The organism is Leifsonia poae (assembly GCF_050632865.1).
Taxonomy (GTDB): domain Bacteria; phylum Actinomycetota; class Actinomycetes; order Actinomycetales; family Microbacteriaceae; genus Leifsonia; species Leifsonia poae_B.
This window is the reverse complement of record NZ_JBODSA010000004.1, coordinates 57672-279651: the sequence shown is the minus strand read 5'-3', so window position 1 is coordinate 279651 and position 221980 is coordinate 57672. Positions and strand designations below refer to the sequence as shown.

The 221980-nt window shown below is 70.0% G+C and carries 218 protein-coding genes, 4 tRNA genes, 1 other RNA gene and 16 pseudogenes (1 of these 239 running past the window's edge); 155 read left to right on the top strand and 84 right to left on the bottom strand.

What is annotated here, in order from left to right; translation table 11 throughout:
- Nucleotides 1-255: 255 nt before the first annotated feature.
- The 5 genes from ACRAWB_RS19060 to ACRAWB_RS19040 all read left to right on the top strand — a co-directional run bounded on the left by ACRAWB_RS19060 (nt 256) and on the right by ACRAWB_RS19040 (nt 5482).
- A complete protein-coding gene (locus tag ACRAWB_RS19060; RefSeq protein ID WP_431354780.1) occupies nt 256-768 on the top strand; it encodes a regulatory protein RecX in 513 nt (170 codons plus the stop codon).
- A 62-nt stretch (nt 769-830) separates the two neighbouring features.
- Nucleotides 831-2438, top strand: a complete 1608-nt coding sequence (gene miaB, locus ACRAWB_RS19055; protein ID WP_431354779.1) for a tRNA (N6-isopentenyl adenosine(37)-C2)-methylthiotransferase MiaB — start codon at nt 831-833, stop codon at nt 2436-2438.
- A gap of 17 nt (nt 2439-2455) precedes the next feature.
- Nucleotides 2456-3421 (top strand): tRNA (adenosine(37)-N6)-dimethylallyltransferase MiaA, encoded by a 966-nt coding sequence (gene miaA, locus ACRAWB_RS19050; RefSeq protein WP_431354778.1) that lies wholly within the window; start codon nt 2456-2458, stop codon nt 3419-3421.
- A gap of 10 nt (nt 3422-3431) precedes the next feature.
- The gene (gene dapF, locus ACRAWB_RS19045) at nt 3432-4310 is read left to right on the top strand and encodes a diaminopimelate epimerase (RefSeq protein WP_431354777.1); all 879 of its coding nucleotides are present in this window, start codon (nt 3432-3434) and stop codon (nt 4308-4310) included.
- Between the two features lie 77 nt (nt 4311-4387).
- Nucleotides 4388-5482 (top strand): VanZ family protein, encoded by a 1095-nt coding sequence (locus ACRAWB_RS19040; protein WP_431354776.1) that lies wholly within the window; start codon nt 4388-4390, stop codon nt 5480-5482.
- Here ACRAWB_RS19040 and ACRAWB_RS19035 read toward each other — a convergent pair.
- A complete protein-coding gene (locus ACRAWB_RS19035) occupies nt 5443-6060 on the bottom strand; it encodes a class I SAM-dependent methyltransferase (protein ID WP_431354775.1) in 618 nt (205 codons plus the stop codon). The two genes, ACRAWB_RS19040 and ACRAWB_RS19035, sit on opposite strands and share 40 nt — an antisense overlap.
- Nucleotides 6061-6125: 65 nt before the next feature.
- Between ACRAWB_RS19035 and hflX the strand changes: the two genes are divergently transcribed.
- The 4 genes from hflX to ACRAWB_RS19015 all read left to right on the top strand — a co-directional run bounded on the left by hflX (nt 6126) and on the right by ACRAWB_RS19015 (nt 11643).
- A complete protein-coding gene (gene hflX / locus ACRAWB_RS19030; RefSeq protein WP_431354774.1) occupies nt 6126-7661 on the top strand; it encodes a GTPase HflX in 1536 nt (511 codons plus the stop codon).
- Between the two features lie 226 nt (nt 7662-7887).
- Nucleotides 7888-8850: a methylenetetrahydrofolate reductase gene (locus ACRAWB_RS19025; RefSeq protein ID WP_431354773.1), complete on the top strand. Its 963-nt coding sequence runs from the start codon at nt 7888-7890 to the stop codon at nt 8848-8850.
- The gene (gene metE, locus ACRAWB_RS19020; protein WP_431354772.1) at nt 8847-11198 is read left to right on the top strand and encodes a 5-methyltetrahydropteroyltriglutamate--homocysteine S-methyltransferase; all 2352 of its coding nucleotides are present in this window, start codon (nt 8847-8849) and stop codon (nt 11196-11198) included. Before ACRAWB_RS19025 ends, metE begins: the two co-directional genes overlap by 4 nt.
- A gap of 94 nt (nt 11199-11292) precedes the next feature.
- The gene (locus tag ACRAWB_RS19015) at nt 11293-11643 is read left to right on the top strand and encodes a metallopeptidase family protein (RefSeq protein ID WP_431354816.1); all 351 of its coding nucleotides are present in this window, start codon (nt 11293-11295) and stop codon (nt 11641-11643) included.
- Nucleotides 11644-11671: 28 nt separating this feature from the next.
- Here the strand turns inward: ACRAWB_RS19015 and lexA are convergent, their stop codons facing one another.
- Entirely contained in the window at nt 11672-12352 is a 681-nt protein-coding gene (gene lexA, locus ACRAWB_RS19010; RefSeq protein WP_431354771.1) for a transcriptional repressor LexA, read from the bottom strand.
- 259 nt (nt 12353-12611) lie between these two features.
- Between lexA and ACRAWB_RS19005 the strand changes: the two genes are divergently transcribed.
- From ACRAWB_RS19005 to ACRAWB_RS18955, 11 genes and pseudogenes are all read left to right on the top strand, one after another.
- Nucleotides 12612-12995: a LysM peptidoglycan-binding domain-containing protein gene (locus ACRAWB_RS19005; RefSeq protein ID WP_431354770.1), complete on the top strand. Its 384-nt coding sequence runs from the start codon at nt 12612-12614 to the stop codon at nt 12993-12995.
- A 95-nt stretch (nt 12996-13090) separates the two neighbouring features.
- Nucleotides 13091-14248 (top strand): histidinol-phosphate transaminase, encoded by a 1158-nt coding sequence (locus tag ACRAWB_RS19000; protein WP_431354769.1) that lies wholly within the window; start codon nt 13091-13093, stop codon nt 14246-14248.
- Nucleotides 14245-14846: pseudogene (hisB, locus tag ACRAWB_RS18995) on the top strand (imidazoleglycerol-phosphate dehydratase HisB). The gene ACRAWB_RS19000 and the pseudogene hisB overlap by 4 nt, the downstream one beginning before the upstream one ends.
- Nucleotides 14843-15484, top strand: coding sequence for an imidazole glycerol phosphate synthase subunit HisH (gene hisH / locus ACRAWB_RS18990; RefSeq protein ID WP_431354768.1), 642 nt, complete (start codon nt 14843-14845; stop codon nt 15482-15484). The pseudogene hisB and the gene hisH overlap by 4 nt, the downstream one beginning before the upstream one ends.
- Nucleotides 15485-15531: 47 nt before the next feature.
- A complete protein-coding gene (gene priA / locus ACRAWB_RS18985; RefSeq protein ID WP_431354767.1) occupies nt 15532-16278 on the top strand; it encodes a bifunctional 1-(5-phosphoribosyl)-5-((5-phosphoribosylamino)methylideneamino)imidazole-4-carboxamide isomerase/phosphoribosylanthranilate isomerase PriA in 747 nt (248 codons plus the stop codon).
- On the top strand, nt 16262-17149 hold the full coding sequence (locus ACRAWB_RS18980) for an SseB family protein (protein WP_431354766.1): 888 nt from the start codon (nt 16262-16264) through the stop codon (nt 17147-17149). The genes priA and ACRAWB_RS18980 overlap by 17 nt, the downstream gene beginning before the upstream one ends.
- 33 nt (nt 17150-17182) lie before the next feature.
- Entirely contained in the window at nt 17183-17401 is a 219-nt protein-coding gene (locus tag ACRAWB_RS18975) for an SCO4848 family membrane protein (RefSeq protein ID WP_431354765.1), read from the top strand.
- Nucleotides 17402-17405: 4 nt separating this feature from the next.
- Nucleotides 17406-17972, top strand: a complete 567-nt coding sequence (locus ACRAWB_RS18970; protein ID WP_431354764.1) for an HhH-GPD-type base excision DNA repair protein — start codon at nt 17406-17408, stop codon at nt 17970-17972.
- A 130-nt stretch (nt 17973-18102) separates the two neighbouring features.
- The gene (locus ACRAWB_RS18965; protein ID WP_431354763.1) at nt 18103-21642 is read left to right on the top strand and encodes a TM0106 family RecB-like putative nuclease; all 3540 of its coding nucleotides are present in this window, start codon (nt 18103-18105) and stop codon (nt 21640-21642) included.
- A gap of 74 nt (nt 21643-21716) precedes the next feature.
- Nucleotides 21717-22121: a helix-turn-helix transcriptional regulator gene (locus tag ACRAWB_RS18960; protein ID WP_431354762.1), complete on the top strand. Its 405-nt coding sequence runs from the start codon at nt 21717-21719 to the stop codon at nt 22119-22121.
- Between the two features lie 89 nt (nt 22122-22210).
- Complete coding sequence (locus ACRAWB_RS18955) at nt 22211-22633, top strand: VOC family protein (RefSeq protein WP_363804816.1); 423 nt, start codon at nt 22211-22213, stop codon at nt 22631-22633.
- A 22-nt stretch (nt 22634-22655) separates the two neighbouring features.
- Here ACRAWB_RS18955 and ACRAWB_RS18950 read toward each other — a convergent pair whose 3' ends face one another.
- From ACRAWB_RS18950 to ACRAWB_RS18935, 4 genes are read right to left on the bottom strand one after another with little or no spacing between them, the layout of a single operon-like run.
- Entirely contained in the window at nt 22656-23834 is a 1179-nt protein-coding gene (locus tag ACRAWB_RS18950; RefSeq protein WP_431354761.1) for a sucrase ferredoxin, read from the bottom strand.
- Nucleotides 23835-23839: 5 nt separating this feature from the next.
- Nucleotides 23840-24250, bottom strand: a complete 411-nt coding sequence (locus ACRAWB_RS18945) for a hypothetical protein (protein WP_431354760.1) — start codon at nt 24248-24250, stop codon at nt 23840-23842.
- Entirely contained in the window at nt 24190-25227 is a 1038-nt protein-coding gene (locus ACRAWB_RS18940) for a cupin domain-containing protein (RefSeq protein WP_431354759.1), read from the bottom strand. The genes ACRAWB_RS18945 and ACRAWB_RS18940 overlap by 61 nt, the downstream gene beginning before the upstream one ends.
- Nucleotides 25227-25493, bottom strand: a complete 267-nt coding sequence (locus ACRAWB_RS18935) for a BatC protein (protein ID WP_363804812.1) — start codon at nt 25491-25493, stop codon at nt 25227-25229. The genes ACRAWB_RS18940 and ACRAWB_RS18935 overlap by 1 nt, the downstream gene beginning before the upstream one ends.
- Before the next feature lie 244 nt (nt 25494-25737).
- Between ACRAWB_RS18935 and ACRAWB_RS18930 the strand changes: the two genes are divergently transcribed.
- From ACRAWB_RS18930 to ACRAWB_RS18920, 3 genes are read left to right on the top strand one after another with little or no spacing between them, the layout of a single operon-like run.
- Nucleotides 25738-26685 carry a MetQ/NlpA family ABC transporter substrate-binding protein gene (locus tag ACRAWB_RS18930; protein ID WP_431354758.1) on the top strand — a complete coding sequence of 316 codons (948 nt, stop codon included), beginning with the start codon at nt 25738-25740 and terminating at the stop codon, nt 26683-26685.
- On the top strand, nt 26685-27728 hold the full coding sequence (locus ACRAWB_RS18925; RefSeq protein ID WP_431354757.1) for a methionine ABC transporter ATP-binding protein: 1044 nt from the start codon (nt 26685-26687) through the stop codon (nt 27726-27728). Before ACRAWB_RS18930 ends, ACRAWB_RS18925 begins: the two co-directional genes overlap by 1 nt.
- Nucleotides 27725-28384: a methionine ABC transporter permease gene (locus tag ACRAWB_RS18920; protein WP_431354756.1), complete on the top strand. Its 660-nt coding sequence runs from the start codon at nt 27725-27727 to the stop codon at nt 28382-28384. Before ACRAWB_RS18925 ends, ACRAWB_RS18920 begins: the two co-directional genes overlap by 4 nt.
- Nucleotides 28385-28523: 139 nt before the next feature.
- On the opposite strand, the gene ACRAWB_RS18915 is transcribed toward ACRAWB_RS18920, so the two are convergent.
- Nucleotides 28524-29771, bottom strand: coding sequence for a citrate synthase (locus ACRAWB_RS18915; RefSeq protein WP_431354755.1), 1248 nt, complete (start codon nt 29769-29771; stop codon nt 28524-28526).
- A 6-nt stretch (nt 29772-29777) separates the two neighbouring features.
- Between ACRAWB_RS18915 and ACRAWB_RS18910 the strand changes: the two genes are divergently transcribed.
- Entirely contained in the window at nt 29778-30944 is a 1167-nt protein-coding gene (locus ACRAWB_RS18910) for a citrate/2-methylcitrate synthase (RefSeq protein ID WP_431354754.1), read from the top strand.
- Nucleotides 30945-30954: 10 nt separating this feature from the next.
- On the opposite strand, the gene ACRAWB_RS18905 is transcribed toward ACRAWB_RS18910, so the two are convergent.
- Nucleotides 30955-32505 carry a bifunctional phosphatase PAP2/diacylglycerol kinase family protein gene (locus ACRAWB_RS18905; RefSeq protein ID WP_431354753.1) on the bottom strand — a complete coding sequence of 517 codons (1551 nt, stop codon included), beginning with the start codon at nt 32503-32505 and terminating at the stop codon, nt 30955-30957.
- Between the two features lie 59 nt (nt 32506-32564).
- Between ACRAWB_RS18905 and ACRAWB_RS18900 the strand changes: the two genes are divergently transcribed.
- Complete coding sequence (locus tag ACRAWB_RS18900) at nt 32565-33008, top strand: hypothetical protein (protein WP_431354752.1); 444 nt, start codon at nt 32565-32567, stop codon at nt 33006-33008.
- Between the two features lie 71 nt (nt 33009-33079).
- A pseudogene (locus tag ACRAWB_RS18895) lies at nt 33080-34407 on the top strand (MFS transporter).
- Between the two features lie 11 nt (nt 34408-34418).
- On the opposite strand, the gene ACRAWB_RS18890 reads toward ACRAWB_RS18895, so the two are convergent.
- Nucleotides 34419-36839 carry an ATP-dependent DNA ligase gene (locus ACRAWB_RS18890; RefSeq protein WP_431354751.1) on the bottom strand — a complete coding sequence of 807 codons (2421 nt, stop codon included), beginning with the start codon at nt 36837-36839 and terminating at the stop codon, nt 34419-34421.
- Between the two features lie 58 nt (nt 36840-36897).
- A complete protein-coding gene (locus tag ACRAWB_RS18885) occupies nt 36898-37395 on the bottom strand; it encodes a DUF3060 domain-containing protein (protein ID WP_431354750.1) in 498 nt (165 codons plus the stop codon).
- A 144-nt stretch (nt 37396-37539) separates the two neighbouring features.
- Between ACRAWB_RS18885 and ACRAWB_RS18880 the strand changes: the two genes are divergently transcribed.
- Complete coding sequence (locus tag ACRAWB_RS18880) at nt 37540-38430, top strand: Ku protein (protein WP_431354749.1); 891 nt, start codon at nt 37540-37542, stop codon at nt 38428-38430.
- Nucleotides 38427-39416, top strand: a complete 990-nt coding sequence (locus ACRAWB_RS18875; RefSeq protein ID WP_431354748.1) for a DNA topoisomerase IB — start codon at nt 38427-38429, stop codon at nt 39414-39416. Before ACRAWB_RS18880 ends, ACRAWB_RS18875 begins: the two co-directional genes overlap by 4 nt.
- An 80-nt stretch (nt 39417-39496) precedes the next feature.
- Here ACRAWB_RS18875 and ACRAWB_RS18870 read toward each other — a convergent pair whose 3' ends face one another.
- A complete protein-coding gene (locus ACRAWB_RS18870) occupies nt 39497-40915 on the bottom strand; it encodes an MFS transporter (RefSeq protein ID WP_431354815.1) in 1419 nt (472 codons plus the stop codon).
- Nucleotides 40916-41220: 305 nt separating this feature from the next.
- Here ACRAWB_RS18870 and ACRAWB_RS18865 point away from each other — a divergent pair, with 305 nt between their 5' ends.
- Both ACRAWB_RS18865 and ACRAWB_RS18860 read left to right on the top strand, forming a co-directional pair.
- Nucleotides 41221-41469 carry a sigma-70 factor domain-containing protein gene (locus ACRAWB_RS18865; protein WP_431354747.1) on the top strand — a complete coding sequence of 83 codons (249 nt, stop codon included), beginning with the start codon at nt 41221-41223 and terminating at the stop codon, nt 41467-41469.
- Nucleotides 41463-42131: a sigma-70 family RNA polymerase sigma factor gene (locus ACRAWB_RS18860; RefSeq protein WP_431354746.1), complete on the top strand. Its 669-nt coding sequence runs from the start codon at nt 41463-41465 to the stop codon at nt 42129-42131. Before ACRAWB_RS18865 ends, ACRAWB_RS18860 begins: the two co-directional genes overlap by 7 nt.
- A gap of 84 nt (nt 42132-42215) precedes the next feature.
- Here ACRAWB_RS18860 and ACRAWB_RS18855 read toward each other — a convergent pair whose 3' ends face one another.
- Nucleotides 42216-42557 carry an ATP-dependent DNA ligase gene (locus tag ACRAWB_RS18855; RefSeq protein ID WP_431354745.1) on the bottom strand — a complete coding sequence of 114 codons (342 nt, stop codon included), beginning with the start codon at nt 42555-42557 and terminating at the stop codon, nt 42216-42218.
- 92 nt (nt 42558-42649) lie between these two features.
- Here ACRAWB_RS18855 and ACRAWB_RS18850 point away from each other — a divergent pair.
- Nucleotides 42650-44196: pseudogene (locus tag ACRAWB_RS18850) on the top strand (SDR family oxidoreductase).
- On the opposite strand, the gene ACRAWB_RS18845 reads toward ACRAWB_RS18850, so the two are convergent.
- Complete coding sequence (locus ACRAWB_RS18845) at nt 44117-44719, bottom strand: MarR family winged helix-turn-helix transcriptional regulator (protein WP_431354744.1); 603 nt, start codon at nt 44717-44719, stop codon at nt 44117-44119. The pseudogene ACRAWB_RS18850 and the gene ACRAWB_RS18845 overlap by 80 nt on opposite strands.
- Nucleotides 44720-44794: 75 nt before the next feature.
- Between ACRAWB_RS18845 and ACRAWB_RS18840 the strand changes: the two genes are divergently transcribed.
- Genes ACRAWB_RS18840 through ACRAWB_RS18815 form a run of 6 tightly spaced genes read left to right on the top strand, consistent with a single transcriptional unit; the run spans nt 44795 to nt 49967 of the window.
- The gene (locus ACRAWB_RS18840; protein WP_431354743.1) at nt 44795-45892 is read left to right on the top strand and encodes a polyprenyl synthetase family protein; all 1098 of its coding nucleotides are present in this window, start codon (nt 44795-44797) and stop codon (nt 45890-45892) included.
- Nucleotides 45889-46857 carry a phytoene/squalene synthase family protein gene (locus ACRAWB_RS18835; RefSeq protein ID WP_431354742.1) on the top strand — a complete coding sequence of 323 codons (969 nt, stop codon included), beginning with the start codon at nt 45889-45891 and terminating at the stop codon, nt 46855-46857. Before ACRAWB_RS18840 ends, ACRAWB_RS18835 begins: the two co-directional genes overlap by 4 nt.
- Nucleotides 46854-48446, top strand: coding sequence for a phytoene desaturase family protein (gene crtI, locus ACRAWB_RS18830; RefSeq protein WP_431354741.1), 1593 nt, complete (start codon nt 46854-46856; stop codon nt 48444-48446). The genes ACRAWB_RS18835 and crtI overlap by 4 nt, the downstream gene beginning before the upstream one ends.
- Nucleotides 48443-48769, top strand: coding sequence for a lycopene cyclase domain-containing protein (locus ACRAWB_RS18825; protein WP_431354740.1), 327 nt, complete (start codon nt 48443-48445; stop codon nt 48767-48769). The genes crtI and ACRAWB_RS18825 overlap by 4 nt, the downstream gene beginning before the upstream one ends.
- On the top strand, nt 48766-49089 hold the full coding sequence (locus ACRAWB_RS18820) for a lycopene cyclase domain-containing protein (protein WP_431354739.1): 324 nt from the start codon (nt 48766-48768) through the stop codon (nt 49087-49089). The genes ACRAWB_RS18825 and ACRAWB_RS18820 overlap by 4 nt, the downstream gene beginning before the upstream one ends.
- Nucleotides 49053-49967: a prenyltransferase gene (locus ACRAWB_RS18815; protein WP_431354738.1), complete on the top strand. Its 915-nt coding sequence runs from the start codon at nt 49053-49055 to the stop codon at nt 49965-49967. The genes ACRAWB_RS18820 and ACRAWB_RS18815 overlap by 37 nt, the downstream gene beginning before the upstream one ends.
- A gap of 16 nt (nt 49968-49983) precedes the next feature.
- On the opposite strand, the gene ACRAWB_RS18810 is transcribed toward ACRAWB_RS18815, so the two are convergent.
- Nucleotides 49984-50364: a glyoxalase superfamily protein gene (locus ACRAWB_RS18810; RefSeq protein WP_431354737.1), complete on the bottom strand. Its 381-nt coding sequence runs from the start codon at nt 50362-50364 to the stop codon at nt 49984-49986.
- A gap of 329 nt (nt 50365-50693) precedes the next feature.
- On the opposite strand from ACRAWB_RS18810, the gene ACRAWB_RS18805 reads away from it, so the two are divergent.
- From ACRAWB_RS18805 to ACRAWB_RS18790, 4 genes are all read left to right on the top strand, one after another.
- Nucleotides 50694-52406, top strand: a complete 1713-nt coding sequence (locus ACRAWB_RS18805) for a hypothetical protein (protein WP_431354736.1) — start codon at nt 50694-50696, stop codon at nt 52404-52406.
- A gap of 50 nt (nt 52407-52456) precedes the next feature.
- On the top strand, nt 52457-52762 hold the full coding sequence (locus ACRAWB_RS18800; protein WP_431354735.1) for a hypothetical protein: 306 nt from the start codon (nt 52457-52459) through the stop codon (nt 52760-52762).
- An 847-nt stretch (nt 52763-53609) separates the two neighbouring features.
- On the top strand, nt 53610-54557 hold the full coding sequence (locus ACRAWB_RS18795) for a J domain-containing protein (protein ID WP_431354734.1): 948 nt from the start codon (nt 53610-53612) through the stop codon (nt 54555-54557).
- 61 nt (nt 54558-54618) lie between these two features.
- On the top strand, nt 54619-55008 hold the full coding sequence (locus ACRAWB_RS18790; protein WP_431354733.1) for a VOC family protein: 390 nt from the start codon (nt 54619-54621) through the stop codon (nt 55006-55008).
- A gap of 1 nt (nt 55009) precedes the next feature.
- On the opposite strand, the gene ACRAWB_RS18785 is transcribed toward ACRAWB_RS18790, so the two are convergent.
- Entirely contained in the window at nt 55010-55309 is a 300-nt protein-coding gene (locus ACRAWB_RS18785) for a hypothetical protein (RefSeq protein WP_431354732.1), read from the bottom strand.
- 96 nt (nt 55310-55405) lie between these two features.
- Between ACRAWB_RS18785 and ACRAWB_RS18780 the strand changes: the two genes are divergently transcribed.
- Nucleotides 55406-56239 (top strand): DUF1295 domain-containing protein, encoded by an 834-nt coding sequence (locus ACRAWB_RS18780; protein WP_431354731.1) that lies wholly within the window; start codon nt 55406-55408, stop codon nt 56237-56239.
- On the opposite strand, the gene ACRAWB_RS18775 is transcribed toward ACRAWB_RS18780, so the two are convergent.
- On the bottom strand, nt 56161-56667 hold the full coding sequence (locus tag ACRAWB_RS18775; RefSeq protein ID WP_431354730.1) for a hypothetical protein: 507 nt from the start codon (nt 56665-56667) through the stop codon (nt 56161-56163). The genes ACRAWB_RS18780 and ACRAWB_RS18775 overlap by 79 nt on opposite strands.
- A 32-nt stretch (nt 56668-56699) precedes the next feature.
- Here ACRAWB_RS18775 and ACRAWB_RS18770 point away from each other — a divergent pair, with 32 nt between their 5' ends.
- The 7 genes from ACRAWB_RS18770 (at nt 56700) to ACRAWB_RS18740 (ending at nt 60905) form a co-directional block, all read left to right on the top strand.
- Complete coding sequence (locus ACRAWB_RS18770) at nt 56700-57167, top strand: hypothetical protein (RefSeq protein WP_431354729.1); 468 nt, start codon at nt 56700-56702, stop codon at nt 57165-57167.
- Entirely contained in the window at nt 57167-57538 is a 372-nt protein-coding gene (locus ACRAWB_RS18765; RefSeq protein ID WP_431354728.1) for an RNA-binding S4 domain-containing protein, read from the top strand. Before ACRAWB_RS18770 ends, ACRAWB_RS18765 begins: the two co-directional genes overlap by 1 nt.
- Nucleotides 57538-58371 carry a DUF72 domain-containing protein gene (locus ACRAWB_RS18760; protein ID WP_431354727.1) on the top strand — a complete coding sequence of 278 codons (834 nt, stop codon included), beginning with the start codon at nt 57538-57540 and terminating at the stop codon, nt 58369-58371. The genes ACRAWB_RS18765 and ACRAWB_RS18760 overlap by 1 nt, the downstream gene beginning before the upstream one ends.
- Nucleotides 58372-58396: 25 nt before the next feature.
- Nucleotides 58397-59029, top strand: coding sequence for a CDP-alcohol phosphatidyltransferase family protein (locus ACRAWB_RS18755; protein WP_431354726.1), 633 nt, complete (start codon nt 58397-58399; stop codon nt 59027-59029).
- Complete coding sequence (locus ACRAWB_RS18750) at nt 59022-59528, top strand: FHA domain-containing protein (protein ID WP_431354725.1); 507 nt, start codon at nt 59022-59024, stop codon at nt 59526-59528. Before ACRAWB_RS18755 ends, ACRAWB_RS18750 begins: the two co-directional genes overlap by 8 nt.
- A complete protein-coding gene (gene ftsR, locus ACRAWB_RS18745) occupies nt 59528-60220 on the top strand; it encodes a transcriptional regulator FtsR (RefSeq protein WP_363804759.1) in 693 nt (230 codons plus the stop codon). Before ACRAWB_RS18750 ends, ftsR begins: the two co-directional genes overlap by 1 nt.
- A gap of 133 nt (nt 60221-60353) precedes the next feature.
- Nucleotides 60354-60905, top strand: coding sequence for a MerR family transcriptional regulator (locus ACRAWB_RS18740; protein WP_431354724.1), 552 nt, complete (start codon nt 60354-60356; stop codon nt 60903-60905).
- Nucleotides 60906-61008: 103 nt separating this feature from the next.
- Here ACRAWB_RS18740 and ACRAWB_RS18735 read toward each other — a convergent pair.
- Nucleotides 61009-61817 (bottom strand): annotated as a pseudogene (locus ACRAWB_RS18735) (ParA family protein).
- Between the two features lie 79 nt (nt 61818-61896).
- On the opposite strand from ACRAWB_RS18735, the gene ACRAWB_RS18730 reads away from it, so the two are divergent.
- The 6 genes from ACRAWB_RS18730 to ACRAWB_RS18705 all read left to right on the top strand — a co-directional run bounded on the left by ACRAWB_RS18730 (nt 61897) and on the right by ACRAWB_RS18705 (nt 68739).
- Nucleotides 61897-65301 (top strand): pyruvate carboxylase, encoded by a 3405-nt coding sequence (locus ACRAWB_RS18730; RefSeq protein WP_431354723.1) that lies wholly within the window; start codon nt 61897-61899, stop codon nt 65299-65301.
- 65 nt (nt 65302-65366) lie between these two features.
- Nucleotides 65367-66698 (top strand): AAA family ATPase, encoded by a 1332-nt coding sequence (locus ACRAWB_RS18725; protein WP_431354722.1) that lies wholly within the window; start codon nt 65367-65369, stop codon nt 66696-66698.
- A gap of 33 nt (nt 66699-66731) precedes the next feature.
- The gene (def, locus tag ACRAWB_RS18720) at nt 66732-67223 is read left to right on the top strand and encodes a peptide deformylase (protein ID WP_431354721.1); all 492 of its coding nucleotides are present in this window, start codon (nt 66732-66734) and stop codon (nt 67221-67223) included.
- Between the two features lie 50 nt (nt 67224-67273).
- A complete protein-coding gene (locus ACRAWB_RS18715; RefSeq protein WP_431354720.1) occupies nt 67274-67483 on the top strand; it encodes a ribonuclease PH in 210 nt (69 codons plus the stop codon).
- Complete coding sequence (locus ACRAWB_RS18710; RefSeq protein ID WP_431354719.1) at nt 67480-67884, top strand: hypothetical protein; 405 nt, start codon at nt 67480-67482, stop codon at nt 67882-67884. The genes ACRAWB_RS18715 and ACRAWB_RS18710 overlap by 4 nt, the downstream gene beginning before the upstream one ends.
- Nucleotides 67885-67893: 9 nt before the next feature.
- Nucleotides 67894-68739, top strand: coding sequence for an NAD-dependent epimerase/dehydratase family protein (locus tag ACRAWB_RS18705; RefSeq protein WP_431354718.1), 846 nt, complete (start codon nt 67894-67896; stop codon nt 68737-68739).
- Here the strand turns inward: ACRAWB_RS18705 and ACRAWB_RS18700 are convergent.
- The 3 genes from ACRAWB_RS18700 to ACRAWB_RS18690 are packed head-to-tail and all read right to left on the bottom strand — an operon-like array spanning nt 68736 to nt 71114.
- Nucleotides 68736-68990, bottom strand: a complete 255-nt coding sequence (locus ACRAWB_RS18700) for a type II toxin-antitoxin system RelE family toxin (RefSeq protein ID WP_431354717.1) — start codon at nt 68988-68990, stop codon at nt 68736-68738. The two genes, ACRAWB_RS18705 and ACRAWB_RS18700, sit on opposite strands and share 4 nt — an antisense overlap.
- Nucleotides 68987-69235, bottom strand: a complete 249-nt coding sequence (locus ACRAWB_RS18695) for a type II toxin-antitoxin system Phd/YefM family antitoxin (RefSeq protein ID WP_431354716.1) — start codon at nt 69233-69235, stop codon at nt 68987-68989. The genes ACRAWB_RS18700 and ACRAWB_RS18695 overlap by 4 nt, the downstream gene beginning before the upstream one ends.
- 49 nt (nt 69236-69284) lie before the next feature.
- Nucleotides 69285-71114: an AMP-dependent synthetase/ligase gene (locus tag ACRAWB_RS18690; protein ID WP_431354715.1), complete on the bottom strand. Its 1830-nt coding sequence runs from the start codon at nt 71112-71114 to the stop codon at nt 69285-69287.
- A gap of 140 nt (nt 71115-71254) precedes the next feature.
- Here ACRAWB_RS18690 and ACRAWB_RS18685 point away from each other — a divergent pair, with 140 nt between their 5' ends.
- The 3 genes from ACRAWB_RS18685 to ACRAWB_RS18675 all read left to right on the top strand — a co-directional run bounded on the left by ACRAWB_RS18685 (nt 71255) and on the right by ACRAWB_RS18675 (nt 74359).
- Nucleotides 71255-72205: an ROK family glucokinase gene (locus ACRAWB_RS18685; protein ID WP_431354714.1), complete on the top strand. Its 951-nt coding sequence runs from the start codon at nt 71255-71257 to the stop codon at nt 72203-72205.
- 28 nt (nt 72206-72233) lie between these two features.
- Nucleotides 72234-72923, top strand: coding sequence for a lysophospholipid acyltransferase family protein (locus ACRAWB_RS18680; protein ID WP_431354713.1), 690 nt, complete (start codon nt 72234-72236; stop codon nt 72921-72923).
- Between the two features lie 107 nt (nt 72924-73030).
- Nucleotides 73031-74359 (top strand): class II 3-deoxy-7-phosphoheptulonate synthase, encoded by a 1329-nt coding sequence (locus tag ACRAWB_RS18675; protein ID WP_431354814.1) that lies wholly within the window; start codon nt 73031-73033, stop codon nt 74357-74359.
- Nucleotides 74360-74441: 82 nt separating this feature from the next.
- Here the strand turns inward: ACRAWB_RS18675 and pknB are convergent, their stop codons facing one another.
- Both pknB and ACRAWB_RS18665 read right to left on the bottom strand, forming a co-directional pair.
- The gene (gene pknB, locus ACRAWB_RS18670; RefSeq protein ID WP_431354712.1) at nt 74442-76343 is read right to left on the bottom strand and encodes a Stk1 family PASTA domain-containing Ser/Thr kinase; all 1902 of its coding nucleotides are present in this window, start codon (nt 76341-76343) and stop codon (nt 74442-74444) included.
- Between the two features lie 100 nt (nt 76344-76443).
- Nucleotides 76444-77547, bottom strand: a complete 1104-nt coding sequence (locus tag ACRAWB_RS18665; protein WP_431354711.1) for a LysM peptidoglycan-binding domain-containing protein — start codon at nt 77545-77547, stop codon at nt 76444-76446.
- A 151-nt stretch (nt 77548-77698) separates the two neighbouring features.
- Here ACRAWB_RS18665 and ACRAWB_RS18660 point away from each other — a divergent pair, with 151 nt between their 5' ends.
- On the top strand, nt 77699-78040 hold the full coding sequence (locus ACRAWB_RS18660; protein WP_431354710.1) for an Rv2175c family DNA-binding protein: 342 nt from the start codon (nt 77699-77701) through the stop codon (nt 78038-78040).
- An 18-nt stretch (nt 78041-78058) separates the two neighbouring features.
- Here the strand turns inward: ACRAWB_RS18660 and ACRAWB_RS18655 are convergent, their stop codons facing one another.
- Complete coding sequence (locus tag ACRAWB_RS18655; RefSeq protein WP_431354709.1) at nt 78059-79189, bottom strand: polyprenyl synthetase family protein; 1131 nt, start codon at nt 79187-79189, stop codon at nt 78059-78061.
- A 77-nt stretch (nt 79190-79266) separates the two neighbouring features.
- Here ACRAWB_RS18655 and ACRAWB_RS18650 point away from each other — a divergent pair, with 77 nt between their 5' ends.
- The 23 genes and pseudogenes from ACRAWB_RS18650 (at nt 79267) to dnaE (ending at nt 103281) form a co-directional block, all read left to right on the top strand.
- Nucleotides 79267-79650, top strand: a complete 384-nt coding sequence (locus ACRAWB_RS18650) for a DUF3040 domain-containing protein (RefSeq protein ID WP_431354708.1) — start codon at nt 79267-79269, stop codon at nt 79648-79650.
- A 238-nt stretch (nt 79651-79888) separates the two neighbouring features.
- Nucleotides 79889-80320: a division/cell wall cluster transcriptional repressor MraZ gene (gene mraZ / locus ACRAWB_RS18645; RefSeq protein ID WP_064109324.1), complete on the top strand. Its 432-nt coding sequence runs from the start codon at nt 79889-79891 to the stop codon at nt 80318-80320.
- A gap of 116 nt (nt 80321-80436) precedes the next feature.
- On the top strand, nt 80437-81426 hold the full coding sequence (gene rsmH / locus ACRAWB_RS18640; protein WP_431354707.1) for a 16S rRNA (cytosine(1402)-N(4))-methyltransferase RsmH: 990 nt from the start codon (nt 80437-80439) through the stop codon (nt 81424-81426).
- Nucleotides 81423-82091, top strand: coding sequence for a hypothetical protein (locus ACRAWB_RS18635; RefSeq protein WP_431354706.1), 669 nt, complete (start codon nt 81423-81425; stop codon nt 82089-82091). Before rsmH ends, ACRAWB_RS18635 begins: the two co-directional genes overlap by 4 nt.
- Nucleotides 82092-82110: 19 nt before the next feature.
- Complete coding sequence (locus ACRAWB_RS18630; RefSeq protein ID WP_431354705.1) at nt 82111-83853, top strand: peptidoglycan D,D-transpeptidase FtsI family protein; 1743 nt, start codon at nt 82111-82113, stop codon at nt 83851-83853.
- Nucleotides 83854-83881: 28 nt separating this feature from the next.
- Entirely contained in the window at nt 83882-85426 is a 1545-nt protein-coding gene (locus ACRAWB_RS18625) for a Mur ligase family protein (protein WP_431354704.1), read from the top strand.
- Nucleotides 85427-86850, top strand: a pseudogene (locus tag ACRAWB_RS18620) (UDP-N-acetylmuramoyl-tripeptide--D-alanyl-D-alanine ligase).
- Entirely contained in the window at nt 86847-87962 is a 1116-nt protein-coding gene (gene mraY / locus ACRAWB_RS18615; RefSeq protein WP_431354703.1) for a phospho-N-acetylmuramoyl-pentapeptide-transferase, read from the top strand. The pseudogene ACRAWB_RS18620 and the gene mraY overlap by 4 nt, the downstream one beginning before the upstream one ends.
- On the top strand, nt 87959-89512 hold the full coding sequence (gene murD, locus ACRAWB_RS18610; RefSeq protein WP_431354702.1) for a UDP-N-acetylmuramoyl-L-alanine--D-glutamate ligase: 1554 nt from the start codon (nt 87959-87961) through the stop codon (nt 89510-89512). Before mraY ends, murD begins: the two co-directional genes overlap by 4 nt.
- On the top strand, nt 89469-90728 hold the full coding sequence (ftsW, locus tag ACRAWB_RS18605; RefSeq protein WP_431354701.1) for a putative lipid II flippase FtsW: 1260 nt from the start codon (nt 89469-89471) through the stop codon (nt 90726-90728). Before murD ends, ftsW begins: the two co-directional genes overlap by 44 nt.
- Complete coding sequence (locus ACRAWB_RS18600) at nt 90725-91795, top strand: UDP-N-acetylglucosamine--N-acetylmuramyl-(pentapeptide) pyrophosphoryl-undecaprenol N-acetylglucosamine transferase (protein ID WP_431354700.1); 1071 nt, start codon at nt 90725-90727, stop codon at nt 91793-91795. Before ftsW ends, ACRAWB_RS18600 begins: the two co-directional genes overlap by 4 nt.
- A gap of 67 nt (nt 91796-91862) precedes the next feature.
- The gene (gene murC / locus ACRAWB_RS18595; RefSeq protein WP_431354699.1) at nt 91863-93308 is read left to right on the top strand and encodes a UDP-N-acetylmuramate--L-alanine ligase; all 1446 of its coding nucleotides are present in this window, start codon (nt 91863-91865) and stop codon (nt 93306-93308) included.
- 121 nt (nt 93309-93429) lie between these two features.
- Nucleotides 93430-94149, top strand: a complete 720-nt coding sequence (locus ACRAWB_RS18590; RefSeq protein WP_431354698.1) for an FtsQ-type POTRA domain-containing protein — start codon at nt 93430-93432, stop codon at nt 94147-94149.
- Nucleotides 94146-94301: a hypothetical protein gene (locus ACRAWB_RS18585; RefSeq protein ID WP_431354697.1), complete on the top strand. Its 156-nt coding sequence runs from the start codon at nt 94146-94148 to the stop codon at nt 94299-94301. Before ACRAWB_RS18590 ends, ACRAWB_RS18585 begins: the two co-directional genes overlap by 4 nt.
- 145 nt (nt 94302-94446) lie before the next feature.
- Complete coding sequence (ftsZ, locus tag ACRAWB_RS18580; protein WP_363804719.1) at nt 94447-95625, top strand: cell division protein FtsZ; 1179 nt, start codon at nt 94447-94449, stop codon at nt 95623-95625.
- Complete coding sequence (locus tag ACRAWB_RS18575) at nt 95591-96304, top strand: YggS family pyridoxal phosphate-dependent enzyme (RefSeq protein WP_431354696.1); 714 nt, start codon at nt 95591-95593, stop codon at nt 96302-96304. Before ftsZ ends, ACRAWB_RS18575 begins: the two co-directional genes overlap by 35 nt.
- A 39-nt stretch (nt 96305-96343) precedes the next feature.
- Complete coding sequence (locus tag ACRAWB_RS18570; RefSeq protein WP_363806202.1) at nt 96344-96871, top strand: cell division protein SepF; 528 nt, start codon at nt 96344-96346, stop codon at nt 96869-96871.
- An 84-nt stretch (nt 96872-96955) separates the two neighbouring features.
- On the top strand, nt 96956-97252 hold the full coding sequence (locus ACRAWB_RS18565; protein WP_064109309.1) for a YggT family protein: 297 nt from the start codon (nt 96956-96958) through the stop codon (nt 97250-97252).
- Nucleotides 97253-97397: 145 nt separating this feature from the next.
- Nucleotides 97398-97682 carry a DivIVA domain-containing protein gene (locus ACRAWB_RS18560; RefSeq protein ID WP_431354695.1) on the top strand — a complete coding sequence of 95 codons (285 nt, stop codon included), beginning with the start codon at nt 97398-97400 and terminating at the stop codon, nt 97680-97682.
- A gap of 164 nt (nt 97683-97846) precedes the next feature.
- Nucleotides 97847-98221 (top strand): hypothetical protein, encoded by a 375-nt coding sequence (locus ACRAWB_RS18555; RefSeq protein ID WP_431354694.1) that lies wholly within the window; start codon nt 97847-97849, stop codon nt 98219-98221.
- A gap of 31 nt (nt 98222-98252) precedes the next feature.
- The gene (gene lspA / locus ACRAWB_RS18550) at nt 98253-98810 is read left to right on the top strand and encodes a signal peptidase II (protein ID WP_431354693.1); all 558 of its coding nucleotides are present in this window, start codon (nt 98253-98255) and stop codon (nt 98808-98810) included.
- Nucleotides 98811-99730: pseudogene (locus ACRAWB_RS18545) on the top strand (RluA family pseudouridine synthase).
- A 35-nt stretch (nt 99731-99765) separates the two neighbouring features.
- Nucleotides 99766-103281 carry a DNA polymerase III subunit alpha gene (gene dnaE / locus ACRAWB_RS18540; RefSeq protein WP_431354692.1) on the top strand — a complete coding sequence of 1172 codons (3516 nt, stop codon included), beginning with the start codon at nt 99766-99768 and terminating at the stop codon, nt 103279-103281.
- An 18-nt stretch (nt 103282-103299) separates the two neighbouring features.
- On the opposite strand, the gene ACRAWB_RS18535 is transcribed toward dnaE, so the two are convergent.
- Entirely contained in the window at nt 103300-103830 is a 531-nt protein-coding gene (locus tag ACRAWB_RS18535) for a flavin reductase family protein (RefSeq protein ID WP_431354691.1), read from the bottom strand.
- Nucleotides 103831-103889: 59 nt separating this feature from the next.
- Here ACRAWB_RS18535 and hisD point away from each other — a divergent pair.
- The 3 genes and pseudogenes from hisD to ACRAWB_RS18520 all read left to right on the top strand — a co-directional run bounded on the left by hisD (nt 103890) and on the right by ACRAWB_RS18520 (nt 106752).
- A pseudogene (gene hisD / locus ACRAWB_RS18530) lies at nt 103890-105199 on the top strand (histidinol dehydrogenase).
- A 16-nt stretch (nt 105200-105215) separates the two neighbouring features.
- Entirely contained in the window at nt 105216-105683 is a 468-nt protein-coding gene (gene nrdR / locus ACRAWB_RS18525; RefSeq protein WP_064109302.1) for a transcriptional regulator NrdR, read from the top strand.
- A gap of 25 nt (nt 105684-105708) precedes the next feature.
- Nucleotides 105709-106752, top strand: coding sequence for a quinone-dependent dihydroorotate dehydrogenase (locus ACRAWB_RS18520; RefSeq protein ID WP_431354690.1), 1044 nt, complete (start codon nt 105709-105711; stop codon nt 106750-106752).
- Here ACRAWB_RS18520 and ACRAWB_RS18515 read toward each other — a convergent pair.
- Both ACRAWB_RS18515 and ACRAWB_RS18510 read right to left on the bottom strand, forming a co-directional pair.
- Nucleotides 106720-107670 (bottom strand): RNase H family protein, encoded by a 951-nt coding sequence (locus ACRAWB_RS18515; protein WP_431354689.1) that lies wholly within the window; start codon nt 107668-107670, stop codon nt 106720-106722. The genes ACRAWB_RS18520 and ACRAWB_RS18515 overlap by 33 nt on opposite strands.
- Before the next feature lies 1 nt (nt 107671).
- Nucleotides 107672-108265, bottom strand: coding sequence for a DUF3043 domain-containing protein (locus ACRAWB_RS18510; RefSeq protein ID WP_431354688.1), 594 nt, complete (start codon nt 108263-108265; stop codon nt 107672-107674).
- A 41-nt stretch (nt 108266-108306) separates the two neighbouring features.
- Between ACRAWB_RS18510 and ACRAWB_RS18505 the strand changes: the two are divergent.
- The 5 genes and pseudogenes from ACRAWB_RS18505 (at nt 108307) to ACRAWB_RS18485 (ending at nt 113409) form a co-directional block, all read left to right on the top strand.
- Nucleotides 108307-109746, top strand: a pseudogene (locus tag ACRAWB_RS18505) (dipeptidase).
- Nucleotides 109747-109823: 77 nt separating this feature from the next.
- Entirely contained in the window at nt 109824-110180 is a 357-nt protein-coding gene (erpA, locus tag ACRAWB_RS18500) for an iron-sulfur cluster insertion protein ErpA (protein ID WP_064109297.1), read from the top strand.
- A 145-nt stretch (nt 110181-110325) separates the two neighbouring features.
- The gene (gene ctaC / locus ACRAWB_RS18495; RefSeq protein WP_431354687.1) at nt 110326-111225 is read left to right on the top strand and encodes an aa3-type cytochrome oxidase subunit II; all 900 of its coding nucleotides are present in this window, start codon (nt 110326-110328) and stop codon (nt 111223-111225) included.
- Between the two features lie 9 nt (nt 111226-111234).
- Nucleotides 111235-112983 carry an aa3-type cytochrome oxidase subunit I gene (gene ctaD, locus ACRAWB_RS18490; protein ID WP_064109295.1) on the top strand — a complete coding sequence of 583 codons (1749 nt, stop codon included), beginning with the start codon at nt 111235-111237 and terminating at the stop codon, nt 112981-112983.
- Between the two features lie 3 nt (nt 112984-112986).
- The gene (locus ACRAWB_RS18485; protein ID WP_431354686.1) at nt 112987-113409 is read left to right on the top strand and encodes a cytochrome c oxidase subunit 4; all 423 of its coding nucleotides are present in this window, start codon (nt 112987-112989) and stop codon (nt 113407-113409) included.
- A 959-nt stretch (nt 113410-114368) separates the two neighbouring features.
- Here the strand turns inward: ACRAWB_RS18485 and ACRAWB_RS18480 are convergent.
- The 5 genes from ACRAWB_RS18480 to ctaE form a co-directional block, all read right to left on the bottom strand.
- Nucleotides 114369-115184: a putative RNA methyltransferase gene (locus ACRAWB_RS18480; protein WP_431354685.1), complete on the bottom strand. Its 816-nt coding sequence runs from the start codon at nt 115182-115184 to the stop codon at nt 114369-114371.
- An 86-nt stretch (nt 115185-115270) separates the two neighbouring features.
- Nucleotides 115271-116893: a cytochrome bc1 complex cytochrome b subunit gene (qcrB, locus tag ACRAWB_RS18475; protein ID WP_431354684.1), complete on the bottom strand. Its 1623-nt coding sequence runs from the start codon at nt 116891-116893 to the stop codon at nt 115271-115273.
- A complete protein-coding gene (gene qcrA, locus ACRAWB_RS18470; protein ID WP_431354683.1) occupies nt 116890-117957 on the bottom strand; it encodes a cytochrome bc1 complex Rieske iron-sulfur subunit in 1068 nt (355 codons plus the stop codon). Before qcrA ends, qcrB begins: the two co-directional genes overlap by 4 nt.
- 46 nt (nt 117958-118003) lie before the next feature.
- On the bottom strand, nt 118004-118843 hold the full coding sequence (gene qcrC, locus ACRAWB_RS18465; RefSeq protein ID WP_431354682.1) for a cytochrome bc1 complex diheme cytochrome c subunit: 840 nt from the start codon (nt 118841-118843) through the stop codon (nt 118004-118006).
- Between the two features lie 23 nt (nt 118844-118866).
- On the bottom strand, nt 118867-119511 hold the full coding sequence (gene ctaE / locus ACRAWB_RS18460; RefSeq protein ID WP_064109289.1) for an aa3-type cytochrome oxidase subunit III: 645 nt from the start codon (nt 119509-119511) through the stop codon (nt 118867-118869).
- Nucleotides 119512-119643: 132 nt separating this feature from the next.
- Here ctaE and trpD point away from each other — a divergent pair, with 132 nt between their 5' ends.
- From trpD to dhaM, 4 genes are read left to right on the top strand one after another with little or no spacing between them, the layout of a single operon-like run.
- Entirely contained in the window at nt 119644-120693 is a 1050-nt protein-coding gene (gene trpD / locus ACRAWB_RS18455) for an anthranilate phosphoribosyltransferase (RefSeq protein WP_064109288.1), read from the top strand.
- 23 nt (nt 120694-120716) lie between these two features.
- Entirely contained in the window at nt 120717-121715 is a 999-nt protein-coding gene (gene dhaK, locus ACRAWB_RS18450) for a dihydroxyacetone kinase subunit DhaK (protein ID WP_431354681.1), read from the top strand.
- A gap of 32 nt (nt 121716-121747) precedes the next feature.
- The gene (dhaL, locus tag ACRAWB_RS18445) at nt 121748-122389 is read left to right on the top strand and encodes a dihydroxyacetone kinase subunit DhaL (protein WP_431354680.1); all 642 of its coding nucleotides are present in this window, start codon (nt 121748-121750) and stop codon (nt 122387-122389) included.
- Nucleotides 122386-123084 carry a dihydroxyacetone kinase phosphoryl donor subunit DhaM gene (gene dhaM / locus ACRAWB_RS18440; RefSeq protein WP_431354679.1) on the top strand — a complete coding sequence of 233 codons (699 nt, stop codon included), beginning with the start codon at nt 122386-122388 and terminating at the stop codon, nt 123082-123084. Before dhaL ends, dhaM begins: the two co-directional genes overlap by 4 nt.
- A gap of 31 nt (nt 123085-123115) precedes the next feature.
- Here dhaM and ACRAWB_RS18435 read toward each other — a convergent pair whose 3' ends face one another.
- A complete protein-coding gene (locus ACRAWB_RS18435; RefSeq protein WP_431354678.1) occupies nt 123116-123622 on the bottom strand; it encodes a GNAT family N-acetyltransferase in 507 nt (168 codons plus the stop codon).
- Nucleotides 123623-123624: 2 nt separating this feature from the next.
- Entirely contained in the window at nt 123625-124923 is a 1299-nt protein-coding gene (locus ACRAWB_RS18430) for an aminotransferase class I/II-fold pyridoxal phosphate-dependent enzyme (protein WP_431354677.1), read from the bottom strand.
- A gap of 62 nt (nt 124924-124985) precedes the next feature.
- On the opposite strand from ACRAWB_RS18430, the gene ACRAWB_RS18425 reads away from it, so the two are divergent.
- Nucleotides 124986-125642: a DUF1345 domain-containing protein gene (locus ACRAWB_RS18425; protein WP_431354676.1), complete on the top strand. Its 657-nt coding sequence runs from the start codon at nt 124986-124988 to the stop codon at nt 125640-125642.
- Nucleotides 125643-125673: 31 nt separating this feature from the next.
- Here ACRAWB_RS18425 and ACRAWB_RS18420 read toward each other — a convergent pair.
- A pseudogene (locus tag ACRAWB_RS18420) lies at nt 125674-126155 on the bottom strand (dihydrofolate reductase).
- Nucleotides 126152-126958 carry a thymidylate synthase gene (locus ACRAWB_RS18415; RefSeq protein ID WP_431354675.1) on the bottom strand — a complete coding sequence of 269 codons (807 nt, stop codon included), beginning with the start codon at nt 126956-126958 and terminating at the stop codon, nt 126152-126154. The pseudogene ACRAWB_RS18420 and the gene ACRAWB_RS18415 overlap by 4 nt, the downstream one beginning before the upstream one ends.
- Before the next feature lie 59 nt (nt 126959-127017).
- Between ACRAWB_RS18415 and ACRAWB_RS18410 the strand changes: the two genes are divergently transcribed.
- The 6 genes and pseudogenes from ACRAWB_RS18410 (at nt 127018) to rnpB (ending at nt 131167) form a co-directional block, all read left to right on the top strand.
- Entirely contained in the window at nt 127018-127806 is a 789-nt protein-coding gene (locus ACRAWB_RS18410; RefSeq protein WP_431354674.1) for a hypothetical protein, read from the top strand.
- On the top strand, nt 127728-128783 hold the full coding sequence (locus tag ACRAWB_RS18405; RefSeq protein WP_431354673.1) for a purine-cytosine permease family protein: 1056 nt from the start codon (nt 127728-127730) through the stop codon (nt 128781-128783). Before ACRAWB_RS18410 ends, ACRAWB_RS18405 begins: the two co-directional genes overlap by 79 nt.
- Complete coding sequence (locus ACRAWB_RS18400) at nt 128780-129085, top strand: hypothetical protein (RefSeq protein ID WP_431354672.1); 306 nt, start codon at nt 128780-128782, stop codon at nt 129083-129085. Before ACRAWB_RS18405 ends, ACRAWB_RS18400 begins: the two co-directional genes overlap by 4 nt.
- An 88-nt stretch (nt 129086-129173) precedes the next feature.
- Nucleotides 129174-129991: pseudogene (locus ACRAWB_RS18395) on the top strand (Nif3-like dinuclear metal center hexameric protein).
- Nucleotides 129992-130019: 28 nt separating this feature from the next.
- The gene (locus tag ACRAWB_RS18390; protein ID WP_431354671.1) at nt 130020-130754 is read left to right on the top strand and encodes a zinc ribbon domain-containing protein; all 735 of its coding nucleotides are present in this window, start codon (nt 130020-130022) and stop codon (nt 130752-130754) included.
- 43 nt (nt 130755-130797) lie between these two features.
- An RNA gene (gene rnpB, locus ACRAWB_RS18385) (RNase P RNA component class A) lies at nt 130798-131167 on the top strand.
- A 20-nt stretch (nt 131168-131187) separates the two neighbouring features.
- Here the strand turns inward: rnpB and ACRAWB_RS18380 are convergent.
- The 4 genes and pseudogenes from ACRAWB_RS18380 to map form a co-directional block, all read right to left on the bottom strand.
- Nucleotides 131188-131871 (bottom strand): annotated as a pseudogene (locus tag ACRAWB_RS18380) (response regulator); the annotation flags it as partial.
- Nucleotides 131868-134379, bottom strand: a pseudogene (locus ACRAWB_RS18375) (ATP-binding protein). The pseudogenes ACRAWB_RS18380 and ACRAWB_RS18375, both read right to left, overlap by 4 nt.
- Before the next feature lie 16 nt (nt 134380-134395).
- Nucleotides 134396-135229 (bottom strand): polyphosphate--glucose phosphotransferase, encoded by an 834-nt coding sequence (gene ppgK / locus ACRAWB_RS18370; protein WP_363804676.1) that lies wholly within the window; start codon nt 135227-135229, stop codon nt 134396-134398.
- Nucleotides 135230-135274: 45 nt separating this feature from the next.
- Complete coding sequence (map, locus tag ACRAWB_RS18365; protein ID WP_431354670.1) at nt 135275-136141, bottom strand: type I methionyl aminopeptidase; 867 nt, start codon at nt 136139-136141, stop codon at nt 135275-135277.
- Nucleotides 136142-136153: 12 nt separating this feature from the next.
- On the opposite strand from map, the gene ACRAWB_RS18360 reads away from it, so the two are divergent.
- Nucleotides 136154-136363, top strand: a complete 210-nt coding sequence (locus ACRAWB_RS18360; protein WP_064109278.1) for an SPOR domain-containing protein — start codon at nt 136154-136156, stop codon at nt 136361-136363.
- A gap of 21 nt (nt 136364-136384) precedes the next feature.
- Here the strand turns inward: ACRAWB_RS18360 and panB are convergent, their stop codons facing one another.
- From panB to ACRAWB_RS18345, 3 genes are read right to left on the bottom strand one after another with little or no spacing between them, the layout of a single operon-like run.
- The gene (gene panB, locus ACRAWB_RS18355; RefSeq protein ID WP_431354669.1) at nt 136385-137236 is read right to left on the bottom strand and encodes a 3-methyl-2-oxobutanoate hydroxymethyltransferase; all 852 of its coding nucleotides are present in this window, start codon (nt 137234-137236) and stop codon (nt 136385-136387) included.
- 35 nt (nt 137237-137271) lie between these two features.
- Entirely contained in the window at nt 137272-137658 is a 387-nt protein-coding gene (locus tag ACRAWB_RS18350; protein ID WP_431354668.1) for a type II toxin-antitoxin system VapC family toxin, read from the bottom strand.
- Nucleotides 137655-137915 carry a hypothetical protein gene (locus ACRAWB_RS18345; RefSeq protein WP_431354667.1) on the bottom strand — a complete coding sequence of 87 codons (261 nt, stop codon included), beginning with the start codon at nt 137913-137915 and terminating at the stop codon, nt 137655-137657. Before ACRAWB_RS18345 ends, ACRAWB_RS18350 begins: the two co-directional genes overlap by 4 nt.
- Nucleotides 137916-138007: 92 nt before the next feature.
- Here ACRAWB_RS18345 and glnA (ACRAWB_RS18340) point away from each other — a divergent pair, with 92 nt between their 5' ends.
- From glnA (ACRAWB_RS18340) to ACRAWB_RS18320, 5 genes and pseudogenes are all read left to right on the top strand, one after another.
- The gene (gene glnA / locus ACRAWB_RS18340; protein ID WP_431354666.1) at nt 138008-139345 is read left to right on the top strand and encodes a type I glutamate--ammonia ligase; all 1338 of its coding nucleotides are present in this window, start codon (nt 138008-138010) and stop codon (nt 139343-139345) included.
- 11 nt (nt 139346-139356) lie between these two features.
- A pseudogene (locus ACRAWB_RS18335) lies at nt 139357-142379 on the top strand (bifunctional [glutamine synthetase] adenylyltransferase/[glutamine synthetase]-adenylyl-L-tyrosine phosphorylase).
- A gap of 136 nt (nt 142380-142515) precedes the next feature.
- The gene (locus tag ACRAWB_RS18330) at nt 142516-142653 is read left to right on the top strand and encodes a hypothetical protein (protein WP_431354665.1); all 138 of its coding nucleotides are present in this window, start codon (nt 142516-142518) and stop codon (nt 142651-142653) included.
- Between the two features lie 138 nt (nt 142654-142791).
- Nucleotides 142792-144255: a glycoside hydrolase family 26 protein gene (locus ACRAWB_RS18325; RefSeq protein ID WP_431354664.1), complete on the top strand. Its 1464-nt coding sequence runs from the start codon at nt 142792-142794 to the stop codon at nt 144253-144255.
- Nucleotides 144256-144476: 221 nt separating this feature from the next.
- Nucleotides 144477-144761, top strand: coding sequence for a HigA family addiction module antitoxin (locus ACRAWB_RS18320; protein WP_431354663.1), 285 nt, complete (start codon nt 144477-144479; stop codon nt 144759-144761).
- Between the two features lie 304 nt (nt 144762-145065).
- On the opposite strand, the gene ACRAWB_RS18315 is transcribed toward ACRAWB_RS18320, so the two are convergent.
- Both ACRAWB_RS18315 and ACRAWB_RS18310 read right to left on the bottom strand, forming a co-directional pair.
- Nucleotides 145066-145623 carry a hypothetical protein gene (locus tag ACRAWB_RS18315; RefSeq protein WP_431354662.1) on the bottom strand — a complete coding sequence of 186 codons (558 nt, stop codon included), beginning with the start codon at nt 145621-145623 and terminating at the stop codon, nt 145066-145068.
- 289 nt (nt 145624-145912) lie between these two features.
- Entirely contained in the window at nt 145913-146128 is a 216-nt protein-coding gene (locus ACRAWB_RS18310) for a helix-turn-helix transcriptional regulator (protein ID WP_431354813.1), read from the bottom strand.
- Between the two features lie 33 nt (nt 146129-146161).
- Here ACRAWB_RS18310 and ACRAWB_RS18305 point away from each other — a divergent pair, with 33 nt between their 5' ends.
- Nucleotides 146162-146365 (top strand): hypothetical protein, encoded by a 204-nt coding sequence (locus ACRAWB_RS18305; protein WP_431354661.1) that lies wholly within the window; start codon nt 146162-146164, stop codon nt 146363-146365.
- On the opposite strand, the gene ACRAWB_RS18300 is transcribed toward ACRAWB_RS18305, so the two are convergent.
- Nucleotides 146355-146552 carry a hypothetical protein gene (locus ACRAWB_RS18300; protein WP_431354660.1) on the bottom strand — a complete coding sequence of 66 codons (198 nt, stop codon included), beginning with the start codon at nt 146550-146552 and terminating at the stop codon, nt 146355-146357. The two genes, ACRAWB_RS18305 and ACRAWB_RS18300, sit on opposite strands and share 11 nt — an antisense overlap.
- Before the next feature lie 544 nt (nt 146553-147096).
- Between ACRAWB_RS18300 and ACRAWB_RS18295 the strand changes: the two genes are divergently transcribed.
- Together ACRAWB_RS18295 and ACRAWB_RS18290 are read left to right on the top strand one after the other, a co-directional pair.
- On the top strand, nt 147097-147423 hold the full coding sequence (locus ACRAWB_RS18295) for an ATP-dependent DNA ligase (RefSeq protein WP_431354659.1): 327 nt from the start codon (nt 147097-147099) through the stop codon (nt 147421-147423).
- Nucleotides 147424-147488: 65 nt separating this feature from the next.
- A complete protein-coding gene (locus ACRAWB_RS18290) occupies nt 147489-147743 on the top strand; it encodes a hypothetical protein (protein ID WP_431354658.1) in 255 nt (84 codons plus the stop codon).
- A 6-nt stretch (nt 147744-147749) separates the two neighbouring features.
- Here the strand turns inward: ACRAWB_RS18290 and ACRAWB_RS18285 are convergent, their stop codons facing one another.
- From ACRAWB_RS18285 to ACRAWB_RS18275, 3 genes are read right to left on the bottom strand one after another with little or no spacing between them, the layout of a single operon-like run.
- Complete coding sequence (locus ACRAWB_RS18285) at nt 147750-147983, bottom strand: hypothetical protein (protein ID WP_431354657.1); 234 nt, start codon at nt 147981-147983, stop codon at nt 147750-147752.
- Entirely contained in the window at nt 147980-149002 is a 1023-nt protein-coding gene (locus ACRAWB_RS18280; RefSeq protein ID WP_431354656.1) for a hypothetical protein, read from the bottom strand. The genes ACRAWB_RS18285 and ACRAWB_RS18280 overlap by 4 nt, the downstream gene beginning before the upstream one ends.
- A complete protein-coding gene (locus tag ACRAWB_RS18275; RefSeq protein ID WP_431354655.1) occupies nt 149002-149286 on the bottom strand; it encodes a hypothetical protein in 285 nt (94 codons plus the stop codon). The genes ACRAWB_RS18280 and ACRAWB_RS18275 overlap by 1 nt, the downstream gene beginning before the upstream one ends.
- Nucleotides 149287-149663: 377 nt before the next feature.
- On the opposite strand from ACRAWB_RS18275, the gene ACRAWB_RS18270 reads away from it, so the two are divergent.
- The gene (locus tag ACRAWB_RS18270; protein ID WP_431354654.1) at nt 149664-150305 is read left to right on the top strand and encodes a DUF4145 domain-containing protein; all 642 of its coding nucleotides are present in this window, start codon (nt 149664-149666) and stop codon (nt 150303-150305) included.
- 18 nt (nt 150306-150323) lie between these two features.
- Here the strand turns inward: ACRAWB_RS18270 and ACRAWB_RS18265 are convergent, their stop codons facing one another.
- Genes ACRAWB_RS18265 through ACRAWB_RS18230 form a run of 8 tightly spaced genes read right to left on the bottom strand, consistent with a single transcriptional unit; the run spans nt 150324 to nt 153122 of the window.
- Nucleotides 150324-150491, bottom strand: a complete 168-nt coding sequence (locus ACRAWB_RS18265) for a hypothetical protein (RefSeq protein ID WP_431354653.1) — start codon at nt 150489-150491, stop codon at nt 150324-150326.
- The gene (locus ACRAWB_RS18260; protein ID WP_431354652.1) at nt 150469-150795 is read right to left on the bottom strand and encodes a hypothetical protein; all 327 of its coding nucleotides are present in this window, start codon (nt 150793-150795) and stop codon (nt 150469-150471) included. The genes ACRAWB_RS18265 and ACRAWB_RS18260 overlap by 23 nt, the downstream gene beginning before the upstream one ends.
- On the bottom strand, nt 150788-151735 hold the full coding sequence (locus tag ACRAWB_RS18255) for a hypothetical protein (protein WP_431354651.1): 948 nt from the start codon (nt 151733-151735) through the stop codon (nt 150788-150790). Before ACRAWB_RS18255 ends, ACRAWB_RS18260 begins: the two co-directional genes overlap by 8 nt.
- On the bottom strand, nt 151732-151941 hold the full coding sequence (locus ACRAWB_RS18250; RefSeq protein ID WP_431354650.1) for a hypothetical protein: 210 nt from the start codon (nt 151939-151941) through the stop codon (nt 151732-151734). Before ACRAWB_RS18250 ends, ACRAWB_RS18255 begins: the two co-directional genes overlap by 4 nt.
- Nucleotides 151938-152444: a hypothetical protein gene (locus ACRAWB_RS18245; RefSeq protein WP_431354649.1), complete on the bottom strand. Its 507-nt coding sequence runs from the start codon at nt 152442-152444 to the stop codon at nt 151938-151940. Before ACRAWB_RS18245 ends, ACRAWB_RS18250 begins: the two co-directional genes overlap by 4 nt.
- A gap of 2 nt (nt 152445-152446) precedes the next feature.
- Nucleotides 152447-152692: a hypothetical protein gene (locus ACRAWB_RS18240; protein WP_431354648.1), complete on the bottom strand. Its 246-nt coding sequence runs from the start codon at nt 152690-152692 to the stop codon at nt 152447-152449.
- A gap of 22 nt (nt 152693-152714) precedes the next feature.
- A complete protein-coding gene (locus ACRAWB_RS18235; protein ID WP_431354647.1) occupies nt 152715-152930 on the bottom strand; it encodes a hypothetical protein in 216 nt (71 codons plus the stop codon).
- Complete coding sequence (locus ACRAWB_RS18230) at nt 152931-153122, bottom strand: helix-turn-helix transcriptional regulator (RefSeq protein WP_431354646.1); 192 nt, start codon at nt 153120-153122, stop codon at nt 152931-152933. It lies immediately after the preceding gene.
- Between the two features lie 98 nt (nt 153123-153220).
- Between ACRAWB_RS18230 and ACRAWB_RS18225 the strand changes: the two genes are divergently transcribed.
- Nucleotides 153221-153736, top strand: coding sequence for a helix-turn-helix domain-containing protein (locus ACRAWB_RS18225; RefSeq protein ID WP_431354645.1), 516 nt, complete (start codon nt 153221-153223; stop codon nt 153734-153736).
- A complete protein-coding gene (locus ACRAWB_RS18220) occupies nt 153729-154841 on the top strand; it encodes a tyrosine-type recombinase/integrase (RefSeq protein ID WP_431354644.1) in 1113 nt (370 codons plus the stop codon). The genes ACRAWB_RS18225 and ACRAWB_RS18220 overlap by 8 nt, the downstream gene beginning before the upstream one ends.
- 16 nt (nt 154842-154857) lie before the next feature.
- Here ACRAWB_RS18220 and glnA (ACRAWB_RS18215) read toward each other — a convergent pair whose 3' ends face one another.
- Nucleotides 154858-156282, bottom strand: coding sequence for a type I glutamate--ammonia ligase (gene glnA, locus ACRAWB_RS18215; protein WP_301215506.1), 1425 nt, complete (start codon nt 156280-156282; stop codon nt 154858-154860).
- A gap of 200 nt (nt 156283-156482) precedes the next feature.
- Between glnA (ACRAWB_RS18215) and ACRAWB_RS18210 the strand changes: the two genes are divergently transcribed.
- The 3 genes from ACRAWB_RS18210 to ACRAWB_RS18200 all read left to right on the top strand — a co-directional run bounded on the left by ACRAWB_RS18210 (nt 156483) and on the right by ACRAWB_RS18200 (nt 159870).
- Nucleotides 156483-158756 carry a LuxR C-terminal-related transcriptional regulator gene (locus tag ACRAWB_RS18210; RefSeq protein ID WP_431354643.1) on the top strand — a complete coding sequence of 758 codons (2274 nt, stop codon included), beginning with the start codon at nt 156483-156485 and terminating at the stop codon, nt 158754-158756.
- Nucleotides 158757-158807: 51 nt separating this feature from the next.
- Nucleotides 158808-159230 carry an RDD family protein gene (locus ACRAWB_RS18205; protein ID WP_431354642.1) on the top strand — a complete coding sequence of 141 codons (423 nt, stop codon included), beginning with the start codon at nt 158808-158810 and terminating at the stop codon, nt 159228-159230.
- A 313-nt stretch (nt 159231-159543) separates the two neighbouring features.
- A complete protein-coding gene (locus tag ACRAWB_RS18200) occupies nt 159544-159870 on the top strand; it encodes a hypothetical protein (protein WP_431354641.1) in 327 nt (108 codons plus the stop codon).
- 13 nt (nt 159871-159883) lie between these two features.
- On the opposite strand, the gene ACRAWB_RS18195 is transcribed toward ACRAWB_RS18200, so the two are convergent.
- The 3 genes and pseudogenes from ACRAWB_RS18195 to lipB all read right to left on the bottom strand — a co-directional run.
- Nucleotides 159884-160579 (bottom strand): DUF4191 domain-containing protein, encoded by a 696-nt coding sequence (locus tag ACRAWB_RS18195; protein WP_363804663.1) that lies wholly within the window; start codon nt 160577-160579, stop codon nt 159884-159886.
- A gap of 62 nt (nt 160580-160641) precedes the next feature.
- Nucleotides 160642-161631: a lipoyl synthase gene (lipA, locus tag ACRAWB_RS18190; RefSeq protein ID WP_431354640.1), complete on the bottom strand. Its 990-nt coding sequence runs from the start codon at nt 161629-161631 to the stop codon at nt 160642-160644.
- Nucleotides 161628-162113 (bottom strand): annotated as a pseudogene (gene lipB / locus ACRAWB_RS18185) (lipoyl(octanoyl) transferase LipB); the annotation flags it as partial. The pseudogene lipB and the gene lipA, both read right to left, overlap by 4 nt.
- Nucleotides 162114-162548: 435 nt before the next feature.
- Here lipB and ACRAWB_RS18180 point away from each other — a divergent pair.
- The 3 genes from ACRAWB_RS18180 (at nt 162549) to ACRAWB_RS18170 (ending at nt 164185) form a co-directional block, all read left to right on the top strand.
- On the top strand, nt 162549-163358 hold the full coding sequence (locus ACRAWB_RS18180) for a hypothetical protein (protein WP_431354639.1): 810 nt from the start codon (nt 162549-162551) through the stop codon (nt 163356-163358).
- 261 nt (nt 163359-163619) lie between these two features.
- On the top strand, nt 163620-163763 hold the full coding sequence (locus tag ACRAWB_RS18175; RefSeq protein WP_431354638.1) for a hypothetical protein: 144 nt from the start codon (nt 163620-163622) through the stop codon (nt 163761-163763).
- An 89-nt stretch (nt 163764-163852) separates the two neighbouring features.
- Entirely contained in the window at nt 163853-164185 is a 333-nt protein-coding gene (locus ACRAWB_RS18170; RefSeq protein WP_431354637.1) for a hypothetical protein, read from the top strand.
- Between the two features lie 5 nt (nt 164186-164190).
- On the opposite strand, the gene sucB is transcribed toward ACRAWB_RS18170, so the two are convergent.
- From sucB to ACRAWB_RS18155, 3 genes are all read right to left on the bottom strand, one after another.
- Nucleotides 164191-165741 (bottom strand): 2-oxoglutarate dehydrogenase, E2 component, dihydrolipoamide succinyltransferase, encoded by a 1551-nt coding sequence (sucB, locus tag ACRAWB_RS18165; RefSeq protein ID WP_431354636.1) that lies wholly within the window; start codon nt 165739-165741, stop codon nt 164191-164193.
- Between the two features lie 78 nt (nt 165742-165819).
- Entirely contained in the window at nt 165820-167193 is a 1374-nt protein-coding gene (gene lpdA, locus ACRAWB_RS18160; RefSeq protein ID WP_431354635.1) for a dihydrolipoyl dehydrogenase, read from the bottom strand.
- A gap of 104 nt (nt 167194-167297) precedes the next feature.
- Complete coding sequence (locus ACRAWB_RS18155) at nt 167298-168842, bottom strand: leucyl aminopeptidase (RefSeq protein WP_431354634.1); 1545 nt, start codon at nt 168840-168842, stop codon at nt 167298-167300.
- A gap of 90 nt (nt 168843-168932) precedes the next feature.
- Here ACRAWB_RS18155 and ACRAWB_RS18150 point away from each other — a divergent pair, with 90 nt between their 5' ends.
- From ACRAWB_RS18150 to ACRAWB_RS18125, 6 genes are all read left to right on the top strand, one after another.
- Nucleotides 168933-169862 (top strand): proteasome assembly chaperone family protein, encoded by a 930-nt coding sequence (locus ACRAWB_RS18150; RefSeq protein ID WP_431354633.1) that lies wholly within the window; start codon nt 168933-168935, stop codon nt 169860-169862.
- Between the two features lie 59 nt (nt 169863-169921).
- On the top strand, nt 169922-170863 hold the full coding sequence (locus ACRAWB_RS18145) for an MFS transporter (protein WP_431354632.1): 942 nt from the start codon (nt 169922-169924) through the stop codon (nt 170861-170863).
- Nucleotides 170806-171249, top strand: coding sequence for a hypothetical protein (locus ACRAWB_RS18140; RefSeq protein ID WP_431354631.1), 444 nt, complete (start codon nt 170806-170808; stop codon nt 171247-171249). The genes ACRAWB_RS18145 and ACRAWB_RS18140 overlap by 58 nt, the downstream gene beginning before the upstream one ends.
- A 226-nt stretch (nt 171250-171475) precedes the next feature.
- Nucleotides 171476-172825 carry an RNA polymerase sigma factor gene (locus tag ACRAWB_RS18135; protein WP_431354630.1) on the top strand — a complete coding sequence of 450 codons (1350 nt, stop codon included), beginning with the start codon at nt 171476-171478 and terminating at the stop codon, nt 172823-172825.
- Nucleotides 172826-172829: 4 nt separating this feature from the next.
- Nucleotides 172830-174104 (top strand): MurT ligase domain-containing protein, encoded by a 1275-nt coding sequence (locus tag ACRAWB_RS18130; RefSeq protein WP_431354629.1) that lies wholly within the window; start codon nt 172830-172832, stop codon nt 174102-174104.
- Entirely contained in the window at nt 174101-174817 is a 717-nt protein-coding gene (locus ACRAWB_RS18125) for a type 1 glutamine amidotransferase (RefSeq protein WP_431354628.1), read from the top strand. The genes ACRAWB_RS18130 and ACRAWB_RS18125 overlap by 4 nt, the downstream gene beginning before the upstream one ends.
- Before the next feature lie 74 nt (nt 174818-174891).
- Here ACRAWB_RS18125 and alr read toward each other — a convergent pair whose 3' ends face one another.
- The 3 genes from alr to ACRAWB_RS18110 are packed head-to-tail and all read right to left on the bottom strand — an operon-like array spanning nt 174892 to nt 176956.
- Nucleotides 174892-175968, bottom strand: a complete 1077-nt coding sequence (gene alr / locus ACRAWB_RS18120; RefSeq protein ID WP_431354627.1) for an alanine racemase — start codon at nt 175966-175968, stop codon at nt 174892-174894.
- Between the two features lie 10 nt (nt 175969-175978).
- Nucleotides 175979-176683: an alanine racemase gene (locus ACRAWB_RS18115; protein ID WP_431354626.1), complete on the bottom strand. Its 705-nt coding sequence runs from the start codon at nt 176681-176683 to the stop codon at nt 175979-175981.
- A 36-nt stretch (nt 176684-176719) separates the two neighbouring features.
- Nucleotides 176720-176956: a DUF7455 domain-containing protein gene (locus tag ACRAWB_RS18110; RefSeq protein ID WP_064109256.1), complete on the bottom strand. Its 237-nt coding sequence runs from the start codon at nt 176954-176956 to the stop codon at nt 176720-176722.
- Nucleotides 176957-177167: 211 nt separating this feature from the next.
- Here ACRAWB_RS18110 and ACRAWB_RS18105 point away from each other — a divergent pair, with 211 nt between their 5' ends.
- A complete protein-coding gene (locus tag ACRAWB_RS18105) occupies nt 177168-179267 on the top strand; it encodes a DNA gyrase/topoisomerase IV subunit B (RefSeq protein ID WP_431354625.1) in 2100 nt (699 codons plus the stop codon).
- Nucleotides 179268-179347: 80 nt separating this feature from the next.
- Here the strand turns inward: ACRAWB_RS18105 and ACRAWB_RS18100 are convergent.
- Nucleotides 179348-181833 (bottom strand): annotated as a pseudogene (locus ACRAWB_RS18100) (DNA gyrase/topoisomerase IV subunit A).
- Between the two features lie 80 nt (nt 181834-181913).
- On the opposite strand from ACRAWB_RS18100, the gene ACRAWB_RS18095 reads away from it, so the two are divergent.
- On the top strand, nt 181914-182435 hold the full coding sequence (locus tag ACRAWB_RS18095) for an alkaline phosphatase family protein (protein ID WP_431354624.1): 522 nt from the start codon (nt 181914-181916) through the stop codon (nt 182433-182435).
- On the top strand, nt 182339-183046 hold the full coding sequence (locus ACRAWB_RS18090; protein WP_431354623.1) for an alkaline phosphatase family protein: 708 nt from the start codon (nt 182339-182341) through the stop codon (nt 183044-183046). Before ACRAWB_RS18095 ends, ACRAWB_RS18090 begins: the two co-directional genes overlap by 97 nt.
- On the opposite strand, the gene ACRAWB_RS18085 is transcribed toward ACRAWB_RS18090, so the two are convergent.
- Nucleotides 182994-184340: an acyltransferase family protein gene (locus tag ACRAWB_RS18085; RefSeq protein WP_431354622.1), complete on the bottom strand. Its 1347-nt coding sequence runs from the start codon at nt 184338-184340 to the stop codon at nt 182994-182996. The genes ACRAWB_RS18090 and ACRAWB_RS18085 overlap by 53 nt on opposite strands.
- Before the next feature lie 93 nt (nt 184341-184433).
- Nucleotides 184434-185582 (bottom strand): septation protein SepH, encoded by a 1149-nt coding sequence (gene sepH / locus ACRAWB_RS18080; protein WP_431354621.1) that lies wholly within the window; start codon nt 185580-185582, stop codon nt 184434-184436.
- A 204-nt stretch (nt 185583-185786) separates the two neighbouring features.
- On the opposite strand from sepH, the gene ACRAWB_RS18075 reads away from it, so the two are divergent.
- Entirely contained in the window at nt 185787-186080 is a 294-nt protein-coding gene (locus ACRAWB_RS18075) for a DUF4193 domain-containing protein (protein ID WP_026307201.1), read from the top strand.
- Nucleotide 186081: 1 nt separating this feature from the next.
- Here the strand turns inward: ACRAWB_RS18075 and ACRAWB_RS18070 are convergent, their stop codons facing one another.
- Nucleotides 186082-186528 (bottom strand): DUF3093 domain-containing protein, encoded by a 447-nt coding sequence (locus ACRAWB_RS18070; RefSeq protein ID WP_431354620.1) that lies wholly within the window; start codon nt 186526-186528, stop codon nt 186082-186084.
- Nucleotides 186529-186568: 40 nt separating this feature from the next.
- Here ACRAWB_RS18070 and dut point away from each other — a divergent pair, with 40 nt between their 5' ends.
- From dut to acnA, 5 genes are all read left to right on the top strand, one after another.
- On the top strand, nt 186569-187027 hold the full coding sequence (gene dut / locus ACRAWB_RS18065) for a dUTP diphosphatase (RefSeq protein ID WP_431354619.1): 459 nt from the start codon (nt 186569-186571) through the stop codon (nt 187025-187027).
- Nucleotides 187028-187091: 64 nt separating this feature from the next.
- Nucleotides 187092-187694, top strand: a complete 603-nt coding sequence (locus tag ACRAWB_RS18060) for a DUF3710 domain-containing protein (protein WP_431354618.1) — start codon at nt 187092-187094, stop codon at nt 187692-187694.
- A gap of 9 nt (nt 187695-187703) precedes the next feature.
- Nucleotides 187704-188492: a DUF3159 domain-containing protein gene (locus ACRAWB_RS18055; RefSeq protein ID WP_431354617.1), complete on the top strand. Its 789-nt coding sequence runs from the start codon at nt 187704-187706 to the stop codon at nt 188490-188492.
- 26 nt (nt 188493-188518) lie between these two features.
- Entirely contained in the window at nt 188519-190897 is a 2379-nt protein-coding gene (locus tag ACRAWB_RS18050) for an HAD-IC family P-type ATPase (protein ID WP_431354616.1), read from the top strand.
- 140 nt (nt 190898-191037) lie between these two features.
- Nucleotides 191038-193851, top strand: coding sequence for an aconitate hydratase AcnA (acnA, locus tag ACRAWB_RS18045; protein ID WP_431354615.1), 2814 nt, complete (start codon nt 191038-191040; stop codon nt 193849-193851).
- 52 nt (nt 193852-193903) lie between these two features.
- Here acnA and ACRAWB_RS18040 read toward each other — a convergent pair whose 3' ends face one another.
- Entirely contained in the window at nt 193904-194590 is a 687-nt protein-coding gene (locus tag ACRAWB_RS18040; RefSeq protein WP_431354614.1) for a hypothetical protein, read from the bottom strand.
- 176 nt (nt 194591-194766) lie between these two features.
- On the opposite strand from ACRAWB_RS18040, the gene dxs reads away from it, so the two are divergent.
- From dxs to ACRAWB_RS18025, 3 genes are all read left to right on the top strand, one after another.
- Nucleotides 194767-196719: a 1-deoxy-D-xylulose-5-phosphate synthase gene (gene dxs / locus ACRAWB_RS18035; protein WP_431354613.1), complete on the top strand. Its 1953-nt coding sequence runs from the start codon at nt 194767-194769 to the stop codon at nt 196717-196719.
- A gap of 65 nt (nt 196720-196784) precedes the next feature.
- Complete coding sequence (locus ACRAWB_RS18030; protein ID WP_064109243.1) at nt 196785-197186, top strand: MerR family transcriptional regulator; 402 nt, start codon at nt 196785-196787, stop codon at nt 197184-197186.
- Entirely contained in the window at nt 197183-198163 is a 981-nt protein-coding gene (locus tag ACRAWB_RS18025) for an aldo/keto reductase (protein ID WP_431354612.1), read from the top strand. Before ACRAWB_RS18030 ends, ACRAWB_RS18025 begins: the two co-directional genes overlap by 4 nt.
- Nucleotides 198164-198238: 75 nt before the next feature.
- Here ACRAWB_RS18025 and ACRAWB_RS18020 read toward each other — a convergent pair whose 3' ends face one another.
- From ACRAWB_RS18020 to ACRAWB_RS18005, 4 genes and pseudogenes are all read right to left on the bottom strand, one after another.
- Nucleotides 198239-200377: a 3-hydroxyacyl-CoA dehydrogenase NAD-binding domain-containing protein gene (locus ACRAWB_RS18020; protein WP_431354611.1), complete on the bottom strand. Its 2139-nt coding sequence runs from the start codon at nt 200375-200377 to the stop codon at nt 198239-198241.
- 5 nt (nt 200378-200382) lie between these two features.
- Nucleotides 200383-201570, bottom strand: coding sequence for a thiolase family protein (locus ACRAWB_RS18015; RefSeq protein WP_431354610.1), 1188 nt, complete (start codon nt 201568-201570; stop codon nt 200383-200385).
- A 94-nt stretch (nt 201571-201664) separates the two neighbouring features.
- Nucleotides 201665-202860, bottom strand: a pseudogene (locus tag ACRAWB_RS18010) (HRDC domain-containing protein).
- The gene (locus tag ACRAWB_RS18005) at nt 202853-203464 is read right to left on the bottom strand and encodes a DUF3000 domain-containing protein (protein WP_431354609.1); all 612 of its coding nucleotides are present in this window, start codon (nt 203462-203464) and stop codon (nt 202853-202855) included. The pseudogene ACRAWB_RS18010 and the gene ACRAWB_RS18005 overlap by 8 nt, the downstream one beginning before the upstream one ends.
- A gap of 101 nt (nt 203465-203565) precedes the next feature.
- On the opposite strand from ACRAWB_RS18005, the gene ACRAWB_RS18000 reads away from it, so the two are divergent.
- Nucleotides 203566-204804: an alpha/beta hydrolase family protein gene (locus tag ACRAWB_RS18000; RefSeq protein WP_431354608.1), complete on the top strand. Its 1239-nt coding sequence runs from the start codon at nt 203566-203568 to the stop codon at nt 204802-204804.
- Here the strand turns inward: ACRAWB_RS18000 and zapE are convergent.
- Nucleotides 204770-205825 carry a cell division protein ZapE gene (zapE, locus tag ACRAWB_RS17995; RefSeq protein ID WP_431354607.1) on the bottom strand — a complete coding sequence of 352 codons (1056 nt, stop codon included), beginning with the start codon at nt 205823-205825 and terminating at the stop codon, nt 204770-204772. The genes ACRAWB_RS18000 and zapE overlap by 35 nt on opposite strands.
- Before the next feature lie 137 nt (nt 205826-205962).
- Here zapE and ACRAWB_RS17990 point away from each other — a divergent pair, with 137 nt between their 5' ends.
- Together ACRAWB_RS17990 and ACRAWB_RS17985 are read left to right on the top strand one after the other, a co-directional pair.
- Nucleotides 205963-206865: a sulfurtransferase gene (locus tag ACRAWB_RS17990; protein WP_431354606.1), complete on the top strand. Its 903-nt coding sequence runs from the start codon at nt 205963-205965 to the stop codon at nt 206863-206865.
- A 34-nt stretch (nt 206866-206899) separates the two neighbouring features.
- Complete coding sequence (locus tag ACRAWB_RS17985) at nt 206900-207334, top strand: SufE family protein (RefSeq protein WP_431354605.1); 435 nt, start codon at nt 206900-206902, stop codon at nt 207332-207334.
- A gap of 5 nt (nt 207335-207339) precedes the next feature.
- On the opposite strand, the gene ACRAWB_RS17980 is transcribed toward ACRAWB_RS17985, so the two are convergent.
- The gene (locus tag ACRAWB_RS17980; RefSeq protein WP_431354604.1) at nt 207340-207648 is read right to left on the bottom strand and encodes a DUF4326 domain-containing protein; all 309 of its coding nucleotides are present in this window, start codon (nt 207646-207648) and stop codon (nt 207340-207342) included.
- A gap of 232 nt (nt 207649-207880) precedes the next feature.
- Here ACRAWB_RS17980 and ACRAWB_RS17975 point away from each other — a divergent pair, with 232 nt between their 5' ends.
- From ACRAWB_RS17975 to ACRAWB_RS17955, 5 genes are all read left to right on the top strand, one after another.
- Nucleotides 207881-209164, top strand: a complete 1284-nt coding sequence (locus tag ACRAWB_RS17975; protein WP_363809261.1) for an ammonium transporter — start codon at nt 207881-207883, stop codon at nt 209162-209164.
- 81 nt (nt 209165-209245) lie between these two features.
- Nucleotides 209246-209959, top strand: coding sequence for a hypothetical protein (locus ACRAWB_RS17970; RefSeq protein WP_431354603.1), 714 nt, complete (start codon nt 209246-209248; stop codon nt 209957-209959).
- The gene (locus ACRAWB_RS17965; RefSeq protein ID WP_431354812.1) at nt 209872-210519 is read left to right on the top strand and encodes a hypothetical protein; all 648 of its coding nucleotides are present in this window, start codon (nt 209872-209874) and stop codon (nt 210517-210519) included. Before ACRAWB_RS17970 ends, ACRAWB_RS17965 begins: the two co-directional genes overlap by 88 nt.
- Nucleotides 210467-210940 (top strand): type II toxin-antitoxin system PemK/MazF family toxin, encoded by a 474-nt coding sequence (locus tag ACRAWB_RS17960; RefSeq protein WP_431354602.1) that lies wholly within the window; start codon nt 210467-210469, stop codon nt 210938-210940. The genes ACRAWB_RS17965 and ACRAWB_RS17960 overlap by 53 nt, the downstream gene beginning before the upstream one ends.
- 33 nt (nt 210941-210973) lie before the next feature.
- The gene (locus ACRAWB_RS17955; RefSeq protein WP_431354601.1) at nt 210974-211597 is read left to right on the top strand and encodes a hypothetical protein; all 624 of its coding nucleotides are present in this window, start codon (nt 210974-210976) and stop codon (nt 211595-211597) included.
- Between the two features lie 397 nt (nt 211598-211994).
- On the opposite strand, the gene ACRAWB_RS17950 is transcribed toward ACRAWB_RS17955, so the two are convergent.
- Nucleotides 211995-212270, bottom strand: coding sequence for a hypothetical protein (locus tag ACRAWB_RS17950; protein ID WP_431354600.1), 276 nt, complete (start codon nt 212268-212270; stop codon nt 211995-211997).
- A gap of 74 nt (nt 212271-212344) precedes the next feature.
- Here ACRAWB_RS17950 and ACRAWB_RS17945 point away from each other — a divergent pair, with 74 nt between their 5' ends.
- From ACRAWB_RS17945 to ACRAWB_RS17925, 5 genes are all read left to right on the top strand, one after another.
- Nucleotides 212345-212548, top strand: a complete 204-nt coding sequence (locus ACRAWB_RS17945; RefSeq protein WP_431354599.1) for a hypothetical protein — start codon at nt 212345-212347, stop codon at nt 212546-212548.
- A gap of 4 nt (nt 212549-212552) precedes the next feature.
- Nucleotides 212553-212690: a hypothetical protein gene (locus ACRAWB_RS17940; RefSeq protein WP_431354598.1), complete on the top strand. Its 138-nt coding sequence runs from the start codon at nt 212553-212555 to the stop codon at nt 212688-212690.
- Nucleotides 212674-213165 (top strand): GNAT family N-acetyltransferase, encoded by a 492-nt coding sequence (locus ACRAWB_RS17935; RefSeq protein WP_431354597.1) that lies wholly within the window; start codon nt 212674-212676, stop codon nt 213163-213165. The genes ACRAWB_RS17940 and ACRAWB_RS17935 overlap by 17 nt, the downstream gene beginning before the upstream one ends.
- Before the next feature lie 130 nt (nt 213166-213295).
- A complete protein-coding gene (locus ACRAWB_RS17930; protein WP_431354596.1) occupies nt 213296-213940 on the top strand; it encodes a DedA family protein in 645 nt (214 codons plus the stop codon).
- A gap of 119 nt (nt 213941-214059) precedes the next feature.
- Nucleotides 214060-214410 carry a hypothetical protein gene (locus ACRAWB_RS17925; RefSeq protein WP_431354595.1) on the top strand — a complete coding sequence of 117 codons (351 nt, stop codon included), beginning with the start codon at nt 214060-214062 and terminating at the stop codon, nt 214408-214410.
- 153 nt (nt 214411-214563) lie between these two features.
- Here ACRAWB_RS17925 and ACRAWB_RS17920 read toward each other — a convergent pair.
- Nucleotides 214564-214636 (bottom strand) — tRNA-Val (locus ACRAWB_RS17920).
- 169 nt (nt 214637-214805) lie between these two features.
- Here ACRAWB_RS17920 and ACRAWB_RS17915 point away from each other — a divergent pair.
- From ACRAWB_RS17915 to ACRAWB_RS17900, 4 genes are all read left to right on the top strand, one after another.
- Nucleotides 214806-214878: transfer RNA gene (locus ACRAWB_RS17915), tRNA-Gly, on the top strand.
- A 66-nt stretch (nt 214879-214944) separates the two neighbouring features.
- A tRNA-Cys gene (locus ACRAWB_RS17910) sits at nt 214945-215015 on the top strand.
- 27 nt (nt 215016-215042) lie between these two features.
- Nucleotides 215043-215117 (top strand) — tRNA-Val (locus ACRAWB_RS17905).
- A gap of 55 nt (nt 215118-215172) precedes the next feature.
- Nucleotides 215173-215766, top strand: coding sequence for a GNAT family N-acetyltransferase (locus tag ACRAWB_RS17900; RefSeq protein WP_431354594.1), 594 nt, complete (start codon nt 215173-215175; stop codon nt 215764-215766).
- Here the strand turns inward: ACRAWB_RS17900 and ACRAWB_RS17895 are convergent.
- From ACRAWB_RS17895 to ACRAWB_RS17880, 4 genes are read right to left on the bottom strand one after another with little or no spacing between them, the layout of a single operon-like run.
- Nucleotides 215716-216099 carry a RidA family protein gene (locus tag ACRAWB_RS17895; protein WP_431354593.1) on the bottom strand — a complete coding sequence of 128 codons (384 nt, stop codon included), beginning with the start codon at nt 216097-216099 and terminating at the stop codon, nt 215716-215718. The genes ACRAWB_RS17900 and ACRAWB_RS17895 overlap by 51 nt on opposite strands.
- A gap of 44 nt (nt 216100-216143) precedes the next feature.
- A complete protein-coding gene (locus ACRAWB_RS17890) occupies nt 216144-216737 on the bottom strand; it encodes a GNAT family N-acetyltransferase (protein ID WP_431354592.1) in 594 nt (197 codons plus the stop codon).
- Nucleotides 216728-217981, bottom strand: a complete 1254-nt coding sequence (locus ACRAWB_RS17885; protein WP_431354591.1) for an FAD-dependent oxidoreductase — start codon at nt 217979-217981, stop codon at nt 216728-216730. Before ACRAWB_RS17885 ends, ACRAWB_RS17890 begins: the two co-directional genes overlap by 10 nt.
- 45 nt (nt 217982-218026) lie before the next feature.
- Nucleotides 218027-218545 (bottom strand): DUF2127 domain-containing protein, encoded by a 519-nt coding sequence (locus ACRAWB_RS17880; protein ID WP_431354590.1) that lies wholly within the window; start codon nt 218543-218545, stop codon nt 218027-218029.
- A 143-nt stretch (nt 218546-218688) separates the two neighbouring features.
- Here ACRAWB_RS17880 and ACRAWB_RS17875 point away from each other — a divergent pair, with 143 nt between their 5' ends.
- Nucleotides 218689-220773, top strand: coding sequence for a S53 family peptidase (locus ACRAWB_RS17875; RefSeq protein WP_431354589.1), 2085 nt, complete (start codon nt 218689-218691; stop codon nt 220771-220773).
- A gap of 76 nt (nt 220774-220849) precedes the next feature.
- Here the strand turns inward: ACRAWB_RS17875 and ACRAWB_RS17870 are convergent, their stop codons facing one another.
- Nucleotides 220850-221980, bottom strand: the end of a protein-coding gene (locus ACRAWB_RS17870; RefSeq protein ID WP_431354588.1) for a cell wall-binding repeat-containing protein. The gene runs 1137 nt beyond the window's last position; 1131 of the gene's 2268 nt are visible here — the last part of the coding sequence; its start codon lies beyond the right edge, outside the window; its stop codon occupies nt 220850-220852.

Here is a 221980-nt window from a genome sequence, read left to right as displayed (position 1 = left end):
AGGTTTCCGTCGTCGCCCGAGAACGGGCCGGCCGGCCCGGCCGATGGTGCGGGAGAGGGGGAGCGACTAGCTCCCGTGACACCGCTCCGTCGGCCGGCGGCCGATCGCGAGCGGAGCGGAGACGCGCATCCGTCGCGTCGAGCGGTTGCGCGGCCCGTCGCGGAGCTGCCCGGCGGGGAGTGGAACAACACCTGGGGTTCCGAGCCCGGGTCATCGGCGAGGTCCGCGCCTGCGCCGGCTGCTGCGGCTGATGAGGTGGATGAAGAGACGGAACGCCAGACGCGGAAGGCGACGGGTGTCGCGATCCGGCAGCTGGCGCGCCGGGGAATGTCCCGCTGGGAACTCGAGCAGCTGCTGACCAAGCGCGAGATCGATCCGGAGGTGTTCGGTCCAGAGCTCGACCGGCTCGAGAAGCTGGGCGTGATCGACGATGCGTCGCTCGCCGCGACGCTGGCGTTCACGCAGCACAGCCGCAAAGGGCTGGGGCGCACGGTGATCGAGCAAGACCTCAAGCGTCGGCACATCGACCCGGAGCTGATCGAAGCGGCCCTCGAGGACATCGGCGAGGACGATGAGCTGGAGCGTGCGACCGAACTCGCGGTCAAGCGCATCGGGCAACTGTCCGGGTACGACGACGAGACCGCTCGGCGTCGCCTGCACGGGTTCCTCGCCCGCAAGGGGTACACCTCCGACATCGTGCGCCAGGCGATGGATGCCGCCTTCGCCGGGCGGCGGTCGCGCGGTGGATCCGGCGTCCGCTTCCAGTAAGCGTTGCGCCGCCGGCGGCGAGTCGTCCGCGCGGTGTGGGAAAACGTAGACTTATCGCCATCATGAGCATCCTCGAACAGCGCAGCGTCATCGAGCCCTCCGCGGCGGCCGTCCGTCCCGACGGCCGAGCGCGAACGTACGAGGTGCGCACCTTCGGCTGCCAGATGAACGTGCACGACTCCGAACGTCTCAGCGGCTCGCTCGAGGCGGCCGGCTACGTACCGGCCGATGGCGAAGAGGCCGACATCGTCGTGATCAACACCTGCGCGGTGCGCGAGAACGCCGACAACAAGCTCTACGGCAACCTCGGGCACCTGGCGGGCGTCAAGCGCCGGCACGAGGGGATGCAGATCGCCGTCGGCGGTTGCCTCGCGCAGAAGGACAAGAACGTCATCCTCGAGAAGGCGCCGTGGGTCGACGTCGTCTTCGGCACGCACAACATGGGCGCGCTGCCCAGCCTGCTCGAGCGCGCACGGCACAACGACGCGGCCGAGATCGAGATCCTGGAAGCGCTCGAGACGTTCCCGTCGACGCTGCCGACCAAGCGGGACTCGTCGTACTCCGGCTGGGTCTCCATCTCCGTCGGCTGCAACAACACCTGCACGTTCTGCATCGTCCCCTCGCTGCGAGGCAAGGAGAAGGACCGCCGTCCGGGCGACATCCTCGCCGAGATCCAGGCGCTCGTCGACGACGGCGCGATCGAGGTCACCCTGCTTGGGCAGAACGTCAACTCCTACGGTGTCGAGTTCGGGGACCGTCAGGCGTTCAGCAAGCTCCTCCGCGCCGCGGGGCAGATCGAGGGACTGGAGCGCATCCGCTTCACCAGCCCGCACCCCGCCGCCTTCACCGACGACGTCATCGACGCGATGGCCGAGACCCCCAACGTCATGCCGCAGCTGCACATGCCGCTGCAGTCCGGGTCCGACCGCATCCTGCGCTCGATGCGCCGGTCGTACCGCTCCGAGAAGTTCCTCGGCATCCTCGACCGGGTGCGCGCCAAGCTGCCGGACGCGGCGATCAGCACCGACATCATCGTCGGCTTCCCGGGCGAGACGGAGGAGGACTTCCAGGAGACCCTGCGAGTCGTCGAGGCCGCCCGCTTCGCGTCCGCATTCACCTTCCAGTACTCGATCCGCCCCGGCACGCCCGCGGCGACGATGGAGGACCAGGTGCCGAAGGAGGTCGTGCAGGAGCGCTACGACCGTCTGATCGCCCTTCAGGAGCGCATCTCACTCGAGGAGAACCAGAAGTTGATCGGCCGCGAGGTCGAACTGCTGGTCGCCAACGGCGAGGGCCGCAAGGACGCCGACACGCGCCGGCTCAGCGGTCGCGCGCGCGACAGCCGCCTGGTCCACTTCGAGGTGCCGGCCGGTTCCGACCTCCCGCGCCCCGGCGACACCGTCACCGTGCGCGTGACGCAGGCCGCCCCGCACCACCTCATCGCCGACGCGACCGACGGCGCGCCCCTCCGGATCCGCCGCACGCGCGCGGGAGACGCGTGGGACCGCGCCGAGGCCGACTCATGCGCCGTCCCGACCCATGGGGGCACGGCCGCCACGGGCGCCGGCCCCGTCTCCCTCGGCCTCCCGACGCTCCGCGTCCGTGAGCCCCTGACGTCGCCCGGCGTCGGCACCATGCCGATCTACGACCCGTCGGACGGCGAGCGCTGACCGCGGCACCTGACCCGGTGCCAGCGCCGGCGCTCGGCGCCACCCCGCTCGTCGCGGTCGTCGGCCCGACCGGCACCGGCAAGACCGACCTCTCGCTCGCCCTTGCCGAGGCGCTGCGCGCCCGGGGCCGCGCCGCCGAGGTGATCAACGCCGACGCGATGCAACTGTACCGCGGCATGGATATCGGCACGGCGAAGCTCCCGCAGAGCGACTGGCGCGGCATCCCGCACCACCTCTTCGACGTGCTCGACGTCACCGACGAGGCCACGGTCGCCCGCTACCAGCCGGAGGCGCGCGCGATCATCGCCGACATCCTCGACCGCGGCGCGGTCCCCATCCTGGTCGGCGGATCCGGCCTTTACGTGTCGAGCGTCGTCTTCGATCTGCAGTTCCCCGGCACCGACCCGGAGCTGCGCGCCCGCCTCGAAGCCGAGCTCGCCGAGCACGGCCCAGGGATGCTGTTCCAACGCCTCGCGGCCGTCGACCCCGAGGCGGCCCGGCGCATCGGCCCCACCAACGGCCGGCGCATCGTTCGCGCCCTCGAGGTCGCCGAGCTGACCGGGACCGCGGTCACCGGCGCCCTGCCCGACAAGCCGACGCCGTGGCACCACCCGACGGTCCTCCTCGGCCTCGCCGCGCCGCGCGACGAACTGGTCGCCCGTCTCGACACCCGCGTCGAGCGCATGTGGGAGCAGGGCCTTCCGGCCGAGGTCGAACGGCTCATCCCGCAGGGGATCGACGACGGCGTCACCGCCCGCCGAGCCATCGGCTACGCCCAGGCGCTCTCCGAGGTCCGCGGCGAACTGACCCGCGCCGACGCGATCGCCCAGACGCAGCAGCTCACCCGCCGCTACGCCCGCCGCCAGGTCAGCTGGTTCAAGCGCTACCCGGGCATCCACTGGCTGGACTACGACGACCCGCAGCTCGTGGATGCCGCCCTCGCGCTGGTGGATGCGGCCGAGCACCCAGCCGCGGATCGCTAGGCTGGAGCGCATGGCGACCATCCACTTCACCAAGGGTCAGGGCACCGGCAACGACTTCGTCCTGTACTCCGACCCCGAGGGGGACCTGCCGCTGACGGCCGCCCAGATCGCCGAGATCTGCGACCGGCACTTCGGCGTGGGCGCGGACGGCGTCATCCGCGCGGTCCGCTCCGCGCACCTGCCCGACGGCGCGGCCGCCCTCGCGGAGGACGACGGCGCCACCTGGTTCATGGACTACTACAACGCCGACGGATCGGCCGCCGAGATGTGCGGCAACGGCATCCGCGTCTACGTCCGCTACCTGCTCGAGACCGGCCTCGCCGAGCTGCCCGAGGGCGGGACGCTCGCGATCGGCACCCGCTCGGGCGTGCGCGACGTGCAGCGCAGCACCAACGGCTTCCAGGTCGACCTCGGCCGCTGGGACCTCGCCGGGGGCGAACCGCTGGTACGCGCGAAGGAGCTCCCGGTCGCCCGCCCCGGCCTCGGCATCGACATGGGCAACCCGCACGTCGTCGTCGCGGTCGCCGACGACGCCGAGCTGGACGCGGCGGACCTGTCGTACATCCCGCACCTCGAGCCCGCTCCCGAGCACGGCGCCAACGTCGAGTTCGTCGTGCCCCACGAGCCGCTGATCACGGACGGTGTCGGCCGCATCCGGATGCGCGTGCACGAACGTGGCAGCGGCGAGACCCTGTCCTGTGGCACCGGCGCGGCCGCTGCCGCCCTCGCCGTCCGGTACTGGGCGGGGGAGGGTGCACCGAACCAGTGGCGCGTGGACGTGCCCGGCGGCACCGTCGGCGTCCGGATGTTCGCGACGGAGGACGGCGAGCACGTAGGCCTCTCGGGCCCGGCCGAGCTCGTCTACACCGGGACGCTCGAGCTGGCCTGACGCCCGCAAGGACGCGTCCCGCACCACCGGATGGCCGCAATCGGCGGTGACCCCGCACCTTTTGCCAGACTCGACCGGTGCAACACGCTCTCTCCGCTCTCGTCGCGGTCGTGCTGGGTGGCCTGGCGGTCCTCATCCTCTTCGCCCCGTTCGTCGTCATCAGCTACCGCCGGCGCGGCGGGCTGACCGTCGGGCGCACCGCGGCCTGGGTCGCTCTGGTCGTCTACGGTTTCGCGCTCGTCACGTTCACGTTGCTCCCTCTGCCGGACGACGCCACGATCAGCTGCGTGACGGCGGTCCTGGACCCGCTGGAGGTGCTTCGGGACATCGCTCGCGAGTACGTTCGGGGCGCGACGCTCCTCGGCAACGCGGCCCTGCAGCAGCTTGCGTTCAACATCCTCTTCTTCGTCCCGCTCGGATTCCTGCTCCGCATGCTGTTCGGCCGCGGGATGCTCGTCGCGGCCCTGGCAGGGCTGACGCTGTCCGCGCTCATCGAGGTGACGCAGCTGACCGGCGTCTGGGGACTGTTCCGGTGCGCGTACCGTCTCTTCGACGCGTCCGACCTCTTCGCCAACACCGCGGGCGCGGTCGCCGGCTCCGCGCTGGCGCTGCTCCTCCCGGGAGCCCGTGCCGGCGTGCGCGCCAGCCCGTTCGATCCGCGGCTCCCGCGCCCTGTCACGCGAGCCCGGCGGCTCGTGGCGCTGACCGTCGACCTGTTCGCCTGCACCGTGACGCCGCCCGTGATCGTGATCGTCGGTGAGCTGGCCACCGGACTCGCGGACCGCCGGATGGAGGAGGCCATGCCGTGGCTGATTCCGTGCGCCGGGCTCGTTCCGCTCGCGGCCGAAGGATGGTCGGTACTCGCCACCGGGTCCACTCTCGGCGAGAGGTCCACTTTCCTCCGTGGGGTGACGGGCCGGTTCCCGGCGGTCGTGGCCCGACCGGTGCGGTTCGTCGCGGGCATCGGCGGATACGCCGCGTTGCTGGCCTGCGGCGTCGGGCCGGCGGCCGCGGTGTTCGCGGCGGTGAGCGTCATCGCCGCCTGCGCGATCCCGGGCCGGGGCTTGGCCCACGTCCTGTCCGGGATGCGCGTCGAGGACGCGCGTCTCCCTCAGGGTGAGGATGAGGCGGCCTACTCCGACGCGTGCGACCGCGCCCGTAGCACCCGGTAGCCCTTCGACGTCGCCGCGCGCGTCGTCGTCAGCTCGGGGAAGGTCGCCTGGATCCACCGATGCAGGGAGTCGCTGCCGAGGTTGCGCTGCACGACCAGCCACGCATCCGAGCCCGGCTCCAGCCGCGGGAGCCAGCGCTCCAGGATGGCGTGCAGCTCGTTCTTGCCGACGCGGATCGGGGGATTCGACCAGATCGTGGTGAACATCACGTCGTCGGGAACATTATCCGGGGTCACCGGGTTTACATTGGTGAGGCCGAGCTTGTCCGCATTCCGGCGGACCACATCCAGCGCTCGGTTGTTGACGTCGACGGCCCAGACCGTCGCATGAGGGGATTCGAGAGCAAGTGTGAGAGCCAGCGGCCCCCAGCCGCTCCCGAGGTCGAGGAACTGACCGCCGGGCGGCGCTGCGGGGACATGGTCCAGCAGCACTCTCGTGCCCATATCGACGCGCTCGGGGCTGAAGATGCCGTTGGCCGTCACGAGCTCGTAGGTCCGTCCGGCCAGGCGCGCGGTGAACGGCCGCAGGTTCAGTTCGCTTTCCGGCGCCGGGGAAAAGTAGTGATCTCCGCTGGCCATAAGCAGACGGTACAGGACAGACGCGAACAAGACGAACTAGGGTTTATCCCGGATCAGGGGAATGAATGACTGATAAGACGAACATCCGCGAACACACCGAAGACGACGTCGTCGCCCGCGTGCTCGCGACCGAGAACAACCGTGCCTCCGTGGCGCTCTTCGGAGCGGGGAGCCGGGATCGCGCCCAGGCGCTCCAGGCGGAGGGCACCGACGGCGGCCTCCACGACGGCGAGCAGTTCGACCGCGAGGAGCGCGCGGCCCTCCGCCGCGTCTCCGGCCTGTCGACCGAGCTGCAGGACGTCACCGAGGTCGAGTACCGGCAGCTGCGGCTCGAGAACGTCGTGCTGATCGGCGTCTACTCGCAGGGCTCCCTGCAGGACGCCGAGAACTCGATGCGCGAGCTCGCCGCCCTGGCCGAGACCGCCGGAGCGGCCGTCCTCGACGGGCTGCTGCAGCGGCGTCCGCATCCGGACCCGAGCACCTACCTCGGGCGCGGAAAGGCCGAGGAGCTGGCCGGAATCGTGGCCGCTCTCGGCGCCGACACCGTGATCGCCGACACCGAGCTGGCCCCGAGCCAGCGTCGTGCGCTCGAGGACGTGGTGAAGGTGAAGGTGATCGACCGCACGGCCGTGATCCTCGACATCTTCAGCCAGCACGCCAAGAGCCGCGAGGGCAAGGCGCAGGTCGAGCTCGCGCAGCTCGAGTACCTGCTCCCGCGCCTCCGTGGCTGGGGCGAGTCGATGTCCCGTCAGGCCGGTGGCCAGGTGGGCGGCGCGGGCGCCGGTATGGGCTCCCGTGGTCCGGGTGAGACGAAGATCGAGCTCGACCGCCGCCGCATCCATACCCGCATGGCACGACTGCGCAAGCAGATCGCCGGGTTCAAGCCGGCCCGCGAGGCGAAGCGCGCGAACCGCAACCGCAACTCGGTGCCGTCGGTGGCGATCGCCGGCTACACCAACGCGGGCAAGTCCAGTCTGCTGAACCGCGTGACGAAGGCCGGCGTGCTGGTCGAGAACGCGCTGTTCGCGACGCTGGATGCGACGGTCCGCCGTTCCGTGACCGCCGACGGGCGCCTGTACACGCTCGCCGACACGGTCGGCTTCGTGCGCAACCTGCCGCACCAGCTGGTGGAGGCGTTCCGCTCGACGCTGGAGGAGGTCGCCGATTCCGACGTCATCCTGCACGTGGTCGACGGCTCGCACCCGGACCCGGCGTCGCAGCTGGCGACGGTCCGCGACGTCATCGGCGAGGTGGGCGCGCGCGACATCCCGGAGATCGTGGTCTTCAACAAAGCCGACCTGATCCCCGAGGACGAGCGCCTGGTGCTGCGCGGCCTGGAGCCGGGCGCCATCTTCGCCTCCGCCCGCACGGGCGAGGGAGTGGATGAAGTGCTCGCCGCCATCGCGCGCCTGCTGCCGGACCCGTCGCTGGAGGTGGAGCTCGTCGTGCCGTACGACCGCGGAGACCTCATCTCGGCGCTGCACGAGCGCGGCCGGGTGATCTCGACCGAGTACGTGGAGGAGGGCACCCGCGTCACCGCGCGGATCATGCCGGAGTACCACGCGGCGTTCGAGCCGTTCGAGGTGACCGCGACCGCGTAACGGGAGCACAACCCATTCGGAAGGCCGGACGGGATCGACTGTGTCGAAGCATGACACGGGCGATTCCGTCCGGCCTTCTGCGTTGCTAGATTGCCTCTCAACCGAAGCGGGCGACCGCTGACGTGGTGCGACAGCCGAGCCCGGCACCCGCCCGTGAAAACCGCCACCGCGCACCGCGTGGGGCGGCTATCCCGTGCCGCTGTCCGACCATCCGAGGATCCCATCCATGAGCTGTACCGAGTCCCGGTACTCCTTCGAGTTGTACCCGCCCCGCAACGAGCGTGCGGCGGCTGCGCTCCCGGGGACGATCGACCGTCTCGCGGCCGTGCGTCCCGACTTCATCTCGGTGACCTTCGGCGCCGGCGGATCCTCGCGCACCGCGTCGCTCGACGTTCTCCGCTACATCCTCCAGCACACCGATGTCAGCCCGATGGCGCACCTCACCTGCGTCGGCTCGTCGCACGAGGAGGCGAACCGGCTGATCCGGGAGTTCCTGGATGCCGGCGTGCGCCGTTTCCTCGCCGTGCGCGGCGACCCGCCTGCGGACCTGCCCGAGGGCGAGGACCCCATCGGCGACATCCGGACCACGGCCGAGCTGGTGCAGCTCATCCACCGGGTGCAGGCCGAGCGCGTGCCGTACGGCGAGCTGCCGGTCCCGGGGCTGCACGCCCGGGCGGTGCTGGAGCACCGTGAGCACGTGCAGATAGCGGTCGCCGCGTTCCCGAACGGGCACCCGTCGTCGCGCTCCGTCTCGCAGGACATCGACGCCCTGCTCGCCAAGCAGGCGGCCGGGGCGAACCTCGGCATCACGCAGCTGTTCTTCCACGCCGAGGACTACTTCCACTTCACGCAGCGCGCGGCGGAGGCCGGTGTCGCGTTCCCCATCCTGCCCGGGATCATGCCCGTCACCAGCCCCGCCCGCCTCAAGCGGATGCTGGAGCTGAGCGGAGAAGACCTCCCCAGCGACCTCGCCATCGAGCTCGAGGTCGAGCCGACTGACGAGGGCCGCCGCGAGATCGGCGTCGCCTGGGCGGCTCGCCTCGCGCAGCGCCTGCTCGACGGCGGCGCCCCCGGCATCCACCTCTACACGTTCAACCAGCACGAGGCCGTGCTCTCCGTGCTGGACCGGATCGGCGCCCTGCCGACCCGTGACGCCGACCGCCCCACCACCCAGAAGGAACCAGCATGACCGACACCACCGCGCGCCCCGCCTTCCCCGCGGGCACGATCATCGGCTACCCGCGCATCGGCCGCCGCCGCGAGCTCAAGAAGGCCGTCGAGGCGTTCTGGGCCGGCAGCATCACCGCGGACGAGCTGGAGGCCACGGCCGCCGACCTGCGCTCGGCCACCCGCGAGCGTCTGGCGTCCCTCGGCCTCGGCCGCACCGACGCGTCCATCCCGGAGAGCTTCAGCTACTACGACCAGGTGCTGGATGCGGCGGTCACCGTCGGCGCCATCCCGTCGCGCTTCGCCGCGCTCGCCAAGGAGGACGGCTCCGTCGACCTCGCGGGCTACTTCACGATCGCCCGCGGCGAGGGCGAGAACCCGCCGCTGGAGATGACCAAGTGGTTCGACTCCAACTACCACTACCTGGTCCCGGAGATCGGTCCGGAGACCGACTTCCGCCTGGCCTCCGACCGCATCGTGCGCGAGTTCGAGGAGGCCCGCGCGGCCGGTTTCGTGACGCGTCCGGTCGTCGTTGGTCCCGTCACCTTCCTGCTGCTGAGCAAGGCGAGCGACGACGCGCCGGAGGGCTTCCGCCCGCTGTCGCGCCTGGCCGACCTGCTGCCGGTCTACCGCGAACTGCTGGCGCGCCTCGCCGCCGCCGGAGCGCCGTGGGTGCAGCTCGACGAGCCGGCGCTCGTCAGCGAGAGCATCGACGAGCCGCGGGATGCGGTGCTGGCCGCGGTGCGGACCGCGTACGACGAGCTGGGCGCCGCCGCCGACCGTCCGGCGATCTTCGTAGCGGCCCCGTACGGCAGCCTCGACGACGCCCTCGCGCCGCTGGTGGCCACCCCGGTGGAGGCGATCTCGCTCGACCTCGTCCGCGGCTCCCTGCCGACCGGGCTCTCGGCCGAGACGGCCGCCGCGCTCGCGTCCAAGACCATCGTCGGCGGCGTGATCGACGGCCACAACATCTGGCGCGGCGACCTGGAGGCGGCGTTCGGGAAGCTGACCGAGCTCCTGTCGCTGAGCCCGTCCGTGACGGTGTCGACGTCCACCTCGCTGCTGCACGTCCCGCATGACGTCGACGACGAGCCGGAGCTGGACGCGCGCCTCAAGACCTGGCTCGCCTTCGCCGACCAGAAGGTCGCGCAGGTCGCCGTCCTCGCCCGCGGCATCGTGGACGGCCACGAGGCCATCCAGGAGGAACTGACCGCGGCCACCGCGGCGCTGGCCGACCGCGCCGCCGCGCCCGGCGTCCGCGTGCCGGCCGTGCGCGAGCGCGAGGCGGCCCTGACCCGCGCCGACTTCCGCCGCGGCGACTACGACGCGCGTCAGGCGGCGCAGGAGGAAGCGCTCGGCCTGCCGTTCCTGCCGACCACCACGATCGGCTCGTTCCCGCAGACCGCCGACATCCGCCGCTCGCGCGCCCAGCTCGCCAAGGGCCTCATCAGCGAGGCCGAGTACCTGGGCCGGATGCGCGACGAGATCAAGCGCGTCGTCGGCCTCCAGGAGGAGATCGGGATCGACGTCATCGTGCACGGCGAGCCCGAGCGCAACGACATGGTGCAGTACTTCGCCGAGAACCTGGACGGCTTCGCGGTGACGCAGAACGGCTGGGTGCAGTCGTACGGCTCGCGCTGCACGCGTCCGTCCATCCTGTGGGGCGACGTCTCGCGGCCCGCGCCGATCACGGTCGACTGGTCGTCGTACACGCAGAGCCTCACCTCCAAGCCCGTGAAGGGGATGCTGACCGGTCCGGTCACGATCCTGGCGTGGTCGTTCGTGCGCGACGACCAGCCGCTCGGCGAGACCGCGCGCCAGGTCGCGCTCGCCCTCCGCGACGAGATCGCCGACCTCGAGCAGGCGGGCATCCGCGTCGTGCAGGTCGACGAGCCGGCGCTCCGCGAGCTGCTGCCGCTGAAGAAGCGCGACCAGGACGACTACCTGGAGTGGTCGGTCGGCTCGTTCCGGCTGGCCACCTCGGGCGTCGCCGACGAGACGCAGATCCACACGCACCTCTGCTACTCCGAGTTCGGTGTGGTGATCGACGCGATCCGCAACCTGGACGCCGATGTGACCAGCATCGAGGCGGCCCGCAGCCGCATGGAGGTCGTCCACGACATCCAGCGCTCCGGCTTCGAGCACGGCATCGGCCCGGGCGTGTACGACATCCACTCGCCGCGCGTCCCGTCGGTCGCCGAGGTCACCGAACTGCTCGAGACCGCGCTCAGCGCCATCCCGGGCCGTCAGCTCTGGGTGAACCCGGACTGCGGTCTCAAGACCCGTGGCTACGACGAGACCGTCGCGTCGCTCCGCAACATCATCGAGGCGACGCGCGGTGTGCGCGAGAAGGCTTCGGTCACGGCCTGATCCGGTTCGACGCCCCGGGGCGTCCGCTGTCCGCGGACACCGCCCCGGGGCGTCGTCATGTGCGCCAGGATGAGCGCATGGTGCGGCGGTGCTTATGGTGAGAATGGCGGACGAGGAGTTCGAGCGGATGGTCGGGGACATCCTCGACTCGCTGCCGGAGGACATGGTCGGCCCACTCGAGAACGTCGCCATCCTGATCGAGGACCAGCCGCCGGGCGCGCGGCCGCGGCTGTTCGGGCTCTACAGTGGGCGGCCGCTGACCCGGCGTTCGGTGTACGGATTCGGGGAGCTGCCCGACCGCATCACGCTGTACCGGAACAACCTCGAGGCTTCCGCCTCGTCTCTGGAGGAGCTGCGGGCGCGGGTGCGCGTCACCGTCGTCCACGAGATCGGGCACTACTTCGGGCTGGACGACGCGCGGCTGCAGGAGCTCGGCTGGGCGTGACGGCCGAGCCGGCCGCGGGCCGGAGGCGTCAGACGGCGCGGAGGACCGCGACGACCTTGCCCAGGACCGTCGCGAAGTCGCCCAGGATCGGCTCGAAGTTGGAGTTGCGCGGCAGCAGCCAGGTGTGGCCGTCGCGCTGACGGAACACCTTGACCGTCGCCTCCTCGTCGAGCATCGCCGCGACGATGTCGCCGTTCTCGGCCGTATTCTGCGCGCGCACGACCACCCAGTCGCCGTCGCAGATGGCCGCGTCGATCATCGACTCGCCGACGACCTTGAGCATGAACAGCTCGCCGTTGCCGACCAGCTGGCGGGGGAGCGGAAAGACCTCGTCGACCTGCTGCTCGGCCGTGATCGGGATTCCGGCCGCGATGCGGCCGACCAGCGGCACCATCGCCGCGTCGCCGACCGGGGTCTGGTTCTCGTAGTCCGGGGCGGCGCCGGACGCGCTGGGCAGGTCGATCAGGATCTCGAGCGCGCGCGGGCGGTTCGGGTCGCGGCGCAGGTAGCCGCTCAGCTCGAGCTGATTGAGCTGGTGGGTCACCGACGACAGCGAGGAGAGGCCGACCGCGTCGCCGATCTCGCGCATGCTCGGCGGATAGCCGCGCTGGCTCACCGACTTCTGGATGACGTCGAGGATCGCCAGCTGCTTGTCGCTCAGGTTCTTGCGTCGGCGGGTGCCTCCGCGGGCCTGGTTCTCGTTCGACACGGGCGTCCTCTCTGGGCCTGGGGCCGTCCGCCGGGTGCTCTCCGGCAGGAATGTCGGTGGTTCCTGATCTGATGTCCTCAGACAGTCGAAACTGTATCCGCCTCCAGGAGGGAAGACAAACATGTGTTCGAGTGTGTCGCGAACTTCTTCGGCGATTTCTCCCGCGCGTGCCGCTTCGGATGGCACCTTGCGGATTCGGACATTCGAAGATACATTCGGAACACAGCTTCGCACCCGCGATTCTGAGGAGGTCACGGCCATGAGTGCAGTACTGATGAGCGAGTCGGTTCCCACCACCCTTCGGGCGGTGCCGCCGCTTCCCGAAGGCGCGCGCGTCCGCCTGCGGCTCACGCGCCGCGGCCGCGCGGTCCTCTCCGCGCTCGTCGCACTGCCTCTCGTCATCGGCGCGCTCGTCTTCGCCCTCAACGGCGGCGGCGCCGTCGCCACCGGCGAGCAGACGCACGTCACCTTCCAGTACGTCACCGTCGCCTCCGGCGACTCCCTCTGGTCGGTCGCCGAGCGCGTCGCCCCGAACGCCGACCCGCGCGACGTGATCGCCGACATCGTTTCCCTCAACGGCCTCGACTCGGCCGTCGTAACGCCCGGGCAGCAGCTCGCGGTGCCGGCCAAGTACGCGAAGTAGGGCGGTCGCGCGTCGGCGGCATCGGTGTTCCTACACCGTCCGTCGCACACCGTCATCCGGCCGAGGGGTCGTGCCGCGCTGACTACGATTGAACAGTGACTTCCCTCTCCGAGTTGCCGATCCGAGACGACCTCCGTGGTCGTTCCCCGTACGGTGCGCCGCAGCGTCCGGTGCCCGTCGCGCTGAACGTGAACGAGAACACGCATCCGATCCCGGAGGATGTGGCGTCCGACATCGTCGCGCGGGTTGCTGCAGCGGTCGGCGGCGTCAACCGCTACCCGGACCGGGAGTTCACCGACCTCCGCGAGGCCTTCGCGCGCTACCTCGGCCACGGGCTGACTGCGGAGCAGATCTGGGCTGCCAACGGCTCGAACGAGGTACTGCAGCACATCCTGCAGGCGTTCGGCGGCCCCGGGCGCACGCTGCTCGGCTTCGCGCCGACGTACTCGATGTACCCGCTGCTCGCCGCAGGCACCGGAACCGCGTACGTCGCGGGAACGCGGGATGCGGACTACGAGCTCTCGCCGGAGACCGCCGCCGAGCAGATCCGGGCACTGGACCCCGACATCGTCATCCTCTGTTCGCCGAACAACCCGACCGGAACCCCGCTCGACCTGGCGACGGTCGAGGCGGCGTACGACGCCGCGCGTGGCATCGTCGTGGTGGACGAGGCGTACGCCGAGTTCCTGCCCGACGGCACGCCGTCGGCGCTCACGCTGCTTCCCGGCCGCCCGCGTCTCCTGATCTCGCGCACGATGAGCAAGGCGTTCGCCTTCGCCGGCGCGCGCGTCGGCTACCTGGCCGCCGATCCGGCTGTGAATGACGCCCTGCGGCTCGTCCGCCTGCCGTACCACCTTTCTGCGATCACGCAGGCGGCCGCTCTCGGCGCGCTCGCCCACTCCGACGAGATGCTGGCGACGGTCGGCGAGATCCGCGTGCAGCGCGACCGCCTCGTCACGGAGCTCGCCGCGCTCGGGTACGCGCCCCACCGCAGCGGCAGCAACTTCGTCCTGTTCGGCGGCGTCGCCGATCCTCACGCGACGTTCGAGGCGCTTGCGGAGCGCGGGATCCTGGTGCGCGATGTCGGCATCCCGCACCACCTGCGCGTCACCGCCGGCACCGAGCAGGAGACGACGGCATTCCTGGAGGCGCTGGCCGCGCTGGGCCGCCCCGACGCGACCGCGGGAGAGTTGTCCACAGCCGACGACGCCCCGGAGCGGTCCGAGCCTGCCCCGATAGACTCGGACCTATGACGAATCGCGCCGCCACGGTCACCCGCGAGACGAGCGAGTCGAGCATCGAGCTCACCCTCGACCTCGACGGCACCGGCACGTCCGACATCCAGACGAGCGTGCCGTTCTACGACCACCTGCTCACCGCGTTCGCCAAGCACTCGCTGACCGATCTGCGCATCCGCGCGACCGGCGACACCGACATCGACGTCCACCACACCGTGGAAGACATCGGCATCGTGCTCGGTCAGGCCATTCGTCAGGCGCTGGGCGACAAGGCCGGCATCTCGCGCTACGGCGACGCCCTGGTGCCGCTGGACGAGGCGTTGGTGCAGGCCGTCGTCGACATCTCGGGGCGTCCCTACCTCGTGCACACCGGCGAGCCCGCGGGCTTCGAGCTCCACCTCATCGGCGGTCACTTCACCGGCTCGATGGTGCGGCACGTGTTCGAGGCGATCTCGTTCAACGCCGCCATCACGACGCACATCACCGTCGTCGGCGGCCGCGACCCGCACCACATCGCCGAGGCCGAGTTCAAGGCGTTCGCGCGCGCCTTCCGCCAGGCGAAGGCGCTCGACCCCTGATCACCGGCATCCCGTCCACCAAGGGGGCGCTGTGAGCGACGAGCGCAAGCCGGACGTCGTCGTCTTCGACTACGGCACGGGCAATGTCCATTCGGCCGTCAAGGCGCTCGAAGCCGCAGGCGCCTCGGTCGAGCTGACCGGCAACCGCAAGCGCGCCCAGCAGGCCGACGGCCTCCTCGTGCCCGGCGTCGGCGCGTTCACCGCCGTCGCGGAGGCGCTGCGCGCGTCCCACGGCGACGAGGTCATCGACCGACGGCTTGCGGGCGGGCGGCCGGTGCTCGGCATCTGCGTCGGCATGCAGATCATGTTCGACCGCGGCGTCGAGAACGGCCTCGAGACCGAGGGGCTGGGGGAGTGGCCCGGCACGGTCGACCTCCTGAAGGCCGACGTCGTTCCGCACATGGGCTGGAACACCGTCCGCGCGCCGGAGGACTCGGTGCTCTTCGATGGGCTGCAGGACGAGCGCTTCTACTTCGTGCACTCCTACGCCGCGCAGGACTGGACCCTGCATCCCGAGGCGCCGTTCCCGACGCCGAAGGTGACGTGGGCAGAACACGGCACGCCGTTCGTCGCCGCGGTCGAGAACGGCCCGCTGAGCGCGACGCAGTTCCACCCCGAGAAGTCGGGGCAGGCCGGCATCCGGCTGCTGCGCAACTGGGTCCGCTCCCTCTAGCCGACCGCCGAACCATCCGTCCGCTCGCGGAAGAACGTAAGGAAACGATGACCGACTTTCTCACCACGCCCCGCCTCGTCCTCCTTCCCGCCGTGGACGTCGCCGACGGCCAGGCGGTGCGCCTGACGCAGGGCGAGGCCGGCAGCGAGACCAGCTACGGCGACCCGGTGGACGCAGCGGCCGAGTGGGCGGAGGCGGGCGCCGAGTGGATCCACCTGGTCGACCTCGACGCCGCGTTCGGCCGCGGTGAGAACCGCTCCCTCCTGAAGCGCGTCATCCACCAGGTGAAGGGCGTCAGCATCGAGCTGTCCGGCGGCATCCGCGACGACGAGTCGCTGGAGCAGGCGCTCGAGGCGGGCGCCTCCCGTGTCAACCTCGGCACGGCCGCGCTGGAGAACCCCGAGTGGGCCGCCCACGCGATCAGCCAGTACGGCGAGGCGATCGCTGTGGGCTTGGATGTGCGCGGCACGACGCTCGCCGCTCGCGGCTGGACCCGCGAGGGCGGCGACCTGTGGGAGGTGCTGGACCGCCTGGAGGACGCCGGCTGCGCGCGGTACGTCGTCACGGACGTGACCAAGGACGGCACGCTCCGCGGCCCCAACCTCGACCTCCTGCGCCAGGTGCTCGACCGCACCGAGCGTCCCGTGGTCGCGTCCGGAGGCATCTCGAACCTCGACGACATCGCCGCGCTGCGCGAGCTCGTCCCGCTGGGCCTCGAGGGCGCGATCGTCGGCAAAGCGCTCTACGCGGGCGCGTTCACGCTGCCCGAGGCGCTGGATGTCGCGGGACGCTGACGCGGACGCCGAAGGCGCGGGCGACGGGTCGACCGGCGGCCGGCCCGCTGACGGTCGGCCGGCTCGCACCGGGCCGTCCGAGGAGGGTGCGGCCCGGCTCGTGGGCTTCGCCGCCTCCCTCGCCGACTCCGCAGGCCAGCCCTGGGAGGGCCGCGAGTTCGACGACAACCCCTTCGGCGACGACGACGGCTCCGCACCACCCGCGCTGCTCGGCGCGCTGGCCGCGTTCCGCGCGGGAGAGGTCGGGGCCGAGGCGGTCGTCGACGCGCTGCGCTCCTCGCGCCTTCTGATCCCGCTGGTGGCCGAGCTGGGCGACGAGGGCGAGAGCGACGCCGGTCTTCGTGTGGACAAGACGCAGGAGCTGTCGATCGTCACCGTCGCGGGTCCCGACGGCAGGACCGTGCAGCCCGTCTTCAGCTCGGTCACCGCCATGACGACGTGGAACCCCGCCGCCCGCCCGGTCCCGGCGGACGGCCGCCGCGCCGCCCTCGCCGCGGCCTCGGAGGGGACGGAGCTCATCGTGCTCGACCCGACCTCCGAGACCGAGTTCGTGCTCCGTCGGCCTGCCGTGTGGGCCGTCGCCCAGGGGACGCCGTGGCTGCCCAGCGACCGGGACCCCGACGTCGGCGAGGCGTTCCGCGCCTCCATCGCATCCGAGCTCGGCGTGCACGACATCGCGCTCCTCTCCGGCGACCCGCAGAGCCGGTTGGCGGGCGAGGAGCTGGTCGTGCGCCTCGCCCTCGCCGCGGGGCTGACCCGGGAGGAACTGGACGCCATCCTCGCCCGCCTCGCGCAGCGCTGGGCCGCCGACGACGTGATCGCGACGCGTGTCGACTCGCTCCGCGTGCAGCTCGCGGCGTCGCAGGACTGAGCCCGCCTCGTCCCCGCCTAGGCTGGAGGAACCATGACCGTCTTCGCCGCCATCGTGCTGTTCCTCAACGCCGTCTTCAACATCTTCGCCTGGCCGCGCTTCTTCGCCCGGGTGCGGAACGACCAGCGGGCGCGGGATGCGGCCGGCCGGGCGACCCCGTTCCTCGTCGTGCACGCAGTGCTGCTGGGCATCGCGCTGCTGCTCGCGGCGCTGTCCGCGGTGGCGGGCGTCCTACTGCTGGTGGCAGGCTGAGGGCATGCCACTCTCCATCACCGGCGACCCCGCTGCGGACGCCCTGCTCGACGAGTCCCCGTTCGCCCTGCTGACCGGGATGCTGCTCGACCAGCAGATCCCGATGGAGACCGCGTTCAGCGGTCCCGCGAAGCTGCGCGACCGGCTCGGCGCGCTCGACCCGCAGAGCATCGCCGCGATGGACCCGGACGAGCTGGCAGCGGTCATGAAGCAGCCGCCGGCTGTCCACCGGTTCCCCGGCTCCATGGCGGGACGTGTGCAGGCGCTCGCCGCCGCCATCGTCTCGGACTGGGGAGGCGACACCGCCGCGATCTGGACGCAGGGCGACCCGGACGGCGCGGAGGTGCTGCAAAGGTTGAAGGCGTTGCCCGGTTTCGGCGAGCAGAAGGCGAAGATCTTCCTCGCGCTGCTCGGCAAGCAGAAGGGCCTCGCAGCTCCGGGCTGGGAGAAGGCCGCGGGTGACTACGGGACGCCGGGGTACCGCTCGGTCGCCGACATCGTCGACGCCGACTCGCTGACGAAGGTGCGCGAGCACAAGCGCGCCATGAAGGCCGCGGCCAAGGCCAAGTGAGCCGCTGAAACCGTCCACAGGCGGGCGGTGCGGAGGGTTATCCACCGGTTCAGCGGAGCTCGCCGGCATGTCGGTGGTCGCCGATAGCCTCGGGGTACCGGGTCGATCAGCCGGATGAGAGGAGGTCGCCGTGTTCCTGCTGGACGGGGTCATCGTCACGAGCGCCAGCGACCTCACCGAGGCGTCCAAGTGCGAGTTCGCGTTCCTGCGCACGGTCGACGTCAAGCTCGGTCGCCTCGAGAAGACCGAGGAGATCGAGGACCCCATGTACGTGCGCTCGTCGCGCATGGGCGACGAGCAGGAGCACCGCATCCTCGAGCGCTACCGCGAGAAGTTCGGGGCCGGAGTCGTCGAGATCGAGCGGCCACCGCAGCTGACGGCGGATTCGCTGGCCGAGGCCGTGCGGCTGACGTCTGAGGCGTTCGCCGCCGGTGCCGAGGTGGTGTTCCAGGCGACGTTCTTCGACGGCGCTTTCGTCGGCTTCGCCGACTTCGTGGTGCGCCTGCCCGACGGGCGTTACCGGGTGCAGGACTCCAAGCTCGCCCGCAGCGCGCGAGTGACCGCGCTGCTGCAGCTCGCCGCCTATGCGGAGCAGCTGCGGCGGATGGGCGTCGAGGTCGACGACACGGTCGAGCTGCTGCTCGGCGACGGGTCGGTCAGCGAGCACTCTCTCACCGACATCGAACCGGTCTACCGCAAGCGGCGGGCGCGGCTGCTGACCATCATCGCCGAGCACGTGGCCGACGCCGGCCCGGTCGCGTGGGGCGATCCGCGGTTCACCGTCGACGGACGCTGCGACACATGCGACGCCGAGGTGCAGGCGACCCGCGACGTGCTGCTGGTCGCCGGCATGCGGGTGACGCAGCGCGAGCACCTGCTCGCGGCCGGACTCGGCACGATCGACGCGCTGGCGGCGTCCAGCGGACCGGTGGACGGCATCCCCGAGGGCACGCTCGACGGGCTGCGGGAGCAGGCGCGTCTGCAGCTGCAGGCCGAGCCCGGGTCGCCGCCGCCTGTCCGGGTGTTCAATGCGCCCGTGCTCGCGGTGCTGCCGCATCCCGACCCCGGCGACATCTTCTTCGACTTCGAGGGCGACCCGCTCTACACCGAGGGCGCGGGGGAGCGCTGGAATCTCGACTACCTGTTCGGCCTCGTCGACCAGGAAGAACAGTTCACCGCCTTCTGGGCGCACGACTTCGCCGCGGAGCGGGTGGCGCTGGAGGCGTTCCTCGCGTTCGTACGCGACCGGCGGCGACAGTACCCGGGCATGCACATCTACCACTACGCGGCGTACGAGCAGACCCACCTGCTCGCGCTGGCGGCACGGCACGGCGTCGGCGAGGAGGAGGTCGACGGCCTGCTCCGCGACAACGTGATGGTCGACCTGTACCCGCTGGTCCGCAAGGCGGTCCGCGTCGGATCGCGGTCCTACTCCATCAAGAAGCTCGAACCGCTGTACATGGGCGACGAGCTGCGTGAGAGCGACGTGACGAACGGCGCCGACTCGATCACCGAGTACGCCAACGCGCGCGACCTGATCGCGCTCGGCCGCCTCGACGAGGCCCAGCCGCTGCTCGACGACATCGGCGAGTACAACCGGTACGACTGCGTCTCGACCCTGCGCCTGCGCGACTGGCTGCTCGCCCGTGCGGCCGAGAACGGCATCCCGGTCGGAGCGGCGCCGGCGGAGGAGTCCGAGGTCGCGCCCGATGAGTCGCCGCTGCGCGCCGGGCTGCTGGCCTTCGCCGGCGATCCGCTCGATCCGCATCGGTCGAGCGACCGCGAAGCGATGGCGCTCGCCGCCGCGGCGATCGACTTCCATCGGCGCGAGCAGAAGAGCTTCTGGCAGTCGCACTTCGCGCGGCTGATCCAGCCGATCGAGGAGTGGGCCGAGACCCGCGACGTTCTGGTGGTCGAGACGGCCGTGGTGCTGCGCGACTGGTACATCGACGAAGGGCAGAAGGTCGAACGGCGCGAACTGCTGCTCAGCGGGCAATGGGGGCCGGGCAGCGCGGTCCGGGTGAGCGAGCGCAGCGGTCCGTACCTCCTGTACGAGTACCCGGGGCCGTTCCGGCAGCCGCGGGCGCAGCCCGGCGCACGTGCCGCGCGGACGGTCGCGGTCATCGAGGCCCTGCCCGACGGGTCGATCGTCGTGCGCGAGACCCTTCCGCCCGAGGTTCCGCCGTACCGCGACCTCCCGAGCGCCCTCACACCGGCCGCGCCGCCGGACTCCCGACGGCTCGCCGAAGCGATCCGGGAGTGGGGCACGGCGCTGCTCATCGCCCGGCACCACGACACCTGGCCGGTGGACGCCACGATCGATCTGCTTCGGCGCACGCCGCCGCGGGCGCGTTCCGGACGGCTGGTGCCCGACCCCACACTCGACGGGGATGCCGGGCAACCCGGCGATGGCGATGGCCGCATCGACGCCGTGGTGGCGAGCCTGCTCGACCTCGACCGCTCGTATCTCGCCGTGCAGGGGCCTCCTGGCACGGGCAAGTCGTACCTCGGCGCGCATGTGATCGCACGGCTGGTGGCCGAGCACGGCTGGAGGGTCGGCGTCGTCGCGCAGTCGCACGCCGTCGTCGAGAATCTGCTCGATCGCGTCGTCGACGCGGGGCTCGATGCCGCCGCCGTGGGCAAGGTGCCGAGCGGCGGTGCTCGCGGCGACGACGCCGAGTCGGGCGAGGGCGAGTCCGCGCACCGCTTCACCCCGCTGCCGGCCAACGGTCACCTCGAGTTCGCGGGCGTCAACGAGGGCCGCGGCTTCGTGCTGGGCGGGACGGCGTGGGATTTCGCCAACGCGGCCCGCGTTCCGCGCGGAAGCCTCGACCTGCTCGTCGTCGACGAGGCCGGGCAGTTCTCGCTCGCCTCCACGGTGGCCGTCGGTGTCGCGGCGAAGAACCTCCTGCTGCTCGGCGACCCGCAGCAGCTGCCGCAGGTGAGCCAGGGTCGTCACCCCGAACCGGTCGACGGCTCGGCGCTGGGCTGGGTGAGCGCCGGGCACGACGTCCTCCCGCCCGAGCTCGGCTACTTCCTCGCCGAGACGCGACGCATGCATCCGGCGCTGGCGGCGTCCGTGTCGCGGCTGTCCTACGAGGGCAAGCTGCGGGCGCACCCGTGCGCCTCCGACCGCGAGTTGAGCGGGGTGGTGCCGGGCGTGCATCCGGTCCCGGTGCTGCACGTCGGCAACTCGACCGCGTCTCCCGAGGAGGCCGAGGCGGTGGTCGACATCGTCCGCGACGTGCTCGGCCGGTCCTGGAGCGACCCCGGCGCGGGCCGCGACGACGAACCGCTGGGCGAGGACGACGTCATCGTCGTCACGCCGTACAACGCGCAGCTCGCCGAGGTGCGGGCGCTGCTCGACGCAGCGGGCTACCGCGGCGTGAGGGTGGGGACCGTCGACAAGTTCCAGGGCCAGGAGGCGGCGATCGCGATCATGAGCCTTGCGGCGTCCTCCGCGGCCGACGTGCCGCGCGGGATGTCGTTCCTGCTCATGAAGAACCGACTCAACGTCGCCATCTCGCGAGCGAAGTGGGCGGCCTACCTGGTGCACTCGCCGGAGTTGACGGAGTTCCTGCCCACGACGCCCGGCAGCGTGGGGGAGCTGAGCGCATTCATCCGGCTCGTCGAGGAGGTGGACGAGACCGCGGCGCTGCCGGTCGGGTGAGCGGGCCTCCGTGAGCGGGCCTCGGTGAGCGGCCCACTGGCCGACACCGGGGCGCCCGGTGCTACTCTCATCCCGTGTCACCGGAGGAGCTGCAGACGCTCGCGCACCTGCGCCGCGCACGGGACCTGATCGACCGCGACTACGCCAAGCCGCTCGACGTCCCGACGATGGCCGCGCGCGCCTACATGTCGCCGGCGCACTTCTCGCGCCGCTTCCGGGCCGCCTATGGCGAGACGCCGTACAGCTACCTGATGACCCGCAGGATCGAGCGGGCGATGGCGCTGCTGCGGGGCGGAATGAGCGTCACCGACGCGTGCATGACGGTCGGCTGTACGTCGCTCGGCTCGTTCAGCTCCAAGTTCACCGAGGTGGTCGGGATGACGCCGACCGAGTACCGCGCGCGCGAGCACGAGGCGGTGCGTGCGATGCCCGATTGCGTCGCCCGGGAGCGTACACGTCCGGTCCGCGTCCGCGGCTGAAACCGTCCACAACAGCGCCCGCCGACGGCTTCTCCACAGAGAGCAGTTTTGGAGAAGCGCAGCCGGATGCCGCTTCCTAGAGTCGACTCATGACCGTTTCACTCCAGTACTCGCAGATCACCGTCCTCGACCCCGAGGAATCCCTCGCCTTCTACCGCGACGCGCTCGGGCTCGACGTCATCCAGGACGTCCAGTCCGGCGACCACCGCTGGATCACGCTCGGCGTGGCCGGCGACGACAACGCCGCCGTGGTCCTCAGCGACCCGCACGCCGGCCGTTCGCAGGCCGACGGCGACGCCCTCCAGGAACTCGTCGTCAAAGGCTCCATGAGCCCGATCGTCTTCCGCACCGACGACCTCGACACCGCGTTCGAGCGCGTCCGCTCGTCGGGCGCCGAGGTCCTGCAGGAACCGATCGACCAGCCGTGGGGCCCGCGCGACTGCGCGTTCCGCGACCCGTCGGGCAACATGGTCCGCATCCTGCAGACCGCGCCCGCCGCGCAGAACGCCTGACCGCCACGCGGGCCGATAACGGCTAGCGCCGGGCAACCGACACCGGGACGAACTCGCGGACCGGGTGGGCGAGCGTGGCGGCGCAGGTGCTGAGCATCGGCTCCGACAGACGCTCGCCCACCTCGACCGTCAGCCGGTCCCCGTTGTGCTCCAGCTCCACGGTCCAGCCGTGGGGGTGGGGCCGCTCCGAAAGCACGCGGAAGGCGCCGATCCGGTCGTCGCCGGTGTCATCGCGGGCGAACGCCTCCGCGGCCTGCGCGACCGTCGTCAGCGCGGTGCGGCCGCGGAGCAGGTCGGGCACGACCCGTCCCTCGGCGTACCGATCGACGATCGTCTCGGCCCGCTCCGCCGTCACCCGTCCGTAGTGGAGGCCGTGCGGGAAGACGATCATCGTGGCGGCGAACCGGTCGCCGCCGAGGTGGGAGCACTCCCACGTGACCTCGGGATGGGCGGCTGCCAGCGTCTCCACGACGGGACGCCCGCGGACGGCGCAGCACTGGTCGTGGCGCGCGTGCGTGCACACGGCGTAGATCGGAGCGGCGCTGGGTTCGCCGGCGGTGCCGTCCAAGGGGACGTCCAGCAGCTCGGCGGGGTCGTCCACGCGGCCCCAGCGGACCGACTCCCGTCCTGGGCGGCAGTCGACCAGCGCCCAACGCCACGACGACTGGTCGCGCCGCTGCGGCGCCCGCAACCGCGTGCGCCGGATGGCGAGCGGGCGGATGCCCTCGGCCTCCGCCCGCGCCACGATCCGCGCCCCGAGCGCGGGGTCGAGGTCCGAGTCGAAGAACGCGTGGCGCCCCCACCCGCTCTCGATCTCGACCAGCAGCCAGCGCTCGCCGAACCCGGCGGTCCCGGCCAGCGGGTCACCGCGCTCGATCGCCCGATCGCTGCACGGCAGCCAACCCGGCACGCCGGAGTGGCCCTCGCGGGGCGCGACGCCCGTCGCACGGAATCCGTCGGCGGCCGGATTGCTCGCCGCGTGGCTGCCACCGCCGGGCGTGACGCCCACCGCCGGGGTGCTGTCGGCGGACGGACCGCTCGCCCCGTGGCTGCCACCGCCGGGCGCGCCGCCCGCCGCCGGGGTGCGCCCGCCGGGCGCGCCGCCCGCCGCCGGGGTGAGCCCGCCGGGCGCGCCGCCCGCCGCCGGGGTGAGCCCGCCGGGTGCGACGCCCGGGACGCGGACGCCGCCTCTAGGCGGCACGCCACTCACGTGGCCGTCGCGGTCCCGAAGTCGGCGGTCGCGCTGCGTTCGCCGTCCGACGAAACCCCGGCCGAGTCCGCGAAATCGAACTCGTCCCCATGCTGAGCCGCGGTGCGGGAACCGGGACCGGCGTCTGAGCCGGCGAGCACCACGACTCCCTCCCGCAGCAGCCGCCGAGCGACCACCACCGCCGACCGTTCGTCCAGCGGGAGTTCACTCACCGCGACCGGGCGTCCGTCGAGCAGCCGCCCGACGGCATCCCGTGCCGCGATCGGCAGCGCCACCTTCTTGGCGGGCAGCCGCACGGTCACCGTCTCCACCTCGACCGTCACGTCCGGGCGCAGCCCCGGGCGGGCTACGACCACGGTGTCCGGACCCAGCGCCTCCGCCGCCGCGATGGTCGCGAGCGGGCGCACGGGGAGGGCGGCGAGTCCGACCGCTGACGAAGAAGCAGGCGCTCAGCGACCGCGGCGGCGATCGCGGGCCGGGCCGACGGATCCGAAAGCGCGGCGATCAGCGCGTCCACCGTGTCCTCCACGACGGGGGCGACGGCAGCCGGGTCCGCGGGGTCGAAGCCGACCGGGAGCGACGCGCGCAGCGCGGCGACGTCCGCCACGCGAGCCACCGCCTCCCGCACGACGTCCGCCCGCGTGTACGCGGCCACGCCGATGGTCAGGTGCACCGAAACGCCCCCGAGCGCTTCGGCCGAGTGGATCCAGCCCCGCGGCAGGTACAGCGCGTCGCCCGGGCGGAAGGTCTCGTCGATCACTGGCGCCTCCGCGGCGCGCGCGGCGACCTCCTCCCGATGGTCGCTCCACGGCTGGTCGCGGAGGGGATCGACGTGCACCGGTTCGTGGATGCGCCAATGCTTCTCACCGGCGATCTGAAGCACGAACACGTCGTGTACGTCGTAGTGCGGGTCGAACCCGCGCGACGACGCCGGTGTGATGTAGGCGTTGACCTGCGCGGGATGCCCGAGCTCGGCGGACAGGCGCCGCGAGAACTCCGCGACCGCGGGCCAGGTGCGGTGCAGGCCCTGCAGGACGAGCGTGGCGCCGTTCGCGAACTCGGCGAGCACCTTGGCCGAGTCGAGCTGGTCGCCGACCTCCGCGCCGAAGCCGCCGGGGCCGGTGAACCGCGCGGGCGGGAGGACGGTGCCCTCCTTCGCCATGCGGACGAACGGGGTGCGCAGCGCACGCGACGAGACCAGCTCATCCACCGCGTACACGCTGAACAGGTCGGCGAACCCGCCCGGGTCAGACCGGCCGAGGTCGGTGGCGCGGGTGAACAGCGGGCGCCGGCCCCAGAACTCAGCCGCGAAGCGGGACGCGTCGACCGGCACGCAACGCGAAAGCGCGGGCCGGTCTCCCGGCCCGCGCTTGTTCGTCGTCATCAAGCGGACCCGTCGGCTCCGCCGTCGTGGCCGCCGGGGTTGGCGCCGCCGTCGGCCGGGCCCTCGCCCGAGCCGCCCGCGGAGCCGTCGGCTCCGCCGTCGTGGCCGCCCGCGTTCGCGCCGCCGTCGGCCGGGCCCTCGCCCGAGCCGCCCGCCGAGCCGTCGGCTCCGCCGTCGTGGCCGCCCGCGTTCGCGCCGCCGTCCGCGGGGCCCTCGCCGGATCCCGCCGCGTCGGTGGTGATGTCGTCGTCGTTGATGTCGCTCATTCCGTCTCCCGTCCGTCCCGTGTTCGCGCGTGTCCCGGAACCACGTCCCGGGGAGCACGCCGACCCGGCTCACATTACGCGTGGCCCACCGCGAGGGTAAGGGCCGCGTCATGAACGCACGACGAACATCGGAGCGTCACATTTCGAAAGACGTTTTGACCCATTCCGGGAGGCGGGGGAGGCTCGAATAGCCGCCAACCGTCCGCCGGCGAAATCACATCCCACCTTCACGAGAGGCACAGCCATGTCCGACGCCACCCCTCCCACCCCCGCGCTGCCGGAGAAGCCGAAGCGCTCCCGCACTGGCTGGTTCGTCGGCATCGGCATCGCCGTCGTCGCCGTGATCGTCGCCGTCGTGCTGGTCGTCGTGAACCTGACCGGATCGGGCGCCGCGACCGCGAAGACCGTCACCGTGAAGATCGGCACGACCGAGGCGTCCTCCCCATACTGGGCCGTGCTGAAGAAGGAGGCGGCGAAGCAGGGCATCGACATCCAGACCGTCAATTTCCGCGACTACACGCAGGCCAACCCGGCGCTCGCCGACGGCCAGCTCGACCTGAACCTGTTCCAGCACCTGCAGTTCCTCGCCAACTACGACGTGTCGGCGAAGCAGAACCTGGTGCCGATCGGCGCGACCCTCGTCGTCCCGCTGCCGCTCTACTCGACCAAGCACAAGAGCCTCGAGGACATCCCCCAGGGCGGCAAGATCGCCATCCCGAACGACGCCACCAACCAGGCGCGGGCACTCCTCGTGCTGCAGAAGGCCGGTCTCCTGAAGCTGAAGAACGGCGGCAGCACCCTCGCGACCCCGGCCGACATCGACGCCTCGGCCTCGAAGGTCACCGTCATCCCGGTGGACGCGGCCCAGACCGCCCCGGCGCTCAGCTCGGCCGACGGCGCGATCATCAACAACAACTTCGCGCTCACCGCCGGCATCGACCCGAAGTCGGCCCTGTTCCAGGACGACCCGAAGTCCAGCACCGCCGAGCCGTACATCAACGCCTTCGTCGCCCGCGAGAAGGACATGGACAACAAGACCTACCTCAAGGTCGCGGAGCTGTACCACACGAAGGCCGTGACGGACGCGGTGCTCGCGGAGTCGAAGAACACCGCAGTCATCGTCGAGCGCAAGCCCTCGGAGCTGGTCGACATCCTCGACGGCCTGAAGAAGACCATCCAGGCGGCGCAGTAGTGGCGGTACCGGGCACCGCAGCACCGATCATCGAGTTCCGCGGCGTCACCAAGAGCTTCGGCTCGGGTGCCGCCGCGGTTCCCGCCGTCGACGACCTCGACCTGTCCATCGGGCGCGGCGAGATCTTCGGCATCATCGGCTACTCGGGTGCGGGCAAGAGCACGCTGGTGCGGCTCATCAACGCGCTCGAGCATCCGACCTCGGGTTCGGTGATCGTCGAGGGACGCGATCTCACCACGCTGAAGGAGAAGGAGCTGCGCGGCGTCCGCGCCGGGATCGGGATGATCTTCCAGCAGTTCAACCTGTTCCGCTCGCGGACGGTCTTCGGCAACGTCGCGTACCCGCTGAAGGTCGCGGGCTGGCCGAAGGAGAAGCGCAAGCAGCGCGTCGCCGAACTGCTCGCCTTCGTCGGCCTGACCGACAAGGCGTGGAGCTACCCCGACCAGCTCTCCGGCGGCCAGAAGCAGCGCGTCGGCATCGCCCGCGCGCTCGCGACGAACCCGGACATCCTGCTCGCCGACGAGGCGACCAGCGCGCTCGACCCGGAGACGACCTCCGACGTGCTCGCCCTGCTCAAGCGGGTCAACCGCGAGCTCGGCGTCACCATCGTCGTGATCACCCACGAGATGGAGGTCGTGCGCTCGATCGCCGACCGCGTCGCCGTGCTCGACTCCGGCCACGTGATCGAGCAGGGGAGCGTCTTCGAGGTGTTCTCCGATCCGCAGACGCCGACGGCCCAGCGCTTCGTCGGCACCGTCCTGCGCAACCAGCCGGGCGAGGCCGACATCGAGCGCCTGCGCGGCAAGCACGCGGGCCGCATCGTGTCGGCGCGCATCCACGACGACGGCCGGCTCGGCTCGGTGCTGTCGGATGCGGTCGGACGGCACGACGTCCGCTTCGAGATCGTCTACGGCGGCATCTCGGCGCTGCAGGGCCGTTCGTTCGGCAGCCTCACACTCGAACTGCTCGGCGAGCCGGCGAACGTGGATGCGCTGATCGCCGAGCTCCGGACGGTCACCGAGGTCGAGGAGGTGGCCGCATGAGCGACTGGTCGACCCTGTGGCCTGTGTACCTGCAGTCCATCGGCCAGACCCTGTGGATGGTCGTCGCGACGCTCGTGCTCGGCGGCATCCTGGGCCTCGCGCTCGGCGTGCTGCTCTACACGACGCGCCGCGGCGGGCTGCTGGAGAACCGCGGGCTGTTCACCGTCCTCAACGTCGTCGTGAACTTCATCCGCCCCATCCCGTTCATCATCTTCATGACCGCGATCGCGCCGCTGACGCAGCTGGTGCTCGGGACGTTCCTCGGTACTCCGGCGGCGATCTTCCCGATGACGATCGCGGCGACGTTCGGCATCTCGCGGATCGTGGAGCAGAACCTCGTCACCATCGAGCCGGGCGTCATCGAGGCGGCGCGCGCGATGGGGTCGAGCCCGTGGCGGATCATCACGACCCTCCTGATCCCCGAGGCGCTGGGCCCGCTCATCCTGGGCTACACGTTCATCTTCGTCGCGATCGTCGACCTGTCCGCGATCGCGGGCAGCATCGGCGGCGGCGGCCTGGGCGATTTCGCGATCTCGTACGGCTATCAGCGCTACAACTGGGCCGTCACGTGGATCGCGGTCATCACCATCGTGATCCTGGTGCAGGCCGCGCAGTTCCTCGGCAACTGGCTGGCGCGCAAGGCCCTGCGCCGCTGACGCCCGATCCAGGGGACGCAACACGCCGTCATGCGCCGCGCATGACGGCGTGTTGCGTCCCATCGATGAACGACTGGGCCCGACTCGCCGTTATGGGCGGAGGCGTAACGGCGTGTTGGGACGAGTAGGCGCGTGCGGCTCAGTCGCCGACGTAGCGGCCGACGGGGCGCAGCCGCAGCGGCGGCTGGGCGTACTCGTCGAGAGCGTGCACCAGCCAGCCGACCGTGCGCGCGGTCGCGAACAGCACTTCGCCGGCGTCGTCGCGCATGCCGCACGCGACCGTGAGCGCGCCGAGCGCGAGGTCGACGTTGGGATGCGCGCCGGTGCGGTCCCGCATCACGGCGGTCACCGCGTCCACGGCGTCAGCGACGCGGGCGTGCCGTGGATCGGCGGCGAGCCTGCCGAGCAGGATGCGCGCCCGCGGGTCGCCCTCCGGGTATAGGGGCTGCCCGAAGCCGGGGACGGGTCCATGCGCGGTGAGCACGGTGTCCGCGACCGCGCGTGCGGCCTCCTCCCCGGTGACCACCCGCGCAAGCAGGCGGTGGGCGGCGCGGCTGGCATTCCCGTGCAGCGGCGAGTCGAGAGCGCCGAGCCCGGCGACGACGACGCCGTAGGGCGTGGCGCGGGCCGAGGCGGCGGCGCGAGCGGCCAGCGTCGAGATCGCGATGTCGTGGTCGAGGAGGAGCACCAGGGCGGCGTCGAGAAGCGCGGTGTCGGACGCGATCGGCTCAGCCTCAACGAGACGGCGGTGGAGTCGGTCGGCGATGGAGTCTCCACCCGGCCCCGCACCGCGCTCCGGAAGCACCTCCACCATTCCCGCCACCAGCCGCTCGGCCGCGCTCGCGACGATGTCGGGGTCGAGCGACGCCCGCAGCGGATCCGCCGCCGCAAGCGCCGCGACGGCCACCAGCTGCCGGTCGCGGTCGCCCGCCGACGCGGGTAGGGCCGCCGACGCAGCCCGCGCAGCCTCCAGTCCGGCGCCGGGCGAGAACCGCGCCGCCGCGTCCCATCGGCCGGTCAGCGCCCAGCGTGCGACCGTCTCGAACGGTTCGGCGGCGAGCTCGGACACGGGCCGGCCCCGGTAGAACAGCTCGCCGTCCTCGATGAGCGCGAACCGCGTCTCGATCACCATGAGCGGCCGTCCCTCGGAGTGGCCGGGCGTCGCCGGCCGCCGCCGCCGGCTCGCGGCGAAGCGCTCGACGTCGAGCGGGTCGAACGTCGAGCCGTCGACGGTCCGCTGCCGCTGCAGGCGTCCGCGTGCGACGTACGCGTACAGGGTCTCCAGCTTGACGCCGAGGCGTTCGGCGGTCTGTTCGGCGGTGAGGCGGGGGAGCGCATCCATGTTGATCCGATCAACGTTGACGTTGGTGTAAATCCAGTTCACCATACCGGTATGGACAGGATGGACGACACCCTCATCGACGTCCCGCGTGGACTCACGAACGTGGTGGCGGCGCGCACCCAACTCGGCGACGTGCGCGGCCACGAGGGCTTCTACCACTACCGGCAGTACTCGGCCGTTGACCTCGCTCGCGAGCGGACGTTCGAAGAGGCCTGGTACCTGCTGCTGTTCGGCGCCCTGCCGGACGCGGCCGAGCTGGGTGCCTTCCAAGGACGGATCGCCGCCTCCCGCACCATCCCGGACGAGGTGCGAGCCCTGCTCCCGGCCATCGCGCGCCTGACCGCGGACGGTGACGCGCTCGCAGGGCTCCGGATGGCGCTCGCCGCGGTCGCCGCCGCCGACCGCGCCCGGCCGCTCTACGACGAGGGCCCCGACGAGCGGATGCGCGATGCGATCCGCACCGCGGCCGTCACCCCCGTGCTCCTGGCCTCGCTCCACGCGCTCGCCGCCGGCCGGGAACCGCTCGCTCCCCGCGACGGCCTCGGCCACGTCGCGGGTTACCTGTACCTCGTCACCGGTCGCGTCCCGACGCAGCAGGAGGAACGCGCCCTGAGCGCGTACATGACCGCGGCGATCGACCACGGCTTCAACGCGTCCACGTTCACCGCGCGGGTCATCGCGTCGACGGGAGCGGATCTCGCCTCCGCCGTCGGCGGGGCCCTCGGCGCCCTCTCCGGTCCGCTGCACGGCGGCGCGCCGAGCCGTGCGCTCGACACGCTCGACGAGATCGGCACGCCCGACCGCACGGACGAGTGGGTGCACCGCACGCTCGCTGAGGGCGGCCGGGTCATGGGTTTCGGGCACGCGGTCTACCGCACCGAGGATCCGCGCTCCCGGATGCTGCGCGAGTTCGCCCAGGGCTTCGGCGGCCCGCGGGTCGACTTCGCCGTGCAGGTGGAGCGTCGCGTCCAGGAACTGCTCGCCGAGCTGAAGCCGGGACGCGAGCTGCACACGAACGTGGAGTTCTACGCGGGCGTGGTCATGGAGCTCTGCGGAATCCCGCGCGAGATGTTCACGCCGACGTTCGCCGCGGCGCGCGTGGTCGGCTGGACCGCGCACATCCTGGAGCAGGCCGCCGACGGGAAGATCCTGCGGCCCTCGTCGCGGTACGTGGGGCCTGCAGCGCCCGCGCCGCTGCCGGCGCGGGTGCCCGCCTGAGCGAGCCGGCTCACTCCCTCGGCGAATAGACGCGCAGGCCCCTCGGCACGACGCGCAGACGCAGGCGCTTCGGGTCGCCAGGTGTGCTGGTCGACGCCTCGCCGTCGTGGGCGTAGCCGGGGTCGTCGCCGTCTGCCGCGATCTCGATCGCCTCGACGGTCCTGGCCTCGAGGGCAGGAGGGCCCTGCAGCATGGGCAGGCGGGCGGCCAGCGCATCCGTGCGGCCGCCGAACGCCAGGGCGACGGCGCCGCGCGTCCGGGGCTTCCCGTTCGCGAACAGGATGCGCACGTCGAGCAGGTGGTCGTCCAGCCGGCGGCGCTCGATCGGCGCGACCGACGGCGGGTAGTACCGGTCGACGCCGACGAACACGGACCACACCCGGCGGCTCCGTCCGTCGATCTCCACCTTCAGGGGCTCGCTGCGGCGCACCGTCCGGATCGCCGCGATCAGGGCGGCGATCGGCTTGCCGAGAACCTTCTCGTGGCGCTCCCGCTCCTCCACGAACGCCGGATAGAGGCCGACGGATGCGGTGTTGAGGACCGTGCGTGTGGATCCGTCGCCGAACTCCAGCTCGGCGACGTCGACCTCGCGGCCGCAGCCGTCGGCCAGCGCCGCGAGCGCCTGGTCCACGGAGTCGACGAGAACCGCGCGCGCGAAGTGATTGAAGGTGCCGCCCGGGAGGACGAGGAGCGGGAGGTCAGCGGAGCGAGCGGCGTCGGCCACGGTCGCGACCGTCCCGTCGCCGCCCCAGACGCCGAGGGCGCGCGGCGCGTCGGCGGCGGCGAGCCGGTCGGCGATCACCTGCGACACGTCCTCGTGCTCGGAGAGCTCGTGCACCTCCGCCTCCGGCAGAGCCGAGTGCAGCAGCGGGCCAGGCGCAGGACGGCCGAGTCCCCGACCGGAACCGGGGTTCACGACAATGAACACGCCCGCGCCGGTCGACGTAGCGGGCAGCTCCACCGTCTCGGCGGTCGGCGGGTCCCGACGGTCGACGACCGGGCGGGCCAGCCCGGCGGCCGCCTTGACGGCGAGGGCGGCGCCGACGCCGATCGCCGCACCGCCCGCGACATCCGAGAACCAGTGCGCGCCGGTGTGCAGCCGCGAGTAGCCGACCCCCGCGGCGACAGGGGCGAGGACCGCACCGGCGGCGGGCCACTCGAGCCCGGCGCCGGTAGCGAAGGCCGCGGCGCTCGCCGTGTGGCCGGACGGGAACGACGGTGACGTGGGGGAGCGGTCCAAGCGGCGCGCGATCGGGATGGAGGTGAGCGCCGGGCGGTCGCCGCCGACCAGCCGCTTTCCCACGATGTTGGCGACCAGGCTCGCCAGGCCCAGCGAGGTGAGTCCCCGTACGGCCGCACGGGGACGGCCGAGCGCCACCAGGACGAACGCGGCGACGAACCACAGCTTGCCGTGGTTGGCGAACCGGGTGAGCGCGCGCCAGAAGCCGTCGACAGCGGGACCCGTGGTGCGCGCGTTGATCCGGCGCGCAACGGCCTCGTCCACCCTCTCGGCGCGGTCGGGGAACGGCAGGCGGGCGTGGCGGCGGCGAGAAGTGGCCATACCCGCAATCTACGCCGGCCGTGCTCCGCGCCGGGACGGCGGGCGGTAGGATCGACGACGTGAGCACGCACGTCATCTCCCAGCCCAACGAGCACGCGCGCGAGGTCGTCGACTCCGACGAGCGCGGCACGCTCGTCCGCAGCCTGAGCACGGTCCTCCCGAGCGCGCTCGGCAACCTCCTGGCCACGGTCGTGGTGCTGGTGTCGCTGGTGATCGGCGTCATCAGCCTGGTGTACACGTGGACCGGTAACGCGGACGACTTCCTCCCGCTCTTCCAGGTGACCGTCGCGGCGACCATCGTCTCGCTCAACGCGCTGTACGCCCGCCGCACGTTCAGCTACGTGATCACGCTCATCGGCGCCATCCTCTGGCTCTGGGTCTCGGTCACCCCCTTCGCCCCGTTCTTCCAGGTGCTGCTCCAGGCGATCACCGTCACGATCATGCTGTGGGGCGTGGTGGTGTCCACCGCCGCGGTCCGCCTCAGCAAGCAGCCGCGGTTCTGAGCGGGGAGCCGGCCGGCCGCACCGCCGATCCCGCCGCGCAGACCGACCCCACGGCGCCGCTCGACGCCGGCGTGCCCGCGGGCGAAACCGCGCAGCAGCATCCACGGCGCCGGCATTTCGTCGACCTCTCGCCGCTGCGCGAATCGCCGGCGTTCGCGCGCCTCTGGCTGGGCGGCGCGATCTCGGGCATCGGCACGCAGATGACCGTGGTCGCGGTCGGCCTCCACATCTTCGACCTGACCCACTCGACGCTCGCGGTCTCGCTGGTGGCGCTGTTCGCCCTCGTGCCGATGATCGTCTTCGGGCTGTACGGCGGCGTCCTCGCCGACGCGTTCGACCGCCGGAAGGTCGCGCTGGTGACGGCGATCGTCGCCTGGATGTCGACGGCAGCGCTCGCGCTGCTCGCCTGGACCGGTGTCCCGGTGGTCTGGCCGCTCTACATCCTCACGACGATCAACGCGGTTGCCGGCGTGATGATCGGCGCGACGCGCCAGGCCATCACGCCGCGCCTGCTGCCCGTCAGGCTGCTCCCGGCGGCCAGCGCGCTCGGCGGCATCAGCATGGGCGTCATGGTCACGGTCGGCCCTGCGCTCGCGGGCCTGCTGGTCGCGACCGTCGGCATCCCGTGGACGTACACCGTGGATGCGGTGCTCTTCACCGCGGCGTTCCTCGGCATCTTCACGCTGCCCGCGATCGTGCCGGAGGGGAGCGGACCGGTGCCGGACTCGCCTCCGTGCTCGAGGGGCTGCGGTTCCTGCGCACCGCGCCGAACCTCAGCATGACCTTCGTGCTCGACGTCATCGCGATGACCTTCGGCCAGCCCCGCGCGCTCTTCCCGGCCGTCGGCGCGCTGCTCATCGGCGGCGGACCCATCAGCGTGGGCATCCTCACCGCGGCGGGCGCGGTCGGCACGCTCGCGTCGAGCGTCTTCTCCGGACGGCTCGGGAGCGTCCGCTGGCAGGGCCGCGCGGTGGAGCGGGCGATCATCGTCTACGGCGCGAGCATCCTCGGGTTCGGTATCGTGCTCGCTGTCGTCGCCCTTACCGGGACGGCCGAAGGCGGTGCCTCGCTCGCTCAGGCCAACCTGCCCGCGCTGCTGATCGCGACCCTGCTGCTCGCCGCATCCGGCGCGGCCGACAACGTGAGCTCCATCTTCCGCATGACGATCCTGCAGGCCTCGGCGCCGGATGTGATGCGCGGGCGCCTGCAGGGCGTCTTCACCGTGGTGGTCACCGGCGGTCCGCGGCTCGGCGACCTCTACGTCGGTCTGCTGGCGCTGACCGGCGCGCTCTGGTTCCCGCCGCTCCTCGGCGGCCTGCTGATCGTGGTGCTCGTCGCGACGATCGTGCGCATCCAGGGCTCGTTCCGCCGGTACGACGCGCTCGCGCCGACACCGTAGGCCGAGCGGCGTCAGGATTCGCGGACGACCTGGTCCGGCCGCTTGTCGGGGCGCAGGCCGCGCCAGGACGGCTGCCGCAGCCTGCCGGGGCCCGTCCACTCGGCGAACTCGACCTCGCCGACGAGGTCCGGCCGCACCCAGTGCGCGCCGCGCGCGTCCGCTGAGGGCACGCCCTCCATCGTCCGGGTCTTCCGCTCCAGCTTGCCGAGCTTCGCGCTGAGGTCGTCGAGCGCACGGTCGCTGAACCCGGTGCCGACCTTGCCGACGTACTGCAGGCCGTCCCCGTCCGGGATGCCGAGGAGGAGGGCGCCGATGGTGTTCGCGCGGCGTCCGTTGCCGGGCGTCCACCCGGCGATGACGACCTCCTGGGTGAGGTGGTGCTTGATCTTGATCCAGGACCGCGATCGCCGGCCGGTGGCGTAGGTGCTGTCCCGTCGCTTCGCCATCACGCCTTCGAGCCCGAGCTCCTTGCTGGACGCGACCGCGTGCGCCAGGTCGCCGTCGAACGCGGGCGGCACCTGGACCACATCGCCGCGGCCGGGCCGCAGCACCTCCGACAGCAGCGATCGCCGCTCGTCGTACGGGTCCCGCGTGTGCTTCGTGCCGTCGACCTCGAGCACGTCGAACACCATGTAGTGCGCCGGTGCGCGCTTCAGCGCGGACTGCACGTCCGCCGGCCGCGTCAGCCCCATCCGCGTCTGCAGCAGCCCGAAGTCGGGCCGGCCCTGGGCGTTGAGCGTCACGATCTCGCCGTCGAGCACGAGGTCGTGGTCGCCGGCGAGGTCGACCAGGCCGGCGAGGTCGGGATAGGTGACGGTCACGTCATTGCCGTTGCGCGTCGTCAGGCGCAGCCTCCCGTCGCGTACCTCCGCGACCGCGCGGATGCCGTCCCACTTCATCTCGAACGCCCACTCGTCCTCGTCCGAGATGTCCGCCGCCGAACCGAGGGTGGCGAGCATGGGGGAGACCGGTGTGTCGGTGATCGGCGGCCCGGGCTCGCGCGGCGTGCGGGGCGCCGCCAACTCCTCCTCGCCGTCCACCTTCATCCGGTGGATCAGCCAGTTCTTCTCGTCGCCGCCTTGCTTGGTGCGGATGAGCGCGAACTTCTGCGGCACCCCGCCGAGGCCTCCATCCGGCTGGCCGTGCAGCGTGGCGATCACCTCGTCGTCGCGCCACTTCTCGAGCTCGTAGTCGCCGTGGTCCCAGATGTCGACGTGCCCGGCGCCGTACTCGCCGTGGGGGATGTCGCCGGCGAAGCCGCCGTACTCCAGCGGGTGGTCCTCGGTGTGCACGGCGAGGTGGTTCTGCTTCGGGTCGGTCGGCGTGCCCTTCGGCAGCGCCCAGCTGACCAGCACACCGTCGTTCTCCAAGCGGAAGTCCCAGTGCAGCCGGCGCGCATGGTGCTCCTGGATGACGAACGAGCGTCCCTCGCGCGCCTCCGGCCGGTTTTCGGGCACCGGTTCCGGCGTCTTCGCGGCGTCGCGCATCGAGCGGTACGTGGACAGCCGGTCGGGCTCGGTCGCCCGCGCGCCGGAGTGTGCGGCGTCGAGATCCGCCAGCAGGTCGCCGCGGCGCTTCACCCGCTGCATCACTTCCTGGTAGTCGAGGTGACGTAGATCTTTGGAGGCGAGCTCCCGCCACGTCCGCGGCGCCGCCACTGTCGGCTCGAAGCGGCCGCGGAGCGAGTACGGCGCGATGGTCGTCTTCGACCCGTTGTTCTGGCTCCAGTCGACCAGCACCTTGCCCGCGCGCAGCGACTTCTTCATGTCGCTGACCACGAGGTCCGGATGGTCGGACTCGAGCACCCGGGCCAGCTCGTGCGCGACGGCGGAGACCTGGTCGCTGGTCTGCGACCCGTCGAGCGCGGCGTACAGGTGGATGCCCTTCGAACCGGAGGTCACGGGGAACGGCTCCAGCCCCATGTCGGTGAGGATGACGCGCGCCAGCCGGGCGACCTCCGCGCAGTCGGCGAGGGTGACGCCCTCTCCGGGGTCGAGGTCGAGCACCAGCCGGTCGGGGTTGGTGCGCTCGCCGTCCCGATCCACCCGCCACTGCGGCACGTGGATCTCGAGCGACGCGATCTGCGCGAGCCAGATCAGGGTGGCCCGGTCGTTGACGAGCGGATACGTCTTAGGCCCGGAGGAGTGCTGGATGGTCGCCTCGCGCACCCAGTCGGGCGTCGAGCGGTCGTCGAGGTCCTTCTGGAAGAAGACCTGGCCCGGGTCGTCGGGGGTCCCGACGCCGTGCACCCACCGCTTGCGCGTGGCGATGCGGTCCCGGACGTGCGGGATCATCGCATCGGCGACCGCGCTGTAGTACCCGAAGATGTCCGCCTTGGTGGTGCCGGTGGCGGGGTACATCACCTTGTCGAGGTTGGTCAGCTTGAGGCGGTGGCCGTCGATGTCGACGACCTCGGTGTCCGGCGCGGCCATAGCCACACCGTACGCCCGGCGCCCCTCCGTCGAGAGGAAGGACGCCGGACTCGGTCTGCTACTTCTTCGTCACGTCGTTGTTCGCGCCCAGGAGTTCCGGCTCGCTGTCGGACGAGACGTAGGTGATCTTGTTGCCGGCACCCGTGACCTTGAGCGCGTCGAGCGCTCCGGCCGTGATGGTGTTGTCGGCACCGAGGACGCTGAGCTCCTTCGCGTCCTTCAGCACGACCTTCTGGCTGGCGCCGGTAGCCGAGACGTCGCCGCAGGTGCCGCTGACGGTGATCGCGCCATCGGTGCCGACCAGGGTGAGCTGTTCGGCTCCCGAGCAGGCGACGGTGGCCGTGGACTTGTTCACCCCGACGGAGATGGCCTTGCCGGTGCCGGTGATCGCGTGGCCGTCGTCGTACGTCGTCTTCTTGCCGTCGATCTCGACGACGACCTTGCCCTCCGGGACGGCCTTGTCGTCGACCTGAACCGAACAGGCGGACAGGGAGGCGGTCGCCGCGACGGCGACGAGGGCGGCGGCAAGGCCGGTGCGGATGATGCTGGTGCGCATGCTGTGGTCTTTCTGGTGAGGTGCTGATGCGGGGCAGGACGCCCCCACCTGTGAAGACGCAGCGCGCGTGCAATAGTGACGTGACCGGGCAGAATCCCGCGCAAGAGGCTTGAGTACCGCCCGGTTTCTGGTCAACATGGGCACATGAGGGCCATTTGGACGGGCGCCATCACCTTCGGACTCGTGAATGTCCCGGTGAAGGTGTACAGCGCAACCGAGGATCACGACGTCCCGCTGCACCAGGTGCACGACGAGGACGGCGGCCGGATCCGCTACCAGCGACGCTGCGAGATCGACGGCAAGGTCATCCCGTACGAGCACATCGCGAAGGCGTACGACGACGGCGAGCGGACCGTCATCCTCACCCCGGAGGACATCGCCTCCCTGCCCTCGGAGCGCAGCCGCGAGATCGACGTGGTCGAGTTCGTGCCGAACGACCAGCTCGACCCGCTCATGTTCGACCGCAGCTACTACCTGGAGCCCGACTCCAAGTCGCTCAAGGCGTACGCGCTGCTGCGCAAGACGCTCGAGGACGAGGAGCGGACCGCGATCGTGGAGTTCGCCCTCCGCCAGAAGACCCGCCTCGCCGCCCTGCGGGTGCGCGGCAACGTGCTCGTGCTGCAGACCCTGCTCTGGCACGACGAGATCCGCGAGGCGGACTTCCCGGCGCTCGACCAGACGCCGCGGATCTCCGACCGCGAGCTGCAGTTGTCCAGCGCCCTGATGGAGAGCTTCGCCGGCGACTTCGAGCCGGAGAAGTTCAGCGATGAGTACCAGGTGGAGCTGCGCAAGCTCATCGACGCCAAGCTCGAGGAGGGTGACAGCGTCGACACCGCCGCGACCTTCGGCGAGGAGGAGACCGAGAAGAAGGGCGGCGGCGAGGTCATCGACCTGATGGAGGCGCTGCAGCGCAGCGTCGAGCGCAGCCGGTCGACCAAGACGTCCACGTCCGCGTCCGGCACCAAGAAGGCACCCGCCAAGAAGGCTCCCGCGAAGAAGGCCCCCGCCAAGAAGTCTGCGAAGAAGCCCGCGTGACGCGGCTGAAGCGCAGCAACCCGTCCGGCCCCGGCTACCACCGCAGGATGACCGACAAGGGACCGGTCTACGAGGACGAGGCGGGCAACCGCATCGTCGACGAGCACGAGCTGGAGCGCATCCGATCCCTCGTGCTCCCGCCCGCGTGGGAGGACGTGTGGATCTCGCCCGACGCGCGCGGCCACATCCAGGCCGTCGGCACGGACCAGGCCGGGCGCCGCCAGTACCGGTATCACGACTCGTGGCGCCTCCACCAGGACCGCCTGAAGTTCGAGCGGGCCGCCCAGCTCGCAGAGACGCTGCCGTCGGCGCGCCGCAAGGTGACCATGGACCTGCGGGAGGAGGGCTTCGGCCGGGACCGCATCCTGGCCGCCGCGTTCCGGATCATCGATCTGGGCAGCGTCCGGATCGGCAGCGAGGAGTACTTGCACGCCAACGGCAGCCGCGGCCTCACGACGCTGCTGTGCCGGCACGCCGACATCGACGGCGACGACATCACGCTCACCTTCCCGGCGAAGTCGGCGCAGAAGTGGACGAGCACGATCACCGACGAGGACCTGGCGGATCTGCTGCGCCAGATCCAGGCGCTCCGCGGCCAGCGGTCGCGCCTGCTGTCGTGGAAGGACGGCACCTGGCACACCATCCGCCCGGCGTCCCTCAACGAGTACATCCGGCGGCAGACGCGCGGCGAGTTCACCGCGAAGGACTTCCGGACGCTGAAGGGCACGATCGTCGCGGCGGCGGCGCTCGCCGACCTCGGGCTGGCCGGCTCCGATGCGCAGCGCAAGAAGCGGATCAGCGCGGCGGTCAACGAGGCCGCGGCGGCCCTCGGCAATACACCCGCGATCGCCCGCAACAGCTACATCGACCCGCGCATCTTCGACCGCTACCGCAACGGCGAGGTCATCGACACCTCCCGCGTCCCCGAGGCCGCCCTCCTCGACCTCCTCGACGCGGGGCCCCGCGACGTCGAGCGCGCGAGCTGACCGGAGCCGCCCCAGCCGCCGAGCACAGGAAAAACGTCGCGGATCCGAGCGACCCGCGACGTTCTTCCTGTGCTGGCGGGCTAGCGCGCCGGACTCTGCGCCTTGGTCGACGCGGACAGCGGGGCGGCGATGTCCTCCAGGGACTTGCCCTCCGCGTCCACGCCGAGGAACAGCTCCACGAGTCCTGCCGCGATCATGAGGCCGGCGCCGATGTAGTAGCCGATGACCACCGAGTGGATGCCGCCCTCGATCAGGTTTCCGAAGAGGATCGGGCCGATGATGCCGCCGATGCCGGTGCCGACCGCGTAGAAGAACGCGATCGCCATGGCCCGCGTCTCCATCGGGAAGATCTCGCTCACCGTCAGGTAGGCGGCGCTCGCGCCGGCCGAGGCGAAGAAGAAGACGACCATCCAGCACGCCGTCAGCCAGAACGCGTCGAGCGCTCCCATGTCGAACAGGATGGCCGTGCCGACCAGCAGCACGCCGCTGCCGACGTACGACAGCGTGATCATGAAGCGGCGGCCGACGGTGTCGAACAGGTGCCCGAGGAGGAACGGGCCGAGGAAGTTGCCGATCGCGATCGGGACCAGCGCCCACGGCGCCACGTCGTCCGGCACGTGCAGGAGCTTGGTCAGCACCAGCGAGTATGTGAAGAACACCGCGTTGTACAGGAACGCCTGGCCGATGAACAGCGACAGCCCCAGCACGAACCGCTTCGGGTACTGGAACAGCGCGACCCGGAAGATCTCCCCGAAGCCGGTGGAGCGGCGCTGGTGGATCTCGATCGCCTTGTCGTCCGGCACGGCGTCGAGGGACTTACCGGTCTCCTTCTCGACCCCCTCCTCGATCTCGGCGACCTCCTTCTCGGCCGCCTCGTCGCGGCCGTGGATGAACATCCACCGCGGCGACTCCGGCACGTTGCGGCGCACCAGCAGGATGACGAGACCGAGCACCGCCCCGAGGCCGAACGCGATGCGCCAGCCGATGTTCGGCGGGAAGATCGCGGTGTTGAGCAGGAACACGGTGAGGATGGCGCCGAACGCCGTCCCGAGCCAGTACGACCCGTTGATGGCGAGGTCGACCAGGCCGCGGCGGCGAGCCGGGATGAGCTCGTCGATCGCGGAGTTGATGGCCGCGTACTCGCCGCCGATGCCCGCGCCGGTGAAGAACCGGAACACGAAGAACATCCACGGGGTGAACGAGAAGGCGGTGAGCACCGTCGCCACCAGGTAGAGCCCGAGCGTGAGGATGAACAGCTTCTTCCGGCCGAACCTGTCGGTGAGGTAGCCGAACACCAGCGACCCCGTACAGGCGCCGGCGACGTAGATCGCGGCGGCGAGACCGACCTGAGCGGTGGTGAGACCGAGGCCGCTGTCCGGCTCGGTCAGCCGGCTTCCGATGGCGCCGACGATGGTGACCTCGAGACCGTCCAGGATCCAGACCGTGCCGAGGCCGACGACGACCAGCCAGTGGAACTTCGACCAGGGCAGCCGGTCCATGCGGGCCGGGATGGTGGTGCGGATCGTCTTCAGCGACGCCGCCTTGCTCTCCGTGTGTGCACTCACCCGAGCGACAGTAGAAGGCCTGTGGATCAGCCTCCAGAGCCTTGACTTTTGGTGCGGTTTGCGCTCAGAACGCAGCTAGCGTACGCAAAGCGCAACTGTCAACCCCTTGTTGGTGCAAGGGGGCGATTGCTTATCGTTGCTAACAACCGAAGGACTCCACAAGAGCACCCGAGGCACACCCGAACTGAGAGCAGCAACGATGACTGCCCGTGAGTACATGGGCTGAATGGGATGACACGATGACCACGCTCGAAGTGACCAGCGACCCGGTACGCGACTACCTGAACTCGATCGGCCGCACCCGCCTTCTGACGGCGGACGAAGAAGTCGCCCTGGCGAAGCGGATCGAGGTCGGCGTGCTCGCCGGTGAGCGCCTGGCGATCCGGCCGAACCTGACCCCCGCGAGAAGCGCGAACTCCAGTACCTCGCTGATGACGGCAAGCGTGCTTTCGAGCGCTTCATCGAGGCGAACCTCCGCCTGGTGGTGAGCATCGCCAAGCGCTACGCCGGCCGCGGCCTCCCCGTCATGGACCTCATCCAGGAGGGGAATCTCGGCCTGGTGCGCGCCGTCGAGAAGTTCGACTACCGCACCGGCAACAAGTTCTCGACCTACGCGACCTGGTGGATCCGCCAGTCGATCCTCCGCGGCATCGCCGACACCGCCCGTCTGATCCGCATCCCGGTCCACACGGTGGAGAAGATCGACAAGCTCGACCGCATTCGTCGCGACCTCGGCGGCGAGCTGGGCCGCACGCCCACCCTCGAGGAGATGGCCGAGGCGTCGAACCTCGACCCGGCCGAGGTGCACAAGCTGCAGATGAGCGATTCGGAGACTGTCTCCCTGGCGGTGCCGGTCGGTGAGAACGAGGGCGCCGAGCTGGGCGACCTCATCGAGGACGACGACTTCCCGACCCCGCCGGAGGCCGTGGAGGTGGAGTTCCGCCACCGCGACCTGGAGGAGCGCCTGCGCGAGCTGCCGCCGCGCGACGCCAAGGTCGTCCGGATGCGCTTCGGCCTCGACGGCCAGAAGCCGATGACGCTCGACGAGGTCGGCGAGGTCTACGGCATCACCCGCGAGCGCGTCCGCCAGCTGGAGACCCGGAGCCTCAAGCGCCTGCGCTGCCCGGAACTCCTCGAATACCTTCGCTAGCAGCCCGCGAGCACAGGAAAAACGTCGCCATCCGCATGGATCGGCGACGTTTTTCGTGTGCTCGGCGGCGCTGCGCCGAACCAACTACTTGCCGGGAGGGGAGTCGGCGTCGACCTCGTCGGCGCCCAGCGCTCCGATCTCCTCGGTCAGCTGGAGGCCCTGGGCGCTGTTCGAGGACATCGTCAGCTGCTCCAGCCAGGCCTTGTTGATGCGCGGGGGACGGCCGCCGCTGTAGCGGAACAGCAGGGGGATGGCCGGGTCGACCCAGATCGCGCTGCGGCCGTCGCCGACGCCCTGCTCGTCGCGCCAGGAGAAGAAGAACCCCTCCTTGCGCCGGAGCTTCAGCCCGATCACGATCTGCAGGTGCGCCAGGACCCGGTCCTCGAAACCGATCTCGGTGGTCCCGCCGTAGATGAGCTTGCCCATGCCAAAAACTACAGGACGTGACCGCCGCTCCCGCCTCGGCATTCGCTGGGCGAACAGTCACCGTGTCGCACCCGCGGCGTAGTGTCTGCCGCATGACCCCGTCGCGCGTCCTCGTCACCGGAGCCACCGGCTACATCGGCGGCCGTCTCGTGCCCCGGCTGCTGGCCCGCGGGCACACCGTCCGGGTGCTCGCGCGCTCGCCGCAGAAGCTCACCGACGTGCCGTGGGCGTCCGAGGTCGAGGTCGTCGAGGGCGACCTGCACGACCGGGAGGCCGTGGAGCGGGCGATGGCCGACGTCGACGTCGTCTACTACCTCGTCCATTCGATGCGGGCCCGCGGCGACTTCGAGGAGGAGGAGTCGGATGCGGCGCGCACCGTCGCGACCGCGGCGAAGGCGGACGGGGTCCGGCGCATCGTCTACCTCGGCGCCCTGCACCCTGACGGTGAGCTGTCACGGCACCTGCGGTCCCGCGTAGCGGTGGGCCGCATCCTGCTCGACTCCGGCGTGCCGACCGTCGTGCTGCAGGCGGGCGTCGTGATCGGCTCGGGCTCGGCGTCGTTCGAGATGATCCGCCATCTCACCGAGGTGCTGCCGTACATGCCGGCGCCGCGCTGGGTGCGCAACCGCATCCAGCCGATCGCGATCCGGGATGTGCTGCACTATCTGCTCGCGGCCGCGGATCTGCCGCCGGAGGTGTCGCGCGCGTTCGACATCGGCGGCCCGGACATCCTCCGTTATGGGCAGATGATGAACGCGTACGCCGTCGAGGCGGGGCTGCCGCAGCGTCCGATCGCCTCGCTGCCCGTCTTCACGCCGTGGCTGGCGTCGCAGTGGGTGAACCTGGTCACCCCGATCCCGCGCAGCCTGGCGGTGCCGATCATCGAATCCCTCCAGTACGACTGCGTCATGCGCGATCACGACATCGACGCCGTGATCCCGCCCCCGCCGGAGGGGCTGACCGGCTACCGGCGGTCGGTGCGGCTGGCGCTGGCGCGCGAGCGGTCGGGGGAGGTCGAGACGAGCTGGCAGGACGCGTCCGTCGCCGGCGCCCCGAGCGACCCGCTGCCGAGCGACCCCGACTGGTCCGGCCACACGGTCTACACCGATCTGCGCGAGCGGGAGTCGACGGCCGACCCGAAGCTGCTGTGGCGCGTGGTCGAGGGCATCGGCGGGGAGCGGGGCTGGTACTCGTTCCCGCTGGCCTGGGCGCTGCGCGGCTGGGCGGACAAGCTCGTCGGCGGCGTCGGGCTGCGCCGGGGTCGTCGGGATGCGGACCACCTCAACACCGGCGACGCGCTCGACTGGTGGCGCGTGGAGCGCATCGAGCGGGGAGGAGCCTGCGGCTCCGCGCCGAGATGCGCGTCCCGGGCCGGGCCTGGCTGGAGCTCGGCGTGCGCCCGCGGGAGGGCGGAGGCTCGGAGTACCGGCAGCGCGCCGTGTTCTTCCCGCGTGGGCTGGCCGGGCGGCTGTACTGGTTCGCCATCCTGCCGTTCCACGGGATCGTGTTCAACGGGATGGCGAACCGCATCGTCTACGAGGCGGAGCACCCGAAGGCGGCTACGAGCCTGACGCGTCCGTCTCCGGAGCCGGTCGCCCCTTCGGCGGCGAGCCCACGGCTGCGAGCGTCGTCGCGCTGAGGTCCTGAAGGAAGCGGATGACGGTGTCCCGGTCGCTCGGGCTGAGCGACCGCGCGACCTCGAACCGCCGGGCGTGCTGCAGCCCCATCGTGCGGCGCACCTCCGCGTGCGTCTCCGGCGTGATCTCCACCACGACCGCACGCCGGTCGGTGGGATGCGGACGGCGCACGACGTGTCCCGCGCGCTCCAGCCGGTCGAGCAGCTTGGTGGTGGACGCCGTGGAGATGCGGAGGTGGTCGGACAGCGCGCCCGCGGTGACGGGAACGGCCGCGTTCGCCGACGCGATGATGTACCGCAGCGCGCGCATGTCCGTCTCGTTGAGCTTCATGTGCGTGCGGGACTCGAGGCTGAGCCGTTGGTCGGCCTCCCGCCACTCCCGCATCGCCCCGAGCAGCCGGACGATCTGGCCCAGCTCCTCCTCGCTGAGGTCGTCGTGACGGACGAGCTCCTGGCGCGGATCGATCACCCGGGGGTCGGTGAGCGATGCGGAGATGCGCCGCTGCTCGTCCCGGGCCGATGTCATGACCGACATCCTATTCCTCTTCGTAAGAAGCGTGCTAGGTTATTTGCTATCCAGGCTAGACAAGGGAGCACCGGTATGACACAGCTGCACCCAGAGACCCAGGCCGCGGAGCTCGAGAGCGTGCTCGAGTCCGACCTCGCGGCGGTCGACGCCCGCCTGGGCCGGTTCTTCGCAGACCGCATCTCGGCGGCCTCCGCCTTCGATCCCTCCTACCGCCGCCTGTGGGAGGGCGCGCGCGACGCGGCCGACGGAGGCAAGCGCATCCGGCCGCGGTTCGTGCTCACCGCGTTCCACGGACTGGGCGGCACCGACCGGGAGGCGGCGCGCACCGCCGCCGTCGCCTACGAGCTCCTGCACACCGCGTTCCTGCTCCACGACGACGTCATCGACGGCGACACCGTCCGCCGCGGCCGGCCCAACGTGGCCGGCGCCTTCGCGGCCGAGGCCGGAGCGCGCGGTGCGGACGCCGCCCGCAGCCGCCACTGGGGTGAGGCGGGAGCGATCCTCGCCGGCGACCTGCTGCTCCACGCGGCGGCATCGGTGCTCGCCCGGGCCGAGACCGACGACTACACCCGCGACCGACTGCTCGACATCCTCGACCACGGCGTGTTCGTCACCGCCGCCGGCGAGCTCGCCGACGTCGCGCTGGCCGAGCACCTGGGCCCCGAGACGCCGACGCTGGAGGACGTGCTCGCGATGACCGAGCACAAGACCGCCGCCTACTCGGTGTCCGGCCCGCTGATGACCGGCGCGCTGCTGGCCGGGGGCGGGGAGGACGTGCTCACCACGCTCGCCGAGTACGGCCGGCTGGTCGGCATCGCCTTCCAGCTGGGCGACGACCTGCTCGGCGTCTTCGGCAGCGAGGACGTCACGGGCAAGAGCATCGTGAGCGACCTCCGCCAGGGCAAGGAGACGTCCCTGATCGCCTACGCCCGGGGCACCGCCCGCTGGGAAGAGCTCGCGCCCTCCCTCGGCCGCGGCGACCTCGCCGTGCACGAGGCCGGCCGGCTCGCCGACGTGCTCGACGAGTGCGGCGCCCGCCGCTTCGTCGAACGGCTGCTCGCCCAGCAGGTGGATGCGGCCGTCGCGCTGCTGGACACCTCGTCCATCCCACCGGCCCTCGCCGGGCCGCTCACCGCCGTCGCCCGCTCCTGCATCGGGAGGATCGCATGACCCGCGCACCGGAGGCCCCGGTCGGCACACCGCCGACGGACCTGCACACCTACACGGACGCGGCCCACGCCGGGGCCGCCACCATCATCCACGCCTACTCGACGTCGTTCGGGATGGCGACCCGGCTGCTCGGGCAGCGCATCCGGCCGCAGGTGGAGGACGTCTACGCGCTGGTTCGCGTCGCCGACGAGATCGTCGACGGCGCCGCCGCCGAGGCCGGGCTCACCGTCGACGAGCAGCGTGAGCTGCTGGACGCCCTGGAGGCCGACACCGAGCGCGCCATGCGCACCGGCTACAGCGCCAACGTCGTGGTGCACTCCTTCGCCGTGACCGCCCGCGCCGCCGGCATCGGCGTCGACCTCACCCGGCCGTTCTTCGCCTCGATGCGCCGCGATCTGAGCCCGGTGGACTTCTCGGCCGAGGAGCTGCGCGACTACGTGTACGGCTCGGCCGAGGTGATCGGCCTGATGTGCCTCAAGGTGTTCCTCGCCGACAGCCCGGTGCCGGATGCGACGCGGCTGCGCCTCGAGGCCGGGGCGCGGAGGCTCGGCGCGGCCTTTCAGAAGATCAACTTCCTCCGCGACCTCGCGGTGGACTGGACCGAGCTCGGGCGCAGCTACTTCCCGGGCATCGACCCGGCGCGCCTGACCGAGCGTCAGAAGCTGGCACTCGTGGTCGACATCGACTGCGACCTCGGGGCCGCGGCCGATGCCATCCCCGACCTGCCGGACAATTGCCGCCGCGCGATCGCCGCCGCGCACGGGCTGTTCGCCGAGCTGAGCGACCGCATCCGGGAGACGCCCGCCGCCGAGCTGCTGACCCGTCGCGTCAGTGTTCCCACGCGCGTCAAGCTGGCCATCCTCGCCCGTGCCACCGTGTCGGCCGCGATGCCGCGCGGGTACTCCGCAGTCCACGCGCCGGCCATCGTCCCGGCCGCGGCCGCCCGAGAAGAGTCCCACCCGTGACCGGGCGCCGCGTCGTCGTCATCGGCGGGGGCATCGCGGGCCTCGCGACGGCCTCGCTGCTCGCCCGCGACGGGTACGCCGTCACGCTGTTGGAGCAGAAGACGACCCTCGGCGGACGCGCGGGCTCGTGGGAGCACGACGGCTTCCGCTTCGACACCGGGCCGTCCTGGTACCTGATGCCCGAGGTGTTCGACCACTTCTTCCGGCTGATGGGTACCTCCACCGCCGAACAGCTCGATCTGGTGACCCTGGACCCCGGCTACCGCGTGTTCTCGGAGGACGGCCGTCCGCCGCTCGACATCCGCGCGGAGGGCGCGGCCAACCGCGCGCTGTTCGAGCAGGTGGAACCGGGCGGCGCCGCCGCTCTCGACCGCTACCTGGAGGGCGCGGCCGACACGTACCGGATGGCCGTCGACCGCTTCCTCTACAGCACCTTCGCCGACCTCCGTCCGCTGTTCGCGCCGGACCTGCTCCGCCGCCTGCCGCGCCTCGCGCGCCTGCTGCTCGAGCCGTTGGACAGGTACGCCGCCGGCTTCGTCGCCGACAACCGGCTGCGCCAGGTGCTCGGCTACCCGGCCGTCTTCCTCGGCACGTCGCCCGGCAAAGCGCCGAGCATGTACCACCTGATGAGCCACCTCGACCTCGACGACGGCGTGCGGTATCCGCTGGGCGGCTTCGCCGAGCTGATCGACCGCGTCGCGGCGCTCGCCGAGGAGGAGGGCGCACGGCTGGTCACCGGCGCGCGCGTCACGGGCATCCGCACCGCCCAGGGGCCGTCACGCGCCCGAGCGGCCGGCGTCACCTACACAGGCGCGGACGGTGCCCTGCACACCGTCGACGCCGACGTGGTCGTGTCGGCCGCCGACCTGCACCACACCGAGACCGCCCTGCTGCCGGAGCCGCTTCGCACGCATCCCGAGAAGGTCTGGGACCGCCGCGACCCGGGCCCAGGGGTCGTGCTGGCCATGCTCGGCGTGCGCGGGCGGCTTCCGCAGCTGACGCACCACAACCTGTTCTTCACCACGGACTGGGAGGCGAACTTCGAGACCATCTACGGTCCCGATCCCGGCATCCCGGACCCGGCCTCGCTGTACGTCTGCAAGCCCAGCGAGACCGACCCCGGTGTCGCCCCGGAAGGGTACGAGAACCTTTTCGTGCTCATCCCGGTCCCCGCCGATGTGTCGCTGGGAGCCGGTGGCCTCGACGGCGAGGGCGACCGCGCGATCGAGCGGGCCGCGGACGCCGCGATCGCGCAGATCGCAGGGTGGGCGGGCATCCCGGACCTGGCCGACCGCATCGTCGTGCGCCGCACCGTGGGTCCCGACGACTTCGCCACCGACCTGAACGCCTGGCGCGGCGGAGCGCTCGGGCCGGCGCACACGCTCCGGCAGAGCGCGTTCTTCCGGCCCGGCAACGCCTCCAAGAAGGTGGACGGCCTGCTCTATGCGGGCTGCTCCACCATCCCGGGCATCGGGCTGCCGATGTGCCTGATCAGCGCCGAGCTGGTGGTCAAGCGCCTGCGCGGCGACGGCGGCGCCGGTCCGCTTCCGGAGCCCCTGCCGGCTCCGCAGGCGGAGCGCGTCCCGTGAGCCTCGCCTATCTGGCGAGCCTGCTGATCGCGCTCGGCGCCATGGTGCTGCTCGACGCCCGGTTCCGGCTGGTGTTCTGGAGGGATGCGCGCCGCGCGACGATCGTGCTCGCGGTGGGGCTGGTGTTCTTCCTTGCGTGGGACGCGTTCGGCATCCTGCTCGGGGTGTTCGCACGCGGCTCGTCGCCGTGGATGACCGGGATCGAGCTCGCGCCCGAGCTGCCGCTGGAGGAGGTCTTCTTCCTCCTCTTCCTCTGCTACCTGACGCTCGTGCTGATCTTCGGCGCGCGGGCCGTGCTCGACCGGCGGCGGGGTGAGGGATGACCTACCTCCTCCTCAGCCTCGTCTTCCTCGCCGTGGCGGCCGCCGTCCTGGTCGTCGCCCTCGCCCTCGCGCCGGACCGCGCGCGGATCGTGCGCCGCTGGTGGGCGCCGCTCCTGATCGCCGCGGTCGTGGTGCTCGCGCTGACCGCCGTGTTCGACAACCTGATGATCGGCGCCGGCCTGATGACCTACACCGACGCGAACATCAGCGGTGCCAGACTGGGCCTCGTGCCCCTCGAGGACTTCACCTACCCGCTCGCCGCCCTGGTGCTGCTGCCGGCGCTGTGGCTGCTGACGCGGCGGCGGGGGAGCACGTCGTGACCGCCGTGGCGCCCGCCGCGCCGCTCCGGCAGCTGGTGCTGGCCTCTCGCCCGCTCAGCTGGATCAACACCGCCTTCCCCTTCGCGGCGGCCTACCTCCTGACGACGGGACGCGTCGACGCGACCTTCGTCATCGGCACGCTCTTCTTCCTCATCCCGTACAACCTCGCGATGTACGGCATCAACGACGTCTTCGACTACGAGTCCGACCTGCGCAACCCGCGCAAGGGTGGCGCGGAGGGCGCGCTGCTCGACCGGTCGGCGCACCGCCGGACCCTCGTCGCCGCGGTCGTCACGACCGTCCCGTTCGTCATCTACCTCGTCATCGTCGGGTCGCCGCTGTCGTGGCTGGTGCTGGCGGTGTCCCTGTTCGCGGTCGTGGCGTACTCGGTGAAGGGGCTGCGGTTCAAGGAGGTGCCGTTCCTCGACTCGGTCACCTCCAGCACCCACTTCACGAGCCCGGCGCTGTACGGGCTGGTGCTCGCCGGGGCGACCTTCACGCCCGGGCTGTGGCTGGTGCTGCTGGCGTTCTTCCTGTGGGGGATCGGCAGCCACGCCTTCGGGGCCGTGCAGGATGTGATGCCCGACCGCGAGGGCGGGATCTCCTCCATCGCGACCGCCATCGGCGCGGCCGCGACCGTCCGCCTCGCCATCGCCGCGTGGGCGCTCGCCGGCGTGGCGATGCTGTTCACCCCGTGGCCGGGGCCGCTCGCGGCCGTGCTCGCCCTGCCCTACATCGCGGCGGCCGCGCCGTTCTGGTCGGTCAGCGACGAGCGGTCCGGGGAGGCGAACCGCGGCTGGCGCCGATTTCTGTGGATCAACTACGCCTGCGGTTTCGTGGTGACGATGCTGCTCATCCTCTGGGCCGCGGTGCGCTGAGTCCTGTCTGCGCTGATCAGTCGCGCTTCGGCAGCTGCTGCAGCGTCCACGCGTTCCCGTCCGGGTCGGCGAAGTCGACGAACCGGCCCCAGGCGAGGTCCTGAACGCCGCGCGCCTCGACGCCGCGCTCGGTGAGGTGGCGCAGCGCCTCATCCGCATCCGGGATCACGATCTGCAGCCCCTTCATCGTGCCCGGCGCCATGTCGGTCAGCCCCTCGCCGAACGCGATGGAGCAGGCGGAGCCGGGAGGCGTGATCTGCACGAACCGCAGGTCATCGGAGACGCGCTGGTCGTGGTCCGCGTGCCAGCCGATGGTGTCGACGTAGAACGCCTTCGCGCGGTCGACGTCCGTCACGGGAAGGATGATGAGCTCGATGCGCCAGTCGGTGATGGCCATGATGGGTGCCTTTCCTGTTCGGTTGTTTCCAGCGTAGAAGTGGATGCGGTCAGGTTCCGGCCGCAATCCGCATTCGGCCGATGTCGGTTTCCCTCGAGAACGCTGGCCGTTTCGGTGTCCTCAATGCTGCGGGCGGACAGACTGTGCGATGCCGCTCCGTGCCTATGAAGGGAAGGCTGCGACGGTGAATGGAGGCTGCCAGCGAACGCCACATTTGGGTTGGGGAGTTGGCTGTCTTCAGCTGTGGCGCGTTACTTTCCAGCCGCGGCTCCTTCGGTCGAGGCCGTGGTAGCAGCGGAAATGAATGTGGTGGGTGTGAAGCGGTGAGGGTGACCGAGTTTTCGGCGGATGCGTGGCAGGCGTCGGCGCCGGGGTTGCGGCAGGGTCTGGCCGAGCGGTTGGACGCTTTGGACAGGCTGACGCAGGGTTTGCAGGCGTTGGCGGGGTCGAGGAATGTCAGCGGGGTGGGTGCGGATGCGATGCGTGCCTACATCCGTGAGGTGCATGTTCCGGTGTTGCAGTGTCTGCTGCTGGGTCTCTCGACGTTCCAGACCGCGGTGGGTGTGTATTGGGTCGGGTACCGGCACGTGGAGGCGCACGGGAACTTCCACCTGGTGCGGGATGAGCATCAGGCGCATCTGACCCAACTGGATGCGGGGATGCAGCAGTTGCGAGGCGTGAGCGCGCAGTTGCGGCAGATCAGCGCGGACGCCTCCCACCTGGTGTCGTTGGGCTCGGCGGGTGCGGGCGCGGCGGACCGGGCCGTGGATGAGGTGCAGCGGATGCATCTGATCGTGAAGACCCAGCTGGAGAGCTGGGAGGCGTATGAGGCGTCGGATCCCGGGTTTCGGCGGGTGCAGGAGCTGATCTCCCGGCTGCGCGGGATCGTGAACCGGGTCGGATCCGCGAACGTGGGCCGGGGCCGGTCGTATGTGCCGGGGAGTTTCCAGGGCGAGTTGGCCCCGTTGGGGGAGCTGACCGCGGAGATGAGCGAGTACTGCCGGGACAACCAGGACCTGGCCGCCCAGGGGTGGCAGGACATGTTCGACCAGTACGCGAAAGATGTGCGGGCGGCCGAGGATGCCCGGAGGGAGCAGGCCGGCTGGGATCTGATCTGGGACGCAGTGCAGATCGCCACCGGCGCCGTGGTGACCGCGATCGGTCTCGGGTTGACCCCGTTCACCGGCGGCGCCTCGCTCTTTCTGACCGGGCTAGGTGCCGCGCTTGTGGTCGGTGGGATCAACAGTGCGATCAACCACACCTCGATCTGGACCACCGGCAACGACCTCGACATCGTCAAGAACGTCAGCGACGCGGTCTCCGCCTGGTATGAGTCCGCGGTTGTGAAACCTGCCGCGGAGTCGGGGATCTGGATCTTCCAGTTTGGGGCCGGTCTGGGCTCCGGGCTGGGCGGGGCACTCAGCGGTGCGGCCGGCATGAACGTGCACGAGATGGGGCAGGGCCTCACCGCCCTGTTCACGGATCAAGCCACGAGGGACGCACTGTGGGGACAGCTGTCCGGAACCGCGGCGAAGGTCACGGCGGGTGACGGGTTCGCCATCGGAGAGCTCGCCTCCTGGCTGGTCCCCGCGGCAACGGTCGGCAAAGCCGGAAAAGTCATCGACCTGTTCGGAAAGGCGAGCCGAGCGGCAGCGCGTCTGACGCGTGAGCAACAGGCTCTCGTCGACCACGTCCTCAAGGCCGGAGAAAAGATCAGCCCCGAAAAGGTTGTGACGATCTTCAAGACACCCGAAGACAGGATCGTGTGGCTCGAAGAAGGAACATCGTCGGCGACTACCAAAAAGCCAGCCGGACTGGCCCACATCATCGAGCGACACGGATCAGAGTTTGCAAAAAGAGGGATCAGCGAAACGGAAATCCCCGATTTCCTCAGCAAGGCGATACAAGAAGGCAGATTCACCGGCCACCAGGGCACAGGAACCAGTCGGTCAATCTACGAAGTCGAATATAAGGGCAGGACAATGAAAGTGGCGATCACCATCGGAAGCAACGGTTTTATTGTTGGGGCGAATCTGAAATGAATGATTTTGTAATATCCCTCCCGGTCGTCGAACCAGATGAGCCTCCGCGGGTGGACCTGCACTACGAATGGGAGCAGTACGCTTTGTGGCTCTCCGGAAGGTACGGCCTCGAAAACCTCGACGGACACGAGATTGGTCTGAGCCCAGAGCTGGTCCATGACCTGCTCGTCTGGGTAGAGAAGGGTGACGCCGACTTCGATGCGGAGTACCCGCCCGACAGCCCCGATACCCCCAACTTTCTTGAAGACGCTTTCGAGCTTGCTAAGCGAGTGCGCGCGGAACTTCCGCCGGAGTGGATTGTCACGACGATCGATCCCGTAACGCGTACCGACATCGTGTTACCGCTGGAGCCCTGACACCGGTGAGCGCTCGCCAAAGCCCGCTGGCTTTGGCGCTGAACTGGTCCAGGACCCGCGTGAATGGTTCGAGGCCTAGTTACCTTGCGCGAACCGAAGAAGGGTTAATCGCGATAGTCAAGGAGGCGCGATGAAAGGTGCGTACGTATTCTCGGACCACTCGCAGCTGTTCGAAGTTTTCGCCGAATTGCTAAGCACCGCCGGCGGCAGCCGCGGGGTTGGAGTCGCCCAACACGTCGACTCGGAGGGTCGCGCGATTACCGTGTTCGCGCACGAGGGCGCTGAGGACCCAGACCTACTGGAACCGCCAACCGGATACAAGGGAACGCGCCCGGAACTACCGTTGCCGCGACTGAATTGCTGCATCGTTGAGTGCCGATGGGAGTCCGTTTTCCTCGAGTGGCTGCGCAGGCTTGCCAAAGCCGTCGGCGGACCGATCTGGATCCTTGACAGCGACGGGACCCTTTGGAACCTGGGTAGCCCAGCCGTGGATTCGATTCGCCTCTAAGTCAAGGCCGAACGCTGCCGCCGACGGGAAGAGGTGAAAGGCTGATCCAGCAGCCCGGGTGGAATCGGGGCACACCGGTGTAGATGACTTTGCTCCTGGGTTCGAGCTATCGCGACGCGTTGGTCAGCTAACACCTCCAGCGCGGACCGTCATCGCTACCGAGCCGGAAAGCGGGCACGAGGTCGAGGTGACGATCAACTCCGATCCACTTTGAGTGACCTCCAGGTTCGTCTTCGATGAGGCGAATTCCGTCCGCAATCCACATTCGGCGATTTCGCGGCACCGCACGCTATCGTCGGAATCCCACCCGCCACCAGATCCGAAAGCGACCAGCGCCCGATGAGCGACTCACCGGCTTCGCCCACCCCGTACGAGGTGCTGGGCGTCCGTCCTGATGTGAGCCACGACGACCTGCGCCGCGCCTACCGCCGGCTGCTCCGCGAGGCCCACCCCGACACCGGAGGCACCGCGGTCGCGTTCCAGGCCGTCCAGCAGGCCTGGGAGCTCATCGGCGACCCCGAGGACCGCGCCCGCTACGACCGCGGCGAGAGCATCACGGTGGATGCCGTGGCCGGAGACTCCGCCGGCGGGGGCTTCAGCGCGACCGTTCACACCACGCACGGCGGCTCCGGCGGGCAGACCGTCCGCGCCCGCAGCTACGGGCATCCCGGCGGCCGCGCGCGCGAGCGCTTCCTCGGGCTCATGCGCGAGTGGATGGGACGCGGCACCGACGACCGCGACCCCTACGACCCGGCGCTCGTCCGCTCCGCCCCGCGCGAGATCCGCCAGCTGCTGGCGGAAGCGCTCGCCGAGGAGGCCACGGCCCGCGCGGTGACCGGTCTCGGCATCGGCTTCACCATCTGGAACGACGTGGCCGTGCATCCCGCGACGGATGCGAAGCTCGACCACATCGTGTTGGGCCCCGCCGGGTTGTTCGCCGTGCGGTCGGCCGACTGGGGCGGCCCGGTCAAGCTCGCGAAGGGCGAGCTCGTCGGCGAGGGCATCGCGCCGGACGAGGAGCCGTTCCACGACCTCTACCACGCGGCGAAGAGCTTCGGCCGCCAGGCGGGCGTGCGCTTCACCGGCCTGATCGTCGTGGTGCCCGACGCCGACTCGGACGTGCCGTTCGACGTCATCCGGCGCGGTCGCCTCGCCGGCTCTATGCTGGTGCGACGCTCCCTCCTGCCACGCGTGCTGCGCGACGGCGCGAATGCCGCCGGCCGCGAGAGCGTCGACCGCGCCTTCGAGCTGCGCACGCGGCTGCAGGAGTCGGTGCGCTTCGTCTGAGGCCGACCCGCGCGGCCGTCCCTCTAGACATCGACGCCGCGACACGAGCACAGTGGACCCCATGGTCACCCCACTCGAGATCTTCAGCGGATTCAGCGTCGACGACATCCCGGCGGCGAAGGCGTTCTACGGCGAAACCCTCGGGCTGAACGTGTCCGACGGCAGCATGGGCAACCTCGATCTCGAGCTGCCCTCCGGCGGGCACGTCTTCATCTATCCGAAGCCGAATCACGAGCCCGCGACGTTCACCATCCTGAACCTGGTGGTCGAGGACATCGACGCCGCCGTCGACGACCTCAACGCGAAGGGCGTGCAGACGGCGATCTACGACGACCCGAACCTGCCGACCGACGACAAGGGCGTGCTGCGCGGGAGGGCCGCAGGCCAGGGCCCCGACATCGCCTGGTTCCGCGACCCCGCGGGCAACGTGCTGTCGGTCCTCCAGGAATGACTCAGCCCAGCGGCTCCTCGTCGCTGTCCAGGTCGGTGACGTCCCACTCAGCGCGCGTCTCGGGCGGCACGTCCTCGGTCGAGCGCGGGATGGTCGCCACCAGCTGGTAGGTGGCCTCGGCGGGCCACGCGCGGTCGTCGGCCAGCTCGAACACGTCGAAGGCGGAGGCTCCGGCGAACTCGGCCGGGATGCGGACGCGGTTCGGCGGGACATCCAGGCGGGACGGCAGGGTCAGCACCCGCGGCGGCTTGCCGTCGCGCAGCAGCATGGCGCGGAAGGTAGCGGGCGTGGATTCGGGCACAGCGCAACGGTAGGCGCGTTCCGGCGCCGGCGCGAGGGCGACACAGTCGATGCACAGCGCGCCCTCGATCGCCCCCCAGCGTCCTAGGATGGCGCCGTGGAGCCGTTCATCGTCTGTCTGTGGATCCTCGGGGTCGCCTGCGCCGCCACCTGGGTGCTCTCGCTGATCACCGGCGAGCACTCCTGGGTCGACCGCATCTGGTCCATCGTGCCGGTCGTCTACGTCTGGGTCTTCGCCGGTGCCGCCGGCCTCGCCGACCCGCGCCTCGACCTCGTGGCGGTGCTGGTCACCCTGTGGGGCGCGCGCCTCACCTTCAACTTCGCCCGCAAGGGCGGCTACGCGCCGGGCGGAGAGGACTACCGGTGGGAGGTGCTGCGCGGCCGGATGGGGAAGGCGGCGTTCGCGCTCTTCAACCTGTTCTTCATCGTGATCTACCAGAACGTCCTGCTGCTCCTCATCACCCTGCCCGCGTGGACGATGTACCAGCACCGGACGCCGCTGACTCCGCTCGACGTCATCCTGGCCGCCCTCTTCGTGGCCCTCCTGATCGGTGAGACGATCGCCGATCAGCAGCAGTGGCGCTTCCACCAGTGGAAGAAGGCAGAGCTCGCCGCCGGCCGCGAGCCGTCGCCGCGGTTCCTGCAGACCGGGCTGTTCAAGTTCTCGCGCCACCCCAACTTCTTCTGCGAGCAGGCGCAGTGGTGGGTCGTGTTCCTCTTCGGCTGCGTGGCCGCGGGGTCCGTGCTGCAGTGGACCGTGATCGGGCCGCTGCTGCTCACCGGCCTGTTCATCGGCTCCACGGTGTTCACCGAGAGCATTTCGCGCTCGCGGTACCCCGAGTACGCCGAGTATCAGGCGCGCACGTCGCCCGTCGTGCCCTGGTTCCCGGGCCGTGGAAAAACTGCGCGCATGTGGTCCGAGTCGAGGTAGTCGGCCACGCCGATCAGGATGAGGCTGAACACGATCTGCTCGGTCACCATCCACAGCGGGTAGAGGCCCGGGATCGCCGCGATGACCAGCGTCACGACGGGGAAGATCTTGGCGAACAGCCGCAGCCGCGAGTAGGCCCAGTAGTAGCCCTTCTGCGCGCGCCAGGCGAAGTAGAACAGGGTGGCCGTCATCCCGAGCACGATCACGCTGCGCATCCAGACGGGGAACGCCACCCGGACGCCGTGGAGCGTGAGCACGACCGCGATCACGACCGCGGCCAGGCCGATGACCAGCTCGGCCGCGAGCAGCCAGCCGATGACGACGAACGCGCGCCGGGTGCGCGGGTCGGTGCGGCCCTCTTCGGGCACCGTGTAGGCGGCGTGACGGCCGCCGGCGATGCGATCCAGCCGCGCGAGCAGAGTTTCCACGCATCCACGGTAACCCGGGCTACGGTGGGGATATGTCGTGCATCCGGTTCAACACCCCCGCCCAGCGTCAGGCCATGCGGAACAGCCGGCCGGCGATGCTCACGCCCGAGGAGGCCGCCGCGCTGCATCCCGCGCCGGAGGTGACCGAGAGCAAGGTCCGGCGGCTGCGGCTGCTCGCGACGGACGCCAACCCCAAGATCCGTGAGGCGGTGGCCAGCAGCTACAACACGCCAGAGGACCTGTTCTGGACTCTGGCGCGCGACGCCGACGAAGGCGTCCGCGGCTGCGTGGCCAAGAACGAGGCGACGCCCTGCGACATCCTGCGCGAGCTGGCCGACGACCGGTCGGAGACCGTGCGGGGCTGGGTGGCCGTCAATTACTTCGTCCCGGCGGACGTGATGGAGAAGCTGGCGAACGACCGCAGCCGCACGGTGCGCAGCCTGGTGAAGTGGAAGGCGTCGCTGGCCGACGAGACGACGCCCGAGCCCGCGGTGGTCTGATGCCCGACCCGTCGAGCGTCCGCGTCGACTCCTGGGCCTGGGCGGTGCGGCTGTACAAGACGCGCTCCGCAGCCTCGGACGCCTGCAAGGCCGGTCACCTCCGGGTGAACGGCGAGCGGGCGAAGCCGGCGCAGCCGGTGAAGGTCGGCGACGAGGTGCGCGCCTGGACGGGCACGGCCGAGCGCATCTACATCGCCAAGCGTCTGATCGTGAAGCGCGTCAGCGCCGCTGTGGCCGCCGAGTGCTTCGAGGACCGCACGCCGCCGCCCCCGCCGCGCACCGAGACGCCCGCGACCGTCACGCGCGAGCGCGGCGCCGGCCGTCCGACCAAGCGGGAGCGCCGCATGCTGGACCAGCTCCGGGGCCGTTGATGGCGCTCGCGCGCATCGGCATCTCGGGCTGGACGTACGCGCCCTGGCGCGGGGTGTTCTACCCGCCGAAGCTGCCGCACCGGCTGGAGCTCGAGTACGCCTCCGACCGGCTCGACTCGATCGAGATCAACGGCAGCTTCTACTCGCTGCAGCGTCCGAGCAGCTACCGGACCTGGGCCGAGAACACGCCGGACGAGTTCGTCTTCAGCGTCAAGGGCGGCCGGTACATCACGCACATCCTGCGCCTGAGGAACGCGCGGGGCGCCGTCGCCAACTTCTTCGCGTCCGGCGTGCTGGCCCTCGGCCCGAAGCTCGGCCCGCTGCTGTGGCAGCTGCCTCCGACCCTCCAGTTCGACGCCGAGCAGGTGGACGCCTTCTTCCGGATGCTGCCGCGCACCACCGCCGAGGCCGCGGTGCTGGCGGGGGAGGCGACCCTCGACGAGGACCGCACCCACACCGCCGTGGACGCCGACCGGCCGCTGCGGCACGCGGTCGAGGTGCGCCACGCCTCCTTCGACGTCCCTGAGTTCACCGCGGTCGCCCGCGAGCACGGGGTCGCGATCGTGCTGGCCGACACCGCGGGGCGCTATCCGGTCATCCGGGAGCTGACGGCGCCGGACTTCGCCTACGTCCGCCTCCACGGCGACGAAGAGCTCTACACCAGCGGCTACGACGACGCGTCCCTCGACCGCTGGGCGGCCGAACTCGGCGGGTGGCTTGCGGGTGGCCGCGACGTCTACGCCTACTTCGACAACGACGTGAAGGTGCGCGCGCCCTACGACGCGATGGGGCTGCGCGACCGGCTCGCCGCCTGGACGCCGCGCCCGCACTGACGGACGCGCTCACTAGACTCGGATCGTGGAGGGTGCACGCGTCGTGGTGAGCTCGCGCGTCTGGACGGTCCCGAACGTGCTGAGCTTCTTCCGGCTCGCCCTCGTGCCCGTCTTCCTGTGGCTGATCGTCATCGGCGAGGACGGCCTGGCCCTGCTCGTCCTGGTCGTCTCGAGCGTCACCGATTTCCTCGACGGCTGGCTCGCGCGGCGCCTCGATCAGGTGTCGCGGCTCGGCCAGCTGCTCGATCCCGCCGCCGACCGGCTCTACATCTTCGCCGCGCTGATCGGGCTGTGCTGGCGCGAGGTCATCCCCTGGTGGTTGTTCCTGGTGATCATCGCGCGGGATGTGATGCTCGCCGTCCTCGGCGTCATCCTCGCGAACCACGGCTACGGTCCGCTCCCCGTCCACCACCTCGGCAAGGTGGCCACTTTCTGCCTGTTCTGGGCGCTTCCGCTGCTCATGCTGGGGGAGGCGTACGCGCCCCTCGCGCCCTTCTCCCTGCCCCTCGGCTGGGCCTTCGCCCTGTGGGGCGCGTTCCTCTACTGGTGGGCCGGAGTGGTCTACATCCGCGAAACCGCCCGCGTGATCCGCCTTCCGGCCGATGACAGGCGCGCGCGATCCGATACGCTGGACGGCAAGGAGGTTGACGGTGCCTGACAACATTGACCCGAACGCTGCGGCCGGCGGAGCCGACGACGACGCCCGGGGCCCCCTGCGCGATCCCGCGGGCAACGAGGACACGACCGCGCGCTTCGGCGAGGAGTTCATCTCGAAGATGTACCCCTCGGGCGAGGTGTCGCCGGAGGAGCAGGAGGCCATCGCCGCCCTGCCGTCCGGCTCGGCGCTGCTCATCGTCCGCCGCGGTCCGAACGCCGGGGCGCGGTTCCTCCTCGACGCCGACGTGACCACCGCGGGCCGCCACCCCAACGCCGACATCTTCCTCGACGACGTGACCGTGTCGCGCCGTCATGCGGAGTTCACGCGCCGCGGCACCTCGTTCGAGGTCCGCGACCTGGGCTCGCTCAACGGCACGTACTACGACGGCGTCCGCATCGAGAGCGCGCTGCTCGCCGACTCGGCCGAGGTCCAGATCGGCAAGTTCCGCCTCACGTTCTACGCGTCGCGCCACGACCTCGCCGCAGCGGCGAACGGCTAGTGGCCCGGCCGGCCCAGCGGGCCGCCGGAGACGCACCGGCCCTGCTCAGCATCGGCCAGGTCCTCGCTCGCCTCAGCCCCGAGTTCCCGGACCTGTCGTCGTCCAAGCTGCGCTTCCTCGAGGAGCGCGGGCTGGTCTCGCCCGCCCGCACGGCCTCCGGGTACCGGAAGTTCTCCACCCTCGACGTCGAGCGGCTGCGTGCGGTGCTCGCCATGCAGCGCGACCACTACCTCCCGCTCAAGGTCATCAAGAAGTACTTCGCCGACCTCGACGCAGGCCTCGACCCGGCGTTCCCCGGCACCGCGCCCGCGGGCTCGATCCTCGGCGGGTCGCGGCGCTACCGGCGTGACGACCTCCTCCGCGAGGCGGGAGCCGACGCCGAGCTCCTGCAGGACGCGGTGAGCGCGTCCCTGATCCCGGCCTCCGACTCCTACGGAGACGAGGCGCTGACGGTGCTCCGCGCCCTGGTCGAGCTGCGCCGAAACGGCATCGAGCCCCGGCATCTGCGCGGTTTCCGGGCGGCGGCGGAGCGCGAGATCGGCCTGATCGAGACAGCCCTGGTGCCGATCGCGCGGCGGAACGACGCGACCGCGAAGGCCCGGACGGCGGAGCTCGCCCGCGAGATCGCGGCGCAGCTCGACGTGGTGCGCGGCAGCATCATCCGCTCGTCCATCGCGCGGCTGCGACCGTGACCGCGGCCGTCCCGACCGACACGCCGACGCAGAAACGACGGATGTCGTTGCCCGGCGACGTCCGCATGGGTACCGTGGATGAAGCGACGCGGTTGCGGCGCGCGATCCACTACCCGGGTGAGAGGCGATCTTCATGAGCGAACTGAGTCGTGACGACGGCGCCTCACGCTACGACCTGGGCCTGCTCTTCACCGACGGCCTGCCCGAGATGGACGACGTGAACGGCTACCGCGGTGCGGTCGCCGCCCGCGCGGCCGGCATCTCCTACCGTCAGCTCGACTACTGGGCCCGGACGGGCCTGGTCGAGCCGACCGTCCGCGGCGCCGCCGGCTCCGGCTCGCAGCGCCTCTACGGTTTCCGCGACATCCTCGTGCTGAAGCTCGTGAAGCGCCTGCTCGACACCGGCATCTCGCTGCAGCAGATTCGCACCGCCGTCAACCAGCTCCGCGAGTCCGGCGTGAACGACCTCGCGCAGACCACACTGATGAGCGACGGCGCGAGCGTGTATCTCTGCACGTCCAACGACGAGGTCATCGACCTCGTCAGCCGTGGCCAGGGCGTCTTCGGCATCGCGGTCGGCAAGGTCCTCCGCGAGGTGGAGACCAGCCTGGTCGAGCTCGACACCCAGGCCGACGCCATGGACGAGCTCGCCGCTCGCCGCGCCGCGCGCACCCGCGCCTCCTGACCGCGCGCCACCCGCAAACTGACTCTCGTCAGTTGCTCGTTGTTGCTGTCGACACGCCGCGCGCAGCGGCATCTACGAGCAACTGACCGGCGGGAGGCAGAGCTCAGGACTGAGCGGTCGCGTACTCGCCGAGGCGCGCGGTGCGGAGCACGCGCTCCAGCAGCAGGTCGAAGTTGTGCGCCATCTCCTGCGCGCTCTCGCCGGGCCACACGTGCAGCGGCTTCGCCGCACCCTGCGCCTGCTGCAGCGAGGTGCGCTCCGGCAGCTGGGGGAGAGCACGAGCGGGCCGAACATGTCGCGCAGCTCCTTGATGCGGAACTGGTGCTCCAGCGACTGGACGCGCGCGCGGTTGACGATGATGCCGAGCGGCTGGAGGCGCGGCGACAGCCCGCGGCGGATCTCCTCGATCGCGCGCAGCGCGCGGTCGGCGGCGGCAACCGAGAACAGGCCCGGCTCGGTCACCACGGCGACGCGGTCGCTCGCGGCCCAGGCCGTGCGGGTCAGCGCGTTGAGCGACGGCGCGCAGTCGATCAGCACCAACTCATAGTCGTGCTCGACGTTGGCCAGCGCCTCCTCGAGCTTCCAGATGTCGCGGATGCTCGGGTGCGGGCCGTCGAAGTTGATGGCGGACGGGCTGCCGATCATGACGTCGATCGTGCCGGAGCGGCCCTTCGTCCAGCCGGACGGCGCGATCGCGGCGCGCACGATCTTCTCCTTGGGGGAGGCGAGCACGTCGGCGACGTTGAGGTGACCGGCGACCTGGATGTCCATGCCGGTGGAGACATCGGACTGCGGGTCGAGGTCGACGACCAGCGTGCGCAGCCCTTTGGCGAACGCCGCGGACGCCAGACCGAGCGTCACAGTGGTCTTCCCGACACCGCCCTTGAGGGAGCTAACGCTGAGTACGTGCACGAGAGCCACGTTACCTTCACTAGTCTTAGAGAACCTAACCGTTTGCTGTGTGGTGATCACCCCTGCTCGAAAGGTCCCCATGTTCCGAAAGATCCTCGTTGCCAACCGCGGTGAAATCGCCATCCGGGCCTTCCGGGCCGCATATGAGCTGGGCGCCCAGACCGTCGCCGTGTTCCCGTACGAGGATCGCAACTCCATGCACCGGCTGAAGGCGGACGAGGCGTACCAGATCGGCGAGCCCGGACACCCGGTCCGCGCCTACCTCGACGTCGCGGAGATCATCCGCGTCGCGCAGGAGTCCGGCGCCGACGCGATCTACCCGGGCTACGGATTCCTCTCCGAGAACCCGGAGCTCGCCGACGCCGCCCGCGCGGCCGGCATCGCCTTCATCGGCCCGCGCGCCGAGGTGCTGGAGATGGCCGGCAACAAGGTGACCGCCAAGGAGCACGCCATCGCCGCGGGCGTCCCCGTGCTCAAGTCGACCCCGCCGTCGCGCGACATCGACGAGCTGCTGGCCGGAGCGGACGCGATCGGCTTCCCCATCTTCGCCAAGGCGGTCGCCGGTGGCGGCGGACGCGGCATGCGCCGTGTGGCGACCAAGGAGGAGCTGCGCCCGGCCCTCGAAGAGGCCATGCGCGAGGCCGACAGTGCGTTCGGCGACCCCACCATGTTCCTGGAGCAGGCGGTACTGCGTCCGCGTCACATCGAGGTGCAGATCCTCGCCGACGGCGCCGGGAACACCATCCACCTCTTCGAGCGCGACTGCTCGGTCCAGCGCCGCCACCAGAAGGTGGTCGAGATCGCGCCGGCGCCGAACCTCTCCGACGACATCCGCCAGGCGCTGTACCGCGACGCGATCGCCTTCGCGAAGTCCATCGGCTACGAGAACGCGGGCACGGTCGAGTTCCTGCTCGACACCGCGGGCGAGCGCGCCGGCCAGCACGTCTTCATCGAGATGAACCCGCGCATCCAGGTCGAGCACACGGTCACGGAGGAGATCACCGACGTCGACCTCGTGCAGTCGCAGATCCGCATCGCAGCGGGGGAGACCCTGGCCGACCTCGGCCTCAGCCAGGACAGCGTCCAGATGCGCGGCGCCGCCCTGCAGTGCCGCATCACGACCGAGGACCCGACCGCCGGCTTCCGCCCCGACACCGGCAAGATCACGACCTACCGCTCTCCCGGTGGCGCCGGCATCCGTCTCGACGGCGGCACGATCAACCCGGGCGCCCAGATCAGCCCGCACTTCGACTCGATGCTCGCGAAGCTCATCACGCGCGGCCGCGACTTCCCGGCCGCCGTGCTGCGCGCCCGCCGCGCGCTGGCCGAGTTCCGCGTCCGCGGCGTCGCCACGAACATCCCGTTCCTGCAGGCCGTGATGGAGGACCCGGACTTCATCGCCGGCAACGTCTCCACCTCGTTCATCGAGGAGCGCCCGGAGCTGTTCCGCGGCCGCGCGTCGAAGGACCGCGGCACCAAGGTGCTCAACTGGCTCGCCGACGTCACCGTCAACCAGCCGAACGGCCCGCGTCCGCAGACGGCCGACCCGGTCGAGAAGCTGCCGCACATCGACCTGAGCGCCCCGGCGCCCGCCGGCTCGCGCCAGCGTCTTCTCGAGCTGGGCCCGAAGGGCTTCGCCGAGGCGCTGCGCGCCCAGAAGGCGCTCGCGGTCACCGAGACGACGTTCCGCGACGCCCACCAGTCGCTGCTCGCCACTCGCGTCCGCACCCGCGACCTCGTCGCGGTCGCGCCGTACGTGGCGCGCATGACACCCGAGCTGCTGTCGGTCGAGGCCTGGGGAGGCGCGACCTACGACGTCGCCCTCCGCTTCCTCGGCGAGGACCCGTGGGAGCGCCTGGCCACGCTGCGCGAGGCGCTGCCGAACATCAACATCCAGATGCTGCTCCGCGGCCGCAACACCGTCGGGTACACGCCGTACCCGACGCAGGTGACCGACGCCTTCGTGCGTGAGGCCGCGGCGACCGGTGTGGACATCTTCCGCATCTTCGACGCGCTCAACGACGTGTCGCAGATGCGCCCGGCGATCGAGTCGGTGCTCGCCACCGGCACGTCGATCGCCGAGGTCGCCGTCTGCTACACCGGCGACCTGCTCGATCCGGCCGAAGACCTCTACACGCTCGACTACTACCTCCGCCTCGCGGAGCAGATCGTCGAGTCGGGAGCGCACATCCTCGCGATCAAGGACATGGCGGGCCTGCTCCGCCCGGCGGCCGCCGAGAAGCTGGTCGCCGCGTTCCGCGAGCGGTTCGACCTCCCGGTGCACGTCCACACCCACGACACCCCGGGCGGCCAGCTCGGCACGCTGCTCGCGGCCTCGCGGGCCGGCGCGGACGCGGTGGATGTGGCGAGCGCCCCGATGGCCGGCACCACCAGCCAGCCGAGCGCTTCCGCCCTCGTCGCCGCCCTCGCGCACACCGAGCGCGACACCGGCATCTCGCTCTCCGCGGTCGAAGACCTCGAGCCGTACTGGGAGGCCGTGCGCCAGGTCTACCGTCCGTTCGAGTCGGGCCTGCCCGGCCCCACGGGCCGCGTGTACAAGCACGAGATCCCCGGCGGCCAGCTCTCCAACCTGCGCCAGCAGGCGAAGGCGCTGGGTCTCGCAGAGGACTTCGAGCTCGTCGAGGACATGTACGCGGCCGCGAACCGCATCCTGGGCCGCATCCCGAAGGTGACGCCGTCGTCCAAGGTCGTCGGCGACCTCGCGCTGCACCTCGCCGCGGTGAAGGCCGACCCCGACGACTTCGCCGAGAACCCGCAGAACTACGACATCCCGGACTCGGTGGTCGGCTTCATGGCCGGCGAGCTCGGGGAGCTGCCGGGCGGCTGGCCGGAGCCCTTCCGCACGAAGGTGCTGGCGGGCAAGACGGTCAAGGTCGGAGTGGAAGACCTCTCCGCCGACGACGCCTCCGCGCTCGAAGGGTCGAGCGAGGAGCGCCGGGCGACCCTCAACCGCCTGCTCTTCCCGGCGCCGACCCGCATCTACGAGCAGATGCGCGAGCTCTTCGGCGACCTCTCGGTGGTCGACTCGCTCGACTACCTGTACGGCCTCAAGCAGGGCAGCGAGCACGTCATCGAGTTCAGCCGCGGCGTCCGCCTCTACCTGGGGCTCGAGGCCATCGGCGAGGCCGACGAGAAGGGCATGCGCACGGTCATGACCACGCTCAACGGCCAATTGCGGCCGGTGTTCGTGCGCGATCGCAGCATCACGGTCGAGTCGAAGGCGGCCGAGAAGGCGGATTCGGCGAAGCCGGGCCACATCGCCGCGCCGTTCTCGGGCGTCGTCACGCTGCAGGTCGCGGTCGGCGACCAGGTCGCGGCGGGCCAGGCGGTCGCCTCCATCGAGGCGATGAAGATGGAGGCCGCGATCACGACCCCGATCGCCGGCACGATCGAACGGCTCGCCATCCCGAAGACCCAGCAGGTGGACGCGGGTGACCTCATCGTTGTCATCCAGCCCGCCTGAGCGGGTCGACGGCCTACAATGACGAGTCGCGGGACCCACCCGCGGCAGAAGGAGAATGCGACGACGTGGCCGAGAGTCATGATGCCGGTCAGCCGGAGGAGCGCCCCGCGCGCGATCTGGTGCCGGCCGACGACGAGCTGACGCCTGCTCCCGCGTTCGAGCCGCTGCCGTCGCTCGACGTCGACGCGAACCTCAGCATCGCCGTCGACCTTCCGCCGGCGCAGCCGCACGAGGTGCCGGAGGACGAGGCGGCCGTCGCGATCGACGACGTCCCGGTCGACCCGGGCTTCGTGGCATCGCCGAGCGAGCCGACGACCATGTCGGTCGCGATCGTCGCGTCGCGGCTCGCGACCGCGCCGGAGCCCGCCGACGGCGACCCCGTCACGCCGCTCCCCGCGTCGGAGCCGTTCGCAGGCTCCCGACGGGATCGCCTGCGCGGCGAGCACTCGGTCCAGCCCGAGCCGGCCGCCATGCTGACCGCCGACCGCCTCCTCGAGGTCAACCGCAAGACGCGTCCCGGCCCCGAGGGTCCGTGGCAGCGCTTCGTCTACAACGTGACGTTCCGCACCGTGAACCTCGGCGACTCCGCCAAGGTGCGCGCCCGCAAGGAGCTCGACCACCGCATCCAGAAGCAGCTGGAGGGCGGCGCGCGGTTCGTGCCCGTGCTCACGCGCAAGGGCGGCGTCGGCAAGACCACCGTGACCACGCTGCTCGGGATGGCGCTCGCCTCTGCCCGCGAGGACCGCATCATCGCGATCGACGCGAACCCCGACCGCGGGACGCTGTCCGAGCGTGTGCCGCGGCAGACGCGCTCGACGGTCCGGGACGTGGTGCACAAGGCCGCGAGCATCGGCGGGTTCACCGACTTCTCCACGCTCGTCTCGCGCGACGAGACGCGGCTCGACATCCTGGCGTCCGACACCGACCCGATGCTCTCGGAGGCGTTCGACGAGAACGACTACAACGTCGTCGCCGACCTCTCCGCCCGGTTCTACTCGATCGTGCTGACGGACTGCGGCACCGGCATCGTCCACTCGGTCATGCGGGCCACCCTGCAGCGCGCCGACTCGCTCGTCATCGTCTCCGGCGGCAGCGTCGACGAGGCGCGCCTGGCGTCCGAGACGCTGACCTGGCTGGAGGCGAACGGCTACGGCGACCTCGTCCGCAACGCCGTCGTCGCCCTCAACACCGCCACGCACGCCACCAACCTGGTCAAGCTGGAGGAGATCGAGGCGCACTTCCGGTCGCGCGTCCGAGAGATCGTGCGCGTCCCGTACGACCCGCAGCTGGCCGCCGGCTCCGTGGTGTCGTGGAAGGACCTCAAGCCGCTGACGCGCCTCTCCGCCCGCACCCTGGCCGCCCTCGTGGTGGAGGGCCTGCCTGCCGAGCGCGACTGACCCCGACCCATCCCGCCGTTTCGAGGAGTACCTGTGACCGAACGCCAGATCCGCCTGTTCGGCGACCCCGTGCTGAAGACCCCGTCGGAGCCGATCGGCGACATCGACGAAGGCGTCCGGGGTCTGGTCGAGGACCTGGTCGACAGCGTTCTGCCGCCCGGCCGCGCCGGCGTCGCCGCCCCGCAGATCGGCGTCAACGAGCGCGCGTTCAGCTACAACGTGGACGGCCAGGTCGGCTACGTCATCAACCCCGTCCTGGCCGAGGTGTCGGGGGAGCCTGAGCTGATGGACGAGGGCTGCCTCTCCGTCCCGGGCCTCTGGTTCAAGACGCTGCGCTACCCGTACGCCCGCGTGACCGGCGTCGACCTCGACGGCAACCCGATCGAGGTCGCCGGCACCGGCGTGCTCGCGCAGGCGCTCCAGCACGAGACCGACCACCTCGACGGCACGCTCTACCTCGACCGGCTCGACAAGGAGAGCCGCCGCGAGGCGATGAAGCAGGTGCGCGAGTCCGACTGGTTCTGAGCCGTCTAGCCGCCCTAGACAGTTGGTGTCTAGCTCCCTAGACTGAGCGAATGAAGAAAGCCGCTGTCCTCAGGCGACTGAAGACGGCGGCACGACAAGCGGGCTTGGAGTATCGCGAAGTCGAACTCACGAACCATACAGGCGTGATCGTCGGCGGTACGCGAAGCACCATCGGTCGGCATTCCGAGATGCCCGATCAGGCCGCGAAGAAGTTCTGGGATCAGTTCGCGAGCGAGTTGGGAAAAGGGTGGTGGCGATGACGACGTACACGTCTCATGCTGAGCGCGCCGGCTCCTGGTGGGTCGCGCAATGCGACGAGGTGCCGGGGGCCATCTCTCAGGTGAAGCGCTTGAATGAAGTACAGGCCGCCCAGCGTGAGGCCATCGCCTGGGTCGCGGGAGTTCCCGAGTCGTCGGTCGAGGTGCACGTCGTGGCGTCCATCACGCCCGAGGTGGATCGGGAGATCGACGAATTGCGCCATCTGAGAGCCGAGCTGGAAGATCAAGAGGCTCGCGCGATGGGTATGAGTCGCGAGATCGCGCGGAGCCTCAAGGCTCAGGGCTACACCGTCCGCGAGATCGGCGTCGTGCTCGGCGTCTCCCACCAGCGAGCGCAGCAGCTGATCCACGACGGGTCCGCCGGTCAGCTTCGCCGCGCCTAGGATGGCCATATGCGGATTGCGGTCACTGGAGGATCGGGCAAGCTCGGACGCACGGTGGTGCGCGAGCTGCGGAAGAACGGGGACCACGTCGTCTCCCTCGATGCGACGGGGGAGCGCGGGCCCGGTTTCGTCCGGGTCGACCTGACCGATTACGGCCAGACGCTCGACGCCATCCTCGGGGTCAACGACCAGCACGACGGCTTCGACGCGATCGTGCACCTCGCCGCCATTCCTGCGCCGGGCATCCTGAGCGACGTGGCGACCTTCCACAACAACATCCGGGTCACCTACAACGTCTTCCAGGCCGCGCGGCGGGCGGGCATCCGCAACGTGGTGTACGCGTCGAGCGAGACCGTCCTGGGCCTGCCGTTCGATGTGCCGCCGCCGTACATCCCGGTGGATGAGGACTACCCGGCGCGCCCGGAGAGCACGTACTCGCTGGTGAAGCACCTCGAGGAGCAGATGGCGATCGAGCTGGTCCGCTGGGACCCGGCGCTCAAGATCGTGGCGCTCCGGTTCTCCAACGTCATGGACCCGGAGGACTACGCGGCCTTCCCGTCCTTCGACGACGACCCGCGCGCCCGCAAGTGGAATCTGTGGGGCTACATCGACGCCCGCGACGGCGCTCAGGCGATCCGCCGCGCCCTCGAATGGGACACGACCGGCTTCGACCGCTTCATCATCGCCGCCGCGGACACCGTCATGACCCGCCCCAACGCGGAGCTCGTGGCCGAGGTCTTCCCGGGCGTCCCGCTGAAGCGCGACCTCGGCGTGAACGACACCCTGCTGTCGATCGACAAGGCCCGCCGCGTCCTCGGCTACGCCCCCACCCACTCCTGGCGCGACGAGGTCTAGCGGTACACCTCGCGACGGTGCCCGAGGTCGATGACGACGACCAGCAGCACATCATCCTCGATCGTGTACAGGATGCGGTAGTCGCCGACCCGAACGCGGAAGCCTGGCCGGCCGCGTAAGGCCGTAGCCCCGGGCGGCCGCGGGGCCTGCCCGAGGAGCGCGATGGCGCCCTGCAATCGGGGGAGGTGCTGACGGTCGACCTTGCGGAGGGCGCGTGCGGCGGCGGGCCGCAGCTCGATCCGGTAGCTCATGCGAGACCGAGGTCGGCCTTCACCTGGTCCCAGGGGATGTTCTCGCCCTCTTCGGCCAGGGCGGCGTCGAACGCCGCGGCGTCCTCGATGTCTTCCAGCGCCTCCATCAGCCGGTCGTACTGCTGTGGGCTGACGATGACGGCGGCGCGCTCGCCCCGCCGCTCGATGGCGATCGGGCCGTGGGAGGCGCGCTCGATCACATCGGCGAGGTGGTTGCGTGCTTCTGCGGCGCTGACGGCATCCATACCCGAATTGTACAATCGCAAGAGCGCGATGTACAAACGAGGGCGGGCCTCAGTGCGCGAGCGAGAAGCCCTGCGTGCTGGGGTTGTCGCTGTAGATGCCGTCGACGACGTCGGCGAAGTCGGCCAGGATGACGTTGCGCTTGATGCTCAGCTTGGGCGTCAGGTGGCCGCTCGCCTCGGTCAGCTCCGTGGCGAGCACGACGAACTTGCGGATGCTCTCGGCGCGCGAGACGCCCGCGTTCGCCTGGTCGATGGCGCGTTGGATCTCGGCGTGCACGGCCGGGTTGACGGACGCCTCGGCGAGGGTCATGTCCTTGTCCTCGCCGTTGTTCGCGAGCCAGGTCGGCAGCATCTCGGTGTCGAGCGTGATGAGCGCCGAGATGAACGGCTTCTGGTCGCCGACCACGATCACCTGGCTGACCAGCGGGTTGGAGCGGATGGGGTCCTCCAGCGCCGCGGGCGAGACGTTCTTGCCGCCGGCGGTGACGATGATCTCCTTCTTGCGGCCGGTGATCGTCAGGTACCCGTCGGCGTCGAACGAGCCGAGGTCACCGGTCTTGAACCAGCCGTCGTCGAACGCGGCGGCGGTCGCCTCCGGGTTCTTCCAGTACTCCTTGAAGACGTTGATGCCGCGCACCTGGATCTCGCCGTCCTCGGCGAGGCGCAGGTCCACTCCGGGGAGTGCCGGGCCCACCGTGCCGATCTTGAACATGTCGGGCCGGTTCACGGTCGCGGGAGCGGTCGTCTCGGTCAGGCCGTAGCCCTCGAGGATCTTGATGCCGAGGCTGTGGTAGAAGTGCCCGAGGTGCGAGCCGAGCGGGGCGGATCCCGACACCGCGAACTTCACCCGGCCTCCCATCGCGGCGCGCAGCTTCGAGAACACCAGGCGGTCGTACAGCGCGAACTTCAGCTTGAGCCCGAACGGCACCGAGCCGGCCTCGACCGCCTTGGAGTGCGCGACGGCGACGTCGGCCGCCGCGCGGAAGATCTTGCCGCGTCCACCGGTCTCGGCCTTCTGCTCGGCCGAGTTGTAGACCTTCTCGAATACACGCGGAACGGCCAGCAGGAAGGTCGGCTTGAAGCTCGCCAGCGCGGGCAGGAGCTGCTTGGTGTCCGCTTGGTGGCCTACCTTCACGCCACCGGTCACGCACAGTACGGCGATGAAGCGCGCGAACACGTGCGCGGTCGTGATGAACAGCAGAGTGGATGCTCCGCCCGGCTGCTGCACGACCTCCTTCAGCGCCTCGGCCGAGTTGCGCGACAGCTCGACGAAGTTGGAGTGGGTGAGGACGCATCCCTTCGGCCGCCCGGTCGAACCCGACGTGTAGATGAGCGTGCCGATGTCGGAGCCCTTCGCCAGGTTGCGGCGGCGCTCGATCTCCTCGTCCGGGACGTCGCGGCCGGCGGCGGCCAGCTTGTCCAGGTCGCCGAGGTGCAGCTGCCAGACGGTCCCGATGAGCGGGAGCTCCGGGTGCACCTCGTCGAAGCGCGCGTGCATCTCGGCCGTCTCGAGGAATACCGCGATGGCGCCGGAGTCGGACATGTTCCACTGGATCTGCGTGGGGGAGGAGGTCTCGTAGATGGGGACGAGCACGGCGCCGGCGAACCAGGTCGCGAAGTCGATCAGCGTCCACTCGTACCGGGTCTTCGACATGAGCCCGATCTTGTCGCCGGGCTGGATGCCCGCCGCGACGAGGCCCTTCGCCAGTGCGATCACCTGCCGGTGGAACTCCGCGGCCGACACGTCCTTCCACCCTGCTCCGTCGGGCAGGCTGAACAGCGGCTGGTCGGGGGTCTCCGCCACGCGCTGCACGAGCAGGTCGGTGGCGTTGGCCTCCGGGTCGGCGGGGACGAGTGCGGGGGTTTCGAACAGATTCACGGTAGCTCCCTCGATACCGGCGGCGGACGTTCGGCCGAATGGCTTCAGCCTCATGGGTTGATTACACTCTAGATGGTTTGGCCGGGAGCCTTCTGCGACCCGGTGCCACCCCCAACCCCCGCACCCCAGGAAGGCCACACGTGCACGCCATCGGCATCGACATCGGCGGGACCAAGATCGCGGGAGCCGTCGTCGACGACCTCGGCGTGATCGTGCGCGAAGACCGCGTGCCCACCGACGCGAGCCGTCCGGAGCAGATCGAGAACGCCGTCGTCGAGATGATCGAGCGGCTGTCCGACGGCCCGGAGGAGATCGCGGGCGCCGGCGTCGCGGCCGCGGGCTTCATCGACGCTGCGCAGTCCACCGTCTACTACGCGCCGAACATCAACTGGCGGCACGAGCCCTTCCGCGAGAAGCTGGAGAAGCGGATCGACCTCCCGGTCCTCATCGAGAACGACGCCAACGCCGCGGGCTGGGCCGAGTTCCGGTACGGCGCCGGACGCCTGGCCTCCGACATGGTCATCCTCACCATCGGAACCGGCGTCGGCGGCGCGATCGTCAGCAACGACCGGCTGTTCCGCGGCGGCTTCGGGGCGGGCGCCGAGATCGGCCACATGCGCGTCGTCCCCGGCGGCCTGCCCTGCGGCTGCGGCGCCCACGGCTGCATCGAGCAGTACGGATCGGGACGCGCGCTGCAGCGCCTGGCCAACGAGCTCGCCGACGCGGGCGGCATCGGCCAGGGCCTCGCGGACGTCCGCGCCCGGACCGGCGCCCTGACCGGCCACGACATCAGCGCCCTTATCACCGCGGGCGACCCCGGCGCGCTCGCCGCGCTGCGCCAGCTGGGCGACTGGCTCGGCCAGGCCTGCGCGAGTCTCGGCGCCATCCTCGACCCGCAGCTGTTCGTCTTCGGCGGCGGCGTCGCCCAGGCCGGGGAGCTGCTGCTGGAGCCGATCCGCCAGGCCTATCTCGAGAACCTGCCGGCGCGCGGGTTCCACCCCGAGCCGGAGTTCGTGATCGCCGAGCTGGTGAACGACGCCGGCGTGGTCGGCGCCGCGGACCTGGCGCGGCTGCACGCATCCTCGCTCTGAGCCGACGCGGGGGATAGGCTTCGGTTCGATGTTCTACTGGCTGATGAAGTACGTGGTCGTGGGCCCGCTGCTGCGCGGCATCTTCCGGCCGTGGGTCGTCGGCCTCGAGAACATCCCCGGCGAGGGCGCCGTCATTCTGGCGAGCAACCACCTGTCGTTCATCGACTCGATCTTCCTGCCCCTCGAGGTGGACCGGCACGTGTCCTTCCTCGCGAAGAGCGACTACTTCACGCGCCGCGGGCTCAAGGGATGGGCGACCAAGGCGTTCATGAACGCCACCGGCCAACTCCCCATCGACCGCTCGGGAGGAAAGGCCTCGGAGGCATCCCTCAACACCGGGCTCAAGGTGCTGGCGCGCGGCGAGATCCTGGGCATCTACCCCGAGGGCACACGCAGCCCCGACGGCAAGCTGTACCGCGGCCGGACCGGCGTGGCCCGCATGATCCTGGAGGCCGGCGTCCCCGTCGTCCCGGTGGCCATGGTGGACACGGCCAAGATCATGCCGATCGGGACGCGCCTCCCGAAGATCGGCCGCATCGGCATCATCGTCGGGAAGCCGCTCGACTTCTCCCGGTTCGACGGGATGGAGGGGGACCGCTTCATCCTGCGCTCGGTCACCGACGAGATCATGTACGAACTGCAGCGGCTCGGCGCCCAGGAGTACGTCGACGTCTACGCCACCACGGTCAAGGAGAAGCGGGCGACGCTGTCACAGTAGGACGGGCGCCCCGCCATTCGCGATAGGCTCGGATTCCCCATCCACACCGAGTGAGCGGAAGACCAGTGCTACAGACCACAGAGCCCGTCGTGCGACCAGACGAGTCCGTGATCGAGGGCCTGGACTATTGGCGCACCCTGCCGATCAAGCAGCAGCCGGAGTGGCCGGACCGCGAGGCCGCCGCCGCCGCGTCCGCGGAGATCGCGACCCTGCCGCCGCTCGTGTTCGCCGGCGAGGTGGACCAGCTGCGCACCCGGCTCGCGCGCGCCGCGTCCGGTGAGGCGTTCCTGCTGCAGGGCGGCGACTGCGCCGAGACCTTCGCCGGAGCGACCGCCGACCAGATCCGCAACCGCGTCAAGACGGTGCTGCAGATGGCCGTCGTGCTGACCTACGGCGCGTCCGTGCCGGTCATCAAGATGGGCCGCATGGCCGGGCAGTTCGCCAAGCCGCGCTCCAGCGACAGCGAGACGCGCAACGGCGTCACTCTGCCCGCGTACCGCGGCGACATCGTCAACGGCTACGACTTCACGCCGGAGTCGCGACAGGCCGACCCGCGCCGACTGGTGCAGGGGTACCACACCGCCGCGTCCACGCTGAACCTCATCCGCGCGTTCACCCAGGGTGGCTTCGCCGACCTGCGTCAGGTGCACAGCTGGAACAAGGGCTTCGCCGCGAACCCGGCCAACCAGCGCTACGAGGGCCTGGCCCGCGAGATCGACCGCGCCATCAAGTTCATGGAGGCGGCGGGCGCCGACTTCGACGAGCTCACCCGGGTCGAGTTCTACTCCAGCCACGAGGCGTTGCTCATGGACTACGAGCGCCCGATGACCCGCATCGACTCCCGCACGGGCACGCCGTACAACACGTCGGCGCACTTCGTCTGGATCGGCGAGCGGACGCGCGAGCTCGACGGCGCGCACGTCGACTTCCTGTCGCGCGTGCGCAACCCGATCGGCGTCAAGCTCGGCCCGACGACCTCGCGCGACGACATGCTCCGGCTCATCGACAAGCTCGACCCCGAGCGCGAGCCGGGCCGTCTGACGTTCATCACGCGCATGGGCGCCGGCAAGATCCGGGATGCGCTTCCTCCGCTGCTCGAGGCGATCAAACGCTCCGACGCCAAGCCGCTGTGGGTCACCGACCCGATGCACGGCAACGGCCTCACGACGCCGAACGGCTACAAGACCCGCCGCTTCGACGACATCGTCGACGAGGTGAAGGGCTTCTTCGAGGCGCACCGCGCCGCCGGCACCAACCCGGGCGGCATCCACGTGGAGCTCACCGGCGACGACGTGACCGAGTGCCTGGGCGGCTCCGAGCACATCGACGAGGAGACGCTGGCCACCCGCTACGAGTCGCTGTGTGACCCGCGCCTGAACCACCAGCAGTCGCTGGAGCTGGCGTTCCTGGTCGCCGAGGAGCTGTCCGCCGCCTGACGCGCGCGGCCCCAGCAGCATCGAGGGGACGCAACACGCCGTTATCGCGAGCGCGTAACGGCGTGTTGCGTCCCCTCGTCGGCTAGAAGCCGGCGAAGTTGACGGTGATCTTCGAGCCCTTCGGCTGCTGAGTCCCGGCAGCGGGTGAGATCTTCGAGACGACCGCCAGGCCGGGGCCCAGGTCGGCGAACTTGTTGTAGTCGAGCGTGAAGCCGGCGTCGGTCAACGTCTTCTTCGCCTCGGCCCACGTCTTCCCCACGACATCCGGCACCGTCACCGGCTCGGGGCCCTTCGACGTCTCGAGCAGCAGGGTGTCGCCCGGGCGCACCGGGTCGTTCTGCGGCTTGGCCGAGATGACGTCGCCCTTGTCGACCGTGTCGCTGTAGCTCTCGGGGCCGGCGGCCGTGTGTAGCCCCACCTTGCTCAGAATGGTGTTGGCGTCGTCGACCGACTTGCCCGCCACGTCCGGGATGGCGCCCGCCGAGACGACGAGGTTGACCGCGGCGGCCTCGAAGTAGGAGCCGCCGCCGGAGATGTCGGCGCCGTTGTCGGCACGGGTGGCGGAGATCACCGTGTCTGCGGGCACCTTCGCGTCAAATTGCGGCGTGACGTCGCCGACCTTCGCGCCGACCGCGGTGATGGCGCTCTTGGCCGCGTCCGTCGTGAGGCCCGCGAGCGCGGGGATGTCGACGGGCTTCGGCCCTTGCGAGATACGCAGCGTGACCGTGCTGCCGCGCCCGGCGGGCACGCCCGCCTCGGGGTCGGTGCTCGAGACGAGGCCCTTCGCGACCGTGACGCTGTACTCCGGGGCCTGCGCGGCCTTGAAGCCGAGCTTGGTGAGCTGCGCGGTCGCCGCATCCGGAGCGCTGTTGACGACGTTCGGGACGGCGACCAGCGACCCAGGGCCGGCGCCGAAGTACCAGCCCGTGCCGGCGGCGACGCCCGCGAGGAGGATGACCAGCGCGAACAGCCACCAGCCCTTCGAGCGGCGTTTGGCGGCGGCCTTCGTCAGGGTGTCGGTCGCGGCGGGGGTGCTGGAAGCGACCTGCTGCCGGATGGCCGGGTTGATGATCTGCGTGTCGCCCGCATCCACGTCGAACGCCGGCGGCAGCACCATCGTGGGTTGCAGCACGGCCTCTCCGCGGATCGACTTCTCGGCCTCGAGCAGGCGGTCGAGCATTTCGCGGGCGTCGCGCGGGCGGCGGTCCGGGTCCTTCTCGGTCGCCCACAGCACGAGCTCGTCGAGCTCGGGCGGCACCGCCGGGTTCTTGGCGCTCGGCGACGGTACGGCGTCGTTGGCGTGCTGGTAGGCGATCTGCATCGGCTGCTCGCCCTGGAAGGGCTGCTGGCCGGTCAGCATCTCGTACATCATGATGCCGAGCGCGTAGATGTCGCTGCGGGCGTCGGCGATGCCGCGGGTGACGAGCTCGGGGGAGAGGTAGGCGATGGTGCCGAGCAGCGCCTGCCCGGTTGCCGTGTTGGCGGAGGCGGCGCGCGCGAGACCGAAGTCGCCGATCTTGATGCGGCCGTCGTCGGCGAGCAGCACGTTCTCGGGCTTGAGGTCGCGGTGGACGATGCCCGCCTTGTGCGCGGCGGCGAGGCCCGAGAGCACGGCCTCCATGATGTCGATCGTCTGCTCGGGGGTGAGCTTGCCGTAGTCCTTGAGCAGGTCGCGCAGCGTGATGCCGGGCAGGTACTCCATGACCAGGTAGGCCATGTCGCTGTCCTGGCCCTGGTCGAAGACGTTGACGACGTTGGGATGCGCGAGCCTGGCGGCCGAGCGCGCCTCCTGCACGAAGCGGCTCTTGAACGTGGAGTCGTCCGCCAGGTGGCCGTGCATGATCTTGATCGCGACCCGGCGCTCGAGGCGGAGGTCGGTGGCCAGGTATACGGTCGCCATGCCACCGCGCGCGATCCGCGAGCGCACCTGATACCGGCCGTCGATGAGACGGCCGATCATCGGGTCGGTCTGGCTCGTGGTCACGAATCGAGTCTAAGGAACGACGTATGCCGGAACCGACTCAAAACACCGGTGAGGACGAGGGCTGTGACCGGGCTGTGACCTTCCGCCGCGCGCACGGCCGTCAGCCGAGCTGGGCGAGCCACGCCCGGGCGGAGGTCTCCCACTTGGCGTAGGCGTCGGGGAAGGCCGAGAGCTGCACGGACTGGGCCGCCTGCGTGACGGTCATTCCGCTCCATCCGGGGATGTCGAGCAGGCCGCGCGTGCGTCCTTTGTTGGGGTTCGACGCGCCGCCGTAGAAGGCGAGTGTGGCGCGCGTGGGATCGAGCACCTGGTCGGGCGTTCCCCATCCGGTGCTCGGACGCTGCTGGAAGAGGCCGAGCGAGTCGCGGTCACCATAGCGGACATTGCGGAGGCCGGATTCCTGCGCGGCGGCGGCCAGCGCGATCACGATGCCGCGGTCCGGCACGCCGAGCTGCCGGCCGAGGCGGACGATGAGGGCGGCGTTACCCCGCATCTCGTCGGTGAGGGCGACGACCTGCCCGGGGGCGACCGTCGGCCGCGGCGCGGGCGCGACGACCGGCGCGGCGACGACGGGCGTGGGCGTGTTGACCGCGGCGGTGGTGATACCCGGGATGCGGACCTTCTGCCCAGGGAAGATGAGGCTGGACGCGCTGAGGCCGTTGGCGGCGAGGACCGCCTTGGTGGTGACGCCGAAGCGCCCGGCGATGCCGCTGATGGTGTCGCCGCGGGCGACCGTGTACGTCGTGGTGGCGGGCGCCGGAGCTGCCGGTGCGGGCGCGGGTGCAGCAGGCGCGGGCGCGGCCGGCGCCGCGGCAGGGCCCGCCAGCGCGAGCACCTGACCCGGGAAGATCAGGCTCTTCCAGCTCAGCCCGTTCATGGCGAGGACGGCGGCCGTCGAAAGGCCGAACCGCGCGGCTATGCCCGACACGGTGTCGCCCGACTGGACGCGGTAGCTCGCCGGAGCGGCGGCCACGGTCGTCTGCGCGGCGGACGCCTCCGGGGTGCGGTCGATCGTGCTGACGACGGTCGAGCGCCCGAAGGCGCCGACCTCGCCGGTGTCCCCGGCGCGGTCCGTGGCGCGGTGCTCTGCGGGAGCCGCCTGCGCCGGCGTGACCAGTCCCATCGTCACCGCGAGCGAGCTCGCCACGGCGATCGGCACCGTGCCGAGCACGCCGCGGATTCTGCCGGTGTCTGCCTGAGCCATGGGGACCCCCTGTTCGAGTGACACGTCGACATACCACGCTGGCACGGTTGAATATGCAAGTCAACGCAAGTGACGCATGTGACAGGAGTTTACCTGATCGTAACAATCGCGCGAACGTGCGCGTCCGGCCCACTCGTGGCACGCTGGGAGGGTGAGCGAGCCCGTCCAGACCACGGAGTGGTTGACCGTCCCCGACCTCGTCGAGCTGCTGGGCCTGAGCGTGAGCCGGGTCCGTCGCCTCATCGAAGACCGTCATCTCGGCGCGAAGCGCGTCGACGGCGTCCTCAAGGTTCCCGCCGCCTTCCTGAAGGACGGTCAGCCGTTGAGCGAGCTGCACGGCACCCTCATCGTGCTGGCCGACGACGGCTTCAGCGACGACGAGGCGGTCGACTGGCTGCTCGCGGAGGAGGAGAGCCTGGGCACGTCGCCGATCGAGGCTCTTCGCGCCGGCCGCAAGGCGGAGGTCCGCCGGGTCGCGCAGGCGCTCGCGTAGCGAACACGGCCCCGCGCGTCACGCCGTCCGGCGGGTGACCGTCGTCGCGAGGTCGCGCAGGTGCGCCTTGGCTGCCGCTCCGAGCGGCGCCGCGTCGAGCGCGGCGATCGCCCGGGACACGTTGTCCGCGATCATCCGCTCCACCTTCTCCACCGCGCCCGACTCGCGGATGGTGAGCTGCATCGTCCGGATCTGCTCCGGCGTGAGGTCGGGGTCGCCGAGCAGTTCGTCGAGGGCCGCCCGTGCTCCGGACGGGATGGCCTCGCGGGTCAGCGCGATGAGCACCGTGCGCTTTCCCTCGCGCAGGTCGTCGCCGCTGGGCTTGCCGGTCACGTCGGCGTCGCCGAAGACGCCGAGCAGGTCGTCCCGCAGCTGGTAGGCGATGCCGAGGGGGAGCCCGAAGTCGCGCAGCGCCTCCAGCTGGCCGACGTTCGCGCCGGCGAGGGCGCCGCCGATGAGCAGCGGCGACTCGATGGAGTACTTCGCCGACTTGAAGACGATGACCCGCTCCGCCCGGGCCAGCTGGTCGGAGTCCGGGCGGCCCTGCCAGCCGATCTCCTCGAAGATGTCGAGGTACTGGCCGGCGGTCACATCCAGCCGCATCCGGTTGAACTCCGCGCGGGCGGCGCGACGGGCGGGGGCGCTGACGAGCTGGGTGAGCCCTTCGTCGAAGAGCTCGTCGCTCAGGATGAGGAGCAGGTCGCCGAGCAGAGTCGCGGCGCCCAAGCCGAACGCTGCGCCCGAGCCGCCCCAGCCCTCCTGGTCGTGAAGGTGCTCGAACCGCTTGTGCGCGGCCGGGGCGCCGCGGCGCGTGTCGGAGTTGTCGATGATGTCGTCGTGCACGAGGGCGGCCGCGTGGAACAGCTCGAGCGCGCTCGCCACGGAGACGACCGCGTCGAGGGCCGCGGAGGCAGGGACCGATCCCGCATCGCTGCCGTCGTCGACCACGTCGTCGGCCGTGCGCACGGCTTGCCAGCCCCAGAAGCAGAACAGCGCGCGGAACCGCTTGCCGCCGCTGAGAAAATCCCTTGAGAACCCTGCTACCGGAGAGAGCTCATCGGCGATGGAGACGAGAATGGAGGCGCGTGATTCGAAGAATCCATCGATTCTCGACTGGATGAGGTCGACGAACCGGATGCTTTCAGACACACGCCTAGCCTAGCCAGACCCGCGAGGTTAGAATCAGGCTCACCTAGCCTCGAACCCACGAGAAAGAGGGGATCCGGATGCCGCTTTCGGAACACGAGCAGCGCCTCCTCGAAGAGATGGAACGCAGTCTCTACCAGAACGACGCGGACTTCGTCGCCAAGGTCGGTGGCAAGCGGGCTAGACCCGCATACCGGTCGATCGTGCTGGGCATCCTGCTCGCGGTCGTCGGTGTGATCGTCCTCGTCCTCGGCGTGTGGTTCCAGCAGCCCCTGGTCGGCATCCTCGGTTTCGTCGTCATGTTCGCCGGCGTCCTGGTGGCCATCGCCCCGGGCAAGCGCGTCGCGGTCGAGCCGGGCGCGGCCGAGCCGAAGCGGGCCAAGGCGCGCGGAGGCCAGACCGGGTTCATGAACCGCATGAACGACCGCTGGGACAAGCGCAACGACGGCGGTGGCGAGGGCTAGCCCTCCACTCCGCTCCACGGACTCTCCCGAAAGGGCCGATCGTCAGATCGGCCCTTTTTTCATGCGCTCGGGGCATCCCTCCCACTCCATTTTCCTCCACCCCTATTTGCCGCGGAATTCCGGGCCTCCACGTACCCAATTCGGGGCATTAAGGCTAGAGTGCGTCGATTTGTGGATGAGAGTGGAGTAAAGTGGAGGCACACCGCAACCTGGGCCGGGAGAGTGGGGGTGGCAGCCGATGTTCCTCGGTACGCATGCCCCCAAGCTGGACGAGAAGGGGCGCATCATCCTGCCGGCCAAGTTCCGGGATGAGCTCGCGTCCGGCCTCGTCCTCACCCGCGGCCAGGAGCACTGCGTCTACGTCTTCTCTCAGCGGGAGTTCGAATCGCTGCACGAGAAGATCCGTCAGGCGCCGGTGACGAGCAAGCAGGCCCGCGACTACCTGCGCGTGTTCCTCTCGGGGGCGAGCGCCGAGGTCCCGGACAAGCAGAACCGCGTGACCATCCCGGCCGCGCTCCGCTCGTACGCGGGACTCGATCGCGACCTGGTCGTGATCGGCGCGGGCAGCCGCGCGGAGATCTGGGACGCCACCGCCTGGGAGACCTACCTCACCGAGCAGGAGGCGGCGTTCGCGAGCACGGAGGAGGAGGTGATCCCGGGACTCTTCTGACCGCTCTGTCCCTGACGCCGGACTCCCAGCCATACGCCCTGACACCACTTCCCCGGTGTCAGGTCGGGATGGATGGGGATCCGGAACCAGGGGCACGCGGACCGTCCCGAACAGCCATGACCGACTCCAACGACAAGATCCACACCCCGGTGCTGCTCGAGCGCTGCATCGAACTGCTGGCGCCCGCGCTGACACGGCCTGGCGCGGTGTTCGTCGATGCGACCCTCGGGATGGGCGGCCACTCGGCCGGCATCTTGGAGCGTTTCCCCGACGTGACGCTGATCGGGCTCGACCGCGACCCCGAGGCGCTGGCGATCGCGGGGCAGCGGCTCGAGCGCTTCGGCGACCGCGTCCACCTCGTCCACACCGTCTACGACGGCATCCGCGAGGCCGTGGAGGGCGAGGGCTTCGATCACATCGACGGCGTGCTGTTCGACCTCGGCGTCTCGTCCCTCCAGCTCGACCGGGTGGAGCGCGGGTTCTCGTACTCGAAGGACGCCCCGCTCGACATGCGGATGGACGGCACGAGCGAGCTGACTGCGGCCACCGTCGTCGCCGAGTACTCGGAGGCCGACCTGCGCCGCATCTTCCGCGACTACGGCGAGGAGAAGCTGGCGGGCCGTTACGCGCGGCGCATCGTCGAGGAGCGCGAGCGACAGCCGATCGAGCGGAGCGGCCAGCTGGTCGACCTGATCACGAAGGCGACCCCCATGGCCCAGCAGCGGCAAGGGCACCCGGCCAAGCGGGTCTTCCAGGCGCTGCGGATCGAGGTCAACCAGGAGCTCGCGGTGCTGGAACGCGCCATCCCGGCGGCCATCGACACGCTGAACGTCGGCGGCCGCATCGTCGTCGAGGCGTACCAGTCGCTCGAGGACCGCATCGTGAAGCGCGAGCTGCAGACCCGCTCGACCTCCAGCGCTCCCGCCGGTCTCCCGGTCGAACTGCCGGAGCACCGGCCCGAACTGAAACTGCTGATCCGCGGCGCCGAGCTCGCGGACGACGACGAGAAGGCCGCGAACCCGCGAGCCACGCCGGTGCGCTTGCGCGCCGCCGAGCGGGTACGCCCCGCGGCATCCACCACCGAACAGACGAGGAGGCGCCCGTGAGCACCACCCTGGCAGAGGCCGTCCCGGCGCCGAACCGCAGGCGGCCTGCCGCTCTGTGGACGGGCGGAGCCCTCCCGACCCCGGCGGAGGAGCCGAAGCGCACCCACCTCGAGGTCGTCCCGACGCGGTCGCAGCGGCGTGCGCGTCCGCGGGCCCTGTACGCGGTGATCGCCGTCGGAACGCTGCTCGCGATCGTCGTGTCGCAGCTGCTGCTGAGCATCGGGATCTCGCAGGGCGCCTACCAGCTGAACAGCCTGCAGGCGAAGCAGACGCAGTTGCAGCGGTCGTACCAGGCCGCGTCCGAAGACCTCAACCGCGTGTCGTCGCCGCAGAACCTCGCGGCCAACGCCAACGCGCTCGGGATGGTGAGCAACAGCAGCCCGGCCTACCTCCGGCTGTCCGACGGCGCGGTGCTGGGGGCGCCGGCGCCCGCGAACGGCGCGGCCGGCACGGTGACCGGCGCGCAGGGCAACCTGGTGCCGAACGCGCAGCTGGCCGGCGTGCCGCTGGTGACCGCCGCGCAGCAGAAGGCCGCCGCCGGCGCGAAAGCGTCCACAACCGGATCTCAGGCTGGGAATTCCACAGGTCAGGGTGCGGCGACCGCGTCCCCGACCGCTCCGACCGTACCGTTGCAGGGAGCGTTGCCGACTCCGGTGACGCACTGACGACGGAACGGGCTGGAGCATGGTCAGCAAGAAGATGCTGCGGCGGCGGACCGCTGTGACGGTGCTCGCCGTCGCGGCGACCGTCGGCATCCTGGGCGCCAAGCTCGTCGACATCCAGGTGGTGCGGGCGGATGCCCTGCAGCGACAGTCCGTCACCGCCAAAGAGGTCTCGACGCCGCTGCTGGGCAATCGCGGCGACATCGTCGACGCCGACGGCACGGTGCTCGCGACGACGGTCTACACGTACACCGCCGCCGCGTCGCCGAAGGACGCGATCGCCGGCGGCCGCGCCAAGATGGTCGAGGCGGCGGCGAAGATCGGCGCCATCACCGGCCAGGGCGGCGATGCGGTCGTGGCCCTGATCGACGCGGCGCTCAAGGCCGACCCGAAGTCGCAGTACGTGCTGATCAAGTCCGGTATGGACGTGGGCACCTTCGACAAGCTCGACAAGCTCCCGTACCCGTGGCTCACCTTCACCAAGAAGCAGGCGCGCAGCTATCCGAACGGCGCGGTCGCCGGGAACCTGCTGGGCTTCCTCTCCGACGGCGGCGACTCGGGACTCGAGAAGAGCGAGAACACGTGTCTCGCCGGCCAGAACGGCGAGGAGACCTACCAGCGAGGCGCCGACGGCGTCGCCATCCCCGGCAGCACGGTCGTGCAGAAGCAGGCGAAGGACGGCGGGACCCTCAAGCTCACCATCGACGGCGACATGCAGTGGTTCGCCGAGCAGACGCTGGCCCAGCAGGTGGCCGCGACAGGCTCGAAGTTCGGGTTCGTCACCGTCGCGGAGGCGAAGACGGGCAAGGTCAAGGCGATCGCGCAGTGGCCGGCGCTCGACCCGAATAACATCGACGCGACCGACCCGTCGTACTGGCGGCTCCAGCCGCTGACCGACCCGCGGGAGCCCGGATCGACGTTCAAGGCGCTCACCGCCGCGATGCTGATCGATCAGGGCAAGGCGACGCCGACGACGCAGGTGCTCGCGCCCTACTCGTGGAAGTCGGGCAACGGCGCCGACCTGCACGACTCCGGCTACCACGATCCGCTGCGGCTCACCCTCACCGGGGTGCTGATGATGTCGTCGAACACGGGCATGTCGCAGCTGGGTCGCGCGCTCAGCGACCAGACACGCTACGACTACCTCAAGAAGTTCGGGATCGGAGAAGCGAGCGGGCTGCCGTATCCCGACCAGTCCGACGGCGTGCTCCACCCGGTGAGCGAGTGGGACGACCAGACCAAGTACGCGACCATGTTCGGTCAGGGCGTCTCGGCCACGCAGATCCAGATGGTCGGCGCGTACCAGGCGCTCGCCAACGGGGGCACCCGCATCCCGCTGTCGTTCGTGGAGGGCTGCGAGCACCCGGACGGCACCGTGACCGACATCCCGAACGCCAAGGCGACGCAGGTGGTCTCGGCTCAGGCGGCGTCCACCACGCTCGGGATGATGGAGTCGGTGGTGAACGACGGAGAGCTCAAGAAGCAGCTCCAGATCCCCGGCTACCGGGTCGCCGCGAAGACCGGAACGGCCCAGCAGCCGAACGGGAAAGGCGGCTATCTGCCGTCGTACTACGTGTCGGTCATGGGCGTCGCGCCGGTGGACGATCCGCAGTACGTCGTTTCGGTCAACCTCGGATTCCCGACTACCATTACTTCGTCGGCAGCGGCCGCTCCGCTGTTCCACACGATCATGAGTCAAGTGCTGAAGACCTACCGGGTGAAGCCGTCGACGTCGAGCCCGGCGGGCTATCCGCCCTACTACTGATGAACACCGTCTACCGAAAGTGAGCCCCGTGACAGGACCGGCGCCATCCTCTCTGCGCCCCGAGCATCCCGTCGCCCGCCCGCTCGCCCAGCTGGTCGCGGAGTTCGGCCTTGACTGCCGCGGCGACCTCGACGGCGTCGAGGTGACCGGCGCAGCCCTGGCGAGTTCGGCCGTCGAGCCGGGGGACCTCTACGTGGGCGTGCCCGGACGCAACTCCCACGGGGCCGCGTATGCCGCCGCCGCCGCGGAGGCGGGCGCGGTCGCCGTGCTCACCGACGAGGAGGGCGCTGCCCTCGCCGCCGACTCCGGCCTGCCGGTCATCGTCACGCCCGACCCGCGCGCCGCGCTCGGCGCCGTGTCGGCCTGGATCTACCGCACCGACGAGAACTCGGCGACGCTGTTCGGCGTGACCGGCACCAACGGCAAGACGAGCGTCGTCTATCTGCTCAACGCCATCCTGGGTCAGCTCGGCGTCGTCGCCGGCCTCAGCTCGACGGCCGAGCGCCGCATCGGCGACACGGTCATCACGAGCAAGCTCACCACTCCGGAGGCCAGCGAGCTGCACGCGCTGCTGGCTCGGATGCGCGAGGAGGGCGTGCGCGCCGCGGCGATCGAGGTCTCCGCGCAGGCGCTCAGCCGCCATCGCGTCGACGGGATCGTGTTCGACGTCGTCGGCTTCACGAACCTCAGCCACGACCACCTCGACGACTACGCCGCCATGGACGACTACTTCGCGGCCAAGCTGGAGCTGTTCCAGCCGGATCGCGCCCGCCGCGGCGTCGTCACCGTCGACTCCGACTGGGGCCGGCAGCTGGTGGAGCAGTCCCGCATCCCCGTCGCGACGTTGTCCAGCTCGCCGGGCTCGGACGCCGAGTGGACGCTGACCGTGACGGACGAGACGCTGGAGCGCACCGCGTTCGCGCTGGAGGGCCCGGACGGGCGCCGGCTCGAGACCAGCATCCCGCTGCTCGGCGCCTACAACGCGGCCAACGCCGCCCTCGCGATCGTCATGCTCGTCGAGTCCGGCTACGACCTCGACGCCATCGGTGCCGCGCTCGAGCGCGACGGCGGCATCGACGCCTACATTCCCGGCCGGGCCGAGCGGCTTTCCGGCGACCGCGGGCCCGTCGTGTTCATCGACTACGGCCACAGCCCCGACGCGTTCCTGTCGACCCTCAGCGCTCTGCGCAAGGTGACGGACGGCCGCATCGTCATGGTGTTCGGCGCCGACGGCGACCGCGACACGACGAAGCGCACCGACATGGGCGCCATCGCCGCCCGCGGCTCCGACGCCGTGGTGATCACCGACTTCCACCCGCGCTGGGAGGATCCGGCGACCATCCGCGCCGCCCTGCTCGAGGGCGCCCGCACGGCCGTCCCCGACCTCGACCTGCACGAGGTCCCGGACCCCCGCGCCGCCTTCCGCACCGCGCTGTCCCTGGCCGGAGAGGGCGACGTCGTCCTCTACGCCGGGCCCGGGCACGAGGACTACCAGGAGGTGGCCGGCCAGCGCCTGCCGTACTCCGCCCGCGAGGACGTCCGTCTCGCGCTCCGAGAGGCCGGGTGGCTGTAGATGATCGCGATGACCCTGGCCGAGATCGCCGAGGCCACCCGCGGCACCCTGCTGCTCGACGGCACGGACGCCACGCCCGACACCACCGTGGACGGCCTCTCCACCACCGATTCCCGCGAGGTCGTGCCCGGCACGATCTTCTTCGCCAAGCCCGGTGAGGTGACCGACGGCCACCTGTTCGCGCCGCAGGCGGTCGAGGCCGGCGCCGCGCTGCTCGTCGTCGACCACGCGCTCGACCTCCCGGTGCCGCAGCTGCTCGTCGAGGACACGGTGGTCGCGCTCGGCGACCTGGCGACCGAGGTCATCGCGCGCGTGCGCGCCCTCGGCCTGCTGAAGATCGTCGGCATCACCGGCTCGAACGGCAAGACCACGACCAAGAACCTCCTGCGCGCCGTCCTGGAGCAGGTCGGCCCGACCATCGCGCCCCGCGCGTCCTTCAACAACGAGGTCGGCGCACCGGTCACGATGCTGCAGGTCAGCGAGGAGACGCAGTTCCTCGTCGCCGAGATGGGCGCGAGCGGCATCGGCGAGATCGCTCGCCTCGTCCGCATGGCACGTCCCGACGTGGGCGTCGTCCTCAAGGTGGGCCTCGCGCACGCCGGCGAGTTCGGCGGCATCGAGAAGACGCTGCAGGCGAAGACCGAGATGGTCACCGACCTGCTCGACTCGGATGTGGCCATCCTGAACATCGACGACTCGCGTGTGCGCACGATGGCCGACAAGACCATCGCCCGCGTGCTGTGGTTCGGCCTCGACGAGCAGGCCGCCGTGCGTGCGACCGACATCGTCTCCGACCGGCGCGGCACCTCCTTCACGCTGCACCTGCCGCCGCGCGACGGCGGAGAGGGCGAGTCGCGCCCGGTGCGCTTCCAGGTGCTCGGCGAGCACCACGTCATGAACGCGCTGGCGGCCGCGGCCTCCGCGTACGTCCTCGACGTCGACATCGACACCATCGTGACGGCCCTGCAGTCCGTGAAGACGGCCGAGCGCGGCCGCATGGAAGTGCTCGGCAACGACGAGGTCACCGTGATCAACGACGCCTACAACGCGAGCCCCGACTCCATGGCGGCGGCGATCAAGACGCTCGCGCAGATCGCGGAGCCGGGCGGCCGCACGATCGCCGTGCTCGGCGAGATGAGCGAGCTGGGCGAGTTCTCGGGGAGGAGCACGACCGGATCGGCCTGCTCGTCGTCCGCCTCGGCATCGACCAGCTGGTCGTCGTCGGGCCCGAGGCCCGTCGGATGCACATCACGGCGATCAACGAGGGCTCGTGGGACGGCGAGTCCGTGTACTTCGAGACCCAGGACGAGGCGTTCGAGCACCTGCAGGGTTCCCTGCGCTCCGGCGACACCGTGCTCGTGAAATCGTCCAACTCGGCCGGGCTGCGCTTCCTCGGCGACCGGTTGGGAGAGTCGTTCTCGTGAGAGCCCTGCTGACCTCCGGTGCGCTGTCGATGGCGTTCACGCTGTTCCTGACGCCGCTGTTCATCCGGCTGTTCCGCCGCCTCCAGTGGGGGCAGTTCATCCGCGACGACGGACCGCAGAGCCATCACGCCAAGCGCGGGACGGCCACGATGGGCGGCATCGTCGTCATCCTGGGCACGCTGTTCGGCTACTTCACCGCGCTGCTGCTCACCGGCGACGAGACCAGCGTTTCGGCACTGCTCGTGCTGTTCCTCATGGTGGGACTCGGGATCGTCGGGTTCATCGACGACTTCCTCAAGACCCGGCGTGAGCGCAGTCTCGGGCTGACCGGCTGGGCGAAGGTCGCCGGTCAGGTGATCGTGGCGTCCGTCTGGGCGTTCCTGGCCATCCGGTTCCCCAACGGCAATGACTACACGCCGGCCACGATGAGCGTGTCGTTCATCCGCGACCTGCCGGCGATCGACTTCGGCGCGATCACCAAGTTCGGCGTGATCGGCGTGCTGGTGGGCTACGGCCTGTATCTGATCTGGATCAACTTCCTCGTCGCCGCCACCTCGAACGGCGTGAACGTGACCGACGGCCTCGACGGACTCGCCTCCGGCGCGTCCATCCTCGCCATCGGCGCGTACATCATCATCGGCTTCTGGCAGTCGATCCAGTCGTGCGCGAACGTCAAACTGAGCGTCGAGAACGTCGCCAAGTGCTACGACGTCCGCGACCCGTTCGACCTCGCGATCGTGGCCACCGCGATCGTCGGCGCGGTCGTCGGCTTCCTGTGGTGGAACACCTCGCCCGCGCAGATCTTCCTCGGCGACACCGGCTCCCTGGCGCTCGGCGGCGCGGTCGCCGCGCTGGCCATCCTGAGCCGCACCGAGCTGCTGCTCATCCTCATCGGCGGTCTGTTCGTGATCGAGGCCGGGTCGGTGATCGTGCAGCGGGCGTACTTCAAGCTCAGCCACGGCAGGCGTATCTTCCTCATGAGTCCGATCCATCACCACTTCGAACTGAAGGGGTGGGCCGAGGTGACGGTCGTCGTCCGGTTCTGGATCATCGGCGGCCTGCTGGTGGCGGCGGGCGTGGGCTCGTTCTACCTGGAGTGGCTGGCCACATGAGCGACACACGGCGGTTCGAGGAGCTGACCAGCTGGTACGCCGACTGGTCCGGACTGCGTGTGGCCGTCTACGGTCTCGGCGTGACCGGATTCTCGGTGGCGGACACGCTCGCCGAGCTGGGCGCGCAGGTGCTCGTCGTCGCCGCGAAGGCCGATGACGAGCGACGGATGCTGCTCGAGGTCATCGGCGCCGAGCTGGTCGAACAGGAGGACCTGTCGACCCCGCCGGACCGCCTCGCGGAGTTCGACCCCGAGCTCGTCGTGGTGTCGCCCGGCTTCCACTGGGACCACCCGCTGCTGCTGTGGGCGGAGGCGCGCGCGACCCCGGTCTGGGGGGACATCGAGCTCGCCTGGCGGCTGCGGGACAAGGTCGCGCGCCCGGATGGCGCCGAGGGCCCTGCCGACTGGATCTGCGTGACCGGCACCAACGGCAAGACCACCACGGTGCAGCTGACCGCCACGATGATCCTCGCCGGCGACAACCGCGTCGCGCCGTGCGGCAACATCGGCGTGCCCGTGCTCGACGCCATCCGCGACCCCGAGGGCTTCGACGTGCTCGTGGTGGAGCTCTCCAGCTACCAGCTGCACTGGGTCAATCGGAACCCCGGCGGCGAGCTCTCGCCGTTCTCGGCCGCGTGCCTCAACATCGCCGACGACCACCTCGACTGGCACGGCTCGATGGAGGCGTACATCGCCGCGAAGGCGAAGGTCTACGACAACACGCAGGTCGCCTGCGTGTACAACAAGGCCGACGAGAACACGCTCCGGATGGTCGAGGAGGCGGAGGTGACCGAGGGCGCCCGCGCCATCGGCTTCGGCCTCGGCGTGCCGGGCCCCAGCGACTTCGGGATCGTCGACGGCATCCTCTGCGACCGCGCCTTCCTGGACGACCGGGCGAACGCGGCGCTGGAGCTGACGACGCTCGACGAGTTGGCGGAGGCGGGCCTCGCCGCGCCGCACGTCGTGGCGAACATCCTCGCGGCCAGCGCGCTCGCCCGCTCCTACGGCGTCTCGCCGCAGGTGATCCGGGATGTGCTGACCGCGTTCCGCCTCGACGCGCACCGGATCGAGCTGGTGCGCACGCAGGACGGCGTGAACTGGGTCGACGACTCCAAGGCCACCAACCCGCACGCCGCCGACGCGTCGCTGCGCGCGTTCCCCTCGGTGGTCTGGCTCGTGGGCGGCCTGCTCAAGGGCGTGGATGTGGACGACCTGGTCGGCAAGCACGTCGGCCGCCTGCGCGGCGCCGTGCTCATCGGCGTCGACCGGGATGCGCTGCGCGCGGCATTCCAGCGACACGCGCCGGAGCTTCCGGTGGTCGAGGTCGAGGCCGACGAGACTGGGGAGGTCATGCCGACGGCGGTGCGGCTGGCCGGCGGTCTCGCCCGCGAGGGCGACACCGTGCTGCTGGCTCCGGCGGCGGCGTCGATGGACCAGTTCGCCGACTACGCAGAACGCGGAAGCCGCTTCCAGGCGGCCGTGCACGAGTACTTGGGAGGTGAGGCGGATGACGACGAGCCCGCCTCGCGTCCCGACCCGCAGCAGGGCTGAGCGTCCCGCCGACGATCCGGCCGAGCACGAGTCCGCCGGCCGGCTGAGCGCCCTCACCACCCGCATCGGGCTGGGGCGGTCCATGACCTCGGAGTCGGCCAACTACTTCCTGCTGCTCGGCGTCACCCTGTTCATGGTCGTCTTCGGCCTGGTGATGGTGCTGTCGTCGTCGGCGGTGGAGTCGCACAACGACAGCGACAACTTCTTCGCCCGGTTCTGGTCGCAGGGAGTGTTCGCACTCGTCGGACTGCCGCTCATGCTCCTGGTCTCGCGCATCCCACGCGCGTTCTGGCGGAAGACGATCTGGTTCTTCCTGGCCGCCGCCTGCTTCCTGCAGGTGCTCGTGCTGCTCACGCCCCTCGGCATGGAGATCGGCGGCAATCGCAACTGGATCAAGATCGGCTCGTTCACCGCACAGCCCTCGGAGGCGATCAAACTCGCGCTCGTCGTCTGGCTCGGCATCGTGCTGGCCCGCAAGCGGGACATGCTGCACCACTGGAAGCACGTCGCCATCCCGGTCGTACCGGTCGCGGGCGGTGCGACGGCTCTCGTCACGTTGGGCGGTGACCTGGGCACGACCATGATCATGGCGGCACTCATCCTGGGCGCCCTGTACTTCGCCGGCGTCCGGCTCCGCTTCCTCGCGACCGGGCTGGTGTTCGTCGCCATCGTGGCGGTCTGCGTCGCGCTGAGCAGCGCGAGCCGTATCGGCCGCATCTCGGCGTTCTTCGGCGGCACCAGCGTCGCGAACCCCGACGTCGACTGGCAGATCAAGAACGGCTTCTACGCGCTCGCCTCGGGCGGGGTCTTCGGTGTCGGGCTGGGCAACTCCCACTCCAAGTGGTCGTGGCTGCCGGCCGCCGACACCGACTTCATCTTCGCGATCATCGGCGAGGAGCTGGGTCTCATCGGCGCGGTCGTCGTCCTGCTGCTGTTCGTCCTGCTGGCGATCGTCTTCCTGCGCATCATCCACGCGTCGACGGACCCGTTCGCGCGCGTCACGACCGCGGCGATCATGGTGTGGCTGATCGGCCAGGCGTTCGTCAACATCGCGGTCGTGCTGGGGGTGATCCCGGTGCTCGGCGTGCCGCTCCCACTGATCTCTGCGGGAGGAACTGCGATGATCAGTTCCATGCTCGCCATCGGAATCGTGCTGTCGTTCGCCCGGGAGTCGCACCGCGACTCGATCGCAGACCGGACGGGCGCGCGCCGGTGACCCGCTACCTCCTCGCCGGCGGTGGAACCGCCGGCCACGTCAATCCGCTGCTCGCCGTCGCCGACCGCCTGCGCCGAGACGACCCCGACGCCGAGGTCCTGGTGCTCGGCACCGCGGAGGGGCTGGAGGCGCGGCTCGTGCCTCAGCGCGGCTACGAGCTGGCGACCATCCCGAAGCTGCCGTTCCCTCGGCGCCCGAACGCGGCCGCGCTGCGGTTCCCGGGGGAGTACCGCCGGAGCATCCAGACCGTGCGCGACCTGATCGCGTCCCGCGGGATCGACGCCGTCGTCGGGTTCGGCGGGTATGCCGCCGCGCCCGCGTACTCCGCCGCCCGCAAGGCGGGTGTGCCGCTCGTCCTGCACGAGGCGAACGCGCGGCCCGGCCTGGCGAACCGCCTCGGCGCCCGCTACACGCCGTGGGTGGGCGTCGCCTTCGAGGGAACGCCGCTGCCGAACGCGACCTTCGTCGGGATGCCGCTGCGCGTCGAGATCGAACAGCTCGACCGTGCCGCCGCGCGCCCGGAGGCCGCCGCCGAGTTCGGGCTGTCGCCCGACCGCCCGACGCTCCTGGTGACGGGCGGATCGCTCGGCGCCCGCCGCATCAACCAGACCATCGTCGCCCGCGCGACCGAGCTGGCGGCCGCCGGCTGGCAGGTGCTCCACATCCAGGGCGGCCGCGGCGAGCTCACCGACCCGGGTGTGGACGGCTACCGCCTGCTCGAGTACTGCGACCGGATGGACCTCGCCCTCGCGATCGCCGACCTCGCGGTGGCGCGTGCGGGCGCCGCGACGGTCAGCGAGTTCGCCGCCCTCGGCATCCCCGCGGTGTACGTGCCGTTCCCGATCGGTAACGGCGAGCAGCGCTACAACGCGGTCGGCGTCATCCGGGAGGGTGGCGGCCTGCTCGTCGACGACGCGGAGTTCCAGCCGCCGTGGGTGGATGCGCAACTGCTCCCGCTGCTCGCCGACCGCGACCGCACGGCCGAGATGGGAAGGCGCGCCGCCTCCGCGGGCGTCCGCGACGGGTCGGACCGGATGGTGGCCCTCATCCGGAGCGCCCTCGGCTGATCCGCACCTTCTCCGCGTAGCCTAGAGGGGTAATGGAGACCTTCTCGCGTAACCGAAAGCTGCACCCGTGACGATCAAGCCCGACCTGACCCTCGCCCTCCCGGAAGAGCTCGGAAAGCTCCACTTCGTCGGCATCGGCGGTTCGGGGATGAGCGGCATCGCCCGACTGTTCCTCGAGGCCGGCTACGCCGTCACCGGATCGGACGTCCGGCACTCGGCCAACATCGACACCCTGCGGAACCTCGGCGCCACCATCGCGATCGGCCACGACGCGGCCAACGTCGGCGACGCCGACACGCTCGTCGTCACCGGCGCGCTGTGGCAGGACAACCCGGAGTACCAGCTGGCGCTGTCGAAGGGCCTGCCGGTGCTGCACCGGTCGCAGGCGCTCGCCTGGCTGATCAACAAGTCCCGCCTGGTCGCCGTCGCCGGCGCCCACGGCAAGACCACGTCGACCGGCATGATCATCACCGGCCTGCTCGGCCTCGGCGAGGACCCGAGCTTCGTCAACGGCGGCGTCATCGCGTCCCTCGGGAAGAGCTCGCAGACCGGCACGGGCGAGCTGTTCATCGTCGAGGCGGACGAGTCCGACGGCTCGTTCCTGCTGTACGACACCGCGGTCGCACTCATCACCAACGTCGACCCCGACCACCTCGACCACTACGGGTCGCTGGAAGCCTTCGAGGACGCCTTCGTGACCTTCGCCCGCGAGTCCGACGAGTTCGTCGTCGTGTCCTCCGACGACGCCGGCGCGGTGCACGTCACGAACCGGCTGCGCGAGCAGGCTCCGGACAAGCGGATCGTCACGTTCGGCGAGGCGGAGGACGCGGAGGTCCGCGTCCACTCCATCGTCACCGACGGGCCCGTCGCGTTCACTCTGCGGTACCAGGGCGTCGACTACCGCGCGCAGCTGCGCGTCCCCGGCCGCCACAACGCCATCAACGCCGGCGGCGCCTTCGCCGTGCTCACCGGCCTCGGCTTCGACCCGGAGGCGTCCCTCGCCGCGATCGCCGAGTTCGGCGGCACCGAGCGCCGCTTCGAGCTCCACGGCACGGTCGGCGGCGTGAGCGTCTACGACGACTACGCGCACCACCCGACCGAGGTCGCAGCCGCGCTCTCCGCGGCCCGCACGGTCGTGGGCGACGGCCGGATCATCGCGGTCCACCAGCCGCACCTCTACAGCCGCACGCGCCTGTTCGCGAAGGAGTTCGCCGAGACGCTGGAGCGGTACGCGGACGAGACCGTCGTGCTCGACGTCTACGGCGCGCGTGAGGACCCCGAGCCCGGCGTCACCGGCGCCCTGGTCGCCGACCGCTTCGAGCATCCCGAGCACGTCGCGTTCATCGCCGACTGGCAGCAGGCCGCCGACCACACGGCGCGCATCGCGCGGGAGGGCGACTACGTGATCACCCTCGGCTGCGGCGACGTCTACCGCATCGTCCCGCAGCTCCTGGACGCGCTGCAGCGCGAGCACCCGGAGACGACGGCGACCGCCGCGGCGACCGCGGAGTGACCACCGCGTGAAGCGTCCCCAGGGTTTCGATCGGTCGGCCTCCCCGGCGGCTTCTCCGGCGCGCCCTCAGGACGCCCATGCCGAGTCGAGCCGCGGGGAGTCGCGCCGATCCGTCGGCACGGTGACCGAGCCGGTCCCCATCCTGACCGCCGACCCCACCGGCGAGCGGACCGCCCCGCAACGGGAGCCGGATGCGTCGCCGTACTCGCGCCTCCCGAGCAACCGCGAGATCGACAAAGCGCTCCGCGCTGCGCGCCGCGAGCGCAAGCGGCTGGAGCGCGGAGAGGTGCGCCGGTTCACCAAGCGCTCGCGCCGCCGCCGCTACGCCTGGCTCGCCGCGGCCGGCGTCGTCGTCGCGCTGGTGCTCGCCGTGACGATCATCGCGTACTCGCCGCTGCTGGCGCTCAAGCACATCCAAGTGACGGGCACATCCCGGCTGGATGCTGCGACCGTCGAGAAGAAGCTCTCCGACCAGCTGGGCACGCCGCTGCCGCTGCTCGACCAGGCGGCCATCTCGGCGGACCTCGCCGCGTTCCCGCTCATCCGCAGCTACACGGTCGAGAGCCATCCGCCGGACTCGATCGTGGTGCGCGTGGTAGAGCGGCAGCCGGTCGGCGTCATCCAGCGCGGCACCGCGTTCACCCTGGTGGATGCGGCCAAGGTGCCCATCGCCAGCAGCGAGAAGCGCCCCGACGGCTACCCGCTGATCGCCGCGAGCGGGGAGCGGCTGACGTCGACGCCGACTCCGGCTTCGCGGCCGCCGCGGGCGTGCTCAGCGCCCTGCCGGCCGACGTGCGCGCCCAGGTCGACACCATCGCCGCCAAGACGAAGGACGACGTGAGCTTCACCCTGCGCGGCAGCCGTGCGACAGTGGTCTGGGGGAGCGCGGAGAACTCGTCGCTGAAGGCGGCAGATCTCGCCGCGCTGCTGAAGAGCGCCCCCGACGCCGGCCGCTACGACGTCTCGTCCCCGCACAGTGTCACGACGGGCTGACCGCGTGATGACTGCGACTTTTCCCGACACGCGCGCGGGGTTCCGCAGGCGGAGGCTCGGCGCACCTAACGTCGGATCAAGAATTGCATACTCAGCAAGACTTTAAGCTTCAACTTGAGGTTGAACGTTCCCGTGGAGGCCGGACGTGACAGCAAACCAGAACTACCTCGCCGTGATCAAGGTCGTCGGCATCGGCGGAGGCGGCGTCAACGCCGTCAACCGCATGATCGAGCTCGGCCTCCGCGGCGTCGAGTTCATCGCCATCAACACCGACGCGCAGGCGCTGCTCATGAGCGACGCCGACGTCAAGCTCGACGTCGGCCGTGAGATCACCCGCGGTCTCGGCGCCGGCGCCGACCCCGAGGTCGGCCGCCGCGCCGCCGAGGACCACGCGGAGGAGATCGAGGAGGCGCTGGCCGGCGCCGACATGGTCTTCGTCACCGCGGGCGAGGGCGGCGGCACCGGCACCGGCGGCGCCCCGGTCGTCGCGCGCATCGCGAAGTCGATCGGCGCGCTGACCATCGGTGTCGTCACCAAGCCGTTCTCTTTCGAGGGCAAGCGCCGCCAGCAGCAGGCCGAGGCCGGCGTCCAGCGCCTGAAGGAAGAGGTCGACACCCTCATCGTCGTGCCGAACGACCGGCTGCTGGAGATCAGCGACCGCGGCATCAGCATGCTCGAGGCGTTCTCCACGGCCGACCAGGTGCTCCTGGCCGGTGTCCAGGGCATCACCGACCTCATCACCACGCCGGGCCTCATCAACCTCGACTTCGCCGACGTCAAGTCCGTCATGCAGGGTGCGGGCTCCGCCCTCATGGGCATCGGCTCCTCCCGTGGCGCCGACCGCGCGATCAAGGCCGCGGAGCTGGCGGTCGCGTCCCCGCTGCTGGAGGCCTCGATCGACGGCGCCCACGGCGTCCTGCTCTCCATCCAGGGTGGATCGAACCTCGGCATCTTCGAGATCAACGACGCCGCCCGGCTGGTCCAGGAGGCGGTGCACCCGGAGGCGAACATCATCTTCGGAGCCGTCATCGACGACACCCTCGGCGACGAGGTGCGCGTGACCGTGATCGCGGCGGGCTTCGACGGCGGCGAGCCGAACGCGCGCCCGGCCGCGGTGGACGCACGTCGTGCCAGCTTCGTGGAGGCCGGCTCCGAGCAGTCCCAGGTGCAGTCCTCCGCCGAGGTGGAGGCGGGCGAGATCCCGGCCCCCGAGACCTCCGCCTGGCAGACCGGCGAGCAGCCGGTCGCCGAGGCCGCCCCGCAGAAGGACCCGGCGTTCGACGACGAGAATGACGACCTCGACATCCCCGACTTCCTCAAGTAACGGGCTGGCCGAGCGGCTGGCCGCGGTCCGGGAGGGCGTCTCCGACGCCGCCCGGGCCGCGGGCCGTTCGCCCGAAGAGCTGACGACCATCGTCGTGACGAAGTTCCACCCGGCGTCACTCGTGCGCGAGCTCAACGCGCTGGGCGTGCGCGACGTGGGGGAGAACCGGCACCAGGAGGCGCAGGAGAAGGCGGCGGAGCTCGCCGACCTCGACCTCACCTGGCACTTCGTCGGCCAGCTGCAGAGCAAGAAGGCGAGGCAGGCGCGGCGGTACGCCTCCGTCATCCACTCGGTCGACCGGGTGTCCCTGGTGGACGCCCTGGCCGCGCGCGAGGACGACGCCGGGTCGACCGTGGACGCGTTCGTGCAGCTCAACCTCACCGACGACCCGGGCCGCGGCGGCGTCGCCGACCGCGACCTCGAGCCGCTGGTCGAGCACGTGCTCGCCACCCCGGGCCTCCGCCTGCTCGGCGTGATGGCCGTCGCCCCGCTCGGGGAGGAGCCCGCCCGCGCCTTCGCTCGGGTGCGGGACGCCTCCGACCGCGTCCGTGCGCTCGCTCCGGACGCCTCCGCGATCTCCGCCGGGATGTCGCAGGACTACCGCGAGGCGATCGCCGCAGGCGCGACACACCTTCGCATCGGGACGGCCATTACCGGGAATCGCCCGGAGCTTCGTTAATCTCGAAAGCAAGAGTTCGAAGTGCGTACGGAGGAAGCCATGGCCAACCCGCTGAAGAAGACGATGGTCTACCTGGGCCTCGCCGACGAGGAGCTGGAGTTCGAGGATCAGCCGCAGGAGCAGGCTCAGCACCAGCCCCGCCGCGAAGCCCCCGAGCGCACCCCGGCCGCGTCGCCGGTCCAGGCCGTCCCACACCCCGCTCCGGTCGCTCCCGCGGCCGGCCGCGCTCCGGTCACGCCGCTGCGCACGTCGAAAACCGCACGGAATGCATCGGTACAGGAAATGAACGAGATCCTCACGGTCCACCCCCGCCAGTACCGCGACGCCCAGGCGATCGCCGAGTCGTTCCGGGAGGGGATCCCGGTCATCATCAACCTCTCGCAGATGAGCGAGGGCGACGCCCGCCGCCTCATCGACTTCGCCAGCGGCCTCTCGCAGGGCCTCTACGGCAAGATCGAGCGGGTCACCCCCAAGGTCTTCCTCCTCTCGCCCAGCCACGTCGTCGTCTCCGGCGAGCACGGCGGGCAGGACGCGGAGGTCGACGCCTCCTTCTTCGCTCAGGCCTGACGGCCTCACGCAGCGCGCACGACACTCGAAAGCGCACCGGCTACCTCCCAGGGGAGCCGGTGCGCTTTCGTCCATACTGGGAGGGTGTTCGTCGTCTCGCTCATCGCGACTGTCCTCTATTACGCGCTGCTCATCTACTTCTTCGTGCTGTGGGCGCGCTTCGTCCTGGACCTCGTGCGCGTGTTCGCCCGTCAGTGGCGTCCGCGCGGCTTCGGCCTGGTGCTCGCCGAGTCGACGTACGTGGTGACCGATCCGCCCATCCGGTTCTTCCGCCGCATCATCCCTCGCCTGTCGATGGGGCCGATCGCGATCGACTTCGGGTGGAGCCTCACCATGCTCGTCGTGATCATCGGCTTGTACGTCACGCTGGGATTCCGCTGAGCGTCGTTCCCGTTTCCGCGGTGAGCCCCGTTGTATCGTGGATCAGCCGCGCTGAGACCGTGCGGTGAAGTGCGCGACCGACGCCCGTTTTGCTAGCGTTGGGTAACGCGATCCCGTACCAATTCACGATCGAAGGTGGCTTGCCATGGCGCTGACTCCGGAAGATGTAGTCAACAAGCGGTTCCAGCCGACGAAGTTCCGCGAGGGCTACGACCAGGACGAGGTCGACGACTTCCTCGACGAGGTCGTCGTCGAGCTGCGTCGCCTGAATCAGGAGAACGAAGAGCTCAAGCAGCGCCTCGTGGCCGCCGACTCGCGTATCGCGGAGCTGCAGCGCAGTGCCGGCCAGGGCGGCGCAGCCCCGGCCGCGGCCCCGCACAGGCGGACAACGCCGAGACCGAGCGCCTGCAGCGCGAGAACGAGGAGCTGAAGCAGCGCCTCGCCCAGGCCCAGCAGGAGGCCGCTCAGGCCAAGCAGCAGGCCGAGCAGTCGAAGCAGGCGGCCCCCGCCTACCAGGCGCCGGCCGACGACGCCAACGACCCCAACGCCACCAACAACCTCCTGCAGCTGGCCCGCCGCCTGCACGAGGAGCACGTGCGCGAGGGCGTCGAGAAGCGCGACCAGCTCATCGCCGAGGGTCACGCCACCGCCGCCCGCATCGTCGCCGAGGCGGAGTCGAAGCAGCGTGCCCAGATCAGCGCCCTCGACCAGGAGCGCAGCGGCCTCGAGCGCCGCATCGACGAGCTCCGCTCGTTCGAGCGCGACTACCGCAAGGGCCTCAAGTCGTACATCGAGAGCCAGCTCCGCGACCTCGACGCGCCCGTCCAGGGCAGCGGGCAGAACGCGGGCGCACGCTCTGCCGCTCCCGTGAGCGCGGGTGGCGGCGTGCCGGCACCGGTGTCGGCCGGCGGCTCGGACGACTCCAGCAACTCGGGTCAGACCTCGACCTTCCCCGGCTTTGGAGGCTAGTCCTTCCCGGCCCAAGGTCAGCTTCAGGGCCTTGGCGGTCCTGGCGGTGGTCGCGCTCTGCGTGTACCTCATCGACCAGATCGCCAAGGTCCTGGTCGTGTCGAACCTCTTCGAGGGCCAGCAGATCGAGGTCCTGGGTCAGCTTCTCCAGTTCCACTTCGTCAAGAACGCCGGAGCGGCCTTCTCGATCGGCAGCGGGTCCACGTGGATCTTCTCCATCGTCGGTGTCGGCGTGCTCGGGTTCGTCATCTGGTACGCGCCACGGATCCGGTCGACGGCCTGGGCCGTCCTGTTCGGGCTGCTGCTCGGCGGGCTGCTCGGCAACCTGACCGACCGGCTGTTCCGAGCGCCGGGCTTCGGCGTCGGCCACGTGGTCGACTTCCTGCAGATCCCGCTGCTTCCGGCGATCTTCAACCTCGCCGACGTGGCCATCGTGTCGAGCATGGTGCTCTTCCTCATCCTGACCCTGCGCGGGATCGGGCTGGACGGGCGGCGGGCGCGCGATGATGACGAAGAGACCGAGGCCGAGGACGTGGCCGCCGACGAGCCGACGACCACGGACACCACGAACGACAAGCCGCAGGGCTAGATGGAATCGCGCAGCTTCCCCATCCCGGACGGGCTGGAGGGCTCACGCGTCGACGCGGGCCTGGCCAAGCTCCTCGGCTTCTCCCGCAGTTTCGCGGCCGAGATCGCCGAGGCGGGCGGGGTCACCGTGGACGGGCGCGAAGCGGGCAAGTCCGACCGCCTGACGGCCGGCTCCTGGCTCGAGGTGTCGTGGCAGCCGAAGTCCGACGTCGAGATCGTCCCGATCGCCGTGCCGGAGCTGACCATCGTGCATGACGACGACGACATCGTGGTGATCGACAAGCCCGTCGGCGTCGCCGCGCATCCCTCCGTCGGCTGGGAGGGTCCGACCGTGCTCGGGGCTCTCGCCGCGGCGGGCTTCCGCATCTCGACGTCCGGCGCCGCCGAGCGCGCGGGCATCGTGCACCGGCTGGACGCCGGCACCAGCGGCCTCATGGTGGTCGCCAAGTCCGAGCGCGCGTACACGGCGCTCAAGCGCGCCTTCCACGACCGCACGGTGGAGAAGATCTACCACGCGGTCGTCCAGGGCCACCCCGACCCGTTGACCGGAACGATCGACGCGCCGATCGGGCGCCATCCCCGGTCGGACTGGAAGTTCGCGGTCGTGGCGGGCGGCAAGCCGTCGGTGACGCACTACGAGACGATCGAGGCGTTCCCGTCCGCGAGCCTGCTCGAGATCCACCTGGAGACGGGCCGAACGCACCAGATCCGCGTCCACATGGCGGCGCAGCGGCACCCCTGCGTGGGCGACGCGATGTACGGCGCCGACCCCGTGCTGAGCGCGAAACTGGGGCTGACCAGGCAGTGGCTGCACGCCGTCCAGCTGGCGTTCGAGCACCCGGCGACGGGGAGTGGGTCACCTTCACGACGACCTACCCGGACGACCTTCAACACGCCCTGGACGTGCTCCGCGATTCGTAAAAAGGACGTCGGTGGAGGGCCTTAGGCTTAGATCGATGTCCGACTCCTTCGTCCACCTCCACGTCCACTCCGAGTACTCGATGCTCGACGGCGCGGCGCGCGTCAAACCGCTGATCGAGTCGGCGGTCGCGCAGGGGATGCCGGGTGTCGCGGTCACCGACCACGGCAACATGTTCGGCGCGTTCGACTTCTGGCGCACCGCGACCGACGCCGGCATCAAGCCCATCATCGGCACCGAGGCCTACCTCACGCCGGGCACGCACCGCACCGACAAGACGCGCATCCGCTGGGGCGACGGCGGGGGCGACGACGTATCGGGCTCCGGCGCGTACACGCATATGACGATGCTCGCGGCCACCACCGAGGGCATGCACAACCTCTTCCGGCTGTCGTCGTACGCGTCGATGGAGGGCTACTACTTCAAACCGCGCATGGACCGCGAGCTGCTGAGCAGATACTCCAAGGGCATCATCGCGACCACGGGATGCCCGTCCGGCGAGGTGCAGACGCGCCTGCGATTGGGTCAGTACGAGGCCGCCCGGGCCGCCGCGGCCGACTTCCGCGACATCTTCGGCAAGGAGAACTTCTTCGCCGAGATCATGGACCACGGGCTCGGCATCGAGCGCCGGATCATGTCCGACCTCATCCGGCTGGCGAAAGACCTCGGCCTGCCGCTGGTCGCGACCAACGACCTCCACTACACCCACGCGGAAGACGCGAAGAGCCACGCGGCTCTGCTGTGCGTGCAGTCCGGCTCGACCCTCGACGACCCCAACCGCTTCAAGTTCGATGCCGACGAGTTCTACCTCAAGACGCCCGAGCAGATGCGGCAGCTGTTCCGCGACTACCCGGAGGCCTGCGACAACACGCTCGCCATCGCCGAGCGCTGCGATGTGCAGTTCGACACCGCCGCGAACTACATGCCGCGGTTCCCGGTGCCCGAGGGCGAGACCGAGCAGACGTGGTTCGTCAAGGAGGTCGAGAAGGGCCTCGAGCAGCGCTACCCGAACGGCATCACCCCCGAGGTGCGCAAGCAGGCCGACTACGAGATCGGCGTCATCTCGCAGATGGGCTTCCCGGGCTACTTCCTCGTCGTCGCCGACTTCATCAACTGGTCGAAGCGCAACGGCATCCGCGTCGGACCGGGCCGTGGTTCCGGCGCGGGCTCGATGGCCGCGTATGCGATGCGGATCACCGACCTCGACCCGCTGCAGCACGGCCTCATCTTCGAGCGGTTCCTCAACCCGGACCGCGTCTCCATGCCCGACTTCGACGTCGACTTCGATGACCGCCGCCGCGGCGAGGTCATCAAGTACGTGACCGAGAAGTACGGCTCGGAGCGCGTTGCGCAGATCGTCACCTACGGCACCATCAAGGCCAAGCAGGCGCTGAAGGACTCCGGCCGCGTGCTCGGCTTCCCCTTCTCCATGGGGGAGAAGCTGACCAAGGCGATGCCGCCGCCCGTCATGGGCAAGGACATCCCGCTCACCGGGATCTTCGACAAGAATCACCCGCGCTACAAAGAGGCCGTCGACATCCGCGCGGTCGTCGAGACCGACCCGGAGGCCAAGACCGTCTTCGACACGGCGCTCGGGCTCGAGAACCTGAAGCGCCAGTGGGGCGTGCACGCGGCGGGCGTCATCATGTCGTCCGACCCGCTGATCGACATCATCCCGATCATGAAGCGGGAGCAGGACGGCCAGATCGTCACCCAGTTCGACTATCCGGCCGCCGAGTCGCTGGGCCTGATCAAGATGGACTTCCTGGGGCTCCGCAACCTCACCATCATCAACGACGCGCTCGACAACATCCGCGACAACCGGGGCGAAGAGCTCGTGCTCGAAGACCTCGAGCTCGACGACCGGCCCGCCTACGAACTCCTGTCGCGTGGCGACACTCTGGGCGTATTCCAGCTCGACGGCGGCCCGATGCGGTCCCTGCTGCGGCTCATGAAGCCGGACAACTTCGAGGACATCTCGGCCCTCATCGCGCTGTACCGGCCGGGCCCGATGGGCGCGAACTCGCACACCAACTACGCACTCCGCAAGAACGGCCTCCAGGAGATCACGCCGATCCACCCGGAGCTCGCAGAGCCGCTGGCGGACATCCTCTCCACCAGCTACGGCCTCATCATCTACCAGGAGCAGGTGATGGCGATCGCGCAGAAGGTCGCCGGCTTCTCGCTCGGCCAAGCAGACATCCTGCGCCGCGCGATGGGCAAGAAGAAGAAGTCCGAGCTGGACAAGCAGTTCGAGGGCTTCTCGCAGGGCATGCAGGCCAACGGCTACTCGATGGACGCGGTCAACAAGCTGTGGGAGATCCTGCTCCCGTTCTCCGACTACGCGTTCAACAAAGCGCACTCGGCCGCGTACGGCGTCATCTCGTACTGGACCGCGTACCTCAAGGCGCACTACCCGGCGGAGTACATGGCCGCGCTGCTCACCAGCGTCGGCGACTCCAAGGACAAGATGGCGCTCTACCTCAACGAGTGCCGCCGCATGGGCATCAAGGTGCTCCCGCCGGACGTCAACGAGTCGAACCTCTACTTCGCCGCGGTCGGTGAGGACATCCGCTTCGGCATGGGCGCCGTCCGCAACGTCGGCGCGAACGTCGTCGAGGGCGTCCGCGAGGCGCGCGAGAGCAAGGGCCGCTTCGAGTCCTTCCACGACTTCCTGAACAAGGTGCCGATCCACGCCGCCAACAAGCGGACCGTGGAGTCGCTGATCAAGGCCGGCGCGTTCGACTCGCTCGGTCACACCCGCCGCGCGCTCGTCGAGGTGCACGAGGACGCCGTCGAGTCGGCGGTCAAGATCAAGCGCAACGAGGCGAACGGCGACGTCGGGTTCGACTTCGACAGCCTCTGGGGCGAAGACGAAGCGGCGCAGACGCAGCACCACATCCCGAACCGGCCGGAGTGGGCCAAGCGCGACAAGCTTGCGTTCGAGCGAGACATGCTGGGGCTGTACGTGTCCGACCATCCACTCGCCGGCCTCGAGCTGCAGCTGGCGAAGCTGGCGAGCACCGGCATCGCCGAGCTCGTCGGGTCGGAGAACATCCAGGACGGCGAGACGGTCACCATCGCGGGCCTCGTGACGAGCGTGCAGCACCGCGTGGCGAAGGCGTCCGGCAACCAGTACGGAATGATCCAGGTCGAGGACTTCGGCGGCGAGCTGACCGTGATGTTCATGGGCAAGGCGTACCAGGAGTACTCGGCGCAGCTGCAGGGCGATTCGATCGTCGTCGTCCGCGGCCGGGTGAGCCTGCGCGACGACGGGATGAACCTGCACGCGTTCTCGCTCATGACGCCCGACCTCGGCCAGGTCGACGACACCGCGACCCTGATGATCACCATGCCGGACCAGCGGGCGACGACCGACACCGTGATGTCGCTCAGCGAGGTCCTGGCGCGGCATCCCGGCGAGAGCGAGGTGCGGCTGCGGCTCGTGAAGGGCCAGGTCGCGCGCGTCTTCGAGGTGCCCAAGCCGGTGAAGGTGAGCGCCGACCTGTACGGCGAGCTGAAGGGGCTGCTCGGGCCGAACTGCCTGGTGTAGACGGCTGGGCGAGCCGGCTCAGACCGGGGTGCCCGGCCGCCAGTAGGTGCGCTCGTGGTAGACGAGCGGGGCGTCGTCCTCCCCGAGGGCGCCCTGCTCGATCTGCACCACGACCACGGCGCTGTTGTGCACCTGCACGCGCTCGATGATGCGTCCGACCATCCACGCGGTCGTGTCCTTGATCACGGGGAGGCCGTGCGGTCCGCGGTACCAGTGGTCGCCGACGAACCGCGTCTGGTTGTCGCCCGACAGGATCTGGGCGACCTCGCGGTTGCGCACCCCGAGCGTGTGGATGACGACCCGGTCCGTCTCGGCGATGGCCGGCCAGCTCGACGCCGACAGCGCCATGTTGAACGTCGCCAGTGGCGGGACCGCTGCGAGCGACGCCAGCGAGGTGGCCGTGAACCCGACGGGTGTGCCGTCCTCGCGCTGGGCGGTGATGATGGCGACGCCGGCCGCGTGCCGCCGGAAGGTCTGACGGAACGCCGCGAGGTCGGGGGTGGCGTCGGTGACCGTGCCGTCGGTGGGGTCGGGGGATGCGCTGTTCATACTGTGGGTACAAGCTCCAGTCGGGCTGGAAGATTCCGGGCGGGTAGGCTTGATGGGCCATGATCCAGACCATCGATCTCCGCGGTGTCCAGCCTACTCGTGCCGCGTTCCAGCGCCTCGTGCCCCGTCCCGTCGTAGATGTGCAGGTCGCCTTGAGCGTCGCCTCCGACCTGATCGCCGATGTGCGGGAGCGCGGGGTCGAGGCTCTGCGCGAGCAGGCCGACCGGTTCGACGGCGGCGCTCCGGCGTCGCTCCGCGTGCCGCAGGCGGAGATCGACGCCGCCGCGGAGGCGCTGCCCGCCGACGTCCGCGAGGCCCTGGAGGAGGCGATCGCGCGCGTGCGCGAGGCGACCGCCGCGCAGGTCCCCCGCCGGCCGAGACCGTCATCCGTCCGGGCGCCAGCATCGTGCAGCGCTGGGAGCCGGTCGAGCGCGCCGGGCTGTACGTGCCCGGCGGCAAGGCCGTGTACCCGTCGAGCGTCGTGATGAACGCCGTGCCCGCGCAGGTCGCAGGTGTCGCGTCCGTCGCCCTGGTCAGCCCGCCCCAGCGGGAGTTCGGGGGAGCGGTCCACCCGGTCATCCTGGGCGCCGCGGGCCTGCTGGGCATCGACGAGGTCTACGCGATGGGAGGCGCCGGCGCGATCGGCGCGCTCGCGTACGGCGTCGAGGAGCTGGGTCTCGACCCGGTGCAGGTCATCACCGGTCCGGGCAACATCTACGTCGCGGCCGCGAAGCGCGTGGTCCGCGGGCAGACGGGCATCGACTCCGAGGCGGGCACGACCGAGATCCTGGTGATCGCCGACGAGACCGCCGACGCGTCCTACGTCGCCGCGGACCTGGTGAGCCAGGCCGAGCACGACGAGGCCGCCGCCTCCCTCCTCGTCACGGACAGCCCGGCGTTCGCGGACCGGGTGGTCGCCGAGCTCGGGCGCCTCGCCGACGCGACCAAGCACGCCGAGCGCGTCCGCACGGCGCTGGGTGGTCCGCAGTCCGCGGTCGTCCTCGTCGACGACCTCGCCGCAGCCGCCGCGTTCAGCAACGCGTACGGACCGGAACACCTCGAAGTCCAGACGGCCGACCCGGATGCGCTGCTCGCGTCCATCCACAACGCCGGCGCCATCTTCCTGGGACCCACCTCGCCGGTCAGCCTCGGCGACTACCTGGCGGGGTCGAATCACGTGCTGCCGACAGGCGGTCAGGCGCGGTTCTCGCCGGGCCTGGGCGCGTACTCGTTCCTGCGCCCGCAGCAGGTGGTCCGCTACGACCGCGAGGCGCTGCAGGAGGTTGCCGACCGCATCGTCGCGCTCTCGACCGCGGAGGACCTTCCCGCCCACGGCGAAGCGGTCACTCAGCGGTTCCGCACCCGGTGAGCGATAGAATTCCACCATGTTCTGCCCCTTCTGCCGCCACCCGGACTCCCGTGTCATCGACTCGCGGACGAGTGACGACGGGCTCTCCATCCGCCGTCGCCGGCAGTGCCCGGAGTGCGGCCGTCGCTTCTCGACCACCGAGACCGCGAGTCTCAGCGTGATCAAGCGCAGCGGCGTCGCGGAGCCGTTCAGCCGAGAGAAGATCGTGCTCGGCGTGCGCAAGGCGTGCCAGGGCCGCCCGGTGACCGACTCCGACCTCGCCGTGCTGGCGGGCAAGGTCGAAGAGACGATCCGGTCGACGGGCGCCTCGCAGATCGAGGCCAACGACATCGGCCTCGCCATCCTGCCGGAGCTGCGGGAGCTCGACGAGGTCGCCTACCTGCGGTTCGCCAGCGTCTACCAGGCGTTCGACTCCCTCGACGACTTCGAGGAGGCCATCCGCTCGCTGCGCGTGGCGCACGCGGAGCCGGTCGCGGCGGAGTAGCGCGAGCCGATATTCTCGACTCGGCATGTATCGCGCACTCTTCGACCTCGTCCTCTCCCGCCTCGACCCCGAGCGGGCCCATCACCTCGCGTTCGTGGTGATCCGCGCCCTCCCGGCCGTCGGCCTCGGGGGCCTGGCCCGGCGCTTCACCGCGCCCGACCCGTCCCTCGGTGTGGAGGCCCTGGGGCTGCGGTTCGACTCGCCGTTCGGCGTCGCCGCCGGGTTCGACAAGGACGGTGACGGTGTGCTGGGCCTCGGCGCGCTCGGCTTCGGCCACGTGGAGGTCGGCACGATCACCGCGCGCCCTCAGCCGGGCAACGACAAGCCGCGGCTGTTCCGCCTCATCCCCGACCGTGCGGTCATCAACCGGATGGGATTCAACAACCACGGCGCCGGAGCTGCCGCCAACCGGCTGCTGCGGGTCCGCCGCGCCCGGACGCGTCCCGTGCTGGGCGTCAACATCGGCAAGTCGCGCGTCGTCGCCGTCGAGGACGCCACCGCCGACTACCTGACCAGCGCGCGTGCTCTCGCCCCGGTGGCCGACTACCTCGTCGTCAACGTCAGCTCGCCGAACACCCCTGGGCTCCGCGGCCTCCAGGAGCTCGAACTCCTCTCCCCGCTGCTGACCGCCGTCAAGGAGGTCGCCGGGGAGACCCCGCTGCTCGTGAAGATCGCGCCCGACCTCACCGACGAGCAGGTGGAGCGCATCGCGCGCCTCGCCGTCGAGCTCGGCCTCGCCGGCATCATCGCGACCAACACGACGATCTCCCGTGACGGCCTGACCACCGACCCGGCGGTCGTCGAAGCGGCCGGTGCCGGGGGCCTGAGCGGTGCGCCGCTCGCCGCCCGCTCGCTGGAGGTGCTGCGCCTCATCCGCGCGGTCGTCCCCGCCGAGCTGTGCGTCATCTCGGTCGGCGGCGTCGAGACCGCGGAGGACGTGCAGGAGCGGCTGGAGGCCGGTGCCACGCTGGTGCAGGGCTACACGGCGTTCCTCTACCGCGGACCGCTGTGGGCGCGGCAGATCAACCGCGGGCTGCTACGCCTCCGGCGTTCCCTGGTGGAAGCGTAGGCGCCAACGCCCCGAGCTGCGCACCCAGAGCGAGCTGCGCAGGGTCGCCCCGCGCGCATCCGTCGTCCGGGCGGTGAGCAGCAGCGCCTCCCCGCCAACGCGGTCGACAGCCAGCACCTCGAGGTCCACGACGAGGGCGTCCTCGTCGGCGAGCTCGGAGACGATGGCGTCGCGGCCCCAGAGGCGGCCCGAGCGGCCGATCTCCTCGAAGGACGGATGCAGCAGCTCGGCGAGGCGGGACGCGTCGGACCGGACGGCCGGCTCGAGCAGTTCGCGCTCCAGGCGGGCGACCACCTGCTCGTCGGTCTCCGCAGCGTCCAGGCCGTCGAAGAGGTCGAACTCGAGGGCGGCGTCGGCGGGAGGAGCGGATGCGGACGCGGACGCAGCGGCCGAGGGAGCGGACTCCGCCGCTTCCACCTCTACAGCCGCTTCCGGCTCCACTGCCGGCGCCGTCCCTCCCCACCCGGGTCCGATCGGGATCGGATCGCCCTTCTGGTACGCCGTGGCCACCGCGCGCGCACGTTCGTCGGCGGCCTCGTTGAGCTCATGCCCGGCATGGCCCTTGACCCACTCGAACCGGTACTGACGCCCGACAAGCCCGCGGTCCAGGCGCTCCAGCAGCTCGCGGTTGAGCACGGGTGCGCCGTCAGCCTTGCGCCAGCCCTTGCGCTTCCAGCCGGGCATCCACTTGGTCACCGCGTTGATGACGTACTGGCTGTCGCAGAAGATGTGGAGGTCGTTGTCCTCCAGGTGCGCCGTCGCCTCCAGGAGGTCGATGACGGCCATGAGCTCGCCCTGGTTATTCGTTCCGTGCGGCCAGCCGCCCGCGGACCAGTGGTCGTCGTCGACGTACCAGGCCCAGCCGGCCGGGCCGGGGTTGCCGAGGGCGGAGCCGTCGGCCGCTGCGACGATCGTCACGTCAGCTCGGGTACTGGCCGCGCTTGACCTGCGGCTTGGGCAGGCGCATGATCCGCAGCTGCAGGGCGCGCATCGCGCCGTACCAGCGCAGGCCGCGCTCCACCTTCGTCTTGCCGAACTTGTCGCCGACGCGGCGCTGGATCAGGAACCCGAGCACGAAGCAGTCGATGACCGCGATGAGGAAGAAGCCCCACAGCGCGAACAGGCCGTAGACCTGCAGCACCGGCGACGGCAGGAACGTCAGCACGATGACGATGAGCATCACGGGGATGAGGAATTCGCCGATCGAGAAACGCGCATCCACGTAGTCGCGCACGTAGCGGCGCTGCGGGCCGCGGTCGCGGGCGGTCAAATAGCGGTCGTCGCCGGCGGCCATGCCGACACGGGCCTTCTCGCGCGCCTCCGCCTGCTTCGCACGAGCGGCGCGTGCCGCCTCCTTGCGGTCGGTCGGGACGAGCGGGCGCTTGCGGGCGGCCTCCTGCTCGCGGCGGGAGGGCGTCGGGGCGCCCTTGCCCTGCTTCAGCCGGGCGGCCGTCTCTTCGGGGGTCTCGACTGCGGGCGTCTCCGCCTCGGCCGGATTCTGTCGCTTTGCCAACTTCGCGCCTTCGATTCTGGGGTCCGCTTAACATTATCCGCATGACAGACAGCCAGCAGACCCCCGATCCGATCAGCTCCGGATCGTCCGACCCGGCCGAGCAGACGGTTCGCACCGCGGTGGACCGCGGGATGCCCTCCGCCGTCGCCGACCTCTCGCAGCTCGTGCGCATCCCGTCGGTGTCGTGGTCGGCGTTCGACCCGGCCAACGTCCGCCGGAGCGCCGAGGCCGTGGCCGCCCTCGTGAGCGACACCGGGATGTTCGACTCGGTCGAGATCAAGCAGGCGCCGATCGCGGACGGCGAAACCCTCGGTCAGCCCGCGGTGCTCGCGACGCGCGCCGCGCGCAACGGGCGCCCCACCGTGCTGCTGTACGCGCACCACGACGTGCAGCCGGAGGGCGACGAAGCGCTCTGGGAGACGCCGCCGTTCGAGCCGACCGTGCGCGGCGACCGCCTGTACGGCCGCGGCTCCGCCGACGACAAGGCGGGCGTCATGGCGCACGTCGCGTCCGTCCGCGCCCTGCGCGACACGTTCGGCGACGACCTCGACCTCGGCCTCGCCGTGTTCATCGAGGGGAGGAGGAGTTCGGCTCCCGCTCGTTCGCTCACTTCCTGGAGCAGAACAAGGAGGCGCTGGCCGCCGATCTCATCGTCGTGGCCGACTCCGACAACGTCGACGTGAACACCCCGGCCCTCACCGTCTCGCTGCGGGGCAACGTCACCTTCAAGCTCACCGTCTCGACGCTGGAGCACGCGTCCCACTCCGGCATGTACGGCGGCGCGGCCCCGGACGCCATGCTCGCCATGGTCAAGCTGCTCGCGACCCTGCACGACGAGAAGGGGTCGGTGGCCGTCGAGGGTCTGACCTCCTACACCGACGCCGCCGAGCCGCCCGCGTTCAGCGAGGAGGAGCTGGCGAAGGACGCCGCGTTCATCGACGGTGTGACCAGCATCGGCACCGGCCCCGTCCTGTCCCGGATGTGGTCGCAGCCGACCATCACCGTCACCGGCATCGACGCACCCACCGTCGCCAACGCGTCCAACACCCTGCTGCCGAGCGTCGCGGTGCGCGTCAGCTCACGCGTCGCGCCCGGTCAGCCGGCGCGCGAGGCGTACGAGGCGCTGGAGCGGCACCTGCGTGCCCACGCGCCGTTCGGAGCGCACATCACGATCGAGGACGTGGACCTCGGCGACCCGTTCCTCGTCGACACCGCCGGGTGGGCGGCGACCGAGGCGAAGCGCGCCATGACGGACGCGTGGGGGAAGGAGGCGGTCGAGACCGGCATCGGCGGGTCCATCCCGTTCATCGCCGACCTCGTCCGCGAGTTCCCGGAGGCGCAGATCCTCGTCACCGGCGTGGAGGACCCCGACACGCGGGCGCACAGCCCGAACGAGTCGCTGCACCTCGGCGTGTTCAAGCGGGCGATCCTCGCCGAAGCGCTTCCTGCTTGCGCGACTGAACGGGCGCGAGGCATCCTGAGTCAATTCCCACCGGGAAGTCGTAGAATCGACGCAGATTTCGTTCCGGAGTCAGAAACATCCTTCCGAAGGAGCCCCATGACCGACACAACGCTGACCGCGACCAAGGCCCACGGCGTCGGCCTGACCGACACCGCGGCCTCCAAGGTCAAGAGCCTGCTCGAGCAGGAGGGCCGCGACGACCTGCGTCTGCGCGTCGCCGTCCAGCCCGGTGGATGCTCGGGTCTGATCTACCAGCTGTACTTCGACGAGCGCATGCTCGACGGAGACGCGACCGTCGACTTCGACGGGGTGGAGGTCATCGTCGACAAGATGAGCGTCCCGTACCTCGACGGTGCGACGATCGACTTCGAGGACACCATCCAGAAGCAGGGTTTCACCATCGACAACCCCAACGCCACCGGCTCCTGCGCGTGCGGAGACTCCTTCCACTGAGCGCTCCATAGCACAGGAAAAGACATCGGGCCGCCCCTCGTGGGGCGGCCCTTTTGTTCGGATCAGGGTGTCAGTCGGAGTAGGGTAGACACAGCCACATACAGTTGCATGTGAACTGTCCCAGTAGTCACTCGAAAGGTCACCGGTGCGTCACAATCGCCGTCTCCGATGGGCTGCCATCCCGATCGCCGCGACACTCGTCGTAGCGCTCGCGGGCTGCACTCAGGCCCAGCTGCACGGATTCCTCCCGGGCTTCGTCGAGGGTGAACCGCCCGTCACGAACCACACCGAGCGCATCAGCGGCCTGTGGGTGACCAGCTGGATCGTCCTCCTCATCGTCGGCATCGTCGTGTGGGGCCTGATCCTGTGGGCGGTCATCGTCTACCGCCGCCGCAAGGGCCAGACCGGCCTCCCGGTGCAGCTGCGCTACAACATGCCGATCGAGATCTTCTACACGATCGTGCCGCTCATCCTGGTGCTCGGCTTCTTCGCCTTCACCGCCCGCGACCAGGCCGCCATCGAGCAGCCGTACGCGAACCCGGACGTCAAGATCCAGGTGTACGCCAAGCAGTGGGCGTGGGACTTCAACTACGTCACCGACAACGTCTACGACCCGGGCATCCAGGTCCAGCCGGACGACAACAGCGCCACCCCTGGCTCGGTCCAGGAGGGCGAGGTCCCGACGCTGTACCTGCCCGAGAACAAGAAGATCACCATCCAGCTCGACTCGCGCGATGTGATCCACTCGTTCTGGGTGCCGGCGATGCTCTACAAGAAGGACGTCATCCCGGGCAAGACCAACTACATGTACTTCGAGACGACGGACCGCACCGGTACGTTCGTCGGCAAGTGCGCCGAGCTCTGCGGTGAGTACCACTCCGCGATGCTCTTCAACGTCAAGATCGTGTCGCAGGCCGACTACGACGCGCACATCCAGAAGCTGAAGGACCAGGGTTACGAGGGCCAGCTGGGCTCCGAGTACGACCGCAACCAGAATCTGCCGGGCCGGGGAACCCCTTCGGGTCCCCAGGGCGGCAACGAGTAGGACGCACTGATGACGACGACAGCACCGGCACCGGGGGCCACAACCGCCCCGAAGCCCACGCCCTCGTTCGTGTCCGCCAACGGCGTGGCGCGCAAGGGCAACATCCTCGTGAACTACATCACGTCGACCGACCACAAGACGATCGGGTACATGTACCTGATCTCGTCGTTCGTGTACTTCCTGATCGGCGGCGTGATGGCGTTGATCATCCGCGCCCAGCTGTTCGAGCCGGGCCTGCAGGTCGTGCAGACGAAGGAGCAGTACAACCAGCTCTTCACGATGCACGGCACGATCATGCTGCTCATGTTCGCGACGCCGCTCTTCGCGGGCTTCGCGAACGTGCTCATGCCGCTGCAGATCGGCGCCCCTGACGTCGCCTTCCCGCGACTGAACGCGCTGGCGTACTGGTTCTACTCGTTCGGCTCGCTGATCGCGGTCGCCGGCTTCCTCACCCCGCAGGGTGCGGCCTCGTTCGGATGGTTCGCCTACGCGCCGCTGTCGAGTACGACGTTCTCACCAGGCATAGGTGGAAACCTCTGGGTGCTGGGCCTCGGCCTCTCGGGCTTCGGCACCATCCTCGGCGCCGTGAACTTCATCACGACGATCATCACCATGCGCGCGCCGGGCATGACCATGTTCCGCATGCCGATCTTCACCTGGAACACCCTGGTGACCTCGATCCTCGTGCTGATGGCCTTCCCGGTCCTCGCTGCGGCGCTCTTCGCCCTGGCGGCCGACCGCGTGTTCGACGCGCACATCTACGACGCCGCCAACGGCGGAGCTCTGCTCTGGCAGCACCTGTTCTGGTTCTTCGGCCATCCCGAGGTGTACATCATCGCGCTGCCGTTCTTCGGCATCGTGTCCGAGATCTTCCCGGTGTTCAGCCGCAAGCCGATCTTCGGATACAAGACCCTGATCTACGCGACGATCGCCATCGCGGCCCTGTCCGTCACCGTGTGGGCGCACCACATGTACGTGACCGGCTCGGTGCTGCTCCCGTGGTTCTCGCTGATGACGATGCTCATCGCGGTCCCCACCGGTGTGAAGATCTTCAACTGGGTCGGCACGATGTGGCGCGGCTCGCTGACGTTCGAGTCGCCGATGCTGTGGTCGATCGGCTTCCTGATCACCTTCACCTTCGGTGGTCTGACCGGCGTCATCCTGGCGTCGCCGCCGCTCGACTTCCACGTGTCCGACACGTACTTCGTCGTCGCCCACTTCCACTACGTGGTGTTCGGCACCGTCGTCTTCGCGATGTTCGCCGGCTTCTACTTCTGGTGGCCGAAGTGGACGGGCAAGATGCTCAACGACCGGCTGGGCAAGTGGCACTTCTGGCTGCTGTTCATCGGCTTCCACACGACGTTCCTCATCCAGCACTGGCTGGGCGTCGTGGGCATGCCGCGCCGGTACGCCACGTACCTGCCGTCGGACGGCTTCACCTGGATGAACCAGGTCTCGTCGATCGGCGCCGGCATCCTGGCGATCTCGATGATCCCGTTCTTCGTGAACGTGTACCTGACCGCGCGCAACGCGCCGAAGGTCACGGTCAACGACCCGTGGGGCTACGGACGCTCGCTCGAGTGGGCGACCAGCTGCCCGCCGCCGCGCCACAACTTCACGTCGATCCCGCGTATCCGTTCGGAGTCGCCGGCGTTCGACCTGAACCACCCGGAGGCCGGCATCCCGATCGGCATCGGCCCGGCGAAGGACGCCCCCGACGCCCCCGTCCACGACGTCGCGAACGACGAGGTGAAGTAGCACATGCGCGCCAATGCCATCCTCTTCTGGATCCTGTCGATCTTCTTCGTCCTGTCGGCGATCGTCTACACGCTGTGGAACCTGGCCGACTCCTTCCACCGGAACGTCGAGTGGGTAGGCACCGTGGGCATGCTGCTCGCGGCCGTCCTGTCCGCGTTCATCGCGTTCTACGTGGGCCGCTCGCACGCCTCGCAGGGCGGTGAGCTCCCGGAGGACCGTCTCGACGCCAACATCGACGACGGCGACCCCGAGCTCGGACACTTCAGCCCGTGGAGCTGGTGGCCGATCGCCCTGGCGTTCGGTGCCGGTCTGGTCATCCTCGGCCTCGCCGTCGGCATTTGGATCTGCTACATCGGCGTCGCCTTCAGCCTCGTCTGCATCGTCGGCTGGGTCTACGAGTACTACCGCGGCTACTTCGCCCGGTAACCACCCGCATCCGCACGAGGGCTGTCTCCCGCAGGGGAGGCGGCCCTCGTCGTCTGCGCGCGCATGCGGCTGTCGGCCTGATGACGCGCCCCGTCGCCGCGCACTCGCGGCCTGGCGCGATCCATGGGACGAAACCCGCCGCTAAGCCGCCCTGGCAAGGGCGTGTCGCGTCCCACGGATGCAATGCGGCCGCCGCCAGCCTCATCTACTGGACCCAACACGCCGCTTCGCACGCCGGCATAACGGCATGTTAGGACCAGCAGATGCCTGCCAAGACGTCTGCTTGACGCAACACATGGTGTCGCCGTGCGTACGGCGCGTCGGGCACCAATGGATGGCCGCGAAGTCTTCTGCTTGACGCATCACGCCGAGACGCAGGGCCTCCCAAGGCGTGTTGCGTCAACTGGGCGGCGGACACTGTGTTTCGCACACCGGGGCCTGGCCGCACGACCGGGCGACCGCCCGTCCCGCCGCCGTCGCGGCGGCGATCGCCGGCGCGTGAGAGCCCGCTCCGCCCCGGCGGCATGGCCGCGGCGGGGACCCGTGCGCGGCCGGCGCGCGCCGCCGCCGTCGCGCCGGCGATCGCCGGCGCGTCAGAGCCCGCTCCGCCCCGGCGGCATGGCCGCGGCGCGGACCCGTGCGCGGCCGCCGTCCAGGCGTCGATCTATGAGTCGCAACACGCCGTTACGGCGGACGGGTAACGGCGTGTTGCGTCCCATGGATTCACTTCCGCCGCCGCCGACGTCGACTAGTGGCCGCAACACGCCGCTACGCGAGGCGGCACTACGGCGTGTTGGGACCAGTGGATGCGAGCCCTGACGTCTGCTTGACGCAACACGCCGGTGCGCGACAGCGACCAGCGGCGAGTCGCGTCAGCGAGACCGGCGTAGGTTGTGGCGCACCCGTTGCGCGCGGCCGCATGGCCGGGGCATGGTCATGGACGCGCATGGGGTCCCGCGTCAGCGGCGGGCCAAGGTCAGGACGTCGACGGAGACGCGGGTGGTGTCGACGTCGAGGTCGGGCGCCCCGTCGGCGGCCGCGTGGCGCGCGGACGGGCCCATGCCCACCAGAGACGTCCTCAGGTCGTCGGTGAGCGGCAGGTCGTAGGCGACGGGTTCGCGCGTCTGCAGGGCGTACAGGGGCTCCGCGGCGTGGATGACGTCGTCGGCCTTGTCGGAGGGGATATCGAGCATGGTGCCAGTCGCCCGCAGCGATGCGAGGTGGTCGGCGCGCGGGACGACGACCACGAGCAGACCGGCCGGGCGCAGGACGCGGTGGAACTCCGGCAGGTTCCGCGGGGCGAACACGTCGAGGACCGCGTCCACGAGGTCGGAGCGCACGGGGAGGGGACGCCAGGTGTCGGCCACCAGGCCGTCCACGCGCTCGGACGAGCGGACGGCGCGGGCGACGGCCTGCGGCGACAGGTCCATCGCCAGACCCGTCGCGTCTGGAGACCCGGCGAGGGCGCCCCGCAGGTAGTAGCCGGTGCCGGCCCCGGCATCCACGATGTGCGCGCCGGTGACCGCCGCCGCCACCGCTGCAGCGATGGGGGAGTAGGCGCCTCCCTCCAGCACCCGGTCGCGGGCGTCCAGCATCTCAGCGGTGTCGCCCAGGTGCTTGCTGCCGCCACCGAGGAGGGAGATGAAACCGCGCTTGTTGACGTCGTGGCGGTGGCCGTTCGCGCAGCCGAGGGTCAGGCGGTCGACCGGCTCGAGGTCCGCCGCGCAGACGGGGCAGCGCAGCCAGGCGGCGAGGCGAGGGAGGTCAAGCGGCACGGGAGTCGGCTTCCGGTCGGGGATACGCGGGGAACGCGAAAGCGCCGGCGCGATCGCTCGCGCCGGCGCTTGTCACGCGGGGTAGGTCAGTGCTCGCCGTGGCCCGACTCGAGCTCGCCGCGGGTCGGCGGCACGAGACGGTCCTCGAAGAACCAGCGGGAGAGGCCGGCGCGCATGCGGTTCGCAGCCGTGATCTTGCCGCGGCGGTTCGGGCGGAGCATCAGCGGCTCGTAGGTCTCGTACGAGACCAGGCGCCAGCGCTCGTAGTCGCTCAGCTGCTCGTGCACCTCGATGAACTCGCCACCGGGGAGCTTCACGATGCGGCCCGACTCGTAGCCGTGGAGGGCGATCGAGCGGTCCTTCTTCTGCAGCGCGATGCAGACGCGCTTGGTCACCACGTAGGCGACCAGCGGGCCGACGAACAGCAGCAGCTGCAGGGCGTGGATGACGCCCTCCATCGTCAGCTTGAAGTGCGTCGCCATGATGTCCGAGCTCGCCGCCGCCCAGAAGACCGCGTAGAACGTGACACCGGCAGCGCCGATGGCCGTGCGGGTCGGAGCGTTGCGCGGACGGTCCAGGATGTGGTGCTCGCGCTTGTCACCGGTCACCCACGCCTCGAGGAACGGGTACAGCATGACCGTGACGATGAACAGGCCGAGGATCGCCACCGGGATGATGATGTTGAACGACCAGGTGCGGTTCAGCCACACGAACTCCCAGCCCGGCGGGACGAGACGCAGAGCGCCGTCCGCGAAGCCGATGTACCAGTCCGGCTGCGTACCGGCGGACACGGGGGAGGGGTCGTACGGGCCGTAGTTCCAGATCGGGTTGATCGTGAAGAACGACGCGAGCAGCGCAACGACACCGAACACGATGAAGAAGAAGCCGCCGGCCTTCGCCGCGTACACCGGGAGGACCGGGTACCCGACGACGTTGCCCTGGGTGCGCCCCGGAGCCGCGTACTGCGTGTGCTTGTGGATGACCACGAACATCAGGTGCAGGGCGATGAACGCCACGACGAGCGCGGGCAGCAGCAGGATGTGCAGCGTGTAGAGGCGGCCGACGATCGCGGTGCCCGGGAACTCGCCGCCGAAGAGGAGGAACGAGATCCAGGTGCCGACCACCGGCAGGCCCTTGATCAGGCCGTCGATGATGCGGAGGCCGTTGCCCGAGAGCAGGTCGTCCGGCAGCGAGTAGCCGGTGAAGCCCTCGCCCATCGCGAGGATGAAGAGGACGAAGCCGATGACCCAGTTCAGCTCACGCGGCTTGCGGAACGCGCCGGTGAAGAAGATACGGAGCATGTGCAGGCCGATGGCCGCCACGAACAGCAGCGCCGCCCAGTGGTGGATCTGCCGGACGAGCAGGCCGCCGCGGATCTCGAACGAGATGTTCAGCGTCGACTGCATGGCCGACGACATCTCGATGCCCTTCAGCGGGACGTACGAGCCGTGGTAGACCACCTCGGCCATGGACGCCTGGAAGAAGAACGTGAGGAACGTGCCCGACAGCAGGATGACGATGAAGCTGTAGAGCGCGACCTCACCGAGGAGGAAGGACCAGTGGTCGGGGAAGATCTTGCGACCGAACTCCTTGACGGCGCCCGAGATGCTGGTGCGGTCCTCGAGATAGTTCGAGGCAGCCGCCACGAATCCGCCCTTCTGCGGGGCGGGAGACTGTGCCGCAGGCCGTGCGGCGGTGGTGGTGCTCAATGGCGCTCCCAGAAACTCGGGCCGACGGGCTCGTGGAAGTCGCTCTGGGCGACCAGATAGCCATCGGCGTCGACGGTGATCGGCAGCTGCGGCAGCGGCCGCTTCGCCGGTCCGAAGATGACCTGCGCTTCGTGCGTGATGTCGAACTGCGACTGGTGGCACGGGCAGAGCAGGTGGTGCGTCTGCTGCTCGTAGAGCGCCACGGGGCACCCGACGTGCGTGCAGATCTTGGAGTAGGCGACGATGCCGTCGTAGTTCCAGTTCTCACGGCCCTTGGAGACGTGGAGGTCTTCGGGCTTGAGGCGCATGAGCAGCACGGCGGCCTTCGCCTTCTGCTCGAGCATGTCCTCGGCCTCGTTCAGGCCCTCGGGGATCACGTGGAACGCGCTGCCGAGGGTGACGTCGGAGGCCTTGATGGGCGTGCCGGTTGGGTCGCGGGTCAGGCGGACGCCCTTGGCCCACATGGTCTGCGAAAGGGCCTCCACCGGGTCGACGTTCTGCGGCGCGAGACCGCGGAACAGGACGACGGCGGGGAGCGGGAAGACGACGAGCGCGCCGATCAGGCTGTTGCGCACCAGGGTGCGGCGGCTGAAGCCGGACTCCTCGTCGGCCTGGCGGAAGATCTCCGCCGCGCGCTCGGTGGTCGCCTCGCTGCCGCGCACGGGGTGGCGGAGGTCGACGCCCTCCTTCTCGTGCATGAGCGCCTTGCCCCAATGGACCGCGCCGATGCCGATGGCCAGCAGCGCGAGCGCGCTGCCGATGCCGATGAAGAGGTTGTTGAGGCGGACCGAGCCCGGGTCGCCGTCGACGATCGGGAACGCCATGTAAGCGGCGATGGCCCAGACCGAGCCCGCGATCGACAGGTAGAAGAGCGTGTAGACGGTGCGCTCGGCGCGCCGTTCCTTCTTCGGGTCGAGGTCGGTGACGCGCGGACGGTGCGGCGGGAACCCGGGGTTCTCGACGGCGTCGCGGATCACCACCGCGGTACCGGGGTTGCCGGTCCGGTGCTCCTCAGACGGACGGGCGGGCGTGAGCTCGTGCCCGCCGTTGTCGTCCTGTGCCATTGCTCTCCTTCTTACGCTGTGTTCGTACCTGAGTGCGGTCGCGGATTTAGTTGGACTTCGCCGTGATCCACACGGTGAGGGCGACGATGGCGCCCAGACCGAAGATCCAGAGGAACAGGCCCTCGGCCACCGGGCCGAGCGAGCCGAGCTCGAATCCGCCCGGGGAGGGGTTGTTCTGGATGTACTTCAGGTACGTGATGATGTCGGCCTTGCCCTGCGGCGTGATGTTGAGGTCGTTGAACACGGGCATGTTCTGCGGACCGGTGACCATGGCCTCGTAGATGTGCTGGGCGCTCACGCCGGTGAGCGGCGGGGCGTACTTGCCCTCGGTCAGCGCACCACCGGCGCCGGCGACGTTGTGGCACATCGCGCAGTTGATGCGGAAGAGCTCTGCGCCGTGCGCGGCGTCGCCCTTGCCGTCGAGGTACTTCTGCTCCGGGATGGACGGCCCGGGGGCGAGGGAGGCGACGTAGTCGGCCAGCGCCTTCACCTGGTCGTCGGTGAACTGGACCGGCTTCTCCTGCGCCTGCGGGCCCTGCATCTGCATCGGCATGCGGCCGGTGCCGACCTGGAAGTCGACCGCGGCGGCGCCGACGCCGATCAGGCTCGGCGCGACGGAGCTGCCCTGGGCGTCGAGCCCGTGGCAGGTGGCGCAGTTGGCCTGGAAGAGCTTCTTGCCCTCGTCGACCGAGCTCTGGCTCGCGGCCGCGACCTGGGGCTCGTCGGCGGAGGCCGTGGTGGTGGTGAACGCGGCGTACGCGCCGCCGGTCAGTCCCAGGCCGATCGCGAGGAGCGCGACGGTGGCCAGCGGGTGGCGACGGCCGCCCTTGCGGGAGGCCTTGGCCGAACGGGCCGGCTTGACCGTGCTGGGGTTTTTCGGACGCATGGGGTGAAGAACGCTCCTGTTTCCTATCGGATGATGTAGATGACCGCGAACAGTCCGATCCACACGACGTCGACGAAGTGCCAGTAGTAGGAGACGACGATGGCGCTGGTCGCCTCCTTGTGGCCGAAGATCTTGACCGCGAACGCGCGGCCGATGACGAGGAGGAAGGCGATGAGGCCGCCGGTGACGTGGAGGGCGTGGAAGCCGGTTGTCAGGTAGAAGGCGGAGCCGTAGGCGTTGGAGCTGAGCGCGATACCCTCGGACACCAGCGTCGCGTACTCGAGCACCTGACCGGAGACGAAGATCGCGCCCATGATGTAGGTCAGCGTGAACCACTCGACCATGCCCCAGCGCCAGAACTGCAGGATGCCGCCCGCGCGGCGCGGTTGCATGCGCTCGGCGGCGAACACCCCGAACTGGCAGGTGACCGAGCTGAGCACCAGGATGATCGTGTTCGTCAGCGCGTACGGCACGTTGAGGTGCTGCGTCTCGGCGGCCCACAGATCGGGCGAGGTCGACCGGAGGGTGAAGTAGATCGCGAACAGGCCCGCGAAGAACATCACCTCCGACCCGAGCCAGACGATGGTGCCGACGGCCACGACGTTGGGCCGGTTGATAACCGGCGCACTCGCTGAGGGAGAAAGGGAGGTGCTCGTCACGTAACCCATTATGGCTGAAAAGAAGCCGGGGTTTTCTCACCAAGGGGGCTTGAATCGGCCCTATTTCCGGTTAGGACAGCCTCAGTCGCCGCCGGATGGCCGGTATCGCCGTGGCGTGTCGCCCGCCGATAGGATCACATCATGGTCCACACGCAGTCCTGGTCGTCCGTGCTGACGTCTCTCCTGGCGGGGGAGCACCTGAGCGTGGCGGACGCGGCCTGGGCGATGGACCAGGTCATGAGCGGCGAGGCGACGGACGCCCAGCTCGCCGCCTTCCTCATCGCGCTGCGCGCCAAGGGCGAGACGGTGGACGAGATCGTCGGCTTCCGCGACGCGATCCTCGACCACGCCGTCCCGCTCGACGTCGACCCGATGGCGCTCGACATCGTGGGCACCGGCGGCGACCGCTTCGGCACGGTGAACGTCTCGACCACCGCGTCCATCGTGGCCGCAGCGGCCGGGGTACCGGTCATCAAGCACGGCAACCGCGCGGCGAGCTCGTCGTCCGGCTCCTCGGATGTCCTGGCCGCGCTGGGCATCGACCTCACGCTCTCGGCCGACCGGGTCGCCGAGGTCCTGCGTGTCGCCGGCATCACCTTCGCCTTCGCGAGCGCCTTCCACCCGGGGTTCGGCAACGCCGGCCCCGTGCGCGCGCAGCTCGGTGTCCCCACCGTCTTCAACTACCTCGGACCGCTGTGCAACCCGGCGCGCCCCGAGGCGTCCGCGGTCGGCGTCGCGACGCTCGACCGCATCCCGCTCATCGTCGGCGTGTTCCAGACCCGCGGCGCGACCGCGCTGGTCTTCCGCGGCGACGACGGACTCGACGAGCTGTCGACCACCGGTCACAGCCACGTCTGGGAGGTCTCCCGGGGCCTCGTCACCGAGCACGACATCGACCCGCGCGACCTCGGCATCCCGAGGGCGCGGATCGAGGACCTGCTCGGGAAGGACGCCGCCTACAACGCGGCGGTCGTGCGTGCCGTGCTCGCGGGAGAAGAAGGACCCGTGCGCGACATCGTCCTGCTCAACGCGGCGGCTGGGCTCGTGTCCTACGAGCTCGCGTCCGACCCGTCGAGGGTCCAGGTGTCCATCCTGGATCGTTTCCGTTCGCAAATGGCGGTCGCAGCCCAAGCGATCGACTCCGGGGCCGCGGCCGCGAAGCTCGACCAGTGGGTGGCGGCGACGCACTGACAGCAGTGGAAGGAAGGGTTTCGATGAAGAAGCTCATCAACGACGTACCCGACGTCGTGACCGAGTCCCTTGCGGGGTTCGGCCGGGCTCACGCCGACATCGTCCGGGTGTCGCAGGATCCGAAGTTCGTCTCCCGGGCCGACGGGCCCATCCAAGGCAAAGTGGGACTGGTCAGCGGCGGCGGCAGCGGCCACGAACCCCTCCACGCCGGCTTCGTCGGCAAGGGGATGCTGGACGCCGCCGTTCCCGGCGAGGTCTTCACCTCACCCACCCCGATGCCGATCGTGGAGGCCACCAAGGCCGCCGACGGCGGTGCGGGCGTGCTCCACATCGTCAAGAACTACACGGGCGACGTGCTGAACTTCGAGACCGCGGCCGACCTGGTCGGCGCCGAGGGCATCACGGTGCGCGCGGTCGTCACGAACGACGACGTCGCCGTGCAGGACTCGCTCTACACCGCGGGTCGCCGCGGCGTCGCCGGAACGGTCCTCGTCGAGAAGATCGCGGGCGCCTCCGCCGACCGCGGCGACGACCTCGACACGGTCACCGCCATCGCCGAGCGGGTCAACGCGAACGTCCGCTCGATCGGCCTCGCGCTGACCGACGGCACCGTCCCGCACGCCGGAGAGCCCGGCTTCGTGCTCCCGGAGGACGAGATCGAGTTCGGCGTCGGCATCCACGGCGAGCCCGGGCGCGAGCGCATCAAGCTCGAGCCGGCCGACCGCCTCGTCGACCGGATGATGGACGCGATCCTCGCCGATCTCTCGTACGAGGGCTCGCCGGTGCTGCTGTTCGTCAACGGGATGGGCGGCACGCCGCTGTCGGAGCTGTACATCCTGTACCGTCGCGCGGCCGAAATCCTCGACGAGCGCGGCATCCAGATCAGCCGGTCGCTCGTGGGCAACTACGTCACCTCGCTCGAGATGCAGGGCGCATCCATCACCCTGCTCAAGCTGGACGACGAGTTCACGCAGCTGTGGGACGCGCCCGTCCGCACCGCCGCGCTGCGCTGGGGCATCTGACAAGCCGGACCGATAACGACAAGGAGGCGTCGATGACGCTGGACACGAACTGGGTGAAGGCGTGGATCTCGGCCGCCGCCGACTCCATCGGCGAGCACAAGCAGGAGCTCAACACCCTCGATCGCGAGATCGGCGACGGCGACCACGGCGAGAACATGGACCGCGGCCTGCGCGCTTCGGTCGCCGCCCTGGAGAAGCTGCCGGACGACGCGACGCCGAATGCGGCGCTGCGCTCGGTGGCGATGACGCTGATCTCGACGGTGGGCGGCGCGTCCGGCCCGCTCTACGGCACCGCATTCCTCAAGGCGGCGGAGCCGGTGGGCGACGGCACGGAGATCTCCGACCAGGCCCTCGTGGCGGCCCTGACGGCCGCCCGCGACGGCATCGTGTCTCGCGGCAAGGCCGAACCCGGCGACAAGACCATGATCGACGCCTGGGCCCCGGCCGTCGACGCCGCGCGGGCGGACCAGGAGTCCGGGGCCTCGGCCGCGGGCATCCTGGCCGCCGCGGCGGAGGCAGCCGAGAAGGGCTCGGACGCCACGATCCCGCTGGTCGCTCGCAAGGGCCGCGCGAGCTACCTGGGCGAGCGATCGGCCGGGCACCGCGACCCCGGAGCCCAGTCGACCGCACTCATCCTGCGGGCGGCGGCGCAGACGGCCGAGGCGGCCGGATGAGCGGGAAGGTCGGCATCGTCTTCGTCTCGCACAGCTCCCGGATCGCCGAGGGGATGGTCGACCTCGCCGGTCAGATGGCGGGGTCGGTGCACCTGGTCGCCGCGGGCGGCACCGATGACGACGGGATCGGCACCAGCTTCACGAAGGTCATGTCCGGTGTCGCGGAGGCCGACGGCGGCGAGGGCGTGGTCGTGATCAGCGACCTGGGCTCGGCCCTGCTGACGGCGGAGACCGTTCTCGACATGCTCGACGAGGACCAGCGGGCGCGCGTCCGCGTGGTCGACGTCCCGTTCGTCGAGGGCGGGGTGGCTGCCGCCGTCGCCGCCGAGTCGGGGAGCGCGCTGGACGCGGTCGCCCAGGCGGCGCGCGGCGCGGTCGACGCCTGGGCGGGATCGGATGGGGACACCGCTCCGGAGCCCGAGGCGGCCGCCGCCTCCGGCCCCTACGAGCGCGAGGTGGTCGTCCGCAACCCCGAGGGCCTGCACGCCCGCCCCGCGGCGGAGTTCGTCAAGCTCGCCAACACCTTCCCGGTGAAGGTGACCGTCAACGGCAAGGACGCGAAGAGCCTCCTCGGCATCATGTCGCTCGGGCTCACGGCCGGGTCCACCGCGCGCATCGCCTCCGACGACGCAGAGGGTCGAGCCGCCGTCGACGCGCTGGCCGAGCTGGTCGAGACCGGTTTCGGCGAGATCTGACGGCGCTGACCGCTGAAAGCGCGCTGAACGCTCAGCGGACGAGCGGGAGCTCCATCTCCCGCTCGTTCGCCGTGCGGTCGAGCGGGTAGGGCTGGGTCCGTCCGGTGAACACGAAGCCGCGCCGCAGGTACGAGCGGATGGCCGGCTCGTTGTCCTCGTGCACCTCCAGCAGCAGCCGGTCGCCGCGACCCCTCGCCCAGGCGATGACGGCGTCGAGGAGCGCATCCGTCATCCCGTGCTCGCGGCCGCGGTACGCCGGGGTGACGTAGACGCCGACGAGATACGGGTCGCGCGCGCCCACCGCCTGGTAGCCGCCCAGGCTGCCGAGCCAGCGCCCGTCGTCCGCCACGGCGGCGAACAGCGTGGTCGTGCCCGCCGTGTTGGAGGCGCGCCGCCGCCAGTGCTCGTCGGGGTGCCGCTTCGCCTGCTCCAAGGTCTCGAGGAAGGCGATCGGCGCGTCGGCGAGCATTTCGAAGCGGAGCGCGCGGTACGCCTCCCAGTCGTCCTCGGTGCTGGCGCGGACGACCCAGTCGGCCATGGTCAGTCCCGGTCGGCGAGCAGTGTCTCCGCCGCCGCGAGCAGGATCGCTGTGCAGAGGCCGTCGAGCGCGGTGGTCAGCTCGCCGAGGGGCGGGAACGTCGGCGCGATGCGGATGTTCGCGTCGCGCGGGTCGTCGCCGTACGGGAAGGTCGCGCCGGCGGGCGTGACGGCGATGCCGGCTTCCTTCGCGAGCTGCACCGCGCGCTTCGCCGCACCGTCCGGCACATCGAGGCTCACGAAGTAGCCGCCCTTCGGCGCGTTCCAGGAGCCGGCTTCCCACGGCGCAAGGCGGTCGCGGAAGGCGGCGTCGACCGCGGCGAACTTCGGCTCCAGGATCGCGCGGTGCTTCTCCATGTGCGCGGCGAGGCCGTCGGCGTCCTGGAGCAGCTGCGCGTGGCGGAGCTGGTTGATCTTGTCCGGGCCGATGCTCTGCGCGGCGGTGTTGTACTGGAACCAGGCCACGTTGGCCTCGGATGCCCCGAAGAACGCGACGCCCGCGCCCGGGTAGGTGACCTTCGAGGTGGACGCGAAGATCAGCGGGCGGTCCGGGTTGCCCGCCTCGGCGGCCAGCGCGAGCACGTCGATCGGCTCGGGGCGGTCGTCGGTGAGGTGGTGGACGACGTAGGCGTTGTCCCAGAACAGGCGGAAGTCGGGGGCGGCCGGCAGCGAGACGAGGGCGCGCACGACCTCCTCGCTGTACACGGCGCCGGTCGGGTTCGAGTAGACCGGGACGCACCACATCCCCTTGATGCTGTCGTCGGCGGCGAGCAGCGAGGCGACCGCCTCGACGTCCGGGCCGTCCTCGTTCATCGGGACCGGGATCATCCGGATGCCGAAGCGCTCCAGGATGGTGAAGTGGCGGTCGTACCCGGGGACCGGCGTGAGGAACGCGATCGACTGGTTCGCCCAGGGCAGCTCGCCGCCCGGGACGCCGTGGAGGAGCGCCTGCGCGATGGTGTCGTGCATGACCGTCAGGCTCGAGTTGCCGAGCGCGAGGAGCTGCGGCACCGGCACCTGGAGGGCGTCGGAGAAGATGGTGCGCAGTTCGGGCAAGCCGTTGGGGCCGCCGTAGTTGCGGAGGTCGGTGCCCGCGGCATCCCGGTAGGCGCCGTCCGGCAGGTGGAGGAGGTCGTTGGACAGGTCGAGCTGTTCCGCGGACGGCTTGCCGCGTGTGATGTCGAGCGAGAGGCCGGCGGCCTTCAACTCCTCGTAGTCGCGGCTGAAGGCGGCGTGCGCCGCGCGCAGGGTCGGGGTGTCGAGGTCGGCGAGGGGAGCGGGCTGCAGCGGTGCGTCGGTCACGCATCGATCGTACCGGCCGAGCCTCAGGGTCCGCGCGGCCGGGGTGTGCGAACATCCGGAGTGTGACCGACGAAGTGAAGCACCACCGCGGCATCACGCGGATCAAGATGGCTGCCGCCCTGGTGGCGGGGCTGCTCGTCGCCGTCGTCACCGGACTCCTCGACGCCTGGCATTACGCCATCATCGCGGGCTGGGCGGCCGCCTGCCTCGTCTACGTCACGTGGGTCTGGGTGTCGGTGTGGAAGCTCGACGGGCCGACCACCAAGGACCACGCCACGCTGGAGGATCCGGGACGACGCACGGCCGACCTGGTGCTCATCCTCGCGGCCGCGGCGAGCGTCGTCGCGGTCGTGTACATCCTGGTCGACGCCCGGAATCTCAAGGGCGGAGCCCAGCTGGGGGTCGCGCTGCTGGCGATCGTCTCCGTCGCACTGTCCTGGACGCTGGTCCACACGCTCTACACGCTGCGCTACGCCCGGATCTACTATCGCGGAGGCGGTGGCATCGACTTCAACCAGAAGGAGGAGCCGCAGTACAGCGACTTCGCCTACCTCGCCTTCACCCTCGGGATGACGTTCCAGGTGTCGGACACGAACATCTCCAGCTCGTACATCCGGCGGACGATCCTGCACCATGTCCTGCTGTCGTACCTGTTCGGCACGGTCATCGTCGCGGCGACGGTGAACCTCGTGGCCGGACTGGGCGGCTCCGGAGGCTGACGGATCCCTTCCGTTCCGTACAGGATTCGGATCAGCGCGTGTAGGTGAGGAAGCGGTAGCGCATCCCGTTGCCGGCGGTCTGCCAGTCGCCGGCGTCGATGATCCAGCCGTCGCCCGGGTCCGGTGCTCGGGTGTCGCCCTCCACGTCGAGGTCGATCTCGGTGATCTCGAGGCGGTCGGCGAGGGGAGCGTCTGCGCGTACAGCTCGGCGCCGCCGATCACCCACACCGTGCCGTCGGCGCCGCCTGTGGCGAGGGCGTCATCGAGGGAGTGGACGACCTGCGCGCCGGGCGCCTCCCATCCCTCCTGGCGCGTGACGACGATGTTGGTGCGGCCCGGGAGGGGGCGGTAGCGCTCGGGCAGCGACTCCCAGGTGCGGCGTCCCATGATCACCGGGTCAGAGCCGGTCACCGCGCGGAAGTGCTTGAGGTCTTCCGTGAGGTGCCACGGCATGACGCCGCCGGCGCCGATCACCCGGTCGTGGGCCTGCGCCCAGATCAGCCCGATCGTCATACGGCCACGGCCGCGCGGATGGCGGGGTGGTGCTGGTAGTCCTCGACGACGAAGTCCTCGAACCGGTAGTCGAAGATGCTCTCGGGCTTACGTGCGAAGCGGAGGGTGGGCGCGGGATAGGGGGCGCGCGTCAGTTGCTCCGTCACCTGCTCGACGTGGTTGTCGTAGATGTGGACGTCGCCGCCGGTCCACACGAACTCGCCCGGCTCGAGGCCCACCTGTTGCGCGACCATGAGGGTCAGCAGCGCGTAGCTGGCGATGTTGAACGGGACGCCGAGGAACATGTCCGCGCTGCGCTGGTAGAGCTGGCAGGAGAGCTTGCCGTCGGCGACGTAGAACTGGAAGAAGGCGTGGCACGGGGCGAGCGCCATGTCCGGGATGTCGGCGACGTTCCACGCCGAGACGATGATGCGGCGCGAGTCCGGGTCGGTGCGCAGGGTGTCGATCACCTGCTGGATCTGGTCGATGTGCCGGCCGTCCGGGGTCGGCCACGAGCGCCACTGGACGCCGTAGACCGGGCCGAGCTCGCCGTCCTGATCGGCCCACTCGTCCCAGATCGTCACGCCGTTGTCGCGCAGCCAGCCGACGTTGCTCTCGCCGCGGAGGAACCACAGCAGCTCGTACGCGATCGACTTGAAGTGGACGCGCTTGGTGGTGATGAGCGGGAAGCCCTCGGTGAGATCGAACCGCAGCTGGCGGCCGAACACGCTGCGCGTCCCGGTGCCGGTGCGGTCGGATTTGTGGGCGCCGTTCGCCAGGACGTCGCGCAGCAGGTCTTCGTACGGGGTCGCAATCCGGGTCACGCTCCGATGGTACGTGTTCGTCGCTCCAGGTGCGCGCGACGCGTCGGTAGTCTGGCGTCATGGACGGGGCGACGCGCGGCGAGCGGCACAGCGACGACGAGCTCGCCAGCGCGTTGGAGGAGGAGGTCGCGCGGATCACGTCCGCGATCCCGATCATCGTCCCCCGGGCGGAGACGACCGCGGTGGAGGCGGTGCCCGTGGAGGCGCAGCCTGCGGCCGAGGATGGGGAGGACGACTCCGACGACGGCCAGTGGGTGGGACCGCCGACGGAGCTGATCAGCTTCGACGATCTTCCGGCGCGACGGGAGCCGACCGGGCCCGAGCCGACGTTCAGCCCCTGGGTGGCGACGGCGGCGATCCCGGTGCAGCGGGCCGAGCCGGCGGAGCTGGAGGCGCCGCCACAGGAGCCGTCTCCTGAGCCGGAACCGACGCCCGAACCGCCGGCCTACCGACCGATCGCGCGCGCCGAACCGCTCGACTTCGTCCCGCCGGAGCTCGCGCCGCGCGACTCCGAGCCGGTGCCGGTCGTCCCCCTCCCGCAGCCCGAGCCCGAGAACAAGCCCGAGCCGACCGTCGAGACACCGCCCGCCCCCGTCGCGGCAGTGGAACCGGCTCCGACCCCCGCCGCCGAACCGGAGTCCGCGCCGGATGCAGCGTCAGAGCCGGCCCCGCACCCCGCGGGCCGCCACGCCCGCGCGAGCATCCTCACCCCGGAGGCGTCCGACCTCGAGCCGACCCCCTCCACGCCCGCGCCGGCCGAGCCTCCCGCATGTTCTGGCTGTGGTTCGCGGGCACCTCCTCCCTCATCAGCGTGGGCGTCGGCGCGACCCTCTTCGTCCTCGGGCTGAGCCTCCGGCAGCTGCTCGTCGCCACCCTGTTCGGCGTCGCCCTCTCCTTCCTCCCGCTCGGCCTCGGCACGCTCGCGGGCAAGTGGAGCGGGCAGCCGACGCTCGTGGTGTCCCGTGCGACGTTCGGGCTGCGCGGCAACCTCCTGCCGACCGTCATCGCCCTGGTGGTGAAACTGTTCTGGGGCTCCGTGCTGCTGTGGCTGGCGGGCTCCGCGGCGGGGTCCCTGACCGAAGCGGAGGGGTGGCCGGGCAACGCCGTCGCCGCGACGGTGGCCGCGCTCGCCGTGACGATCGTCGTCGCCGTCGTGGTCGCGTACATCGGGTACGCGTTGGTCGCGCGGGTCCAGCTGGTGCTGACCATCGCGTCCGCCGTCCTGATCGTGCTGATGATCATGGCGACGTGGCAGCACGTCGACCTCTCCCGGGCTCTGGATGCTCCGGACGCGCTGTGGACGCACGTCGTGACGGGCGCCGTCCTGGTGCTCAGCTACGTCGGACTCGCGTGGGCGATGAGCAGCGCGGAGGTCGCCCGCTACCAGCGTCCGCTGTCGTCCGGGGGAGCGGCGATGCTGTGGGCGACCTTCGGGGCCGGCGTCCCGCCCTTCGTCCTGGTGTCGTACGGCGGCCTGCTCGCGGCGTCGAACCCGGGATGGGCGGCCGACCTCGCCCAGGATCCGGTCGGCGCGCTGGTGGGGCTCGGCCTGCCCGGGTGGTACCCCGTCCCGCTGCTGCTGGCGGTGGGACTCTCGCTGATCTCGGCCCTGGTGCTCGCGCTGTACTCGACCGGCTTCACGATCGACGCACTCGGCGTGCGGCTGGGACGGCGCTGGAGCACGCTGGTCGCCGGAGCGGCCATCGCGATCGCGGGCGGCGTGCTGGCGGCGACGGTGACCGACCTGTCCTCGGTGATCCGCGGGGTGCCGACCGCCCTGTCGGTGCCCGTGGCGGCGTGGGTCGGGGTGTTCTCGGGGAGATGATGCTGCGGACGCGGCGGCTGCACTCGCCGTCGCTGCTCGCCCGGGGCGGCGCGTACCCGGACTGGCGCTGGACCAACCTGGCTCTCCTGGTGGCGGGCACGGCCGTCGGGCTCGGGACCGTGAGTTCGCCGCTGCCCTGGCTCGGCTGGGAGGGGTACCTGTTCAGGCTGGTCGGGATCGACCCGCAGGCGGGGATCGGCACGAGCAACATCGGCGTGGTGATCGCGCTCGTGATCGGGCTCTTCGGTGTGCTGGTGTCGGCCGCGCCCGCGGTGCGCCGGCAGGAGCGGTCCGTCGAGTGATGGTCCACAGGCGGATGGGCGGGACCGGTTCTCCACAGATCGGAGGACGCCCGCTCGTGCCGGGGACCCATCCCGTAGGCTGATCGACGTGCCGAACACCCTCGCCTCCGTCCGCGACACCGTCGAGCAGCTGTGGCCGCTCGCCGGTGCCGAGGGCTGGGATGCGCCCGGGCTCGTCGCCGGTGATCCGGCGGCTCCCGTGGAGCGCATCCTGCTGGCGGTGGATGCCGTCGCGGCGACGGTCGACGAGGCGGTCGAGCTGCGCGCCGACCTGCTGATCGCCCACCATCCGCTGCTGCTGCGCGGAGTGACGAGCATCGCGGAGGACCGCTACAAGGGCGCCCTGCTCGCGCGGCTCATCCGCGGCGGCGTCGCGCTCTACGCCGCGCACACCACGGCCGACGTCGTCGCCGACGGCACCAGCGATGTGCTCGCCGCGCGCCTCGGCCTGCACGACACGAGGCCGATCGCCCCGGCCGCCGACGGCGCGACCGGGATCGGCCGGGTGGGCGACCTCGCGCAGCCCACGACCCTCGGCCAGCTGGCCCGCGCGGTGGCCGACCTGCTGCCGCCGACCGCCGGCGGCGTCCGGGCGGCGGGCGACTACCACCAGCCCGTCACGCGCGTCGCCGTGTGCGGGGAGCCGGCGACTCGCTGCTGGGCTCCGACGCCGTACGCGCGGCCGACGTCTACATCACCGCCGACCTGCGCCACCATCCGGCGTCCGAGGCGCGCGAGCAGGCGAGCCTCGGCGGCGGCCCCGCGCTGCTCGACGTCTCCCACTGGGCCAGCGAATGGCTCTGGCTCGACACCGCCGCCGAGCAGCTGCGCGCGGCACTCCCCGGTGTCGAGGTCGTCGTGAGCGAACTCCGCACCGATCCGTGGGATTTCGCGATCCTGCAATGACCACCCCGCACGAAGGAAGCACCGCATCGTGAAAGCCAGTCCCGCCGACCAGAAAGAGCTCCTGCGCCTGCAGGCCGCCGACACCCGCCTCGCGCAGCTCGCGCACGCGGCCAAGAACCTCCCGCAGCTGGCCGAGCTGGCGAAGCTCCAGCCCGAGGTCGAGGCCCTGCGCGCCCGCTGGATCGCCGCCACCGGCGAGCTGGAGGACGCCCGCGCCGAGCTGAAGCGCGTCGAGTCCGACGTCGAGGTGGTCGAGGCCCGGGTCAAGCGCGACACCGATCGGGTGCAGCAGACCGCCTCCGTCAAGGACGTGCAGGCGCTCGAAGCCGAGCTCGCCTCGCTCGCGCGCCGCAAGGACGACCTCGAAGAGATCGAGCTGAACGTCATGGAGCGCGTCGAGACGCTGGAAGGGGCTCTCGCCGCGGTGGAGGCGGAGCGCGCTGAGCTCGGCTCGCGCGTGGAGGCGCTGGAGGCGCAGCGCGACGAGGAGGCGGGCAAGCTCGACGTGCAGCGCAAGGCCGCCGCAGCCGACCGCTCGGCGATCGCCGAGGCGCTGCCGGCCGACCTGATCGAGCTGTACGAGCGCCAGCGCACCCGCTACGGCATCGGCGCAGCGGCGCTCATCCGCGGTGTCTCGATGGGCTCCAACGTGAAGCTCACCGAGTCCGACCTCTCCGAGATCCGCCGGGCTGCGGCCGACGACGTGGTGCTCTGCCCGGACAGCGGCGCCATCCTGGTCCGCGGCGAGGACAGCGGGCTCTGACCCAGTTTCGGCTGTCGTGCCTGCGCTAGGGTTGAGGCCGGAATGGGTCGGCAAGACGGTCGCGTCGGTCCGCGTCAGCGGGCCGCCGAGGAACGTCCGGGCTCCGCAGAGCAGGGCGGTGGGTAACACCCACCCGGGGCAACCCGCGAGAAAGTGCAACAGAAAGCAGACCGCCGGGAGGCTCGCCTCCCGGTAAGGGTGAAACGGTGGTGTAAGAGACCACCAGCGGCCGGGGTGACCCGGCCGGCTGGGTAAACCTCGCCCGGAGCAAGGTCGGACAGGGGACCATGAGGCTGCTCGCCTCGTCCCCGGGTAGACCGCTAGAGAGCGGCGGCAACGTCGCTCCGAGATAGATGGCCGTCCGCGGCGCTTCGGCGCCGTGACAGAACCCGGCGTATCAGCCGGCCCATTCCCCTTCTTCGTTCGGACCGTCATCCGGGACGAACCGGTACCCCATCCCGGGCTCGGTGAGCAGGTACCGAGGCTGCGACGGCTGCGGCTCCAGTTTCTTGCGCAGCTGCGCCAGGTAGAGCCGCAGGTAGCCGGTGTCCTTCGTGTACTGGGGACCCCAGACCTGCGTGAGCAGCGCCTGCCGGGTGACCAGCCGGCGCGGGTTGCGCAGCAGCACCTCGAGCAGTTGCCACTCGGTCGGCGTCAGCCGCACGGGATGTGTGCCCTCGGCATCCCGCCTGGTCACCTGGTGGGCGGCCAGGTCGACGGTGACGTCGCCGAAGGTGATGACCGGTTCGTCCGCCGTCGTGGTCTGCCGCCGGGTGAGGGCGCGGATGCGCGCCAGGAGCTCGTCCGCCGCGAACGGCTTGGTGACGTAGTCGTCGGCGCCGGCGTCCAGCGCATCCACCTTGTCGCCCGAACCCGTTCGTCCCGAGACGACGAGGATCGGCACGCCGGTCCAGCCGCGCAGGCCCTCGATCACCTCGATGCCGTTCAGCTCCGGCATCCCGAGGTCGAGCATGACCAGGTCGGGGTGCGTCTCGACCGCGACAGACAGCGCCTCGGCGCCCGTGCGCGCGGTCAGCACCTCATATCCGCGCGCGGTGAGCAGGATGCGCAGCGCGCGCAGGATCTGCGGGTCGTCGTCCGCGATCAGGATTTTCATGCGTCCCCTCCGGCCGCCGGGAGCGACACCACCATGGTGAGGCCGCCGCCGGGCGTGTCCTCCACATCGAGCGTCCCGCCCATCCCCTCGACGAACCCCTTCGACAGCGCGAGACCGAGGCCGATCCCGGAGTCGTTGTCGGTATCGGACAGGCGCTGGAACGGGGCGAACACCGCCTCCCGCCGCTCCTCGGGGATGCCCGGGCCGCGGTCGATCACCCGCAGCTGCACGGTCCCCGCGAAGGCGCTCGCCGCAAGCACGGGCGGCGAGCCAGGCGGGCTGTAGCGGAGCGCGTTGCCGAGCAGGTTCACGAGCACCCGCTGGAGGAGCACGCCGTCGGCGAGCAGCGGAGGGACGTCGGGGGAGAGGTCGAGCTCCACGTCGCCCGGCCCGATGCCGAGCTCGTCGAGCGCGGGCAGGACGACGTCGTCCAGCTCGGTCGGCGCAAGCGAGACGGCGAGCACGCCCGCCTGCACGCGGCTCGCGTCCAGCAGGTCGGTGACGAGTGACGCGAGCCCACGGAGGCTGTCGTCGGCCGTTTCGAGCAGCGCCTCCCGGTCGCCCTCGCTGAGGGCCAGCTCCTCCTGCCGCAGCGTGGTCACGGCCGCGGTCGCCGCCGCGAGCGGGCGCCGCAGGTCGTGACCGACCGCGGCCAGCAGGGCGCTTCGCACCCGGTCCGCCTCAGCGAGCGGCGCGAGTTCGGCCGCCGTGGCGGTGAGCTCGCGGTGCTCCAGCGCCGCATCCAGTTGCGCGACGATCGCGGACAGCAAGCGCCGATCGCTCGCCTCGAGGTCGCGGCCGTACAGCTCCAGCGTCGCGCGCGCATCGGGACCGCCACGGCCGTCCGCCGCGCCGACCGGGATGCGCTGGGCGGCTTCCGCGTCCGGCTCCGGGCCGTCGCTCGCCACGACGTCCCCGCCCGGCATCACCAGCCGCACGGTCGCCAGCCCGAACGCCTCCCGCGTCCGCATCACGATCGCCTGCACGGCATCCTCGCCGCGGATGACCTCGCCCGCGACCGTCGCCAGGAGCTCCGCCTCCGCCGCCGCCCGCTGCGCGGCCCGGGTGCGGCGGGCGGCCTGGTCGACGACGAGGCTGACGAGCGCGGCGATCACCACGTAGAGGATGAGCGCCAACAGGTGCAGCGGCTCGCCGACCGTGATCGTGTACAGCGGTTCCACGAAGAAGAAGTCGAGCGTCAGACCCGAGAGCAGCGCGGCGAAGAGGGCCGGCCAGATGCCGCCCACGAGGGCCACGACCACGACGAGCAGCTGGTAGCTCAGCACATCCGCCGTCATCGACTCGTGCGAGCGTCCGCTCGTCAGGAGCAACGTCAACAGGGGACCGCCGACCAGCGCCAGCAGGAAGCCGTACACGCGCCTCCGGACGGTGAGGCCGCCCTTCGGCCGGGGCAGCGCGAACCGCCCGCCGGCTCGGGCGTGCGACACGATGTGCACGTCGATGTCGCCGGATTCGCGGATCACCGTCGCACCGATGCCGGGACCTGTCAGCAGCGCGGACAGTCGGCTGCGGCGCGAGACGCCGATGACCAGCTGCGTGGCGCTCACCGCGCGCGAACTCGACCAGGGCGCGCGGAATGTCCTCGCCGACGACCTGGTGGTAGCTGCCGCCCAGCTGCTCGACCAGCGCGCGCTGGTTCGCCAGGACGCCCGGCGCCGCCTCGCGGAGGCCGTCCTGACTCGTGACGTGGACGGCCAGCAGCTCGCCGCCCGAGCTCCGTGCAGCGATGCGGGCGCCGCGGCGGAGCAGCGTCTCGCCCTCCGGTCCGCCGGTCAGTGCGACGACGACGCGCTCGCGCGCCTCCCACGTGCCGGCGATGCCGTGCTCGGCGCGGTACTGCTGCAGGGCGCTGTCCACCTCGTCAGCGAGCCACAGCAGCGCCAGCTCGCGCAGGGCCGTCAGGTTGCCGAGCCGGAAGTAGTTCGAGAGCGCCGCATCCACCCGCGCAGCCGGATAGACCACCCCCTCGGCCAGCCGGTCGCGCAGCGCCTGCGGTGCGAGGTCGACCAGCTCGATGCGGTCGGCGCGGCGCAGCACGGCGTCCGGGATGGTCTCGCGCTGCGGGACGCCGGTGATCTGCTCGACGACGTCGTTCAGCGACTCGATGTGCTGGATGTTGACGGTCGAGATCACGTCGATCCCGGCCTCCAGCAGGTCCTCGACGTCCTGCCAGCGCTTCGCATGCTCCGAGCCGGGCGCGTTCGTGTGTGCGAGCTCATCGACCAGCGCGACCTGGGGATGCCGCCGGAGCACGGCGTCCAGGTCCAGCTCGTCCAGGGTGACCCCGCGATGCTCGACGAGCCGGCGGGGCACCACCTCCAGCCCCTCGACCAGGGCGGCCGTCGCCACCCGGCCGTGCGTCTCCACGACCGCCACGACGACATCCGTGCCCAGACCGCGGAGACGTTCGCCCTCCTCGAGCATGGCGAACGTCTTGCCCACACCCGGGGCGGCGCCGAGCATCACCCGCAGGCGACCCCGAGCCATGCCTCAGCCCTCCGGGTCAGGCCGGAGTGGGCGCGGGGGCGTCGTCCGGGGTGGCGACCTCGCCGCTCCGGCCCCGCGCGCCCGCGTCACGGCGCTCGCCGCGCACCGCGAGGGCGGCGGCGCCGAGGATGCCCGCGTTGTTGCGGTGCACCGCCGGGACGATCGGCGTCTTGAGCTTCAGCAGCGGAAGGAACTCCTGGTAGTTCTTCGACACCCCGCCGCCGACGATGAAGAGGTCGGGGGTGAACAGGAACTCGACCTTCGAGTAGTACTTCTGCAGGCGCTTCGCCCACTTCTCCCAGCTGAGGTCTTCGCGCTCCTTCGCCGAGTACGCGGCGCGCGACTCGGCGTCGTGCCCGTCGATCTCCAGGTGGCCGAGCTCGGCGTTCGGGATGAGGATGCCGTCGTAGATGAGCGCGGACCCGATGCCCGTGCCGAGCGTCGTCATGATGACGAGGCCGTCCTTGCCCTTCGCCGCGCCGAACCGCGTCTCGGCGTACCCGGCGGCGTCGGCGTCGTTGACGAAGTGGATGTCGCGGCCGAGCGCCTTCTCGAACAGGTTCTCGGCGTGCAGCCCGATCCAGTCCTTCGCGACGTTGGCGGCGGACAGGGTGACGCCGTGGCTGACGATGGCCGGGAAGCACACGCCGACGGGCGCCTCCGGCTCCTCCTTGGCCAGCTGGTCGACGATCTCCTTCGTCGTCTCCACGATGTCGTCGGGCTTGCCGCCCGCGGGGGTGGGCAGCTTGACCCGGTCGCTCAGCAGCTCGCCGGTCGACAGATCGACCAGAGCCCCCTTGATCCCCGTGCCGCCGATGTCGATGCCGATCGCGTGCTTCTGCGAAGTCATGTCTCGAATCTACCGCGCCCTCGGCGGTCGCCGCTGGGCAGGGCGTTAGGGGAGCGTGAGGATTTCCGCGCCGCGCTCGGTGACGACCAGCGTGTGCTCGAACTGCGCCGTGATGCTGCGGTCCTTGGTGACGACCGTCCAGTCGTCGGGCCACATCTCCCACTCGTGCGTGCCGAGGGTGAGCATCGGCTCGATGGTGAACACCATCCCCGGCTCCATCACGTCGTCGTACGCGGGAGCGGCGTCGTAGTGGGGGATGATCAGCCCCGTGTGGAAGGCGGCGCCGACGCCGTGCCCGGTGAAGTCGCGCACCACCCCGTAGCCGAAGCGCTTGGCGTACGACTCGATCGCGCGCCCGATGACGTTGACCTGCCGCCCGGGCGCGACCGCCTTGATGCCGCGGTTCAGCGCCTCGCGCGTGCGGTCGACCAGCTGAGTGACCTCGGCGGACGCGGTGCCGGCGATGAACGTCTGGTTGCTGTCGCCGTGGAAGCCGTTCTTATACGCGGTGATGTCGATGTTGACGATGTCGCCCTCCTCGATCACCGTGTCGTCGGGGATGCCGTGGCAGACGACCTCGTTGACCGAGCTGCAGATCGACTTCGTGAAGCCGCGGTAGCCGAGCGTGGACGGGTATGCGTCGTGGTCGAGCAGGAACTCGTGCCCGATCGCATCCAGCTCCTCGGTCGTCACGCCGGGCCGCACGTTCTCGCCGACCAGCGCGATGGCCTGCGCGGCGATCCGGCCGGACTCGCGGATCAGCGCCACCTCGTCCGGCGTGTAGACGTCGCCGCGGGTGTACGGCGCGGGCCCGGGGCGGCCGACGTACTCCGGCCGCGGGATGCGGCTCGGCACCGGGCGCATCGCGGTGACGCGGCCGGGGATGAGGTGACCGGCGGAATCCTTGGGCATACGATCAACTCTATGACGAGCGACGAGTACGGCATCAAGCAGGACGCCGAGCACAAGTACTGGTACAACATGAAGACCGGCGAGGTCGAGCAGGGCTTCCTGTCGCCCGCGCCGAACCGCGTCGGTCCGTTCGACACCCGCGAGGAGGCCGAGCACGCGCTCGAAAAGCTCCGCGAGAACTCCGCCAAGTGGGCCGAGGAGGACGCGGAGGAGAACCGCTGATCCGCTAGACCCGCCGACCCGCTAGAAGCTGTGCTCCTCGGCGGGGAACGTCCCGTTCTGCACGTCCGCCTTGTAGGCGCGGGCGGCGTCTCCGAGAATCGTCTTCAGGTCGGCGTACTGCTTCACGAAGCGCGGCACGCGTCCCGTCGACAGGCCGGCCCAGTCGGTCCACACCAGCAGCTGGCCGTCGGTGTGCGGGCCCGCGCCGACGCTGATCGTCGGGATGCGCAGCTCGGCGGTCACGCGCTTCGCCACCTCGGCGGGCACCATCTCCAGCACGACCGCGAAGGCCCCGGCCTCCTCGACCGCGCGCGCGTCAGCCAGCACCTGCTCGGCCGCGTCGCCGCGCCCCTGCACGAGGTGACCGCCGAGACCGTGCTCGCTCTGCGGCGTGAAGCCGATGTGCGCCATTACGGGGATGCCCGCCTCCACGATGCGCCGGATCTGCTCGGCGCTGCGCCGGCCGCCCTCGAGCTTCACCGCGTGCGCGCCCGTCTCCTTCATGAAGCGGACGGCGGTGTGCAACGCCTCCAACGGTCCGGTCTCGTACGAGCCGAACGGCATGTCGGCGACCACGAACGCGCGCTTGACCGCCTTGGCGACCGCGCGGGTCAGCGGGATGAGGTCGTCGATGGTCACGGGGAGCGTCGTGTCGTACCCGAGCACGTTGTTGCCGGCGGAGTCGCCGACGAGCAGGAAGTCGATCCCGGCCTCGTCGAAGATCTGCGCGGTCAGCATGTCGTAGCTGGTGAGCCCGGTGAACGGCGCGCCCTCCTCCTTCGCCGCCTGGAAGTGGCGCGTCCGCACGCGTTTCAGCGACTGCATCGACGACGTGGTGGGATGAACGGAGGGCACCGGTGACTGCTCACTCATAGCGCCAGTCTAGTGACGGGGGAGTAGGCGATGAGTCAGGCCGGTACGGGCTCGTAGAGGCCTCTCTTCGAGGCGGCTGAGGCCAACTGCTTGTCGAAGGTGACCAGCGGAATGTCGTTGCCGACCGCGACGGCGAGGGCACAGGCGTCTGGCATGCGGAGGCGGTGCTCGGCGCGAAGGCGCGCGAGGATCAGGGGTTCGTTCGGTCCGAGGGTCGTCGGTGTGACACCGAACCGGCGAAGGTCCTCGAAAGCCTCGAGAGCATGACCTTCGCGCTCCGGATTGATGAGCGCTTCCGCCACGTTGACCGGATGCACGAGGTACCGGCCGCCGACCTCGAAAACGTCCCTCGCCGCAGAGTGGTGGACATCCCACGGATCCAGAAGCGCGATCAGGACCCCTGCGTCCACCGCGAATGTCACTCGGGCCAGCCTTCGCGAATGGAGGAGAGGCTTTCTGTGAACATTCCTGCGTACTTGGCGCTCATGCGGTCCAAAGCGGCCCGGCGCTCCTCGATCTGTCGGTCGCGCTCCTCGCGGACGCTCCGCTCGCCGGCCTCGATCAGATGGAGCAGCAGCTTGCCGTCGGTCTCGTCGGACCAGGTCTCGCGCGCGGTCTCGAGAGCGCGCACGACGGCCGGGGTGTGGGTCACCTGGGTGCGGAGAAGCGTGGTCGGCATGCCCCCAGTGTACCACCGCGAAGAGGTGGTGTTGCACCGCGTGTCGCGACCCCGCACCCACTAGTCTGGAACCGGCCGAGGAAAGGGGCAGGATGGACAAGCAGCGCGACTTCGTTCTTCGCACGATCGAGGAGCGTGGCGTCAAGTTCGTGAGGCTGTGGTTCACCGATGTCGTCGGCACCTTGAAGTCCGTCGCGATCGCCCCGGCCGAGGTCGAGGGCGCGTTCAGCGAAGGTCTCGGGTTCGACGGGTCGGCCATCGAGGGCCTGACGCGCGCCTACGAGTCCGACCTGCTCGCCCTCCCGGACGCCACGACCTTCCAGATCCTCCCGTGGCGCGGCGAGATCGACCCGACCGCGCGCATGTTCTGCGACATCACGACCCCTGACGGCCAGCCCGCGGTCTCCGACCCGCGCAACGTCCTGAAGCGGACGCTCGAGAAGGCGGCCGATCGCGGCTTCACCTTCTACACGCATCCCGAGATCGAGTTCTACCTGCTCAAGTCGTCCTCGTTCGGCGAGGAGGGCCCCGAGCCCGTCGACTCCGCCGGCTACTTCGACAACGTCCCCGGCGGCACCGCCCACGACTTCCGCCGCCGCTCGGTGCGGATGCTGGAAGACCTGGGTATCTCGGTCGAGTTCAGCCACCATGAGGCCGGCCCCGGACAGAACGAGATCGACCTGCGCTACGCCGACGCGCTCACCACGGCCGACAACATCATGACCTTCCGCACGGTGATCAAGGAGGTGGCCATCGAGCAGGGCGTCTACGCGACGTTCATGCCGAAGCCGCTCCAGGGCCACCCCGGATCCGGCATGCACACCCACATGTCGCTGTTCGAGGGCGACACCAACGCCTTCTTCGAGCCGGGCGCTCAGTACCAGCTGTCGAAGATCGGCCGCCACTTCATCGCCGGCCTGCTCCGCCACGCGCCCGAGATCACGGCCGTCACGAACCAGTTCGTCAACTCCTACAAGCGCCTGTGGGGCGGCGACGAGGCGCCCAGCTTCGTCAGCTGGGGCCACAACAACCGCTCGGCGCTGGTCCGCGTCCCGCTGTACAAGCCCAACAAGGGGCAGAGCTCGCGCGTCGAGTACCGGGCCATGGACTCGGCGGCCAACCCCTACCTCGCCTTCTCGCTGCTCCTCGCGGCGGGCCTCAAGGGCATCGAGGGCCAGTACGAGCTCCCGCCGGAGGCGGAGGACAACGTGTGGGCGCTGTCCGACGGCGAGCGTCGCGCGCTCGGCTACAACCAGCTCCCGGCCAGCCTGGACCACGCCATATCGCTGATGGAGGACTCCGAGCTCGTCGCCGAGACGCTGGGGGAGCAGGCGTTCAACTACGTGCTGCTCAACAAGCGGCGGGAGTGGTCGGAGTACCGCGCGCAGGTCACCCCCTTCGAGCTGCGGACCAATCTCGAAATCCTCTGACCACTGACGAAGTGACCCGGCAGCAGCTCTCCCTGACGGCCCTGGCGCGTGCCGGGTTCGTGGGGCTGAGTTCGGTCCGCGGCGAGCTGGACGAGCTCGCCGACCTGACCGGGCTCGACCCGGAGGAGCTGACCGGCGCGATCTCGGCGGCCGCGGATCCGGACACGGCGCTCGCCTGGGCGCTGCGGCTGCTGCGGCAGGCACCCGACCGGGCCCGACCGCGGTTCGCCACGGAGGAGGACGCCCGCCGGCTGTTCCGCGTGATCGGCGCGTCGGAGGGGATCGCCGAGTTCTTCCTGCGGCAGTCGGAGGAGTTGGACGCGCTGGCGCACCCCGTCCACGAGCTGCCCGGGCCGGACGAGCTGCGCGCCGACCTCCTGGACGCGGTGGATGCGGTGGACGGCGTCGCAGCAGATGCCGATGAGCGCGCGTGGACCGCCCTCCGCATCCGCTACCGCCGCCGTCTCGTGCAGCTGGCCGCCTACGACCTGGAGCAGGCCGATCCCGTCGCCGGCTTCGACGCGGTCGCCGCCACCCTCAGCGACCTCGCCTCGGCCGCTCTCGAGGCGTCCCTCGCCGTCGCCCGCCGCATGACCATCGGCTCCGGCCCCGGCCGCTTCCCCGAGGAGCAGGTGCGGGCGACGCCCTTCGCCGTGATCGGGATGGGCAAGGCGGGCGCCCGCGAGCTCAACTACCTCAGCGACGTCGACGTCATCTTCGTGACCGAGGGCGTCGAGTCCGCCGGCCTCGAACCGGGACGCGCCGTCGACATCGCGACCCGCCTCGCCATCCTCACGATGCGCGGCATCCACGAGCCGGCTATCGAGCCAGGCCTCTGGGAGGTCGACCCCAACCTGCGGCCCGAGGGGAAGGACGGCGCGCTCGTCCGCACCCTCGACTCCCACATCGCGTACTACGACCGCTGGGCGAAGGGCTGGGAGTTCCAGGCGCTCTTGAAGGCGCGCCCGCTGGCCGGTGACCCCGGCCTCGGCGACCGGTACGTCGCCGCGCTGTCGCCGAAGGTCTGGAGCAGCGCCTCCCGCGAGAACTTCGTCGAGTCGGTGCAGCGGATGCGCGAGCGCGTCACCGACAACATCCCCGACGACGAGATGCACTACCAGCTGAAGCTCGGGCCCGGCGGGCTGCGTGACGTCGAGTTCACGGTCCAGCTGCTCCAGCTCGTCCACGGCCAGGCGGACGAGGAGGTGCGGCAGCGCGACACCCTGTCGGCCCTCGCCGCGCTCGCCGCGCAGGGCTACATCGGTCGCGAGGAGTCCGCTGCCTTCTCGCACGACTACCGCAGCCTCCGGCTCATGGAGCACCGGCTGCAGCTGCGCCGCCTGACCCGCACCCACCTCATGCCGCGCGATGAGGCCGACGTGCGCATCCTCGCCCGCGCCACCGGCCTCGCGCCCAACGCCGACCAGCTGCTCACCACCTGGAACGAGATCAAGCATCGGGTGCGCGGCCTGCACGAGCGCCTGTTCTACCGTCCGCTCCTCAGCGCCGTCGCCAGCACGTCGGTGGAGGACGCGCGACTGGCCGGGGAGTCGGCCTCACCAGCGCCCAGGCCGAGGCGCGGCTCGCGGCGATCGGCTTCCGCGACCCGCGCGGAGCGCTCGGCCACATCGCCGCGCTGACCACCGGCGTCTCTCGGCGGGCCACCATCCAACGCCACCTGCTGCCCGTGATGCTCCAGTGGTTCGCCGACGGACCCGACCCGGACTACGGCCTCCTCACGTTCCGCCGCCTCAGCGAGGAGCTGGGCGGCACGCACTGGTACCTCCGGATGCTGCGCGACTCCACCGGCGCCGCCGAGCGGTTGACGCGGGTGCTCTCGGGCTCGCGCTTCGCGGGTGAACTGCTCGGCCGCATCCCCGAGTCGGCTGCGTGGCTGGAGTCGGAGGACGAGCTGCGCCCGCGCTCCGCGGCGCTGCTGCGGGACGAGACGGCGGCGATCCTCGGGCGGCACGAGTCGGTCGACACCGCCGCCACCGCGCTGCGGGCCATGCGTCGGCGCGAGATCCTGCGCCTGGCGGTGTCCGGCATCCTCGGCTTCGCGACGATCGACGAGCTGGCACGCGGCCTCAGCGACGTCACCGAGAACACCATCGACGGCGTGCTGCGGGCCATCCGGGCCGCACGGGACGACGCCGATCAGCTCGAGTTCGCGGTGATCGGGATGGGCCGGTTCGGCGGACGCGAGCTCGGCTTCGGCTCGGACGCAGACGTGATGTACGTCTTTCGACCGCTCGCGGCGGACCAGGAGGCGGCCAACCGCTCAGCCCTCGCCATCGTCTCCGAACTGAACCGGCTGACCGAGGACAACCGCCTCCCGCTCGACCTCGACATCGGTCTCCGCCCGGAAGGCAAGAACGGTCCGCCGGTCCGCTCACTGGAGTCGTACCGCGCCTACTACCGCCGGTGGTCGCTGACCTGGGAGGCGCAGGCGCTGCTGCGAGCCCGCGGCGTCGCCGGCGACGCGGCCCTGCTCGCCGATTTCGCTCAGCTCGCCGACGAGGTGCGGTATCCCGCGTCGATCGGCGAGCAGGAGGTGCGCGAGGTGAAGCGCATCAAGGCCCGCGTCGAGAACGAACGCCTCCCGCAGGGGGCCGACCCGTCGCGCCACCTGAAGCTCGGTCGCGGCTCGCTGAGCGACGTGGAGTGGTTCGTCCAGCTCATCCAGCTGGAGCACGCCGCCGCCGTCCCCGCGCTGCGCACGCCCTCCACTTTGGATGCGCTGACCGCGGCCGCGGCTCACGGTTTCGTGTCCGAGGACGACGCCGCCCGCCTGCGCGAGGCCTGGATCTTCGCCTCCCGAACCCGATCGGCGATGACCCTCTGGACGAACAAGACCGCCGACGTGCTGCCCTCCGATCGGGTCGCGCTGGACGGCGTCGCGCGCCTGATGGAGTACCCGCCCGGCTCGGCGAGCCGGCTCGAGGAGGACTACCTGGCGGTCACCCGCCGGGCGCGCCAGGTCTTCGAGCGCGCCTTCTACGGCGCCCCGCAACGGCCGGCGCCGACGGCGTGATCACGGGCCGGCGAAGCGCCCCACTCTGAGGGCACTGGAATGGCGTCGCACCGGTCGGCGGCCGGACAATGAGACGGTCGGAGGAGGACGGTCGATCATGAAGCAGGCGGTCTTCGTCGCGGCGTAACTGGTGCTGATGGGCGCCGTCATCATCACCCTCGACGTCCTCTTCCTGCAGCACCACTTCTGGTGGCGGCTCGCCACGAACATCGCGGTCGCGGCCGTCTTCGCCGCGGTCTATCTGATCTGGCTGAAGAAGGCATTCACCTCCTGACCTGCGCCGGGGTCGCGTTTCGAGCAGGTAAATTCCGGCTGGATCGGGTTGTCGCATCCCGTCGTGACCCCCACACTGGGGCCACCCGGTCCCCGACGTCGTGGATGAAGCTAACCCTCCCGTACCCGGAGGTGCACCATGTCGACCAGTTCTCCCCGTTTCTGGGCTCGCAGCCGCACGAACGCCCGAGTCACCGCCGTCGCTGCGCTGGTACTCGCCGCGTGTCTCGTCGCGGTCTCCTGGTTCGTCTGGTCGACGCCCGAGAACCCGGTGCGGAAGGTGGCGGACTCCGTCATCGCCGCCACGAACCCTCTCGCGGCGCAGAACGCCCAGCTGAAGAAGAAGCTGAGTACGACGACCAGCACGGTCGCCAGCCAGGCCGTCCGGCTGAAGCGCCAGGCCGCAGCCGCCGCCGTCGCTTCGGCGGCGCACGCGAAAGAGCTGGCGTCGGCGCAGCAGCAGCTCGCCGCCGCCCAGCAGGAGATCGCCCACCTCAAGGCGGACGGCGCGGACGCCCCCGGTGGGTCGGCGTCGGGCGGATCCTCGGCCTCCGGCGGCTCCACGCATCCGTCGACGGGCGGCGGCAAGGGGAACACGCAGACCGCCGCCATCACGGCGCCGAGCCGGGACAGCCTGTTGCACCCCGACAAGCGCTACTTCGGGATGTACACCGAGCAGGCCCCGTTCAACTGGGCAACCTTCGATGCCACGTCCAAGAAGATCGGTGTGCAGCCGAACGTCGTCGGCTACTTCAGCGGATGGGACGAGAACTTCCGGGCGAACGCGGTCACGCGCGCCTGGCAGCAGGGGCGCCTCCCGCTCATGACGTGGGAGTCGCGTCCCATCGGAGCCGACAACAACACCAACGTCGCGCCCGAGTACACGCTGCCGAAGATCATCAACGGCGGTTTCGACGCGTACCTGCACCAGTACGCGAAGGACATCGTGGCGACCGGGCTGCCCCTCGCGATCCGCCTCGACCACGAGATGAACGGCACCTGGTATCCGTGGTCGGAGCTCACAGGAGCGAACAAGCCGATCAACGGGAACAACGTGGGCGATTACGTGAGGATGTGGCGGCACGTCCACGACGTCTTCCAGCAGGAGGGCGCGAACAGCCTGGTGATCTGGGTGTGGGCGCCGAATATCATCAACAACATGCGGCCGGCATCGCACGCCACGCAGGAGTTTCTGAACGGCTACTACCCCGGCGACGATTACGTCGACTGGGTGGGACTCTCGGGCTACCTGCGCCCGCCGTGGCGCGCCGGCAACGACTTCACGTCCTCGTACACCTACGACGCCAGCCTCAACCAGTTGCGCGCGCTCACGACCAAACCGATCTTCCTCGCGGAGGTGGGAGCCTCGGAGACCGACGGGCACAAGGCGACCTGGGTGAAGAGCTTCTTCGACGGCTTCGCGGATCCCAAGAACGCGGACATCATCGGCTTCAGCTGGTTCAGCCTGGCGATCACGAGCTACGTCGGGGGAGAGCGCTCGACGAACGACTGGCGCATCGACTCCCGGTCGGACTCCCTGGCGGCGTTCTCGCAGGGCATCTCGCGGCCCGATACGGGGTTCGCGCTGATACCGGCGGACTGAGCGGGTCTCGCACATAGTAACGCTTGCCGTTAATAATGCAACGCGTTACTATCGAGCATGCTCCAATCCTTCGCCGACCGCGACACGGAATCGGTCTGGTTCGGGATCGCGACCAAGCGATTCGGGCCCGACCTCCGCCGGGTCGCGCGGCGGAAGTTGACCATGCTGAACGCGGCCGCCGTCCTGGACGACTGCCGCGCGAAACGACCGAGGAGAGTACCATGACCGACTTCATCACACCGGGAGAGATCCTTCGCGAGGAGTTCATGGCGCCGCTCGGTCTCACCAAGTACGCGCTCGCCAAGGCCATCCACGTCCCCGCCCAGCGGGTGGGCGACATCGTGGCGGGCAAGCGCGCGATCACCCCCGACACCGCACTCCGCCTGTCCCGGCTTTTCGGCACGACGGCGGAATTCTGGCTGAACCTCCAGACGCACTACGACCTCGAGCGGGCGCTCGACGCGCACGGCGCCGAGTTCGACGACATCCAACCACTGGCCGGTTGATCCGTTCGACAACGCCGGAAGGGCCGCACCCTCGCGGGATGCGGCCCTTCCGTGACACCTGACGGGATCAGACCCCGTAGTACAGCTCGTACTATCCGCGGGTGATTGAGTGGTGTTGGTGATGGACGACTCCCGCGAGATTCCGCGGAAGTTGTCGTTGAGTGCGGTAGGTACCCGATGCGCTGGATCGACCCTCGTGCGGACTTGCTGCGGACTCAGCCCGGGGTCAGGGCTGGGGGACGCTGTCGCGCCGGGCTGAGCCACGCACTAGCGACGATACGGCGCCGGCCAATGTGTGCGATAGTCACCCGAGCGCAGCGAGTGCTGTACCGAGCGCTGTCACGAGCAGACCCCACGCGGCCGGCCGCAGGCCGTTCAGCGCAAACGTGGCGACGTGATTCTCGGCAGTCTTGTCCATCGCGCGCCTGGCCGCTTCGATGTCATCCAGCGCCGACTTGACTGCCTCCTCAACCGTCTCCCCTTGGCGCCGGAGTCGGCGGATTTCATCGAGATCGTCTCTCGCGTAACCCACGAGCGTATCGATCTGGTCAGCCACACTGGAGGATGCGTCGACTGCTCGATCGTTGACAGGTCCATCCGGCATCGTGAAGGTCACGTATCCGATCTGGGAGGGACCGTACTGGGTGGGCGCTGGCGCAGGTTCCCGGCGTATGGCACGCCAGAGGCGCATGAGGGTCGCTGACGTCTTGTCCAGTGCCTCTCGCATCCCGGACTCAATCAGTCCGGAATGGTCCTCTGAGTAGAGACGATGCTTCTTGAGAAGGTCCAAGAAGGCGAACGCGAGACCGCCGATCTGCATGAGCGTGCCGATGATCCTCAGCCACACGTGATAGTCGTCCATGCCCGGGAGCATATGCGGGATCGCTAGCCCGCAGGCCACCGGTACCGGCGTATCGCCTGGTCTGCCTCAGTAATCATGTGCGGCCGCAACCATCTCGACAGCCCTGAAGTCGATAGTGTCTCCGCCCTGATCGACGACTTCCGTCACGATCGCCCACACGCGCAGAGCGCCACAATCGCCTGTAGCCGCAAGATGGCGGAGGACCTGCACGTGTGGAGACTCATCCGGCGCCGGTGCGCCCAGGAGCTCCAATGCGTGCTCCTGCAGCAGTCGGCGCCGGCCCTTCCGCTCACGGCTGCGGGCGTTGTAGACCTGTTGCCTCTGACGCCTCTCGGTCCGGCTGAGTTTCGCCATCTCCACCTCGCATGAACCGGTCGATCTCCTCGCGAGAGTACCGCACGCTGCGGCCTATTCGCACGAACGCCGGTCCTCTCCCGAGCACCCGCCAGTTCGCGAGAGTCCCCATAGCGAACCCAATTTCGCTCGCAACTTCTTCCGCGGTCATCCACTCCATGGCAGAGAGACTAGGGTCGCGCGCATGGACCGCGAATACCTCACGCCCGCCGACGTCTGCGAGCTGATCCCCGGCATGACGGTGCGCACGCTTGCGGAGATGCGTGCCCGCCGTCGAGCGGGGGTTCGAGGGGCCAAGGCAGGCCCCGAGTTCTCGGCTCCGTCTCGAACCGTCATCGTCTATTCACAGAGCGACGTGCACGACTATTTGAGGGACATCAAACGCTGATGTAGCCGTGAGCTATGTCGTTCTCGATCTGGTCGCTGACGTTTTGAACGACGAGCAGCAGCTGGTTCATCTGCACCGCATGTCGGACGAAGACGTTCTTGAGCGATCCGAGGCGGTGCTGTGGCGAGGCGACCGGGACGAGGTCATTTCTGCTGTGGCTGCTCGACGGTCGGCCGCCAGGGAGCATTCGGCTTCCGCTCGACGAGGAGACGTTCGAAGAGTTCCGCTTGATCTCTCGCGACGACGCCGGCCGGCCGGTCTTCCAGCTTCTCGGAACGGTGCCGCGCGACCGCCCACGTCGGGAGATTTAGACGGGTAGCCGCCCCACCATAGGGGCGGTTGCGGGTTTCGCTTCACGCACCTTCTTCGGGGCTGTGCAAGGGTGAACGTCTGCTCGTGATCGGGCTACCGTTTCGACGATGGATGACTCATCTGCGACTTGGACGACCGGAGTGTTTCGGGGTCAGTCGGGCGATCGTGAAGAGCTGATCCTCTGCCTGGACACAGGCGTGCCCACGTATGTCCCGGTGATGCTGGATGAGTATTGGTTCGAGCTGTTCGAGTTGCATCACTGGGAGCGTGGCCAGCCGGTGTACTACTCGTGTGGCTTCGAGCCCCGAGGCGCTTGAGTAGCGTGGGGATGCGGTCTTCGTCGTGCCAACGCTTGGCGACAGACTGGTCTTCGAGAGAAAGGGCCACGCCGCATGGGGCTACTCATCTACGACTCCACAGTGATCGAGTTCGACGATCAGGTGTTGGCTCACCTGCAGATTGTCATCGCGACGAAGCTGCGACGTCGTGAGTCGTTCCTGATGTCCTGGCGAAACACCCCGGACTGCGGCGACGGCCGCAGCTCCATCTGGCTGGAACCGTCGATCCCCCTCTTCTTCCGCTTCGATGGCTCTCGGCAACCCACGATTGACCACGAATGGATCGAACGCCTCGCCCACCTCGCGTCGACGACGGCGGGCCTGACCGTGGTCGACCAGGACGGAGAGGAAGCGACTGCCATGGTGGTTATGCCGCCATCGGCGCACACGCACGTTCGGCATAGCTAGTCGGAACCACGACCGCCCAGAACGGGGGATGCAGGCCGGCTGTCGATCGACCTTAGGCTCGCGTCATGGCGAAGAGGGGTGCGACCGGGGGAGACCTGGTGAAGCTGTGGCTGCTCGCCGCGTTCGTGGTCGGCTGCTGCATCTTCACGCTCGCGAACTCGACACCGAAGTGCGGCGTCACCTCCCAGGGGTTGATCGCGGCTGAGTGCGTGGGGACGTCGATGGCGCACGGCCTGGCGCCGTACCTGCCGTGGCTGATCGTGGTGATGGTGGGGCTGGCCGTCCTGGCGACGGTGCGGTTCGCGCTGCGGCGCCGCTGAGCTTCTTCAGCTGCGAGTGCCGGTGATGGCATCGGGGTCGACCGTCAACTCACGGTTGAGCATCACCGAAAGCACGACCCGGCCAGAAGCGAGCTGGGTCAGCGCGTGGCTAACAGGAGCCCACCCCTCCCCATGCTGTGCGATGAAGCCGGCATTGTGGAAAACGACCGGGGAAGTGTAGGTCCCTTCGGCCAAGCTCTCCTCGGTCAGGTCGAAATAGAAAACCATGGTGTCGATCATGACTGCAGCTCCTCGAGTCGTCGTTCAAGCTCATCAATTCTGTCCAGCGCCACCGACAGCCGATCGGCGAGCAGCTGCGTCCGGGCGAGAGCCAGACGGTCATACGCGACGCCCTCGATCTCGCCGGCGCCGTCGTAGGCCAGGAACTCCTGGCCGCCGGCCGCCGCGACGTCCTCAGCGATCACGCCCGGAACTCGTCGAGCGGTCTGCGCTGTCAGGGCGTCGAATTCTGCCTGCTGCCGCTGCGTGAACGGGCGCGGTGCCTGCTGCAATTCCGCGACCCCGTCCACCGCCGGCTTGTCTACCCAGTCCTTCACGCGCACATCGAGCAGCGCATCCGGGACGGCGAGCTCCGCGACGTCGTCCTTGAACCGTGCCGCCGAGCTCACCCGTCGAAGGATCCCGAGCGTGTCAACGTAAACGTTCGCCGCACTCGTGGTCGACGGGATATTGAGGTTGTGGATCTGCCCGTTCACGAAGAGATCAGTCGCGACCGTCAGTTGATCGGACGTGAACACACCAGGAGCACTCAGCAGCAGTGCAGTCGGCGCCGTGAGTGCCCCAACCGCGCCAGAACCGGTCAGCGCCGGGTTCAGGACCATGTTGCCCACGATGATCCGGCCAGTCGTCACCGTGAGGTTGCTCTTCAAGGTCGCTGCCCCAGAGATCTCTGCCGTCCCGAGGACCCGTAGCGCTCCCGAAATGTCGAAGCTGCCCGTCGCGTCAACCGGTCCCTGCACATGAAGCGCGCCGATCTGAGTCGTGTCGCCCTTGAACCGGGTGGTGCCCGTGAGCTCGAACACCCCGGACCACGTGATCGTGCCGTCTCCGTTGATGGAGCCGTGCACGACCAGGCCACCAGACGAATCGACCAGGAGGATAGCGTCCCCACCGATGCGGAGACGGCCGTGGGTGAGCGAGGACGATGCCAGCGGGTTTGCCGCGCCGAGCGTGTGGATTTCCGTCTTCATCCTGCGGAGTTCGTAGTAGACATCGTCGAGATTGTCGATCCCGCCCATCAGCTGCCCTTCTCCGCATCGGCCCCACCGGCCAGACGATTGCGACGGTCATCCAGGGACGCGACTTCCGCCGTGGTCGCCCGAGAGTTGGTCTGGTCGCACGCCGGCGTCAGCTCGTTCGCCGTTCCAACCTCGATCCGAATCCGCGCCCGATCCTCCGGCGTCACCCCAAACTTCTGCAGACGAAGTCGGATCTCCGGCCCGAGCTCGAGGCGACCGCTCCAGAACTCGTGATGCAGTCGAGCGGTGTCCAACAGGAAGTCCCAGTCCGGCTCCGTCATCATCCGCACAGCCTGCGGAGACGTCCTCCACGACTCCCACCAGCGACGCGTAGCCGGATGCCACTTCACACGCTCTCCAGCGGCATTGAGCAGAGTCGCGGGTAGCCGCGGGCCACGCTTCTCCCCATCAGGGAAAACGAGCTTCACCGGCGCCGCGCTCTTGTAACGCCGGCTCCCTGGCTGCGGCGGAAACCCCTTGCCGGCCATCAGATGCTCCTCTCTCGGGCCCTCACGGGCCCATGTGACGAAACCCCCAGAGTGTGCACGCACAGCGAGCAGCAGAACGCGTAGCGGTCTAGAGGGTGGTGGGTGGGGAGGGGGTGGTGTCCCCCCTCAACTGGTGCGAGCGGGTCGACGCCGTGTCTGGGATCATGGTTGGCATGGCATCGGCGTTGTGTGGCTACTGCAAGAACCGCTCTCACATGAGCCAGCGATGGGGCCACGGCGTGAACCTTGGGCCGCTGGAGAACGTTGCTGAGGGTACCTTCACCTGCGATAACTGCGGCCGCGCCAGCATTGCGTTCGTGTCCCTTGGTTCCAACAGCGGCCAGCAGGATGCCAATAGCGTCAACACGCACGTGACGGCTGCGCGGAGCACCGTGACGTGGATTCCCCTCGTGGGGGCGGTCGGCGAGTTCGAGGATGTACCCGAGCCCATTCGCTCGTCGGCGTCCGAGGCCTTTGCGTGTAGCAGCATCGGCGCGAGCCGCGCAGCGATCCTCATGGCGCGTACGGTCATCGAGGCGACCGCCAAGGCCAAGGGCATCACGACCGGCAACCTGGTGGCCAAGATCGATGCTCTGCGTGACGCGAACCTGATTAGACCCGACGTTGCAGATGCTGCGCACGAAGTGCGCCTGATGGGCAATGACATGGCCCACGGCGACCACCTCGACGCGGTCGACGCGACCGAGGCAGACGAGATCCTTGAGCTGATGGCGGACGTACTGGAGGAAGTGTTCCAGGCGCCGGCCAGGCTGGCGGCACGTCGCGCGCGCCGCCAGCAGGCCACTCAGCAGTAGCTGTCGAACCATCGCGGGCTAACCTCGCCGCATCCGGTCGTACGCGCCCGCGCCGAACTGCTGGTCGTATCGCTGGCGATCGACACTCTGCTGCACCTCGGCCGGCGTCCTGTCGTTGACGCCCTGTTCGGTGCCGACCGGGACCTTCGACTGGCCGCCCTTGTTAGAGCTCTTCTTCGTTGCCATTCTTGTTCACCTCCTCATTGGTTGCTTGCTGCCTGCGCTCCGCCTCGGCGCGCTCACGCTCCTGTTGGGCGCCCTCCGCTCGCAGCTGCGCCTCGCGATCCTGTTGCCTCTGCTGTGCAGCAAGATCGGCGCCAGACAGGCGCAGCATGCGCTCGTCCGTGGCATCCTTGAGCCGCTGGCGGTGCTCGCGCGGGCTCACTCTCGTCGGATGCGTCTGCCGCGCCACAAGCGCAGCGTGCTTGGCCTTCGCCTCGGCATCGCGCTGCAGCAGCGCCTCACGGATCTCGTTCGCTGACTCAGCCATGGATCACCGTCGCCTTTCCGCGCCATTCGTCGATGGCTCGCCTGTTGTGCTCTTCGCGACGCTTCTCGCTGAGCTCATCGATCGCCCGCCGATGTGCGGACAGTTCCCCGTTGCTCTTCGGCACCCAGAGTTCGACATCCCGCTCCGCCAGGAACCGCAGCACGTTGCCGGGCCCCTTAAGCTCGGCCTCGCGCCACGCGGGCAGCTCGTGCGGAACGCTTCCGTAGATGGTGGTGCCCCCATCGGTGACATCCAGCTGTAGTCGCAGATAGAAGTGGGGCCACGCCTTCTCGTAGTCACGGACGAGATGCGACAGCGGCCACCGCCACGGATCTCCCTGGTTGACGGCGCTGCGCTCGGTGATCATGTCCGCGAACAGCGCTTCGGTGGTCCGCAGGATCGCACCGAACCGGTGGGACAGAGTTCCGAGCTCCACGAAGGCCGGGATGATCGACGGGTCCTTCATCGCTTCCTCGGGCTGGTACACGCCGCGCAGGGGACCGCGAGCAAGTTGCCTGGCGCGGGAGTAGAGCTCCTGCAGCCGCTCCTCGAGCGCCTCGGCTATAGCCGGCTTGGCCTCCCACACCCAGAAGTTCGAGCGACTTGCGAAGGTGGTGAGCGCCGCGTTCTCCACCTTCGCAGCGATCTCCTGCAGCTCGCGCTCGACGGCAGCGTTTTGGATTCGCTGCGCTTCCTTCACGACGCCGCCGCCGTCCAAAACGCGCTCGGCCGCGATCGCGATCTCCTGGCCGAAAGGCACCGACTCCTGGGCCTTCGTCTTGAACGCGGAGGAGCCCTGGATCCGCTCATACGTAGCCACTAGTTCGCCGTACCCGTCCACGGTGGCTGCGACCTCATGGAACAGCGAATCGGTGTTCAGCTGGGCGAGATCCCCGGAGAACAGTGCCGGCAGCGGCCCCTCGTTCTCGATCGTCGTCATGGGCGTTTTCCTTCCCTGGAGCCAGTGCCTCTGACTTCCAACATTTGGTCGATCGCCTCGAGCGAGACGTCGAGTTCTTCAGCGAGGCGGCTGATTCCGCGCCTCAGGCGCTTCCACTGGCCCTCGTGCTTTCGGGCCATGTCGCGCCACTTCTTCACCTCAGCGCGCAGCTGAGCGTTCTCCTCCACCAGGTCGTCACCGGTCAACTCACTGCCCTCATCCCTTGCCCGGGCTGTGCCGTTGGCCACTCAGTCACCCGTTCGTCAGCTTCATCAGCGCCCATAGAGCCTGTCCTTCCTTCCTGCCTGTCCTGTCCCCGGGACGCGTCCCCCGGGACATCCCCGGGGACATCCCGGAATTGAGGACCGCCAGCTTCCTTAGCCGCCCGCTGCCTCTGCTTCTTCTCGCGCTCCCGACGTCGCGCGTTCTCCAGGACCTCGAGCTCGTCGCGGCTGGTCTGCGTTGCGCGAAAGTCGGTGATCAACCATCCGGACTCGTTCGCCTCCCACAGGCCAGCCGCGACCAGGGCAGCCGGCGCCGTCTTGTCGAAGAACGGCATCAGGGGAATGTCGCCGCGCTTGATCACTCCGTCGGTACGGTTGGCGACCGAGAACAGCAACGCTGTCACCCAGGCGCGGAACACCTTGTCCGACTGAGTGAGCAGCCTCCTGTCGATCAGGAAGCGCTCTGGGATCCGCGCGTCGACCATGCTCAGCCCTCCGGCAGATGGTCGTAGATCCACTCGCAGCTGATGCAGAGCGAGCGCTTCACGCCGTCCCCTCCGCCTTGGGACCGCGGGTCGACGTCGTCCAGGACCTCACCGCACAGTGCTCGCGCTGACGTCCGCTGCAGCCGTGCCTGATCGATTCGGGAGCGCAGGATGTAGTGCAGTTCGTTCGGCTCCTGGTCCGCGTCGTGCTCCTGCTCGAGCGTGCCGCTTTGGGGTATCGTTTGCATTGCTTGGAACTCCTTCGGGGGATCAGATGCCGCCGGCCTCGACACCGGCGGCATCCTCTTTGTTCAGGGCTTCTCGGGCTGCGCTGCGCTGTAGCGACACACGCAAAGCATCGGCGGCGGGCGTCAGCAGTTCGATAGCTTTCGCTGCAGTCACCTCGCCTCGCAGCGGCACGTGGGCGACGAACCGCGTGTACTCGCCGAGCTCGAAGATGAGCCTGGCGTCACCCTTCGCGGCCATCTAGGCGCTCTCCTTCTCGAACTGCGCATCGATCCACGTGTTGACGTCCGCCAGGCGAAACATCCGGCGGCCGCCAATGATCGCTGACTTCGGGGCCGTCTTCTTGTGGATCATCCAGCGCAGCTGCGCCTCCGACTTCCTCAGGCGCTCCGCCGTCTCGGCGAGCGTGAGGAGGGTAATCACCGCTTCCATTCGGACCTCCTTTTCTACTACGGCGAGTTGATCACCGTTGAAGAAAGTACAACACTGCTTGTTGCATGTTGTCAAGTATGGGGGCTAGGTTTGCTTATATGGTGAATGAGCAGCGACAGCGCGGACACGACATCGACGCAACCGGTAGGACCGTGGCGAGCAACCTCGCGCGCATCCGAAAGAGCAAGCAGCTGAGCCTCAAGGACATAGAGACGGCAACTGCGGACCGCGGCCGCCGGCTCAGCTTTTCGGGCCTCAGCAAGATCGAGAACGGCGATCGCCGGGTCGACGTCGACGACCTCATGGTGCTGGCGCAGGTGCTCGACGTCAGCCCGCTGACGCTCATGCTGCCGACCGGTGAACCGGACGACGTGGTCGACGTCTCTGGAGGCAAGGGCAGCGTCGGCCTCTTGTGGGAGTGGGCGCTTACGCAGGAATCGCTCGCCGGCGACAGCGAGCGGAACTTCCAGGCCAGGTCGCTGCCGGGCTGGCTCTATGTGCAGGCCGACTACGAGTCCAAGCAGCCCCGCATCATCGAGCTGCACTACGCCGATCGCCCAGACGGCGACCTCAAGCATCTGTCCACGCACCACCTCATGGGCAATCGTGGCTAGCATCAAGCGCCGCGACAACGGCATGTGGCGGGCCCGCTACCGGGACGCCGCAGGCAAGGAGCACGCGCGCCACTTCAAGTACAAGGACAACCCGCGCGACCCCGAGAACAGCGCGCAACACTGGCTCGACAGCGTCACGACGTCGGTGATGACAGGCACCTATGTCAGCCCGAAGACCGCAAAGATGACCATGGGCGCCTGGTGCGACACGTGGCTGCAGGGCTACGGTACCAACCGGAGCTCGACGGTCAAGAGCGCGCGCACCCACATCGCGAGGATCCGCGCGAAGTTCGGCGATAGCACCATGAGCAGCATCCGCCCATCCGAGGTGAAGAACTGGATGGCCGAGCTCAAGGCCGAAGGTCTCGCCGACTCCACCGTCTACGCCCTCCACAGGCGCCTCTCCCAGCTGTACACAGACGCCGTGCACGACGGCATCGTGCCGCGCTCTCCCGTGAGCCGTAGGACTTCGCCAGGCGCCGCCAAGCAGCGTCCCTACGTGGCCACCACGGCGCAGGTGTGGGCGCTGCAAGACGCGCTCCCTGACCACTTCCGCCCAGTGGTGCTCCTGGGTGCGTTCGCCGGCCTGCGGGTCGCGGAGATCGCCGTGCTGCGCGTCAGCGACGTCGACTTCATGCGCGGCATCATCTCGCCGGCGATCCAGTACCCGGCCGAGCCACTGAAAACGGACATGAGCAAGACGCCGATCCCGATCCCTCACGAGGTCGCGCTCGAGCTCAATCGGATCCCGGCGCAGTGGGGGAGTAGCACGCTCGTCGTCGGCGCCTTCGGTCGCCCGGTCGCCCCGTACACGATCGAGGAAGCCTTCCGCCTGGCGCGCGCCACCGTCGACGGACTGCCGGACGGGTTCCGCATCCACGACCTGCGGCACTACTACGCGTCGCTCCTGATCGCGGCCGGCCTCGACATCAAGACCGTTCAGGCGCGACTCCGGCACGCTTCCGCGACGACCACGCTCGACACGTATGGCCACCTCTGGCCGGACAAAGACGAGTCCGCACGGGCCGCGGTGTCGGTCGCTTTCGCGGACCGTCCTGCAACTCGTGCGGACTCGTTGCGGACTGACGAGGCGTCAGCCCAATGAATCACTGGGATTCAGGTCACACCCCGTAGTACAGCTCGTACTCGAACGGGTGCGGACGCTGCGCGAGGGGCTTGATCTCCTTCTCGCGCTTGTACTCGATCCAGGTCTCGATGAGCTCCGGGGTGAACACGCCGCCCGCGGTGAGGAAGTCGTGGTCGGCCTCGAGCGCGTCGAGTGCTTCGCCGAGCGACGCCGGCACCTGGGGGATGTTCTTCGCCTCCTCCGGCGGGAGCTCGTACAGGTCCTTGTCGACCGGCTCGTGCGGCTCGATGCGGTTCTTGATGCCGTCGAGGCCCGCCATCAGCTGGGCGGCGAACGCGAGGTACGGGTTGCCCGACGCGTCGGGCGCGCGGAACTCGATGCGCTTCGCCTTCGGGTTGGAGCCCGTGATCGGGATGCGGATCGACGCCGACCGGTTGCCGGCCGAGTAGACCAGGTTGACCGGGGCCTCGAAGCCGGGGACCAGGCGGTGGAAGGAGTTCACCGTCGGGTTCGTGAATGCGAGGACAGCCGGGGCGTGCTTGAGCAGGCCGCCGATGTACCAGCGCGCGATGTCGGACAGGCCGCCGTAGCCGGCCTCGTCGTAGAACAGCGGCTTGCCGTCGTTCCACAGCGACTGGTGCGTGTGCATGCCCGAGCCGTTGTCGCCGAACAGCGGCTTCGGCATGAAGGTCGCCGTCTTGCCCCACTCGTTGGCGGTGTTCTTCACGATGTACTTGAACTTGAGGATGTCGTCCGCCGCGTGGACCATCGTGTCGAAGCGGTAGTTGATCTCCGCCTGGCCGCCGGTGCCCACCTCGTGGTGAGCGCGCTCGAGGATGAGGCCGGCGTCGATGAGCTTCAGCGAGATGTCGTCGCGCAGGTCGGCCTGCTTGTCGACCGGGCTGACGGGGAAGTAGCCGCCCTTGTAGGGGGTCTTGTTGGCGAGGTTGCCGCCCTCTTCGACGCGGCCCGAGTTCCAGGCGCCCTCTTCGGAGTCGACGGAGTAGAAGCTCGAGTTCTGCTTCACCTCGTAGCGGACGTCGTCGAAGATGTAGAACTCCGCCTCCGGGGCGAAGTACGCGGTGTCGGCGATGCCGGTCGACGCGAGGTACTTCTCCGCCTTCTTGGCGACCTGACGCGGGTCCTTCGCGTAGATCTCGCCGTTCCGCGGGTTGTAGATGTCGAACACCATGATCAGGGTGCGCTCGGCACGGAACGGGTCGATGTAGGCGGTCGACACATCCGGGATGAGCTGCATGTCGGACTCGTGGATCGACGCGAAGCCGCGGATCGAGGAGCCGTCGAACAGCTGGCCGACGGAGAAGAACTCCTCGTCGACGGTCGAGGCGGGGATGTTGAAGTGCTGCTGCACACCGGGCAGGTCGGTGAAGCGGATATCAAGGAACTTGACGTCGGTGTCCTTGATGAACTTGAGCACCTCGGAAGAATCACGGAACATGCGGACGACTCCCAATGGCTTTGCGGGTGACCGGACTGCGCGTGCAGCCCACGGGTCAAACGTAGGGGGAGGCCGTTTCCCCGGGGTCACGCCTATGTTTCGAGCATGTTACGCGCACCCCACAGGGGTACTGATCCGAAAAGCGCAGGCCGGGCTCCTTCGGCGAGATTTATGCCAGCATTGCGCCAGAGATTCACCGAGTGTTGCGGGGGAGCGACAAGGTGCAGGCCAATGGTGCGCGCGATCCGGACGCGGAATTCGACCTGATTCAGTCGAAGCTGCTTCCGCCGCGGCTCCGTGCCGGCGTCGTGGAGCGGGAATCCCTCGTGAAGCGCCTCCTGCGTGCGGACGCCGGATCCATCGTGTCCGTGGTCGCTCCTGCCGGGTACGGCAAGTCGACACTCGTGGCGCAATGGGCGCGGCAGGACGACCGGCCGTTCGCGTGGGTATCCGTCGACGAATACGACAACGACCCGAAGGTCTTCCTCACCTATGTCGCTCGGGCTCTGGCGGAGGTGGAACCCGTCCCGCAGCGGGTGTTCGATTCGCTCGCGTCGCCGGGCTCCGCGGTGCTGGGTACGGCGGTGCTCCGGGTGGGCGCCGCTTTCGCGTCCATGCGCACTCCTTCCGTGCTGGTGCTCGACGATGTCCACCTGCTGCAGAACAGCGAGTGCCGGTTGGCCGTGCAGGCGCTCGCCGATCACGTCCCGCCCGGCTCGCAGCTCGTGCTCGTCGGCCGCACCGCGCCGCCTCTCCGCGTGCCCCGGCTGCGAGCCGACGGTCGCCTGGTCGAGATCGGCCGGGCGCATCTGACGATGAGCGTGGAGGAAGCGGAGTTGCTGCTGCGGCGCGCTGAGGTCACGGTCGATGAGGCCCAATTGGACGACCTGTACGTTCGAACCGAGGGCTGGCCGGTGGGCCTGTATCTGGCGGCTCTCTCCCTGCGCGCGGGTGGTGTTCCCGGCAGCTCCACGGAGCAGTTCACCGGGGACGACCTCTATCTCAGCCAATACGTCGAGGCCGAGTTCCTTTCACGTACATCCCGTGCCGAGCGCCTGTTCCTGACCCGCGCGGCAGCGCTGGACCGATTCTCGGCACCGCTCTGCGAGGCCGTCCTCGACGTCCCTGGGGCTGCGGCGAGCCTCGCGGTGCTGGCGGAGTCGAACTCGCTGCTGGTGCCCCTCGACCACCGCGGCCAGTGGTTCCGGTACCACCATCTGTTCCGTGATCTCCTTCGAGCAGAGCTCGAGCGCACGGAACCGAACCTGCTTCCGACCCTTCGGCGGCGCGCAGCCGCGTGGCATGTGGAGCACGACGAGCCGGAAGAAGCGATGGAGTACTCCATGCTGGCCGGTGACGTGGACACGGCTGCCCGGCTCCTCGAGTCCTTGTGGGGTCCGCTCTACCGTCGAGGCCGAATCGCCACCCTCCAGCGGTGGTTCGCCTGGCTCGACGAGCGCGCGGGAATCGAGCGACGGGCGATGAACGCCGTGAACGCGGCCCTTCTGGGGATCACGACCGGGCAGGCAGCTCAGGCGGAACGGTGGACGACGGCCATCGACCGCTGGCAGCAGGAGTCGGCAGGTCCACGGTTCGACGGCTACAGTGCCGCGCTGGCCTCGATCGCTCAGGCCATGACCTGTCGTCACGGGGTCGCCCGGATGCGAGCGGATGCCGATGAGGCGGCCTCCCTGTGGGAAGGGCCCGCCGAGATGCCGAGGACGATTCCCCTGCTGCAGGGCGTCGCACGTGCCCTCGCCGGCGACTCCACGACCGCGGACCGGTACTTCGCCGAGGCGGAGGTCGGCGATCCCGGGCTGCGTTCAGCTGACGTCTACGCCAATACGCTCTGCCAGAGATCGCTGCTCGCCGCCGCGCGGGGTGAGTGGACCGAGGCCCACGACTTCCTCGTCCGCGCACGGGCCGAGCTCCGCGACGCGGGCATCGAGGATTCGTTCGCCGCTGCGTTCGTCGCAGCCCTGCGCTCGCGAACTCTCCTCCACGGTGCGGACAGTGCGGGCGCCCGACGAGAGTTGCGGACAGCGCTCCGCCTGCGGGGACTCCTGACCTACGCGTTGCCGTACCAGGCGCTCCAATGCCGGCTGGCGATCGGCCACGTCGAACTCGCTCTCGACGATGTCGCCGGGGCGCGGACGATCCTGGGAGAGATCGACGACATCCTCCGCCATCGACCGGAGATGGGTACGCTGCTCGACGAGGTCGAGGAGCTGCGCCGGCACGTCGACGCGTTCAGCGAGATCGGCGTCGCGGGCGTCACCTCGTTGACCGCAGCGGAGCTCCGGGTGCTGCCCCTCCTGGCCACGCATCTCACCTACGCCGAGATCGGCGCCGAGCTGTTCCTGTCGAAGAACACGGTGAGAACGCAGGTGTCCTCCATCTTCCGCAAGCTCGACGTCGCCAGCCGGAGCGAGGCCGTGGCACGATCACGACAGCTGGCCCTCCTGGACGGTTGACCGGCGATCAGCGCGACCACGCTGCGCCTGGTCCGCAAGTAGACTCGGCAGGTGCCGCAGAACCCTTCGAACCGCCCCGGCGACATCGCCCCCAGCCGCTATCCGGGGGAACGTCTCGGGCTGCCGGAGGCCGGCCCGCGCTCGGTCGGCCGGCTGGGCCGACGCATCGGGGCGATCGCCGTGGACTGGGCGATCGCGTCGTTCCTGTCGTTCGCGTTCTTCCACTACGACCAGTGGGCGACGCTCGGCCTCTTCGCGCTGCTGCAGATCGTCTTCATCCCGACCATCGGCGGCAGCCTCGGCCACCGCATCTTCGGCATGCGCGTCGTCGCGATCCGCGGTGGTTGGGTCGGCGTCTGGCGCCCGATCGTCCGCACGCTGCTGCTGTGCGTCGTGATCCCGGCGCTCGTCTGGGACTCCGACCAGCGCGGCTTCCACGACAAGGTCGCGGGAACCATCCTCATCCGCGCCTGAGCGCAGGTTATCCACAGCTTGGGCTCTGCCCGGTTCTCGCTTCCTTCTCCGTCCTAGCCTGATGACGTGGCTCAGGACAGCAGGGAGGAACGATGGGAGGCAGGCGCCCGCATCCGGACAAGCACATTGAGGACACAATGCGGCGCTGTGAGAGACAGGGCTGGGTCTTCTCCAAAGGCCGGAAATACTACAAAGGCCGGTGCCCGTGCGGCCTTCACCTCAAGACCGTTCATCTCACCCCGAACCGGGCGTACCTGCTCAATCTTCGGCGATACTTCACACGGTTAGACTGCTGGCAAGGGGAGGACCGGCTATGAACGACGCTTTTCATCTCGAGGTCGTGGTCGCGGCAGACGTCGCGGGCCCGAAGGATTTCGAGTCCCTATTCGACGCGGTCGCCGAAGCCTTCTTCGACTGCGACGGCCTCCAGAATGCCGACGTCTCTGCCGACTTGCGAGCGCACACACTGACGTTCGAAATGGACGTCGAGGGAGGCAGGGAGGCGGACGCGCTCGAACGCGCGCTTGCTGCCGTCCGGACGACCCTTCACGCAGCGGGCGGAGCTACGCCCGGCTGGGAGCGGCATTTCCGGATGCTCCGACAGACGGTCGAAGCATCGGCCGCGCCCTTTCAGGCCTAGCCGAACGCCCCGCTCAGCGGGCCCGCTGCGCGCGGACCTTCATCGGGTCGATGCCCTTCGGGATCGGCATCTGATTCTCCATCGACTGGAGGCGGTTGCTGATCGCCAGGACCTCGGCCTTGGTCAGGGTCGGCTTGATCTTGGCGAGGGTGCGCGGCACCTTGTGCAGCGGCACCGAGTCGGCGTCGGGGCCGACGCTGATGATCGTGACCGGGACGTTCGGGAGGACGCGGTTGACCTTGCGGCGCTCCTCGTCGACCATGCGCTTGGTGCGGGTCGCCGGGCCCTCGCTGATCAGTACGACACCGCCGCGCCCGGTCGCCCGGTAGACCGCATCCTGCGTCTTGCCGTTGACCGCGACCGGCATCTCGGAGCCGCGCCAGCTGCGCTTGAGCGATGACCTTAGCACGGCGCCGACCGCGCCCGGCTGGCCCTCGATCTGCGAGTACGCCGCGCGTTCGGCACGGCGGCCGAGGATGATCAGCGCGATCAGGACGCCCGCGAGTACGCCGGCGAGGATCCAGAGCACCATCGTGAAGATGTTGCCGCCCGACAGGAAGACCGCGAGCAGCACGCCGAGGATGATCGGCAGGACAGCCCCGAGGACGATGTAGAGGACCGCGCGGTCGTCGTAGCGACGGGTCATCTGGAAGACCTGCCACATCTGCTTCAGACGGCCGGGCTCCTTGGTGGACTTGTCCTTTGCCATAGCTCCAAGGATACCGGCTCGGCGGTGTTCCAGATGACCCGTTCGCTGCTGGGGGAGACCTCTCAGGAGACGGCCTGCGCGAAGCCGAGGGAGGCGTCCGCCAGGTGCCGCAGGTGGTCCGGTACCGGCCGCCCCTTCGCCTGCATCGACTGCGCCCACAGCCGCCCGGCGCGGTACGACGAGCGCACCAGCGGGCCGGCCAGGACCCCGAGGAACCCTATATGCTCGGCCTCCTCCTTGAGCTCCACGAACTCGTCCGGATGCACCCACCGCGCGACCGGCAGGTGCCGCGGACTGGGCCGCAGGTACTGCGTGATCGTGATGATATCCGTCCCCGCATCGTGAAGGTCCTGGAGCGCGGTGCTGATCTCGTGCCGCTCCTCGCCCATCCCGAGGATGAGGTTGGACTTCGTGATGAGGCCGGCGTCGCGTCCCTGGGTCAGCACGTCGAGCGAGCGCTCGTAGCGGAACGCCGGCCGGATGCGCTTGAAGATGCGCGGGACCGTCTCCACGTTGTGCGCGAACACCTCCGGGCGCGCGGAGAACACCTCGGCGAGGTGCCGCTGGTTGCCGGAGAAGTCGGGCACCAGGATCTCGACCCCGGTGCCGGGCGACTGGCGGTGGATCTCGCGGATCGTCTCCGCGTACAGCCACGAGCCCTCGTCCTCCAGGTCGTCGCGGGCGACGCCGGTCACCGTGGCGTAGCGCAGGCCCATCCGCTCGACGGATTCGCCGACGCGGCGCGGCTCGTCGCGGTCGAAGTCGGCGGGCTTGCCGGTGTCGATCTGGCAGAAGTCGCAGCGGCGCGTGCACTGGGAGCCGCCGATGAGGAACGTCGCCTCCCGGTCCTCCCAGCACTCGTAGATGTTCGGGCAGCCGGCCTCCTGGCAGACGGTGTGCAGCTCCTCCGACTTGACCAGGCTCTGCAGCTGCCGGTACTCCGGCCCCATCTTCGCCTTGGTCTTGATCCACTCGGGCTTGCGCTCGATCGGCGTCTGGGCGTTGCGGACCTCGAGGCGCAGCATCCGGCGCCCCTCGGGTGCGGCGCTCACGCGACGGCCCCGGCGGGGGTGAACTCGAGGTCGAAGGCGTCCTGGACCAGCGGCGCGACGTCCTGCGGGGTGACGGTGCGGCCCAGGACGCGCGAGATCGTGGTGACCCCGGCGTCGCGGATGCCGCACGCGACGATCCGGTCGTAGGCGTCGAGGCTGTTCGAGCAGTTCAGCGCGAAGCCGTGCATCGTGACGCCCTCCGCGACGCGGATGCCGATGGCGGCGATCTTCTCGTCGCGGGTGGCTCCGGGATTGTGCTCGGGGAGCATCCACACGCCAGAGCGGCCCTCGACCTGCACGCCGGTCACGCCGACGCGGGCGAGCACGTCGATGAGGACGCGCTCGAGCGCACGGACGTAGCCGACGACGTCGATGGGATCGTGGAGACGGAGGATCGGGTACCCCACGAGCTGCCCCGGCCCGTGCCAGGTGATCTTGCCGCCGCGGTCGACGTCGACGACGGGGTTCCGTCGGTCGGACGCTCGTCCGGTGCGGTGCGCTTGCCGGCGGTGTACACCGGCGAGTGCTCGAGGAGGATGACGGTGTCTGGCGCCCGGCCTGCGACGACGGCGGCGTGCAGGGCACGCTGCTGCTGAAGGGCCTCGAGATACGGCACGGAGTTGGCGCTTAGCCCCGTGACGTCATACGTGGTCACGGGGTCAGTCTATGCGCGGATGCGGCGGGAGTCGTCCACAGGCGGAGGTCGGGTCGGGTTATCCACGGATGTGGGCCTGGTGGGGGTCGGCGGTTGCGCGGTCGAGTGGGATGGAGTCGTGATCAGAACCGCGCGCTCTTCCCGTTCATCGTCGGCCGACCTGTCCGAAGCTTTGCGCGCTGCTGTGCAGCTCGCAAAGGCGGAAGGGTGGGAGGTCGAACTCTCCTGTCCTGCACCGGGTGGCGGTGCCGAGGCGCGCGTGATGGTGACCGGAGCGGTGTCGGGGCGGCGATGCCTGCTCCGCGTGCGCGAGCGACGGGGCCCGGAACCGGTGGATGCCGCGGCCCGCGAGAACGCGGCGTCGGAGCACGTGGTCGGCGTCGTGCGGCGGCTCGGTGACCGCCGCGTCCGCGGGCGCGACTGGGAGGCCGTGCTGTTTCCGTATCCCGAAGGCGGCGACCTTTCGGGACGGATGACGCAGGGTGATGGCCTTCGCGGCGGTGAGGCGGCGACTGTCCTGCTCGGCGTCGCCGATGGTGTTGCGGCGCTGCATCGCGCCGGCTGGGCTCGGCCGGGGCTGAGTCCGAGCGACATCGTGTTCGGCGCGGACGGCTGTCCGGCGCTCGACGGTTTGGATGAGGTGGTGCCGTACGACCCGGAGACGGCGGTCGCGGATGCGGAGGCGTACTACGAACTCGCGCGGACGGTGTGCCTCCGTGTGACCGACGGTACGGGGATGACGCTTCTGGGCGCGGTCGAGAGCGGGCTTCGGCAGGGGACGTGGGAGCACGTGGAGGCGTCGGTGTTGGCGGCGGTGGCGCCGGAGCCCGTGCGGCTGCCGGGGTCAGTCGGCCTGCTTGAGCCCGGCAGCCTGCTGGACCGTGTGGGCCCGCGTGCGCGGGGAGCCTGGTGGACCGAGGGAGCCTGCTGGACCGAGGGAGCCTGCGGTCGCGGGGGAGCCTGCTGGACCGAGGGAGCCTGCGATCGCGGGGGAGCGATGGTGTCGCGGGCGCGACGATGCGTCGTGGGGCGGCTGGACGGAGCGGGGTGCGAGACGCCGTGGTGTCGGTGATGAGGTTCCTCGACGGGGAGCCCGTGCGCACGGTCGGCCGGCGGCTCGGCACGTGGGCGCGTCGGCGTCCGGCTGTGGTCGCGGTCGGGGCGGTTCCGCTGGTGGCGGCGGTTGCGCTCGTCGCACTCCTCCCGGCAGCGCCCGCGGAGAGTGCCGGGGCGACGGCCGGGCCGAACGAATCGAGCGCGATAGCGGGCGATTCGCCGGCAACGCCCTCCAGCGCGGCTGCCGCGCGGAGCGGCGCTGACGCAGGGCCGGCCGGTGCAGCTGCTGGGCCGACAGGTGCAGCTGCTGGGCCGACAGGTGCAGCTGCTGGGCCGGCGGGTGCAGCTGCTGGGTCGGCGGGTGCTGCTGGCGGTCCGACGGGTGCGGCTACGTCGACCGGTTCGGCGGCAGATCGGATAGATGCGGCTGCGGCGCCGAGCGGGTCGGGCCTGGCACCGCAGGGCGGTTCAGCGGCCTCGTCAGCGGCGGCGTCGCCGGCACCCGGCGGGATGGACGCGGAAGACCCTGTGGTGGCGGCAGCCGCCGTCCTGGCAGCCCGTCACGCCTGCTTCACGGCGCGGCAACCCTCGCCGACCTGCCTTGCAGGCGTCCTCGATGCCGAGCCCGCCTTCGTCGCCCAGGAGTCCGACGCGCTGAGGCGGACCGGGGCGGCCGACGAGCGCGACTTCGCCGGTGCCTCGCTGAGCCTCATCGAGCGTTGGGGCGACGCGGCGCTGGTCGCCGCGGCACCCGATGTGTCGCGCACCCCGAAAAGCGAACCGGCCTCGCTCCTGCTGGTGAGGAGCGAGGCCGGTTGGCGGCTGCGGGCGGTGTACCCGTGAGCGGATCAGAGTCCGAGGTTGCCCTCGAAGTTGCCGCCCTCGAGACGGTTCTTGACCGCGACGAGGAAGCGGGCCGCGTCGGCGCCGTCCACGATGCGGTGGTCGTACGAGAGGGCCAGGTACACCGTCGAGCGGATCGCGATCGAGTCCGAACCGTCCGCCGAGACCACGACCGGCTTCTTCGTCACGATGCCCGTGCCGAGGATGGCGACCTGCGGGAGGAAGACCAGCGGGGTGTCGAACAGCGCGCCACGCGAACCGGTGTTCGTGACCGTGAACGTTCCGCCCGCGAGCTCGTCGGGCTTGAGGCGGTTGTCGCGGGTGCGCTCGGCGAGGTCGGCGATCTCCTTCGCCAGGGTGGCGAGGTCGAGCTCCGACGCGTTGCGCACCACGGGGGTGAGCAGGCCGCGCTCGGTGTCGACGGCGATCGAGATGTTCTCGTGGTCCGGGTAGACGATGCTGTCGCCGTCGACCGTGGCGTTGATAACGGGGTACGTCTTCAGCGCCTCCGCAGCGGCCAGGGTGAAGAACGGCAGGAACGAGAGCTTCACGCCGGTCTTCGCCAGGAAGTCACCCTTCACGCGGTCGCGGAACGCGGCCACCTTGGTGACGTCCACCTCCACGACGGTGGTCAGCTGCGCGGTCGACTGCATCGAGACGACGGCGCGCTCGGCGACGACCTTGCGCAGGCGCGACATCGGCTGCGTGGTGCCGCGCAGCGGCGAGACCTCGGGAGCCGGAGCGGCCGCAGCAGGAGCAGCGGACTCGGACGCGGCAGGAGCGGCGGCCTGGAGGATGTCCTCCTTGCGGATGCGCCCGCCGACACCGGTGCCGGTGACGGTCGACAGGTCGACGCCCTGCTCGTTGGCGAGCTTCCGGACGATCGGGGTCACGTACCCGGCGTTGCCGGCATGCGCGCCACCCGACGACGCCGGCGCGGCCGCGGCGGGAGCCGCAGCAGCGGGGGCCGGGGCGGCGGGCTGGGCCGGCGCGGCGGGAGCCGGAGCGGCGGGCTGGGCCGGGGCCTGCTGAGCGGGAGCGGCCTGCTGGGCCGGAGCCTCCTGCGCCGGAGCGGCAGGCTGGGCCGGGGCCTGCTGAGCGGGAGCGGCCTGGGGGGCCTCCTGTGCCGGGGCGGCCTGCGGGGCCTCCTGAGCAGGAGCGGCCTGCGGGGCCTCCTGCGTCGGAGCAGCCTGCGGCGCAGCCTCGGCAGGCGCGGCCTCAGCCGGCGCAGCCTCGGCGGGCGCGGCCTCGGCGGGCGCGGCCTCGGCCGGGGCGGCCTCGGCAGCCGGAGCGGCGGGGGCCTCGGCACCTGCGCCGGAGCCGTCACCGATGGTCACGAGCGGGGTGCCCACCTCGACCGTCTCGTCCTCCTGCACCAGGATCGCCTCGACGACGCCGGCGACCGGCGACGGGATCTCGGTGTCGACCTTGTCGGTCGAGACTTCGAGCAGGGGCTCGTCCACCTCGACACGGTCGCCAACGTTCTTCAGCCAGCGGGTGACCGTGCCTTCCGTGACGCTCTCGCCGAGCGCTGGGAGGCTGACGGATTCGCTCATGAGCTTTTCTCCTTCAAACCTGATCGTTCAGTAGCTTATTGCAGCCGGGTCCGCCCGCGGCGGACCCGGCTGGTCGTCCTAGAGGGTGTGCAGCGGCTTGCCCGCGAGGTACAGGAAGGCCTCGCCGAGCGACTCGTTCTGCGTCGGGTGCGCGTGGATGAGCGGCGCGATGTCCTCGGGGTACGCCTCCCAGTTCACGGCCAGCTGCGCCTCGCCGATGAGCTCGCCGACGCGGGCTCCGATCATGTGCACGCCGAGCACGGGGCCGTCGTTGAGGCGGACGACCTTCACGCTGCCGTTGGTGCCGATGATCTCGCTGCGGGCGTTGCCCGCGAGGCTGTAGTCGTAGCTGCTCACCGCGTCGGCGCCATACTTCTCGGCCGCCTTCGCCTCGGTGAGGCCGATCGACGCGACCTCGGGGTCGCAGTAGGTCACCTTGGGGATGTTGACGTCCGGGACGACGATCGGGTTGAGGCCCGCGATCTCCTCCGCGACGAAGATGCCCTGCTGGAAGCCGCGGTGCGCGAGCTGCAGGCCCGGGACGATGTCGCCGACGGCGTAGACGCCGGGGATGTTGGTGTGCAGGCGCTCGTCCGTGATGACGAAGCCGCGGTCCATGGTGACGCCGACCTCGTCGAAGCCGAGGCCCTGCGTGAGCGGGCCGCGGCCGACGGCGACGAGAAGGAGGTCGGCCTCGATGGTGTTGCCGTTCTCGAGGGTGACGACCACGCCGTTCTCGTTCTGGGTGACGCCCTGGAAGCGCACGCCCAGGCTGTAGTCGATGCCACGGCGGCGGAACGCGCGCTCGAGCGACTTGCTGATCGACTCGTCCTCGTTCGGGACCAGGTGGGGGAGCGCTTCGATGATCGTGACGTCGGAGCCGAACGACTTCCAGACGCTCGCGAACTCGACGCCGATGACGCCGCCGCCGAGGACCGCGACCTTCTTGGGCACGAAGTCCAGCTCGAGAGCCTGCTCGCTGGTGATCACGCGGCCGCCGATCTCGAGGCCCGGAAGCGAGCGCGAGTAGGAGCCGGTGGCGAGGATGATGTTCTTGCCGACGATGGTGTCCTCGCCGACCTGCACGGTCGTCGGGGAGGTCAGACGACCCTCGCCCTCGATGACAGTGATGCCGCGGGCCTTCACGAGACCCTGGAGGCCCTTGTACTTCTTGGCGACGATGCCCTGGCGGTACTGGGTGACGCCGTTGATGTCGACACCCTGCAGCTCGGTGACGATGCCGTACTTCGCCGACTCGCGCGAGTAGTCCGCGATCTCTGCCGCGTGGAGCAGCGCCTTCGTCGGGACGCAGCCGCGGTGCAGGCAGGTACCTCCGACCTTGTCCTTCTCGATCATGCCGACGGTGAAACCGAGCTCGGCCGCACGCAGCGCTGCTGCGTAGCCTCCACTCCCACCGCCGAGCACCACAATGTCAAAGTTCTGCTCAGACACCCAGCTACTCCCTCGCGCATCAGATCATGTGACACGAAGCCGCCCAGAGGGGATGGCTCCGGGAGGCGTGTTGATAGGCGGGTTTTCCCGCCCATACGACCCTACTACTTCCCGGAAAAGCTCTCGGCCAGACGGATGAGCGCCCGTACGCTGACGGCGGACGGTCCCTTGCCGGTGAAGCCGTACGGCGCTGCCGGGCTCTTCGCGGGACCCGCGATGTCCAGGTGCGCCCAGGGGATGCGCGGCGCGTCGTCCGCGTCGCCGGTGCGTCCGATGAACTCCTGGAGGAAGACGCCGGCCAGCAGGGCGCCGCCGGCGGTGTTCCCCGGGTTGGCGTTCGCGATGTCGGCGACGTCCGAGTTGATCGTGGCGCGGAGCTCGCCGGGCAGCGGCATCGGCCAGAGCAGTTCGCCGGTCTCCTTGCCCGCGGTGAGCACGTCGTCCACGAGGTCGTCTGAGCAGCCCATGACGGCGGCGTAGCGGGTGCCGAGCGCGACCATCGCGGCGCCGGTCAGGGTGGCGACGTCGACGATCGCGTCCGGCTGCTCCTCGCTCGCGGCCACCAGGCCGTCGGCGAGTACGAGGCGGCCCTCGGCGTCGGTGTTCAGAACCTCGACGGTGCGACCGCCGCGGATGCGCAGCACGTCGTTCGGGCGGATGGCGGAGCCGGACGGCATGTTCTCGGCCAGGCACAGCCAGGCGGTGACCTTCACGGGCAGCGCCAGGCGGGCGGCAGCGAGGGCCACGGCCAGCACAGTCGCGGCGCCGGTCATGTCGTACTTCATGCCGACCATGCCGGTGGCGGGCTTGAGCGACAGGCCGCCGGAGTCGAAGGTGATGCCCTTGCCGACCAGGGCGAGGTGGCGGTAGGCGCCCTCAGGTGCGTAGGTGACCTTCACCAGGCGCGGCGGACGGGTGGAGCCCTGGCCGACGCCCAGGATGCCGCCGAAGCCGTCGGCGGCGAGCTCCTGCTCGTCCCACACCTTCACGGTGACGGGGAGACCGGAGGCGGCGGAGGCGGCACGCTCGGCGAACGTCTCGGGGTAGAGATCGAGAGGAGGGGTGTTGACCAGGTCCTTGACCAGGGACGCGGCCTCGGCGACGGCGGTCGCCCGAGCGGCCAGCGCATCGGCGTCGACCGATGCGGCGTTGGCCGGCGCGGCGTCGCCCGTAGCGGCGTCGTCCGCGGCGGCGAGGCCCCCGCCCAGCACCTCGATCGACGCGACCGGGTCCTTCGTCGCCGCGCGGCTCTTCTCGCGGTACTCCGTGAAGGCGTAGGCGCCCAGCGCCGCGCCCTCGGCGACCGCGCCGAGCTGCGCCTCGTCCGCGGCCGGCAGGTCCAGCGCCACCGCGTTCGTGCCGGCGAGCTGGCGCACCGCGCTGCCCGCGGCGTACCGCACGGCGTCCACGCCGTCCTCGGGAAGCCCGATCACCGCCAGCGAGGGTCCGTCACCCAGACCCGGGAGCCGTACGAGCTCGTCCTTGCCGCCCGCGAAGCCGACCTCGCGCAGCTGCTGGGCCAGCTCGTCCCGGCGCTCGCCGGAGAGCACGGAGACGCCGTCGCGTCCGTTCCGGGCGGCCACGACGAGCACATCGGCGGACGCGGTGGGGGTGGAGGAGAGGGTCACGGTCAGCGCGGGAACGGTCATGAGTCGACCCTAACGCGGTGTTCGCTGTGGGCGTTCCCGGCAGCGGTCACAGACAGGTTCGCGGGCCGGGGTCCGCTCTAGAGTTGAGGTATGCGAGACCCCCGTCGACTGTTCGAGCTCAACCCGGCGCTCCAGGTGCCGGAGGGCCTGCCGCTGGTCGCGGGCCTCACCGGCTTCGCCGACGCGGGGTCCGGGGTCAGCCAGCTCGGCACCTATCTTCTCGGCACGCTCGACAGCGAGGTCGTCGCCACCTTCGACGCCGACATCCTGCTCGACTACCGCGCGCGCCGTCCGATCATCTACTTCGACCAGGACCACCTGACCGACTACCAGCCGGCCACGCTCAAGCTCTACCTCGCCTACGACGAGCTCCGCCAGCCGTTCCTCCTGCTCTCCGGCTTCGAGCCCGACTTCCGCTGGGAGGCCTTCACGGATGCCGTGCTCGGCCTCATCGAGCAGTTCAAGGTGAAGAGCATCACCTGGGTCCACTCGATCCCCATGCCCGTCCCGCACACGCGCCCTATCGGCGTCACCGTGAGCGGCAACCGGCAAGACCTCATCGACTCCATGTCCATCTGGAAGCCGCACACGCAGGTCCCCGCCAACGCGCTGCACCTGCTCGAGTACCGACTCCAGCAGCTGTCGTACCCGATCGCCGGCTTCATCCTGCTCATCCCGCACTACCTCGCCGACACCGAGTACCCGGCCGCTGCCGTCGCCGCGCTCGACTCGATCAGCGCGGCCACCGGCCTGATCTTCCCGACCGACCGGCTCCGTCAGGAGGACCGCGACTTCATCGCCAACATCGACGAGCAGGTCGCGGGCAACACCGAGCTCGGCCGGCTGGTCGGCACGCTGGAGGAGCGGCACGACTCCTACATGGAGGACACGCAGCTGCGCTCGCCGCTGACCGACAGCGACGGCGAGCTCCCGACCGCCGACGAGATCGCCGCAGAACTCGAGAACTTCCTCGCCTTCCGCCGCCACGGCGACGAGGAGAACGGCCGCGGCGACCGCTGAGCGCACACGCGCATTCCACTCCGGCGAGGCACATGCATAGCCGGGCGTAGGATTATCTGGTGAATTCGCGTCGCTCCTGGTTCGTCTACGGGATCGGCGTCTTCGCCTACCTCATCGCCGTCATGCAGCGCACCACGATCGGTGTCGCGGGCGTGGCGGCGACCGAGCGCTTTCACGTCTCTGCGTCCGTCCTGTCGACGCTGGCCGTGGTGCAGCTGATCGTCTACGCCGGCATGCAGGTGCCCGTCGGCGTGCTGATCGACCGGATCGGCTCGCGCGTCCTCATGCTCACCGGCACCGCTCTCATGGTCGTCGGCCAGGTCGCCGTCGCGTACGCGCCGACCATCGCCATCGCCATCGCCGGACGCATCCTGGTCGGGGCGGGGGACGCCACCGTCTTCACCTCGCTCATGCGGCTGGTGAACTCCTGGTTCCGCGGGCGGATCGTGCCGCAGCTGTCGCAGTGGATCGGCAATGTCGGCCAGCTGGGCCAGGTGCTGTCCGCCGTGCCGTTCGCACTCCTGCTGCACCTCTCGGGCTGGACGGTCGCCTTCCTCTCCGCCGCCTCCCTCTCGGTCGTCGCGCTGATCGGCATCGTCGTCGGCGTCACCGATCGCCCGGTCGGTGCGAGCGAGGGGCCCCGGCCGGCGACGTGGTCCGATTCCCTCCGCCAGCTCCGGATCAGCCTCGCGCGGCCCGGCACGCAGCTCGGCTTCTGGTCGCACTTCGTGACTCAGTCGTCCGGCACCGTGTTCAGCCTGATGTGGGGCATCCCGTTCCTGGTCTTCGCGATCGGCATCCAGCCCGCGGCCGCCTCCGCGCTGCTCACAGTGCTCGTCGGCGCGGGCCTCATCTCCGGGCCCATCCTCGGCATCCTGACCGCGCGTTACCCGCTGCGGCGCAGCAACCTGGTCCTCGGGATCGTCGCCCTGATGGCCGCGGCGTGGACGCTCGTGCTGCTCTGGCCGGGGCAACCCCGTTCTGGACCATCGTCGTGCTGATCGCGGCGATCGGGATCGGCGGCCCGGGCTCGTTGATCGGGTTCGACTTCGCCCGCACCTTCAACCCGCTGCACAGCCTGGGATCGGCGAACGGCATCGTGAACGTCGGCGGCTTCCTCGCCAGCTTCGTGATGATGTTCCTGATCGGCGTGGCGCTCGACGTGCAGGCCCATAGCGACGCGGATGCCGAGCTCTACCAGCTGGACCACTTCCGCTGGGCGTTCGCCATCCAGTACGTCATCGTGGGCATCGGCGTGGTCTTCCTGGTGCGCGCGCGCCGCCGAACACGCCGCCGTCTCCGCGAGGAAGAGGGAATAGAAGTAGCCCCTCTCTGGGTTGCACTCGTAGGAGCGTGGAGGAGGCGCGGCGGGCACGAAGCGCTGTAAGGCTCTTGTATTTGCCGAAGAAAGGCACTACGTGGTCGGGGGCGCACGCGGAACGTGCAATAATTGACGTCTGGACCCATTCATGTCCCGGGGCCGGAGCATTAGACGATGCCCGGCGCAACCACCCGGACTTGACTTGGGTCTTAGTAGTGTCCGCACGCAACCCTGAGCCAGGCTCGGCCGTCAGGATCCCGGCCCTCCTCCGCTTGGTATGAAAGGTGTTCACATGGCAACCCGTGCAGCAACGAAGACCCGCGAGGCGGAGGTCGAAGAGACCGTGACCGCCGCTGCGGACGAGACCGCGAAGCCCGCGGCGAAGAAGGCCGCGCCCAAGAAGGCGGCGGCGAAGGCCCCGGCGAAGACGAAGGCGACGGCTGCGAAGAAGCAGACGTCCAAGGCGTCCGCCGCAGCGGACGACGACGAGGAGATCGACGACGACGCCGAGGTCGAGATCGACGAGGAGGAGGTCGCGGACGACGCCGAGGCGACGGACGAGACCGAGACCGACGAGGCCGAGGCGGACGAGGACGCCGAGCCCGACACGGAGAGCAAGGCCCCTGCGGCCCTGGCCGCCGCGGCCGACGTGCCCCTGCCGACGGACGCGCTCGTGCTGCGCGCCGTCGACGAAGAGGACGACATCCCCGTCTACTCGACCACGATCACCGGCGCGACCGCCGACCCGGTCAAGGACTACCTGAAGCAGATCGGTAAGGTCCCCCTGCTGAACGCGGCCGAAGAGGTCGAGCTCGCCATGCGGATCGAGGCCGGTCTGTTCGCCGAGGACAAGCTGGCGAACACGCCCAACCTCTCCAAGGAGCTGGAGCGCGAGCTCAAGTGGGTCGCCCGCGACGGCCAGCGCGCCAAGAGCCACCTGCTCGGCGCCAACCTGCGCCTCGTGGTGTCGCTCGCCAAGCGCTACACCGGCCGCGGCATGCAGTTCCTCGACCTCATCCAGGAGGGCAACCTGGGCCTCATCCGTGCCGTCGAGAAGTTCGACTACACGAAGGGCTTCAAGTTCTCCACCTACGCCACCTGGTGGATCCGTCAGGCGATCACCCGCGCCATGGCGGACCAGGCGCGCACCATCCGCATCCCGGTGCACATGGTCGAGGTCATCAACAAGCTCGCCCGCGTGCAGCGCCAGATGCTGCAGGACCTGGGCCGCGAGCCCACCCCCGAGGAGCTGTCGAAGGAACTCGACATGACCCCGGAGAAGGTCATCGAGGTTCAGAAGTACGGTCGCGAGCCCATCTCGCTCCACACCCCGCTGGGTGAGGACGGCGACAGCGAGTTCGGCGACCTGATCGAGGACACCGAGGCGGTCGTCCCGGCCGACGCGGTGGGCTTCACCATGCTGCAGAAGCAGCTGGAGAGCCTGCTCGACTCCCTGTCCGAGCGCGAGGCGGGCGTCATCCGCATGCGCTTCGGCCTGGGTGACGGCATGCCGAAGACCCTCGACCAGATCGGTGACACGTTCGGCGTGACGCGTGAGCGGATCCGCCAGATCGAGTCGAAGACGATGGCGAAGCTGCGCCACCCGTCGCGGTCGCAGTCGCTGCGCGACTACCTCGAGTAAACCGGTGCGCTACCGACTGGCGGTCATCGCCGGCCGCCTCGCCCGCTGGCTTCTTCGCCTGCGGGGAGGCGGCTCCGCGGTCCCCGGCCGCGTCGCCCTGGCCATCGCGCCGAAGTTCCTGGAGCGTGCCGTCAGCCGGCTCCCGCTCGGCGTCGTGTTCGTCTCCGGCTCGAATGGCAAGTCCACGACGACGAACATGCTCACCGCGATCTTGCGCGAGCACGGACTGGACGTCTTCACCAACCCGTCCGGCGGCAACCTGCCGCAGGGCATCGCGTCCGCGCTTCTCGCCGACGTGCCGCTCGACGGCTACGTGCGCGGCGATGTCGGCGTGATCGAGGTGGATGAGGCCTACGGTGTCGACCTCGCGCGCGTCCTGAAACCGCGGGGATCGCTCCTGCTCAACGTGCAGATCGACCAGCTCAACCGCTTCTTCGAGCCCACCCGCGTGATCGGGATGCTGCGCTCGATCGCCGAGGGCTCGTCCGAGTTCGTCGTGGTGAATGCCGACGACGACAGCCTGGCGCGCGTCGGCGCGGAGCTGACGGCGCAGGGACGCGACGTGACGACTTTCGCCGTGGCGCCGTCCATCATCGAGTCGTCGCCGAACGGCCTGGCGAACGTCAAGGACCTGACCGGCACGACGGCGGGAACTCTACCTATCCCGTCGGTCTTCGTCAGCAAGCTCGAGGTGCAGAGCGCGCAGCTCACCATCGGCGGGGTGGACGTGCGCATCGGCCTGCCCGCGCGCGGCCTGCACTACGCGGTGGACGCGGCGGGCGCGACCGCGATGGCGCGCCGTCTCGTCGGCGACCGCTTCCAGCCGAACGCCGTCGTGGCCGCCATGGCCGCACTGCGCACGGTGTACGGCCGCGGCGAGACGCTGAAGGTGAACGACGAGGACGTCGAGATCATCATGATGAAGAACCCGCCGAGCCTGCAGCTCAACCTCGACTACCTCGCCGAGTCGCCCGAGCAGGTGTTCGTGGCGGTCGACGAGGGCACGCCCGACCCGTCGTGGGTGTACGACATCGACCTGTCGAAGCTGACCCATGTGGATGTGGTGTCCGGCACGAAGGCCTGGCAGTTCGCCACGCGCTTCGCGTACGCGGGCATCGACGTCGACCAGGTCGTGCCCGAGCTGAAGCCGGCGCTCCAGGCGTTCCTGAAGCTGCCGAAGCCGACGCGCGGCACTAAGACGATGATCGTGAACTACGAGCAGATGATGCTCATCCGGAAGCAGCTGGGCTTCCTCGACTTGGAGGGCGGCGAGCGATGACCGTCCTGCGCATCCTGCACCTGTACCCGGCGGAGCTCGGGATCAACGGCGACGCCGGCAACGTCCTGGCGCTGGCCGAGCGCGCCCGCTGGCGCGGCATCGAGGCCGAAGTCGTCCCGCACGCGGTCGGCGGCGAGTTGCCGCCGGGCGTGGACCTGGTGCACATCGGCTCCGGCCCGCTCTCGGGCCAGCGTGCGGTGCACGAGGACGTCCTGCGCATCGCCCCACGGCTGCGGGAGTGGCAGGCTGCGGGCGTGCCGTTCCTCGCGATCGCGGGCGGCTGGCAGCTGCTCGGCACCGGCCTGGAGACGCCGGAGGGTGAACTGCTGGCGGGTGCGGGCGTCTTCCCGACCCGCGCCGCGCTCGGAAGCAAGCGGCACGTCGGCGAGGTCGTCGTGCGGCTGGCGGACGGCTCGACCGTCGCCGGCTTCGAGAACCACTCGGCGCGCACGGTGCTCGACGGGGCCGAGCCGCTGGGCCGTCTCGTCAGCGGGACCGGCAACGGCGACGGCACGGAGGGCGTCGTCGTCGGCGCGTCGATCGGCACGCACCTGCACGGTCCGCTGCTGCCGATGAACCCGGCGCTGGCCGACCGGCTGCTCGGCACCGCGCTGCGCGGCGAGCTGCCGCCGGTCGCGCAGACCGAGCGCGTCGACCGCTACGCGACGAACGCGCGCCGCGCGATCGCCGACCGCCTCGGCGTCTCGCTGTAGCCCTCCCGCGAAGTGCACGTCGTTGCGGTGTCGCACGGCGTGTCGACCGCAGTTAGCTGCACTCGGGCCGGGGGTCAGTTCACGTAGACGCGGGGGACGCGTGAGGCGACGCCGGTGACCATCTCGTCGGCGATCGTCTCGGCCCAGTCGGCGTACTTCTCGGCGGTGACCTCGCCGTCGGTGCCCGGGCCGAACAGGATGGCGGTGTCGCCGACCTCGACGCGGTGCGCACCCGCATCCACGAGCATGCTGTCGGCCTCCACCGCGAGGAGCTGGCAGCGGCGGCCGTTCAGCTGGATGCTGGTCTTCGCGATCCCGAGCGTCGGGACGCCGTCGGCCCAGCCGATCCCGAGCCGTACGTGCGTCGTGCCGCCGACGTGGACCTCGGTGACCGGAGCCTCGAGCCGCATCGCGGGGATGAGCCCGAGCTCGGCCCCGGTCGAGTCGTCGTACGGGGAGAAGCCGTAGGCGGCGATGCCGAACCGGACGAACGAGAAACGCGCCTCCGGCATCCGGATGCCCGCCGAGCTCGCGGCCAGGTGCAGTGCTTCGAAGTGCGCGCCGAGCTTTTCCGCCTCGACGACCGCACTGCGGAACTCGGCGAGAGCGGCCTGGTCGTCGGCGATCGACGCGTCGGCGAGGTGCGACCAGGCTGCGCGGATGCGGACGACACCCTGGCGCTCCAGCTCCAGCGCGTACTGGACGAGCCCGGGCCACTCTTCGCGGGTGGCGCCGTTTCGGCTGAGGCCGGTGTCGACCTTCAGATGCACGACGGCGGGGCGGTCGGCGCCGGCCGCGGCGATGGCCTCGAGCTGCCAGACGGCGGAGATGCCGAGCTCGATGTGCGCCTCGATGCCCGCCCGCCAGTCGGTGCTCCGACCGTGCAGCCAGGCGAGGATCGGGACGGTCACGCCGGCGTGCCGCAGCACCAGCCCGGCCGGGATCTCGAGCACGGCCAGGGACGTCGCGCCGGCCTCGAGCCCGGCTTCGGCGACGGGCAGCAGCCCGTGACCGTAGGCGTCGGCCTTGACGGCCAGCATGGTCTGGGCGGGCGCGATGAGTCTGGTCAGGTGAGCGACGTTGTGGCGCACGGCGGCGAGGTCGATCACGGCGCGGGGGAGCGGTTCGGCGACGGCGTCCACGATCGTCATGCGGGCGTCCTCATGCGGGGTAGGTCCTCTCGATGCGCCGGCCGAGGCGGCTGGTGATCACGGGGGCGTCGACGCCGAGCGCATCCGCCCAGTCGAGCACGGTCGGCTCGCCGCGCGCCGAGTCGCCGAAGAGGACGACCGGGTCGCCAGGCCGCGCGGTGTCGTCGCCGATATTGACGACGAACTGGTCCATCGCGATGCGGCCCGTGATGCGACCGACCGTGTCGCCGACCTTCACCGGCGCCTTGTTGGAGGCGACGCGCAGGATGCCGTCGGCGTACCCGAGCGCGACCAGCACGAGGGTGCTGGGCCGCGACGTGCGGTACGTGTAACCGTAGGAGACGCCGCGGTCGGCGGGGACGCGCTTGACCGAGACGACCTCGCCCTCGAGGCGCATCGCCGGAGCGGTCGGATGCGCGGGGTCGAGTCCGAACAACGACGTCCCGAGCAGGGGGCCGGGCGCCTGTCCGACGAACACCCGGGCGGGGAGCCCGTCGTCGGCGAGAGCAGCAGCGTCCTCCACCCGGGAGACGAGAAAACCGCCGACCCCCGCATCCGTCAGCGCACGTGCCACGGGGATGAGCCCGTGTCCGTACGCGTCGGCGCGGAGATCGGCGGTGCAGTCGGGGAGCGGCGAAGCGGCGGAGGCTGCCGTCGAGCGGATGGCGTCGAGATCGATATGTGCACGTCGGCGCACACCAGTCGTGGCGACCATCCTCCGGTCAGTTCCGCGCTTCGTGAGCGAGCCGCGTCAGGCGCGCTGCTCTTCGAACAGGCGAGCGGTCTCGTCGTGCCAGCTGTGGGCGATCTGCGAGAGCTTCTCCTGGTGCTTCTTGCCGTGGTGGGCGCAGAACAGCAGCTCGCCGTTGTTCACGACGACCCGGATGTATGCCTGCGCTCCGCAGCTGTCGCAACGGTCCGCGGCCGTCAGTTGCGGCCCCGATGCGAGCTCGTCGATGGCCCCGTTCTCCGAGGTGACTGTCGACATGTGATGCTCCTTCCGTCGCAACCGGTGAACTCGGTACGTCTATAGAACCACGGATGCTCGGCAACCAGGCGCGTATTGGCTGCTATTTCGCTCAACGCGTAGCCTCCGAGCGAGCGGGTGTCGGTGGCGTAGTGTGCCCCGCCCGCCACGTACGCTTGATGGTGTACGTGCGCGCCGCACTCGAGGCGCACCTGATCCACAAGGAGCGCCCGTGGCGAGTTCGGACTATTCGGCCAGGCACCTGTCGGTGCTCGAGGGGCTGGAGGCCGTCCGCAAGCGACCCGGCATGTACATCGGCTCGACCGACTCCCGAGGGCTCATGCACTGCCTCTGGGAGATCATCGACAACTCCGTGGATGAGGCGCTGGCAGGCTTCGGCTCGGCCATCGACGTCGTGCTCCACGCCGATGACAGCGTTGAGGTGCGCGACCAGGCGCGCGGCATCCCCGTCGACATCGAGCCGAAGACCGGGCTCTCCGGCGTGGAGGTCGTCTTCACCAAGCTCCACGCGGGCGGCAAGTTCGGCTCCGGTTCGTACGCGGCGTCCGGCGGCCTGCACGGTGTCGGCGCCTCGGTCGTCAACGCGCTGTCCGAACGGCTCGACGTCGAGGTCGACCGCGACGGCAAGACCTATGCCATGTCCTTCCACCGCGGCGAGCCGGGCGTGTTCGACGACGGGACGGGCGCCCCGAGCCCCGACAACCCGTTCAGCCCGTTCGTCAGCGGCAGCGAGCTGCGGGTCGTCGGCAAGGTGAAGAAGGGCGTGACAGGGACGCGCATCCGCTACTGGGCCGACCGGCAGATCTTCACGAAGGGCGCCGAGTTCTCGACCGACGACCTGATCGGCCGCGCGCGGCAGACCGCGTTCCTGGTGCCGGGCATTTCGATCGCGATCGACGACCAGCGCCCCGGCTCGGACGGTGCCGCGCCGGCCGGCCTGACCACCTTCCGCTACGAGGGCGGAATCTCGGAGTTCGTCGACTTCCTCGCGCCCGACAGCCCGATCACCGACACCTGGCGGCTCACCGGCGAGGGACACTTCACCGAGACCGTGCCGGTGCTCTCCGACTCGGGCGCGATGGTGCCGACCGAGCTCAAGCGCGAGTGCCAAGTCGACATCGCGCTGCGCTGGGGCACCGGCTACGACACGGTGATGCGCAGCTTCGTCAACATCATCGCCACGCCGAAGGGCGGAAGCCACCAGGCCGGCTTCGACCAGGGCCTGCTCAAGTTCCTGCGCCAGCAGGTGGAGTTGAACGCCCGGCGGCTCAAGGCCGGCAACGACAAGCTCGAGAAGGACGATGTGATGGCGGGCCTCACGGCCGTGCTCACCGTGCGCCTCCCGGAGCCGCAGTTCGAGGGCCAGACCAAGGAGATCCTGGGCACGCCGGCCGTGCGCGCGATCGTGGCGAACGTCGTCCAGAAGGCGATGGCCGAGCGGTTCGGGTCGTCCAAGCGCGACGACAAGGCGCAGTCCTCGCTCGTGCTCGACAAGGTCGTCGCCGAGATGAAGTCCCGGATATCGGCCCGCGCCCACAAGGAGACGCAGCGCCGCAAGAACGCGCTCGAGACCTCATCCCTCCCGGCGAAGCTCGTCGACTGCCGCTCCAGCGACGTCGCGAACAGCGAGCTGTTCATCGTCGAGGGCGACTCCGCTCTGGGCACGGCACGACGCGCCCGCGACAGCGAGTACCAGGCGCTGCTGCCCATCCGCGGCAAGATCCTCAACGTGCAGAAGGCGTCCATCTCGGACATGCTGTCGAACGCGGAGTGCGCGGCGATCATCCAGGTCATCGGCGCGGGCTCCGGCCGCAGCTTCGATCTGTCGGCGGCCCGCTACGGCAAGGTCATCATCATGTCGGATGCGGATGTCGACGGCGCGCACATCCGGACCCTCCTCCTCACCCTCTTCTTCCGCTACATGCGGCCCATGATCGAGGAGGGACGCGTGTTCGCCGCCGTCCCGCCGCTGCACCGCGTCGTCGTGGTGAACCCCGGCTCGAAGCCGAACGAGACGATCTACACGTACTCCGAGGCGGAGCTGCAGGCGGTGCTCGCCGACCTGAAGAAGCGCGGCAAGAAGTACCAGGAGCCGATCCAGCGCTACAAGGGCCTCGGCGAGATGGACGCGGACCAGCTCGCGACCACCACGATGGACCGCGCACACCGCACCCTGCGCCGGGTGCGCGTCTCGGACGCCGAGTCGGCGAACCGCGTCTTCGAGCTCCTGATGGGCAACGACGTCGCCCCGCGCAAGGAGTTCATCATCCAGGGCGCCGACGACCTCTCCCGCGCCCGCATCGACGCCTAGCCGGCCGTAGCCGCCGAGCACAGGAAAAACGTCGCCGATCTCGTGATCAGGCGACGTTCTTCCTGTGCTCGCGGGCTGGGCTAGGCGAGGCGGCGGCCGATGGAGCCGACGACCATGTCCAGAGGGACGCCCGAGGCGTCGCGGCGGGCGCCGCCCTCGGGGAGGGTGCGCGCGACGCCGTCGGGGGCGACGGCCAGCGCGGGGGCGCGGCCGGCCCAGGCGAGCACGAGCTCGCTCTCACCCTTCAGGAACCGCTGCGCGCGGACGCCGCCGGTCGCGCGTCCCTTTGCCGGGAACTCCGCGAAGTCGCTCACCTTCGCCGTGCCGGGGTCGGCGCCCGGCAACGTCGCGTCGCTCGCGGCGATCGTGGCCACGACCGCCTCGGCCGCGTCCTCCGCCGCAACGGCGCCGAAGTAGATGACCCGTGCGTCCGCACCGAGGTTGATGCCGGCCATGCCGCCCGCGGCGCGTCCCTGCGGACGGACCGTCGATGCCGCGAACCGCAGCAGCTGCGCGTCGCTCGCGACGAACACCAGCTCGTCCGCATCCGTCACCGTGGTGGCGCCGACGACCTCGTCGCCGGCCTTCAGCGCGATGACCTCGAACTCGGGCTTGTTCGCCCAGTCGCCCGGGGCGACGCGCTTGACGACGCCCTGCTTGGTGCCGAGCGCGATCGTCCGCTCCGTGTCGGTGAGGGACACGAGGGCGAGGATGCGCTCCTTCTTGTCCGCGAGCGCCAGGTAGTCGCCGACCTTCACGCCGGCGCCGAGCTGGACGGAGTTGGCGGGCACGCCGGGCAGGTCGACGGGGAGAAGCGGATCAGGCGACCGCGGTTCGTCACCGCGCCGATCTCGCTGCGGCTGCTCGTGTCCAGCTGCGACAGGATGGCGTCGTGCTTGCTGCGCCGGGCCGGCGGCTGGATGCGGTCGAGCCCGACCTCGCCGTCGGGGCCGGCCACGGCATCCACGCGCAGGATGCGGCCGGTCGTCGACAGGTACACGCGCGTCGGCACGTCGGCCACCTCGAGCTGGACGTTCGCCGTCTTGCTGCGTGAGGCGCCCGCGATCGACGGCTTCGCCTCGGTCAGCAGCGTGCGGCGCGGCGTGCCGAAGCGGCCCGCCACCTGCTCCATCTCATCCGACACCAGGTCGTTGATGCGCTGACGCGAGGCCAGGAGCTCTTCGAGCTCCGCGATCTCGGCGCGCAGCTGGTCGCGCTCGGTCTCGAGCTCGATGCGGCTGAACCGCGTCAGGCGGCGCAGGCGCAGCTCGAGGATGTAGTCGGCCTGCAGGGTGCTCAGGTCGAACACCTGCATCAGGCGGGTGCGGGCAGCCTCCGTGTCGTCGGACGTGCGGATGACCTGGATGACCTCGTCGATGTCGAGGATCGCGATGAGCAGTCCCTCGACCAGGTGCAGGCGTTCCTTACGGCGTGCGAGGCGGAACTGCGACCGCCGGGTGACCACGCTGACGCGGTGGTCGAGGTAGACCTGCAGCAGCTCCCGCAGCCCGAGGGTCTGCGGGCCGCCGGCGACGAGGGCGACGTTGTTGATCGCGAAGCCCTCCTCCAGCGGCGTGTGCCGGTACAGCTGCTCGAGCACCGCCTCCGGGCTGAACCCGGTCTTGATGCCGATGACGAGCCGGAGGCCGTTCTGGCGGTCGGAGAGGTCGGTGACGTCGGAGATGCCGTTCAGCTTCTTCGCGTTGACGCCGTCCTTGATCTTCTCGATGACCTTCTCGGGGCCGACGAGGTAGGGCAGCTCCGTGACGACGAGGCCGCTCTTGCGCGCGGTGATGGACTCCACGGTCACCTTCGCGCGCATCCGGAAGCTGCCGCGTCCCGTCGCGTACGCGTCGCGCACGCCCGCGAGGCCGGCGATCGTACCGCCCGACGGCAGGTCCGGGCCGGGCACGTACGCCATCAGGTCGTCGAGGGTCGCGTCCGGGTTCTCGAGCAGGTGCCGGGCGGCACCGACCACCTCGATGAGGTTGTGCGGCGCCATGTTGGTCGCCATGCCGACCGCAATGCCGCTCGCGCCGTTGACCAGGAGGTTGGGGAAGGCCGCGGGCAGCACATCCGGCTGCATGAGCTGGTTGTCGTAGTTCGGGACGAAGTCGACGACGTCCTCGTCGAGGTCTTCCGTCATCGCGAGCGCGGCGGCGGCGAGGCGCGCCTCGGTGTACCGAGCGGCGGCGGGGCCGTCGTCGAGGGAGCCGAAGTTGCCGTGGCCGTCGACCAGCGGCACGCGGAGGGTGAAGTCCTGGGCCATGCGCACCAGGGCGTCGTAAATGGCGCTGTCGCCGTGCGGGTGCAGCTTTCCCATCACCTCGCCGGTGACGCGCGCCGACTTCACGTGGCCGCGATCCGGCCGCAGGCCCATCTCGGTCATCATGTAGAGGATGCGGCGCTGCACCGGCTTGAGGCCGTCGCGGGCGTCCGGGAGCGCGCGGGAGTAGATCACCGAGTAGGCGTACTCGAGGAACGAGCCCTGCATCTCGGTCGTGACGTCGACGTCTTCGATGCGTTCCGTCGTTCCGGCGGCGGGCTGGTCGTCTGCTGGTGTCATTCGTGCATTCTGTGCAGGGGCTCGGGTGGAGCGTGGGGCGGCTCGTCCGGCCTGCCGTGGCCTGTGCCAGACTGGGCCGGATGCCACCCATGCTACCGGCCGCGTTCACCACCCGAGCGAGCCTCGCCACGGTTCTGCCGAGTTCGCTGGCCGCGCTCGGCGGACAGGCGAACGACCTCGGGCTTCCGCGGCTCGACCACGTCGTCGTCATCGTGGTCGACGGGTTGGGCGCCGCCGCCTTGCGGGCACGGTCCGGTCATGCCCGCACCCTCGCGCCCATGCTCGGAAAGACGACCACGATCGACGCCGGTTTCCCGACCACGACGGCCGCGGCGCTGGCGACGCTGACCACCGGCACCGCTCCGGGCGAGCACGGCCTCGTCGGCTACCGGGTCCGCGATGCGGCCGGCCGCCTCACCAACCAGCTCTCCGGCTGGGACGAGCGGATGGATCCCGCCACCTGGCAGCGCTCACGCACCGTCTTCGAGCGCGCGACCGAGCAGGGGTGCGCGCCCGGGCGATCGGGCTGCCGAAGTTCGAGGGCTCCGGATTCTCGGCCGCGGTCCTCCGCGGCGCCGAGTTCCTGGGGGTGCAGTCGCTGAGCGAGCGCTTCGACGCCGCCGCCTCGATCGTCGCCGAGGCCGGACCTGGGCTCACCTACCTCTACGTCGCCGAGCTCGACTCCCTCGCGCACGCTCGCGGCTGGGAGTCGCCGGACTGGACCGCGACGCTCGAGACCCTGGACGCGCTGGTCGCGAGCTTCGCCCGCCGCCTCGGTCCCGGCCGCGGGGCGCTGCTCACCGCCGACCACGGGGTGGTCGACGTCCCCGCGAGCGGACACATCCTGTACGACACCGCGCCCGAGCTCCTGGAGGGCGTCGCGGACGTGGCGGGGGAGCCGCGGATGCTGCACCTCTACACCGAGCCGGGTGCGTCCGCGCTGGCGGTCGCCGAACGCTGGCGCGACGCCGAGGGCGACCGCTCCTGGGTGGCGACGCGGGAGGAGGCGGCCGACGCGGGCTGGTTCGGCCCAGTCGTGGACGACGAGGTCGCTCCGCGGATCGGGGATGTGCTGGTCGCCGCCCGCAAGCGGATCGCGTACTACGACGGGCGTGACCCGCAGCGCACCGGCCGCAACATGATCGGCCAGCACGGCTCCATCACGCCGGAGGAGACGCGGGTGCCGCTCCTGCGGTTCGGGGCAGCTGGCTGAGTTCCGCCGTCACGATGTGCGGCGCGTGCGCGTGGTTCGCGTGCGCCGTGTGGGCGAGCGGGATGACCGGCGCGATGGCGGTCGCGGGCTGCGCGGCCGGCTCGGCCTCCGCCGATGGTGCAGGTCGCGTCTCCGGGGTCGAGGTCGGCCGTCGGCGCAGCTTCTCCACCCAGTACGCGAACCCGCGTCCCGGGCCCCAGTTCTTGAGCGACATCGCCGGGCTCTCGAGGAAGCGCCAGCTGAGCCACGAGATCCCGAGAACGACGATGGCGGCGCCGAGGATCATCGGGATGACGCCGAGCTTGTAGAGCCCGAAATATGCGAGCGTCTGCTGCACCGGGAACGCGTAGAGGTAGACGCCGTAGGAGATGTCGTTCTTCTGACCGATGGTCCGGAGCCGGCCGGGGATGGCCGAGCCGAGCCACAGCACGAAGTACACGCCGGCGGGCACGCCGATGACCCCGTAGCCGCCGTTGAGCAGCGTCCACACCAGCAGCACGCCGGCGGCGATGCCGAAGCGCGCGTTCATCGGGATGGATCGCGAGTACACGGCGAACACGGCGCCGACGGCGAACGGGTACGACAGATAGGAGAACTGGACGCTGCCGAGCGGCGGGAAGACTGTGGCCATCGTGCCCGGGCTGACCAGGTCGACGATCTGCGCGGCGAAGATGACGCCCGCGACGACCACGACGATCGGTCGCGCCTTGGTGAGAACTCCCGCGAGCAGCAGGAGCGCGATCATCATGTAGCAGTCCCACTCGTAGCCGAGCGTCCACATCGAACCGTTGATGACGCTGGCGTGCGTGGCCTGACCGTACGGCGTGGTGTTCTGGAAGATGTCGAGGATGCCCCACGTGTCGACGTGGAGGTTCCAGTTCGAGAGCAGGTAGTGCCAGGGGCTGGTCGCGCCGCGGGCGAAGTACGCGCCGAGCGAGTGGCCGTCGAGCGACCAGATGATCGGACCGAGGACGAAGGCCGCGAGCAGCAGCGCCAGGAGGAACGCCGGGAAGATGCGGAGCACGCGTCGCCAGAGGAACTGGACGATGTCGGCGGACATCCCGCTCTTCGTGATGAGGTAGCCGCTGATGGCGAAGAACCCGGCGACGGAGAGGGTGCCGAGGTTGGCCTGGCCCTTGGTGATGCCCGACCCCGGGTCGTGCCCGAAACCGCCGAGCGGGAAGGTGTGCGACACCAGCACGGCGAGGGCGAGGACGAGACGGATCAGCCCGAGCGCGTTGTCATGGCCGCGCAGGCCGGCACTGATCGTGCGTGCAGGGTCGGTTGCAAGCATTCCCACAGGATACGGGACATACGTGCATTACCTGGAATCGACACCGCGTGCCTGTGGAACGGCCCGGATCGAGACCTCTTCTTACGAGGCGCGTCAGGCCAGGTCGTCGTCCGTGCGTGCACCGAACACGATCTCATCCCAGCTCGGCATGGCCGCGCGGCCCTTCTTGCGAGCCGACGGCTGCGGGCCCGAGTCGTTGTTCGACGGTGCCGGCGCGGCAGGCGGAGCGGGCACGTCCAGGGGCAGCGCAGGCTGCTCGGCGACCGGCGCGCGATCCTCCACGACCCGGAACGGCGACACCGGCGGCGTCGGCTCCTGCGGCGGGGCGACGGGCGCCTCGGCGTGGACCGGAGCTTGGGGAGTCGTCGCGCGGTCGTCGTAGTTCGCGGCCTCGCGCTCGCCCCGGCGGCGGCGCAGCGCCTCCAGCAGGTCCGCGGTCTGGTGCAGGTCGCGCGGGGTGGCGTCGTCGGCGCGCTTCATGGCCGATACCGGGATGGAGTTGTTCGCCCCGGGGACCCGGCCCTGCGGGGGCAGAGGCTCGATCGGCTGCGTGATCTCGGGACCGAGCAGGTCGACCGACGGCACCGGGAAGGTGAAGGCTCCGCTGTCGAAGCGGGACGTGTCCGGCTCGCCCTCGTGCGGCAGCACCGCGCGCAGGCGGGGGATGAGCGCACCGCCGCGCAGTTCGCCGGCCTGGGACAGGGTGGTCGCCTCGGAGTTGAGGGGCGCGAGCGCGTGCTTGCGGGCGTCGTAGGACCAGCGCGCGTCGTGGTCGATCGTGTCGGCGGTGAACTCGAGCTTCACGATCCAGCCGGTCTCGCTGTCCTTCCAGCTCGCCCAGCGCTCACCGGCGACACCGAGGGACGCCAGCCGGTCGCGGATCACCGATCCGAAGGTCTCGCCCTCGCCGAGCGGGTCGACGGCGTCCGTGGTGTGCACGGGGACGCTCAGGGCGCTCGCGACGATGTGCTCGCGCTCGGCGATGATCGGGCCCTCGAAACGCTGGACGTACTCCAGCGGGGCGCCGGTGACCGCGGCGACGTCCTCGGCGGACATGCCGGAGCGGATGTGCGCCTGGACCTCGCGCGGGGAAAGTTTGGGTGCGTCGGCGGGCGTCTCCTGACGGACTTGCCGCACTTTCGACTGCAACGCCTCGTCGACGGCGATGCGGAAACGCTCACCGTCGTCGCCGACGGCGACGAGTGCGCCGTTCTCGACCCCGATGACCTTCAGATCCTGCATGTGGAGTGCCTTCCGAGCTCGTCTGTACCGCCCCAGAATGACACGGGAGAGAAGGCATTTCGGGGAATACCGTGGGCGTGCCGGAAGTTGCACATCCAGCAATCGCTGAAAGGCTCCTGAATGGTTTTGCTATTCAGTGGCGATTGATGCAAACTATGGCCGCCGATTGCGAGAATCGGCCGTTACGACGAGAAGTGGATGGGCATGGCAACCGATTACGACGCACCGCGGAAGACCGAGGACGACTCCGAGTCGATCGAGGCCCTCAAGGAGCGTGTCCCGGACAAGATGTCGGGCGTCGTCGACGTCGAGGACGCCGACAACCCCGGCGGATACGAGCTCCCCGGTGCCGACCTCTCTGACCTCGACCTCGACGTCGTCGTGCTGCCTCCCCAGGCGGACGAGTTCACCTGCGTGAACTGCTTCCTGGTGAAGCACCGCTCGCAGATCGACCACGAGACGAAGCTCGGGCCGATCTGCGTGGAGTGCGCGGCATAACTCACGACACGCGTCGAGCCTCACCGAGAACCCGGACCAGCTGGTCCGGGTTTCTTGTTGAGAGGAGCCAGTAGGGCGCTGGATCGTCCGCATCCAGCACCGGCACCTTCACCACGGGCTTGATCCAGCCGCGGATGAGCAGCCAGGCGCGCGCGTCCAGCCGGCGGCCGCGCTCGAGCGTCGCCTCCTCGCCGCTGAAGGCGACGGGATCGCCGACGAGGTTCAGCGGGATGCGCGCGTTGCCGGCGGCCAGCTCGTCCTCGGTCACCCGGATGGTCGGCGCCGTCACGACGAGGAAGATCGCCCAGGCGACGTAGACGACGATCGCCAGCACGACCCCGACCGCGAAGTTGATCGGCGCGAAGACGAGCATGATCGCGGGGACGACGAGCAGGGTGGAGATGAACAGCCAGGGGGTCGCCCACAGCCGCTCTCGGTACAGGTCCATGTCCTCTATTCGACCAGACTTCTGCACTACCCTCTGACACGTGACCGATACCGTCGATGTCCCGATCGTGGCCGCATTCCCACCCGCTTACGCGCATCCGGGGGATGCGGGCGCCGACCTGAGCGCCGCGGAGGCCGTCGTGCTCGGTCCGGGGGAGCGGTTCACCATGCCGACCGGCGTCTCCATCGCGCTGCCCGACGGGTACGCCGCGTTCGTCGTCCCGCGGAGCGGTCTGGCCATGCGCCACGGCATCACGATCGTCAACTCGCCGGGAACCGTGGATGCGGGCTACCGCGGCGAGATCAAGGTCACCCTCCTCAATACCGACAGGTCGATGCCGTACGATATCGCCGTCGGCGACCGGATCGCCCAGCTGATCGTCATGCCGGTCACGCGAGCCCGGTTCATCCCCGTCGACACCCTCCCGGACAGCCACCGTGGCGCCGCGGGCTTCGGCTCGTCCGGGTACACCGTCACCGAGGCAGGAGAACACGCGTGAGCGACATCAGCGACACCCCCGCGGGGCCGGCGGAGACGCCGAGCTCGAGCAGCAGGGCGACGCCGTGGAGTTCGAGAAGTCGGCCCCGGAGGACCGCGAGACCGAGGGGCCGCTCGACGAGAGCGAGGCCAATCCGGTCCGCCCGTACGTCGACCTCGGCGGCGTGAAGATCCTGCCCCGCGAGGGCCTGCATCTGCGTCTCGAGGTCGAGGAGGAGACGCAGCGCGTCGTCGCCGTCGGGCTCGACTACGCCGGCTCCACCCTCCAGGTGCAGCCGTTCGCCGCTCCCCGCTCGACGGGGCTGTGGCACGAGATCCGCGAGCAGATCACCGATCAGATCCAGCGCCAGGGCGGCCGGGTCACCGAGCGCGAGGGCGCCTTCGGGCCGGAACTCGTCGCTGAAATCCCCGTCGCCGCGGCCGCGGGCGGCGCGGTGGAGACGCGCGTGGCGCGCTTCATCGGCGTCGACGGACCGCGCTGGTTCCTCCGCGGCGTGATCGCGGGCGACGCGGCCGTGCAGCCCGAGGCGGCGGCGCTCGTCGAAGACCTCTTCCGCAGCATCGTCGTGGTGCGCGGGTCGGTGCCCATGCCGCCCCGCGACCTCATCCCGCTCCGGATGCCGGCCGCGCCGACGACCGGCAACGAGAACGACTACTCCTCTCTTTAAGGCGTGGACATGACCGACGAGGAGCGCCCCGAGCGCCCGACCCCTCAGCCGGACGACCGTGACGAGACACAGGCGCCCGCGCCGTCGCCCGGTCTCGGCGAGAGCATCGCCGCCGCCGCGCGCCGTTCGGGCCTCGGCCAGCTCGCCGAGGACGACTCGTCGACCGGTGCGGCGCTCCTGGGCGCGCTCGGCGGCATCCGCGGGCTGTGCGAGACGATCCTCCCGGGCCTCGTCTTCCTGGTGCTCTTCACGTTCACCCAGAACGTCCCGCTGTCGATCGGGTGCTCGGTGGCGGTCGCGATCGTCTTCACGGTCGTCCGCATCGTCGGCAAGACGCCGGTGACGCAGGCGCTCGCCGGCCTCATCGGCGTCGGCATCTCCGCCATCCTCGCGCTCATCACCGGGCGGGGCGAGGACAACTTCCTCCTCGGGATCTGGACGAACGCGGCCTATGCGGCGGGCATCCTCATCTCGATGCTGGTGCGCTGGCCGATCATCGGGCTGGCGGCCGGCTACCTGATGGGCGACGGCGTCGCGTGGCGCAAGGACAAGCGGAAGTTCCGGGTCATGCAGGCGCTGACGTTCCTCTGGTTCCTGCTCTTCGCAGCCCGCCTCGTCGTGCAGGTGCCGCTGTATCTGGCGCACACCGACGAGGCCACCAGTGCGCTCGCCCTCACCAAACTGCTCATGGGCGTCCCGCTCTATGCACCGCTCCTCCTCGTGACGTGGTTCGTCGTGAAGGGGCAATTCCCTCAGAAGTCCGTCACGAACCCGCGTCCCACCTCGTCTACCAAGTAGAACCATCTGGCGGTGAAGGGGGAGGGATGCTGGACGCGGGAATACGTGACGGGCTGACCTCCGCCCAGGTGGAGGAGCGCGTCGCCGACGGGCGCGTCAACACGCAGGAGCAGCCCAGCTCGCGATCGATCGGCGACATCCTCCGCGAGAACGTCTTCACGCTCTTCAACGGCATCCTCACCGCCTGCTTCATCGTCGTGGTGATCCTCGGCGACCTGCGCGACGGGTTCTTCTTCGGCATCGTCGTCGTCAACGCCCTCATCGGCATCGTGCAGGAGTACCGCGCCAAGCGCGTGCTCGACCGGGCGGCGCTGCTCGCCGCGCCGCACAGCCGGGTGCGACGCGACGGCGCCGTCGTGACGGTCGCGCTCGACCAGGTGGTGCTCGACGACCTGCTCGTCCTGCGTCCGGGCGATCAGGTGCCGGCGGACGCCGTCGTGGTCGAGAGCACCGGGCTGTCGCTCGACGAGTCGATGCTCACCGGCGAGTCCGATCCGATGTTCAAAGACGAGGGGGCACCCCTGCTCTCGGGGTCGCACGTCGTGTCGGGAACCGGCTTGGCGACCGTCTCGGCGGTCGGCGCCGACTCCTACGCGAGCAAGCTCACGAGCGAGATCCGCAAGCACAGTCAGGTGCGGTCCGAGCTCCGCGACGCGACCAACCGCATCCTCGTCTACCTCTCGTGGATCCTGGGGCCGATCATCCTCATCACCCTGCTGGGTCGCGTCTTCGCCTACGGCGGGTTCTCCGAGATCTTCGTCGACGACCGGTGGCGGCGGGCGCTGCTCGATGCCGTCGCGGCCGTCGTCGGCCTCATCCCGGAAGGGCTTGTTCTCCTGACGAGCCTGGCCTTCGGCGTGGCCGCCATCCAGCTCGCCGCGCACAAGGTGCTGGTGCAAGAACTGGCGGCGGTGGAGGTGCTGGCGCGCGTCGACGTGCTGTTCCTCGACAAGACCGGCACACTGACGACGGGGGAGCTGTCACTGCACGGCACCGAGGCGCTGGCGGGGGAGCAGGACGTTGCCGACGGCGAGCTCGCGCTCGCGGCCTTCGGGTCGGATGATGCGGGCAACGCGACGTCGGGAATCCTCGGGTCGCGGTTCCGGAGCGACCGGATCGCGGTCGGGCGGCGCATCCCGTTCAGTTCGGCCACCAAGTACAGCGCGCTCACGATGACCGTGGACGGCGGTTATGAGAGCGCGTGGGTGCTCGGCGCGCCGGAACGCGTGCTCGACGGCCACTCCGAGGCGCTGGCGCGTGCGACCGCCCTCGCCGCGACGGGGCTGCGGACACTCGCGCTGGCGCGGGCGGTCGACCCGCTGCCCGCGGAGGTGCACATGCCGCTCACGGGCACGCGCGTGGAGCCGGTCCTGCTGGTGCTGCTCGCCGAGACGCTGCGTCCCGAGGCTCAGGATGCGCTCGCGTACTTCCGCGAGCAGTCGGTGCGCGTCGTGGTGATGTCGGGCGACAATCCCGTGACCGTCTCGGCCATCGCCCGCGAGCTGCAGTTGGAGGGCGAGGCGATCGACGCGTCCACGCTCACCACGGATGACGAGCTGGCCGACGCGCTGGAGCGAGCGAGCGTGCTCGGCCGCGTGAGCCCCGACCAGAAGCGTGCAGCGGTGCGGCTGCTCAAGGGGCGCGGGCGCACGGTCGCGATGACCGGCGACGGCGTCAACGACGCGATGGCCGTGAAGGACGCCGACCTCGGCATCGCGATGGGCACCGGCACCGCCGCGACCAAGGCCGCGTCGCGCGTGGTGCTGCTCGACGACCGTTTCGACCGGCTGCCCGACGTTCTGGCGTCGGGCCGGCGGGTCATCGCCAACGTGGAGCGGGTCAGCAACATCTTCCTGGCGAAGACGACGTACGGCATCCTGCTGGCTCTCGTGAGCGCGGCGATCCTGTGGCCGTTCCCGTTCCTCCCGCGCCAGCTCACCCTGGTGTCGTCGCTGGCGATCGGGATCCCGTCCTTCTTCCTCGCACTCGCCCCGAACAAGCGCATCTACACACCGGGAGTGCTCGGTCGCGTGCTGCGGTACTCCATCCCGACCGGTCTCATCGCGGGCGTCACGGCCATCGTCGCCTACGCACCGCTGTACCGCAGCGTCCCGCTCCACGAGGCCCGCAGCGTCACCACGGTCGCGCTGTTCTGCGTCTCGCTGTGGATGCTGTGCGTCCTCACGAGACCGCTCACCGGCATCCGGTGGCTGCTGCTCGCCGCGGTCGCCGCCGCATTCACGCTGGTCTGCGTCATCCCCTTCACGGCCACCTTCTTCGAGATGCATCTGCAGCTCGACGGCGCCCTGGCGTGGGGCATCGCGGTCGGCGCGCTGGGTGCGGCCGGGGTCGAGCTGTTCTACCGGTTCGCAAAGCGACGTTCGCTGGTCTTCGACCGGCTCTGAGCGTGGTAGTTTTATCTCGACGTCAAGATACTTTCCGGTGATGAGGATTTAGGCTTACCTTGCTGGAAAGGCGCTTCGACGGACGACGAAGATGGACGAGGCGTGCGTGAACATCGCCTGCCGATGAAGGAGAGGGCATTGTGTCTGCTGTGAACAGCTTCGGTGCGAAAGAGACCTTGACGGTCGGATCGCGTGACTACACGATCTTCAAGATCGACACCGTCGAGGGATACCAGCGGCTGCCTTTCAGCCTCAAGGTTCTCCTCGAGAACCTGCTCCGCACGGAGGACGGCGCGAACATCACCGCCGACCACATCCGCGCCCTCGGCTCCTGGGACCCGGCGGCTGAGCCGAACACCGAGATCCAGTTCACGCCGGCCCGCGTCATCATGCAGGACTTCACCGGCGTCCCCTGCATCGTCGACCTCGCCACCATGCGTGAGGCCGTCTCCGCCCTCGGCGGCGACCCGAAGAAGATCAACCCGCTCGCGCCGGCCGAGATGGTCATCGATCACTCCGTGATCGCCGACCTGTTCGGCCAGCCGGACGCGCTGGAGCGCAACACCGACATCGAGTACGAGCGCAACGGCGAGCGGTACCAGTTCCTCCGCTGGGGCCAGACCGCGTTCGACGACTTCAAGGTCGTCCCGCCGGGCACCGGCATCGTCCACCAGGTCAACATCGAGTACCTGGCCCGCGTCACCATGACGCGCGAGATCGACGGCGAACTGCTGGCCTACCCGGACACCTGCGTCGGCACCGACTCGCACACCACGATGGTCAACGGCCTGGGCGTGCTCGGCTGGGGCGTCGGCGGCATCGAGGCCGAGGCGGCCATGCTGGGCCAGCCGGTCTCCATGCTCATCCCCAAGGTCGTCGGCTTCAAGCTGACCGGCGCCATCCCGACCGGCGTGACCGCGACCGACGTCGTGCTCACCATCACGCAGATGCTGCGCAAGCACGGCGTGGTCGGCAAGTTCGTCGAGTTCTACGGCGCGGGCGTCGCCGAGGTCCCGCTCGCGAACCGCGCCACCATCGGCAACATGAGCCCGGAGTTCGGCTCCACCGCCGCCATGTTCCCGATCGACGACGTCACCCTCGACTACCTGCGTCTCACCGGCCGCAGCGAGGAGCAGGTCCAGCTCGTCGAGCAGTACTCGAAGGCGCAGAGCCTGTGGCACGACCCGGCGAACGAGCCGGTCTTCAGCGAATACCTCGAGCTCGACCTCTCGACCGTCGTCCCGTCGATCGCCGGCCCGAAGCGGCCGCAGGACCGCATCGAGCTGAGCCACGCGAAGGACCAGTTCGAGAAGGACCTCAACGACTACGCCGACGTCTCCCACGACCTCGTCGACCTGACGATCTCCGAGTCGTTCCCGGCGTCCGACCCGGGTGAGCTGCAGCCGGAGGACGACCGCAGCATCCACGTCCACACGCACCACAGCCACGCGCCGAAGACGGCCTCCAACCCGACCCCGGTTCGGCTTGCGGAGAGCGGGCAGGACTTCGTCCTCGACCACGGCGCCGTCGCGATCGCGGCCATCACGTCGTGCACCAACACCTCCAACCCGTCGGTCATGCTCGCCGCCGGCCTGCTCGCCCGCAACGCGGCGAAGAAGGGCCTCAAGGCCAAGCCGTGGGTCAAGACCACGCTGGCCCCTGGCTCCAAGGTCGTCACCGACTACTACGAGAAGGCTGGTCTGACCCAGGACCTCGAAGCGCTCGGCTTCTACACGGTCGGCTACGGCTGCACCACCTGCATCGGCAACTCGGGCCCGCTGCTCGACGAGATCTCCGAAGCGGTCAACCAGAACGACCTGGCCGTCACCGCGGTGCTCTCGGGCAACCGCAACTTCGAGGGCCGCATCAACCCCGACGTGAAGATGAACTACCTGGCGAGCCCGCCGCTGGTCATCGCCTACGCGCTGGCCGGTTCGATGAACTTCGACTTCGAGGTCGACCCCCTGGGGCAGGACTCCGAGGGCAACGACGTGTTCCTGAAGGACATCTGGCCCGACGCGGCCGAGGTCCAGGAGACGATCGACTCCTCCATCAACGAGGGGATGTTCGTCCACCAGTACGCGTCGGTCTTCGAGGGCGACGAGCGCTGGAAGTCGCTGCCGACCCCGACCGGCTCGGTCTTCGAGTGGGATGAGAAGTCCACCTACGTGCGGAAGCCCCCGTACTTCGAGGGCCTGACCCTCGAGACGAAGCCGGTCACCGACATCGTCGGCGCCCGCGCGCTCGCCAAGCTCGGCGACTCGGTCACCACCGACCACATCTCGCCCGCCGGCTCCATCAAGGCGGACAGCCCGGCCGGCCAGTACCTCACCGAGCACGGCATCGATCGCAAGGACTTCAATTCCTACGGCTCGCGCCGCGGCAACCACGAGGTGATGATCCGCGGCACCTTCGCGAACATCCGCCTGAAGAACCAGCTCCTGGACGGCGTCGAGGGCGGCTACACCCGCGACTTCACCAAGCCGGACGCGCCGCAGTCGTTCATCTACGACGCGTCGCAGAACTACCAGGCGCAGGGCACCCCGCTCGTCATCCTCGGCGGCAAGGAGTACGGCTCCGGCTCGTCGCGCGACTGGGCGGCGAAGGGCACCAGCCTCCTCGGCGTCCGCGCGGTCATCACCGAGAGCTTCGAGCGCATCCACCGCTCGAACCTCATCGGCATGGGCGTCGTGCCGCTGCAGTTCCCGGCCGGCGAGTCCGCCGACTCGCTGGGCCTCGACGGCACCGAGGTATTCTCGATCACCGGCCTCGAGCAGCTGAACGAGGGCACCACACCGAAGACGGTGCACGTCGTGGCCGAGCCGAGCGAGCACTCGCCCGCGGGCAAGCAGACCATCGAGTTCGACGCGGTCGTCCGCATCGACACCCCCGGTGAGGCCGACTACTACCGCAACGGCGGCATCCTGCAGTACGTGCTGCGCAGCCTCGTCTAAGCAGTTCCGGAACCGAGCCCCCGTCCGCCGAGTTCGCGTGGTGGACGGGGGCTCAGTTCTTCCGCTCGAACTCCGGCCAGTCGGCGTAGAAGTCGTCGAGGGCGGCCGACAGCGGCTCGTGCTCGACGAACCAGCGGCGGGCGGTCGGACTCACGCTGTTGAGAATGTCCCGCATGGCCCTGCGCTTGCCGCGGAGATCCAGGCCGAACACAGGCTCGTGGTGAGCGATCCGGTTGCGGAAGTCGCCGACGATCGACACGGAGCGTGCGATCTGACTGACATGAACATCTTGGCGGTTGTTGAACGCGTGGTGGAGGGCTTCCTCCCACAGTGCTTGCTTCCAGCGATGCCGCTGCGACGGCAGAAGGTTGCGCCAGACGCCGAACGAGAATTGCGCGATCACATCGTCATGAGCGACCGGTCGACGACCTCGCACGGCCCGGGCAGCGTGGTCTCGGGCCGAGCGGAGGCGGTCGGCAGGGAGCACGGAACGGAGGAGTGGCCCGGGATCATGCGACCACTCCGCCGTCCCCTGTACCGCCCGGTTCCAACTCCGGAGCTCCCGGTCGAGCGCATTGCGGAGCATCACCTCGCAGTAGTGGACCGCGGTGTGGGCCGTACCGCTGATGTGCGCATTCGCGCGGTACAACGCCAACGCTCGTCGTTCGTCCCCGCCGCACCGTTGGGCGTAGGTCGCGATCCGCGGTGCACTGAAATAGGTCACGATGCCGGCTGTCATTCCGCGAGCGTAGTAATCTCCTTGGCAGGACGTCGGCGGTACTAACGACGTCACGCTCTCAGGGGCCCGGGTTCGCCCGGGCCTCTGTGTTCTAACGCGTACGGATTGCGGACTTCCACCGGTCAACCCGTACGTTCCGAGCCTCCGTTGATTCGCGCGAGCCTAGACTCGAACGTATGGGCATCCTCGAGACCATCCACGGTCCCCGCGACCTCGACCGTCTGACCGACGGTGAGCTGGTCCAGCTCGCCGCCGAGGTGCGGGCCTTCCTCGTGGCCAACGTGGCGAAGACCGGCGGCCACCTGGGTCCCAACCTGGGCGTGGTCGAGACGACCATCGCCATCCACCGGGTCTTCGACTCCCCGCGGGACGCGATCGTGTTCGACACCGGACACCAGTCGTACGTGCACAAGCTGCTCACCGGGCGCCAGGACTTCTCGCAGCTGCGCCAGCGCGGCGGCATGGCGGGCTACCCGCAGCGCTCCGAGTCCGAGCACGACATCGTGGAGAGCTCGCACGCCTCCTCGTCGCTCTCGTGGGCGGACGGCATCTCACGCGCCTTCGAGCTGACCGGGCAGAAGGATCGGCACGTCGTCGCCGTCGTCGGCGACGGCGCCCTCACCGGCGGGATGACGTGGGAGGCGCTGAACAACATCTCCGACGACAACAACCGCAAGCTGATCATCGTCGTCAACGACAACGGCCGCTCGTACGCGCCGACGATCGGCGGCATGGCGCGGTTCCTCAACACTGTGCGCACGCGCAAGACCTACCGCAGCCTGTACCTCACCTCACAGGCCGCCTTCGACAAGCTCGGGACGCCGGGCCGCTCCTTCTACCGCGGGGTCCGTGGCGGGCTGCACGGGTTCCTCAGCCGCTTCTCGAACAACGAGGCGCTGTACTCGAACCTCGACATCAAGTACATCGGCCCCATCCACGGCCACGACATCGAGGCGATGGAGGAGGCGCTTCAGCAGGCGAAGAACTACGGCGCCCCGGTCATCGTCCACGCGATCACGCAGAAGGGACGCGGCTACGAGCCCGCACTGCGCGACGCGGCCGACCAGTTCCACTCGGTCGGCAAGATCGACCCGGAGACGGGAGAACCGACCAGTGCGGCCAGTACGCCGGACTGGACCGGCGTCTTCGCCGACGAGATCGTGCGCCTCGCCGAGAAGAACCCGAAGATCGTCGGCATCACCGCGGCGATGCTGCGCCCCACCGGCCTGCACAAGCTCGCGGAGCGCTTCCCCGACCGCGTGCACGACGTCGGCATCGCCGAGCAGCACGCCGCCACCAGCGCCGCCGGTCTCGCGTTCGGCGGGCTGCATCCGGTCGTCGCGATCTACGCGACCTTCATGAACCGCGCGTTCGACCAGGTGCTGATGGATGTCGGCCTGCACAAGGCGGGTGTGACGTTCGTGCTCGATCGGGCCGGTGTGACGGGTCCCGACGGGCCCAGCCATCACGGAATCTGGGACCTCGCGATCCTGCAGGTCGTGCCGAACATCCGCCTCGCCGCGCCGCGCGACGGCACACGCTTCCGCGAGGAGCTGGCCGAGGCGGTCGCGGTCGAGGACGCCCCGACGGTGCTGCGCTTCCCGAAGGGCCCGGTCCAGCCGGACATCGAGGCGGTGCGCCGCCTCGACGACGGCGTCGACGTGCTGCTCGAGGGCGACCGCAAGGACGTCCTGCTCGTCACGGTCGGCCCGATGGCCGACCTCGGTCTGAAGGTCGCCGAGCGACTGGCCGCGCAGGGGATCGGCGCGACCGTCGTCGACCCGCGCTGGGTCGTCCCGGTACCCAAGAGCATCCTGTCGCTCGCGGCCGAGCACCGCATCGTCGTGACGATCGAGGACGGCATCCGCGTCGGCGGCATCGGCACGCGCGTCCGCCAGGACCTCCGTGGAGCCGGCATCGACACCGCCGTGGACGAGCTGGGCCTGCCCGACGCGTTCATCGACCACGCCTCGCGCGACCAGATCCTCGAGGACGCCGGGCTCACCCCGCAGAAGATCGCCCGTGACCTCGTCGCGCAGGTGCTCGGCAGCCGTGTCCCGATCGCGCGCCCCCTCCCGGACGACGCGCCCGCCGACGAGGCTCCCGCCGCCAAGAAGCCCGGCGCCTGAAAGCACTCAGAGGAGTTCCGGCACTCGGTTGACTTGGAGTGCACTCTAAGTCGTAACGTGACGGTATGACCGACACACGGACGGCGATGTCGATCTCCGACGTCGCCGAGCGGACCGGACTCACCACCCACACACTGCGCTACTACGAACGCGAAGGGCTCATGCTCTCACCGGTCGAGCGCGCGTCCTCCACCCACCGGCGCTACACCGAGGCGGACGTGTCGTGGGTCGGCTTCCTCACCAAGCTGCGCTCGACCGCCATGCCCATCGCCACCATGCGCCAGTACGTCGTGCTGGCGCGACAGGGCGACGGGACGGAGGCGGAGCGGCTGGAGCTGCTGCTCCTGCACCGCATGGCGGTGGTGCGGCAGCTGGAGGAGATGACGGCGAGCCTGGCGGCCATCGACTACAAGATCGACCTGTACCGGCGCACCGTCGAGCAGGTCACGGAAGGAAACGACGCATGAAGACGATCGCACTGGGAACCGAGAAGCTGGAGGTCTCGCAGCTGGGCCTCGGCTGCATGGGGATGTCCGCTTTCTACACGGGAGCGGGCCAGGACGAGGCCGGCTCGATCCGCACGATCCACCGGGCCATGGAGTTGGGCGTCACGTTCTTCGACACCGCGGAGATCTACGGTCCGTACACGAACGAGGAGCTGTTGGCGAAGGCGTTCGCCGATGGACGCCGCGACCGCGTGGTCATCGCGACGAAGTTCGGCAACATCCTGCACCGTCAGAACGACGAGCGCGGGCTCGACGGCTCGCCCGAGAACCTGCGGCTCGCCGTCGAGGGTTCCCTGCGCCGCCTGAACACCGACCGCATCGACCTCTACTACCAGCACCGGATGGACCCGAACACGCCGATCGAGGACACCGTCGGCGCGCTGAAGGAGCTGATCGACGAGGGCAAGATCCTCCACTACGGCCTGTCCGAGGCGGCGCCGGCGACGATCCGTCGCGCGAACGCCGTGCACCCGGTCACGGCCATCCAGACCGAGTACTCCCTGTGGACCCGCGACCCGGAGGCGGAGGTGCTGCCGACCGTCCGCGAGCTCGGCATCGGCTTCGTGCCGTATTCGCCGCTGGGTCGAGGCTTCCTGACCGGCACCATCCGCTCGCTCGACGATCTTTCGGACGACGACTTCCGCCGCTTCAACCCGCGGTTCGAGGGCGACAACCTGGAGGCGAACATCCGCATCGTCGAGCAGGTGGACGAGGTGGCCCGCGAGGTGGGCGCCGCGCCCGGCCAGGTGGCGCTGGCGTGGCTGCTGTCGAAGGGTGACGACATCGCGCCCATCCCCGGCACCACGAAGGTGAAGAACCTGGAGCAGAACGTCGCCGCGACCGAGCTGACCCTCACCGAGGACCAGCTGGCCCGTCTGGACGCCGTGGCAGCCCCCGTGGGCGACCGCTACCCCGACATGTCCACGGTCAACCGCTGACCCGAACATCTGTAAGACGCAACACGCCGTTATCCGACAGGGATAACGGCGTGTTGCGTCTCATGGATGGGCGCGTTAGGCGACGCCCTTGATGGGCGGGTGGTGGAACGTGTCGCCGAAGACCCGCTCCGATGCGCCGACCCGGTCGAGGTACGGCGTGATGCCGCCCATCTGGAACGGGAAGCCCGCGCCGAGGATCATGCAGAGGTCGATGTCCTCGGGCTCCTCGACCACGTGGTCGTCGACCAGCATGCGGTGGATCTCGTCGGCCAGGCCGTCCTCCAGCGTACGGAGGATCTGCTCCTTCGTCCACGGGTTCTTGCCGCCCGAGACGATCTTCGCTGCGCCCTTGTCGAGGCCCTTCACCTTGCCCTTGGCGTCCTTCTCCAGCGGCGTGCCGTACTCGGCCAGCTTGTGCAGATTCTCCGAACGGTAGAACCGGTCGGGGAACGCCTCGTGGTGGGTGTCGAGCACGTGCGCGCCGACCTTCAGCCCGACGAGGTCGAGCAGCTGGGACGGCGGCATCGGCAGGCCGAGCGGCGCGATGGCCTCGTCGACGACCTCGAACGGCGTCCCGTCGTCGACGGCGTGCATCGCGTCCCCGAGGATCTTCGCCAGGATGCGGTTGACGACGAAGCCGGGGGTGTCGGCCGTGATGACCGCGTTCTTCTTGAGCGCGGCGGCCGTCACCATGGCGGTGGACAGCGTGGCCTCGTCGGTGTGCGGCGTCTTCACGACCTCGATCAGCGGCATGACCGCGACCGGGGTGAAGAAGTGGAAGCCGACCAGGCGCTCCGGGTGCTTCAGCTTCGCGCCGATCTGCTCCACCGACAGCGAGGACGTGTTGGTCGCGATGACAGCCTCGTCGGAGAGGAACGGCTCCACCTCGGCGAAGACGTTCTGCTTGACCGACAGCTCCTCGAAGACGGCCTCGATGACCCAGTCGCAGTCCGCGAAGTCGGCCTTGTTCGTCGTGCCGGTGACCAGCGCGCGCAAGCGGTTCGCCTCATCCGGGGAGATGCGGCCCTTCTCCTGCAGCTTGCCGATCTCGTCGTGGATGTAGGCGACGCCCTTGTCGACGTGCGCCTGGTCGAGGTCCGTGATCACGACAGGGACCCGCAGACGCCGCACGAAGAGCAGCGCGAACTGGCTCGCCATGTAGCCGGCGCCGATGACGCCGATCTTGGTGACCTTCTTCGCGAGCTTCTTGTCCGGGGCGCCCACCGGGCGCTTCGCCCGCTTCTGCACCAGATTGAAGGCGTAGATGCTCGCCTGGAACTGGTCGCCCGAGATGAGCTCCGCCAGAGCGTCGTCCTCGAGCGCGAAGCCGGCCTCCCGGTCGTTCGACTTGGCGGCCTTGAGCAGGTCGAGCGCCTTGTACGGCGACTTCGGCACGGTGCCGATGCGCGACTCGAGCATCTTGCGGGCGATGCCGATGGCGGCATCCCACTTGACCATCCGCTCGATCTTGCCCGGCTCGTTCGGGCGCTTCACGACGACCGCGCCGGTGAGGACCTTGTCGGCCCAGAGCAGCGAGTCCTCGAGGAAGTTCGCCGAGTCGAAGATCGCGTCCGCGATCCCGAGGTCGAACGCCTCCTGCGCCTTGAGCATCCGGTTCTGCTTGAGCGGGTTCTCGACGACGACCTTGAGCGCGTTCTCGATGCCGATGAGGTTCGGCAGGATGGTCGCGCCGCCCCAGCCCGGGATGAGGCCGAGGAAGACCTCGGGGAGGGCGAACGCGGCCGTGTTGCGGTCGATGGTGCGGTAGTCGGCGTTGAGGCCGATCTCCACGCCGCCGCCGAGCGCGAGGCCGTTCGTGAACACGAAGGACGGGACGCCGAAGGTCGCCTGCTTGCCGAGCACGTAGTGGCCCAGCTGGGGGAGCAGCTTCGCCACCTCGACGCTCGGGATGTCTCCCACGCGGCTGAGGTCGGCGCCAGCCGCGAGGATGAACGGCTTGCCCGTCACGGCGACCGCGTCGATCTCGCCGCGCTTCGCGCGCTCGGTCAGCTCGTCGAAGACGCGGCCCAGCTCCATGAGCGTGGCGGGGCCGAGCGTGTTGGGGCGGGTGTGGTCGCGGCCGTTGTCGAGGGTCACCAGCGCGAGGCGCTTGCCGCTCGGGAGCGGCACATCCTTCACAAAGGCGTGGGTGACGACCTCGTCGTCGGCGACGGCCTCGAGCGGGCTGAAGTCGATCTTGCTGTAGTCCGTCACGTGTCTCAGCCCTTCCGCGCGGCGCGCTTGTCGTAGTTCGGGTTCTCCCAGATCACGGTGCCGCCCTGGCCGAGGCCGACACACATCGCGGTGATGCCGTACCGCACCTCGGGGTGCTCGGCGAACTGCGCGGCGAGCTGGATCATCAGGCGCACGCCGCTCGCGGCGAGCGGGTGGCCGATCGCGATCGCGCCGCCCCACTGGTTGACGCGCGGGTCGTCGTCGGCGATGCCGAAGTGGTCGAGGAACGACAGCACCTGGATGGCGAACGCCTCGTTCAGCTCGAACAGGCCGATGTCGTCGATCGACAGCCCCGCCTTGCGGAGCGCCTTCTCGGTCGACGGGACCGGGCCCAGCCCCATGATCTCCGGCTCGACACCGGCGAAGGCGAAGCTCACCATCCGCATCTTCGGCGTGAGGCCGAGCTCCTTCACTGCGTCGTGGGACGCGAGGAGCGACGCGGTGGCGCCGTCGGTCAGCGGCGACGAGTTGCCCGCGGTGACGCGGCCGTGAGGACGGAACGGCGTCTTGAGGGTCGCAAGGCTCTCCATGTTGGTCTCGGGGCGCATGCCCTGATCCTGCGTGGCCAGGCCCCAGCCCGCTTCGGAGCGGATCGCGACCGGCACGAGGTCCGGCTGGATCTTGCCGGCTTCGTAGGCGGCGGCGAGCTTATGCTGGCTGCGCATCGCGAAGCGGTCGGAGCGCTCCTTGGTCAGCGCCGGGAAGCGGTCGTGGATGCGCTCAGCGGTCATGCCCATGTTGAGCGCGTCCTCGGCGACCATCTTCTCGCTGAGGAAGCGCGGGTTCGGGTCGGCGCCGAAGCCCATCGGGTGGCGGCCCATGTGCTCCACACCGCCGGCGATGACCAGGTCGTAGGCGCCGAACGCGATGCCGGAGCCGAGCGTCGTGACGCTGGTCATGGCGCCCGCGCACATCCGGTCGATCGCGAAGCCGGGCACCGACTTCGGCAGGCCGGCGAGGAGCGCGGCGGTGCGGCCGAGGGTCAGGCCCTGGTCGCCCTGCTGGGTGGTGGCGGCGATCGCCACATCGTCGATCCGGTCCTTGGGCACCTCGGGGTTCCGCTCCATCAGGCCGATCATCGCCTTCACGACGAGATCGTCCGCGCGGGTGTTCCAGTACTGCCCTTTTTCGCCGGCTCGCCCGAACGGAGTACGGACTCCGTCGACGAACACGACTTCGTTCCTATCGGCCACAGTGCCTCCCAAATCAAGGTCGGAAACGATCCTAGGTACACGACTGTGCACGAAAAGAATCGTTTGATCCTTCCTACGAAACGGGCTCGGACCCCTCGTCGGCGCTTTGGGTGCTTTCGACAAAAGCCTGAGCGATCACCTGTGCGGTTGCGGCAATCTGCCAGGGTCGCGCGCCGTGGGCGGACAGGGCCTCGCCGACCGTCTCGGGGGTGATCTCGGCGGGGGAGTCCACGCCACGCGGCGCAGCGTCTCGGGCGTCAGCAGGTTCTCGAGCGGGATGCTGCGCTCCTCCGACACGGTGGTCAGCGCGGCGCGGGCGGCCTTGAGCCGGGCGTCCGCCTCCGGGTTGCGGTCGGACCACGCGCGCGGCGGCGGCAGGCTGTCGCCGGTCCCGCGCAGCACCGGCAGGTCGTCGGTCGTGCGGCCGGCCTCGATCGCGGCCCACCAGCGGTCGAGCTCGCTGCGGCTGGCGCGGCCGGTGAACTCGCGCAGCGACGCGAGGGCGCGCTTGCTCTCGGGCATCGCCTTGGCGGCGGCGGTCAGCGACGCGTCCGGCACCAGGCGTCCCGGCGCCGTGTCCAGCTCGCGCGCCAGCGCATCCCGGCTCAGCCACAGCTCCCGGGCGACGGCGAGGTTGCGCAAGCCCCGGATGGAGTGGATGCCCGACAGCCGCCGCCACGGCTCGGCGCGCACCGGCGTCAGCTCGCGGACCAGCTCGTCGGCGAACTCCTGCCGCGCGATGTCCATCTTCCCGGACTCGTCGAGCAGCGCCGCGATGGCGTCGCGCAGGTCGGGCAGGAGCTCCACATCCAGCGCCGCGTAGTTCAGCCACGGCTCGGGCAGGGGACGCGTCGACCAGTCGGCCGCGCTGTGCTCCTTCGCGAGGTGGATGCCCAGCAGCTCCTCCACGACCGTCCCGAGTCCGACGCGCGGCATCCCGAGCAGGCGTGCGGCCAGCTCGGTGTCGAACACGATCGAGGGGTCGAGACCGACTTCGCGCAGGCAGGTGAGGTCCTGGGTGGCGGCGTGCAGCACCCACTCGTCGTCGTGGATGGCGTCGTTGAGCTCGTCGAAGCGCCCGATCGCCGGCGGGTCGAACAGGAACGTGCCCGATCCGCGCCGGAATACCTGGATGAGGTACGCCCGCTGCGAGTACCGGAAGCCGCTGGCCCGCTCGGCGTCGACAGCGACAGGCCCCTCGCCCGCGACGATCCGCTCGACGGCCCGCAGGTAGCCGTCCCGACTGTCGATGACGTTGTGCTCAGCCACGCGGTGTCCTTCTCGGCGAGGTCGCCCGCGTGCTCAGCAGGCTGACCCCTTCGCCGGTCGGCGGGAGGCCGGCGAGCATGCACAGCAGCTCGCCCCATCCCTCGACGTGCGCCGAGACGTCGGACTCCAGCGGGCTCCACGAGGCGCGCAGCTCGATCTGCGACCCGTCGCCCTGGGCGGCGAGCTCGCCGAACCCGGTGGAGATGATCTTGGTGGCCGTGCCGCTGGCGGCGGTGTAGCGGGCGTGTCGGGCGTCCAGCGCATCCACCAGCCACGACCACGCGACGTCGGCGAGGAACGGATCGAGCCCGATGTCGGTCTCGAGCGGCGCCTGCGCGAAGCAGACGATGCGGAACGGGCCGCCCCACGCCTCGGGCTCGTCGGGGTCGTACAGCAGGATGAAGCGTCCGGTGCCGAGATCCGAGTCGCTTCCGTGCCGGGCGGGCCGCACGTCGGCCGCGAGCGCGACCGAGTACGGCGCCAGCTGTGCGGGCGCGGGGATCTCCTCGATGACGAGCTCCGGTCGCGACACTGCGGCGCGGATGGACTGCAGCGCCGTGGCGAACTCCGCCGGATGCTGCGGTGGGGATGTCGGTGTCGGCACGCTTCGAACACTAGAAGCCTTTGCCGCGTCCGGGTAGTAAGGCACGCCGCCTGGAGAAGTCCTGAGGACGCGCCGGGGCCGCCGCCGGTACAGTGCAGACTATGGCGGCTAGCGGCTCGGGATCGGTGTTCGGCAAGGTGCTCGGGACGGCGGCCGTCGTCGCCGGGGGACTGGTGCTCGGTGCCGCCGCGACGGCAGCCTGGGCGACCGCCCGGGTCGCCCGCACGGTGATCACGCCGGTGCGCCGGCGGCCGCAGAACCAGCTCATCCGCGCCTTCGACGAGACCGCCGGGACGGTGACGCTCCGCGACACCCCGGACGCCGCGATGCCCGGCCGGTTCGGGCTGTGGTGGGGCAACGAGACGGCGTACGCCAAGCTCGGCGGCCTGATCGAGCGGGAGGACGGCTCGGTCGTCCGCGAGCTGGAGCGCGTCGAATTCGGGACGCTGCGCGCCGGTCGTGCCCGGATCAGCGGCTACTACTACCTGCAGCCCGAGGAGCTGGGGCTGGAGGTGACCAGCGTCGAGATCGAGACCGACCTCGGCGAGGCGCCCGCCTGGATCTTCCCGGCGCCCGCCGACGCCCAGGACGGCCGGTGGGTCATCCAGGTGCACGGCTGGGGCGCCTCCCGCCAGGAGGGCCTGCGCGCGGTCCGCACCTTCCACGACGCCGGCTTCACCTGCCTGCTCGCCTCCTACCGCAACGACGGCGACGCCCCCGAGAGCATCGACCGCCGCTACGGTCTCGGCGGGACGGAGTGGCGCGACATCGAGGCGGCGATCGAGTACGCCGTCTCGCACGGGGCGCACTCGGTCGTGCTCATGGGCTGGTCGATGGGTGGAGCCGTCGTGCTGCAGACGATCACCCGCTCGACCGCGCTGGAGCACGTGACCGGCATCGTCCTGGAGTCACCGGTGATCGACTGGATCGACACCCTCGAGTACCAGGGCAACCTCCTGCGCCTGCCCGACATGATGACGCGTGCTGCCATGCGCCTCATCGAGTCGGAGTGGAGCGGCCCGATCACCGGCCAGGGCGCACCCATCGACCTCCGCAGTATGGACTTCGTCGCCCGCGCCGCCGAGCTCAGCCTGCCCATGCTCATCCTGCACAGCGACGACGACGGCTTCGTCCCCTCCACCGGCTCCCGCGCGCTCGCCGCCGCCCGCAGCGACATCGTGACGCTGGTGCCGTTCGACACGGCGCTCCATACGAAGCTGTGGAACTACGACGAGGCGAAGTGGTCGGCGGCGATCGGGGACTGGCTGCGGGAGCACGTCCCGGCCGAGGCGGTTCCGGAGGACGTCACTCGTCGTGCGGCGGCAGCTCGCCCGCAGTGAGCGCGATCATGCGCGACATCGACCGCAGGTACTTCTTGCGGTAGCCGCCGCCCAGCATCTCGTCGTCGAAGACGTCGTTGAGCGCGACACCCGTCTGCACGATCGGGATCTCGGCGTCGTACACGCGGTCGATGAACGCGACGAGGCGTAGCGCGGCCATCTGGTCGTGCAGCACCTCGACGCCCGACAGGCCGATGACATCCACGCCCTCGATGATCTTGATGTAGCGGGACGGGTGCACGGTCGCGAGGTGGGCGATGAGGTCCTGGAAGTCGTCGCTCGTGACGGTCTCGCCGCGGCGGGCCATCGTCGCGACGATGCGCTCGTAGGCGTCCGGCTCCACGGTGACCGCGGCGCCGGTGGTGTCGCGACGGCGGTAGTCGAGGCCGTCGATACGGATGGTCTGGAAGTTGGACGACAGCGACTGGATCTCGCGCAGGAAGTCGCTCGCGGCGAACCGGCCCTCGCCGAGGGCGTTCGGCGGGGTGTTGCTGGTCGCCGCGATGCGGGTGCCGGAGGCGACGAGCTCGCCGAGCATCCGGGTCATCATCATGGTGTCGCCCGGGTCGTCCAGCTCGAACTCGTCGATGCAGATGAGGGTTGAGCCGCGCAGCAGGTCCACCGCGCCCGCATAGCCGAGCGCGCCGACCAGCGCGGTGTACTCGATGAAGGTGCCGAAGTACTTCGGCCCCGGCGCCTCGTGCCAGAGCGCCGCGAGGAGGTGGGTCTTGCCGACGCCGAAGCCGCCGTCGAGGTAGACGCCCGGCTTCATCGCCTCCACCTTCTTGCGGCTGCGGCTGAACAGACCGGCCGGGCGCTGCGGCTCCCACGTCTTCGCGAACAGCTTGAGCGTCGCCACGGCCTCCGCCTGCGACGGGTAGTCGTGGTCGGGCCGGTACGACTCGAAGGTCGCGTGCTCGAACTGCGACGGCGGCACCAGGCTCGCGGCGATCTCGGTGCCCGTGATTTGGGGCGAACGGTCGGCGAGGCGGGGGAGGGCGCCGGTCTGCTCGAGGGTCATGGCGGGTTATGCACCTTTGTGTCGAAGTCTTACCGCGGCCGTTCTCAGCCGCCTACGCTGGACGTAGATTCCTTGGCGTCGCAGGCTCTCCAGCCTATCCCCGCGACCTCACCTCGTTTCCGGGAGGGACACACCGTATGACCATCGAGACCGACCCGTCGCCCGAGTTCGCCGGCTACGCGCATCCGGAACGGCTGGTGAGCACCGACTGGCTCGCCGCCCACCTGGGCGAACCCGGGCTCGTCGTGGTCGAGTCCGATGAAGACGTGCTCCTGTACGACACCGGCCACATCCCGGGCGCGGTGAAGATCGACTGGCACACCGACCTCAACGACCCGGTCGTCCGGGACTACGTCAGCTCCGAGCGCTTCGCCGAACTGCTCGGCTCGAAGGGCATCGCACGCGACACCACGGTCGTCCTCTACGGCGACAAGAACAACTGGTGGGCCGCCTACGCCCTGTGGGTGTTCACCCTGTTCGGGCATGAGGATGTTCGCCTGCTCGACGGCGGCCGCGACAAGTGGATCGCCGAGGGGCGCGAGGTCACCCGCGACGTCCCGCAGCCGGCCGCCGTCGACTACCCCGTCGTCGAGCGCGACGACACCGTCATCCGCGCCTTCAAGGACGACGTGCTCGCCGCCCTCGGCACGCAGCCGCTCATCGACGTGCGCTCGCCGGAGGAGTACAGCGGCGAGCGGACCGAGATCCCCGGCTACCCGACCGAGGGCGCGCTGCGCGCCGGCCACATCCCGTCGGCGAAGTCGGTGCCGTGGGCGAAGGCGGCGGCGCCGGACGCGACGTTCAAGCGCCGCGCCGAGCTCGAGCAGGTCTACCTGGACGGCGCGGGACTGAAGCCCGGCGACGACGTCATCGCCTACTGCCGCATCGGCGAGCGCTCCAGCCACACCTGGTTCGTGCTCACCCACCTGCTCGGCTTCGAGAACGTCCGCAACTACGACGGGTCGTGGACGGAGTGGGGCTCGGCCGTGCGCGTCCCGATCGTCACGGGCGCAGAGCCCGGTGAGGTCCCGGCCCGCTGAACGCGTGCCCGCCAATCCGACGTAGCCTTGAAGCGTGACTGAACTGACGGGCGCGCTCGCCGAGATCCGCGACGACTTCCAGGCGCTGGAGCAGAACGACCGGCTCCAGCTGCTGCTGGAGTTCTCCGACGAGCTGCCGGAGCTGCCCGAGCGCTACCGCGACCATCCCGACCTGTTCGAGCGGGTCGAGGAGTGCCAGGCGCCGGTGTTCATCTTCGTCGAGGTGGATGCGGACGGCATCGTGCACCTGTACGCGACCGCGCCGCAGGAGGCCCCCACCACGCGCGGCTTCGCGTCGATCCTGGTGCAGGGCCTGGATGGCCTGACCGCCGACGAGGTGCTTGCAGTGCCCGACGACTTCCCGCAGACCCTCGGTCTCACCCAGGCCGTCTCGCCGCTGCGCATCCGCGGCATGTCGGCGCTGCTCGGCCGCGCCAAGCGGCAGGTGCGGGAGAAGGTGGCGGCCTAAGCGGTTCACGCCGCCGGGTCGCGATTCGCGACCTCCAGCAGCACGTCCGCGTGGCACGCCAGATCGAGCCGACACCAGCAGGCCAGGTTCTTCCCGGCCAGGGCGGCGCGGATCTCCTCCGGCCCCGGATACGCCAGCTCCTCGCGCTGCGCAGGGTCGTCGAGCATCGCCCGGAAGGCCGCGATCGCCCGCTCCCGCCCGAGCTCGGCGATCGGGAAGGGGTTGCCCCATTTGGTCGGCCGAGCGACGACGACCGTGTTGTCGGGCTTCCGCCAGCCCTTGCGCCGACTCAGCTGGATACGCTGTGGGCCCACGGCGCACCTCCCTTTCGCGTCCAGACCGCGTGCAGACGACATCCCGGCCCTTTTCCCTACGCCTGCGCGGCGCATCGGCAGCATCCCGAAACACAGTGTTTACACGCGACAGGGATGCGTAACAACCGCGAAACACGAGCATCCCTCCACGGAAACCTCTCGGCTCGAAACTGGCTCCACCCCGAAACCCCCATGAACCCGCGGGGCTTGCACAGAGAGGCAGATGATTCGCATGGTGCTCCACACAGCAGCGGACTACGCGGAGGCAGGGACGGTCAACGCCCTGTGGCTCCTCGTCGCCGCGGCCCTCGTCCTGCTGATGACCCCCGGCGTCGCCTTCTTCTACGGCGGCATGGTCCGGGCCAAGAGCGTCATCAGCATGATGATGATGAGCTTCGGCGCGATGGCCCTCGTCGGCGTCCTCTGGGTCGTCTACGGCTACGGTCTCGCGTTCGGTCCCGCCTCCATCCCTCACTTCCTCGGCACCCCGGACTGGTTCCTGTCGAGCCTGATGGGCAAGGACGGCATCACCCCCGACCTCGGCGGCCTCGCGTTCGCCGGCTTCCAGGCGACCTTCGCCATCATCACCGTCGCCCTGATCTCGGGTGCGATCGCCGACCGCGCCAAGTTCGGCTCGTGGATGGTGTTCGCCGGCATCTGGGTGACCGTCGTCTACTTCCCGGTCGCGTACTGGGTGTTCAACCTCGCCGACGGCTGGGCCCCCGCCGTCCTGCACGTGAACGACTTCGCCGGTGGTACTGCGGTCCACATCAACGCCGGTGCCGCGGGTCTCGCCCTGGCGCTCGTCCTCGGCAAGCGCGTCGGGTTCCAGAAGGGGATGTCCAAGCCGCACAACGTTCCGCTGACGCTACTCGGCGCGGCGCTGCTGTGGTTCGGCTGGTTCGGCTTCAACGCCGGTTCCGAGGCCGCGGTCGACGGCGTCGCCGCGATCGCCTGGGTCAACACCCTCGCCGCCCCGGCGGCCGCGACCATCGGCTGGCTGATCGTCGAGAAGATCAAGGACGGCAAGCCCACCTCCATCGGCGCCGCGTCCGGTGCCGTCGCGGGTCTGGTTGCGATCACCCCGGCCTGTAACATCCTGACCCCGGGCTTCGCGATCCTCCTCGGCCTCGTCGCCGGTGCCGTCTGCGCCCTGGCGATCGACCTGAAGTTCCGCCTCGGCTTCGACGACTCGCTCGACGTGGTCGGCATCCACCTGGTCGGCGGCCTCATCGGTACCCTCTGGATCGGCATCTTCGGCTTCACCCACGTCTACAACAGCAAGGGCGAGGCCACGGACCAGTTCTCCAGCCTCCTCTACGGCGGCAGCTTCTACCAGCTGGCCGTTCAGGCGGTCGGTGCCTTCGCGGTCCTGATCTACTCCTTCGTCCTGGCTTACGCCATCGGCTGGGTCATCCAGCGGACGATGGGCTTCCGCATCAAGAACGAGGACGAGCTGGCCGGCGTTGACACCGTCGTGCACGGCGAGGAGGGCTACGCCCTCGAGACGGTCTGACCGTCCTCCTGCCCGACACGGACGGGGCGTCGCCTACGGGCGGCGCCCCGTTCCGTCGTTCCGCCTCGCTAGGGTGAGGGGGTGATTCCGGTTCGAGGGAGCACCGCGGCGCAGGCCACGCCCGACCAGGTGGATGCGCTGCTCCTGTTCTTCTGCGGCGCGCTGGTGCTGCTGGCCGCCTTCGGGCTGGCGTTCTACGTGGGCGGCCTCGGCGGTCGCGCCCGCGCCGCGCGGGCGTTCCGGTTCGTGCTGGTCGGCGTCGCGGTGACCGTCATCCTCGCCGTCGCCGGCGGCTACGGGATGGTCGCGGGCTCGCCGCTCATCGGCCATCTCCTCGGGAGGCCGGACCCCGGCCTCGCCTCCCTGGCCGGCACAGACCCGGCCGCCACGTCTCCGTATCCGCTCGCCCGTGCGGGGTACGTCATCGCCGTGCTCGTGCTGTGCACGGCCGTCGTCGCCGTCGCGATCTCGTCCCGCCTCACCCTGCGCGCCTGGATCGTGTTCACCGTCCTCTGGCTGCCGCTCGTCGTCTTCCCGGTCGCCTACGGCGTGTTCTCGCTCGACGACGGGTGGGCGGTCGCCGGCCTCCACGTGGTCGACTTCGGGGAGCGCTGCCGATCGTGGCAGCGGGTGGCAGCGCCGTCGGCATCCTGCTCGCGTGCGGACGCGGGGAGCACCAGCCGTCGCGTCCCGTCACCCCGGCGCTCCTGGCGTTCGGCGGCGCCGCGCTCTGGGTGGGCTGGCTGGGCCTGGTCGTCGGCTCCGAGGGCGCGCTCGACGCGTACGCGCCGCTGATGGCCATCGGCGCGTTCGTCGCGTCCGCGACCGGCGTCCTGATGTGGATGCTGGTGGATGCGGTCCTCCTGCGCCGCCCCGCGCTCACCAGCGCGCTCTGGGGCGCCTTCGCGGGCCTGGTGTCCGTCACCGCCGCCTCCGGCGTGCTCACGCTCGGCTGGGCGATGCTGGTCGGCGCGCTGTCGGCGCTCGCGTGCGCGACGATGGTCGACCTCGCCGCCCGCGCGCGCTTCGGCCCCTCCTTGACGCTCTGCGTCGTGACGATCGTCGGGGGACTGGTCGGGCTGCTTTTCCCGGGCCTCTTCGCCAGCGGGAGCGGCATGGTCGACAGCGGCAACTTCGACCTGTTCATCGCCCAGGGCATCGCCGGGATGGCCGTGCTGCTCTATGCGACGACGGTGTCGCTTCTCCTGGCGCTGGCGCTGCGCTTCACGGTGGGGCTCACCCGCATCCGCTATGGTGCCGGACGTGGCCTCCCTGCGCAGCATTCTGTCGTCCCTGAGCGCGATGCTGCGCCCGTCGCGGACGGCGTCGCCGACCAGGCCGACTCCCGCCGCTGAACCGGGACGCGCTGGCTCCGGCGCGACGCAGCAGGTCGACCCGCGGTCGCTCGGCCGCATCCGCACCACCTACGAGCCCCGCCTGGACGGCGACGCCGACCCGGGGGAGATCGTGTGGACCTGGGTGCCCTACGAGGAGGCGGACGGCCGCGGCAAGGACCGCCCGGTGCTCGTCGTCGCCACTGAGCCGGGAGGAACCGTGCTGGCGGTGGCGTTGACGAGCCAGGAGCATCCGGGTCGGCCGGAGTACCTGGCGATCGGCTCGGGGGACTGGGACGGCCGCCACCGGCCGAGCTTCGTCCGGCTCGACCGGGTATTCCGGCTGCACCAGTCCGGGATGCGCCGCGAGGGTGCGGCGCTCGACGTGCGAGCGTACGAGACGGTGCGACGGGCGCTGGCGGCGCGGTACGGGTGGCGGTGAGCGGAACTCACCTTCGGGCGTAGAGTGCCCAGCGTGGGAGTCGACCCGAGCGCTGATGCCGCCGACGGCTGGGTCCGCCTCGGGCGACCGCCGTGGTGGACGCCCATCGTCTTCTTCCCTCCGACCCTGCTGGCGCTCATCCTCTCCGACATCGTCGTGGTGTCCGGGATCTCCCGGCATCCTGTCCCGTTTCTCGCCCGGGTGGGTATCGCATGCGCCGTCGGCGTCCTCGTGCTCGGGGCGACCGCGGTGATCAGCAGACTCCTCTCTCCGCCGACGATGGCGAACCTCGCGGACCGTGAGCTCAAGGCCGGGCGCAGGGTCGCATCCTTTGCGGACATCACCCAAGCGAAGCTCCGAGCGGGCACGACCCGCCGGCGACGGTCGATCGCCGTCGAGTTGAAGACGGACCACGGGTTCCGGGCGACGGTCGTGCTCCGCGCGCCCAGTGGACGGCTCCGGACAGACCGCGAGGCGGCCGTGCTCCGGGAGGTGGTCGAACGCTCGTCGATCAGGATGCCGACCTCCCCGGACGACCCGCGCGGCGCCTTCGCGCGGTACAACTTCCCGGACAACCTCACCAAGGAGGACACCCTCGCTCTGATCGAGAAGCCGCCGGATGTCGGGGACCCCCTTCCGATCGCCTCGCGCACCTGAAGCAGTCGGATCGAATACCTCTTGTTCTCCCCGCCGGGAGGCACCAGGATGAAGCGGTGCCTGCACGACGCCTGAGGAGACCTGCCGCCGCTCTGATCGCCGCGGTTGCGGCCGTCGCCGTCCTCGCCGGCTGCGTACCGGTAGCGGCGACCGCGGGGAGTCGTCCGCATCGCTCGGCGACCGCCACCGCCCGGCCGACCTCGTCGCCGCCTTCGACCACCTCGCCCCCGGCGCCGTCGACACCTTCCCAGGCGCCGGCCGCGCCGAGCCTCCCGCCGCAGCCCGCGCCGTACCTCACCCCCGTCCCAGCGGGCACCGTCGTCGCGCAGGGCGATGTCGCTTCACCGAAGGGCAGCATCCACTTCCACTACCGGATGGTCTCCAACGGCGACAACACCTACTCCGCGCAGTACTCGGGCTTCATGAACACCGCGCCCATCCCGGTCTCGGTCACCCTCCTCGACGTGCCGCCGCGCGTGGGCGACGGCGTGACGTTCCACGGCATGGGCGACCACGTCCTCGGCGGGCCGACGACCGCGCCGGCGGCCCCGTCATCGGCCAACATCGGGGCGGCGCCCTCCGACCTCATCGCCCTGGTCACGTACTCGTCGGTGGCCAGCGGCGACGGCGTCCCGGTCGAGCTCGGCCCGGGCAAGGTCCTCGCGGTGGACACGGTCCACTGGTCGGTGCCGCCGCGGCAGACGAATGTGCACCCGGTCGACGGGGAGCGCGTCCCTCGCCGGAGGCATGGTCACCGCCACCACGCCGTCCGGCGCGCCCGCGAGCTACCGCGTGGGACACGGCGATCTGCCCGGCTACGTCGCCGAGCGCTTCGGCATCACGCTGCAGGACCTGCTGTGGCTGAACCCGTCCCAGGCGGCCTTCGACGCGCACGGGAACCTCTACGAGGACGCGATCCTCAACCTGGACCCGGAGGCCCTACCGAGGTGAGTTCATGACGATCCTCCACGTGGCGCATCGCTCGGACTGGGATGCGGCGCTCCAGGCGGGCGATTACCGCACGTCGACGCGTGGGCGCGACGGCGGGGTGATCCTCGACACCGAGGGCAGGTTCCGTGTCTCGGACCGATGACGTCACCGTCCGTCCTGCACGGACGGAGGAGTGGTCCGCGGTCGGGGGCCTGCGGTGGGACTCGCTTCTCGAAGCGGGCGGCGTGCCGGACTGCTCCCGGGAGGATTTCGCCGAGCGGTTCGCCGAGTGGGCGGCCACGCATGGCGGTCACGAGTGCTTTGTGGCGGTCGCGGACGACCAGGTGGTCGGCATGATGTGGCTGGCGGTGATGGATCGGGTCCCCAGCGCGCGCCGCTTCGAGCGGGCGTCCGGCGACCTGCAATGCGCCTTCGTCGTCCCCGATCGGCGCAACGCGGGGATCGGAGGCCGGCTCATCGGCGCCGTGCTGGCACGCGCAGCGGAACTCGGGCTCGAGCGGGTGACGGTGCACAGCAGTCCGCGTGCCATCCCGGTCTACGAACGGCACGGCTTCACCTCGGCGGACGATCGGCTGCTGCACGCCTGGGTTGCCCACGTCGACGGCTACACCGCGTGACAGACGGTGCCGCCCGAATCTGAACGATCGTTAAGGCCCCTCCTCCGCAGCGGCTGAGAGGGACTGGCGCTCGGAGCGCGGTGAGCGTACAACTCGTCGGGCTCACGCTCGATCGACCCGGAGGATCCATTTGCACACGGCCATCCCACTGCTCGACGCATCCACATGGCTGCACGCCTTCGGACCGTGGGTGCTCGTCGGCATCGCGGTCGTGGTGTTCATCGAATCGGGCATCCTCTTCCCGTTCCTGCCGGGCGACTCGCTGCTGATCACTGCGGCCATCCTGGCGCCCCAGCTCGGTATCGCGCCGTGGCAGATCGCCCTCGTCGCGATCGTGGCGGCGTTCCTCGGCGACCAGGCGGGCTACTGGCTCGGCAAGCGGTTCGGACGGCGCCTGTTCAAACCGGACGCGCGCGTGCTGAAGACCGAACGGCTCGAGGCCGCCGAGGCCTTCTTCGCCCGCTACGGCGGTCCGTCGCTGGTGCTCGGCCGCTTCGTCCCGTTCGTGCGCACCTACGTCCCGCTCTCGGCCGGCATCGCGAACATGCGCTACCGCCGCTTCCTGCTCTGGAACGCTCTCGGCGGCGTCAGCTGGGTCGTCGTGATGGTGCTGCTGGGCGTTCTTCTCGGCGGCATCCCGTTCATCGCGAACAACATCGACGTCCTGATGATCGTGGTCGTCGCGATCTCGGTCGCGCCGATCGTGATCAGTGCGCTCCGGCGACGGCGGCGCGCCCGGGCGCAGGCGGAGGCCGCGGACCGGCAATCCGCTTGACGGAGCGCCCGAAAACGGAACACTCGACAATCGAGCGATCACTGCCTCCGAAAAGGGGATTGTCATCCTTGCTTCTGGTCCGGGAGGCTTCCTGCCAGGAGTCCGATCGGAGCATGCGGATGAGCGAGACGAGCGACCCAGAAGACAGCCACTGGGACGCGCTGCTGATAGCTCTGAATCTTGTAATCGGCGTGCTAGCCACGTCTGTGGGATTACTCCTCGGGCTGGAGGGAGACGGTTGCAATGAAGAGTTCGGCAACGCCAATTGCAACTTCCCCACCTACATGGCCTTTTTTTGGATCGCGATCCTGTTTCCGGCAGCGACTGTCGCCGTGGCAACGGCGCTGCGCTTCACCACTCTGAGGGGCCGCCGGTCCGGACGGATCGTCCTGGCACTGTGCTCGCCTTTCGTGATCGGCACCAGCGCCCTCTGGGTAGCCCTTGCCTCGTACGCGGCAGGGATGCGGTAACGCAGAGCAGGGTGCGCAGCCTACGCGTCCGCAGGCCACAAGCTGTACCCCGTGTAATTCCGGCTGCATTCGAACGCCAGCTCGCACAAGACGTCATGTGATGGCCCCCGGGAAAACAAAAAACCCCCGGCGTGACCGGGGGTTTCTCTGCGGTGGGCGATACCAGACTCGAACTGATGACCTCTTCCGTGTGAAGGAAGCGCGCTACCAACTGCGCCAATCGCCCGTCGCACAGCCAAGCGGCTGCGAGTTCCGATACTAGCCGACTCGGAGGGTCCAACGCACATCGACGCGGGCGCGGCGGACGACACACCCGGCGGGCGTCATCGGTTTTGTCTTGGGCGCGCGGATCGGCTAGAGTCTTTCAAGTGCCGCAGGGAACTGCGGAACGAAATGCGGATGTAGCGCAGTTGGTAGCGCATCACCTTGCCAAGGTGAGGGTCGCGAGTTCGAGTCTCGTCATCCGCTCGAGTCGGCCCGGTCTACGGATCGGGCCTCTCGGGTACGGTACGGTTCTTCCGTGTTGTGGCGTTCGGTGGATTGGCCGAGAGGCGAGGCAGCGGCCTGCAAAGCCGTATACACGGGTTCGAATCCCGTATCCACCTCGATTCTGAGCTCCTGAGTTCAGACTCGGGCGATTGGCGCAGCGGTAGCGCGCTTCCCTGACACGGAAGAGGTCACTGGTTCGATCCCAGTATCGCCCACCACAAGAAAAGGCCCCTGACCGGGGCCTTTTTCGTATCCAGACGGTAACGTGTGCGCATGTTCTCTACGACCTTGAGCTCCGGCGCCAGCCTCCGACCGTTGGAGCCGTGGCGCGCTGAGGAGTTCGCCGCCCACCTGGACCGCGCACGGGAGCACATCCGGCCCTGGGTGGGTCCGTCGTTCGTCACAGTGGATGTGGCGGGCGCCCGCGCCACCCTCGGCCTTTACGCCGAACGCGCTGCCCGGGACGGCGCAGGCATCTACGGGATCTGGGCCGAGGGCGTCCTCGTCGGCGGCGTCATGTTCGTGGAGTTCTCTCCGGCGACGGGCGTGTTCGAGATCGGATGCTGGCTCGAACCCGACGGCGAGGGGCACGGGCACATCACGAGTGCCGTCCGGGAACTGCTCGCGTACGCCTTCGACGAGCGCGGGATGCACCGCGCCGAGTGGAGGTGCCGCAGCGACAACCACAGGAGCTCGGCGGTCGCCCGTCGTCTGGGCATGACGCTCGAGGGCGTCCTCCGCGAAGCGTGGCCGGTGGGCGACGTCTTCTACGACAAACAGGTCTGGTCGCTTCTGGCGTCCGAATGGCGGGTGGCGTCAGCCGCCCAGGTGCGCGACCATCATGATCGACACGAGCACGCCGGGTAGCTCGACGCCGAGCTTCGTCACGGCGCGCGCCGGCGGTTCGGACGCGAAGACTTCGGCGTAGGCCTCGTTCATGCCGCCGAAGTGCGCGGGATTCGTGAGCAGCACCGTGGCCTGCGCGACGTCCGCCAAGCTCCCGCCCGCGGCCGCGATGACCGCTTCGCAGTTGCGCAGCGCCTGGAGCGTCTGAGCCTGAATCGTCGCTCCGGCGAGCTCTTTCGTCGCCGGGTCGGTGCCCGTCATTCCGGACACGTAGACGGTCTGGCCGACCCGGACACCCTGACTGAAGAAGGGAGACGCAGGCGCGTTGCTCGTCGTGATGACCTGCTTCGCCATGCGCCGACTGTACTGCGCGGTCAGGGAGTGGAGAAGCGCCTACGTCAGTCGACCATCGGCGCGACGGTGATGCGCATCACCGTCTTGCTCTTCCCGATGTGGCGCTCGAAGGTGAACCCCGCCTTCTCGAACATCGCCCGCGTGCCGTTGTGGAGGAAGGACGACGACGTCCTCTTCCCCGGGGCGAGCTCGTTGGGGAACGAGACCACCTCGCCTCCGCCGGCCCGGGCGATCAGCTCGAGCGCCCCATCCAACGCCTCCCGCGCGACCCCGACGCGACGGTGGTCGCGATCGACGAAGAAGCACGTGATCCGCCACGGCGCGGGCCGGGACTCGCCCGCGTCGTACTGCTTGCGGTGGTAGATGTTCGGCAGTTCGTCGGGACTGCCGTACTCGCACCACGCGATGGCGTCCTCGCCGTCGAAGACGAGCGCGGCGTGCGCGACGCCCTCCTCCACGAGGCGCTTCTTGAACGTGGGGCCGTCGTACTCGCGCTTGACGGTGTCCGCCGTGTCGCCGTGGAAGTACGAGCAGTAGCACCCGCCCCAGACGCCGTTGTGCTTCTGCGCGAGCGCCAGCCAGGCCGGGAAGGTCTCCGGGGTCAAAGGCTTGATCACATGCTGAGCCGTCACATCCACGGCAATCCCTTCGCCACCACCGACCTCGCCGCCCGGGACCCCGACTGCAGCGCCCCCTGGATCGACGGCGAGTCGCGGTGGTCGCCGGCGAGGTGCAGCCCGGGACCGATCCGGGCGGGGGATGCGCGCCGCAGGGGCGGGGGCAGCGCAGGGAGGGCGTGCGGGATGTCATCCCGGCGGAGGAGCTGCCACGACGCCGAAGCCGGGCCGTACAGGCGTGCGAGCTGGGCCCGTACGCCGCTCTCGCCGGCGGCCTGCCCGGGATCCCACAGGCAGGTCGCCTGCACCAGATGCCGGCCGGGCGGGGCCGCCTCGGGGATCGTGGCCGAGATCGCCAGCGCGTTGACGATCGGGCCCTGGCGGGCTCCGTCGAGTGTCAGGAAGCGGGAGGACGGGGCGTCGTCCGCCGCGAACCACCACGTCTGCAACCCGCGGGTGGCGGGCACGGGCACGTCGACCAGCCCGTCCAGGGCTTCGGCGCCGACGGCGACGACGACATCGCGCGCGGCCAGAGTCCCACTGGGCGCGTCCACCTCCCAACGAGCATCCCTCCGGCGTAGCCCGCTGACCGGGTGCGCGACCCGGATATCGGCTCCCGCCGCACGAGCACGCGCCGCCAGCGCCCGCGGGAGCGCCGAGATCCCGTCGCGAGGCAGCCCCGCCGCCGCTGGGAGGAACGATCGCGCGAGGAGACGCACGTAGGCGTCGGAGGTCGACTCCGACGAATCCGCGACGACCCCGGTGAAGAACGGTGACAGCACCTCGGTGCGAAGCGGGCCGGTGAGTCCCGCTGCGTCCCATCCCTGTGCGACGGTGCGGTCGGGGCGGGCGACCGTGGCGTGTGGCCGGAGGGCGATCGGTCCCAGCCACCGGGCGAGGGCGGCCAGGTCACGAGGGGTCAGTAGGCCACTCGTGAGCGTCGCCGGAAGGAGGCGAGGATGCCGCAGCGGGTGCGCGAGCGTGGCCATCGACCCGTCGGGTCGGCGCACCCGGACCGCGGTCGGGAAGGCGGCGACCGAGAGGCGGGAGACGTCGACGGCCGCGCGGACGGCCGGGTAGGCGGTGTTCAGCACGTGGAATCCGCGGTCGAGGGTGAAACCGTCGACGCGGTCGGTCTGCTGACGGCCTCCGACACGATCGGCGGCCTCCAGGACCACCACCTCCCGGCCCTGCTCCGCAAGCGAGGCGGCGCACCGCAAACCCGCCAGCCCGGCGCCGATCACGACCACGTCATGCGTCTGCATGAGCCGAGTGTAGGAGCAGAGCGCGGGGGCGCAAGGGCAGACGGCTCAGCCTTCGGCGGGCGCCTGCGCCTCCCGCGCGCCCGCCCGCTCCCGGCGCCGCGCTCGGTGGATGCGGTACTCGCGCACCGTCAGCACCACGATGAGGATGTCGAACGCCGTCAGCGCGGCCAGACCCCAGGTGAAGTGCCGCACCAGCTCGAACGCCTGCCAGCCGATGAACGCGACCAGGAACCCGATCAGCCACGGATACGCCCACAGCTTGTCACGGAGTACGGCGACCACCAGGAACACCTTCACGACGCCGTGGACCAGGAGGTAGACCGCGCCGAACAGCGTCGCCGACACGCTGAGATTCCCCGTGTAGCCGAGCAGCCAGTGGGCGACCGGATCGTGGGGGTCCTCCCGGAGCTCGTGCCGGGTCAACGCACGGGCGGCCGCCTCGAGCTGGGCGGGCGACACCAGGAGCAGCGCCACGCCCGCCACCAGCTCGATGACGCCGTCCAGGCCCTTCAGCACCAGCGTCACGACGAAGGTGCGGTCGAGGAGGGATCGGGAGGTCGCCACGTCCCGAACCCTACGCGCCCGGAGCTCCGGCACCAGTGGGGCCGCAGCGTCCCATCTGAACGGTTTCTCAGACAGAGTTCTTGGTCCGCCTCCACCCGGCGTTGTTGGATCGAAGGGCGCCGACCAGCGCGCATCCCGCATCGATGAAAGGACATCATGCGCACCACTTCGAGAACCCTCAGGGCCGCAGCCGTCACCGCCGGCGCGGCCCTTCTCTTGCTGCGGCGGCAGCGACGCCTGCCGCAGCAGCCCCGGGCAGGAACGCCCTGCCGGGGAGTCAGCCCGCGTGGGCGAACGCCAAGGCGCTCCGCTCCGCGGCCCCCGCCGGGGACCCGGTCGACATCCGCGTGTACCTGCCGTGGCGCAACGCCGACGCGGCCGCAGCGACCGCCCTCGCGGTCTCCACGCCCGGCTCGTCGTCCTACCGGAAGTACCTCACCCCGCAGGCGTTCCGCCAGCAGTTCGCGCCGAGCCAGTCGAGCGTCGTCGCGGTGCAGCAGTTCCTCCGCGGCGCGGGGTTCAGCATCGTCGACACGCCCTCGAACAACCGCTACGTGTCCGCGGAGGGCACGGTGGCGCAGGCGCAGAGCGCATTCGGCGTGACACTCGGCGAGTACAGCGCGTACGGCACCAAGCTTCGGGCGCCGGAGTCGGCGGTCACCGTCCCGTCGTCGCTGGCCGGAATCGTGGAGAGCGTCGCGGGCCTCGACCAGGGCGCGTCGCTCATCCAGCCGACGAACACCACGGGCAACGGCAACGCGCCGAAGCAGAACCACGGCGCTCCGTCGGTGGGCTTCCGCGCCGGGCAGCCGTGCTCGCTCTGGTACGGCGAGAAGACGGTCTCGATGCCGAACGCCCCCGCGTACGGGACGACGACCAAGCCGATCGCGCCGTGCGGCTACACGCCCGCTCAGGTGCGCGGACTGTACGGCCTCGACCAGGTGGCCGCGGACGGCAGCGGCCAGACGGTCGCCTTCGTCGGCGCCAACGCGAGCCCGACCCTGGTTCAGGATGTGACGAAGTACAGCAGCCTGCACAACCTGCCCGCGCCGAAGATCACCCAGCTGGTCGCGCCCGGTGTGTACAAGCACCCGGACACCCCGCAGCAGGTCCCCGGCGACTACTACGGCGAGGAGACCCTGGACGCGGAGGCCATCCACACGACGGCGCCCGGCGCGAGCCTGCTCTACGTCGCGTCCGCGAACGCGCGTCAGGACTTCGACGCGTCCGTCAACCACATCGTGGACAAGCACCTCGCGAGCATCCTCTCGATCAGCTATGGGTTCGCGGGTGAGGCGGTGCCGCAGGGCTTCGTCAACAGCCTGAACAACACGTTCATCGAGGCCGCCGCGACCGGTGTCGGCGTGTTCGTCTCCAGCGGCGACTCCGGCGATGAAGTGGGCAACTTCGGCACGCCGACCGTCGACTTCTACGCCGACAGCCCGTTCGTGACCGCGGTCGGCGGATCCTCGGCGTCCGTGGTCCCCACGGGCACCGCTCCGGCGCTGAGCTACGCCGCCATCGACGACCCGGCCTCGCCGCTGAACCACAGCGGGTGGAAGCGTTCGTTCGAGGTCGGCTGGCAGACGGGGCTCGACCCGGTGACGCCGACGCCCACTGACCACATCTCCAGTGCGCCGTACCAGCTGAACGGCAAATTCACCCTTCCGCTGCCCGGGACGTTCAACGGCGGCGGGGGAGGCGGCGTGAGCCGTCTGTTCGCGCAGCCCGCCTACCAGGCGGCCGCGGTGGGCTCCTCCTCGGGACGACTGGTGCCGGACATCAGCGCGCTCGCCGACCCGAACACCGGCCTGCTGGTCGGCCAGACGCAGGCGTTCAGCAACGGGACGTACTACGACGAGTACCGCATCGGCGGCACCTCGGTCGCGGCGCCGCTGACCGCGGGAATCGCGGCCGTGGCCAACCAGGTCGCCGGGGCGCCGCTCGGGTTCCTCAACCCGCGCATCTACGCGGCGTACAAGGCCGGCGGATCGGCGTTCTACGACGTCGACCAGGCCGACCTGTTCGGGACGGGCGTGAACGCGCCGCTCCCGTCGGTGCTCCGGGTCAACTACGTCGACAGCGAGAGCGCTGCGGGCGGACTGAGCTACAGCCTCCGGACGCAGGAGTCGCCGAGCCAGACGCTCCACAGCACCAAGGGCTACGACACCGCGACCGGAGTCGGGACGCCCAACGGCCCGGCTTTCTTCGCCGGACTCACCAAGTAGCGCACGACACGAGGGCCGTGTCTCCCGTCCGCTGGGCGGGGGACACGGCCCTCAGTGTGTCGTCAGTCGTCAGACCTCAGCCGACGTAGCAGACGCCGAGCGAGTTCACGTCCGCGCTCAGAGCGTCCGTACCTCCGACCACCTTCATCGACGTGGTGCCCAGGCGGACCAGCTGGTCGCCGACCGTACGCGGCACGCAACCGCTGTTGCTGAGCAGGAGCGGCTTGGGCACAGAGCCCGCGGCTGCGGCGGCGACGAGGGCGTCCGGCCAGTTCACGCCCGACGCGATGTAGACGTTCGGGCCGCCGTTCGCCCCGAAGGCGGTGGCGGTGATCTGCGTGCTGGTCTCGAAGCGGGACGAGCCGCCGATCCGGGTGACTGTGATCCCCGCGGACTGCGCGCCCTGAGCCCACAGCGGGGAGACGACGCTCGTACCGCCGACGATCGTCACCTGCTTGATGGAGCGCGCCGACAGGAATGCCTGGGTGCCCGCGTCGAGGTTCGGGGTGCCGACCAGGAGGAGCGGTGCGCCCAGCTTGGCGGCGACGGGGCCGGCCGAGAGGGCGTCGGCGAAGCCGAACCCGCTCGCCACGTACGCCTTCGTCGCGTTCGGGAAGGCGTAGGCCGCGATCCGCTGCGCCGTCTCGTAGCGGTCGCTTCCGCCCAGGCGGGTGACCGGCGCGACGGAGGAGAGCTGTGCGGCGGCGGCGTCGCCGACCGCGTTCGGGCCACCGACGACCACGATCTTCTGCGGCTTCAGCCGCTGCACCTCGGTCAGGGTGGCGGACGGGACGCTGGAGCTCGTCGTCAGCAGCACCGGTCCGCGCTGGGCCGCGGCCGCGGGGGCGGCGGCGAGGGCGTCGGGGTAGTCGAGCCCGGAGGCGATGTAGACGACCGGCACGCCCGCGTTCGGGTAGCGGTCCTGCGAGATCGCGACGGCGGTGGCGAAGCGGTCGGACCCGGTCAGGCGCTGCGCCGCCGGGGCGGTCGCCGTCGCCGGGGAGATGAACGCGGTCTTGCAGCCCAGCGAGCTGTTGCCCGCGCGGTCGCCCGGCAGCGCGATCACGGTGATGCACGCTCCGTACTGCCCGTATCCTGCCCACGGCGTGGTGATCGAGAAGCCGTGCGTCCCACCCGCTGCGGGATAGGCCGCTCCGACGTCCGGACGCGACAGGTTGGCGGTTCCGGTCGTCGTCGTGTTCCCGGC

Coding starts and splice junctions, on each gene's coding strand:
- miaB (WP_431354779.1), top strand. CDS start 831: ATGAGCATCCTCGAACAGCGCAGCGTCATCGAGCCCTCCGCGGCGGCC.
- dapF (WP_431354777.1), top strand. CDS start 3,432: ATGGCGACCATCCACTTCACCAAGGGTCAGGGCACCGGCAACGACTTC.
- ACRAWB_RS19035 (WP_431354775.1), bottom strand. CDS start 6,060: ATGGCCAGCGGAGATCACTACTTTTCCCCGGCGCCGGAAAGCGAACTG.
- hflX (WP_431354774.1), top strand. CDS start 6,126: ATGACTGATAAGACGAACATCCGCGAACACACCGAAGACGACGTCGTC.
- ACRAWB_RS19025 (WP_431354773.1), top strand. CDS start 7,888: ATGAGCTGTACCGAGTCCCGGTACTCCTTCGAGTTGTACCCGCCCCGC.
- metE (WP_431354772.1), top strand. CDS start 8,847: ATGACCGACACCACCGCGCGCCCCGCCTTCCCCGCGGGCACGATCATC.
- ACRAWB_RS19015 (WP_431354816.1), top strand. CDS start 11,293: ATGGTGAGAATGGCGGACGAGGAGTTCGAGCGGATGGTCGGGGACATC.
- ACRAWB_RS19005 (WP_431354770.1), top strand. CDS start 12,612: ATGAGTGCAGTACTGATGAGCGAGTCGGTTCCCACCACCCTTCGGGCG.
- priA (WP_431354767.1), top strand. CDS start 15,532: ATGACCGACTTTCTCACCACGCCCCGCCTCGTCCTCCTTCCCGCCGTG.
- ACRAWB_RS18980 (WP_431354766.1), top strand. CDS start 16,262: ATGTCGCGGGACGCTGACGCGGACGCCGAAGGCGCGGGCGACGGGTCG.
- ACRAWB_RS18975 (WP_431354765.1), top strand. CDS start 17,183: ATGACCGTCTTCGCCGCCATCGTGCTGTTCCTCAACGCCGTCTTCAAC.
- ACRAWB_RS18970 (WP_431354764.1), top strand. CDS start 17,406: ATGCCACTCTCCATCACCGGCGACCCCGCTGCGGACGCCCTGCTCGAC.
- ACRAWB_RS18955 (WP_363804816.1), top strand. CDS start 22,211: ATGACCGTTTCACTCCAGTACTCGCAGATCACCGTCCTCGACCCCGAG.
- ACRAWB_RS18940 (WP_431354759.1), bottom strand. CDS start 25,227: ATGACGACGAACAAGCGCGGGCCGGGAGACCGGCCCGCGCTTTCGCGT.
- ACRAWB_RS18935 (WP_363804812.1), bottom strand. CDS start 25,493: ATGAGCGACATCAACGACGACGACATCACCACCGACGCGGCGGGATCC.
- ACRAWB_RS18930 (WP_431354758.1), top strand. CDS start 25,738: ATGTCCGACGCCACCCCTCCCACCCCCGCGCTGCCGGAGAAGCCGAAG.
- ACRAWB_RS18920 (WP_431354756.1), top strand. CDS start 27,725: ATGAGCGACTGGTCGACCCTGTGGCCTGTGTACCTGCAGTCCATCGGC.
- ACRAWB_RS18915 (WP_431354755.1), bottom strand. CDS start 29,771: ATGGTGAACTGGATTTACACCAACGTCAACGTTGATCGGATCAACATG.
- ACRAWB_RS18910 (WP_431354754.1), top strand. CDS start 29,778: ATGGACAGGATGGACGACACCCTCATCGACGTCCCGCGTGGACTCACG.
- ACRAWB_RS18905 (WP_431354753.1), bottom strand. CDS start 32,505: ATGGCCACTTCTCGCCGCCGCCACGCCCGCCTGCCGTTCCCCGACCGC.
- ACRAWB_RS18890 (WP_431354751.1), bottom strand. CDS start 36,839: ATGGCCGCGCCGGACACCGAGGTCGTCGACATCGACGGCCACCGCCTC.
- ACRAWB_RS18885 (WP_431354750.1), bottom strand. CDS start 37,395: ATGCGCACCAGCATCATCCGCACCGGCCTTGCCGCCGCCCTCGTCGCC.
- ACRAWB_RS18880 (WP_431354749.1), top strand. CDS start 37,540: ATGAGGGCCATTTGGACGGGCGCCATCACCTTCGGACTCGTGAATGTC.
- ACRAWB_RS18870 (WP_431354815.1), bottom strand. CDS start 40,915: ATGGACCGGCTGCCCTGGTCGAAGTTCCACTGGCTGGTCGTCGTCGGC.
- ACRAWB_RS18865 (WP_431354747.1), top strand. CDS start 41,221: ATGACCACGCTCGAAGTGACCAGCGACCCGGTACGCGACTACCTGAAC.
- ACRAWB_RS18855 (WP_431354745.1), bottom strand. CDS start 42,557: ATGGGCAAGCTCATCTACGGCGGGACCACCGAGATCGGTTTCGAGGAC.
- ACRAWB_RS18845 (WP_431354744.1), bottom strand. CDS start 44,719: ATGACATCGGCCCGGGACGAGCAGCGGCGCATCTCCGCATCGCTCACC.
- ACRAWB_RS18840 (WP_431354743.1), top strand. CDS start 44,795: ATGACACAGCTGCACCCAGAGACCCAGGCCGCGGAGCTCGAGAGCGTG.
- ACRAWB_RS18835 (WP_431354742.1), top strand. CDS start 45,889: ATGACCCGCGCACCGGAGGCCCCGGTCGGCACACCGCCGACGGACCTG.
- ACRAWB_RS18820 (WP_431354739.1), top strand. CDS start 48,766: ATGACCTACCTCCTCCTCAGCCTCGTCTTCCTCGCCGTGGCGGCCGCC.
- ACRAWB_RS18810 (WP_431354737.1), bottom strand. CDS start 50,364: ATGGCCATCACCGACTGGCGCATCGAGCTCATCATCCTTCCCGTGACG.
- ACRAWB_RS18795 (WP_431354734.1), top strand. CDS start 53,610: ATGAGCGACTCACCGGCTTCGCCCACCCCGTACGAGGTGCTGGGCGTC.
- ACRAWB_RS18790 (WP_431354733.1), top strand. CDS start 54,619: ATGGTCACCCCACTCGAGATCTTCAGCGGATTCAGCGTCGACGACATC.
- ACRAWB_RS18770 (WP_431354729.1), top strand. CDS start 56,700: ATGTCGTGCATCCGGTTCAACACCCCCGCCCAGCGTCAGGCCATGCGG.
- ACRAWB_RS18765 (WP_431354728.1), top strand. CDS start 57,167: ATGCCCGACCCGTCGAGCGTCCGCGTCGACTCCTGGGCCTGGGCGGTG.
- ACRAWB_RS18760 (WP_431354727.1), top strand. CDS start 57,538: ATGGCGCTCGCGCGCATCGGCATCTCGGGCTGGACGTACGCGCCCTGG.
- ACRAWB_RS18740 (WP_431354724.1), top strand. CDS start 60,354: ATGAGCGAACTGAGTCGTGACGACGGCGCCTCACGCTACGACCTGGGC.
- ACRAWB_RS18730 (WP_431354723.1), top strand. CDS start 61,897: ATGTTCCGAAAGATCCTCGTTGCCAACCGCGGTGAAATCGCCATCCGG.
- ACRAWB_RS18715 (WP_431354720.1), top strand. CDS start 67,274: ATGAAGAAAGCCGCTGTCCTCAGGCGACTGAAGACGGCGGCACGACAA.
- ACRAWB_RS18710 (WP_431354719.1), top strand. CDS start 67,480: ATGACGACGTACACGTCTCATGCTGAGCGCGCCGGCTCCTGGTGGGTC.
- ACRAWB_RS18705 (WP_431354718.1), top strand. CDS start 67,894: ATGCGGATTGCGGTCACTGGAGGATCGGGCAAGCTCGGACGCACGGTG.
- ACRAWB_RS18700 (WP_431354717.1), bottom strand. CDS start 68,990: ATGAGCTACCGGATCGAGCTGCGGCCCGCCGCCGCACGCGCCCTCCGC.
- ACRAWB_RS18695 (WP_431354716.1), bottom strand. CDS start 69,235: ATGGATGCCGTCAGCGCCGCAGAAGCACGCAACCACCTCGCCGATGTG.
- ACRAWB_RS18680 (WP_431354713.1), top strand. CDS start 72,234: ATGTTCTACTGGCTGATGAAGTACGTGGTCGTGGGCCCGCTGCTGCGC.
- ACRAWB_RS18665 (WP_431354711.1), bottom strand. CDS start 77,547: ATGGCTCAGGCAGACACCGGCAGAATCCGCGGCGTGCTCGGCACGGTG.
- ACRAWB_RS18650 (WP_431354708.1), top strand. CDS start 79,267: ATGCCGCTTTCGGAACACGAGCAGCGCCTCCTCGAAGAGATGGAACGC.
- mraZ (WP_064109324.1), top strand. CDS start 79,889: ATGTTCCTCGGTACGCATGCCCCCAAGCTGGACGAGAAGGGGCGCATC.
- rsmH (WP_431354707.1), top strand. CDS start 80,437: ATGACCGACTCCAACGACAAGATCCACACCCCGGTGCTGCTCGAGCGC.
- ACRAWB_RS18630 (WP_431354705.1), top strand. CDS start 82,111: ATGGTCAGCAAGAAGATGCTGCGGCGGCGGACCGCTGTGACGGTGCTC.
- murD (WP_431354702.1), top strand. CDS start 87,959: ATGAGCGACACACGGCGGTTCGAGGAGCTGACCAGCTGGTACGCCGAC.
- ftsW (WP_431354701.1), top strand. CDS start 89,469: ATGACGACGAGCCCGCCTCGCGTCCCGACCCGCAGCAGGGCTGAGCGT.
- ACRAWB_RS18575 (WP_431354696.1), top strand. CDS start 95,591: ATGACGACCTCGACATCCCCGACTTCCTCAAGTAACGGGCTGGCCGAG.
- ACRAWB_RS18570 (WP_363806202.1), top strand. CDS start 96,344: ATGGCCAACCCGCTGAAGAAGACGATGGTCTACCTGGGCCTCGCCGAC.
- ACRAWB_RS18560 (WP_431354695.1), top strand. CDS start 97,398: ATGGCGCTGACTCCGGAAGATGTAGTCAACAAGCGGTTCCAGCCGACG.
- dnaE (WP_431354692.1), top strand. CDS start 99,766: ATGTCCGACTCCTTCGTCCACCTCCACGTCCACTCCGAGTACTCGATG.
- ACRAWB_RS18535 (WP_431354691.1), bottom strand. CDS start 103,830: ATGAACAGCGCATCCCCCGACCCCACCGACGGCACGGTCACCGACGCC.
- nrdR (WP_064109302.1), top strand. CDS start 105,216: ATGTTCTGCCCCTTCTGCCGCCACCCGGACTCCCGTGTCATCGACTCG.
- ACRAWB_RS18520 (WP_431354690.1), top strand. CDS start 105,709: ATGTATCGCGCACTCTTCGACCTCGTCCTCTCCCGCCTCGACCCCGAG.
- erpA (WP_064109297.1), top strand. CDS start 109,824: ATGACCGACACAACGCTGACCGCGACCAAGGCCCACGGCGTCGGCCTG.
- ctaD (WP_064109295.1), top strand. CDS start 111,235: ATGACGACGACAGCACCGGCACCGGGGGCCACAACCGCCCCGAAGCCC.
- ACRAWB_RS18485 (WP_431354686.1), top strand. CDS start 112,987: ATGCGCGCCAATGCCATCCTCTTCTGGATCCTGTCGATCTTCTTCGTC.
- qcrA (WP_431354683.1), bottom strand. CDS start 117,957: ATGGCACAGGACGACAACGGCGGGCACGAGCTCACGCCCGCCCGTCCG.
- qcrC (WP_431354682.1), bottom strand. CDS start 118,843: ATGCGTCCGAAAAACCCCAGCACGGTCAAGCCGGCCCGTTCGGCCAAG.
- ctaE (WP_064109289.1), bottom strand. CDS start 119,511: ATGGGTTACGTGACGAGCACCTCCCTTTCTCCCTCAGCGAGTGCGCCG.
- trpD (WP_064109288.1), top strand. CDS start 119,644: ATGGTCCACACGCAGTCCTGGTCGTCCGTGCTGACGTCTCTCCTGGCG.
- dhaK (WP_431354681.1), top strand. CDS start 120,717: ATGAAGAAGCTCATCAACGACGTACCCGACGTCGTGACCGAGTCCCTT.
- dhaL (WP_431354680.1), top strand. CDS start 121,748: ATGACGCTGGACACGAACTGGGTGAAGGCGTGGATCTCGGCCGCCGCC.
- dhaM (WP_431354679.1), top strand. CDS start 122,386: ATGAGCGGGAAGGTCGGCATCGTCTTCGTCTCGCACAGCTCCCGGATC.
- ACRAWB_RS18435 (WP_431354678.1), bottom strand. CDS start 123,622: ATGGCCGACTGGGTCGTCCGCGCCAGCACCGAGGACGACTGGGAGGCG.
- ACRAWB_RS18410 (WP_431354674.1), top strand. CDS start 127,018: ATGGACGGGGCGACGCGCGGCGAGCGGCACAGCGACGACGAGCTCGCC.
- ACRAWB_RS18405 (WP_431354673.1), top strand. CDS start 127,728: ATGTTCTGGCTGTGGTTCGCGGGCACCTCCTCCCTCATCAGCGTGGGC.
- ACRAWB_RS18400 (WP_431354672.1), top strand. CDS start 128,780: ATGATGCTGCGGACGCGGCGGCTGCACTCGCCGTCGCTGCTCGCCCGG.
- ppgK (WP_363804676.1), bottom strand. CDS start 135,229: ATGACTTCGCAGAAGCACGCGATCGGCATCGACATCGGCGGCACGGGG.
- map (WP_431354670.1), bottom strand. CDS start 136,141: ATGCCCAAGGATTCCGCCGGTCACCTCATCCCCGGCCGCGTCACCGCG.
- ACRAWB_RS18360 (WP_064109278.1), top strand. CDS start 136,154: ATGACGAGCGACGAGTACGGCATCAAGCAGGACGCCGAGCACAAGTAC.
- panB (WP_431354669.1), bottom strand. CDS start 137,236: ATGAGTGAGCAGTCACCGGTGCCCTCCGTTCATCCCACCACGTCGTCG.
- ACRAWB_RS18345 (WP_431354667.1), bottom strand. CDS start 137,915: ATGCCGACCACGCTTCTCCGCACCCAGGTGACCCACACCCCGGCCGTC.
- glnA (WP_431354666.1), top strand. CDS start 138,008: ATGGACAAGCAGCGCGACTTCGTTCTTCGCACGATCGAGGAGCGTGGC.
- ACRAWB_RS18330 (WP_431354665.1), top strand. CDS start 142,516: ATGGGCGCCGTCATCATCACCCTCGACGTCCTCTTCCTGCAGCACCAC.
- ACRAWB_RS18325 (WP_431354664.1), top strand. CDS start 142,792: ATGTCGACCAGTTCTCCCCGTTTCTGGGCTCGCAGCCGCACGAACGCC.
- ACRAWB_RS18320 (WP_431354663.1), top strand. CDS start 144,477: ATGACCGACTTCATCACACCGGGAGAGATCCTTCGCGAGGAGTTCATG.
- ACRAWB_RS18315 (WP_431354662.1), bottom strand. CDS start 145,623: ATGGACGACTATCACGTGTGGCTGAGGATCATCGGCACGCTCATGCAG.
- ACRAWB_RS18310 (WP_431354813.1), bottom strand. CDS start 146,128: ATGACCGCGGAAGAAGTTGCGAGCGAAATTGGGTTCGCTATGGGGACT.
- ACRAWB_RS18305 (WP_431354661.1), top strand. CDS start 146,162: ATGGACCGCGAATACCTCACGCCCGCCGACGTCTGCGAGCTGATCCCC.
- ACRAWB_RS18300 (WP_431354660.1), bottom strand. CDS start 146,552: ATGCTCCCTGGCGGCCGACCGTCGAGCAGCCACAGCAGAAATGACCTC.
- ACRAWB_RS18290 (WP_431354658.1), top strand. CDS start 147,489: ATGGCGAAGAGGGGTGCGACCGGGGGAGACCTGGTGAAGCTGTGGCTG.
- ACRAWB_RS18285 (WP_431354657.1), bottom strand. CDS start 147,983: ATGATCGACACCATGGTTTTCTATTTCGACCTGACCGAGGAGAGCTTG.
- ACRAWB_RS18280 (WP_431354656.1), bottom strand. CDS start 149,002: ATGGGCGGGATCGACAATCTCGACGATGTCTACTACGAACTCCGCAGG.
- ACRAWB_RS18275 (WP_431354655.1), bottom strand. CDS start 149,286: ATGATGACGGAGCCGGACTGGGACTTCCTGTTGGACACCGCTCGACTG.
- ACRAWB_RS18270 (WP_431354654.1), top strand. CDS start 149,664: ATGGCATCGGCGTTGTGTGGCTACTGCAAGAACCGCTCTCACATGAGC.
- ACRAWB_RS18265 (WP_431354653.1), bottom strand. CDS start 150,491: ATGGCAACGAAGAAGAGCTCTAACAAGGGCGGCCAGTCGAAGGTCCCG.
- ACRAWB_RS18260 (WP_431354652.1), bottom strand. CDS start 150,795: ATGGCTGAGTCAGCGAACGAGATCCGTGAGGCGCTGCTGCAGCGCGAT.
- ACRAWB_RS18255 (WP_431354651.1), bottom strand. CDS start 151,735: ATGACGACGATCGAGAACGAGGGGCCGCTGCCGGCACTGTTCTCCGGG.
- ACRAWB_RS18245 (WP_431354649.1), bottom strand. CDS start 152,444: ATGGTCGACGCGCGGATCCCAGAGCGCTTCCTGATCGACAGGAGGCTG.
- ACRAWB_RS18240 (WP_431354648.1), bottom strand. CDS start 152,692: ATGCAAACGATACCCCAAAGCGGCACGCTCGAGCAGGAGCACGACGCG.
- ACRAWB_RS18235 (WP_431354647.1), bottom strand. CDS start 152,930: ATGGCCGCGAAGGGTGACGCCAGGCTCATCTTCGAGCTCGGCGAGTAC.
- ACRAWB_RS18230 (WP_431354646.1), bottom strand. CDS start 153,122: ATGGAAGCGGTGATTACCCTCCTCACGCTCGCCGAGACGGCGGAGCGC.
- ACRAWB_RS18225 (WP_431354645.1), top strand. CDS start 153,221: ATGGTGAATGAGCAGCGACAGCGCGGACACGACATCGACGCAACCGGT.
- glnA (WP_301215506.1), bottom strand. CDS start 156,282: ATGTTCCGTGATTCTTCCGAGGTGCTCAAGTTCATCAAGGACACCGAC.
- ACRAWB_RS18200 (WP_431354641.1), top strand. CDS start 159,544: ATGAACGACGCTTTTCATCTCGAGGTCGTGGTCGCGGCAGACGTCGCG.
- ACRAWB_RS18195 (WP_363804663.1), bottom strand. CDS start 160,579: ATGGCAAAGGACAAGTCCACCAAGGAGCCCGGCCGTCTGAAGCAGATG.
- ACRAWB_RS18180 (WP_431354639.1), top strand. CDS start 162,549: ATGGTGACCGGAGCGGTGTCGGGGCGGCGATGCCTGCTCCGCGTGCGC.
- ACRAWB_RS18170 (WP_431354637.1), top strand. CDS start 163,853: ATGGACGCGGAAGACCCTGTGGTGGCGGCAGCCGCCGTCCTGGCAGCC.
- sucB (WP_431354636.1), bottom strand. CDS start 165,741: ATGAGCGAATCCGTCAGCCTCCCAGCGCTCGGCGAGAGCGTCACGGAA.
- ACRAWB_RS18155 (WP_431354634.1), bottom strand. CDS start 168,842: ATGACCGTTCCCGCGCTGACCGTGACCCTCTCCTCCACCCCCACCGCG.
- ACRAWB_RS18150 (WP_431354633.1), top strand. CDS start 168,933: ATGCGAGACCCCCGTCGACTGTTCGAGCTCAACCCGGCGCTCCAGGTG.
- ACRAWB_RS18135 (WP_431354630.1), top strand. CDS start 171,476: ATGGCAACCCGTGCAGCAACGAAGACCCGCGAGGCGGAGGTCGAAGAG.
- ACRAWB_RS18125 (WP_431354628.1), top strand. CDS start 174,101: ATGACCGTCCTGCGCATCCTGCACCTGTACCCGGCGGAGCTCGGGATC.
- alr (WP_431354627.1), bottom strand. CDS start 175,968: ATGACGATCGTGGACGCCGTCGCCGAACCGCTCCCCCGCGCCGTGATC.
- ACRAWB_RS18115 (WP_431354626.1), bottom strand. CDS start 176,683: ATGGTCGCCACGACTGGTGTGCGCCGACGTGCACATATCGATCTCGAC.
- ACRAWB_RS18110 (WP_064109256.1), bottom strand. CDS start 176,956: ATGTCGACAGTCACCTCGGAGAACGGGGCCATCGACGAGCTCGCATCG.
- ACRAWB_RS18095 (WP_431354624.1), top strand. CDS start 181,914: ATGCCACCCATGCTACCGGCCGCGTTCACCACCCGAGCGAGCCTCGCC.
- ACRAWB_RS18085 (WP_431354622.1), bottom strand. CDS start 184,340: ATGCTTGCAACCGACCCTGCACGCACGATCAGTGCCGGCCTGCGCGGC.
- sepH (WP_431354621.1), bottom strand. CDS start 185,582: ATGCAGGATCTGAAGGTCATCGGGGTCGAGAACGGCGCACTCGTCGCC.
- ACRAWB_RS18075 (WP_026307201.1), top strand. CDS start 185,787: ATGGCAACCGATTACGACGCACCGCGGAAGACCGAGGACGACTCCGAG.
- ACRAWB_RS18070 (WP_431354620.1), bottom strand. CDS start 186,528: ATGGACCTGTACCGAGAGCGGCTGTGGGCGACCCCCTGGCTGTTCATC.
- ACRAWB_RS18055 (WP_431354617.1), top strand. CDS start 187,704: ATGACCGACGAGGAGCGCCCCGAGCGCCCGACCCCTCAGCCGGACGAC.
- ACRAWB_RS18050 (WP_431354616.1), top strand. CDS start 188,519: ATGCTGGACGCGGGAATACGTGACGGGCTGACCTCCGCCCAGGTGGAG.
- ACRAWB_RS18040 (WP_431354614.1), bottom strand. CDS start 194,590: ATGACAGCCGGCATCGTGACCTATTTCAGTGCACCGCGGATCGCGACC.
- dxs (WP_431354613.1), top strand. CDS start 194,767: ATGGGCATCCTCGAGACCATCCACGGTCCCCGCGACCTCGACCGTCTG.
- ACRAWB_RS18030 (WP_064109243.1), top strand. CDS start 196,785: ATGACCGACACACGGACGGCGATGTCGATCTCCGACGTCGCCGAGCGG.
- ACRAWB_RS18025 (WP_431354612.1), top strand. CDS start 197,183: ATGAAGACGATCGCACTGGGAACCGAGAAGCTGGAGGTCTCGCAGCTG.
- ACRAWB_RS18000 (WP_431354608.1), top strand. CDS start 203,566: ATGGCGGCTAGCGGCTCGGGATCGGTGTTCGGCAAGGTGCTCGGGACG.
- zapE (WP_431354607.1), bottom strand. CDS start 205,825: ATGACCCTCGAGCAGACCGGCGCCCTCCCCCGCCTCGCCGACCGTTCG.
- ACRAWB_RS17990 (WP_431354606.1), top strand. CDS start 205,963: ATGACCATCGAGACCGACCCGTCGCCCGAGTTCGCCGGCTACGCGCAT.
- ACRAWB_RS17975 (WP_363809261.1), top strand. CDS start 207,881: ATGGTGCTCCACACAGCAGCGGACTACGCGGAGGCAGGGACGGTCAAC.
- ACRAWB_RS17960 (WP_431354602.1), top strand. CDS start 210,467: ATGCTGCGCCCGTCGCGGACGGCGTCGCCGACCAGGCCGACTCCCGCC.
- ACRAWB_RS17945 (WP_431354599.1), top strand. CDS start 212,345: ATGGTCACCGCCACCACGCCGTCCGGCGCGCCCGCGAGCTACCGCGTG.
- ACRAWB_RS17940 (WP_431354598.1), top strand. CDS start 212,553: ATGACGATCCTCCACGTGGCGCATCGCTCGGACTGGGATGCGGCGCTC.
- ACRAWB_RS17925 (WP_431354595.1), top strand. CDS start 214,060: ATGAGCGAGACGAGCGACCCAGAAGACAGCCACTGGGACGCGCTGCTG.
- ACRAWB_RS17900 (WP_431354594.1), top strand. CDS start 215,173: ATGTTCTCTACGACCTTGAGCTCCGGCGCCAGCCTCCGACCGTTGGAG.
- ACRAWB_RS17895 (WP_431354593.1), bottom strand. CDS start 216,099: ATGGCGAAGCAGGTCATCACGACGAGCAACGCGCCTGCGTCTCCCTTC.
- ACRAWB_RS17885 (WP_431354591.1), bottom strand. CDS start 217,981: ATGCAGACGCATGACGTGGTCGTGATCGGCGCCGGGCTGGCGGGTTTG.
- ACRAWB_RS17875 (WP_431354589.1), top strand. CDS start 218,689: ATGAAAGGACATCATGCGCACCACTTCGAGAACCCTCAGGGCCGCAGC.